Here is a 228546-nt window from a genome sequence, read left to right on the forward strand (position 1 = left end):
ATCCAGCACCGTGCGGGCATGCAGACCTCCAAGACGATCGTGGCGATCAACAAGGACGCCGAGGCCCCGATCTTCGACCTCGTCGACTACGGCGTGGTCGGCGACCTCTTCGACGTCGTCCCGGCCCTGACCGAAGAGGTCAACACCCGCAAGGGCTGAGCTCATCGACCGTACGAGGCCCTCACCCCGCGCCGCGGGGTGAGGGCCTCGCCGCGTCACAGGGTCAGGCTCGCCTGCACCGGCAGATGGTCGCTCGGGTACTGCCCGCCCGCCGAGAACGTGCTGATGGTCGCCGAGTGCACCCGCACCCCCGGTGTCGCCAGGATCCAGTCGATCCGGTCGCCGTCCGGCACCAGCGGCTTGTAGCCGTGGAAGGTGGCGTACGCCTTGCTGCGCTCGTCCGCCGCGTCCCACGTGTCGAGGAGACCGGCGCCCAGCATCGTGTCGTAGACCGGGTTCTTGTGGGCCGCGACGTTGAAGTCACCGGTGACCAGAAGCGGCAGGGACGGGTCGAGGGCGGCGATCCGTTCCGAGATCAGACTCGCGGCACGCGTGCGTGCGTACTGACTCGCGTTGTCGAGGTGGGTGTTGAGGACGTACAGCTCGCTGTCGGTGCGCAGGTCGTGGAAGCGGACCCAGGTGACCATGCGGATGGAACCGCCGCCCCAGGTGTTCGATCCGATGACCTCGGGTGTGTCGGAGAGCCAGTAGTGGTCGTACTCGACCGGCGCGAGCCTGCGGGTGTCGAAGAAGACGGTCATGAACTCGTCGCGGCTGCCGCCCGCCCGGCCGGTGCCGATCCAGTCGTAGTGCGGGCCCAGGTCATCGGCGATGTCCCGCACCTGCTGGTAGAGGCCTTCCTGGGTGCCGATGACATGAGGGCGCGCGCGGCGCAGCAACTCCCGGGTCACCGGACGGCGGTCGGCCCAGGTGTTGGGCGGCGTGGTGCTCGCGTAGCGGAGGTTGAACGACATGACCTCCAGGCGACGCCCCGCGCGCTCCACCGCGTGCACGGGCGAGGCGGCGAGCGCGGTGGTGAACAAGGGCACTGCCACCGCGGCGAGCGCGGTCTGCAGGCCGAGGCGGCGCGTAACGCGGGTGTCGTTCGGCACGCGGTCTCCTTCTGTGGGTGACGGCCAACGGGTGACGGTCAGGATGAGGTGCGGGCACGCGAGTGCGGAAGCAGGATCTGAGACATGGGTGAACGGACGAGGTCCGGCAGACGAGAGGGTGTTGACCAGCGGGAAGGTCGCCGGATAACTTCGGCATGCGGATTGTTGATTCCGTGAAGCGGAAGTTCACGCAATCCTGAGTGGTCCTGAATGGTCCTGAGTGTGTGGTCCTGAGCGTGTGGAGGGTGCAGGAATGGGTCAGCAAGAGAAGGTGGCGACGAGTCTCGCGGGCGCGGTCAGCGAGGGCATCAGCGCTTCCCTCGCCCCGGTGGACGCGGAGCTCGAGCGCCGCTATCCCGGAGACCCGGGCACCCGCCAGCCGGTCCACACCGTGTACGTCCCCGGCGAGCTCTTCGGCGCCGACACCATCCGGACGTGGGGCGACCAGGCGCTGAAGGCCCTCGACGAGCACGCTCCGGACGCCGCCACCTTCGCGTCCGTCCTCGGTCTGGCCGACGACCTGGCAGCGCCGGTCTACGACCGCGTACGCGCCAAGCTGGAGCGCGAGCCCATCGAGGATCTGCGTATCGACTTCGAGGACGGCTACAAGGGCGCGGACGAGGACCAGGACGCCGCCCGCGCGGCCCGCCTGATCTCCGAGGCCTACAAGAACGGCACCGCGGCCCCGTACATGGGCATCCGCATGAAGTGCTTCGAGGAGAACGTGCGCGACCGCGCCATCCGCACCCTCGACATCTTCCTTTCCGGCCTCATGGAGGCAGGCGGCCTGCCCGACGGGCTCGTCCTGACGCTGCCCAAGGTCACGTACCCCGAGCAGGTCACCGCGATGGTGCGCCTCCTGGAGGAGTTCGAGAAGGTGCGCGGCCTGGAGCCGGGCCGGATCGGCTTCGAGATCCAGATCGAGACCAGCCAGTCCATCCTCGCCTCCGACGGCACCGCCACCGTGGCCCGCATGATCGGCGCCGCCGAGGGCCGTGCCACCGGCCTGCACTACGGCACCTTCGACTACAGCGCCTGCCTCCACGTGAGCGCCGCCTACCAGACGAGCGACCACCCGGCCGCCGACCACGCCAAGGCGATCATGCAGGTCGCGGCGGCGGGCACCGGCGTACGCGTCTCGGACGGTTCCACCAACGTCCTGCCCATCGGCACCACCGAGAAGGTCCACGACGCCTGGCGGCTGCACTACGGCCTCACCCGCCGCGCCCTGGCCCGCGCCTACTACCAGGGCTGGGACATGCACCCCGGCCACATCCCCACGCGCTACGCCGCCGTGTTCGCCTTCTACCGCGAGGGCTTCGAGCAGGCCGCCGCGCGCCTGTCCGCGTACGCGGCCCACCGCGAGGGCGGCGACGTGGCGGACGAGCCGGCATCGGCCAAGGCGCTCGCCGGCTACCTTCTGCGCGGCCTGGACTGCGGCGCCCTGGACGTCGGCGAGGTCACCCGGCTCACCGGTCTGACGCTGGCCCGCCTCCAGAGCTTCTCGGGCCCGCGCCGCGGGGACCTCACCCCGCACGGCAAGTAACTCCCGGCACGCGCTGTCACCCCTGCCCCGTAGTCTGTGAGCCACGAAAAGTGGTGTCACAGGAACGGGGCAGCGGTGACTTCGGGGGATCAGGAACAGACGGGCGGTGTCGGACGGCTGCTTGCCGGGCGCTATCGCGTGACGGCTCAGCTGGGGCGCGGCGGCATGGGCGTCGTCTGGCGCGCCGTGGACGAGGTGCTCGGCCGCGAGGTCGCCGTCAAGGAACTGCGCACGTACACGGACGAGGCCGGGCCCGAACTGGCCGACCTGCGCGTGCGGATGCAGCGCGAGGCCCGCGCGGCCGCCCGTGTCCGGCACCCCGGAGTGGTCGCCGTGCACGACGTGGCGGAGGTCGAAGGACGGCCCCTGATCGTCATGGAACTGGTCGAAGGGCCCTCCCTGGACGACGTGCTGCGCGAGCGCGGCACCCTCGACCCCCGCGAGGCCGCGGCCATCGGCGCCAAGGTCATGGAGGCGCTCGCCGCCGCCCACCGCGCAGGAGTCCTGCACCGCGACGTGAAGCCCGGCAACATCCTCCTGGAGACCGGCGGCCGCGTCGTCCTGACCGACTTCGGCATCGCCACGATGGACGACCCGGGCGACGGCTCCGCCACCCACCTCACCCGCAGCGGCGAACTGGTCGGCTCCCTGGACTACTTGGCGCCCGAGCGCGCCCAGGGCCAGGACCCCGGCCCGGCATCCGACGTATGGGCCCTGGGAGCCACGCTGTACGCGGCGGTCGAGGGCGCATCCCCGTTCCGTCGTACGTCGACGTGGTCCACGCTCACCGCGATCGTCACCGACCCGCTGCCCGAGCCGCAGCGGGCGGGCCCCCTGATCCCCGTGCTTCAACAGCTCATGCACAAGGACCCGCAGGCACGGCCGGACGCACAGCAGGCGGCGCTGATACTCGCCGACGCGGCCGGCGGCGCGGTGACCGCCGCGCTGCGCGAGCCCGAGCCGCGGCCGAGGGAGACCACGGAGCGAAGCATCCCGAGCGGGCCACCCCCGGGCTTCGGGCCACCGCTCGCCGCGTCGGCCCCGCCGGCTCACCCCTCCGGGCCTGCGGCGCACCCCTCCGGACCCGCGGCTCACCCCTCCGGGCCTGCGGCGCACCCCTCCGGAGCGCCATGGCCTCCCTCCGGACCCGCGGCCACACCGCCCTCCGAGCGACGACCGCGCCGCGGCCGTGCGCTGCTCGCCGCGGTGGCCGTCGCCGTCGTCCTGGCGGCGACCGGCGTCACCGTGGCCCTCGTCAACAACGGCGGTGACAGCGGCAGCCAGGCCCAGCGACCGGCCTCCTCCGGGGACCGGGACGCGGCCGAGCCGGAAGCCGACACCAGCAGGGGCGCGCTGGACGGCACGGACGGCCCCAAGCCCTCGAAGCAGGGCGACGAGAAGACCCGGAAGCCGGACGCGAAGCCCTCCGCCGGCAAGGACGACCCCAAATCCACGAAGAGACCGACGACCCGCCCCGAGTCCTCCTCCAAGCCGACCGAGGACGGCGGCACGACGGGCGGCGGTTCCGACGGCTCCGGCGGCACATCGGGCGGCGGCGACCCGGCACCCGAAGCCGCCTGCCACGCAGCGGGCGGCGGCAAGTACGACTGCTCGGTCTGGCGCAGCGCCACCTCGTACACCGCGTCGGGCGCCGAGGCCGGCGTACTGAACGCGGGCACGAATTACTTCTACTGCCAGCAGAACCTGGGCCGACGCGAGACGCACGGCGAGTGGACGAACGTCTGGTGGGCCAAGACGGACGACGACAGCGGCAACAGGGACGTCTTCATCAGCGACGTCTACATCAAGGGCGGCGACAACGACAAGCCGCTGCCCGGCCTCCCGGTCTGCTGACCGCCCCCGCGCCGCCAACTGTCAGCCCGCTGGCGGCAGTTCGCCCGACCCGCGCTGGATCAGACGCGTCGGGAGCTCGATGCGCTCCGGGGCGTCGGACGCGCCGTCGAGCTGACGGAACAGGCGCTCGGCGGCGGTCCTGCCCAACTGCGCGGCGTCCTGGGCGACGACGGTCACGCCCGGCTGCAGCAGATCCGCGAGCTCGATGTCGTCGAAGCCGACGAGGGCCACGGGGCGAGGGAGGCCGGCGAGGACGCGGACGACCGTCACCGTCACACGGTTGTTGCCCGCGAAGATCGCCGTGACGGGTTCGGAGCCGCCCAGCATGGTCCTGGTGGCCTGCTCGACGCGGTCCGGGGCGGTGGGCCCGAGCGACATCCACTCCTCCTGGACGGGGATGCCCGCGTCCTCCATGGCCGCGCGGTAGCCGCGCAGGCGCTCTATGGCGGTGTGGATGCGCGGCTGGTCACCGATGAAGCCGATACGGCGGTGGCCGTGGGCGATGAGATGGGCGACGCCGTCGCGCGCGCCGCCGAAGCTGTCCGAGAGCACGACATCGGCGTCGATCTTCCCGGCGGGACGGTCGACGAAGACGGTGGCGACACCGGCGGCGATCTCCGGCTCCAGGTAGCGGTGGTCGTCACCGGCCGGGATGACGACCAGACCGTCGACCCGGCGCGCGCACAGGGCGAGCACCAACTCCTGCTCGCGGTCCGGGTCTTCGGCGCTCGAACCGTTGATGAGCAGCGCGCCGTGGGCGCGGGCCACTTCCTCGACGGCGCGGCTCAGCGGCCCGTAGAACGGGTCGGCGAGGTCTTCGAGGACCAGGCCGATGCTGGCCGTGCGGCCCTTGCGCAGCACCCGCGCGCTGTCGTTGCGGCGAAAGCCCAGGGCGTCGATGGCCTCCTGGACGCGGCGTTCGGTGTCCGGGGTGACACCCGGCTCGCCGTTCACGACGCGGGAGACCGTCTTGAGGCCGACTCCGGCGCGGGCGGCGACGTCTTTCATGGTCGGACGGTTGCCGTAGCGGGGTTCGGGTCGCTCGGGTCGGCTGGCGGTCTCGGCCACGGTGCGCTGTCCTGTCGTCGACGAAGGTGAGCTGAAAGTGGTGCGTAAGTGATGTGGCGTCGAGCATAGAACCTGGACAACGTTGTCAGATGCGAGAGAGACTGTCCATCACATTCTCCGGCCTGCACTTTCACCAGGAGAGCGGCCTGCCCTTGCCACCAGGAGATCTGACACTGATGCACACGGACCTCGTCGCCGCACTCGACATCGGCGGCACCAAGATCGCCGGCGCCCTGGTGGACGGCCGCGGCCGGATCCTGCTGCGCGCCCAGCGGCCCACGCCCGCGCGCGAGGACGGCGACACCGTGATGCGAGCGGTGGAGGAGGTCCTGGGCGAGCTCACGCGCTCCCCGCTGTGGGGCGGAGCCCGCGCGGTCGGCATCGGCAGTGCGGGCCCCGTGGACGCATCGGCGGGCACGGTCAGCCCTGTGAACGTCCCCGGGTGGCGCGGCTACCCGCTGGTCGAGCGGGTGCGCGCCGCCACCGGCGGCCTCCCGGTCGAGCTGGTCGGGGACGGCGTCGCGATGACCGCGGCCGAGCACTGGCAGGGCGCGGCCCGGGGCCACGACAACGCGCTGTGCATGGTGGTGTCCACGGGAGTCGGGGGCGGACTGATCCTCGGGGGCAAGCTGCACCCCGGCCCCACCGGCAACGCGGGGCACATCGGGCACATCAGCGTCGATCTGGACGGCGACCCCTGCCCGTGCGGCGCGCGCGGGTGCGTGGAGCGCATAGCCAGTGGGCCCAACATCGCGCGGCGTGCGCTGGAGGGCGGGTGGCGTCCGGGGGCCGACGGCGACACGTCCGCCGCCGCGGTGGCCGTCGCCGCGCGGGCCGGTGACCCGGTCGCCGTCGCCTCCTTCGAGCGGGCGGCGCAGGCGCTCGCCGCGGGGATCGCCGCCACGGCGACGCTCGTCGAGATCGACATCGCCGTGATCGGGGGCGGGGTGGCGAAGGCGGGAAGCGTGCTCTTCGACCCGCTGCGCCGGTCGCTGCGGGACTACGCCACGCTCTCCTTCGTACGTCATCTGACCGTGGGTCCGGCCTTGATGGGGACGGACGCGGGGTTGGTGGGTGCCGCCGCGGCCGCGCTCAGCCAGGAGGCCACCGCGCTGGACCTGCGCCCCGCCGTGGGGAGTTGACCGGCTCCGGGCCCGCCCCATGGGGCCCGGAGGACGGATCGAGTGCGGGCCGGGCTGCAGTTCATCGGCCCGGCCCGTACTCGGCGGATGGCGTGCCTCAGGAGCTGCGGTGCTCAGGAGTTCAGGTGCTCAGCAGCTGAGCACCGGCTCCGCCCAGTCCGCGTGGTCGGAGTCCCTGCCGTCCCCGCCGTCCGTGACGACCAGGCGTACGACCTGGGCGCCGGTCACGTCGGCCGAAAGGCTCTTCGCGGCATCGGCGTTGGTGAGGACACCCGTTGAAGCGGCCTTCTTGCCGTCGGCCCAGATCTCGAAGGTGACCGTTCCCTTCAGGCCCTTCTCGTCGTCGACGCCCACCTGCGCGGTGACCTTCCCGCAGGATCCGCCGGTGTAGTACTCGACGGCGCTGTCGGCGTGCACCCCCAGCCCCTTGGCGTAGACGACCCCGCCGATGGTGAGCGGATTGCCGTCGCCGGCCTCGCTCTCGCCGTTGCTGGTGTTCTTCTCGACGGGGCCCCAGCCGTTGACCGTCGACATCCACGGCAGGTCGCTGACCGCCGAGTCGCCCGCGGGTGGCGCCACAACGACATGGGCGGTGAGCGGCAGCGCGCTCTCGGCACGGGTGCCGGCGGGGGAGCGGTAGGTGGCCCTGAGCGTCAGGTCGTACGCTCCCGGGGCCGCGCCCTGCGGTGCGGTCACCGACCACGACGTACTCAGCGACTTGCCCGTACTCAGGGAGCTCGCGGTCGAGGGCGAGGTCGCCTTGATCCGCCAGCCGGAGGGGCCTGCGAAGGTGGCGGACACCTTCTGCGCGGGGGTGCGGCCGAGGTCGGTGACCTTGGAGGTCAGCTTCTGCGGCTTGCCCGCCTCCACCAACGGGGCGCCGTCCAGGCCGAGTTCGACGGCGGGCGGATTCTTCGCCCACTTGCCGTCCGCCGTGACGCGCAGCAGTACGGTGCCGTGCGCGGGGACGGTCGCCGAGATCTTGCCCGCGGTGTTGTAGCTCTTGTGCTGCCACAGGTCGCGCAGCGTGTACCCGTCCGCGTCCGGGAGGCCGACGGCCTTCGCCGACGTGGCGATCGACTGGGCGGTGCCCGTCTCGTTGAAGAGCGCGACCGTCCGGCTGCCGTCCTTCATCTCCTTGGCGACGACCCAGCGGCCGCCCTCCGACGACAACACCTCACCCTGTCTGCCCAGCGGGTCCTGGTCGACGGCGATGACTTCCTTGTTGCCGATGATCTCGAAGGTCTCGGGTGTGGCCTTGCGCAGGTCGGAGCCGATGAGCAGGGGTGAGGCCATGATCGACCACATCGAGAAGTGCGTGCGGTACTCGGTGTCCGTCATGCCGCCGTTGCCGACCTCGAGCATGTCCGGGTCGTTCCAGTGACCCGGGCCCGCGTACTTGGCGAGCGGCAGGTTCTGCTTCATGATCGACAGCATCGAGGACCAGTTGTCGCTGATGTCGCCGGTGGTGCGCCACAGATGGCCGACGTCGGCGGCCCACTCCCAGGGCTTGTTCTCGCCCCACTCGCAGATGCTGTAGACGATGGGGCGGCCGGTGGCCTTCAGCGCGTCGCGCATGGCGTTGTACCGCTTCTTGGCGTCGACGCCTTGGTTGTTGCAGTTGTCGTACTTGAGGTAGTCGACGCCCCAGTCGGCGAACTGCTGTGCGTCGCTGACCTCATGGCCGAGCGCCCCGGGGAAGCCGATGTCGCTGCAGGTCTTGGTGCCGGCACTGGTGTAGATGCCGAGCTTGAGCCCCTTGGCGTGGACGTAGTCGGCAACTCCCTTGATCCCATTGGGGAATCGCTTGGGGTCGGGCACCAGTTTGCCGTTCGCGTCCCGCTCGGGCAGCGCCCAGCAGTCGTCGAGATTGACGTACTGATATCCGGCGTCCTTGAGGCCCTTCTCGACGAAGATGTCCGCGATTCCCTTGACCATCGACTCGTCGAACTCGGCCCTGCAGTGGGTGGAGTTCCAGTTGTTGAAGCCCATGGGCGGGGTGACGGCGAGATCGTCGGGGAGCTTCGCCCCGGAGGCGGCGGCCCTCTCGGTCGCGCTCCGGCTGCGCGTGTCACTCGTGCCATTCGTGTCACTCGCGCTGCCCGCGTCGCGCGCCGCCGCCGGTGCCGCCAGCCCCGCGGCACACAGCAGTGCGGCGGCCAGTGACCCGACGACTCTTCGACGCGCTGTGAGGGGTGAGATGTGACGCATCGTTACATTCCTCCGTACTCGCAGAAGTTGGGGGACTGCATGTACGTGTCAGAGGTGCGCGCTTACGGTAGGCCGTGTTGGACTCTGTTGGAAGAGGAGCCGTAACGGTTCGAGCACCCGGACGCCGAAACCCTTGACTGCGGTGGCGCTTGGGAGTGGGATCCAACCCTTGCGTTCGGTTGTGTTCGTTTGCACCCCTTGGAGGGGGACATGGCACAGTCATCGTTCATGGGTCCTGCCACGCCTCGCAGCATGTCAGGACATCGGATGTCACGGCGGAATGTCCTGCGCGGTGCGGCCGCCGGCGCCGGAGCGGTCACCCTTCCGGCCCTGCTCACGGCCTGTGGTGATGGTCCGGGCGGCAACAAGAACGAAGTCACGATGGGCTCCAATTCATCGGACGCCGTGCCAAAGAAGGCGTTCGCCGCCGCCTTCGACGCCTATGAGAAGAAGTCCGGGAAGACCGTCAAGGTCAACACGACAGAGCACAACGAGTTCCAGCAGAACATCACGCGCTATCTGCAGGGCACGCCCGACGATGTCTTCATGTGGTTCGCGGGCTACCGCATGCAGTACTTCGCGGAGAAGGGCCTGCTGATCGACGTCAGCGACGTATGGAAGGGCTTCAAGGGCTTCTCCGACGCGTTGCGTGAGCAGTCCACACACGAGGGCAAGCAGTACTTCGTGCCGTATTACTACTACCCATGGGCCGTCTTCCACCGCAAGAGCCTCTTCGACAAGCAGGGATACGAACAGGCCAAGACCTGGGACCAGTTCATCGCCCTCGCCAAGAAGATGAGCAAGGACGGAATACCGGTCGCCTTCTGCGACAAGGACGGCTGGCCCGCCATGGGCACCTTCGACTACATCAACATGCGCCTCAACGGATACGAGTTCCACAAGAGCCTGATGGCAGGCGAGGAAGCCTGGACCGACACGAAGGTCAAGAAGGTCTTCGACCTGTGGCGCGAACTCATGCCGTACTACCAGAAGGGTGCGCTCGGCCGCACCTGGGAAGAGGCGGGCCAGGGACTGCAGCAGCGCAAGACGGGCATGGCCGTCTTCGGAATGCCGCACCCCGGCCAGCAGTTCCCGGCGAACGAACGCGACGACATCGACTTCTTCGCCTTCCCCGAGATCGATCCGGCGCACGGGCAGGACGCCGTGGAGGCGCCGATCGACGGATTCCTGGTGGCGAAGAAGTCGAAGAACGTCGACGGCGCCAAGGAACTCCTGAAGTGGCTCGGGACGCCGAGGGCCGAGGACATTTATCTGGCCGGTGACCCGAACAACGTCGCTGTCAACGAGGGCGCCGACACCAGCAAGTACAGCCCACTGCAGAAGAAATCGGCCGAACTCGTCGCCGGGGCCAAACAGATATCGCAGTTCCTCGACCGGGACACCCGGCCCGACTTCGCGCAGACCGTCATGATCAAGGCGCTGCAGGACTTCATCGACAATCCCAAGGATGTCGACGGCCTGGTCAACAGCATCGAGCGCCAGAAGAAGGACATCTTCTCGTCGGACGTCAGCTGAGCAGCGAGGGATCGCGCCCGTGCCGCAGAAAACCGCGCTGCGCGCCGGACGGCGAGGACCACGGCGTTTCACACGCCGTGACATCGCCGTGCTCGGCGTGCTTCTGGGAATTCCCGTCCTCCTTGACATCTTCATCATCTGGGGCCCGACCCTGGCCTCCATCGGCCTGTCCTTCACGTCATGGGACGGCATAGGCGACATCCAGTGGGTGGGCGGAAAGAACTACGAGAACCTGGTCGACAACTACCCGGCGTTCTGGCCCGCCGTACGCCACAACCTGCTGTGGATCGCGTTCCTCGGCCTGGTGGCGACGCCGTTCGGCCTGCTCCTGGCGGTGGTCATCGACCGGGGAGTCCGCTTCAGCCGTTTCTACCAGTCCGTGCTCTACATGCCGGTGGTGCTCTCGCTCGCCGTGGTCGGCTTCATGGCCCAGCTGATCCTCGGAACCGACCAGGGCGTGGTCAACACCATCCTCAACCATCAGAACGACCCGATCGACTGGCTCGGGAACTCCGACATCAACATCTGGATGATGATGCTGGCCGCGAGCTGGCGACACACGGGATACGTCATGATCCTGTACCTCGCCGGCCTGAAATCCGTCGACCCGGCCCTGAAAGAAGCAGCACAGATAGACGGCGCGAACGCCCGCCAGACATTCTTCCGAGTCGTCTTCCCGACACTCCGCCCCGTGAATGTGATCGTCGGCGTCATCACGGTCATCGAGGCCCTGCGTGCCTTCGACATCGTCTACGCGGTCAACAAGGGCCGCAACGGCCTCGAACTGCTCTCCGTACTCATCACCGACAACATCATCGGCGAGGCGAGCCGCATCGGATTCGGCTCGGCCATCGCGGTCGTACTCCTGACCGTCTCGCTCGGATTCATCGTGACGTTCCTGGTCCAAGAGCTGCGAGGTGCGCGCGACCGATGACCGCCGACATCCAGACCACGCTTCGCTCCACCGCCTCCCTGCCGCCCGCAGAGAAGCGAATCGGCCGCAGCCGCCGCCCCGGCCGTTTCGGGGTGCACATCTTCCTGATGGCGGTGACCCTCGGATTCCTGACACCACTGCTCCTGGCGGTCTACGCCTCCTTGCGCCCGTACGAGGAAACGGCGAAGCACGGCTATTTCTCCTTCCCGAAGAGCCTGTCGTTCGACTACTACCGCCAGGCCTACAGCGATTCCGGCATGGGCAAGTACTTCACCAACACCTTGCTCATCGCGGTCCCGGCCGTCCTCGTCACGCTCTTCCTCGCGTCGTTCGTGGCGTTCGCCGTCTCCCGCCTGCGCATCCGCGGGGGCATGATCCTGCTGATGTTCTTCACGGCGGGAAACCTGCTGCCGCCGCAGGTCCTCGTCACCCCCCTCTACGTCCTCTTCCTGAAAATCCCCCTCCCCTGGTGGATGTCCGACTCCCTCACTCTTTACGACTCGTACTGGGCGATCATCATCGTCAACATCGGCTTCCAGGTGGGCTTCTGTGTCTTCGTGCTCTCCAATTTCATGCGGACGCTGCCGCAGGAAATCCTGGAGGCGGCGATCGTGGACGGCGCGGGAGTCTGGACCCAGTTCTGGCGCATCACACTGCCGCTGTGCCGCCCCGCGCTGGCAGCGCTCGGCACACTGGAATTCACCTGGATCTACAACGACTTCCTCTGGGCCCTGATCTTCATCTCGAACCCCGACAAACTCCCGATCACGTCATCCCTGAACAACCTGCGGGGCCAGTTCTTCACGGACTACAACCTTCTGGCCGCGGGCTCGGTCCTGGTGGCGCTGCCGACGGTCCTGGTCTTCCTGCTGCTGCAGCGGCACTTCATCGCGGGGTTGACGTTGGGATCGAGCAAGGGGTGAAGGTCTCCAGGACAACGATGACGTGAGCGGCCCCGTCGGTGACGAGCTCGGGTCGACCAGAGGCGGTTACGGGGTGGTGAGGTGGCGCAGTTCCTGGATCAGTGGGGGTTGGGGGAGGGGGACGCTGCCGAGGTCGGGGTGCTGGCTTTGGGTGATGTGGTTACGGAGTTGATCGATGAGGGGCGGGTTGAGGAGGGGGGCGGTCGCGCGGTCGCCGCAGAGGTAGGTGGGTTCGAAGTGGTGGCGGATGAGTTGGCGCCCCCAGTGGTCGGCATCGTGGTACTCGCCGGTTTGCGCGTGCTCAAGGAAGAGGCAGTACTCGGCGATGGGGTGGCCGGCGCCGGCGGCGAAGCGCCACCAGAAGCGGGCGCCTTCGGTGTCGTCGGCCAGGTGGAGCAGGCAGGCGAAGACCAGGGCGCCGGTCTTGTCGGCGTATTGGGCGGTGATGAAGTCGCTCAGGTGCCGGTCCACGTCGGGGCCGAAGAGAATGAGCAGGCTGACCGCGTTCAGGTCCCACCAGGCATTGTCGGCGTCGGGAGCGCGTTCGGCACCGGGCTCCGTCCACACAGGCGTCCATGCGGGCACGGAAGGGGAGGCGGTGCTGCGCTGGCGGGTCGACTGGCGCTGGCGTAGCCGGGTTTCGGCGGCGGCGATGTCGTAGTCGTTGTAGCGGTCGCGGGTGCGGGCCTTGCCCAGAAGGTCGTCGATGGTACGGCGGTGGTCGGGCTGTGTGGTGCTCATGGGGTGCTCTTCCCGTGGCTGGTGTCCGGGCGGTGGAGATTCAACAGTTGAGCGAGGCGACGGCGCCCCTGACTGAGCTGGGAGCGGACGGTGGCCTCGTCGTTGCCCATCAGCGCGGCGGCTCCTGTGGAGGTGTAGCCCATGCCGTAGTAGAGGAGAATCGCGTCCCGTTGACGCTCGCTGAGACGGGCCACGGCCCCGTACAGGGCGATCGTGTCGGTCAGGGCATCGAAGGGATCCTCGGCGATGCCGATGTTCAGGGCGGCTTCGAAGGCGGCGGTGTCCATCGGCTCGGGCCGGCGTTGGCGCTTGCGGTGCATGTCGATGATGCGGCGCTTGAGGACCGTCCAGGCGTAGCCCTTGAGGTTCTCCATCTCCAGCATGTGCAGCCAGCGGTCCATGACCTGGTCGAAGGTCAGGTCGACGGCTTCTTCGGCGTCGGCGTCGGAGCTGAGCTGGAGGTAGGCATAGCGCATGTAGTCCTGGCGGTGTTGCTGGTGAAAGGCCCAGTAGGCGATCTGCGCGGAGGAGTCCCACTGGTCGATGGGCACCGTGCGCGGCACACCGACTGCTCCGCCGGTCTCGTCCGGCCCGCTGCCGGTGTTCATGGCGTGTCCCGCGGGAAGTCGCCGGAGCGCACCGGTGGGTTGGTGTGGGTGGAGCTGGTCAGGTTGGTGATGCCGACGCGAACGACGGCGGTCAGGATCCGGCGGCTGCCTCGGATGGCATCCGGGCCGAACACCCTAATGAAGAGCGCGATCTGTACGAGCCACGCTGCAGCACTCTGCTGCACGGGGTCCTCCCCTGTACCTGTTGCAGTTGGGTGTCGCGATTCCCCTCTCGCAGCACCGAAGACACCATGCGCCTCTGTATATAAGGCGGCGTATCGGCCCCGAACGTGCAGACGAAATGCGAAAAATATTCCGCTCAGCAAAGGTCAAGTCACGTCATGTTCGATCCAGTTATGACATCTGGGCTGCTGGATCAGTCACGCCTGGAGCCGCCGCTGGGCGGTGCCCGGCTGTAGCAGGTCAGGGCGGCGGTCATGGCCAGGTCTCGGCCTGCCGGTCGTTGCGGACCACGTACGGGATCTTGAGAGCGCGAGCGGCCCATGGCAGGCTCATGCCGCATGATCGACGAATTCGCGAAGGACAACCTGCACGGGAGACTGCGGCGGGACCGCGAGGCGTTGCTCTGGAAACTCGATGGCCTGTCCGAATATGACGCCCGTCGACCTCTGACAGCGACCGGGACCAACCTCCTCGGCCTGGTCAAACACGTGGCCACCGTCGAGGCCAGGTACTTCGGCGAGGTCTTTGACCGCCCTTCCCTGGAACCGCTGGGCCGGTGGCAGGACTACGACGGCGGCGATCAGTGGGCGAGCGAGGACGAGACCCGGGATCAGATCATCGGGTTCTGCCGGCGCACGTGGGAACACTCGGACGCGACGATCGACGAGCTTCCCCTCGACGCCGCCGGCCACGTGCCGTGGTGGCCGGAGCCTGGTCCCAACACGAACCTGTTCGCCGTCCTGGTCCATGTCCTCGGTGAGTCCAACCGGCATGCCGGGCACGCCGACATCCTGCGCGAGGGTCTCGACGGCCGGACCGGGGTGCGCCCCGAATACGAGATGGGGATCGACGAGGAAGCCCGTGCGGCCTTCCGCGCGAAGATCGAGCAGGCCGCCAGGTCGGCCGCCCCGATCAAGGCTTAGAGGGTTGCGGCCAGGTCGACGGCGGTGGTCTCAGAGCGAGACACGGCCACCGACCGTCAGCTCGACGTCGTCTTCCGTTCGGGCGATGTCCCGGATCAGCCAGGTGCGTTCGTCGATGACGGTGCCGGCACCGGTGGTGTAGGCCAGGACGGTGAGTACGGGGCCCGTCGGGTCCGCGATGTGCAACTCCGCCTCGGTGACCACATCATCGGAGAGCCGCAGTTCCAGTTCGACCGGCCACGGGTCTGCTGCAAAGGCGCGGGGATCGGGGAGCCCCAGGACGCGGCAGCGGGCACCCGGGAAGAGGTGCGTGTGTCCGCAAACGGCCAGGAAGGCGTTCGCTGCGGTCGGTCCCGAGGAGGGCTGAGGCATGACAGGGCTCCGGAATCCGTGGTGGTGAGGGGCCCTGGGCAGTCCGCTCAAGGTGACTGGGTTCGCCAGGGGACCGCGATCTCGAACTGACGTGTGTCACGCCATACCTTGACCCAGAGCTGCGGAGGGTGATCCGTGCTTGAGGTGTGTACCACCGAGAACCGGACGGCTTCGCCGGGGTCGAGCTCGCTGCGGGACGGCGTCAGAGAGATGGCCCCGGGGAGGTCTCGGGAGAGCAACTCGAATCGAATCGTCTTGTCACCCAGGTACCGAAGAAGATTCCCGGAGTGGTCCTGCTCAATGCTGAACTCCGCGGCCCTCTGGAGCGAGCTCCTCGCGATGGCGGCAGACCGCTCGGCAGCCTCGGTGCTCCTCTTCGCCACCTTGAGCATCTTTCGCCCCAGCAACAGCTGCGCACAGCCCAAGGCCACCGAAACGCCGATAGAAACCGGCTCCATGCTTGGCTTCCTCTGTCAGCGCGAACATTCCGATGCTGACAACGACAAAGAGGCGCCAAGGCGGCGGGGGGCTCGCAGGTTTCACTCTCGCGTGGTAGCCCGCTCGGGTTGCCTGACGCCACCCGTCTTCTGTGTGGCGGTCAGCAGGTTTGATGTGACTTCCGCTGATTTCGCGGCCTGTTCGGCGAACCTTGCGCTGTCGCGCGCGGCCGTCACAAGCTTTCGTCCGACAATGATCATCCATGCGGACACGGCCAGAGCGAACGAACTGGCGACTATTGGAGCTAAGTTCCATCCGGCCATTGGGTCCAACTCTCCTTGCCTGCACGCCCGATCAAACAGCAGTGCTGGGAGTGATCGGCCTCCTGATCGAGATTGGGCACGGCTGATCTCTATTGTTCCGGCACACCAAGAACGATGCCGGAGATCCTTGCGTTACGGGGGCAAGTCCACGGTTCCCCTCACTCGAACGAATGAAGGAACAGGCTTCAGGTCGCGCATGCCCAAATCAGCTGCTCGGAGGGCGCGTTCGTACGCCACACAGGTGTGCTCCGTGCACCGTGACGCCGCGGCATACGGTCCGGTGACGGCCCCTCATTAGGGTCGGCCGGGCCCGGTGACCGCGAGCGACCCGCTCGGACGCGGCACCGGAGGTGACCGGGGAGGGGGCGGACCTGTGGCCGAAGCCGAAGCCGAAGTCATCGTCCAACTCCGTGCACCGGCGCGCCCCGAGACGGCCGAGACCACGGACGCCCTTGACGTCCGGCGCCTTCTGGAGCGGCGCTTCGGCGTCACGGCGGAGCCGTTGCACCCCGGCGTCGGCGACCCCGCCCTCATCGGATGGCAACGGGTCGCCGTCCCCGCCGGCGTGGATGCCGAGGCGGTCGCCGCGGCTCTGCGCGGCCACCCGGCAGTCGAGGCCGCCTATGTGAAACCACCGGCGGACCTTCCGTAACGTGGTGAAGGAGTCAGCTGTGCCACAGCGATCAGGTGCGGGGAACAGCCGGGGGGACAACCGCCCGGCTCCAGGATTCGGACCACCCTTCGGACGCCCTGAGCTGGTGTGCGTCACGCGCGCCGACGCCGGGGTACGTATCACCCCGACCGGCGCGACCGCCGCGTCGGACATCTCGGTGAGCGCTCTCGACGCCGTGGCGGCCCAGGAGGACGTCACCATCAGGCCGCTCTTCGGCGCCGACCAGGAGAGGCTGCGGGCCCAGGCGGAGACTGCCGCGGTGGGCGCCGGGGCCGACGACGCCACGATGGAGATCCTCGACAGGATGGGGCTCTTCTTCCATGTCGACGCGCCGGCCGACCAGTTGGACGAGCTGGCCGAGCGGCTCCGCGCGTCGGACGCCGTGGAGGGCGCCTACGTCAAGCCCGCTGCCGCCCTCGCCGTCCCCGACGTCGTACCGAAGAAGAAGGAGAGCGAGGAGGCCGAGCTCTCACCGCTCAACCTCATGCAGCCGTCGGGCGCCGACGCGCCGCCCGTGACGCCGGACTTCACCGTCCGGCAGGGCTATCTCGACGCGGCTCCGGGTGGCGTCGACGCCCGCTACGCGTGGACGCAGCCGGGCGGGCGCGGCGCCGGCGTGCGGGTGATCGACTGCGAGTGGGGCTGGCGTTTCACCCATGAGGACCTGCGGCTGAACCAGGGCGGCATCGTCTCCGGCACCGGGAGCACGGACACCAACCACGGCACCGCCGTGCTCGGCGAGATCGGCGGCGACGTCAACGCGTTCGGTATCACCGGGATCGCGCCGGACGCGGTCACCAGTGCCTCCGCCTTCTCGATCCCCACGGCCACGGCGATCCGGAACGCCGCCGACCGCCTGGGCCCCGGCGACATCATCCTGCTGGAGATCCACCGCGCGGGTCCGCACGCGACCGGCGTCGGTCAGGTCGGGTACATAGCCGTCGAGTGGTGGCCGGACGACTATCTCGCCATCCGCTACGCCGTCAACAAGGGCATCACCGTCGTCGAGGCCGCGGGCAACGGTGCGGAGAACCTGGACCACTCCGACTACGACACGCCGAGGGCGGGCTTCCCCTCCTGGTGGCGCAACCCCTTCCGGCGCACCGCGCTGGACGCAGGCGCCGTGATCGTCGGTGCCGGGGCGCCGCCGCCCGGCACCCACGGCCGCCAACACGGCCCTGACCGGTCCCGCCTCGACTTCTCCAACTACGGCGCCTGCGTGGACGCGCAGGGCTGGGGACGCGAGGTGACCACCACCGGATACGGCGACCTCCAGGCGGGCACCAATCCGGACTTCTGGTACACGGACCAGTTCAGCGGCACGTCCAGCGCCTCGCCGATCGTCGTCGGTGCGCTGGCGAGCACCCAGGGCGTCCTGCGCGCCGGCGGCCGAATCCCGCTGTCGCCCTCGCGGGCCCGGCAGCTGCTGCGCGCCACCGGCTCACCGCAGCAGGACGCGCCCGGCCGCCCGGCGACCCAGCGCATCGGCAGGCGGCCCGACCTGCGCCAGCTCATCCCGGCGGCCCTCCAGACGAGCAGCTGGGTCGGCGTCCAGTTCCGCGGCACCCTCGCGGGGAACCGCACCGGCCGCTGGTTCACCTTCAACTGGCCCGCCCACTGGCACGTGGTGTGGACGGTCGTTCCGACCAGTCCGCGCACGGGCGCCCCGCAGATCGGCTGGAAGGTCCGGGTCGAGCGGGCCAACGACACGTACGCGACGTACTGGATCGACGTGACGAACCTCGTGGCCGACTCGGTCGACTTCGAGGCGCGGTTCGCGGTTCTCGGATGGTGATTCGCTGTTCTCGGATGGTGAGAGGAAAACGACGATGCGCGTAGGCACACAGTTCACCGGAACACTCAACCCAGGCCAGACCGGGCGCTGGTTCACCTTCAACTGGCCGCAGGGCTGGCACGTCATCTGGTACTTCATGCCGACGACCCCGCAGACGGGCAGCCCGCAGATCGAGTGGGAGACCGAGGTCGAACGGGCCACGGCCACGACGGTCACGTACTGGCTGACGGTGAAGAACATCGGCAGCACCCAGATGAACTTCGAAGGCCGGTACGCGGTGCTCAACTAGGCGAGGGGAAGCCATGAAGGTGCACGTCACGATCTCGGAGGACGCGGGCGCGGCCCCGGCGGCCGCGTCGGAGCGGCAGCTCTCCGTGGGGCGGGAGACCGCCGCCGCGGGCGCCGTGGACGCCGGGCCCGCCGCCGCGGCGGGGGCCGAGCAGACCCCGGCAGGGTCGGTGATGGACGGCGGCGAGTCCCCGGGCTGGCTCGCCGAACTCGTCCGGCTCGCCGACGCCGGAGAGGTGGCCCGCCCCGGTGAGGAACCGCAGGAGACCGGGGGATCCCCGGCGCGAGGAACCTCGGAGGGACTGGCCATGGACGCCGGGAGCGCGGGGCCGGCTCCGGGCTGAGCGGTCATCGCCGGTCCGCGTCGAGGGGTCGTGCGGGTGGTACCGGAGGATGACGAGCGGGGCCGTCGCGGATCACGCGACGGCCCTCGCGTCCGTAACACCGTGCGTACTGCTCACGTACTGCGCCGGTTTGCGGCCCTACCGCCCCCTACCGCCAAGGTTTACCGCACGGCCCATCACTGGGTTGACGAACCGAATTCACGGCGGCCCTACCTTTTCCGGTGAAGCAGTCCACAAAGAGACTGCTCCAGGGGGAAGGTCACTCATGGCCCGGAAAACGCGACACATCATCGCAAGCTCAGTCTCCGCGCTGGCCCTCGCCGGCGGCGCGGCGGTCGCCTCCAGTGGGCCGGTTCAGGCGGAAGAAGTGCCGCCGCCGCAGACCGGTGAACTCGTCGAGGTCGGATCGAACGGGGACTGCGTATTCCCCGCGCCTTGGGGCGGAAGGTTCCTCTGCAAGAGCAGCGTCTGGTACAAGCTGCCGAACGGGCACAACCAGGTCTTCGTGATCGGCACCAATCACCGGGTGTACAGCAAGTGGAGCTCGCCCAGTGGCGGCATGAGCGCCTGGACGGAACTCCCCAAGAAGAACGGCTTCTGTTACTACCCGGGGAGCCACTCCATCGACGTGGCCTGGGCGAACAAGTGGAACTTCGCCGTCACCTGCCTCGCCAAGAACAAGTCGCGTTGGTACAACGAGCGCAATGCGAACGGCACCTGGAGTGGCTGGCGCACCAGCAAGTATTAGACCAGGCAATTCCGTCCCGCCCCACCTGTGCCCCGTACCGGAATTCCGGTACGGGGCACAGTGCTGCCGAATTGCCTGCCGTCGCGGTTCAGCCCGCGCATGCTTCGAGCGCGCGGCCGTCCGCATGATGCACTCCGTGTCACGGGCCGTCATGTCCCGCACCGAACAGCGGGATTGAGATCGTCGGACGGTGCACACCGACCACCTCCAGCAGACGGAGCGCTCCGCATGAAAGCCCCGAAGTACGCGCGTGACATTCCCGGCCTGTGCTGGGACGAGAGGCCCGGTGATGTCCTTCACTGCACCCTTGGGCAGGACCACGCAGGCGACCACTTCCACGCGTACACCAGAACCAGGTGGCCCAACCGTGCACGCGCTGTCAGGAGTGTGACGGAGCGCAGGTGAGGGCGTGTCAGGAGAGTGGGGCGACCCGGGTGGCCGGGGCGACCTGGTCCTTGTCGGTGGCGACGGCGCCCGCGGAGACGAGCGTCGCAGCGGCGAGGCTGCCCCAGAGCGCGGCCGGGCCGTGGGGTGCGAGCGCGGTGATGGCCATGGGGGAGACGGCGAGGCCGAAGCCCGTGGAGATCTGGAAGCGGGCGAGGGTGCGTCCGAGGACTTGGGCAGGCGCGAGGGCGGCGACGAGCGCGGTGGCGCTTCCGGCGTAGATGATCTCGCCGATGGTGCAGACGACGGACACCGCGGCGACGGCGGGGGCGCCCCAGCCGTGTCCCAGTGAGGCGGCCGCGAGGAAGCCGAGGTAGGACGCGGTGAGCACCACGCCGGCGAGAGCCAGCACGGTCCGCCGGGAGAAGCGGGACATCAGGACGGTGACCGGCACCTGCAGGGTCACCACCAGCACCGTGTTCGCGACGAAGATGGCTGCCGACCACATCGGGGACGCGTGCAACTGCGTCACCAGGATGAGAGGGAGCGCGATTTCGGGGACGTTGAGGCAGAAGACGTAGATCACGTTGGCGGCCAGAAGCGTGCGCATCCGGGGTGCGGGCCCGGTCTCCCCGCCCATGGCCTCGGCCTGCGTGGCGGCCGGATGCGCGTGCAGCTGGACCGACCACGCCAAGACCGCCGCCGTGAGGTACGCGAGCCCGGTGACGGCGGCGAGAGCCTGCAACGCGGTGGTGCCGCCCGCCAGGCAGGCGGTGGCGATGAGCGCGCCGACGCCCATGCCGGCGTTGCGCAGGGCGCGGCCTGCCGCGAGGGCGGTGTCGCGTTCCCGGCCGTGGGCCACCGTGGCGACGAGAGCCGCGTGGGCGGCCGGCCACGCCTGGTTGCCGACGCCGAGGAGGAGCGCCGCCGTCGCGAACAGCCAGACGTGTCCCGCCGGGGTGGCGAGCAGCAGCGCCACGCCCGCCACCCGCACCAGCATCGACGCCGCCACGACCGTGCTGCGCGCGCCTCGGTCCAGCCATCGGCCCACCGCGGGCATGCACACAAGTCCCGTGACGACGCCGACCGTCATGGCGATGCCGGTGGCCGGCGCGGACAGCCTCAGCACCGTCACTCCGTAGAGCAGCAGAAAGGGCCGCAGCAGGCCGGTGCCGAGTGCGTCGACGGCCAGGGCTACGGCATAGCGCGGACCTCCGGAGGCACGGACGAGGGTGCGGGGGCGGATCTTGGTGGTGGCTGGTGTCGGCATCTTGGTGGTGGTCGGTGTCGGCATGGCGACAACGGTGCGTTCGGCCGCCGGTCCGGCCACGTCGGTTGACGGACTCCGTCAATCGACGCCGTCACAGGCCGTCCGGTCAGTGATGATGCGGGGATGACGCTGAGGATCGACATCAGGGGACTGCCGTCCGAGCGACTGCGGTTCGCCGCATCCCCGCTGGCCGAACTGACCGCGATGCTGCACGTGCTGGCCGAACCCGGGCACCATCCGCAGCTCGCCGGCTGGGCGGGGGATGTCTGGGCCGGGCTGCGGCCGGAGCTGGCCGAGCGGCTGCGGGAGGCGGAGTTCCTCTGGCGTTCCTCACAGGCCGACTTCCTGGTCCCCGCCCGCCCCCGGCCGACCCTCGCCGAGGAGCTGGACGACGTGGACCGGATCGACGACGAGACGTATGTGACCGCCGCGCTCGTCACCACGTGCGGCAGAACCCGGGCCCAGTTCGCCACCGTGTCGCCGCTGACCGACGCGACCGCGCGCGAGCGGGCCCTGGACCTGGCCCAGGCCCGCGGCCCGCTGCAAGAGGCCTTCGCGGAACGGCTGCTCGCGGACCCGGCCGCTGTACGGGCACGATTGCGGCACACCCTCGAACAGTGCGCCGAGGCCTTCTTCGACGACGCCTGGGCAGGCGTCGTCGTGCGGCTCGCCGCCGACCTGCGCCTGAAGAACGACCTGTTGAGGCGCCAGGGCATCGGGGCGGCACTCGCATCGGTCTCCGACGCGGTCACCCTCACACCGGACGGCGTCTGCGTCGTCGTGGACAAGCTGCAGGACAAGGCGACCGCCGCGCACGGCGTCGGGGTCACCTTCATCCCCAGTGTCTTCGGCCGCCCGCACCTGGTGGCGGTGCACTCGCCCGGGTGGCAGCCGGTGGTGCAGTACCCCGTGGCCGAGCCGAGCCCATCGGAGCCGGTGTCGCTCGAGACGGTCACGCTGCGCCTCGAGGCCCTGTCGCATCCCGTACGGCTGCGGCTCCTGCGCACCCTGGCCCGCGGCCCGCACACCACCCGCGAGCTGGCCCACGCCTGGGAGCTCTCGCCCCCGGAGGTCTCCCGCCACCTCGCCGTTCTGCGCCGCGCGGGGCTGCTCACGGACCGGCGGGACGGCCGTTACGTCCGCTACACCCTCAAGCTGCCCGATCTGACGGCACTGGGCGGCGACCTGCTGGAGGCCGTACTGCGTTGAGGCAGCGCTCGATTCACACGGGGTGTGAACAGAATGCATATATGCGCCGTGCGCGCCTACTCCCCACAACGGCGTATACAGGGCAGGCTGGTGATGCTGCCCGGACCCCGCAGCACCCCCGCTCCGCACCGGCGGAGAATGCGCCACCCTGCCGGGCGGGCTCAGTCCGTCTCCAGCGCCCTCTCCAGTGCCTTCTCCAGCGAAGGAACCGGTAGCAGGACGGTGGCGAGGCCCGTGAGGCGCAGGACGCGGAGCGTCAGGTGGTGGGTGCAGACCACCGAGAGGCGGGCGCCCCTTGCCGTCGTCCGGCGGTGCGCGCGGACCAGCAGGGCGACGCCGGAGCAGTCGAAGAACGTGGTCCGGGTCAGATCGATGACCACGGTTGTCGCGGTTCCACCGGTGATGGGGTCGAGGAGAGGTCCCATCTGCTGGTAAGCCAACAGGTCTATCTCACCGTGCAGTTCGATGACGACCGCGCCGTCGTGGCCGTACACGCGCGGCTGTTGGTCTGAGTCCTCGAAGGCGAATTCGTTCAGTGCATCGAGTTGCACGTGTCCCCCCAGGTTGGACGTCGCCGGGTCCTCGCGGCAGCGGTGTGCATCGAAGGAGCCGGATTCAGGAGGTCACCAGGGGCTGGGGCGCCAGGCGGATCACGCTAGCGGGGGAGGGCCTCCCCAGGGGTGAGGGAACGATTCATGCACGGTGACTGCCACCCGATGGGGTGAAGTGGGTGTGAATCGCTTGACATGTTGTGGCGCCTTTTGGCCTGGGCGATGGCCACCTCATCAGGGCCTGGTTTCCGTGGCAGGGTGTTGCGGGCAAGCCACAGGGGGCCAACAGAAGAGGGGGAACCGTGATCGTCTGGATCAACGGCGCGTTCGGTGCGGGCAAGACCGGCGCCGCACGGGAACTGATCGAGCTGATCCCGAACAGCACACTCTTCGACCCCGAGGTCATCGGCGGCGGACTGCCCGACCTGCTGCCGCCCAAGCGCCTCGCCGAGGTGAGCGACTTCCAGGATCTGCCGATCTGGCGGCGGCTCGTCGTGGACACGGCGGCGGCGCTGCTGGCCGAGGTCGGCGGCGTCCTCGTGGTGCCCATGACCCTGCTGCGGCAGGACTACCGTGACGAGATCTTCGGTGGCCTCGCCTCGCGCAGGATCGCCGTACGACACGTCGTCCTCGCCCCGGATGAAACGATCCTGCGCCAACGCATATCCGCCCGCCCCGTCCCGGACCTCCCGGACGGCGAGATACGCGTGCGGCAGTGGTCGTTCGACCACATCGAGCCCTACCGCGCCGCACTCGCGGGCTGGCTCGGCACCGACGCCCACCGCATCGACACCGGGGCCCTCACCCCCTACGAGACCGCCGAGCGCATCGCCGACGCCGTACGCACCGGGGCCGCGTCCGTCTGCGACATCGTGCAGACCCCGGAGCCCACCGCGGAGACGCTCGCCGCCGGGGTGCTGCTCTTCGACGAGCAGGACCGGGTGCTGCTCGTCGACCCGACGTACAAGGCCGGCTGGGAGTTCCCCGGCGGTGTCGTCGAACCGGGCGAGGCGCCTGCGCGCGCGGGCATGCGCGAGGTGGCGGAGGAGACCGGCATCCAACTGGCCGACGCCCCCCGGCTCCTGGTCGTCGACTGGGAGCCGCCCGCACCGCCCGGCTACGGAGGGATGCGGTTCCTCTTCGACGGCGGCAGCCTCGACAGCGGCGAGGCCCGGCAGATGCTCCTGCCCGGCCCCGAACTCCGTGACTGCCGCTTCGTCACCGAGGAAGAGGCCGCACGGCTCCTGCCCTCCGTGCGTTACGAACGGCTGCGCTGGGCCCTGCGAGCGCGGGAGCGCGGGGTCGCCCTGTACCTGGAGGCGGGAGTCCCGGTCGGTCCCCAGTGACCGTCGGCGCCTGAACTCGCCCGCGCCGCCCACGTGATCCTCATGGGACCGCGTGGCGGGCGGGGTTCTTGGCCGTGGGCAGAGGGGTTCACCCCGAGGGATTCACCCCGGCCGGGGTGAATCCCTCTGCCGGTCAGCTCGCCGCGTACTTCTGGAGGAACAGCGCCTCCGCGACTGACAGCCGCTCCAACTCCTGAGGGGAGACGCTCTCGTCGACCGCGTGGATCTGCGCCTCGGGCTCGCTCAGACCGATCAGCAGGATCTCTGCACGGGGGTAGAGCGCGGCGAGGGTGTTGCACAGCGGGATCGAGCCGCCCTGCCCGGCGTACTGCATCTCCTCGCCGGGGTAGGCCTCGCCCATCGCCTCCGCCATCGCCGCGTACGCGGGGCTCGTGGTGTCCGCACGGAACGCCTGGCCCTGCCCGATCTGCTCGGTGGTCAGTTGCGCGCCCCACGGCGTGTGCGCCTCCAGGTGCGCCTGCAGCAGCTTGGTGGCCTCGGCCGCGTCCACGCCCGGCGGCACCCGCAGGCTGATCAGCGCACGCGCGGCCGCCTGCACGGACGGCGTCGCGCCGACCACGGGCGGGCAGTCGATGCCGATCACGGTGACGGCGGGGCGGGCCCAGATGCGGTCGGCGACCGTGCCCTTGCCGATGAGACCGACGCCGTCGAGGACCTTGGCGTCCTTGCGGAACGTGCCCTCTTCGTACTGAAGCCCGTCCCACACCTCGTCGCCCGTGAGCCCGTCGACCGTCGTCGAGCCGTCCTCGGCGCGCAGCGAGTCGAGGACGCGCACCAGCGCGGCGAGCGCGTCCGGAGCCGCGCCGCCGAACTGTCCCGAGTGCAGATTGCCCTCAAGGGTGTCGATGCGGACGCGCAGGAGGGTCATGCCGCGGAGCGTCGTCGTGACCGTCGGCAGGCCGACACGGAAGTTGCCCGCGTCGCCGATGACGATCGTGTCGGCCGTGAGGAGGTCGGGGTGCTCCTCGGCGTACCGCTCGAGACCGCCCGTGCCCTGCTCCTCGGAGCCCTCGGCGATCACCTTGACGCTCACCGGGACACCGCCGTTCGCCCTCAGGGCGCGCAGCGCGAGCAGGTGCATCAGGATGCCGCCCTTGCAGTCGGCGCTGCCGCGTCCGTACCAGCGGCCGTCGCGCTCCGTCAGCTCGAACGGCGGGCTGGTCCACGCCGCCTCGTCGAGCGGCGGCTGTACGTCGTAGTGCGCGTAGAGCAGCACCGTGGGAGCGCCCTCGGGGCCGGGCAGCAGGCCGTACACCGACTGGGTGCCGTCCGGGGTGTCGAGCAGGGCCACGTCCTGGAACCCCTCGGTGCGCAGCGCGTCCGCCACCCAGTTCGCGGCGGCCTCGCTCTCGCTCCTGGGGAACTGGTCGAAGTCCGCCACCGACTTGAAGGCCACCAGTTCAGTGAGCTCCGCCTTCGCCTTCGGCATGAGTGAGGCGATGGTCTCGGCGATCGGATCCGGCGACATGGGCACGCTCCTCGTAGGTGCGACGTTGTATGTATGTGGGTGTTGTGATCCTCCCACAGGAGGGTGCCGGAGGTGCCCGCCGTAGGATGCCTTGGAAAGCGCGGCCAACAGCTGGATCGGGAGCGGTAGACCAACGTGAGCAGCGAGAACTCAGCGGACGACGCTCAGTACGTGTGGGACGTCGTCGTGGTGGGAGCAGGGCCCGCCGGGGCGTCGGCGGCCTATGCGGCAGCCGTCGCGGGACGCAGTGTCCTCGTCCTGGAGAAAGCCGAACTGCCCCGGTACAAGACGTGTGGCGGCGGCATCATCGGCCCCTCGCGTGACGCGCTCCCGCCCGGGTTCGAACTGCCCTTCAGGGACCGGGTGCACGCGGTGACGTTCTCCCTGGACGGCAAGTTCTCCCGCACCCGCCGCTCGAAGCAGATGCTCTTCGGGCTCATCAACCGCCCCGAGTTCGACCAGCAACTGGTCGAGCACGCGCAGAAGGCGGGCGCCGAGGTGCGCACCGGCGTCACCGTCGCGCGCGTGGAGCAGCACGGCTCCGCGGTGCCGGACCGGCGCACGGTCGCCGTGGTGCTGCAGGGCGGCGAGACGGTGCTCGCCCGCGCGGTCGTCGGGGCCGACGGCAGCGCGAGCCGCATAGGAGCACATGTCGGCGTGAAGCTCGACCAGGTGGATCTCGGTCTGGAGGCCGAGATCCCGGTGCCGCAGAGCGTCGCCGAGGACTGGGCGGGCCGGGTGCTCATCGACTGGGGCCCGATGCCGGGCAGTTACGGCTGGGTGTTCCCCAAGGGCGACACGCTCACCGTCGGGGTCATCTCCGCGCGCGGTGAAGGCTCCGCCACCAAGAGGTACTTGGAGGACTTCATCGCCCGCCTCGGCCTCGCGGGCTTCGAGCCGAGCATCTCCTCCGGCCACCTGACGCGCTGCCGCAGCGACGACTCGCCGCTCTCGCGCGGCCGGGTCGTGGTGTGCGGTGACGCGGCGGGGCTCCTTGAGCCGTGGACTCGCGAGGGCATCTCCTTCGCGCTGCGCTCGGGGCGCCTCGCGGGGGAGTGGGCGGTGCGGATCGGCGAGGCGCACGACGCGGTCGACGCCCGCCGCCAGGCCCTGAACTACGCCTTCGCCGTCAAGGCGGGACTCGGCGTCGAGATGAGCGTCGGGCGGCGCATGCTCACCCTCTTCGAGCGCCGTCCGGGCGCGCTGCACGCGGCGATCACCGGGTTCCGGCCCGCGTGGAACGCGTTCGCGAGGATCACCCGCGGCTCGACGACGCTGGGCGAGCTGGTGCGGAACCATCCCCTGGCGGGACGGGCACTGAGCGCGCTCGACCGGTAGGCCGAGGCCGGGCAGGACCGGCGGACGCGGCGCGCTCGCGGCCGCTCGGGCTCACTTGGTGACGGTGACGCGGAAGACGGGGTGGTCGGCGGCGGCCGCCTCGATCTCCGCGTCCGTGGACTTGGCGGTGACGCCCTTGAAGTACTGGTTGACCTCCCAGCCCCACTTCTCCAGATAGCCGCGCAGGAGCGGCAGCTTCTCGGCGTCCGCGACCTCCTCGACCGTGAACGCGCGGACCTTGCGCCCCACGCGCAGCTCGCCGCCGCCCGCCACGCGGATGTTGCGCACCCACTGCGAGTGCCCACGGGCCGAGACCAGGTACTGGGTGCCTTCGTACGTGAACGGGTTGACCGGGATGCGCTGCATCTGTCCGCTCTTGCGGCCCCGTACGGAGAGCTCGGCCGACCCCATCAGGCTGACGCCGCGCCGCGCCAGCCAGCCGATCATGCTGTTGAGCCGCACGTTCAGGGGGCTGCCCTTGAGGTAATAGGGGGCGGGGGAGCCGGAGGAGGACGCCGAGGACGAGGTGGGAGACATGGTGACCGCCAGAGTCGGGAGAAGTTCCGAGAGCACTGCTCTCGCTTAAGAGCAGTGTGCACGAGATCGGTGCCCCATTTCAAGAGCGGTGCTCTCGAAAATGTGCGGCGCTCTTGAATCAGTGCGCCGCTCCCGTTTTAGCGCACTGCTCCGAAACCGTGGCACACTGCCCGTATGAGTAGTGCCACCAGCGGGGCCAGGGCCCGCGCCCGAGTCGAAGTCACCGCCGCCATCAAGGACGAGGCGCGCAGACAGCTGGCGGCCGACGGCGCCGCCAAGCTCTCGCTGCGCGCCGTGGCCCGCGAGCTAGGTATGGTCTCGTCCGCCCTCTACCGCTACTTCCCCAGCCGCGATGAGCTCCTGACCGCCCTCATCATCGACGCCTACGACTCCCTTGGTGCCGCAGCCGAGGGCGCGCACGCCGAGGTCGCGTCGGCCGGACCCGTGCGGCGCTGGACGGTCGTGTGCGAGGCCGTGCGGTCCTGGGCGCTCGCGCATCCCCATGAGTACGCCCTCATCTACGGCTCGCCCGTCCCCGGCTACAGCGCGCCCGCCTCCACGATCGAAGCCGCGGCCCGCGTCGGGCTGCTGCTCATCGACATCGTGCGCGACGCCCATCAGGGGCGCGGAGTCGCCGTGCGGCCGCTGCCGGGCGGGCTGCGGCCCGAGGCCGAGCGCATGGCCGCGGATCTGGCGCCCGATCTGCCGCCCGCGGTGATCACGGCGATGGTCGCGGCGTGGGCCCAGCTGTTCGGGCTCGTGGGCTTCGAGGTGTTCGGGCAGTTCAACCGCGTCGTCGAGGACCGTTCCGCCTTCTTCTCCTACGCGGTCACTCAACTTGCCGACGGTGTGGGCCTGTTGGAGCAGAAGTAGCCTCCGGCCCCCCTTGAGTGGCGGCCCCCCTTGAGGGGCGGCGAGCGCGCTCAGGCCGCCGGTACGGGAGCTGACGTCCGCGTGGTGAGGAGCTCCGGGTCCTGGCGCAGCATCCGCTCGTGCAGGGAACGCAGTGCGGGGCCCGGGTCCGCGCCCATGGCGTCCGCGATCCGGTGCCGTGCCTCCTCGAAGGCGAGCAGGGCGTCCGAGGAACGGCCGGTGCGGTACAGGGCGTTCATCAGGAGCTCGACCGAGCGCTCGCGCAGAGGGTGGGCGGCGACGAGCCTGATCAGTTCGTGGACGTACTCGAAGGAGCGGCCCAGTTCGATCTCCCCGGCGATCCGGGCCTCCAGGACGGTGAGCCGCTTCTCGCGCCACCGGAGCCGTTCCGCCGCCAGATACGGGGCGTTGAGACCCTCCGCGAACTCGCCACGCCACAACGCCTCGGCGCGGTCGACGAGTTCGCCCGCGTGGCGCAGCTGCCCCGACTCACGCGCGGCCAGCGCCGCGTCGACCAACTGCCGCCGCTCGCGCAGATCGTCGGCCACGGCGCCGGAGAGCCGGTAGCCGCTGCCGGTCCACGTCAGGGCCGGGCCGCCCGTCGTGCCCGCGGACGCGAAGGCGCGCCGCACCCCGGAGACGTACTTCTGCACGAGATTGCGCACATGAACCGGGGGTTCGTCACCCCACACGGCGTCGACCAGACCCTCGTACGACAGAGGCCGCCCCTCCTGGAGGAGTAGGACCGCGAGCACGGCGCGCTGCTTCGGCGGCCCGAGCGGAACCTCCTCGGCGCCGCGTAACGCCCGCAGCGGGCCCAGCAGTTCGAAGCGCATCCCCGCGGACATCCCCACACCACCCATGCGCCGAGCGTAACCCGGCGCCCGCGCGCACCCGCCCGACCGCGTTCCAGTGGATCTTCCAGCGGTTCTTCCAGTGGCCCCTCCAGCGGTGGCCGCGACGGTGGCGGCACCGGATCCCGTACGGGGATCCCGGGAGAGAGGCAGACAGCGATGCTGACCCGGCTCGGCCGTTTCGTGGTGCGGCGCAGCCGCGCCGTACTGATCGGCGTGGTACTGGCCTTCCTCGGCCTCGGCGTCTACGGAGCCGGCGCCCAGGCCGACCTCGACCTCGCGCGCTGGGACGCGCCCGGCACCGAGTCCGTGCGCGCGGCCGACATCCTGCGCGAGGAGTACGGCACGGGGAACCCCAACCTCGCGCTCCTGGTCACGGCCCGCGACGGCGACGTCGACTCACCGCACACGACGGCCGCCGCGCGCCAACTGGCCGCCGAGGTGCGGGACATCCCCGGCGTCACCGATTTCAGCGCCTACTGGACCGGCAGGAGCCCGGCCCTGCGCGCCTCCGACGGCGAACGCGCCCTGATCCTCGCCCGCCTGGAGGGCAACGCCACTGACACCCGCGAGCGGCTCGCCACCCTTTCTCCTCAACTCGCCCGAACCGCAGCACAGTTGACGGTCTCCGTCGGCGGCCAGGAGGAGATCTCCCGGCAGGTCGGCGAGCAGGCCCGCACCGACTTCCTGCGCGCCGAGATGCTCGCCCTGCCCGCCGTCGTGCTCCTGCTGATCCTCGTCTACCGGCGGACGGTGGCGGCCCTGCTCACCGTCGGCGTCGGGCTCCTCTCGGTCGTCGGCACGCTCGCCGGACTCCGGGCGATCGCGCAGGTCACCGAGGTGTCGACGTTCGCGGCGAATCTCGCACTCGTCCTCGGCCTCGGACTCGGCATCGACTACAGCCTCTTCGTCATCAACCGCTACCGCGAGGAACGGCACGCGGGGTACGCCCAGCCGCACGCCGTGGTCCGCGCGACCGCCGCGGCCGGACGCACCGTGATCTTCAGCGGGGTCACCGTGGCCGTCTCGCTCTGCGCGCTGCTCGTGTTCCCGTTCTTCTTCCTGAGCTCCTTCGCGTACGCGGGAGTGCTCGTCGTCGTGACCGCGGTGGCCGGAGCGCTGCTTCTGCTGCCCGCCGCGCTCGCCCGCTGGGGCCACCGCGTGGAGCGTCCGCAGAACACGTCCGGCGGACTGTGGCAGCGGGTCGCGCTCGCCGCGATGCGCCGCCCGGTCGCCGCGGGCGCGGCCGTGGTCGGCATCCTGCTGCTCGCCGCCTCACCGCTGCTCGGCCTGCGCTTCGGGCTGCCGGACGAGCGGACCCTGCCCACCGGCACCTCGTCCCGCACCACCTCCGAGACCATCCACGAGGAGTTTCCCGCCGAACCTACCGACGCCGTCCAGGTCGTGCTCCGGGAGGCGGCGAGCGCCGGGGCCACGCAGCGGTACGCCGCCGAACTCTCCCGCATCCAGGGCGTGTTCCAGGTGGACGCCCCGACCGGCAGCTACCAGGACGGCCACCGCACCGGGCCTTCGACGATCGCCCCGGGACGCGACGGGTCCCGTATCGCCGTCGTCCCGACCCAGGCGGCGATGCGCGGCGACGTACCCGCCTTCGTCGGCGCCGTCCGCGACACCCCGGCCCCCGCGGCCGCCCTGGTCGGCGGCTACCCTGCCGAGACCACCGACTTCCGCGCCACCCTCCTGGACCGCCTTCCGTACGCCGTCGGCCTGATCCTCGTCGCCACCTTCGCCATCCTCTTCCTGATGACCGGCAGCCTGCTCCTGCCCGCCAAGGCGACCGTGCTCAACCTGCTCAGCCTGTCGGTGATGTTCGGGTGCCTGGTGTGGATCTTCCAGGAGGGCCACCTGTCGGGGCTCCTCGGCTTCACGCCCACCGGGTCGATCGAGCCGAGCATCCCGGTGCTGATGTTCTGCGTCGCCTACGGCCTGTCGATGGACTACGAGGTGTTCATGCTGGCGCGGATCAAGGAGGAGTACGAGCGGGTCGGCGACACGGAGCGGGCGGTGGCGACCGGGATCCGGCGGAGTGCCCCGCTGATCACCGCCGCGGCCGGGATCCTCGCGCTCTCGTTCCTCACGTACGCGACCGGGGGCGTCGTCTTCCTCAAGGAACTGGGCGTCGGCACCGCACTGACGATCCTCGTGGACGCCACCCTCATCCGCGTCGTCCTGCTGCCGGTCGCCATGCGGCTCGCGGGCCGCGCCAACTGGTGGGCGCCCGGTCCGCTGCGCCGGCTGCACCGGCGCTTCGGCCCGCACGAAGTCCCGGAGGGTGACAAGACCCCCGAGGTACTCCAGCGGGAGTACGCGTGATCGCCACGCTCGGCTGACGCCCGCCGCCCACCGCGCGGTCTAGCGTTGCCGTCATGGATGAGCAGCGCGAACACAGGCGCGGCGGTCCGCCCCTGCCCTGGGGCGGACCGCCGGCGTGGCGGCAGGGGCCGCCCTGGTGGAACCGACGCGACGACGCGGGGGACGTCAGCAGGCTGCCCTGGCTGACGACGCTGGCGATCACCGTGTTCGTGCAGGTCGGCTCGAAGTACGCATCGGAGGGCCAGCTCGACCGGGTGGACCTGGACATCTGGGCCCGGCTTCTCCTGCTCGCGGGCACGCTATCGCTCCTGCTGCGCCACCGTCATCCCGTCCCGGTCGCGTACTTCACGGCAGGGTCCGCGCTGGTCTACCTGGGCGCCGGGTATGCGTACGGCCCGGTCCTGATCACGGTCGCCGTCGGCTGCTTCGCCGCGGTCGTCTCCGGGCACCGGCGCGCGGCGTGGGGCGCCGTCGGGATGCTGTGGGCGGGGCATCTCCTTGTCGCGCACTGGCTCTACCGCTGGCTGCCGCCGGACGGCGACAACGCTCGGACCTGGGGCGAGGAGACCGTCGTCGCCGTCTGGGTCGTCGCCATCATCGCCGTGTCCGAGCTGGCCCGCGTACGCCGTGAGCAGTGGATGAAGGAGCGTGCCGAGCGCGCGCGGGCCGCCGAGCGGCGCGCCGACGAGGAGCGCCTGCGGATGGCGCGCGAGCTGCACGACGTCCTCGCGCACAGCATCTCCGTGATCAACGTCCAGGCGGGCGTCGGCCTCGCGCTGCTCGACTCCGATCCCGAGCAGGCCCGCACGGCCCTGACCACCATCAAGGCCGCCAGCAAGGAGGCGCTCGGGGAGGTCAGGCAGGTCCTGGACACGCTGCGGGCGCCCGGTGAGGCGCCCCGGGCCCCTGCCCCGGGGCTCGACCGCCTGCCCGAGCTCGTGCAGCAGGCCGCCAGTACGGGACTCACCGTCGAGGTCGACACACAGGGGACCGGCAAGAAGCTGGCGCCCGGCGTCGACCTCGCCGCCTTCCGTATCGTCCAGGAGGCCCTGACCAACGTCGTACGGCACTCCGGATCGCGGCACGCGCGCGTGCTCGTGCGGTACGAGCCTGCGGCGCTCACCCTGCGCGTGGACGACGACGGCCCCGCCACCGGCGCGGACGCGGGAGGCAGCGGCAACGGTCTTGCCGGGATGCGCGAGCGCGCCGCCGCCCTCAATGGCACGATCGAGGCGGGCTCGCGCCCGGACGGTGGGTTCCGGGTCACCGCCGTACTGCCCACTCGCCCGGCACCTCAGGAGGACCAGTGATCCGCGTACTGCTCGCCGACGACCAGTCGCTGGTCAGGGCCGGTTTCAAGGCGCTGCTCGGCGCCCAGCGGGACATCGAGGTCGCGGGCGAGGCGGCGGACGGCGAGGAGGCGGTGCGCATGGTGCGCGAACTGCGCCCCGATGTCGTCCTGATGGACATCCGCATGCCGCTGCTCGACGGTCTCGCCGCGACCCGGAGGATCACCGGCGAGCCGGATCTGAACGACGTGAAGGTCGTCATGCTCACCACCTTCGAGCTGGACGAGTACGTCTTCGAGGCGATCCGCTCCGGGGCGTCGGGCTTCCTGGTCAAGGACACCGAGCCCGAGGAACTGCTGCGCGCCGTCCGCGCGGTGGTCGACGGCGACGCGCTGCTCTCGCCCGGCGTGACGCGGCGCCTGATCGCCGAGTTCGCTGCCCGCTCCAAGGAGCCCACGGGCCCCGAGCCGCTCGGCGAACTCACCGAGCGGGAGCGGGAGGTGATGGCGCTGGTCGGCATCGGTCTGTCGAACGAGGAGATCGCACGGCGGCTGGTCGTCAGCCCGCTCACCGCGAAGACCCACGTGAGCCGGACCATGGTGAAGCTCGGCGCCCGGGACCGCGCCCAACTGGTCGTCCTGGCCTACGAGTCGGGCTTGGTGCGCCCCGGCTGGCTCGGCTGACGCGCCCGCCGGTGGCGCACGAGGACCGTCACCACGGACACGACGAAGACCGTGGCAGCGACGATCGCACCGACCCGGTTGAACGTGTGCTCCGAGGGCGAAGACACACCGAAGAAGTGCGTCGGTGCCGTCACGGCGAAGAAGGCGGCGCCCGCGAGGCTCGTCGCGACGAACAGCGCGAAGCCGATCTCCACGGTGGCCTCGTCCCGCTGGTCCTGCGTCCTTCGCCCCATGTCCCGAGTGTCAGGGGCGAGCCTCCGGTGGGCAAGCAACTGCCCACCGGAGGCTGCCTGTTGATGTCCGGTCCGGTCAGTCGCGGACGGCCACCCGCTCCTCGTCCGCCTCGTGCTGCACGGACTTCACGACCAGGATCGTCTCCTGCGGACGGCGCGTCCGCAGCCCGGTGAGGGTGATCAGGAGTCCGGCGACCGCGATCGCCGTGACCACGATCAGGCCGGGACGGTAGCTGTCGAGCACGGCCTGCGGCGAGGCGTCCGCGCCGTGCGAGGCCGCGGTGATCACGGCGGTGACGACGGCGAGGAAGATCGCGCCGCCCACCTGGATCGAGGTGTTCAAAAGGCCCGACACCATGCCCTGTTCGTCGTCGTGCACGCCGTTGGTGGCCTGGATGTTGAGCGAGGGGAAGACCAGGGCGCACGCGAAGCCGAGCAGGATCATGGACGGAAGGACCATGGAGGCGTACGACGGGGTGAGGCTGACGCGCAGGAACAGGGCGTACGAGGCGACGAGCAGGACGAAGCCCGCGACGATGACCCGCGGTGTGCCGAACCGGTCGATCACCGAACCGACCTTCGTGGACGACAGCGCGACCAGGGCGCCCGCGGGCAGGAAGGCCAGCGCGGTCTCCAGGGCGGACCAGCCGAGCAGCGTCTGGAAGTACTGCGTGGCCAGGAACTGGAAGGAGACGTAGCCGCCGAAGAACGTCATCGCGCCGATCTGCGCACGGAGTTGAGGTCCCGAGCGCAGGACGCCGAGGCGGATCAGCGGGCTCGCGGTGCGCAGTTCGATGCGCACGAAGACGGTGAGCAGCACGGCCGCGGCGAGGAACGACAGGAGGGTGCGGGCCGAGGCCCAGCCGGCCTCCGGTGCCTCGACGACGGTGAAGACGAGCAGCAGCATCGCCGCCGTGCCGGTGACGGCGCCCGGCACGTCGTATCCGCCGGCGTTCTTCTCGCGGGCGCTGCGCGGGATCAGCTTGAGTCCGGCGATCAGCGCGATGACGGCGATGGGCGCGGGCAGCAGCATCGTCAGGCGCCAGCTGGCCTCGGTGAGCAGCCCGGACAGGACGAGGCCCATGGAGAAGCCGGTGGCGGCGCAGGTGGTGTAGATGGTGAGCGCGCGGTTGCGGACCGGGCCCTCGGCGAACGTCGTGGTGATGATGGACAGGCCTGCGGGCGCGGTGAACGCGGCGCTGAGGCCCTTGATGAAGCGGCTGGCGATCAGCAGCGGACCGGAGTCGACGAACCCGCCGAGCAGCGAGGCGAGGGCGAAGACGGCGAGCGCGATCAGGAAGACGCGGCGCCTGCCGAGCAGGTCGGCGGCGCGGCCGCCGAGGAGCAGGAGGCCGCCGTAGCCGAGGATGTAGCCGCTGACGACCCACTGCAGGGTCGAGGTGGAGAGGTTCAGTTCGGAGCCGATGGAGGGCAGGGCGACGCCGACCATCGACACGTCGAGTGCGTCGAGGAACATCGCGGCGCAGAGCACGAGCAGCGTGCCCCACAGACGCGGGGACCAGCGCTCCGGGGACGCGGAGACAGCTGTGAGCGGAGAAGTCATGCGGAGCACAGTACATGCACATGCATTGAGTGCAAGTGCATTTAATTCCGATGCAACAAAGGGGGCATTCTCTGCTACCGTGCGATGTCATGGCGGCGAAGAAGGCCGAGCAAGGGCTCGTGGACCAATGGCGCGACATCCTCGCGGTGCACGCACGCACCCTGTGCGAACTCGACAACGCCCTGCGTGAGCACGGCCTCGGGGCCAGCGACTTCGAGGTCCTCGACGTGCTCTCCGAAGGCGCCGCGGCGGACGGTGACTGCGCCTACCGCGTGCAGGACATCGCGGGCCGGGTGCACCTGAGCCAGAGCGCGCTGTCCCGCCTCATCGGCCGACTGGAGAAGGACGGCCTCGTGGAGCGCGCCATGTGCAGCGAGGACCGGCGTGGGGTGCGGGTCGTGCTCACCGGCAAGGGGCGCGAACTGCACGCGGAGGTACGGCCGCTGCAGCGCGCGGTCCTCGGCCGGATGCTGGCGGAACGCGGCTCCAAGTAGCCCTGAGCACAAGTAGCCCTGAGCGCAAGTAGCCCGGGTGCAGGCACCCCGGGTGCACGTACCCCGGGTCTCACACGCCCGAGGTCTCGCTCCACAGGGTGCTCAGCGCGGTGTCGCCGGTGACGTGCGGGATCGGCGCGCGGTTCCACAGTGCGAGGTAGAGGTGTTCGGCGGGCCCCGAAAGCTCACACTCGGCCGGACCGTCGTCGCCCCGCTCCGTGACCGGCGGTTCCGGGGACAGGTGCACGGTCCACACGGCGTCCGCGCCCGCGTCCGTCGCCCGTACGCGCAGGACCCGGGGCTCCTGGGTGCGCACCCTGCTGCGGGCGCGCGCGTGAAACCCGCGGAGCAGCTCATCGATCCCGTCAGCGGCGAACTCCGTACCGATCGGCGACGGCGCACCCCCGCGCGCGGACTCGGCGTCCACGCGGTGGACGGCCGTCTCGTTCGCCTGCCGCCGGGCCCAGAACGCGAGGGGGTTCGGAGCGGGCAGGAACGCCCAGCACCGCACGTCCGGTGCGGCGGCGCGCAGCGTGGCGACCAGGTCGCCGTGCGCCTGCCGGTACCAGTCGAGCAGGGCCGCGCCGTCCAGGTCCGGCGGGTCACCGATGGGCCGCGGCGAGGTGTGCTCGTCGGCGACGAACGCCGCCGCCCAGCGATGCACCGCTCCCGTGTGCCGCAGCAGATCGCGCACGGTCCAGTCGGGGCAGGTGGTCACCTGGGCGCTCGTCCCGGCGGCTTCGGCCGCGCGGGCCAGCAACTTGCCTTCCGCGTCGAGGATTTCCAGGTGTTCGGCGATCTCCATACCGGCAGTCTTCATACGAGGGATTGTGCCGGATGGGGAGTCGCCCGAGGCGGCCGATCGTCGCGGCGCCACCACCGTTCTTGGTGCGCGGTCCGTGGCGCCGATGTGCCGGTCACGGAGGACGACAGGGCGCAGGGGGCCACGGTTTCCAGTCGTTGCGAGCGCCGCCACTGTGCGGCGTTTTTCCCGGTTTGTGAGGTGCTTGATGAGTAGGTTGCTGGATTCCTGCGATACGACTGTGTCGGCGAGCTACCGGCTGTTCGGTCTTGTCGACACGACCGTGGGGGCGGAAACGTTCGACGATGACGCGGACAGATCGAAGTGGCTGCTCCCCGGGCCGGTCCTGGTGTATCTGCAGGTGCCGTCGGAGGTGGGCATGACGGTGATACGTCTGGAGTCGTGGACCACTGCGCCGGCGCCGCCGCCGGGTCAGTGGGCGGGGGCACGGGGAGGTCGACGTGGACCTTCCGGAGGGTGAGCTCGGTCTGCAGACCGTCGACGGCGGGCTGACGGAGATCCCGCTGGTGTTGCCGTCGCCGGGCACGTACCGGATGCGGTGGCAGTGGGCGTTCAACCCCGACACGGGTCCTTTGACCTCTCCTCTGCCGGGTTGTTCCGACGCGCTGCCCACGCCTGCCGGTCACGAAGCCGCCCTGGGTGGGGAGGATCAGTTCTGCCCGCCCAGGCGCCCAGGCGACGGCCTGCTTCCTGGTTCTCCGTCAGCGGCGGGTGGTGTAGCCGATTGCCGCGGCGAGGGCTGCGAGTACGGCGACGCTTGTGAGGGCCGTGGGCAGGGTGAACCAGTCGGCCATGAATCCGATGGCGGGCGGGCCGAGGAGCATGCCGCCGTAGCCGAGGGTGGATGCGGTGGCGACGCCGTTGGGGCCCGCGTGGGCGCCGGCGCGTTCGACGGCGACGGGGAAGATGTTGGCGAGGCCGAGGCCGGTGATGGCGAAGCCGAGGAGGGCGAGCCATGTGGTGGGGGCGAGTGCGCCGAGAAGCATGCCTGCGGCGGCTATGGTGCCGCCGCCCACGAGTATCGGGGTCTGGCCGAGGCGTTCGAGGAGGGTCGTTCCGCTGAGGCGGCCGATCGTCATGGCGAGCGCGAAGCAGGAGTATCCGGCGGCTGCCATGCCCGGGTGGGCGTTCAGGTCCTGTTCGAGGTGGAGGGCGCCCCAGTCGGCGAGTGCTCCTTCGCCGTACGCCGTGCACAGGGCGATGAGGCCGAAGACGATGACCAGACCGCGGGTGCCGCCGTCGAGGCGCCGCGGGGCGCTGTCCTCGCGGCGGACGTCGCTCGGCGGGGCCGGGGGCCCGAGGCGCAGCAGGATGCGCCCTGTCACGGCGGTGACGATCAGGCCGATCACGGTGAGTGCGAGCAGGTGGCGCGTGGGGGAAAGGGAGCCTGCGATCAGCCCGCCGAGCCCCGCGCCGACCATGCCGCCCAGGCTGAACGCCGCGTGGAAGCTGGGCATGATCGGGCGCCGCAGGGCGGCCACCAGGTCGACGGCGGCGCTGTTCATCGCGACGTTGATCCCGCCGTAGGCGGCCCCGAAAACCAGGAGCACGAGCCCGAGCGCGAGCGCCGAATGCGTCAGCGGCGGCAGCGCGATGCTCAGCGCCAGCAGCACCCCGCAGACCACCGTCACCGGATGGCTGCCGAAGCGGCGGCAGAGCCGTCCGGTGAGCGTCATCGTGATGACGGCGCCCGCCGAGACGCCGAGCAGCGCGAGCCCGAGGTCACTGGCTGATGCGCCGGTCTGTTCCTTGATGGCGGGGATACGGACGACCCACCCGGCGAAGATGAAGCCGTCGAGCGCGAAGAAGACGGTGAGTGCGACACGGAGCCGGGCGAGGCCCGGGGGAGTGGCCCGCGACGCTGCGGACGTGGTTTTGTTTAGGAGCGGCACAAAGTCAGAGTAGGGGTGTGCCCCCATGGCGTACAAGACAGTTCCTGTGAGGCGGCGGTCACCGGTATGCGGAAGGTTCTCGTGAGGCGGCGATCGCTGATGAGCGGAAGGTTCGCGTGAGGTGGCGGTCACTGATGTGCGGAAGGTTCGCGTGAGGTGGCGGTCACCGATGTGCGGAAGGTTCTCGTGAGGCGGCAGGGGAAGGGCGGCGGAAGCGCGGTGCACGAGCAGATGACGAGTGAACGGCGAGGCGGCGTACGGATCATGGGAGACTCGCCCTCATGAACGGCAAGGCTGCCTCCCGTACCGAGGGGGATCTGTCCACGCGTACGCGCCTGGAGCGTGGGCGCGGCGCGCTCGGTCCCGCCCTTGAGCTCGTCCACACCGGACGCGCCCCGACCCGTGCCGTGCTCACCGCCGAACTCGGCGTCACCCGAGCCACCGCGGGCGCCGTCGCCGCCGAGCTCGAGGCGCTCGGCCTGATCAGGATCGACGCGCGGCCGAGCGCGCCCGCGGGCTCGCAGGGCCGCCCCTCGCACGGGCTTTCCATCGCGGAGGACGGCCCCGTGGCGCTCGCCGCGCAGGTGCACTCCGACGGGTTCCGGGCCGCCCTCGTCGGGCTCGGCGGCCGGATCGTCGCCACCGCGCCCGGCTGCGAGACGATCGACGCCGACCCGGCGCAGGTGCTCGGCTCGGTCATCGACGCTGGTGCGCAACTGCTGCGGGAGACGGGCAGGCGGTGCGTGGGCGCGGGCCTCGCCGTGCCGTCGGCCGTCGCCGAACCGGAGGGCACCGCGCTCAATCCGCTGCACCTGGCGTGGCCCGCGGGATCGCAGGTGCGCCAGATCTTCGCCGACTGCGTACGGGACGCGGGCATCACGGGACCCGCGTTCGCCGCCAACGACGTCAACCTCGCCGCGCTCGCCGAGCACCGGCACGGCGCCGGGCGCGGAGCCCGCGATCTGCTGTGCGTCGCGACCGGGCACCGGGGTGTGGGCGGTGCGCTCGTCCTCGACGGGCGCCTGCACACGGGCAGTTCGGGGCTCGCGCTCGAGGTCGGCCACCTCACCGTCAATCCGGAGGGCCGCCCGTGCCACTGCGGGAGCCGGGGCTGCCTGGACGTCGAGACGGACCCGCTGGCCTTCCTCACGGCGGCGGGCCGCGAGCCCGGCCCCGAAGGGCTGTTGCAGCAGGCTCGCGAGCTGCTCCGTGACGCGGGCGGCGACCCGGCGGTCCGATCGGCAGCCGAGGAGCTGATCGACCGCCTCGGCCTGGGGCTCGCGGGCCTGGTGAACATCCTCAACCCGGACCGCATCATCCTGGGCGGCCTGCATCGCGCGCTCCTGGAGGCCGACCCCGAGCGGCTGCGTGCCGTCGTCGCCGACCGGAGCCTGTGGGGGCGCAGTGGCGGCGTACCGATCCTGGCCTGCACGCTGGACCACAACAGCCTGGTGGGGGCCGCCGAGCTGGCCTGGCAGCCAGTGCTCGACGACCCCCTCGGGGCGCTGGGCTAGACGCTCGCGGACTCCTGCGCGGTCTGCTGCCTGGACTCCTGCGCGGGCTCTTTCGCGGACTGCTGTGCGGACTGCTGCGCGGACTGCTGCGCGGACTCCTTCGTGGCCGGGCTGTCCGGTGCCTCAACTGCCCTTGCGGCGGGCGTTGTTCGGTCGCCGCGCAGCTTGCGCATCCGCTTCAGGTCGGGAAGCAGCGTGACGAGGCCGAGTGCGGCGAGGGCGGCGCCGATCCAGAGCGGCGCCCGCAGGCCGAACGTATCGATGGCGGGTCCGCCGACGGACGTGGCGATGATGATCCCGAGGGTGATGAACGAGGAGTGGACGGTGTTGACCAGCGGTCGCGCGTTGCCCGCGCGCTGTACGCGGGTCACCAGGGCCGGGTTCATGGTGACCCCGACCAGGCCGATGCCCATCATCAACACCACGGCGGCCACACTCAGTTGGGCGAGGAGGGCGAATCCGGCGAGGAACGCCAGATTGAGCAGCAGGCCGGTGAGCAGGACGGGGACGGTGTGCTTGTCGGCGAACCGGCCGACGATGGTGTTGCCGATGACGGTGGCCGCTCCGTACGCGATGAGCAGCAGGGGAACCGTACCCGTGGAGAATCCGGTGACCTCGGTGAGGATCGGGTTGAGGTAGCTGAAGGCGGAGAACGTGGCGCCGATGATGAAGGTGCTGGTGGTGAGGGTCAGCCAGAGGCGAGGATTACGGAAGGCGCCGAGCTCCTGGCGGAGGTTGCCGCCGTCGTCGTCGGCGCGCTCGATGCGGGGCACCCCGACGAGGGTGGCGAGCGCGGCGAGAACGGTCAGGACGGTGATGGCCCAGAACGCCGCGCGCCAGCCCAGGTGTTCACCGATGACGGTGGAGAGCGGCAGGCCGAGGAGCGTGCCGAGCATCAGACCGTTGAGAGCCACCGCGATGGCCCTGCCTCGCACTTCGGGACGGGTGAGCTGTGCGCACAGCGAGATGGAGACGCCGAAGAAGGCCTGCGATGCGATGCCGGTGATGACGCGGGCCACCAGCATGGTGCGGTAGTCCGGGGCGAGGGCGGCGAGGACGTTGCCCGCAAGGAAGATGCCGAACAGGACTATCAGTGCTGACTTCTGACGCATCTTCAGCAGCGCGATGGTGAGGAAGGGCCCGCCGAAGGCCATCGCAGCGGCGAAGGCGGTGATCAGGTATCCGATCTCCGGAATCGTGGCATCGAGTCCGTCGGCCATCTGCGGCATCAGGCCGGCGACCACGAACTCGCTGGTCACCATGGCGAAGATGCCGAGGGCCAGGAGATAGACGGCGCGGGGCATGGGGGCTCCTGTCAGGGGTGGGGGTGGAGAGAGGTGGAGAGGGGGTGACGGGTTATGTACTGAGCAGTTCAAAATGAAGGCGTGCGGGATTGCTGCCGGGGTGAGGAGAGGGTCGGGCAGTCGGTGGGGCGTGGCGTCGGTGGGTCAGGAAACCGGTGGGTGGGAAAGCCGACAGGTCAGTGGTTCGGCGGGCCAGCGGTTCGCAGGGGCAGGGGTTCAGCGGGTGAGCGCGTCCAAGGCGGTCTCGGCGATGGCGGTGAGGGCGGCCCGATCGGCGCCGCCCTGAGCGGCGATCCGCATGCCGCCGATGATGGCGTTCAGGAAGCGGGCCAGATCGACCGCGTCCCGCGTGGACGTGATGTCGCCGCCGCTCTGTCCCGCACGGATGACGGCGCTGATCGCGGCCAGCCGCATCGCGAGGTCATGCGCGAGCATCTCAGCGGCCTCGGGATCGCGCCCGGCGAGCTCCACGGTCGTGTTGACGGTCAGGCAGCCGATGCTGTGCCCGTCCTTGCGGCACTCGAACTCGGAGCCGACGATGCGGGCGAACAGGGCGCGGAGGCGGTCCATCGGGAGCCGCTCCGTGTCCTCCAGGATTGCGACCTGGATGGATGTCATGGAGTCGATGTAGCGGGCGAGGGCTCGCTGGAACAGCTCGTGCTTGCTGCTGAAGGTGTTGTAGATGCTGCTGCGGCCCAGGCCGGTGGCGTCGCACAGATCCTGGGTCGAGGTGGCCTCGTAACCATTCGCCCAGAAGGCGTGCATCGCCGCGTCCAGGGCCCGCTCCTCGTCGAAGGTTCTCGGCCGGGCCATGTCGGTACGGTACCTGTTTTGGAACGGCCAGTGCAATACGCGACTGAAGGGATATCTGAGGGGTCCCTGAGGGGCCCTTGAAGACTCCTGGGGTTTTCGGTGTTACCTCTTAAACGCCTCTACTGGTAACGTCGATCTCCCGGGCAACAAGACGACAGGGCGGACTGCGAGTTCCGACCAGCAGGAGGTACCAGTGACCTGGCACTTGGCGGAGAGGTTCGAGACGTCGGACGGGTGCGTGAGGTGGGCATCGTTCGGTGAGGGCGACCCGATGGTCCTCCTGCACGGCTCGCCGTTCTCGTCGTACATCTGGCGCGAGATCGCCCCCGCCCTGGCCCGCACGCGCAAGGTGTACGTCTGGGACCTGCTCGGCTTCGGTCAGTCGGAGCAGCGGGAGGGGCAGGATGTCGGGCTCGCGGCACAGGGAAGGATCTTCGCCGCTCTCCTCGCGCACTGGGGCGTGTCCCGCCCCAGTGTCGTCGCGCACGACGTGGGCGGTGCGGTGGCGCTGCGGGCGCTGCTTCTGGAAGGTGCGGAGTACGGGGACCTCACGCTGGTGGACGCGGTCGGCGGGGGCGCGTGGGGGACGGGCTACTTCAAGCTCATCCGCGAGAACGCGCACGTCTTCGAGCAACTCCCCGACTATGCACACGAGTCACTGGTGGCCAGCCACCTCCGCCACGCCACGCACACCGGCTACAAACCAGGCGTACTGGACGCGTACATCGCCCCGTGGCGCGGCACGCAGGGCCAGGCGGCGTTCTACCGTCAGTACCGCCAGTTCGCGCAGTCCCACACGGACGTGCTCGAGCCCCTCCTCGGCAACGTGACCGTGCCGACCCGCATCATCTGGGGCAGCGAAGACCGCCTGCTGCCACCGGAGTTCGCCGAGTTCCTGCACACGCGCATCCCGCACGCCGAACTGTCCTGGGTGGACGGCGCGGGCCACACGATCCAGGACGACGCGCCTGCGCGGCTGCTTTCGCACTTGGCGGCGGACTTCCGGGCCGAGGTCGTCTGAGCGGTCGGCCTGCTGGGCGCGGACGCGGGGTGGCGCGTCGCGGGGTGGCGAGGGGCGGCGGCGGGTGGCGAGGAGAGGCGGCCGCTCCCTACGCCCACTCCACCGCGAACGCCCGCCCCGGATTCACCGTCAGCATCCGCTCCACCACGTCCTTCCCCACGGCGAGTTCGAGTCGCGGTCGCACCCTGCGCAGCAGGTAAGGCAGCCCGGGGCCGCCGTTCGTCGCGCGTGCCCCGGATGTCGTCGTGTCGCCGCCCAGGAGCAGCTGGTCCGCGAAGCCTGCCTCGGTCAGAGTCTGTACGGCTTCCGGCATGCGCCAGTCCGTGGCGTGGTGGGCGCGGGACGGGCCGTCGAAGGCGAGGTACGCGCCGGCTTCGGCGGCCTGGCGGTGGATCGCGAGGTCGGGGGAGCGGTTCAGGTGGCCGAGGATCACCTTCCTCGGGGGCACGTCCAACTTCCCGCACAGCAGGTCAAGTACGTCCAGCGTGCCCGTGCCCAGTTCCAGGTGGACGGCGATGGGGGCGCCGGTCGCGTGGTGGGCCTCGGACGCCGCCTCCATCGTCCAGCGGGCGTGCGCGTCCAGGCCGTGGAAGCCGCCCGCGACCTTGATCAGGCCCGCCCGTACGCCGGTGTCGGCGATGCCCTCGGTCAACTCCCGCACGAAGAGGTCTGCGAGCCCTTCGGTCCTCAGCCGGACCAGCAACTCTGTTGTGTAGTGGGCTGCTTGGTGCAGGCCCGTGGCCGCGACGACGTGTACGCCTGCCGTCCGGGACAGCATGGGCAGGTCGCCCGCGTGACGCCCCATCCTGTACGGCGTCCACTGAATCAGGCTCTCGCCGCCCGCCTCACGGAAGGCCGCCAGTTCCTGCTCCGCCGCTGTGGTCGAGTCGAGTTCCTGGCCAGGGAGTTGAGGGCTCGTCAGAAAGAGGTGGTCGTGGGCGTCGCAGATTCCGAGGTCCTCGGGTGCGACGTCTCCCAGCACCGTACGCACCGCGCGACCTGTGTCGACCGTACGAACTGCGTCGACCGCACGATCCGTGTCGATCGCACGATCCGTGTCGACCGTGCGATCCATTTCGAGCGTGCGATCTGTGTGGCCCGCGCTCACCACTGCTGCCCACCCGGGAGGAGGTCCCGCTCAGGAGCGGACAGGTGCAGGACCTGGAACACGTCGCCCTCTCCCTTGGGGGAGTCGTGGTCCCAGACGGAGAAGAGCAGTGCTTCCCATGTGCGTGGGTCGATTGCCGTCGCGGCGTACACGGCCCCCTCCCGCTGCGCCAAACGCCCTGCCTCCTCGGCGAGTTCGACGGCCAGGCCGCCCAGGTGGGTGCGGGCCGGGATGCGCATCCGGCGTCGTACGGCGGACTTCGCGGGCGCGCCCGACGCCGACCCTTCGGCGAAGGCGAGGCCCGTCCAGTGCTGCACGTCCGGTCGCCCGAAGTCGTCGACGATGCCCTGGAATCCGGGGCCCCAGAGGAAGGAGTTCATGCCCTCGGGGGTGTTCCAGAGGTAGAACGGCGCGTACTGGTTCACGGGGGAGTCGTCGACGCCGCGCTCGCGGATCAGGTACGCCTTGGCGCCGAGGCCTGGGTAGCCGTCCAGCAAGTGGCCCTTGGTCGCCACCCGGTTGCGGATGATGCCCATGTCGTAGTCGGCCGGAAGCGTGATCTCGTACTGCATCGCGTGCATGGTGGTTCGCTCCTTGGGCTCATGCCGCCGGGTGTTGGTCCGCAGCCACCGCGTACTCGTCCGCGCCCACGTGCGCGTGCCAGTGCGTGGTCGTGCCGTCTCCCATCGCCTCGACGACCGCCAGATGTGTCATGAAGGTGCGGGGCGTGGCGCCGTGCCAGTGCCATTCGTCCGGCTCGATCCAGACGGTGTCTCCCGCGCGGATCGTCTCCGCGTCGCCGCCCTCGCGCTGCACCAGGCCCTCACCCTCCAGGACGTGCAGGACTTGGCCGTGCGGGTGGCGGTGCCAGGCGGTGTGCGCTCCGGGGGCGAAGCGGACGTTGAACATCCGTAGCCGGGAGGGGGCCGGGGGCGCGGCGATCTCGTCCAGCCACACCGTGCCGGTGAAGTTCTCGGCGGTGCCCGCCTTGCTTTCGGGACGGTTGCGAGTGATGCGCACGCTGTTCAATTCCTTTGCGGGGGAGGGATAGTGGCCGTCACGGGGAGGGGCGGTGGCACCTACGGAGTAGGGCTGGTGGCGGCGAACAGGAGGGCCAGCAGGCCTCGTACGCCGATGTCGAAGGCCGCGGGCGAACCCGAGGCGCGAGCCAGCACATAGCCGCCCTGGACCGTGGCGACGACCGCCGCCGCGATCGCCTGCGCGTCGAGCGTGGCCGCGAACTCACCCCGCTCCTGCCCCTCTTGGACGATTCCGGCGATCCGGTCGCGCAGCCAGTCGAGCGTCTCGGTGAGTGGCGCCCGCAGCTCGTCGCTCGCGACGACATCCGGGTCCATCGTCAGCCGCCCGACGGGGCAGCCGCGCAGTACGTCGCGCTCGCGCAGGAGGTACGCCTCGATGCGTTCGTACGCCGATCCGGTGCCGCCAAGGACTCCGTCGGCCGTGGCGCGCATCTCCTCCGCCGTGCGCCGGATCGCGGCGAGCGCGAGGTCGGGCTTCCCGGCGAAGTGGTGATACATGCTGCCTTGCCCGGCGCCCGCGTGCTGCTGGATCGCCTTGGGGCTCGTACCGACGTAGCCGCGCTCCCACAGCAGTTCGCGGGTGGACTCGATCAGGCGCTCCGGAGTGCTCATGAACGTACTGTACATACTAGTAGGTACAGAGGTCTAGGCGGCGGCCGCCGCTGGCCGCGCGCGTGGCCGCGTGGCCTGTCATCGCCCCCCGCCGGTGCCGCCACTCCAGCCCTGTTCGTACCAGTAGGTACAAGGTTGGCGCGGCCAATCTGACCCGTACGTACTAGTAGTTACAAAGCTGGCGCCGCAGCCAGCGCAGCCCATCCAGACCTGTACATACCAGTATGTACAGACCCCATCCAGCCGCCCCCAGCCCCGCCGGGAGCAGCCCCGCAACCCCCACGTACTCCCGCAGTGGTACACGCACTGCCGCTGGCGGTACGACGACTCGGACCCCCTCGGAGCGCGAGTCTCAAGACATCGCACAACACACCGCAGACATCGCTCCCGAGGAGATGGACACCATGAACACCCTGGCTCACTTCGATGGCGGGCCCGGCCCGTGGATCCTGTTCTTCCCGCTCATCTGGGCGGCCGTAGTGATCGGCGGCATCACCCTCCTGCGCCGCACCGTATGGCGCGGGCGCCGGGCTCCGTGGCAGCGGGACGGCGCCGAACGCAACGTACGCATCGACGAGAAGTCGCCCATCGCCGTGCTCGGCCGTCGCTTCGCCTCCGGCGAGATCGACGAGGACGAGTACTGGCGGCGTCTGTCCGTCCTGAACGAGGAGTTCGGGCGTACGTCCAAGGGCGGTGCGGCATGACCACCGCGACCGGACACCGCGGCACCACCACCCTCGACGCCGCCCGCGTCACCGAGGCCGTCAAGGTCTACGGCAGTGGCGACACCGCCGTGCGGGCCCTGGACGGGGTGAGCGTCGGGTTTCCCGCCGGGCGCTTCACCGCGATCATGGGCCCGTCGGGCTCGGGCAAGTCCACCCTGATGCACTGTGCCGCAGGCCTCGACACCCTCACCTCGGGGGCCGCCCACATCGGCGACACCGAGCTGGGCGCGCTCGACGACCGACGCCTCACGCTGCTGCGCCGCGACCGCATCGGCTTCGTGTTCCAGGCCTTCAACCTGGTGCCGACGCTGACCGTGGCCGAGAACATCACGCTCCCGATGGACCTCGCAGGCAGGCGTGGTGACGGTGCGGCGGCGGAGTGGACCGACGCCCTCATCGACGTGGTGGGGCTGCGCGACCGGCTCCACCACCGGCCCGCCGAGCTCTCCGGCGGTCAGCAGCAACGCGTCGCCGTGGCAAGGGCGTTCGCCGGTCAGCCCGATGTCGTCTTCGCCGACGAACCGACCGGCAACCTCGACTCGCGCTCCGGCGAGGAGGTCCTGCGCCTGCTCGGCCGCGCGGTGCGGCAGATGGGCCGCACGGTCGTCATGGTCACCCATGACCCGGTGGCCGCCGCCCACGCCGACGAGGTCGTCTTCCTGGCCGACGGCCGTCTCGTGGACAAGATGGCGGACCCGACCGCCGACAAGGTCCTTGACCGGCTCAAGGCCTTCGACACGAAGGCCTCGGCCGCATCCGGCACCACCGCATCCGCTGCCACCGCATCCGGCGGCACCACACCAGCAGGTACCACCACACCAGCAGGTACCACCACACCAGGCACCAAGGGGGCGCCATCATGAGTTCCTTGAGCGCCTCCGCGCGCATCAGTCTCTCCTCGCTGCGCGGCCACAAGCGGCGCTTCGCGGGTACGTTCCTCGCGGTCATGCTCGGTGTCGCCTTCCTGGCGGGCACGCTCGTCATGGGCGACACCCTGCGCGGCAGCTTCGACACGATGTTCGGCAACGCGACGAGCGGCACCGACGCCGTCGTCCGCAGCGCGGACACCATCACCACCCCCGACGACAGCCAGGGCACCCGGCAGCCCGTCAAGACCTCGCTCGTCGAGAAGATCGAGCGGACCGATGGCGTCGCCGCCGCGGCGCCCGCCATCCAGGGCGCGGGCCAGCTCCTCGGCAAGGACAAGGAGCCCATCGGCGGCGAAGGCCCGCCCACCCTCGCGGGCAACTGGATCGGCGACAAGGAGCTGAACGCCTACCAGCTGGCCGAAGGCCGCGCCCCCGCCAAGTCCGGCGAGGTCGTCGTCAACCGAGGCGCCGCCGAATCCGGCGACCTGAAGATCGGCGACACCACCACGTTGCGCACCCCCGACCCCGTCAAGGTGACGATCGTGGGCCTCGCGACCTTCGGCGGCGAGGACGGCATGGCGCAGACCACCTTCACCGGTATGACGCAGGCCGACGCCGAGAAGTACCTGACGCCGAAGCGCGGCGAGGCCGCGACCATCCAGGTGCGGGCCGGACCCGGCGTGAGCGAGCAGGAACTCGTCGATGCGCTGAGTCCCGTACTGCCCAAGGGAGTTGAGGCCATCACCGGCGAGGCGTCGGCGGCGGAGAACACCGACAACATCTCCGGTCAGTTCCTGACGCTCTTCACCAGCTTCCTGCTTGTCTTCTCCGGCGTCGCCCTGCTCGTCGCCACCTTCAGCATCCACAACACCTTCGCGATCGTCGTCGCCCAGCGCACCCGCGAGAACGCCCTCCTCCGCGCACTCGGCGCCTCGCGCCGGCAGGTCACCGCCTCCACCCTGGTCGAGGCGAGCGTGGTCGCCGTGGTGGCGTCCGCCGCGGGCCTCGCGGGCGGCATCGGGATCGCGGCCGGGCTTCAGGCGCTCTTCCCGGCCATCGGATTCCCCTTCCCCGAGGGCGACTTGGTGATCAGCGGCCTGTCGATGCTGCTGCCCCTGGCCGTCGGCATCGTGGTCTGCCTCGGCTCCGCCCTGCTGCCCGCCGTCCGCGCCGGGCGCACCGCACCCCTGGCCGCGCTGCGCGAGACCGCGGTCGACCACTCCGGGGCATCGCGCGGGCGCGCCGTCTCGGGCTCGGTCCTCGCGCTCGCCGCCGTCGGTCTCTCGCTGACCGGCGTCCTGGTCAGTCCGTCCGTGTGGCTCGCAGGGGCCGGGGCGGTCCTCGCGCTCGCCGCGTTCGTCGTGCTCGGGCCGGTCGCCTCCTCGCGGGCGGTACGGATTCTCGGCGGGCCCCTCGACCGGCTGCGCGGCGTCACGGGCGGGCTCGCCCGGCGCAACGCCCTGCGCAGCCCCAAGCGGACCGCCGCCACCGCGAGCGCCCTGATGATCGGTGTCGCCGTCGTCTCGCTCTTCACGGTCTTCGGCGCCTCGCTGAAGGCGACCATGGACCAGACGGTGAACCGCTCCTTCGCCGGCGACCTCGCCATCAGCACTCCGGGCTTCGGCGCTGGCGGCAGCGGACTCAGCCCCAAGCTGGCCCCGGCGCTCGCCGAGCAGCCCGAGGTCGAGACCGCGGTCGGTCTCGGCAAGGGCGCCGCGGAGGTCGACGGGGAAGGGCGCGCCCTGACCGTCACCGACCCGGGCCCCTTCGCCAAGTCCTTCGACCTCGGCAAGGTCGAAGGGTCGCTCGACGACCTCGGCACCAACGGCATCGCGATCACGCGCTCGGAGGCCGAGAAGCAGGACCTGAAGGTCGGCTCCAAGGCCGAGCTTGCCTTCACCGACGGCAAGAAGGCGACCTTCACCGTCCGCGCGCTGTACGGCGAGTCGGAGCTCGCGGGGGACTACGTCATCACGCGTGAGGCCTGGGCGCCGCACCGCATGCAGGACGCCGACAGCCTCGTGTCCGTCACGTTCAAGGACGGCGTGAGCGCGGCCGACGGCAAGGCGGCGGTCTCCAGGACGGCGCAGGAGTACGGCAATCCGGATGTGCAGACCCGCGGTGAGTACGCGCAGTCGGCTGCGGGCGGCATCGACATGATGCTCACGCTGGTCTACGCGCTGCTCGCGCTCGCCGTCCTGATCGCCCTGCTCGGCATCGCCAACACGCTGACCCTCGCGATCCACGAACGGACCCGTGAGCTGGGCCTGTTGCGTGCGGTCGGGCAGACGAGGGCGCAGCTGCGGGCCATGGTCCGCTGGGAGTCGGTGCTGGTCGCCGCCTTCGGCACGGCGGGCGGCCTGGTGCTCGGCGGCTTCCTCGGCTGGGTGCTCGTCAAGGCCTCGGACGGCGCGACGAGCAGTGCTTTCGCGTTCGCGGTGCCGCCGGTCCAGCTTGCGGTGGTCGTCCTGGTGGGCCTGGCGGCGGGAGCCCTCGCGGGTCTGCGTCCGGCACGGCGGGCCGCACGCCTGGACGTGCTGCGTGCCATCGCCACCGAGTGACGTAGGACGCCCGGCCTGCGGAGCCTTGGACCACCCGGCCCGCGGAGCCTCGCACCGCCCGCCGCGCGGAGCCTGTCACCGCCCGGTCAGCCGACAACGGCCGACCGGGCGGGAGCGTGTCCGGGCGCGTGCCCGTCGGCGAGGGAGTGCGGCCCGGCGCCCAGGTCCGCGAAGGGACCGGCCGTGGCCGCGCCGTACGCGGGATACCTGGACGGCAGTGCCGCGGCAGACGTAGGGGCCGGAAGGGTGAACCAGACGACTTTGCCCGTGTCACCGTGGGGGCGCACCCCCCAGCTCTCGCTGACCGCGGCGACCATGGCGAGCCCGCGGCCGCAGGTCGCGAACGGCTCGGCGTCGCGGACCTGGGGAAGGCGGGGGTCGTGGTCGTGCACGGAGACGGTGAGGCGGTCGAGCAGCAGCTCGATCTCCACGGTGCACACCTTGTCCGGCTGTGCGTGCCGGTGCACGTTGGTCAGGAGCTCGGTCACACCGAGCGCGGCCTGGTCTATCAACGGATCGAGATGCCAGTAGCGCAACTGCGCCGATACGATTCTGCGGACCTGGCCGATCCGCGACGGCAGAGCCTGAAGCTCTACCGTGCAATACCTGCTTGGCTGGCTGATCACGGCTGCGACTCCCCGAATTGCGTCCGGAAGAAGGCGACGATCGGATTCAGCAGCGGCCGCGGGGTCTGCCGGCTGCTGTTCGTGGCCGGCGGGCTGGTTCGCAGCGTCATCGCCGGTGAACCCAGAGTGATGTGACACCAGAGTGACTCAGGGGGTGCGGGCGTGCAACTCGCACCGCCCCAGCCGGCGTGCGGGGGCCTCTCAGGCCCGTGCCCTGCTGCCTCCGGCCCTGCGTACCGCGTCGATGAACTTGCGCACCGTCGGCGGGCCCGCCTTGCCGGGCGCCGGATCATGATCGGCGAGGGTGAGGCGATAGCGCGTGCCGTTCAGTTCGGCAAGGGCCCGGTCGTCGGCGGCGAACCATGGCTTGCCGGCCCGCACGGTCTGGACCGGCGCGCTGTCGATCTCCCTGCCGTAACTGGTCAGCAGCTCGAACCTGCCGTCAGTGATACGGATTTGACCCGCCCGGGTGAGGGAGCGCAGCCGCCGTCCGATCCGCACGCCTGTGGCCGTGAAATCCGGCTCCGCCATGACGTTCCGCCCCCTTGAGCGATTCGGTGTGCCGTTCCGCGCGGGACCGCCGTCCCGTGCGGTGCAGTCTGCACGCACCTGGCGTCGAGCACCAGTGCGTATGAAGACGTGGTCATAAGTGGACGCCGTCCCCTCACCAGTGTGCCGTGCCGCTGTGTCAGCCGGCTGCGCCAGGTGTGCCTTTGAGGGTCTCAAAGGTGTGTTTATGCAGGTGAGAAGCGTGCGGAAGGTGCATATGATCGAGGCGTCCGGTCCGCTCGTAGCGCGGCCGGGTTGACGCCAAGGAGCCGCGCCGTGAGCACCACACAGCAGGATCAAGCCGATGAGCCGATGACCACGCTCGACGTGGACCGCAGCGACGCGGAGTACCGCGCCTGGCTCAAAGAAGCCGTACGCAAGGTCCAGGCCGACGCCAACCGCTCGGCCGACACGCACCTCCTGCGCTTCCCGCTCCCGGAGAAATGGGGCATCGACCTCTATCTCAAGGACGAGTCGACCCACCCGACCGGCAGCCTCAAGCACCGTCTCGCCCGCTCGCTCTTCCTCTACGGCCTGTGCAACGGCTGGATCCGGCCGGGGCGGCCGGTCATCGAGGCCTCCAGCGGCTCGACAGCCGTCTCCGAGGCGTACTTCGCGAAGCTGATCGGGGTGCCCTTCATCGCGGTGATGCCCCGCACGACCAGCGCCGAGAAGTGCCGACTGATCGAATTCCACGGTGGTCAGTGTCACTTCGTGGACGACTCGCGCACGATGTACGCCGAGTCGGCCGCTCTCGCCGTGGAGACCGGCGGGCACTACATGGACCAGTTCACCTACGCGGAACGGGCCACGGACTGGCGCGGCAACAACAACATCGCCGAATCGATCTACCAGCAGATGAAGTTGGAGCGCTATCCGGAACCCGCGTGGATCGTCGCCACGGCGGGCACGGGCGGCACGTCGGCGACCATCGCCCGCTATGTCCACTACATGCAGCACGACACCAAGCTCTGCGTCGCCGACCCCGAGAACTCCTGCTTCTTCGACGGCTGGACCAACCACGACCCGGACGCCACCAGCGACTGCGGCTCCCGCATCGAAGGCATCGGCAGGCCCCGGATGGAGCCGAGCTTCGTGCCCGGCGCGATCGACCGCATGATGAAGGTGCCGGACGCGGCGAGCGTCGCCGCCGTGCGGGCCCTGGAGGAGGCGATCGGCCGCAAGGCGGGCGGCTCGACAGGGACCGGCCTCTGGAGCTCCTTGAAGATCGTCGCCGAAATGGTGGCCGCGGGCCGCACGGGCAGCGTCGTCACGCTCATCTGCGACCCGGGCGACCGCTATCTGGACAAGTACTACTCGGACGCGTGGCTGGCCGAGCAGGGCATGGACATCGCGCCGTACGCGGCCGCCATCAAGTCGCTCCTGGCGAACGGCACGTGGACCTGACGGTTCGCAACGGCCTGACAGGGCTCAGGCGTTGGCCGCGGCGAGGCGTCGGTCCAGGGCCGTGACGGCGTCGCGGAAGGCCCGGCCCATGCCCGCCCTGCCGAGCTTCATGACGAGGCGGAAGGGCGCGGCGCCGTCCGCGGCGAACGTCCACTGCACGCGGGTGCCGGTCCCTGCCGGGGTCAGCCGCCACTCCTCGAGGAGGGCGCGCAGGCCCGGGGCGTTCGACTCGTCGGCGCGGTAGGCGTACCGCTCCGCCACGTCGGTCGCGACGATCGTCTCCCAGAAGCGCGTGCCGCCCTTGAGCCGGACCGCGCGGCCCTTGCTGCCGTCCGCGCCGTCGGTGGGTTGGCACAGCGTGACCGCCGTGAACCACTCGGGCCAGCCGGTGATGTCGTCGGCGAGGGCGCGGTACACCGTCTCCGGGGGCGCGCTCACCTCACGGGCGAAGACCAGGCGCAACGGAGCGGTCTCGACGAACTCCAGCCCCACGGGCCTCAGTCGGCGTGCCATCGAACTCAGCCCCCAAGCGGCATCGGGTGGTTGACCGGCCACCGTCACCATAGCTGGCGGACCGTCAGATGTCTGCGGTGCTTCCGGCGTTCTCCGTCTGCGCGACGCCCTCTGCGTGCTCTCCGTGCTCGTCGACGCCCGGCTGCTCGGGCTCGCCCGTGACCACCAGGCGCCGCAGATGCTCGGAGATCTCCACCCGCGCCGCCGCGGGAAGACCGGAGTCCGTCACGAGTGTGTCGACCTGCTCCAGGGTGGCGAACGAACTGAGGCCCACCGTGCCCCACTTGGTGTGGTCGGCGACCACGATGACCCGCCGCGCCGACTGCACCAGACGCCGGTTGGTCTCCGCCTCCGCGAGATTGGGAGTGGACAGGCCGGCCTCCGCCGATATGCCGTGCACACCCAGGAAGAGCACGTCGAAGTGCAGCGCGCCGATCGCCTGGTCGGCGACCGGGCCGACCAGCGAGTCCGAGGGGGTGCGCACGCCGCCCGTGAGGACCACGGTGGCCGCGCCCTGACGCTGGCCCGAGGTGCGCTGAGCGGAGTGGAACACGTCCGCGACCCGCACCGAGTTCGTCACCACCGTCAGGTCCGGCACGTCCAGGAGGTGGTGGGCCAGTGCGTACGTGGTCGTGCCGCCGGAGAGGGCGATCGCCGTGCCCGGCGCCACCAGGGAGGCCGCGGTGCGCGCGATGTCCTCCTTGGCGTTCAGCTCCAGGCCCGACTTGGCCTCGAACCCCGGCTCGTGCGTGCTCGCCTCGACCACCGGCACGGCGCCGCCGTGCACCTTCTCCAGGACGCCCTGGCGGGCCAGCGCGTCGAGATCCCGGCGGACCGTCATGTCCGACACACCCAGCTTGCGGGTCAGTTCATTGACGCGGACCCCGCCCCTGCGGCGTACCTCATCGAGGATCAAGGCGCGGCGCTGCTCCGCGAGGAGGTTCTGATTCTCGCTCACGTCCGTCCCGGCCCTTCTGCCTCGTCACACCCGTCGCGCACGTCAATTGCGCTGCCTCATCCTCGCATGCGCCACCGACAGGCGGTCCACCGCCCGAGAGCGCGCGGTCACCCGGAACGGGGAGATTACGTGACGGGAGGTGTGGACGGGGCCGCCAGCGGAGATCCTTGTGGCCTGACCATGCGCACGTTCGGGGGAACACGCGCACATTCGGGGGAAGCGAACAGTGGCAGCAGACCAAAGAGAAGAGACGGCTCTCGAACTCCTCGTCCACGGAGTCGGGGGCACCACGCCCGAAGAGATGCTGGGCGACCCGAGGACCGTCCGCGTCTCCGGTGACGAGACGGCAGCCGTCTTCCGCCGCACCGAGGACGCCGACGCCGAGAAGCGCCCGGACGACTACCGCGGCAAGCCGGTCCCCGAGGCGTACGTCTGGTGCAACCTGACCTCCGGGAACGGCTCGCGGGCCCTGTGGCTCCTGCTGCTGCCCTTCATGGTGGTCAACCTCGCGCACTGGATGCGCCCCACGTCGCGCCGCATGAAGAAGACGGTGCGTACGTACGGCCTCCTGGTGAGGCTGACCGGACTCAGCCTCACCGTCCTGCTCGTCGCCGCCGCCTGCGAGGTCGCCATCGACCTGACGGCCTGGCAGTGCGCGGGCACCCCCGAGTGCGCGGCCGAACGCTCCTGGCTCGGCTTCCTCGCGCCCGACGCCTCCGGGTACGGCGGCTGGTGGAGCCAGCCGGGACGCCGCCTCGCGCTCGCCGCGCTGCTGCCCGCCGCACTGACCGGCCTGCTCTGGTACCTCTCCCAGCGCACCTGGAGCGCGTACGAATCCCAGACGCCGCTGCCCCACCAGGCCGACCCGGAGGAGGAGACCGGCCGCACCGCGCTGGGCAGGCCCGGCTTCTGGTACGGGCGCAGGCTGGTGGCCCGGCTGCGCGCCGCGCACACGGCGGCCGGGTTCCTCACGGTGGCCGCCGCGGTCGGCACATCGGCCGCGCGCCACGACCGGCGGCCCGGCGGACCCGCGCTGCTCGACGCCCTCGGCTGGATCCTCGATGTGACGCTCGTCGTCGCAGGGGCCGTCGTCGTCCATGTGGTCTGGCGCAGGGGCCGCAGCGAGAACAAGCTCGACCGGCACCTCGACGAGAAGCTGATCCGCAGGCTGCCCCTGGGCGCGCTCACCCTGCTCGTCCTGACCCTCCTGTACGCCGGGTGGTCACGCCCCGGCTGGACCTCCGAAGGCAGGCTGCCGGGCAACGCGACCTTCGGCGGCATCGCCCTGGTCCAGGGGCTCCTGGTCATCGCCCTCGCGGTGGTCGCCCGCGCGCTTTACCGAACGGCCCCCGACCCCCGCACCGCCCTGCGGGGCTTCGCGGGACCCGCCGTCGCCATGCTGTCCTGCGCACTGGGCGGCGTGATGTCAGGCGGCGGCGCCCAGCGCGTGGCCGACTGGCTCGACGGCGCGGGAGCGCCCGGATCCGGCGGCACCATCGACGGCCCGCCCGTGCTGCTGACCTGGCAGGCGTCCGTGATCCCGCCCCTCCTCGTGGTCGTCGCGGTGCTCTGCGGCTGGCTCGGCGTCCGCACCGTGCGGCGGGCCCGCCGCGACCGGGCGACCATCCCCGGCGAGTATCCGGGCGAGCCGAAGGACGCGGCCCGCAGCCGCCGCATCGCGGGCACGCGCGCGCGTGCCGCCCTCACCGACCGGGCCCCGCTCCTGGTGGGCATCACCTCGGCGGTGACGCTGCTGCTCGGAGCGGGCGCCCTGGTGGGCGCCTGGGTGAGCGAAGAGGTGCCGAGCGAGGCCGCGCAGGGGCTGCCCCTCTTCTTCGAAGGAGCGGCCGAGACCTCCCAGGCGCTCGGCTCCTGGCTGATCGGCTTCGGCTTCATACTGTTCGTGACCTGGGGCCGCCGCGCCTACCGCGACCCCTCCGCACGCCGCACCATCGGCATCCTGTGGGACGTCGGCACGTTCTGGCCCCGCGCCGCCCACCCCTTCGCGCCGCCCTGCTACGCCGAGCGGGCCGTCCCCGACCTCACCTGGCGCATGCACACCTGGACCCGCGCGACGCGTGCCACGGGCGGCAGGCTCGTCATCTCCGGCCACTCGCAGGGCAGCGTCCTGGCCGCCGCTGCCGCCTGGCAGCTGTGGCCGTCCGTCCGCAAGAGAGTCGCCCTCCTCACGTACGGCTCACCCCTTGAGCGCCTCTACGGACGCTGGTTCCCCGCCCACTTCGGCCCGGCCGCCCTCAGCTCGCTGCACCGCGAGGTCGACTGCTGGCGCAACCTGCACCGCACCACCGACCCGATCGGCGGCCCCGTCCGGGTCATCCCCGACGGGGACGGACCGCAGGTAGACCGCGAAGCCCTCAAGGACCCCCTGGTCTACGGACGCACGGAGGAACACCCGCTGCCCGCACCGATCCTGGGCCACGGGGACTACCAGGCCGACCCGGCCTTCGCCGAGGAGCGCGCCCGGCTGCTCGCCCGGCTCAAGCCCGCCGTGCCCGCCCCGCGACCGCGGACTCCCGAGGCCGCCGGACAAGCCCCGGCAGTCACGGCAGTTCCGGCAGATCCTCCGGATACAGCAGGGTGAGGTCGTCCGTGCTCGGTTCGTCGAACTGGGCGACCCGCCCCGCGTGCCGCTCCACCATCGCCTCGAACGTCTGGCGCGCGGTGCGGCCGTTGCCGAACGCGGGACCCTTCGGAAGCGCCGTGAAGTACTTCAGGAGTGCCTCGCCCGTCCCCGTGTCGAGGCGGTACTCGTGCTCGTCGGCCTGCTGCTCGACGATCCGCAGCAGCTCCTCCGGGGCGTAGTCGCCGAAGGTGATGGTCCGTGAGAAGCGGGACGCCACACCGGGGTTGACCGAGAGGAAGCGCTGCATCTCCGCCGTGTAGCCGGCGACGATCACCACCACCGCCTCGCGGTGGTCCTCCATCAGCTTCACCAGCGTGTCGATGGCCTCCCGGCCGAAGTCGCGCCCGGAGTCCTCGGGCGAGAGCGCGTACGCCTCGTCGATGAACAGCACACCGCCGCGCGCCCGGTCGAACGCCTCCTGGGTGCGGATCGCCGTCGACCCGATGTGCTCGCCCACCAGATCGACCCGCGACACCTCGACCAGATGCCCGCTCTGCAGGACACCGAGCGACGCGAGGATCTCGCCGTAGAGCCGCGCCACGGTCGTCTTGCCGGTGCCGGGGGAGCCGGTGAACACCAGATGGCGACGCGCCGATGCCGCCTTGAGCCCCGCAAGCTGCCTGCGCCGCCCGACCTCGATCATGTCGGTCAGGGCGCGCACCTCGCGCTTGACGCTCTCCAGGCCGACCAGTTTGTCGAGTTCACCGAGCACGTCCTTCGACGAGCGGGACGGCTGCTCGGGGGCCGCGCTCTTCTCGGCCGCCGGGTCAGTGGTGCGCTGCCCGGGGATCGCGCCGAGCAGACCCACGGACTGCGTGGCCGTCTGCGCGGCGGACTCCGTCGCCGCGGACGCCGTGGATGCCGTGGACGCCGCGGTCCGTGCCCCTCCGCTCTCGTCGCTGGTGCAGTCCTCGACGAGCGGCCCGTCCTCGGCGAACTCGAAGCCGCCGCGCGCGCACCGCTCCGTACGGCACTTCTTCAGCGTCGTACGGCATCCGTCGATGACGTGGAAGCCGTATCCGCCGCTGTCCGTCACGCGGCAGCCGTGCAGGCTGCCGCGGCCGCCCGCCGAGACGTAGAAACCGGCCTCCGCGGGTGAAGTGACCGTGCAGCGCTCGATGGTGGGGTCGGCGCCCTTGGTGACGATGACGCCCGTCTGGACGCCGTCGACCGTGCAGTTGGCCAGGGTGCCGCCGCTGCCGTGATCGCGGAACCACGCGCCCGTGGCGGCCTCGCGGATGCGGCAGTCGTCCAGCTGCGCCGTCGCGCCGTCGCTCACGGACACCGCCGTGTTGCGCACCTGGGAGAGATCGCTGTCGACGACGTCGGCGCGCGAGCCGCGGTCCAGGACGAACAGCGCGTCCGGCACGTCGTGCACCCGGCAGGACTCCAGGACGACCGTCGCGCCGTCGCTGACCCACACCGCGGGGTAGTCGCCCGTGCTGTCGTGGATCTCGCACTGGTTGGCGTCCACGCGCGTGCCCGGGTCCCACACCGAAAGGCCGTTGCGCCCGAACTGCCGCACGGTGGACCGCGTCAGGGTCAGGACCGAGCGGGAACGCAGGTCGATCGCGTTCTCCGGGATGTCGTGGATCCGGCAGTCGGCGAGCGTGAGCACGGCGTCCGTGTCGAGCGTGACGCCGTCCGAGGTCGTGCGGTGCACGTCGCAGTCCGTCAGATGCGCCACCGCACGCCCGGTGATCTGCACGCCCGAGCCCTTGACCTCGTACACCTCGCAGCCGATGGCCTCGAGCCCCGAGTGCTCACCGGTCACCGAGAGCCCCGCGCCGGACGCGTGATGCACCCGGCAGCGCTCAAGACGGGGGTGCGCACCGCCGCGCACGGCGATGCCCGACTGTCCGGCCGAGACGATCTCGCACTCCTCGAAGACACCGCCGCCGCCGTCGAGCACGGCGATGCCGATGCCGCCGGGGTTGTCGACCGTGCAGCGCCGCACGGTCGGGCGCGCTCCGCCGCGCACCTCGATGCCGCTCGCGGAACGCGTCACCACGCGTACGTCGACGAGTTCGGGAGCCCCGTCCTCGACGAGCAGCGCGGGCGCCGCCGAGTCCTGCCCCTCGACGTGCAGGTCCTGCACCACGGCGGACGAACGGACGGTGAGCGGCACCCCGTCCGACGGCGCGATGCGCACGGAGCCGGGGGAGCCCTCGGGGCCGCGCAGCGTCACCGCCCGCTGGACGACGAGGTTCTCGCGGTATGTGCCGGGGGCGATGGTGAGGACGTCCCCGTCGCTCGCGGCCTCCAAGGCGGCAGCGAGCGATGCGTACTCACCCGTGCGGCGCCGCCACCGCGAGGTGCCGGTGTGCGTCACCTGGACCGTGCCCTGTGCCATGGAGTTGCTCTGCCCCCACCTTGTCGTACGCGGGACCTCACGACCTTGCGCAAGGAGCCGAAGAGTTCGGCCGGTCCACCGTAGCGCGCGCGGCGAGGGCGAGTTGACCCGATCGCCAGGCTCTCACCTGGTCATCGCCGGTCTCTCACCGCTCCCGGAAGCCGGTGGCGGTGTCTCAGGAGCCGGTGCCGGTGCGTCCCCAGTCGGGTCCTGCCTTGTCCCAGGCCTGGTCCCAGCGGTCGTAGCGCCGCAGGACGATGCGCCAGACGACGAGCCGCCTCGTCCCCTCGACGAGTCCGGCGACCGCCACCGCGGCGCCGAATCCGGCAAGCGCCGCATGCGTGGACGCGGTCGCGTCGTCCAGCGGGCGGCCGACCACTTGGCCGTGCTCGTCCGTCCAGAGCCGGAAGCGGTCGCCCGGGTCGGGGGAGCGGAGGTCGGCGAGCACCGTGCCGGAGTGCGCCGTGCCGTCCGGAGCCGTCCATTCGGCGAGCACGCGGCTGTGCCTGTCGCGCGCGGACGAGGTCTCGGGATCGGGGTCGACCGGGGGTCTGGAGACCTTCCTGACCACCGTGCCCGCGACTTCGTGACGCATCTCGCGCTGTTCCCGCACCGACTGCAGCAGGGCGTCCTGCGTGAGTGAGCCGATCGCGAGACCGGCCAGCGGCGCGGCGACGACGATGAGCAGCACGGCCGCGCAGGCCACCCAGGCCTCGACGAGGTCGGTCTTCCGGCGCAGCGGATTGTGCCGCCAGCGCCAGAGTCCGACGAGTGCTCGCACAGTCCTGCACCCCCTTCCGCGTCCGTCATAACCGCGAACGGCACGGTCCACGCGTCGGCGGCAGGAAGAGAGAGGGAAATCACCCTTCTCATCCATGTCTCATTCTTGCCCAACGTCCGTGCCCGGCCTTCGAGTTCCCGCGTCGGGGACCTTCAGTCGAGGACCGTGAACGGATCGCCGATCCGGACGGTTCCTGTCGTCTCCGGCACCAGATTCTGGCCGAAGACCAGCTGGTCACCGAAGCGGCGGTGCTTGGCGAGCGTCCGCAGCGGCTCCTTGCCGCGCTCCGCGCTGCGCTGGTCGGTGGTGGTCACGACACAGCGGCCGCACTTCTTGGCCACGCGGAAGGTGACGTCACCGATGGCGACGCGCGACCAGTCGTCCTCGGCCCAGGGCGCGGTCCCGTCCACGACCACATTCGGCCGGAATCGGTTCATGGGGAGCGGGCCCTCGTCGGAGTGGTCGCCCTGCGCGATGAGCGAGTTCAGGGCGTCGAGGGAGGAGAGCGTGGTCAGGAGCAGCGGATACCCGTCGGCGAAGGAGACGGTCTCGCCGTCCTTGGCGTACGCGGGATCGATGGGGCGGCGGGTCGCGGGGTCGTCGAGGTGGACGAGCCGGACGTCCGTCTCCATATAGGCGCTGAACCAGGCGTGCGCCGCCGCGTCGGCGGGCACCGCCTCGACCTTGTCCTTCCAGATCTCCACCATGACGGTCTCGCCGGAGGGCGGCACGGCGACCGTCAGCGGCTCCTGGCCGGGCGCGGACATGCGTATGCCGCCGCCGGGCAGGAGCTCGGCGGCGGCATACGCCAGCCTCGGATGCGGCCGTTGCGTGATGATTCGTCCATTGCTGTCCACCAGCACCCACCGTCGGTCACCCGCGAGTCCCCAGGGCTCGACGACGGCCTCACGCGGAGCGTGTCCCCCGACCGCCTTGAGCGGGTAGTAGTGGATCGAGTGCAGTGCTGGATTGGGCATACGGTCATCCTGCCAGCAGTCACTGACAGGGGCGCATGCGGGCGAATCAGTAGCCGCGGTAGGGGCGGTTGTACGGATCCTCGTACGTCGCCGGGGCGGGGCGGGGCGCCGCGGGGCGCATGGCCTCGTAGCCCGTACCGGCCGGGGGACGCTGTTGCTGCTGCTGGGGGCCCGGGTATCCGCGCGGCGCCGAAGGCTGCTGCGGGATGTACGGCGCGGGCGCCTGTTGCAGCGGCGCGGGCTGCTGCGCGTAGCCGTACGCCGGGTTGTGGTGGGACGGGGCCGCCGGCAGGGCGGGCAGGGCTGCTACCGGGAGCGCGGGCAGGTGACTGCCGGTGTCGTACGCGGAGGGGACCCGGATCGGGGCGATCTGAGGAGTACCCCGCTCGGCGACAAGGGAGTCGTAGATCGGAGTGTCCGGGAAGGACGGCGCGGAGTAGTAACCGCCGCCATAGGTGGAGCGGGGGGAGGTCATGACACATAAGTTAAGCCCTTGATGTGCTGGTTGGGGAGACCGATAAGAGGGTTGTTTTACGTGTCGGTAGTGACTCTGCATCCCCAATGCGAGCGAACTTAGGAAAAATCGGTCGCACACGGGCGTAGGGATCCTGTAAAAGCCAAGCTCCGTACGGGTTACCGGCGGTTGACGCACGGTTGACGGGAAGGCCGTGCGACAGGGTGTCGGCGGTGGACGTGGGCCACTCGGGGGTCCGGGTAATAGGTTGGTCATGAACGGGACGGCGGCCTGGCCGGACGTGGCGACTTACGATGTGACTTGCGATGGGGGCGGACATGACAATGCCTAAGGGATCGAATGTTCCTGTGCCGGCACCTGCCGTGCGCGTCGAACTGGGGTGGGCCTCAGGAGCCGGGGTACCGGACGCCGACGCGTCGGCCCTGTTGCTCGCCACTTCCGGAAAGGTCCGCTCGGACGACGACTTCGTCTTCTACAACCAGGCGGTCCACACCTCCGGTGCCGTGCGCCACGAGGGCAAGAAGAGCGACGGCGGCCGCGTGACCGACGCACTCGTGGTGGACCTCGCGCGCGTGGAGCCCGCCGTCGAGACCGTGGTGCTCGCCGCGTCGACGGACGGTGGCACCTTCGGGCAGGTCCCCGGTCTCTTCATCCGGGTCGTCGACGCGGCGAACGGCGCCGAGATCGCGCGCTACGACAGCGAGGACGCGACCGTGGAGACGGCGTTCGTCCTCGGTGAGCTCTACCGCCGACAGGGCGCGTGGAAGTTCCGCGCCGTCGGGCAGGGCTACGGCAGCGGGCTCCAGGGGCTCGCCACGGACTACGGGATCTCGGTGGACGAGCCGGCGCCGGCGCCTCCCGCTCCGGCCGCGGTGCAGGCCCCCGCGCCCCCGGTGACTCCGACGGCCCCGGCCGCCCCCGTTCAGGCCCCGCCGCCCGCCGCCGCTCCGGCCCCCGCGGCCCAGCCCGTGCGCCTCACCAAGGTCACGCTCACCAAGGACGCGCCGTCCGTCTCGCTGACCAAGCAGGGCGGCACATCCGGTGCGATGCGCGTGAACCTCAACTGGGAGGTGCGCAAGCAGTTCAAGGGCTGGGCCAGCAAGCTCGGCCGTGCCGTGGCGATGCACGCGGACCTCGACCTGGACCTGTGTGCCCTGTACGAACTGTCCGACGGCCGCAAGGGCGTCGTCCAGGCGCTCGGCAACGCCTTCGGCTCGCTGGACCAGCCCCCGTACCTGCTGCTCGACGGCGACGACCGCACCGGAGCGGTGGCCAGCGGCGAGAACCTCACGGTCAACCTCGACCACATCAAGGACTTCAAGCGCATCGTCATCTTCGTGACGATCTACGAGGGTGCGCGCAGCTTCGCCGACCTGAACGCCACGGTCACCCTGCAGCCGCAGCACGGCGCCTCCATCGACTTCTCGCTCGACGAGTGCACGGTGCCTTCCACGGTGTGTGCGCTCGCCCTGCTCACGAACAACAACGGCGACCTCTTCGTCCAGCGCGAGGCCCGCTATCTGGTGCCCGAGCGCGGCGTGAGCCCGCAGCGCACCATCGACTACGCGTACGGCTGGGGCATGAACTGGACGCCCGGCAGGAAGTGATCAGCGCTGATCGGGAGCCGGATCGGGGCGGGCGTACGTCCGCCCTTTCCACGCGGCCCCGCGCCCCCTGTAGTGCTGCACCGCCGAATCCACCGTCATGAGGAGGTAGAGGAAAGCGGTGAACGGCAGGAGGGGAGCGAGCCAGAGAGTCTGCCGGTAGTAGCGCAGCATCGGGATGTACGTCGCCGTCATCACGAGCCATGCGAGTCCACCGAGCACGGTGGCCGCCGCTCGGCCGCTCGCCAGGCCTGCGAACAGCGCGAACGGCGGCGCGAGGTAGATCAGGGCGAGCCCCAGGACCGTACCGAGCAGGACCAGGGGATGGTGCCGCAGTTGGGCGTAGGCGCTGCGCGAGACCATCCGCCACAGATCGCCCAGCCCGGGATAGGGACGCACGCTGTCGACGCGCTCCGCGAGCCCCAGCCAGATGCGGCCGCCCGAGCGCTTCACCGCCCTGGCGAGCGTCACGTCGTCGATCACCGCGTGCCGGATGGAGTCGGGGATCCCCGCACGCTCGGCGGCCGCCGAGCTCAGCAGGACGCATCCGCCCGCGGCCGCGGCCGTGCGCGAGCCCTCCTTGGCGATCCAGCGGAACGGATAGAGCTGCGCGAAGAAGTACACGAACGCCGGGACGACGAGCCGCTCCCACATGCTCGCGACGCGCAGCCGGGCCATCTGCGAGACAAGGTCGAATCCGGCCGTCTCCGCCGCGGCGACCAACTCCCGCAGACTGTCCGGCTCATGGGCGATGTCCGCGTCGGTGAGGAGCAGATACCGCGGCTCACGGGCGCGTGCCAGGCCGATTCCGTGCCGTACGGCCCAGAGCTTGCCGGTCCAGCCCTGCGGCGGCTCACCCGGTGAACCGACGGTCAGCGGCAGGCCGCCGTACCGGTCGGCCAGCGAGCGGGCCAGCGCGCCGGTGCCGTCCGAACTCCCGTCGTCGACAAGGAAGATCTCGGCCTGCCCGGGATAGTCCTGGGCCAGCAGCGAGGGCAGGCTCAGAGGCAGTACGGCGGCCTCGTCACGGGCGGGGACGACGACGCAGACCGAGGGCCAGGTGTCCGGTTCGCGGCGCGGCGGCAGACGCAGGTCCGTGCGCCAGAAGAAGCCCTGCCCCAACAGGAGCCACAGCCAGGCGGCAAGCGATGCGGCGGCGGTCCACACAACGGCGCTCATCCGCCGAAGTCTGCCCCACGGCATCGGGCACCGGAGGCCGATCGACTATGGTGACCGGGTGAAGATCGCGCTCATCGACTCCGGTATCGGCCTGCTCCCCGCCGCGGCGGCGGTCCGTCGTCTGCGGCCGGACGCCGATCTCATCCTCTCCTCGGACCCCGACGGACTGCCCTGGGGGCCGCGCTCCGCCGAGGACGTCATCCAGCGCTCGCTCGACATCGCCGAGGCAGCCGCAGCGCACCACCCCCAAGCGCTGATCGTGGCCTGCAACACCTCTTCCGTGGTCGCCCTGCCCGCCCTGCGCGCCCGGTTCGAGCCCGACCTGCCGATCATCGGGACCGTACCGGCGATCAAGCCGGCCGCGGCCGGCGGCGGCCCTGTCGCCATCTGGGCCACTCCCGCCACCACCGGAAGCCCCTACCAGCGCGGCCTCATCGAGGAGTTCGCCGGCGGTGCCTCCGTCACCGAGGTGCCCTGCCCCGGCCTCGCGGACGCCGTGCAGTACGCCGACGAGGCGGCCATCGACCGCGCGGTCGCCGCCGCGGCCGCCCTGACTCCGCGTGACGTAAGGGCCGTCGTCCTGGGCTGCACCCACTACGAGCTGGTCGGGGAGCGCATCCGCGCGGCCCTCCAGCAGCCCGACCTGCCGCCCCTCGTCCTGCACGGCTCCGCCGGAGCGGTCGCGGCCCAGGGGCTGCGCAGGGCCGGAGGGCTGCCCGGTCCTGGCACGGGTACGGAAGGCGGCCTGACGGTGATCCTCAGCGGGCGGCCCTCCGAGCTGCCCGTCGCCGCCCACACGTACGCCGAAGGCAGGCTCCTCGCGGCGGCCACCCCAGTGCGCTGAGTCCCGTACGGACGCACGCCGACCCCGCGGGCGAGGGTCCGCCGAACCCCGCGTACAGAACGGCGTCGCCCGTCCACCCGGAGCAGTAACGCTCCGCGATGCGGTGCCTTCCCTCCGGAACGTGAGTAGTCTCGGACGCATGAGGGACCACACCCACGGTGAGCGGGGCAGCACAGCCGACGCCCCGCCGGAAGTCTGGACCGGTAGCGCGACCAACCGCGTGCAGTGGCTGCTGGCGTCGGCCGGTGCCCTCTGCCTGGCGCTGGGCATCGAGCTGGCCGTCGACAGCATGTGGACGTCCGGGATCGCGGCCCTGGCCATGTCCGTCGTGGGGTGCATCGCCGCCGGGCTTCTGATCCTGTTCGGCACCCTCGCCTTCGTCCATGTCGCCGTGAAGGTCGACAAGGACTCCCTGGAAGTGCGCTGCGGCCACATGGGACTGCCGCGCCGCCGCATCCTTCTCTCCCACGTGGTGGGCGCCGAGTTCGCGCAGGCCGTCAGCCCCCGGCAGTGGGGCGGCTGGGGCTACCGCTCGCGGCCCGAGATCGGCACCGCCGTCGTGGTCCGACGCGGTGAGGGCCTGGTCCTGAGCCTGGGCGACGGCCGTACGTTCACGGTCACCGTCGACGACGCCGAAGCGGCCGTACGGATCATCCGGGAGCGGCTGGGAGTGGCGGGGAGCCCGGCGGCCTGACCTGCGCCGGTTCGTCCCCCAGCGGTCTCGCCGTGGCGATGCCCGCGAGGTATCCCGCGCCCGTCGTCACCGCCGTGACGCTCAGCGCGTTGCCGACCGATGCCACGGCGGCCAGCGCCGTCAGGGCGGCGCCCGCCGACAGGACGACCTGGGTGGAGCGCGGCGAGCGGTACAGGGCGTACAGAAGCCAGCAGAACACCGCCGCGAGCAGGACCACGCCCGTCAGGCCCTGCTCGGCCGCCTGCTGCAGCGGCGCCGAATGCGGCCTGCCGTCCGTGAGGAGGTTCTCCGCCACCGTGGGGCTCGAGTCGGCGAACCGGCCGGGCCCCACCCCGAGCGCCGGTTCCTGGCCCGCGAGCGCGAGCGCGTCGTGCCACAGCTGGACCCGTTGCCCGTCGAGCTGGCCCACCAGGGACGCGCTCAGACCCTCCGGGAGTACGTCATCGGCGATCGCCCAGGTCAGACCGGTCACCACCGCCGTCGCCAGGGCGAGCCCCGCGAGGCCGAGCGCCCGGCGCCGCATCAGGGCGGTCGCCAGCGAACAGAGCAGGATCCCGGTGCACGCGACGAAACCGGCCATCGAGCCGAGCGCCACGGCGGCCACCACGATCCCCACGGCGAGCAGCCGCATCGCGAGCCGCGTCGCGGGCCTGCGGGCCGCCCACGCCGCGGAGCACGCCGCCCCCGACGCCAGGATCAGGAGCGCGGCCGTGGCGCCGGTGTGGCCGAGCGGCGCCGTACCTGCGGGCCCCGGCGCAAGGTGCGGGGCCGCCGCCGCGAGGCCGATCCCGGCCAGCGCACCGGCACAGGGCGCGGCGACCGGCAGGAGCGCGCCGCAGATCCGCCCGCCCGCGTACCCCGCGGCCACGGCTAGCACCGCCAGGAGCACGCCCTCCGGCTGACCGCCGTGCACCCCGGCGGTGATCAAGGTCCAGGCCGCGCACACGCCGAGCAGGGCGCAGCCCGTCGCGTCGGACGCGCTGCGCCGTTCGTACGCCCCCGGTGGCCCGGCCGTCGCGGCCATCCCCGTTGTCCCCACCCCGTCGCCCCCCGCTGTGTGCGGGCCCCGAACGCCGTGGCGTGATCCGCCGCAGGTCAGGGACTCGGGCACACCGTAGTCGCTGGGAAGGTGAGATGTGGACGTCTTGCGCAGGAACGATCCGGCTATCGCAGGGACAAAGCCTCCCGCGGGCACGCCCGCGCGGCTTCCGCCGGAGGACGGGACCCCGGCCGCGGTGGCCGGGCACGACCATCCTGTCCGTGTCCAAGTGACGCGCCGTACACTCCCCGAGTGACCGCCACCACCACCTCCGCAGACGAGTCGAAGCAGCTCGGACCGCAGTCCGCGCCCCTTTCGCGCACGGCACGCGTCCTGCGCGCGCTCGTCCCGGCCGCCGCGTCGGCACTCTCCGGAGTGCTGCTGTACGTCAGCTTTCCGCCACGCACCCTGTGGTGGCTCGCGCTGCCGGCCTTCGCGGTGTTCGCCTGGTGTCTGCACGGCCGCAGCTGGAAGGCGGGCCTCGGTCTCGGCTATCTCTTCGGCCTCGGATTCCTGCTGCCGCTCCTGGTGTGGACCGGCGTGGAGGTCGGTCCGGGCCCCTGGCTCGCGCTCGCCGCAATCGAGGCGATGTTCGTCGCCCTCGTCGGAGCGGGCATCGCCGCCGTCTCGCGGCTGCCCGCCTACCCGCTCTGGGCAGCGGCCCTCTGGATCGCCGGTGAGGCGGCACGCGCGCGCGTGCCGTTCAGCGGATTCCCGTGGGGGAAGATCGCCTTCGGGCAGGCGGACGGCGTCTTCCTGCCGCTGGCCGCGCTCGGCGGCACCCCGGTGCTCGGGTTCGCGGTGGTCCTGTGCGGCTTCGGCCTGTACGAGATCGTCCGCCAGGCCCTGGCCGCACGCGGCACCGGATCCGTACGCCGTGGTGCGGCGGCAGCGGCTCTGCTCAGCGTGCTCGTCCCGGTCGCCGGGGCCTTCGCCGCGCGTCCGCTCGTCAGCGACGGCGCGGAGGACGGCACGGCGACCGTCGCCGCCATCCAGGGCAACGTCCCGCAGGCGGGCCTGGACTTCAACGCCCAGCGCCGCGCCGTGCTCGACCACCATGTACGCGAGACCGAGCGGCTCGCGGACCGGGTGAAGGCGGGCAAGGCCGAGCAGCCGGACTTCGTCCTGTGGCCGGAGAACTCCTCCGACATCGACCCGTTCACCAACCCCGACGCCCGCGAGGCGATCGAGCGCGCGGTGAAGGCGGTCGGCGCCCCCATCTCGGTGGGCGGCGTCGTCGAGTCCAAGGACGGCAAACTCTTCAACGAGCAGATCCTGTGGGACCCGAAGAAGGGCCCCACGGACACCTACGACAAGCGGCAGATCCAGCCCTTCGGCGAGTACATCCCGCTGCGCGACGTCGTCGGCTTCTTCAGCAGCGACGTCGGCATGGTGCGCCAGGACTTCAGCCGCGGCACCAAGCCCGGCGTCTTCACCATGGCGGGCACGAAGGTGGGCCTCGCCACCTGCTACGAGGCCGCCTTCGACTGGGCCGTGCGCGACACCGTCACCCACGGCGCGCAACTGATCTCGGTGCCCAGCAACAACGCGACGTTCGACCGCAGCGAGATGACCTACCAGCAGCTGGCCATGTCGCGGATCCGCGCCGTCGAGCACAGCCGCACCGTCACCGTCCCGGTGACCAGCGGGGTGAGCGCGATCATCATGCCGGACGGCCGGGTCTCCCAGAAGACGAAGTGGTTCACCGCCGACTCACTGGTCGAGGAGGTGCCGCTGCGCTCCTCGCAGACCCCGGCCACCCGGTTCGGCGTACTGCCCGAGGGCATCCTCGTGCTGATCGCGGCCGGCGGTCTCGGCTGGGCGGTGACGGGCGCGGTCCGGGCCAGGCGCGCCCGTTAGGGTCGATGACATGGCTACTCCTGACTTCATCCGTACGATCCGGGCCGACGCGGGCCACCAGCTGTTGTGGCTCCCCGGGGTCACCGCCATCGTCTTCGACGACGAGGGCAGAGTGCTGCTCGGGCGGCGCAGCGACAACGGCAAGTGGTCCGTCATCGGCGGCATCCCGGACCCGGGGGAGCAGCCCGCCGCATGTGCCGTGCGCGAGGTGTTCGAGGAGACCGCGGTGCACTGCGTGCCCGAGCGCGTCGTGCTCGTCGAGGCGTTGGAGCCGGTGACGTACCCGAACGGCGACACCTGCCAGTTCATGGACGTCACCCTTCGCTGCCGCGCCGTCGGCGGCGAGGCCCGCGTCAACGACGACGAGTCCCTCGAAGTGGGCTGGTTCGCGCTGGACCAGCTGCCCGACCTGCACGAGTTCGGACTCTTCCGGATCAAGCAGGCCATGGCGGAGGAACAGCCCACCTGGTTCGACCGGCAGTGATTTCCTGAGCGGTGCCCGCTGTCCCGCTCAGCTCGCCTTGATCATGTCGGCGCACTTCTCGCCGATCATCATCGTGGTGATGCACGGGTTGACCGCGGGCAGGAACGGCATGACCGACGCGTCGGCGACGCGCAGCCCGGTGACGCCCTTGACGCGCAGTTCGGGGTCGAGCGGCGAGTCCGCGTCGTCCGTCGCGCCCATCCGCACGGTGCCTGCCGGGTGGTAGACGGTGTTGTGGGTCTGACGGATGTAGGCGAAGAGCTCGTCGTCCGTCGTGGCGTCCGGGCCCGGAGCGAGTTCGGCGCCCGCCCAGTCGGCCATCGGGGCCTGCGCGGCGATCTCGCGGGCGAGGCGCAGCCCGTACGTCATCACGCGGATGTCGTGCTCGTCGGTGAAGTAGCGCGGGTCGACCTTCGGCTTGTCCCGGAAGTCGCGGGTGCGCAGCCGCACCGTGCCCATGGAGCGGGCCCGGGTGACGTTCGGGGTCAGGCAGAAGGCGTTGTCGGTGGTCGGATAGCCGCGCCGGTAGGTGTTCATGTCGAAGGGCACCGAGCCGTAGTGGAACATCAGGTCCGGGCGGTCGAGGCCCGGTTCGGTGTCCGCGAAGATGCCGATCTCCCACCACTGGGTGGAGGAGGTGACCATCGGCTGCTTCGCCTCCCACATGATCACGCCCTCGGGGTGGTCCTGGAGGTGGGCGCCGACGCCGGGGGAGTCCGCGAGCACCTCCACGCCGCACTCCCGCAGGTGCGCGGCCGGTCCGATCCCCGACAGCATCAGGAGCTTGGGCGAGTCGATGGCCCCGCAGGACACGATCACCTCGCGGCGTGCCGTGACGCTGCCGCTGTGAATGGTGTCGGGTTCCAGGTACTCGACACCCGTGCAGCGCCGGTTCTCGTCGAAGACGAGCTGCTTGGCCTGCAGGCCGGTGCGCACCTCGAGGTTGGGCCGCTTGCCGAGGATCGGGTGCAGATACGACACCGACGCGGACGAACGGGTGCCGTCCGTACGGGAGTTGATCTGGAACCAGTGGGCGCCGCGCGTCACCGTCTTGCCGGTGTTGAACGGGGTGGTGGGGATGCCCGCCGCCGCGCACGCCTCCAGCAGGGCCGCTCCGCAGGGGTCGTTCGGCGGCACACTCATGATGTTCACAGGGCCCGAGCGGCCGTGGTGGTCACCGGGTGCGTCGTTGGTCTCCAGGCGCTGGTAGAGCGGGAAGCAGTCCGCGGCGCTCCAGCCGGTGCAGCCCATGGAGCCCCATTCGTCGAGGTCCTCGGCGGGCGCCCAGAAGGCGATGCAGGAGTTGTGCGACGAGCAGCCGCCGAGCACCTTGGCGCGGGCGTGCCGCATGAAGCTGTTGCCGTTCTCCTGCGGCTCCACCGGATAGTCCCAGTCGTAACCGGACTCCAACAGGGCCATCCACTTGGTCAGCTGGAGGATGTTGTCGTCGCCGACGTCCGAAGGTCCTGCCTCAAGGACGCAGACGCTGACGTCCGGGTCCTCGGTCAGCCGCGCGGCGACGACGGCGCCTGCCGTGCCGCCGCCGACCACCACGTAGTCGAACTCGGCCTGGGGACTCTCTGCGGGCATGGTGACTCCAGATCACAGGGGGTTCAGGGGGTGGCAGGCGGCGACGGGGGAGTGGTGGGGTCGACGGCCTCTTCGAAACGGTGCTCGGCGAGTACGCCCGCCTTGTGCCGCTGCACGAACCAGTAGTAGGCGAAGCCGCCGCAGGCCACGATGCCGATGAAGACGAATGCGCCCCAGCGCAGGTACCAGTGCTGCGGCCCGGTCGCGTTGTAGACCTCGGCGCGGGGCCAGGCCAGGTTGATGGACATGGCCGCGCCCCAGAGCACGGCGAGGATGTTGACCGGGAGGCCGAACTTGCCGAGCGAGAACTTGCCCTCGGCGGGCTGCCACTGGCCGCGCAGCCGCCTGACCAGCATGGGCAGGGTGACCAGCAGATAGGCCAGGTAGATCATGATGATCGCGATGCTCGTGATCACCGAGAAGATCTGCGGCTGATTGATGTTGACGACCAGGATGCCGACGCCGACGAGCCCGATGATGATCGCGGGCAGGACAGGGGTCTTGAAGCGGGGGCTGACCTTCGCGAGCAGCGAGGACGCGGGCAGGCAGTTGTCGCGGGCCATGGCGAACGCGAGGCGGATGCCCGCGGCCTGCACGGCGAGTTCGCAGACGGTGATGGCGACCACCACGCACCACAGCACGATCTCGCCGATCGTGGAGCCCAGCGTGCTCAGGACCACGTACTGCAGCCCGTCCACGGAAAGTTCCTTCGCGTGCAGATCCGGCACGGCCAGGAGCGCGAACAGCAGGATGAGCCCGCCGATGAGGAACGAGAAGACCAGCGCCCGCAGGATGGCCCGCGGCGCGTTGCGGCTCGGGTCGAGGGACTCCTCGCCGAGCGAGGACGCGGTGTCGAAGCCGTACATCACGTACGCCGACGCCAGCGAGGCTGTCAGGAAGGCCCCAAAGTATCCGAGGTTCTGGCCCTGGCCCAAGCCGCCGGTCTCCGTGATGGCGCTCGGGCCGCGTGTGATGTGGGCGGCGAGCAGCACGATCAGGACGACGGCCGCGATCAGCTCGATCAGTACGCCGGCGGAGTTGATCCGGGCCATCAACTTGACGCCGAACGCGTTGACCAGCGTGGTGAACAGGATCAGCACCGAGCCGAGCAGCACCGCGTTCTTCGCCGCGTCGGTCGTCCCGCTGCCGTCCCCGATGAACTGGAACACGTCGGAGATCTGCGGCAGCGTGATCTGGTACGCGAGGGCGACCGCAGCCAGGGACACCATGGTCGCCGTCAGCATCATCCAGCCGCCGAGCCAGCCGACGTGCGGGCCGCCGAGCTGCTTGGCCCAGTTGTAGACGGACCCCGCGACGGGGAAGCGGGCGGCAAGCTCGCAGAAGCACAGGGCCACCATCAGCTGCCCGACGAAGACCATCGGCCAGGACCACCAGTAGGCGGGACCGCCGAAGCTGACGCCGAAGTAGAAGAGCTGGAAGGTGCCGGTCAGGATCGAGATGTAGCTGATCCCGGCGGCAAAGGTGTGGAAGTTGCCGAGGGTGCGCTTGAGCTCGGGGCGGTAGCCGAGCTTGCCGAGCGCGTCGTCGTCGTCCTGGTGCTGTTGCCGGGCGGCGTCGGCGGCCTCGGAGCCCTTGCCGTGGTCCTTGCTCATTCGAACCACCTCTGTGGTGTCGCTGCGAGATTGCGCCAGATGTGCTTGGCCTCTTGGTACTCGGCGAGGCCGGCCGGCCCCAGTTCGCGGCCGAAGCCGGACTGCTTCATGCCGCCCCACTCCGCCTGCGGCACATAGGGGTGGAAGTCGTTGATCCAGACGGTTCCGGCGCGCATCCCGGCCGCCACGCGCTGGCCCTTGCCGGTGTCCTGGGTCCATACGGCGCCCGCGAGGCCGTACACGGTGTCGTTGGCGAGCGCGATCGCCTCGGCCTCGTCCCGGAACCGCTCGACGGTGAGTACCGGGCCGAACGACTCGTCGGTGACCACGGACATGCCGGGGGTGCACTCGTCGAGCACGGTCGGCGGGTAGTAGTAGCCGTCCTTCAGCGCCGGGTCGTCGGGGCGCGCGCCGCCGCAGCGCAGTACCGCGCCCTCGGCGATGCCGGCCGCCACGTACGCCTCGACCTTGTCGCGGTGCGCGGCGGAGATCAGCGGGCCCGTGCGGGCGTTGACGTCGAAGGGGCCGCCGAGCCGGATCTGCTGCGCGCGCTCGACCACCGCGTCGACGAACCTGTCGTGCAGCGAGTCCTCCACGAGGAGCCGCGCCCCGGCCGAACAGACCTGGCCCGAGTGCAGGAAGATCGCCATCAGGGCGTAGTCGAGCGCCGCGTCGAAGTCGGCGTCGGCGAAGACGATGTTCGGGTTCTTGCCGCCCAGTTCCAGGGCGACCTTCTTCACGGTGGGCGCCGCGGCGGCCATGATGCGCCGTCCGGTGACGAGGCCGCCGGTGAACGACACCATGTCGACCCGGGGGTCCTCGCTGAGCGGCGCGCCCGCGGTGGGGCCCGCGCCGAGGATCAGGTTGGCAGCCCCGCCCGGCAGCCCGGCCTCGGTGAGCAGCCGCATCAGGATGATCGAGGTGTGCGGGGTCAGCTCGCTGGGCTTGAGGACGAAGGTGTTGCCCGCGCCGAGCGCCGGGGCGACCTTCCAGGCCGTCTGCAGCAGCGGATAGTTCCACGGAGTGATCAGCGCGCACACCCCGACCGGCTCGTGCACCACCCGGCTGTCCACATCCGGGCTTCCGGCGTCGACGACCCGGTCGGTGCCGCCCGCCGCCGTCAGGTTGCCGAAGTAGCGGAAGCAGTTCGCGATGTCGTCCATGTCGTACTCGCTCTCCACGAGCCGCTTCCCGGTGTCCAGGGATTCGGCGCGGGCGAGCGCGTCCTTGTCGCGTTCGAGGAGGTCGGCCACGCGCAACAGCAGACGGCCGCGTTCGGCCGCCGGAGTGGCGGGCCACGGTCCGCGGTCGAAGGCCTCACGGGCGGCGGCGATCGCCGCCGCGGCGTCCTTCGGCCCGGCCTCGTCGATGGTCGCGACCAGGGTGTTGTCCGCTGGGCAGCGGATTTCCCGTACCTGCCCGTCCACGGCAGTGGTCCATGTTCCGCCGATGAACAGCTCCGGCATGACGGCTCCTCGGGGATGGGATGCGCGGGTGCTCCACGAAAGGACGGTAAGGAGAATGAGCCGCGCCCGCACTACTTGAGCCGCTATTCGGCGCAGCAGCCCCGGTCCGCCCCAGCGGGAACAGGCGTCCGCGAAGATCGTCCGCCCGCCACTCGGTTAGCCTGAAGGCACGATGAACCGACTGAGCACGTCATGGGGCGCGTACGACCTCACACGATTTCCCGAGGACTCCCGCGATCCGCTGCGCGCCTGGTCCGCCGCCGACGCCTACCTGCTGCGGCATCTGGCGGGCGAGACGGAGGACGAGGCGAAGCCCGTCGACCTCTCCGGCGCCGTGGCCGTCGTCGGTGACCGCTGGGGCGCGCTGACCACCTCGCTGGCCGAGCACGGGCCGACCCTGATCACCGATTCCTTCCTCGCGCGGGAGGCGACGCGGGCCAATGTGGCACGCGCCGGGTTCGCGCCGGACGCGGTGCGGCTCGCGAGCACCGACGACGCTGTGCCGAGCAGGATCGACGTACTTCTGGTCCGTGTGCCGAAGAGCCTCTCGCTCCTGGAGGACCAGCTGCACCGGCTCGCGCCCGCCCTGCACGCGGGCACGGTCGTCGTCGGCACCGGCATGGTCAACGAGATCCACACCTCGACGCTCGACCTCTTCGAGCGGATCATCGGCCCTACGCGGACGTCGCTGGCCCGGCAGAAGGCGCGGCTCATCTTCAGCACGCCGGATCCGGAGCGCGACCCCGGCGACAGCCCCTGGCCGCGCAGCCATGTCCTCGACGCCGACTCCGGCGCGGGTGCGGGGCTTACCGTCGTCGACCACGCGGGCGTGTTCTGCGCCGACCGCCTCGACATCGGCACCCGCTTCTTCCTGCACCACCTGCCGACCGGCAGGGGCGCCGCGCACATCGTGGACCTGGGCTGCGGCAACGGCGTGCTCGGCACGGCCGCCGCCGTCGCCGACCCCGAGGCCACGGTCACCTTCATCGACGAGTCGTATCCCGCCGTCGCATCGGCGAAGGCCACCTTCCGCGCGAACGCCGCCGCGTCCACGCGCGCGGAGTTCGTCGCGGGCGACGCGCTGTCCACCGTCCCCGACGGGACGGTGGACCTCGTCCTGAACAACCCGCCCTTCCACAGCCACCAGGCGACCTCCGGCGCGACCGCCTGGCGGATGTTCAACGGAGCACGCGCCGCGCTGCGTCCCGGCGGTGAGCTGTGGGTCGTCGGCAACCGCCACCTCGGGTACCACGTGAAGCTGCGGAAGCTCTTCGGCAACTCCCAAGTCATGGCGAGCGACCCGAAGTTCGTGGTTCTGCGGGCGGTCAAGCGCGACCGCTGACACCGGTCCTGAGACTGCGTCAGGCGTCGAAGGCGGTGGCCCGCGTCACCTTCTCCCACGTGGCGATCTCCGCACGGACCGAGTCGAGGTGGCCGACGACCGCGTCCACGGCGTCCTCGCCAAGGGGCAGCCGCAGCGGAGTGTCGTCGGCGTCGAGCGCGGTGATGATCGCGGCGGCGGCCTTCGCCGGGTCGCCGGGCTGCTCGCCGTCGCCACCCGCGACCATCGTGCGGGTGGCGCCCGCCGTCCGGGCGTAGTCCGGGATCTCCACGGGGCTCGCGCTGGTGTTGCCGAACAGGCTGGTGCGGAAGGCGCCGGGCTCCACGACCAGGACCTTGATGCCGAGCGGTCCCACCTCCGCGGCCAGCGCCTCCGACATTCCCTCAAGGGCGAACTTCGTTCCGCTGTACGCCGAGAACCCCGCGAACGACATCTGCCCGCCCATGCTGCTCATCTGCACGATCGCGCCCGAGCGCCGTGCCCGCATGTGCGGAAGCACGGCGCGGGTCAGCGCGGCGGGGCCGAAGACGTGCACGTCGAACAGGGCACGCAGCTCGGCGTCCGAGTCCTCCTCCAGGGCGCCGACGTGGCTTCGGCCCGCGTTGTTCACCAGGACGTCGATGCGCCCGTGCCGGTCGGTGACGTCGCGTACGGCGGCCTCGATGCCGGCCGTGTCGGTCACGTCCAGGGTGAGCGCCTCGACCTGGTCGGGGTGGGCGGTGACCAGGTCGTCCAGGGACGACGCGTTGCGGGCGGTGGCCACGACCACGCCGCCCGCCGCGACGGCCGCCTCGGTGATCGCCCGGCCGAAGCCGCTGTTCGCGCCCGTCACGAGCCATACCTTCGTCATCACGAACTCCCTTGAAGTGGCGGCCGGTTCATCCGTTTCCCGGCTACGTGGATCATCCTGCGGCAGCTGCGGGTGGCAGGTCCAAGACCTGACGTGATAGCTGATGGTTATGGACCTACACGGCAGGGACGTACACAGCAGGGATCTGCGTTACTTCGTCGCGGTGGCGCAGGAGTTGCACTTCACGCGGGCCGCCGAGCGGCTCTTCGTCTCGCAGCCCGCGCTGAGCAAGCAGATACGGGCGCTGGAACGGCAGCTGGGGGCCGAGCTGTTCGTGCGGGACCACCGCGGCGTGCGGCTCACTTCCGTGGGTGCGGCGCTCCTGCCGCATGCCCAACAGGTGCTTGAGGGCTGGCGGTCGGCGGTCGGCGCGGTGGAGCGCGCGAAGGACGAGGAGCGGGCCACGCTCACCGTGGGCATGAGCACGCGACCGGCCCGCGGCGGCCTTCTGCCCGCCGTGCGGTCCCGCTTCGGCGAGGCCCGTCCGTCGGCCACGATCCGGCTGCGGCAGGTGAGTTGGGAGGACGCGAGCGCGGGCCTCGCGGACGGTACGGCGGATGTGGCCTTCGTCTGGCTGCCGCTTCCCGACCTGGAGCGCTACGAGTGGGTGGTGGTCGCCGACGAGCCACGCCATGTCGCCCTGCCCGAGACCCACCGCCTCGCGGGCCTGGACGAGGTCGACTTCGCCGACATCGCCGACGAGCCCTTCCTCGCCCTGCCCGAGAGCGCGGGCGCGCTGCGGGACTACTGGCTCGCCCTGGACGCCCGCGAGGGCCGCGCGCCCCGCATCGGCGCGGAGATCGCCAGCACCGACGAGACGTACGAGGCGCTGGTGGACGGCCGCGGTGTCTGCCTGGTGGCCGCGGGCAACGCGCCCCTGATCACGCTCGGCGGCGTCGTCACGCGCCCGGTCCGCGGCATCGCGCCCAGCCGGTTCGCCCTGGCCTGGCGCGCGGGTGACGACGCCCGACCGCTGGTGAGCGCGTACATCAAGGCGTGCGCGGAGGCGCTCGGACGGGTGGAGCAAGAGCGCTAGGAAGGGTGGACCGACGACGCGCGGACGGGCGGAACGGGAGCCCGCGGGCGTATCTCGTCGCAACCGTTGACCTTGCCCCAACACCCCCTTACCGTTTCGGCGTTCGGAGTATCAGATGGCGTTCGAAATCACGAACGTCTGCGTGAGGGGACGCTCGCACCATGGAGCGCACAGTGCTCAAGAAGACGTCCTGATGGACCTCGACGGGACCTGGGGCCTGACCGGCTGGCAATGGGTGTTCCTGGCCACCGGCATCCCGGCCGTGCTCGTCGCGCCCGTCGTCCTTGCCCGGCTGCCCGCGGGACCGGAGGAGGCGCGCTGGCTCGCCGCCGACGAACGCCGGTGGCTCATCGACGCCCTGGCCGCCGACCGGGCCGAAGCGGGCGAACAGCCGCAGCACGCGCTCGCGGTCCTGCGCGACCGCCGCGTCCTGACCGCCGCCGTGTTCTTCCTGGCCTTCCCGCTGTCCACCTACGGCCTGTCGTTCTGGCTGCCCACGATCATCGACGGCTTCGGCGATCTGACGAGCACCGAGATCGGATTCGTCTCCGCCGTTCCGTACGTCTGCGTCGCCGCGGGACTCGTCGTCGTGCCCCGCTTGGTGGCCCGCCGCGACACCCCCTATCTGTGGACGGCGGCGATGCTCGGCCTGACCGTCGCCGGGTTCACCGTCACCGCGCTCTTCGGCTCACCCGTCGTGCAGATGCTCGGCCTGTGTGCCGCGGCCGTCGGCGGATACGCGGCGCAGCCCGCCTTCTGGGCGCTGATCCCGCGCTTCCTGACGGGCGCCGCCGCGGCAGCGGGCATCGCAGCGGTCAACGCGCTCGGCAACCTCGGCGGCGGCTTCGGCCCGCTCGGCATCGCGGCAGTCGTCGACTCCACCGGCAGCGCCCTGACCGGCCTCCTGTTCCTGCTCGCGGTCGCCGTGCTCGGGCTGCTCGCCGTCCCCCTGCTGCGGCGCGCGCTGAGCACGCCGCCCGCACCGGGCGCGGCGTCCGTCCCGGGCACGGCGTCCGCGCCCTCTGCCGCACCCCGTCCCGAGGCGTCGTCCGCCGCCGAGAAGTCCGTCCCGTAATCCGATCCCACCCCGCCCACCAGGGAGCCGCATGAGCCACAGCGAAGTACCCGAAGTACCCAAGGTGACCGAAGTGCCCAGCCGCAGGACCCTGTTGAGAGGAACGCTCGCCGCGGGCGCCGCCGTCGCCGCCGCGCCGGTCCTCGCCCAGGCACCCGCCCACGCCGCGTCCCGGGCGGCCGCCGCCTACCGCAACCCGCTCGTCGAGCAGCGCGCCGACCCGCACATCCGCCGCCACACCGACGGCCACTACTACTTCACGGCGACCTCGCCCGAGTACGACCGCATCATCCTGCGCCGCTCCCGCACCCTGCGGGGCCTGACGCGGGCGGACGAGTCCGTCATCTGGCGGCGGCACACGAGCGGCGACATGGCCTCGCACATCTGGGCGCCGGAACTCCACCACATCAACGGCAAGTGGTACATCTACTTCGCCGCGGCCCCCGCCGACGACGTGTGGAAGATCCGTATCTGGGTCCTGGAGAACACCAACGCCAATCCTCTCAAGGGGAGTTGGACCGAGAAGGGGCAGCTCACCACCGCCTGGGACACCTTCTCGCTCGACGCCACCACCTTCACCCACCGCGGCAGCCGCTACCTGGCCTGGGCGCAGTACGAGCCCGGCATGGACAACAACACCGGCGTCTTCCTGTCGCGCATGGCGAACCCCTGGTCCCTGACAGGGCCTCAGATACGCCTGACCACACCCGAATACGACTGGGAGTGCGTCGGCTTCAAGGTGAACGAAGGGCCCTCCGTCATCCAGCGCAACGGCCGCGTCTTCCTCTCGTACTCGGCGTCCGCGACCGACTTCAACTACTGCATCGGGCTGCTCACCGCCGACACCCGCAGCGACCTCATGGACCCCGCCTCCTGGTCCAAGTCGCCGACCCCCGTCTTCACCAGCAACGACACGACCAAGCAGTACGGTCCGGGCCACAACTGCTTCACCGTCGCCGAGGACGGCCGCACCGACGTCCTCGTCTACCACGCCCGCCAGTACAAGGACATCGTCGGCGACCCCCTGCACGACCCCAACCGCCACACCCGCATCCAGAGGCTCGGCTGGAAGGCGGACGGCACACCGGACTTCGGCATCCCCGTCGCCGATGCCGCCGGGGCGTGAGGGGCGTGCCGGTCACCGCGGGCGAGCGCCTCGGTCATCGAGCGGGGTGGAGGAGGGGGCGCAGGAACGAGTGCACGAAGGCGTTGCGGAACTTCCCCTGCGGGTCCAGGTGTGCGGCCAGAGCGGCGAAATCGGCTGCGTGCGGATAGCGGGCGCCCAGTGAGGCCGGTTCGGTGCCGAACACCTTGCCCCAGTGCGGCCGGGGCGCGAACGGCGCCAGGTGCTCCTCGACGAGCGTGACCACCGGGAGCACGGCCGCCGCGTCCGGCACCCAGGTGAAGTGGAACGCCACGGTGTCCCGGCCGTGTGCGGGGCTGAGCCACTGAGTGTCGGCGGCGACCGTGCGCACCTCGCAGACCTGGAGGACCGGCGCCACCTCGTCCCTGAGGCCATCCAGGGCGTGCAGCGCGGCGATGGCGTGCTCGCGCGGCAGCAGATACTCCGACTGGAGCTCGGCCCCGCTGCTCGGCGTGAACTCAGCCCGGAAATGCGGGAGTCGCTCGTGCCACGGCCCCGGCACACCGAGCTGTTCGGTGCAGTTGACGGCGGGCATGCCCGGTACGGGATGCCGCGGCTCGCTCACGGGAGCAGCCCAGGGGAAGTCGACGGCGCCATCGCCGCGCCGCTTGAGCCACACCTGGTTGAAGCGCGGCCCGCGCCAGTCCGTGAACAGACTCACGCTGTACGCCGCCGCCGACACCGCCTCGAAGTCGAGCCCCGCGAGCGGGAGTTCGCCGAACACGTGCTGGCTCACCGAGAAGTCCGGCTCCAGGTCGAGGGTGAGGGCGAGGACCACGCCGAGCGCACCGAGCGAGACCACCGCCCCGTCGAAACCGTCGTCGCCCCGGCTCAGTACGCGCGTCTCCCCGTCGGCGGTCACCAGCTCCACCGCGCGTACGGCCTGTGCGAGCGACGGGTTGCCGTTGCCCGAGCCGTGCGTACCGGTGGCGACCGAACCGGCCACCGAAATGTGCGGCAGGGAGGCCATGTTCGGCAGGGCGAGCCCGTGCGAGGCGACGTGCCGGGCGAGTTCGGCGTACCGCACGCCGCCTGACACGCGCACGGTGCGCGCCGTGGTGTCCACGTCGACGGACGGCTCAAGGGCGGCGAGCGAGAGCAGGACGGTGTCCGCCCCGTCTCCGTCCACATCGGCGATCCGGTTGAACGAGTGGCCGCTGCCGAGCACCCGCACCTGGCGGCTGCCCGCGACGAGGGTCCGCAGGGCGGTCTGCGACGCGGGCCGGTGCAGCTCACGGGCCGAGAAGGTGATGTTCCCTGCCCAGTTGGTCACGGCACCGTCCCGGCCGGTGGCCAAGGCGTCAGTCATGTTCGGGTCCCTCCCTCACGGCCGCGGGGGAGAAGCCCGCCCCGCGGCCTCGTCCTTGTACGTCAGGCCGACCTTGTACGTCGGGCCGACCTTGCAGGTCAGGCAGAGCCGCGGATCACGAGCTCCGTCGGCAGGATCACCGCGGCCGGGTCCTCGCCGCCCATCTGGGCCAGCAGCACCCGCACCATCTCGGCGCTGATGCGGTCCCAGGGCTGGCGGACCGTCGTCAGCTCCGGGCGTGCGGTCAGGGCGGCGGGCGAGTCGTCGAAGCCGCCGACCGCGATGTCCTGCGGGACGCGGCGGTCCGCGCGGTCCAGAGCGGTGAGGACGCCCTGCGCCATGAGGTCGGACGCGACGAACACGGCGTCCAGATCGGGCGCCTGGGCAAGGAGCCGGGTCGCGGCGGCCTCACCGCCCGCCCGGCTGTAGTCGCCGGACGCGATGAGCCGCTCGTCGACCGTGATGCCCTGCTCGGTGAGGATCTCCCGGTAGCCCGCGAGCCGGTCCACACCGCCGGGGGTGTCAAGGGGCCCGGTCACCGTGCCGATGCGGCGCCGCCCGAGGGAGAGGAGGTGGCGCACCATGTCGCGCGCGCCGTCCCGGTCGTCCGCGGCGACATAGCTCACCTTGGAGGCCTGCCCGATCGGCTTCCCGCACGCCACGAGCGGGACCCCGGCCTCCCGCAGCTCGTCCGCGACGGGGTCGCCGGAGTGGCTGGAGACCAGGAGCACCCCGTCGACGTGGCCCGCGGTGATGTAGCGCATGATGCGGCGCCGCTCGTCCGGGGTTCCGGCCAGCATCAGGAGCAGCGGGATGTCGTGCGCGGCGAGCGCCTGCGTGCAGCCCCGCAGCAGGACGTTGAAGTTCGGGTCCTCGAAGAAGCGCTCCTGCGGTTCGGTGAGCAGGAAGCCCACCGAGTCGGAGCGCCCGGTGATCAGTGAGCGGGCGTGCCGGTTGACGACGTAACCGGTCTTGCGGATGGCCGCGTTCACGGCCTCCTGCGCGGTGGGGCTGACGTAGTGCCCGCCGTTGAGGACGCGGGACACCGTGCCGCGCGAGACGCCGGCCTCGCGGGCCACGTCGTGGATCGTCGGCGGCCTGCGCCTGCCCCCCGTTGCGTTCATGGTCACGACTTTACGGCTCCGGACAGCAGGTCGAGGCTCCAGAAGCGCTGGATGACCAGGAAGAGGGCGATGAGCGGTACGACGGCCAGAAGGGCCCCGGTGATCACCAGGGTGTACAGCGCGGGGGTGTTGGAGCCCTGTTCCAGGAGCGTGAACAGACCCAGCGTGATGGGGAACTTCTCGTCGTCGCTGAGCATGATGTAGGGGAGCAGGAAGTTGTTCCACACCGCCACGAACTGGAAGAGGAACACCGTCACCAGGCCTGGCACCATCATCGGCAGCGCGATCCGCGTGAAGATCCGCCACTCGCTCGCGCCGTCCATGCGCCCGGCCTCCACGACATCGCCGGGCACGGCCGAAGCGGCGTAGATCCGGGCGAGGTACACGCCGTAGGGGGAGAGGATCAGCGGCAACAGGACCGAGGCGTAGGAATCGGTGAGGTCGGCCTTCGCGAGCAGGAGGTACTGCGGCACGGCCAGGATCACCGGCGGCATCAGGACGCCCGCCATGAGGATGTTGAAGACGGTTTCGCGGCCGCGGAAGCGGTAGATCGCGAGCGCGTAGCCGCTGACCGCGGAGACGGCCGTGGACAGGAGCGCGCCCAGGCCCGCGTAGAGCGCGGAGTTGCCCGTCCACCGCCAGTAGATGCCGTCGCGGTAGGCCGACAGGTCCGTGAGGTTGTCGGCGAAGCCGCTCCCGGGCCAGAACGTGAACGTGGAGAACAGCTCGCGGCCCGACTTGGTGGAGGCGATCACCACCCAGAGCACGGGCAGCAGACAGTACAGGGCGCCGAGCGCGAGGACGGCGGTCGGAAGCACGGCGATCCGGCGGGGCGCGGGCGGGCCCTGTGCGGTGCCGGGGGTGGTGCCCGTGGCGGGCCGCGTCCTGCGGACGGCGAGCGAGCTCGGCGAACTCATCGGGTCGCCTCCTTCTTCGTACGGGAGTTCGCGGCGCGCAGGAACCCGAAGGACAGGACGAGCGTGGCGACGGCGATGATCACGGCGGTGGCGGCGGCGGAGTTGATGTCACCCTTGCCGAAGGCGTCCTGGTACACCTTCATCAGCGGACTCCAGGTGGTGGAAACGGAGTTGGTGAGCGGTTTGAGGGTGGTGGGCTCGCTGAACACCTGGAGCGTCGCGATGATCGAGAAGAAGAAGGTGAGCACGAGCGAGGGCGCCACCATCGGGATCTTGATCCGCAGCGCGATCTGCAGCTGCGAGCAGCCGTCCAGCTTCGCGGCCTCGTGGACCTCGGCCGGGATGGCCCGCAGCGAGGTGTAGATGACGATCATGTTGAAGCCGGTGCCGCCCCAGACCGCGATGTTCGAGAGCGCGAGATAGAGGGGGCCGCCGTCGAGCAGATCCGGCTGGGGCAGGCCCAGCTTGTCGAGGACGTAGAAGAAGGGGCTGACGTCCTGGAGGTAGAGGAACCCCCACAGGAGCGCGGCGATGACCCCGGGCACGGCGTACGGCAGGAAGATCGCCAGGCGCGTGAAGGGGGTGAGGCGCACCCGTTCGGTGTCCAGGAGCAGCGCGAAGAGCAGGGCCAGGCCGAGCATCACCGGGATGACGACGGCGCCGTACCCGAGCACGCGCAGCGCGCCGTGCAGGAGCTCGGAGTCGGTGAGCGCGTCGGTGTAGTTGCCGATCCCGGCCCACACCTCGCGCCGGGCGTCCTTGCCGAGGCCGAGGCCCTTCACCTCGACCTTGTGGAGACTGAGCCAGAGCGCGTAGCCGATGGGCAGCGCGAAGAAGAGCGCGAAGAGCAGGGTGGCGGGGAGCAGGAAGGCGTACGGGGCGCTCCTGACCCCGTACTTGTCCCCGAACGACGTCCTGCGGCGGGGGCGTGCGGAGGTCACGGCGCGACTCCGAAGCCCTGCTTCTTCAGGTCGGCGACGGTCGTGTCCTGCATGGTGTTCAGGGCGCCGCCGAAGTCGGACTTGTTCTTGGCGGCCGAGCCGAAGGCGTCCTTGAACGAGGTGTACGCGACGTTCACGTTCGGGCCCCAGGCGCCGGGAGCCGCCGTCTTCGCGATCTTCGCGGCCTGCGGGTAGAAGTCCCGCTGGCCGGCGAAGAAGGCAGGCGGCTCGGTGAACGCGCCGCTGGTCTGGGCGGCGGTGGCGGCGGGATAGATGCCGCCTTCCTTCGCGAGCGCGTCGAGTGCCTTCGGGTCGGTGTTCAGCCAGGCCGCGAACTTGGCGGCGGCGGTCTTGTTGCCGCTGTCGGTGGTGACGGCGGTCGACGAGCCGCCCCAACTCCCCGTGGTGTTCTCGCCCTTGGTCCACTGCGGCAGCGGCGCCATGGCCCACTTGCCCTTGGTGTCGGGTGCGGCGGTGGTGAGGGTGCCGGGCGCCCACACGGCGCTCACCCAGGCGATCTGCTTGCCGGTGTTCAGGGCCTTGTTCCAGGCGGGCGTGTACATCGGCTGGTTGTCGACGGCGCCCTCCTTGACGAGACCGCCCCAGAAGTCGGCGACCTTGCGCGTGGCGCCGTCGTCGATGCCGACCTTCCACTTCTCGCCCTTGGTGGTCCACCACTTGGCGCCTGCCTGCTGGGCGAGGCCCGCGAAGAGACCGGAGTCGTTCGCGGAGAACGTGGTGAGGTCCTTGTCCGGCGCCTTCTTCTTCAGGGCTCGGGCCGTCTCGGCGAACTCGTCCCACGTGGCGGGGACCTTGAGGTCGTACTTCTTGAAGAGGTCGGCGCGGTAGTAGAACATCATCGGCCCCGAGTCCTGCGGCACCGCGTACACCGCGTCCGAGCCCAGTGTCGTCTGCTGCCAGACGCCCTCGGGGAACTCGCTCTTCACCGCGCCCACTTCACCGGATATGTCGGCGAGCGCGTCGTTGCTGACCAGGGTCGGCAGCGCCTGGTACTCGGCCTGGACCAGGTCGGGGGCCTTCTTGGCCTTGTGAGCGGTGAGGATCTTGGTGACCAGAGTGTCGCCGGAGGCCTGCTTCTTGACCGTGACGTCGATCTGTTCCTTCTTGCCGGGGCCCTTGTTCCACAGGTCGACGACCTTGTCCATGCCGGGCGTCCAGGCCCAGTACGTCAGGGAGGCGGGGCCCGCATCACCCTTGCTCCCGTCGTCCGAGGAGCCGCACGAGGTGAGGGCGGCGGCGCTGAGGGCGAGGGCGAGCGAAGTGGCGTAGAAGCGGCGGTGCTTCGTGAACGGCATGGATGGTCTCCCCTTACCGGGTGGCTGTGCCCGCTGTGTCGAGCGGCCTGCCACGCATCTGTGAGCGTTCACAGTAGAGAAACATCCAGGACACTTGTCAATGGTTGTTGCTGTGCGGTTATGTTGAACTCGGAACCGTGAAAGTGTGTGTGCACGTTCCCAATTGATGGACCCAACTGATCGATGACTCGGGAGAGATCCATGCCGGAGACCACCCCCACGGGCCTGACCGGGCTCGCCTTCGGTGGGGACTACAACCCCGAGCAGTGGCCGGAATCCGTCTGGCGCGAGGACATGGCGCTGATGCGCGAGGCCGGCGTCACGATGGTGAGCGTCGGGATCTTCTCCTGGGCCCTGCTCGAACCGTCCCCCGGCGCCCACGACTTCGGCTGGCTCGACCGGGTCATGGACCTCCTGCACGAGCACGGCATCCGCGCCGACCTCGGGACCCCGACGGTCGCGCCGCCCGCCTGGTTCTACCGCGCGCACCCCGACGCCCTGCCCGTCACCGCCGAAGGTGTCCGCTACGAGTTCGGCTCACGCGGCGCCATCTGCCACAGCAACACCGCCTACCGCGAGGCGTCCGCCGCCATCACCGAGCAACTCGCCCGCCGGTACGCCGGGCACCCGGCGCTCGCGATGTGGCACGTCCACAACGAGTACGGGGTGCCGGTCTCCGCCTGCTACTGCGACTCCTGCGCCACGCACTTCCGGGTCTGGCTCCGGACGGCGTACGGGAGCGTGGCTGCGGTCAACGAGGCGTGGGGCACGGCCTTCTGGGGGCAGCGCTACGGCTCCTTCGAGGAGATCGAGCCGCCGCGCGTCACGCCCACGGTCGGCAACCCGGCCCAGGCCCTCGACTACCGCAGGTTCGCCGACGCCACCCTGCGCGAGAACTTCGTGCGCGAACGCGACATCCTGCACCGCCTCGCTCCCGGCACCCCCGTCACCACCAACTTCATGACCGCGCTGAGCCAGTGCGACTCCCTGGACTACTGGGCCTGGGGCCGCGAGGTCGACCTCGTCACCAACGACCACTACCTGATCACCGACGGCCGCCGCACCCACGTCAACCTCGCCATGGCCGCCGACCTCACCCGCTCCGTCGCGGGCGGCGCCCCCTGGCTGCTCCTGGAACACTCCACGTCCGGCGTCAACTGGCAGCCCCGCAACCCCGCGAAGGCGCCGGGGCAGATGGCTCGCAACTCCCTGGCCCACGTCGCGCGCGGCTCCGAGGGTGCCCTCTTCTTCCAGTGGCGACAGTCGAGGCGCGGCGCGGAGAAGTTCCACTCGGCGATGCTGCCGCACGCGGGAACGGACTCCCGGGTCTGGCGCGAGGTCGTCGAACTGGGCGCGGCAGTAGGTGATTTGGCGTCCCTGAAGAGCACGCGGACCGTCGCCGACGTGGCGATGCTGTGGGACTGGCACTCCTGGTGGGCGCAGTCCCTGCAGTGGAGGCCCAGCGAGGACCACGACGCACGCGAGCGCGCCGACACGTTCTACGAGGCCCTGTACGACCGCCACCTCACCGTCGACTTCGCCCATCCCGAGGCCGACCTGTCGACGTATCCCCTGGTGGTCGTGCCCGCCCTGTATCTGGCCACGGAGGCCGCCGCGCTCAACCTCAAGGAGTACGCGGCGCGGGGCGGCACCCTCCTCGTCTCCTACTTCTCCGGCATCGTCGACGAGCACGACGCCGTGCACCCCGGCCCCTGCCCCGGCGCCCTGCGCGACGTGCTCGGCCTGACCGTCGAGGAGTTCTCACCGCTGCTCGACGGCCGGTCGGTGCGCATCACGGGACCCGACGGCACCGAACTCACCGGCGACGTGTGGACGGAGTTCGTCGTGCCGCGCGGCGCGGAGACCGTGTGGACGTACGCGGACGGCCTGGCCGCGGGGCACCCCGCCGTCACCCGGCACCGAATCGGCGAAGGCACCGCCTGGTACGTCTCCACGCGCCTGGGCGCCCGCGACCTCGACGCCCTGATCGCCGGCGCCTGCGCCGACGCGGGTGTCACCGAGCGGCCCGAACTCCCGCGTGACGTCGAGGTGGTGACCCGGCGGGGCGACACCGGCACCTACGTCTTCGCGATCAACCACACCGCGTCCGAAGCCAAGGTGCCGCTAGACGCCCACGGCACCGAACTCCTCACCGGCGAGCGCGCCGCGGGCCGCCTCGCGGTGCCCGCGGGCGCCGTACGGGTCGTCCGCCTCGACGGCTGACCCGCCCCCTCAAGACGCCGGGCGGGTCCGTGGGGGACCCCACCCGGCCCCGGTGGCGTCGCGCGGAGACCTCCGAGCGCGGAGATCATCCCGCGCGGCGCCACCACCCCCATCCCCCCACCCCAAGTACCGCGAAGTCGAAGGGACATCGACGATGCACGGAAACGGAACACCACCCAGTTCGACCGGTGAACGCGGATCGCGCGCCACCCGCAGAGCCGTCCTTGCGGCCGCCCTCGGAGGCGCCGCCGTCATGGCCCTGCCCGCCCGGTCCGCGAGCGCCGCGTCCACCCTCACCAACGGGGGATTCGAGAGCGGCACCACCGGCTGGAGCACCTACGGCACCACCGGCGCCTCCTTCACCGAGGCGGGCGGACGCACCGGCAGCCTGCGCCTGGCGCACTGGTCGGCATCGGCGTACAAGGTCGAGACGTACCAGTACCTCACCGGCCTCGCCGACGGGACGTACACGCTCACCGCCTGGGTCCGTTCCAGCGGCGGCCAGAACTCCGCCTACCTGGCCCTCAAGAGCGGCTCCGCCGAACAGCGCACCGACCTGCCGCCCACCCCGAACGGCACCTGGATCCGCCTCGTCACCTCCGTCGCCGTGACCGGCAACGCGTGCACCGTCCGCCTGTACTCCGACGCGAACGCGGGCAACTGGGCCAACTTCGACGACATCACACTCACACCCGGCTCAACCAGCCTGCCCATCAAGGGCGCTGACATCTCCTCACTCAAGAAGAGCGAGGACTTCGGCGGCGTCTACCGCACCGGATCGGGCGCCACGGCCGACGCGCTCGCCGTGCTCAAGTCCGCCGGGATGAACTACGCCCGCCTGCGCGTATGGGTCGACCCGGCCGACGGTTACTGCGACAAGGCCCGGGTCCTCGCCGTCGCCAAGCGCGTCAAGGCGCGGGGCATGAAGCTCCTCGTCGACTTCCACTACTCCGACACCTGGACCGACCCCGGCGCCCAGACCATCCCTTCGGCCTGGGCGGGTCACTCCTACGCCCAGCTGAAGACCGACGTCCACGACCACACCTACGACGTCCTCAGCGCCCTCAAGGCGCAGGGCACGACGGCCGACATGGTGCAGATCGGCAACGAGCTGAACGGAGGAATGCTGTGGCCGACGGGAGCGACCTCCAACTGGGCCCAGTTGGCCGGACTTCTGACGGCGGGAGCCACCGCCGCGAAGGCCGTCTCGTCGAGCACGCTCGTCGCCCTCCACCTCGCCAACGGCGGCGACAACGCCCTGTACCGCACGTGGTTCGACAACGCGGTCTCGCGCAACGTGCCCTTCGACGTCATCGGCCTGTCCTTCTACGGCTACTGGCACGGCGCCCTCTCCGACCTCCAGGCCAACATGGACGACCTCGTGGCGCGCTACGCCAAGCCGCTCTATGTCGCCGAGACCGCCTACCCCTTCCGCCTGGACAGCGACGACGACTGGGAGAACGTGATCGACAAGGCCGGGGAACTCGTCGGCGGCTATCCCGCGACCGAGGCTGGCCAGGCGGCTTGGTTCCGTGACATCCAGAGCGTCGTCGAGGCGGTCCCGTCCGGCCGTGGCCTCGGCGTCTTCTGGTGGGACGCCACCTGGACCGCCGTCGAAGGCAACGGCTGGGACCCGACGGACCCCTCGACGGGCAACGCCTGGGAGAACCAGGCGCTCTTCGACTACGACGGCGTCCCGACGGAGGCGATGAGCGCCTTCGCGCACAGGTGACGCGGGCCCGCCCGGCTCGGACCCGCATGGCTCAGGCCCGCATGGCTTGGGCCCGCCCGGCTCAGGCCCGCATCACCAGGCGGTCCACCGCGGGGTTCCCCGAGCCGTAGGGGACCGGCAGGAGTCCGGCGTCCCCGGTCGCGTACAGCACCTTTTCGAGACCGATCACCAGGTGCTCCACGTCGACCGGCGGACGCACGACCAGGCGCAGGAAGCGGCTGGAGCTGCCGATCTTGTTGCCGCACTCGCGGACCAGGATGCCGTGCTCCGCGAGCAGCCGGTCCCGCAGGACCGCTCCGTCGACCCCGTCCGGCAGCCGTACGTACACGAAGTTGCCCTGCGAGGGATAGCTGGTGAGTCCGGGAAGCCGGCCGAGGTGCCAGATCATCTCCTGGCGGTCGCGGCGCACCTGACGCAGGCTCAGGTCGTAGGCGTGGCGGTGCTGTTTCAGCATGAACACCACGGTCTCCGCGAAGGAGTTGAGGTTCCACTTCGGCAGCGCGGCCCGCACGCGTCCTGCAAGGCCCGGATTGGCGACGAGATAGCCGAAGCGCACGCCGTGCAGCCCGAAGTTCTTGCCGAGGCTGCGCAGCACGATGACATTGGGGCGGAGCACCGCCTCGTCGGCGACGCTCGACTCCGGTCCCGCGTCGGCGAACTCGAGGAACGACTCGTCGACGACGACCAGGTCGAGATCCTGCAGCGCGTCGAGCAGCGCGAGCACGGAGCGGCGCGGAAGCAGACCTCCGTCCGGGTTGTTGGGGTTGCAGATGACCGCGGTGCGGGAGCCGCGGGCGCGCACGAAGTCGACGTAGGCCGCCGGATCGAGCACGAAGCCGTCGGCTTCCGGAAGCAGGTACATGTCCACCCGCTTGCCGGTCTCCATCGACTGGTCGGTCCACCGCCCGAAGGTCGGCACGGGCACGGCGAGCGCGTCGCGCACCAGCAAGTGGTCGATCCAGGTGATGAGTTCGGTCGAGCCGTTGCCCATCACGACGGTCTGCGGATTGAGCCCGAGCACGGCACTGAGCTCGGCCGCGATGGTGTCGGCGCCGCTCGGGTAGTAGGTGAGGATGTCCCGCAGCCGCCCGCCGAGCTCCTCGTACATCTCGGTCGTCGGGAAGTACGGATTGCACGGGATACAGAAGTCGACGAGCGGCCGTCCGCCGTCCGCCGCCGCCCTGTTCAGCGCGGAGTACGAGGGGCTGTGCGCGGTCGACGCGCGGAAGAGGGCGGTGACGTTGCCCGCGTCTGCCATGGGAGAACTCCGGATGGTGAAGGTGGTGTCTCCCGTACATACGTACGCGGGCGTGAGCATGCTCAACCAGTGGGGTGTGAGGGGTGATTGATGGGGAGAGACGCCGTCGCAGTCGTCGCAGTGGTCGTGTCCGTCGTGGCCGTCGCGTCCGCCATCTCCGTCGTCTCCTTCACCGGGAAGGTCAGCTTCATCGAGAGATACGCGAAGACCGGACCGAGGGCGTCTCATCGCCCTGGCGGCCGCTGTGCGAGGCGCCGAGGTGCGACTCTAAGTGGCCTATGTGATCCGGGGGTTGGGCAGGGGGGGCGAGCCACTGGATCTCGCGCCCCTGCTTGCCGTCGGGCACCACTCGGGGGCGGACCTGGCCCGGGGGCTCACGCATCAACTCGCCGGAATCCAGACCCTCATGGCACCGTCCTGCCGGTTCGCCCACGCGTAGTACGGAACCGCCGTTAGGCGGGCCTCTGCCCGCCCCGAGCGGCGGTGGCCGGTGGTGGTGACGACCGTGACGCCGCCCAGGAGGTCCGGACGGTGCTCGGCGACGGTGCGAGCGGTCGGTGTCAGCGTCACCTCGTCGAGCCCCAGGTCCGGCTCCTGGTCGACGCTCTCCAGGCAGTACACGAGAGGCCCGCGCTCCACGGCCACGCAGCCGCGGACCGCGTCCACCCGTGGATCCGGCTCCGTGAGCCGTACGTCCAGGGCGAGGTCCAGGACGACGCGCTCGCCGGGGCGCCAGCGGCGGCGTATCCGCAGCCAGCCCCCATCCGCCTCGGTGCGGTCCTGCCGGTCCGGTGCGGCCACCGTGAACTCGGCGCACCAGGAGGGGATACGCAGCGAGAGCGTCCATTCGCGGTCCGCGGGCGCGGCGTCGACGGTGACCGTGACGCGGCCCTTCCAGGGGTAGTCCGTCTCCACCGTGACCGCCCCGCCCCCGCCCTCATCCCCGCCCCCGGCCGCGTCCGTCGCGTACGAACCCGTGGCGTACTGATGCAGCTGCAGACCCTTCGCGTCGCCGCTCGCCACGTAGTGGGGGAGCGAGGCCAGCAGGCGCATCACGTTCGGCGGGCAGCAGGCGCAGCGGAACCAGGGCGTGCGGCGGGCCGCCTGGTCACCGGTCCGGGATTCGTGGCCGTCACGCACCTGGAGCGGGTTGACGTACAGCCAGCGGTCGCCGTGGAGGGCGACACCGGACAGGAAGCCGTTGTAGAGGGTGCGCTCGACGAGGTCGGAGTAGCGGGTCTCGCCGGTGAGCAGCGCCATCCGCCACGACCACTGCACGGAGGCGATGGCCGCGCACGTCTCCGCGTACGCCCGGTCGGGCGGCAGCTCGAAGGGGTCGCCGAACGCCTCGCCCTCGTGGCGCGAGCCGACTCCGCCGGCGAGGTAGGTCTTCGTGGCAGCCATGGCGTGCCACAGCCGTTCCAGGGCCTCGCGCAGCGTCGCGTCACCGGTCTCCATGGCCAGGTCGGTGACCCCTGCCAGGAGGTAGAGCTGGCGCACGGCGTGCCCGGTGACGGTCGGCGCCTCACGTACGGGGAGGTGGTCCTGCCAGTACGAGGGACCCGGATCGTGGCCGCTGCCGCTGCCGCTGCCCCTGCCTGCCGCGAGCAGTCCGTGGCCGCGCCGGTCGGTGAAGCGGCGGGCGAGGTCGAGGAAGCGCCGCGCGCCGGTCTCGCGGTACAGCTCCACCAGCGCGGTCTCGATCTCCGGGTGCCCGCAGATCCCGTCGATCTTCTGGTCGGCCCCGAAGACGGAGTCGATGTGCGTCGCGAACCTGAGGGCCACGTCCAGGAGTTCGCGGCGGCCCGTGGCCCGGTGGTGTGCGACGCCCGCCTGGATCAGATGCCCCGCGCAGTACAGCTCGTGGCCCCAGTCGAGCTCGCTCCAGCGCCGTTCGGGGTGGGCGACCTGGTAGTACGTCTGGAGGTAGCCGTCGGCGTCCTGGGCGGCGGCGACGAGGGACACGAGCCGTTCCACGTCCGCGGCGAGTCGGCCTTGGGCGGGATCGTCGGGCGGCTGCCCGTCGGCCAGCTGCCAGGAAGCGGCCTCGAGCCACTTGTGGACATCGGAGTCCTGGAACGGAAAGTCCCCGACGAAGGACCCCGAACCCTGCGCCGCCGCACGGAGGTTGGCGAGATTGCCCGCCCGGTCGAGGCGCTCGGGCCCCTGCGGGATGCTCACCGAGGCATTGGTGTGTCGCCGTGCGGCCCAGAAGCCGCCCGTGATCCGCGCGGCGACCGCCGGGCGCAGGGCGGTGTGCGCGGTCGCCCGGAGGCGTATCGGTCCCAGGGGTGAGGGCGGGGGCGTGAGATCGGGCATGGGCGCCATTCCTCTGTGCCGTGGTCGTTCGATACCTGGAACAATGTTCGGCAATCAACTACTGCCGCAGACGCTACCGTGGGCCGCCCGGCGCGGGGGAGAGGTCGACCGCATCCGTGCTCTCCGCACCACGGCGGCCGTCCATCAGCCCGTGGTCTTGGATGTGGCCGAGGCCGAGGCCAGGTCCGGACGGAAGCGGTCGGACCGAGGTGAGCCCCGCCTGATGCGATCCGGACATGGCTGAGCCCCCGCCTGATGAGGCGGGGGCTCGTGCCAGGTACTGGCCGGATCTAGAGGACGCCGGAGGCGGAGATGGCGATCTCGGCCTTGGTGGCGCCCGACTGCGAGCCGAAGCTCTCGATCTTCTTGACGAGGGCCATGCTCTCCTCGTCCGCGACCTCACCGAACACGACGTGCTTGCCGTCGAGCCAGCTCGTGACGATCGTGGTGATGAAGAACTGCGAGCCGTTCGAGTCGGGGCCGGCGTTGGCCATCGACAGGAGACCCGGCTTGGTGTGCTTGAGCTTGAAGTTCTCGTCGGGGAACTTGGTGCCGTAGATGCTCTTGCCGCCCGTGCCGTTGCCGGCGGTGAAGTCGCCGCCCTGGAGCATGAAGTCCGGGATGACGCGGTGGAACTTCGAACCCGCGTAACCGAAGCCCTTCTCGCCGGTGGCGAGCGCGCGGAAGTTCTCCGCGGTCTTCGGCACGACGTCGTCGAAAAGGTTGAACGTGATGCGGCCCTCGGGCTGGCCGTCGATGGTGATGTCGAAATAAGCCTTGGTGGTCATGGGCCTCATCCTGTCACTGCCCTTCGCCCAGCCGCCAACCGAACCCCCCGATGAGATCCCTGTCACCCTGTTGACCAGCGATGATGCGGTCGGCAATCAGTCCATGGTCGCGCCGATGGCGGTGCTGCCCGTCGTCAGGAACGTCGTCGCGGGCAGCGCCCCGCTCGCCCCTCGGGCGCCGTACACCGTGGTGGCGTCGGTGGAGCGGAAGGCCGGGGTCGCCACGCCGCTGTCCCGCGACGGCGGCGGCGATGGTGATCGTGCGGGTCCTGCGGTGGCGTCCGGTGCTGCTGCTCACAGCGGTCGTTCCCTTCCTCGGGGCTCTGGGGGTGCCCTCAGGGGGCACCCCCTTGTCCCCGCCGCGCGCCGGAAAGGTTGCCGCGCGAAAGGATCTTCTTCAGCGGGCCTCCTGGTTCGTCGGCCTCCTGGCGCGGTCAGTGCGTCCTGATCCTCATGAACGTGATCGAGTTCGCCGGGAAGGTGTACGAGAAGGTGTCGGAGACGCCCTTGAACGTCGAGGTCACCGGCTTGACCGGCGTCGCGTCCTTCGTGTTCTCGACGGCCGGGTCGGCGGCGAGCGTGGTCACCTTCGCGTTCCGCGCCACCTTCGTGCCGGAGCCCAGGCCCACCTTGGTGCGCGCATCCGTGCCCTGAGCGTTGACGACCTTGACGATGAGGTCACCGGTGGCCTTGTCGCGGGTGACGACCTGGCGGAACGGCTCGGCGGGCTTGTCGTCCGTGAAGGAGCCCCACTTCTTGCCGTCGAGGAAGAGCGTCACCTGGCGGCCGCGCACCTTCACGCGCAGGTCGTAGCTGCGGCCCGTCTCGATGGTCGTGGTGTCCTGGACCATGGTCTGCTTCGCGCCGTCGACGGTCTTCTCGACGGCCGACCGGGTGTTGTTCCAGCCGCCCAGGTTCCACCAGTAGTGGTTGCCGGTGTCCTTGACCCCGAAGGCGACCATGAAGCCTTCCTTGCCGGCCTTCTTGGTGGCCTTCACGTTCAGGTCGTAGTTCTGCCAGCCCTTGTCGCCCGCCGTGACCAAGGTGTTCTCCGCGGCCTCGTCGGACTGGACGTAGGCGCCGTCCCGGACGGCCCAGGTGCCCTTGTCCACCGCCTTGCTCCACTGGCCGTCACCGGCCGAGAAGTCGTCGGTCAGGAGCGTCCTGCCGTCCTCTGCTGTGACCGACACGTCGTCGTACGCGGCGCTGGTGGCCCAGGTGGACAGGCCGACGGCGCCGGTGATGGGACCGGACGTGGCGGGCGTGCCGGAGGCCGTGGAGGGCACGACCTCGTCGCCGACGTTGCGCATGAAGAGCTTCTGCGTCTCGTAGTTGGCCGAGCCCCATGACTGGTCGTTGTCGTACCAGATCATGTTCGGCTTCCACTGCACGTAGTCCTCGTTGGCGAGCAGCGGGGCGTACGAGGCGAGCTTGACGACATCGGCATTGCGTTCAAGGCCGGTCATGAAGGCCGCCTCCGACAGGGCGTTGGAGAACTTATTGCCCTGCGAGGCGTACTCGCCGAGGAAGACCTTGGGGCCCTTGCGGTCGTAGGAGTCGTAGCGGTCGTTGTTCTCCAGGAACCACTGCGGGCTGTTGTAGTAGTGCTCGTCGACCATGGCGACGTCCGCGTCGCGGCTCAGCTGCCAGGCCTTGTCGAAGGTCGAACCGCTGTCATCGGGACCGGAGTTGGAGATGACGGTGATGTCCGGGTACTTCGCCTCGATGGCCGCGCGGAACTCCTTGAAGCGGGCGAAGAACTCATCGGGGAGGTTCTCCTCGTTGCCGACTTCCAGGTGGGTGAGGCGGAAGGGCTTCGGGTGGCCCATCGCCGCGCGCTTCTTGCCCCACTCGCTCGTCGCCGGGCCGTTGGCGAACTCGATGAGGTCAAGGGTGTCCTGGATGTGCCGCTTCAGCAGGGCGGGGTCGTCGGTGGCCTTGTTCTGGCCGCAGCCGGTGACCAGGGCGGGCACCACCGGCAGCGGCATGGCGCCGGTGTCCTCGGCGAACTGGAAGTACTCGTAGTATCCCAGGCCGTAACTCTGGTTGTAGCCCCAGAAGTTGGCGTTCGTGGCGCGCTGCTCGACCGGCCCGATGGTGTCCTTCCACTGGTAGGAGCGCTTGCGCTGCCAGCCGGACTGCTCGTCGTACGCGTCGTGGGAGCCGGTGTTGACCAGGCAGCCGCCGGGGAAGCGGAGGAAGCCGGGGTTCAGGTCGGCGATCTTCTCGGCGAGGTCCTTGCGCAGGCCGTTCGCGCGGCCCTTGTAGGTGTCGCGGGGGAAGAGGGAGATCTCGTCGAGGGCGGCGGGGGCGCCGGAGGCCACCGTGAGCCTGCCGGTGGTGGAGGTGCGGCCCGCCGTGAACGAGGCCTTGTACTTCGCCCAGCCGCCGCGCGCGGTGACGCGGCGGGCCGGTGCGAGGTCGCCGGAGGAGTCGCGCAGGGTGAGCGTCAGCGGCGCGCTCCCCGCCCCGCCGGTGCGGGCCCAGACCGAGAAGTCGTACCGCTTGCCTGCGGTGACCGCGATGCCGGTGTTGTATCCGGAGTTGGTGACGGACGAACCGCTCGCCAGGGAGAGGTAGTTGCGGTTGCGGGCGTTGAGACGGCCGTCGTCGTTCAGGACCTGGGCTGAGCCGGACGTGTCCCACGAGGTCAGCGGCTTGTAGGAGGCGTTGTCGGCGGTGGTGTACTCGAAGGAGCGGTTCTGGACGAGCTCGGCGTAGAGGCCGCCGTCCGCCGCGCGGTTGATGTCCTCGTAGAAGACGCCGTACATCGAGTCGTCGATCTGCGCGCCGGTGCGGGTCGGGTCGACGGAGAGGGTGTAGTCGGTGGGTTCGGCCGCGGCGGTGGGTCCCGCGGCGAGCGTTCCGGCGAGCAGGGCTCCGAGGGTGAGCCCGAGTCTCCAGCGTCTGCGTGCCATGCGTACCCCAGTCTGTGTGCGGTATGTCGAACGCTGATCAGTAGGTCGAACGGCAACTTAGGTAGCGGGGAGCGGTGCGTCAACGCATTGCGCAGGAAGTGGCCGAGGTGTCTGCCGGGGTTCGTGATGTCGAACAACTTCCGTGAAATTCCTGGGACTTCGGCTCCGGCTCTGTCCGAACCGTTGACGTGTCCGGCGTTCGACCTTACGGTCCCGTTCGAAGTTGCGAGCAGCATTCGAAATATCGAACAGAAGTGAGCCGCAATGTCACCACCCCTCCCGAGCCGACGAGGTGTGCTCGGCGGCATCGGAGCGCTCGCCGTCGCGGGCAGCTTCGGACTCGCCGCCGCCAACCGCAGCGCCTCCGCGCTGGCGTCGGACGCGGACGTACGGGTCCGCTACTGGAATCTGTTCTCCGGCGGCGACGGCGCCAACATGATCGCGATGCTCGACGCCTTCCGCGCCGCGAACCCCCGGGTCGACGTCAAGGACTCGACCCTCCAGTGGGGCAATCCGTACTACACCAAGCTCGCCATGGCGGCCTCCGGGAACCGCGCCCCCGACCTCGCCGTCATGCACCTGGGCCGGATCCCCGGCTTCGCTCCCGGACAGCTGCTCGACCCCTGGGATGTGCGGCTGCTCGCCGAGTACGGGGTGCGCGAGGCGGATTTCAACCCCGTCCTGTGGAAGCGCGCCGTGGTCGACGGCAAGCTCTACGGCCTTCCCCTCGACATCCACGCCCAGCTCTGCTTCTACCGCAGGGACGTGTGCGAGAAGGCCGGACTGCTCGGCGCGGACGGCGACCTGGCGCAGGTGACGTCCCCGGAGGACTGGTTCAAGGCGCTCAAGGCCGCCAAGAAGGCCGTCGAGGGAGCCGTCCACACCATCGGCATCAAGGCCGACGAACCCAACTTCTCCTGGTGGTTCTTCCTCTCCTTCTACACCCAGCTCGGCGGCACCTGCCTCAGCGCCGACGGCCGGGAGGTCACCCTAGACACCGACAAGGCCACCCAGGTCCTGGAGTTCCTGCGGCAGCACCTGACCGACGGCTACTCCACCGCGATCGGCATCGCCGACGGCGAGTCCTTCGTCAACGGCTCCGCGTTCACCTGGGAGGGCAACTGGTCGGTGCCCGTCTTCAGCGGCGCGAAGCTCGACTACGGCGCGACCCCGCTGCCGCCCGTCTTCGGCGAACCCGCAACGCACACCGAGTCGCACTGCTTCGTCCTGCCGCACCAGTCGCAGCGCGGCGGCGCCACGAACGAGGGAGCGCACCAACTGGCCGCGTACGTCGTCAAGAACGCCACGGCCTGGGCGCGCGGCGGCCACATCCCCGCCTACCTGCCGACGCTTGACGACAAGAAGTACGTGTCACTGGAGCCGCAGTCCGAGTACGTATCGGCGATGGACCACATGGCGGTCGAGCCGCCCGCCTGGTTCGCGGGATCCACCGGACTCCTCGCCCAGCGCATCGGCCCCGTCATCGCATCCTCCAACGTCGGCTCCGCCGAGCCCGATGCCACGGCCCGCCGGATGAAGGACGTACTGGAAAAGCTGGTCGCCATGAAGAACCCGATGGAAGGCCGGTCCGCGACCGAGGGAGGGTCCGCCGCGTGAGCGCCGTCGACACCGCGGTCGCACCGGCCGCCGTACGGGGCCTGCCGGCGGCCGGCACCGATTCGCTCCGGGACCGGCTGACCCGCCGCCTGCAGCACGGCGGCTGGTTCGTCGCCCCGTTCCTGACCCTGTTCGCCCTCTTCGTGCTGTTCCCGATCGGCCGCGGCCTGTGGCTGAGCTTCACCGACGCCAACATCTCCGGCACGGGCGAACGCTTCGTGGGCCTCGACAACTACCGCGAGGCCCTCGACAGCCCGCTCCTGTGGGACTCCCTCGGCCACAGCGCGTACTTCACGCTGCTCGTGGTGCCCTGCATCGTCGTCCTCGCGTTCCTGCTCGCGATGCTCGCCCACCACATCGAGCGCGCCAAGTGGCTGTGGCGGCTGTGCTTCTTCGCCCCCTTCCTGCTGCCGTCCACGGTCGCGGGCAACCTGTGGCAGTGGCTGTTCAACCCGGGCACCGGAATGATCAACCATGTCTTCGGCCTCGACACGCCCTGGCTGACCCAGAAGTCCACCGCCCTGCTCGCCGTCGTGATCACCACCCTGTGGTGGACCGTCGGCTTCAGCTTCCTGCTCTTCCTCGCGGCCCTGCAGAACATCCCGCGGCATCTGTACGAGGCCGCCGAGCTCGACGGCGCGGGCGCCTGGCAGCGGATGGTGCACATCACCCTGCCGATGCTGCGCAACATCACCGGCCTCGTGATCACGCTGCAGATCCTCGCCTCGCTCCAGGTCTTCGACCAGGCCGTGGTGATGCAGGACTTCGGCCCGGGGCCCGAGGAGAGCACCCGGACCTTCGTGCAGTACACGCTCGAAGAGGGCTTCACCGCCTACCGCGTGGGCTACGCCTCCGCGATCTCCATCATCTTCTTCGTGCTCATCGCGGCCGTCGCCCTCGGCCGGATGTGGCTCCTTCGCAAGCGTGAGGAGGGCGTGCGATGACCACCGCTGCAGTGCCGAGGAAGAGCAAGTGGACCCCGAGCCAGATCGTGCTCACCGCGCTCGGCGTCGCCGTCTCCGCGCTGTGGATGACGCCGCTGCTGTGGGCCCTGTTCACGTCCCTGAAGTCGGAGACCGAGGCCGTCGAGGTGCCCACCCACTGGGTGCCCCAGGAGTGGACGGGCCAGGCGTGGAAGGCGCTCTTCGAGAGCGGCAACATCACCAACTGGTTCGTGAACTCGGTCATCGTCTCGGTCTGCGTCACCTTCATCGTCGTACTCGTCAGCGCGCTCGCCGGCTACGGCTTCGCGCGCACCGAGTTCCGCGGCAAGAACGCACTCCTCGGCCTCGTGATGGCGGGCCTGATGGTGTCGCCCGCCGTGCTCGGCGTGCCGCTCTTCACGACCGTCCAGTCCATGGGGATGGTCGACACCTACTGGGGCATGATCCTGCCGCAGTGCGCCCCGGCCGCGATGGTCTACATCCTCTACAAGTTCTTCCAGTCGATCCCGCACGAGCTGGAGGAGGCCGCGTACATCGACGGCGCCGGACGCTGGCGGGTCTTCTTCACCATCGTCCTGCCGCTGTCCCGCCCCTCGCTCTCGGCCGTCGGGATCTTCACGTTCATCGCGTCGTGGAACAACTTCCTGTGGCCCTACATGGTGACCAACAACCCCGACCTGATGACCATGCCGAACGGCATCGCGACCGTCATGAACTCCTACGGGATCCAGTGGGCGCAGCTGATGGCGGGCGGCCTCATGGCGGGCCTGCCCCTGGTCGTCGTCTTCGTGTTCTTCCAGCGCCAGATCGTCAGCGGCGTGGCCCACACGGGCCTGGCAGGTCAGTAAGTCTCCCCGCACAGCAGCTCTGTCGAAAGGCTCCGCATGGCCCCCCGCACCGCCCGTTTCACCCTCGACCCCGCCTTCGCCGTCGGCGCGGTCGACCCCCGGCTCTTCGGCTCCTTCGTCGAGCACCTCGGCCGCTGCGTCTACACCGGCATCCACGAACCGGGTCACCCCACGGCCGACGAGGCGGGGCTGCGCACCGACGTGCTCGACCTCATCCGCGAACTCGGCGTGACGGCCGTGCGCTACCCCGGCGGGAACTTCGTCTCGGGGTACAAGTGGGAGGACTCCGTCGGGCCCGTCGACGAGCGGCCGCGCCGCCTCGACCTGGCCTGGCACTCCACGGAGACCAACCGGTTCGGGCTCTCCGAGTACATCGCCTTCCTGCGCAAGATCGGCCCGCAGGCCGAGCCGATGATGGCCGTGAACCTCGGTACGCGCGGCGTCGAAGAGGCCCTTGAACTCCAGGAGTACGCCAACCACCCCTCCGGCACCGCCCTGTCCGAGCTGCGCGCCGCGCACGGCGACAAGAACCCCTTCGGCATCCGCATGTGGTGCCTGGGCAACGAGATGGACGGGCCGTGGCAGACCGGCCACAAGACCGCCGAGGAGTACGGGCGCCTTGCCGCCGAGACCGCACGCGCCATGCGCCAGATCGACCCGGACGTCGAGCTGGTCGCCTGCGGCAGCTCCGGCCAGTCCATGGCGACCTTCGCCGAGTGGGAGGCCACGGTCCTGCAGGAGACCTATGACCTCGTCGACCACATCTCCCTGCACGCCTACTACGAGGAGACCGACGGCGACCGGGACTCGTTCCTGGCCTCCGCCGTCGACATGGAGTCCTTCATCGAGAACGTCGTCGCCACCTGCGACCACGTGGGCGCCCGCCTCAAGTCCACGAAGAAGATCAACCTGTCCTTCGACGAGTGGAACGTCTGGTACCAGTCACGGCCGCACCCCGAGACAGAGGAGAGCCTGCGCGACTGGCCCGAGGCGCCGCGCCTCCTGGAGGACAACTACACCGTCACCGACGCGGTCGTCGTCGGCTCGCTCCTGATCGCCCTGTTGCGGCACGCCGACCGGGTGGCCGTCGCGTGCCTGGCCCAGCTGGTCAACGTCATCGCGCCGATCCTGACCGAGCCGGGCGGCCCCGCCTGGCGGCAGACCACCTTCTTCCCCTTCGCACAGGCCTCGCGGCACGGCCGAGGCCAGGTCCTCGACGTACGCGTGGAATCGCCCGCGCACGAGACGCGGAAGTTCGGCGAGGTGCCCCTGCTGCATGCGACGGCCGTCCGTGCCGCCGACGGATCCGTCACCGTCTTCGCCGTCAACCGCGGCCGGAGCGAACCCCTGCCGCTCGAAGTAGCGCTCCACGGGCTTGAGTTGACGACCGTCGTCGAGCACAGCGCCCTCGCCGACGCGGACCCGGACGCCCGCAACACCCTCGCGGAGCCCGAGCGCGTCACCCCGCACGGCGTCACCGGGACAGCACTCCAGGACGGCACGTTGAGCGCCGTCCTGGAGCCGCTGTCATGGAACGTGATCCGGCTGGGCTGAGCCCCTGTTCACACGGACTCAGAGCTTGCCCGCGCCCGCCCCTTCCGTCACCGTGCCGACGACGGACGAGGCGGGCTCGGCCGTGTAGGCGTACGGCGGCTTGGTGAAGTCGCCCTCCTGGGAGATCTCGGTGGCGGCGCCCCCGAGGTCGTTGCCGCGCGCGACCGCGTAGCCGTCCTCGTCGCTGCTGCGGCTGGTCGTGATGGCGACCTTCGTGTCACGGAAGACGTTGTTCTCGACCAGCATTCGCGCGCCCATCCGGGAGTGCGCCCCGGTGTCGGCGCCCTGGACGTAGTTGTCGTAGAAGTGCCCGGTGCCGAAGCGCAGGCTCGGGATGCGCGAGTACACGTTGCTGAAGTGGTTGTGGTGGTAGGTCACCTTCAGGTGTCCTGTGTCCTCGTCGCCGTTGTGGTCGCTGTGCCCGACGAGGGATCCCTTGAAGTGGTCCTTGAAGGTGTTCCAGGAGACGGTGACGTCGTCGGATGCGTGCGTGATGTCGAGCAGGCCGTCGTAGTGGTCCTTGTCGTGCTCGCGGTCCGCGGAGAAGGAGTTGTGGTCGATCCACACCTTCGTGGACTCCTGGACCGTGATGCCGTCGGCCGGTGCGAGCGGCTTGCTGATGTTGAGGTTCTGCACGACGACGTTGGTGGCCTCCTTGATGCGAAGCCCGCCGCCGGTGAACCCGGAGGCCGAACCGACGCCAAGGACCGTGGTGTTGGAGCCGATGTCGACCTGACCGGACAGCGAGATCAGACCGTCGACCTTCACCACCTTGGCGCTGTCACCGTCGACCGCGGCCTCGAAGGCTGCGAGCGACTTCACCGTGGTGGCGGTGGCGCTGCCACCACCCGTGGCGCCCGCACCGAAGCCGACCGGCACGCCCACCGCCGCCGGTGCCGCCTTCGGTGTCGCGACGGTGCCCTCGCCGGACCCGGAGGCCTCGGCGGCGTTCCCGCTCCAGGCGACCGCCCCGACGATCGCGGCGCCGGCCACCGCGGCCACGCCGATCCGTGCGGCCCTCGCGCTCGTCCTGCGCGCTCCGTGCATGAGTTGTCCTCCGGTCATCCGGTGGGTGGGTCGATCCCGCCCCCTTGTCTGTCTCCACCGGTGCGGCGGACGTTGCCGCCCGCCCGCCTCTGTTTCAGGGCCGCGAGCAGGGTCAGTAGGCGACGGGCCACCCGGAGCTCCAGTTCAGGAGGTTGACGCCGAGCTTCGGGGTGCCGTTGTCCTGGCCGTCGTAGTAGTGGTAGACGAGCAGGTCGCCGTCGGAGTCCTTCATGACCGACTGGCCGCCGGGGCCGATGTAGCGGCCGTGGCTCTCCTGGACCGCCGTGCCTCCGTTGTTCATCATGCCGACGCCGTTCTTGTCGACGTACGGCCCGGTGACACTGGAGGAACGGCCCACCTTGATCTTGTACGTGGAGCTGGTGCCCGCACAGCACGTGTCGTACGAGGCGAAGAGGTAGTAGTAGCCGTTCCGCTTGACGATGTAGGGCGCCTCGACGGCCTTGGTGCCGGTGGGCCGCGAGGCGAGCGAGCGCCTGGCGGTGTCGCCCGCGTACTGCTTGCCCGTCGAGGGGTCGACCCTGATCATCTTGATCCCGGTCCACCAGGAGCCGAACGACAGCCACCACTTGCCGTCGTCGTCGACGAAGAGGTTCGGGTCGATGGCGTTGTAGTCGCTGGACGTGGTCGAGGTGTACACCGCGCCGTGGTCGGTCCAGGAGCCGGGCTCACCGGTCGTGGAGGCCGCGAGGCCGATGGCGGACTTGTTCGAGCCGAACGACGAGACGGAGTAGTACATGAGGTACTTGCCACCGTGGTACGAGATGTCGGGCGCCCAGACGTCCCCGGTGGAGTTGTAGGTGTTCCACCAGCTCGGCCGGGTGGGGAAGGCGGAGCCGCTGCGGCCGAAGGCGATCCGGTCGGTGGAGGTGCGCAGTTGCAGGCCGTCGCCGGTCGAGTAGAGCAGGTACTTGCCCGCCGAGGTGCGGGCGAGGGTCGGGTCGTGCACGACGATGTCGCCGGAGACCTGGCCGGGGCTGGGGTAGGCGGTCGCGCTGCTCGGGATGAGGGCGAGCAGGGCGGCGGCGGGCAGCGCGACGAGGGCTCTGCGCCGGAAGGCGGTGGAGGTGCGGCTCGGCGTACGGCTGGACGTGCGGCTGGACGTGCGGCTCACTCCGGCTCCAAGCGGTGAGGCGCAACTCCACCTGGTCGCAAGGGAGTTACGCGGGGGCGGTACGACAAGTGGTTGTCGCCGCCCGCCCCCGCGAGGTTGCCGCCCGAGCGCCTGTTACAGCGCCGGATACGCGTTCTTCAGGAGCTCCTGGAACTGGGCCGAGAACCACTTGCCGGAGATCGGCGCGTCCGGGAGCGCGCCGGAGGGGTTGAAGCCGTTGCGGGGATTGCCCTCGTACGTCGGGTCACACATGCGGTCGAAGCCCTTGCCCTCGTCGTTCGGGATCTCCTTGCTCGACCCGTCGGACTCACCCGGCGGCTTGATCCAGACGTAGGCGTCGATGCCCGTCTCCGGGGCCGTCGTCGGCCGTTCACCGAGGCCCGCGCCCGACTGGTTGCACCAGGTTGCCTATGTGGATGCGCCGGTCGTTGCGCCCGCCCTCCACGTAGGTGTTGACGTCCGTGGTGGGGCCGGGGCCCGCAGGCCGGTCCGCGCCGCCCCAGCCGTTGCGGGAGGTGTCGATCAGCATGCCGATGTCGGATCTGAAGCCGGTGGAGACGAGCTGGCTCCGGAACGACTGGGCGAAGGAGAGCTCGTCGACGGAGCGGTTCCAGTCGACCCACGTGGACTCGCGGACCGACCGGCCGTTGACGGTGTCGCCGATCTTGAAGTTGTTCTCCTTCAGGGCGCTGTAGTTGGCCGTGTTGGTGATGAAGCCGTGCACGTTGTCGACGCTGCCGCCGTCGGCGGTCGCCGCCTGGTGCATGACCTGGGCGGACGCGGCGAAGTTGTCGTCCCAGCCGATCCAGCCGTGGTGGCCCGCGTCCACGTAGTTGTAGACGTTCGGGACGGCGCCGAGCTTGCGCAGGGCGTAGCCGACGCCCTTCACGTAGTTGCCGTTGGCCTTCATCACGTCACACTGGGGCGTCGCGGTGGGGCGCCCGCCGGTGTTGGTGACCAGGTTGGGCAGCGAGTCGATCTCGACGGTCGTGACGATGCGCAGGTTCGCGTACTTGGCGTCGGCGAGGATCGCGGCGATCGGGTCGATGTAGTCGGTCTGGTACTTGCCGATCTCGGTGGGGCCGAGCTCGCCGTTCGATGCGAGCGCGGCACAGTCCCGGCCCGGCAGGTTGTAGATGACCAACTGGATGACGCCCGCGCCCTGTTGGAGCGCCTCGTCGAGATGGTCGCGCAGGCCCATCGAGTCCCCTGCGCCCTCGATCGCGGCGATCCGGTCGAGCCAGACGCCGGTGGGCTGGTCCGCGACGGCGTCGCCGCCCGGCTCGGCGGCGGCCTTCGCCGACCACTCCGGGTTCACGTAAGGCTTGGCGCCCGCGTACGGGTTGTCGACGCGTGCCGCCGCTGCCGCGGACGCGGACGTGCTGCCCGCGCTGTCGCCCACGGCGAGCGCGGTGCCGCCGGTCGTGGCGAGGACGGTGGCGAGTGCGGCGAGGAAGAGGGTGCGGGACCTGCGGTGCCTGGTGTGCGTGCGGCTCATGGTGGGGGTGTTTCCCTTCGGACGGTTCGGATGGGTCGGATGACTCCGACAGCTCCGACGGTTCGGATGTGTCGGACGGAGGGGTCAGCTGTCGAGCGCGGCCAGACGGTCGCGGAGCCCGGCGCCGAACGCGGTGGGCGTGCCGTCGTAGGAGCTGATCAGGGCAGGCCCCGACGAGCAGTCCCAGGTGTTCCAGGTCCAGCCGAGATACGAGGCCTGGTGCGCGTCGAGCCACTTCATGACGGAGTCGATGAAGCCGTGGGAGCAGGTGTTCTCGCCGATCTCGCCCGCCACGAGCGGGACTTCGGCGGCGACCGGCGCGAGCTGGGCGTCCCAGCAGCTGCTCGTGGAGCAGGTGTTGAAGTTGTAGACGTGCCAGGCCGCGGCGAGATTGCCCGCCGGGTCCGTGGGCGCGTGCTCCAGCCAGCCGCTGAGATCGTTCGAGTACGCGATACCGGCCGCGAGCACGAGATTCCTCGCGCCCGTTTCGCGAACCGCGTCGAGCAGGTCCTGCATGCCGGCGACCTCGTAGCCGATGCCGGGGCAGGTGCCGCCCTCCCGCCAGCAGTCCCAGGCCTGCTCGGTGGTGGGTGTCGCGCGGTCCGGATAGGGCTCGTTGAACAGGTCGAGGACGACCGCCGGATCGTCCTTGAAGGTGTTGGCGACCGATGTCCAGAACGCCGGGGTGTACCGCGCGTTCGGCATCGGCTTCTGGCAGCTGGCGTGCACGTCCGCGCAGCCCGCCGAGTTGCCGGTGTACTGGCCGTGGGACCAGTGCAGTTCGACGATCGGGGTCATGCCGTGGTCCTGGACGCGCCGGACGAGATCCTCGATGGCGGATGTGTAGTTGGCGCCCGCGTAGCGCGGGTCGATGTTGTCGGTTCCCAGCCAGCACTCCTCGTTGAGCGGGATGCGTACGGTGTTGGCCTTCCAGTCCGCGATGGCCTTGACGGACGCGTCGTCGACGGGACCGTCGAAGATGCCGTAGCCCTGGACACATGCGAACTCGCCGCCGGATCGGTTGACTCCGAGCAGCCGGTGCGCGGCGCCTTCGGCGTCGACGAGCCGGTTGCCCTCGGCGTGCAGCACAGGGGGTGATGCCGCCGCGGCGGGTGCGGCGCCCGCCGCCGGCAGGGCGGAGGGCATCGCGAGTCCGGTGGCGATGAGGACGGCGCCCGCGAGCACGCCAAGGGTGCGGAGCAGACGCTGGGGACGGAGCAGACGCGGGGGATGGAGCGGATGCGGGGGGCGGGGCATGAGCGACTCCTCGGATTGAACCGGAATCGCTCCCACTGGTGCCGTGGAAGCTAGCAGGAAGTCGCCGCCGAGAACAGAAAGGTTGGCGGGTTTCTCAGATTTCCCGGATCGCCGCTGTCGAATTCATTCGACAACTCCCTTTCGTGCGCGGGCTCTTGACATCGAGCCCTTCCGGCTGAACTTTGGGAGCGCTCCCACTGGTTCCTCCCGCTCCCCAAGCGGAGCACGCCCCCCATCGATCCTTCAGGAGACATCCCCGCATGTCCGCATTCCCCCGTTCCCCCCGTCCCGGCCCCTCCAGACCGGAAATCAGCCGCCGCAACCTGCTCGCCCTGGGCGCCGGAGCCGCACTGGCCCCCGTCATCGTGGCGCTCAACCCCGCAGGTCACAGCGCCTATGCCGCGACCGCGGCCACCGAGTACGAGCAACGCTTCCTCGACCTCTACGCGAAGATCACCGATTCCGCGAACGGCTATTTCTCGCCGGACGGTATTCCCTACCACTCCGTCGAAACCCTCATTGTCGAAGCCCCCGACCACGGGCACGAGACGACATCCGAGGCATACAGCTATCTGCTCTGGCTGCAAGCCATGTACGGCAAGGTCAGCGGCGACTGGACACGATTCAACGCGGCCTGGGAAACCATGGAGAAATTCATGATCCCGGCCCACGCCGACCAGCCGACGAACAGTTTCTACAATGCGGCGAAACCAGCCACCTACGCCCCCGAACACGACCAGCCCTCCCAGTACCCCGCCCGGCTCGACCCCGCGATCCAGGCCGGCGCCGACCCGATCGCCGCCGAGCTGAAGAGCGCGTACGGCACCGACGACATCTACGGCATGCACTGGCTGCAGGACGTCGACGACGTCTACGGCTACGGCGGCGACTCCGCGGGTCCCGTCTACATCAACACCTTCCAGCGCGGCCCCCAGGAGTCGGTCTGGGAGACCGTCCCGCACCCCACCCGCGACGAGTTCGAGCACGGCGGCAGGAACGGCTACCTCGACCTCTTCACCGGAGACGCCTCCTACGCCAAGCAGTGGAAGTACACCAACGCCCCCGACGCCGACGCCCGCGCCGTGCAGGCCGCCTACTGGGCCCACGTCTGGGCCTCGGCCCAGGGCAAGGAGTCCGAGGTCGCGGCCACGGTCGCCAAGGCGGCCAAGATGGGCGACTATCTCCGCTACGCCCTCTTCGACAAGTACTTCAAGACCATCGGCGACTGCACCGACCCGTCCGGCTGCGCGCCGGGCAGCGGCAAGAACAGCTCGCACTATCTGCTGTCCTGGTACTACGCCTGGGGCGGCGCCACCGACACCTCGGCGGGCTGGGCCTGGCGCATCGGATCGAGCCACAGCCACGGCGGATACCAGAACCCCCTGGCCGCCTTCGCCCTCAGCGCCTACGCCCCGCTCGCCCCCAAGTCGGCGTCGGGCAAGGCCGACTGGGCCAAGAGCCTGACCCGGCAGATCGAGTTCTACCGCTGGCTGCAGTCCGCGGAGGGCGCCATCGCGGGCGGCGCCACCAACAGCTGGCAGGGCCGCTACGCACAGCCCCCGGCCGGCACCCCCACCTTCTACGGCATGGCCTACGACGAGAAGCCCGTCTACCACGACCCGCCGTCCAACCAGTGGTTCGGCTTCCAGGCCTGGTCGATGGAGCGGGTCGCCGAGTATCTCCACGAGACCGACGACCCCGCCGCGAAGACGGTCATGGACAAGTGGGTGGCGTGGGCGCTGTCCGAGACGAAGATCGCCGCCGACGGCACGTACACCTTCCCCTCGACCCTGAAGTGGTCCGGGCGGCCCGACACCTGGACCCCGGCAAACCCCGGCGCCAACACGGGACTTCACGTCTCCGTCGTCGACCGCACCGACGACGTGGGCGTGGCCGCCGCCTACGCCAAGACCCTCACGTACTACGCCGCCGCCACCGGCCACACCGCGGCCGCCACCACGGCCAAGGCGCTCCTGGACGGCATGTGGCGCCACCACCAGGACCCGCTGGGCATCGCCGTGCCCGAGACCCGCGCCGACTACAACCGCTTCGACGGCGCGGTGTACGTCCCGAACGGCTGGACCGGCACCATGCCGAACGGCGACACCATCGACTCCGGGTCCGACTTCGCCTCCATCCGCTCCTTCTACCGCGACGACCCCGACTGGCCGAAGGTCGAGGCCTATCTCGCCGGGGGAGCGGCGCCGCAGTTCACCTACCACCGCTTCTGGGCGCAGGCCGACATCGCGCTGGCCATGGGCGCGTACGCGGAGCTCATCGAACCGGGGCCGGGGTCGCGATGACCGGTCGCAGGACGCGCGCCGGGAAGCTGCTCGGCGCCCTCTGCCTGATCCCGGGGATGCTGCTCGTGGCCGCCCCGTCCTCGGGGGCCGACGATGCCGAGGAGGCCGATGAGAAGGCATCGGCCGCGTACACCTGGAAGAACGTCCGCGTCGACGGCGGCGGCTTCGTCCCCGGCATCGTCTTCAACCGGGCCGAGAAGAACCTCGCGTACGCCCGTACCGACATCGGCGGCGCCTACCGCTGGCAGGAGTCGTCCCGTACCTGGACCCCGCTGCTCGACTCGGTGGGCTGGGACGACTGGGGCCACACCGGCGTGGTGAGCATCGCGTCCGACACCGTCGAACCGGACAAGGTGTACGCCGCCGTGGGCACGTACACGAACGACTGGGACCCCGGCAAGGGCGCCGTCATGCGCTCCGCCGACCGGGGCGAGACCTGGAAGAAGGCCGACCTGCCGTTCAAGCTCGGCGGGAACATGCCGGGCCGCGGCATGGGCGAGCGCCTGGCCGTCGACCCGCACGACAACCGCGTGCTGTACCTCGGGGCACCCAGCGGCCACGGCCTGTGGCGCTCCACCGACTCCGGCGCCACCTGGTCGGAGGTGACCGCGTTCCCCAACCCCGGCAACTACCGGCAGGATCCGGGGGACTCCACCGGCTACGCCTCCGACAACCAGGGCATCGCCTGGGTCACCTTCGACGAGTCGAAGGGCACGTCAGGATCGCCCACCAGAACCGTCTACGTGGGCGTCGCCGACAAGGACAACGCCGTCTACCGCTCGACCGACGCGGGCGCCACCTGGACCCGGATCGCGGACCAGCCCACCGGACACCTCGCCCACAAGGGAGTGCTCGACGCGGAGAACGGCTACCTCTACCTCGCCTACAGCGACAAGGGCGGCCCCTACGACGGCGGCAAGGGCCAGGTGTGGCGGTACGCGACGCGCACCGGCGAGTGGAAGAACATCAGCCCCGCCACCGACGCCGACACCTACTACGGCTACAGCGGACTGAGCGTCGACCGGCAGCATCCGGGCACCGTCATGGTCACCGGCTACAGCTCGTGGTTCCCCGACACCCAGATCTTCCGCTCCACCGACAGCGGCGGAATCTGGACCGGCGCCTGGAACTACACCGCCTATCCCGAGCGCGCCAACCGCTACACCATGGATGTCTCGTCCGTGCCGTGGCTCTCGTGGGGCGCCAACCCCGCGCCGCCCGAACAGAGCCCCAAACTGGGCTGGATGACCGAGGCCCTGGAGATCGACCCCTTCGACTCCGACCGCATGATGTATGGCACCGGGGCCACCGTCTACGGCACCAGAAACCTCCAACAGTGGGACAGCGGAGGCAGGTTCACCATCACCCCGATGGTGAAGGGCCTGGAGGAGACCGCCGTCAACGACCTCGCGGCGCCGGCATCCGGGGCACCGCTGCTCAGCGCGCTCGGCGACATCGGCGGCTTCCGGCACACGGATGTCGCCAAGGTGCCGCCCCTGATGTACACCGAGCCGAACTTCACCACCACGACCAGCCTCGACCACGCCGAGTCCGACCCGGACACGGTCGTGCGCGTCGGCCAGCTCGACAGCGGTCCGCGCATCGCCTTCTCCGGCGACAACGGCGCCAACTGGGCTGCGGGCAGGGAGCCTTCGGGCGTGTCCGGCGGCGGCACGGTCGCCGCGTCCGCCGACGGCGGCCGCTTCGTGTGGAGCCCGGACGGCACGGGCGTGCACACCAGCGGTGACCGGGGTGCGTCATGGACGGCGTCCACCGGTATCCCGCAGGGTGCGGTCGTCGAGTCCGACCGGGCGGACCCGAAGACGTTCTACGGCTTCAAGTCCGGGACGTTCTACGTCAGTACGGACGGCGGGGCGAGCTTCACGGCGAACGCGTCCACCGGTCTGCCGGCCGAAGGAGCGGTGCGCTTCAAGGCCGTACCGGGGAAGGCGGGGGACATCTGGCTCGCGGGCGGGGAGTCCGGCGGGACGTACGGCCTGTGGCACTCGACGGACTCCGGCGCGACCTTCACCCGTGTCCAGGGCGTCGAGGAGGCCGACACGATCGGCTTCGGCAAGGCCGCGCCGGGCTCCGGGCACCAGACGCTCTACACCAGCGCGAAGATCGACGGGGTGCGCGGCATCTTCCGTTCCACCGACGCCGGTGAGAGCTGGGCGCGCATCAACGACGACGCCCACCAGTGGGGCTGGACCGGCGCCGCCATCACCGGTGATCCACGGATCTACGGGCGGGTGTACGTGTCCACGAACGGCCGTGGCATTGTTTACGGGGACGACAACTCCCCGGGCTGACCAGGGCAGTCGAAGCGCTTCGACACACCTATGGACAGCGCATGGGTGTCCCTCTAGGGTCGAGGTGGCCCCAAGTCGAAGCGCTTCGCCACCGCCTCATGACCTGTCGATCTGTCCGGGAGAGCCGCATGGTCACCCTTGCCGAGGTAGCCCACCACGCCGGAGTCTCGGCCAGCACGGTGAGCTACGTACTCAGCGGCAAGCGGTCCATCTCCGCCTCCACCAAGGACCGCGTCGAACAGTCCATCCGGGAGCTCGGATACCACCCGAACGCCGGCGCCCGTGCCCTGGCCAGCAGCAGGTCCAACATCATCGCGCTGATGGTGCCGCTGCGCACCGACATGTACGTGCCGGTGATGATGGAGATAGCCATCGCCGTCGCCACCACCGCACGCACCCATGGGTACGACGTACTGCTCCTGACCGGCGAGGAGGGCCCCGAGGCGGTCCGCCGCATCGAGGGCAGCGCGCTCGCCGACGCGATGATCCTGATGGACGTGGAGCTGAACGACGAGCGGCTTCCGCTGATCCGCGAGACGGACCGGCCCGCCGTCCTCATCGGCCTGCCCGCCGACGCTTCGGGGCTGACCTGCGTCGACCTCGACTTCGTGGCGACCGGCGCCCAGTGCGTGGACCACCTCTCCGATCTCGGCCACCGCGAGATCGCCGTGATCGGCGAGGCGCCCGCGGTGTACGAACGGCACACCGGGTTCGCCGAGCGCACCCTGGACGGGCTGCGCGCGCGGGCCCGTGTGCTCGGCGTGCGGGTGCTGCACCGGCCCTGCGAGGGGACGTACGACGCACTCGCCGCGACCCTGGCCAGGATCTTCGACGAACGCCCCGGCACCACGGGGTTCGTGGTGCAGAACGAGTCGGCCGTGGAACCCCTCCTGAGCCTGCTGCGCAGGCAGGGCCGCGCCATTCCGGAAGACGTCTCCGTCATCGCCATCTGCCCCGACCAGGTCGCCACCCAGGCCTCGGTGCGCCTGACCTCCGTCGCCATCCCCGCACAGGAGATGGGACGGCAGGCCGTGGAGCGGGTCGTCGCGAAGCTGCGGGGGCAGGGTGTCGATGAAGTGGCGCTGCTCGTGCCGGAGTTGACGGTGCGGGCGAGCTCGGGGCCCGGTCCCGCGAAGTAAGCGCCGCTCGTCGGAGCGGCTCAGGGAGTGGAGACCACCGGACGCGGCGCCTTCGCCATGCCGGAGCCGATGAAGAAGCTCGGGTGCGGGGGCTGGTTGTAGGCCGTGTTCTGCCAGGCGAGCGCCGTGCGGTACTGGATGTCGTGGAGCAGCGTGGTGATCTTCGTGGTCGTCTCGTGCGGGGTGGAGTAGATCCGCAGCGCCTTGTTGTCGGAGGTGCGCCACACGACCTCCTCGCGCCAGTCGCCGAGGATGTCGCCGGAGAGCGCGGGGGTCGCCTTCGTGCCGTTGTTGGAGGCGACGGACGCCCCGGTCAGGAGCCGGGTCTCGCCGCCCGTGCCGTACTTGTCGATGCGGGTGCCGTCGAGGAGTTCGCGGGTGGTGTCGCCGTCCCACCAGTTCACGAAGTTGACGCTGGACGGCTCGCGGCCGACCGACGCCCCGGACGGCGAGCGCAGGGTGCTGTCGGCCGCCGACCACGACTCGGCGCCCGCCGAACCGGCGTAGATGTCGGCGGACACGCCCCGGCCGTTGTCGGAGCCGGACGCCGTGGTCCACAGCCGCTGACCCGTGCGGGCGTCGGCCATCCAGGAGCCCGGCTTGGAGCTGTCCTCGGACACCTTGAAGTACTCCAGGCCCGCGCGCGACGGATCGAGGTCGCCGACGTGCCCGGCGTCCCCGTGCCCGAGCTTCGTCGTCCACAGACCGCTGCCGTTGTCGTCCACGGTCATCGCGCCGTAGACGATCTCGTCCTTGCCGTCGGCGTCGACATCCGCGACCGACAGACTGTGGTTGCCCTGGCCGTCGTACCCCTTGCCGGTGTTCGTCGAGGAGTTGGTGTCGAAGGTCCAGCGCCGGGTGAAGGCGCCGCCCCGCCAGTCCCAGGCGGCGATGACGGACCGCGTGTAGTAGCCGCGCGCCATGATCAGGGACGGCCTGCTGCCGTCGAGGTAGGCGGTCCCGGCGAGGAACCGGTCCACGCGGTTGCCGTAACTGTCGCCCCAGCTCGAGACGGTGCCGCGCGCCGGGACGTAGTCGACCGTGTCGAGCGCGGCCCCGGAGCGGCCGTCGAACATGGTCAGGTACTCCGGTCCGGCCAGGACATAGCCGCCGGAGTTGCGGTGGTCGGCGGACGAACTGCCGATCACCTTGCCCGCGCCGTCCTTCGTGCCGTCCGCCGTCTTCGTGGCGACCTCGGCCCTGCCGTCGCCGTCGTAGTCGTACACCTGGAACTGCGTGTAGTGCGCGCCCGAGCGGATGTTGCGGCCCAGGTCGATGCGCCACAGGCGGGTGCCGTCCAGCTTGACGCCGTCGAGGATCGTGTTGCCGGTGTAGCCGGACTGGGAGTTGTCCTTGGCGTTGGTGGGCTGCCACTTCAGCACGAAGTCCAGGGCACCGTCCCCGTCGAGGTCGCCCACCGAGGCGTCGTTCGCCTCGTAGGTGTACGCCACGCCGTCCGGGGTCGTGCCCCCGGCGGGCGGCGTGATCGGCACGTCCTTGTAGCCGGCGCGGAACTGCACCGCGTGCACGGAGTCGCCCTGCTCGGTGCCGTCGACCACCGCGCGCACGGTGTAGTCGGCGCTGTTCGGGGCGCCCGGGTGGAAATAGTTCGTCGAACCGGTGACCGGCGAGGAGTTGACCTTCGTACCGCCCCGGTAGACGTTGAAGGCCACGTCGTCGTCATCGGTGCCGAGCCAGCGCCAGGTGACCAGGTTCCCGGCGTCGGTGTGCACGCTGACCACGCCCCGGTCCAGCGCCTCGGCCTGCCGGGTGGTGGCCGCGGACGAGGTGGACGACAGGGCGATGAGCCCACCGGCGGCGAGGGCGCCCGCGACGACGGCGGTGATCAGGACCCGGCCACGGGCCCGCCGCCCTCTTCGGCCTCTGCGGCGGCGGATTTCGGTGTACGGATGCTCGGCCATGGGGTGCTCCTGCGGGGAGAGGGACAGTGCCTCGACCCAGTCGCCGCGGGAGGCACGAAAGGTTGCCGCTCGTACGAACCGAACCCGACGCGTGACCCTTCTTCGTCTCGCCGTCCTCGGTCACCGAGCAGCCGGGGCGGAGAAGTGACTTTCCGTCAGATGGGGCGTGGCGGCGGACCGCGGCCTCGGCGTGCAGACCACAGGTCGGGCCGAGGAGAGTCGTCCCGGATGGCCCCATACCGCCTGGCTCAGACCTGATTGGGATTCCGGACGTTGTTCGATCTCTCGCACAGACGTTGCTATGCTCGCGCACCGCACTCGGCGGCACGGGGGCCACCAGCGCGTGTGCGGAGCCGCGCACGCACAGAAATGAGGTCACCCGTGGGGACAGCCGTCGATGACGCAGCCGCCGCGGAGTTCCATGACTTCTTCGAGCGGCACTACGCCGAACTCGCCCGCCTCGCACACATGCTGACCGGCGAGAAGGATGCCGCGGACGATCTCGCGGCGGACGCCCTGGTCGCGCTCTGGCACCGCTGGGACCGGGTGCGCGCCGCCGATCACCCGGCCGCGTACGCCCGAGGCGTTGTCGCCAACATGGCGCGCAGCCGCATCCGCAGCGCCGTCCGCGAGCGCCGCCGCGTGGCCCTGTTCTGGGGGCAGCGCGCGGAGGGCGTCGACGACCCCGACGTACCGGCGGTCGTCGACGTCCAGGAGGCGTTGCGTACGCTGCCGTTCCGTAAGAGAGCCTGTGTGGTCCTGCGGCACGCCTTCGACCTGTCGGAGAAGGACACCGCGCTCACCCTCGGGATATCGGTCGGTACGGTGAAGAGCCAGACGTCCAAGGGGATGGCGGAGCTGCAACGGCTCCTGGGGGACCTGGCCGCGTCGCAACTCGTGGGAGGGAGGCAGTGATGGACGACGTACGCAAGCGGCTGCGCGATGCCGCGGCCGAGCACCGCCCCGACCGGGAACGGATGCTCGCCCGGGTCGAGCGCGGCATGGAGCGTGACGCCGTCGACCTCGGCGCCTCGCACCGCGGCAGGCTGCCGCGGCCCGCCCCCTGGCTGCGGATCGCGGGCGCGACGGCCGCCGTGGCCGGAGTCTTCGCGCTCGGCGGTTACGCCGTCGCCTCCGTCGTCCAGGGCGAGGAACCGCCGCCGAGCACCGTGGGCACACCGCCCGCCCCCGACTCCGCCTCCGCGCCTGGCCCCTCGGCGTCCGCACCGGACGACGCGCACGCCAAGTCGAGCCCGCCGGCCGAGCCCACGCACCCGTCGGGCAAGGACACGAAGAGCGCGCCGGACGAGGGCAAGGGCAAGGACGAGGAGCGGGACGCGAACCGGCCGCCGGAGAAGTCCGATCCGCCGCCCTCCCCGCGGCGCGTGGCCCCGGACGCCAGGAGCGTCGAGGACGGCTATCTCTGGAGCGACGGCTCCATCGACCCGCAGAGCAACGACTTCTGGGCACAGAGCACCCTCACCTTCAAGGCCGGGAAACCACTCACCGCGCTCACCGTCGAACTGCGTGTCGCGCAGACCGGCGGCGTCGCCGACGCGGGCAACTGGCGCTCCCTGCCCGCCGACGACTTCACCGTCTCCGTACGGGAACAGGGCGGTGAGCTGGTCTACCGCTGGACGTTGAAGGCGGGCCGGACCGTCCCCGCGGGGGAGCACGTCTTCGCCGGCCAGTACAACCACGCCGAGGGCGGCAGGGACGCGGGCGAGGACACGTACGGGGCCGAGGCGACCGCGTCGGGCCGGAAGGCGGCGGTGCGCGGCGACTTCGCCCGCACCTCCTGAGACCACCGAAGCATCCAGGGGAGAAATTCCCGAAGGGCGGCAACCTTCCGCACCCGGGCGGAGACCAGCAGACGCAAGGTCATCCCCCCAGCGAAAGAGCGGTCCCCATGACCACGCAACGAGCCGAACTCCGCAAGAGCCGCAAGCGCCGTCTCACCCGCCGCCGCGCCGTGGGCGCGGCGGGCGGCGCGCTCCTGCTGACCGGCGCCACCCTGGGCGCCAACGTGCTGCTCTCCCCGGCCGGAGCGGCGACCGCCGCGGCCGGCTGGCCCACCCCCACCGGCGACAAGGCCGTCTCCAAGACCATCGAGGTGTCCGGCACCTACGACGGCGGACTCCAGCGCTTCTACGGCAGTGGAGACCTCGGCGGCGACGGCCAGGAAGAGGGCCAGGACCCGATCTTCAAGCTGAAGGACGGCGCGGTCCTGAAGAACGTCGTGATCGGCAAGCCCGCCGCCGACGGTGTGCACTGCTCGGGCAGCTGCACCATCCAGAACGTGTGGTGGGAGGACGTCGGCGAGGACGCGGCCAGCTTCAAGGGCACGTCGACCAGCTCGACGTACACCCTGACCGGCGGCGGCGCGAAGAAGGCCGACGACAAGGTCCTCCAGTTCAACGGCGCGGGCAAGCTGAACATCACCGGCTTCCAGGTCTCGGACTTCGGCAAGCTGGTGCGCTCCTGCGGCAACTGCTCCAAGCAGTACAAGCGCACGATCACCATCAACGACGTGGACGTGACCGCACCGGGCAAGTCCCTGGTCGGCATCAACACCAACTACGGCGACACGGCGACCCTGAGCAAGATCCGCATCCACGGCGACGGCGACAAGAAGATCAAGCCCTGTATCCGCTACACGGGCAACGACTCGGGCGACGAGCCCGACGAGACGGGCAGCGGCCCCGACGGGACGTACTGCAAGTACAGCGCGTCGGACATCAGCTACCAGTAGCCGCACGACCCGAGCCACCAGTGACCCGCCGGTCGCTGGTGGCTCTCTGCTGCTCCGCCGTCACGCCGTCGGCGTGACCTCCGCGAGCAGCCCGTCGACGAAGACGCGGAGGCCCTGGGGGTAGATGTCCCGTGCGGCCAGCGCGGCCCATCGGACACCGATGGCGGCCAGGTGGGGCACCTGGGTCGGGTCGAGGTCGTCGCGGTAGGCGAAGGGCCGGCCTGCGGCGTGCCGACGGGCGGAGTGGGCGCGGACGAGCACCTCGCCGACGGTGTAGTACCAGAGGCTGCGGAAGACGTCGACGCTCTGCTCGGGTGTGCATCCGTGGTCGCGGGCTCCGGCCACGATGGCTTCGACCATCCACATCGCCGATTCGTCGAGGAGGCCGACGAAACCGTCGGCCGACAGGACCTCCGCGGCCCATGGCCACGCCGTGAGCGCGCTGTGCAGCGCGGTGGCGGCCACGACGATGCGCTCCCGTGGGTCACCGGGCAGTGGGGGGCGCTCGATCTGGGCGACGTGGTGATTGAGCAGCAGGAGCAGCAGATCGTCCTTGCTCCGGATGTGGTGGTACAGGGTCGTCGCCCCGATGCCGAGCTCGGCGGCGAGACGGCGGATGGTCAGCTTCTCCCAGCCGTCCGTGTCGATCAGCTCGCGGGCCGCCACCAGGATCTGCGCGCGGGATGTCAGGGGCGGTCGGCCTGTACGGCCGTGCGGAGCGGGGGATCGGACCATCGCCCCATCATGCCGCCCCGCCCTCGTCCGCCTCGATACGGGTGCGGATTCAGCCTTCGTGTTCACAGCGGCCTGTCTCGATGCTACTTTCGGAACATGTTCCGAAAGTTAACGAGCAGCACCAGCAACGGAGTTCGCGATGACGAATAGGTCGGTAGTCGGGCCTGGGCGACCCATGCGCGCTCGCCCGACCCTCGGCGAGCTGCTGCGCCCTCATGTCCGAAGCTTCGCGGCCGTGGTGATCCTTCAGGTCGTCGGCGCCGTCGCGGGTCTGGCGCCGCTGCTGGCGGTCGTCGAACTGGGGCGCACCCTGCTGGCGCCGGGACCGGTGGACCGCGCTCATGTGTGGACCGTCGTCATCGCGGGTGCGGCCGGTCTGTTCGTCCGGCTGCTGTTCACGGCCGCGTCGTCAGGGATCGGGCACATCGTCGACGGCCGGGTGCAACTGACGTTCCGTCGGCAACTGGCCGCCCGCCTCGGGCAGGTACCGATCGGCTGGTTCTCCCGGCGCCGCACCGGCGAACTGGCCAAGGTGGTGGGGGAGGACGTGGGCGCCGTGCATCCGTTCATCGCCCACACCCCCGGCGAACTCGTCTCCGCGTTCGTGGTGCCGCTGGTCTCCCTGGTCTATCTGTTCACCGTCGACTGGCGGCTCACCCTGATCACGCTGATCCCCGTGGTCCTCGCGGTGGCACTGGTCCCCTTGATGATGACGCCGGCCAGGCTGCGCGAGCAGGAGGAGTTCGACGCGGCCATGGGGCGGATCTCCAGCTCCGTCGTCGAGTTCGTGCAGGGCATCGCGGTGGTCAAGACGTTCGGCGGATCCGGGCGCGCCCACCGCACGTTCCTCACGGCCGCCGATGACTTCGTCGGCACGTTCCACCGCTGGGTGCACGGAATCTCCCGGATCGCCGCCGGGATGCAGCTCGTGCTCTCGCCGCCGTTCGTCCTGCTCGTCGTCCTGATCGGCGGTGCTTCCCTGATCACCGACGGCAGCCTTGCCCCGGCCGATCTGCTGCCCTTCCTGCTGCTCGGCCTCGGCCTGACCGCTCCGGTGGCCGCCCTCGGCCACGGCTTCGACGAGCTGCAGGCCGCCCGGCGCGCGGTCGGCCGGATCCGGGACGTGCTCGACGTGGAGCCGCTGCCGGAGCCCGCGCACCCCGCCGTCCCCCAGGGACACCGGGTGGAACTGCGGGACGTGCGCTTCGGGTACGAGGCCGATCGCGAGGTGCTGCGCGGGGTCGACCTGGTGCTCGAACCGGGGACGGTCACCGCGATCGTCGGGCCGTCGGGAAGCGGAAAGTCCACGCTGGTGCAGCTGTTGCCGCGGTTCTTCGACCCGACCCACGGCTCGGTCGCCCTCGGCGGCGTCGACCTCCGCGAGCTCGGCAGCCGCGAGCTCTACCGCCTCGTCTCCTTCGTCTTCCAGGACGTACGCCTCCTGCGGGCGTCGATCGCGGACAACATCGCCCTGGCCGTACCGCACGCGGACCGCGATGACGTGGTGCGCGCCGCCCGTCTTGCCCACATCCATGACCGGATTCTCGAACTGCCCCGCGGCTACGACTCGGTGATCGGCGAGGACGCCGGACTCTCCGGCGGCGAGGCCCAGCGGATCTCGCTCGCCCGCGCCCTCCTCGCCGACACACCCGTCCTCGTGCTCGACGAGGCGACCGCCTTCGCCGACCCGCAGACCGAACAGGCGGTGCGCCGGGCCCTGGCGGCGCTGGGGGGCGAGCGGACCGTCCTCGTCATCGCCCACCGCCTGGAGACGATCACGGACGCCGACACCGTCGTGATGCTGGACGACGGCGTGATCGTCGAACGCGGCAGGCCCGCCGAACTACTGGCCCAGGACGGCAGGTTCGCCGCGTTCCGGCAATCCCACCGATCGGCGCTCGCCGCGGCGAGCGAAGCCCACAGCGGCGCACCGCAAGGAGACGGACCCCGATGATTCGCCTGCTCCTGCGCGTCCTTGGACGCGCATACGCCCGGCCGTTGCGCCGCACCGTGACCCTGATGACGGCGACCGCGATGGCCGAGGGCCTGTCCTACGCGCTCCTGGTGCCCGTGCTGCGGGCCCTGTTCGGCAGCACGCCCGACGACGCCTGGCCCTGGCTGACCGCGTTCGGGGCCGCGATCGCGCTCTACGCCGCGCTGCGCTACATCAGCGACCTGTCCGGCTTCCTCGTCGGGACCTCGATGTTGCGCGGCATGTACCACCGCCTCGGCGACCATCTGGCCCGGCTGCCCATCGGCTGGTACGAGGCGGGCCGCGTCGGTGAGATGTCCGTCCTGGCGAGTCGCGGCATCCTGCAGGCGATGAGCGTGATCGCGCATCTGCTCGGACCGTTCATCTCCGCCGGTGTGACGCCCCTGACGATCGTCGTCGTGATGCTGGCCTTCAACTGGCAGATGGGCCTCGCCGCTTCGGTCGCGATACCGGTCGTGGCGGCCATCCAGATCTGGACGGCACGCTCGATGGCCGCGGGCGACGCGGAGCGCGCCGCACGCGACGACGAGGCCACCGGGCGGGTCATCGAGTATCTCCAGGTCCAGCCGGTCCTGCGGGCAGGCGGCCGCACGGCTGAACGCTTCGGCCTGCTCGACGACTCACTCAAGGAGGTCGAGCGCGCCTCCCGCCGCTCCACGCTCTCGGCGCTGCCCGGCGCGGTGGGTCTGACGCTCACGGTGCAGGCGATGTTCACCGGGCTCCTCGTCCTTGGCACCTACCTCGCGCTCGACGGCGACATCGGCGTGGCCGAGGTCCTGACGATCCTGGTGCTCGCCGCCCGCTGCGCCGACCCGCTCCTCTCGCTGTCGGACATCGGGGGCAAGCTCCGCGGCGCGCGTTCCGTGCTCGTGAGGCTCGACACGGTCCTGCGCACCGAGCCGTTGCCGGAACCCGCCGAACCGGTCCAACCAGCCGGTCACGGCCTAGAGTTCGCGTCCGTCACCTTCCGGCGCGGGGAGCGCACGGTGTTCGACGACGCGTCCTTCTCCGTGCCCCAGGGCGGGCGGCTCGCCGTCGTCGGACCCTCGGGTGCGGGCAAGAGCACCCTGTTGCAGCTGCTCGCGCGGTTCCACGACGTGGACGCGGGCGCGGTACGCGTGGGAGGCGTGGACGTGCGCGCCGTCAGCACCGAGGACCTGATGGCGCGGATCGCCATCGTCTTCCAGGACGTCTACCTCTTCGACGGCACGATCGAGGAGAACATCCGCGTCGGCCGTCCCGGCGCCGACGGGACCGAGGTGCGGGCGGCGGCCACTGCGGCACGCCTCGACGAGGTGATCGAGCGACTGCCAGGCGGGTGGGCGACCCACGTGGGCGAGGGCGGCGCGCTCCTCTCGGGCGGTGAACGTCAGCGCGTCTCGATCGCACGAGCGCTCCTGAAGAACGCGCCCATCGTGCTCCTGGACGAGGTGACCTCCGCCCTTGACCCGGTGAACGAGGCCGCCGTCCACGAGGGCATCGAGCGTCTGATGGCGGGCCGGACGGTCGTGATGGTCGCGCACCGCATGCGGACCGTCGAACGCGCCGACCGCGTCATCCTCCTCGACGGCGGCCGGATCGTGGAGGAGGGCAGCCACGACGAACTGCTGCGCCACGGCGGCCGCTACGCCGATTTCTGGAACATCTCCCTGACACCGGCGGCGAGTGATTGAGTCGACCTCATGAATCGGTGCCTCATGCATCGGTTCCTTGGGATCGAGGCTCAGGGGGACCGGCTTGCTCCGTTCGCATCTGATGGCCGCCACGCTGCTCAGGGTGTCCGCCGAGGGGGCCGCGACCGCGCTGGTGCTCACCGTGCAGGCGCGTACCGGGGACGCGGCGAGCGCCGGTTTCGTGCAGACCGCGATGACGCTTCCGTACGTGCTGAGCGGGCCGGTCATCGGCCATGCCCTGGACCGGACGGACCGGCCGCGCCGTCTGGTGATCGCGCTGGCGTGCGGCTATGCCGTCGCGATCGCCCTGCTCATGATGTCGGCGGGCCGCTCGCCGCTGGTGCTCGTGCTGATGGTGGCCGCCGTGGTCGGCTGCGTCGAGCCGATCGTGGCGGCGCTCACCAGCCTGCTGCCGAGGCTCGTGCCCGCCGAACGGCTCTCGCGCGCGTACGGCCTTGAGGCGTCGAGCTACAACGTCGCGGCCATCGCCGGGCCGGGACTTGCCGCGATGGTCGCCGCGATCGCGGGCGGTGGGCAGGCCGGGATCGTGACCGTGGCCGCCGCCGTGCTTGGCCTGCTCTTCCTCCCGCTGCTGCGGATCCCGCCGCCGGAGGCCCGGCCCCCTGTCGCGCGGGAGCGGACGCGGACCGGTGTCGCGCAGGTCGTCACGGGCGGGCTCTCGGTCCTCGGGAAGAACCGGGTGCTGCGGGCCCTGACCGTGTCGACGATGTTCGCCTGGTTCGGGTACGGCGGGTTCGCGGTGGCGGCGGTGCTGCTCGGCCAGGACATCGGGGCGGGTCCCGCGGCGGGCGGGCAACTCCTTGCCTTCTTCGCCGTGGGATCCCTCGTGGGGACGCTGGCCGCGTCGCGGTGGCTGACGCCCGCCAGGTCCGAATGGGCCGTCCTGGCAGGCCTGTTGGGATTCGGCACGGCGGTCGCGGCCTTGGCGGTGGTGCCGTCACTGCCCTGGGCCTGGGCCGTCTGCGTGGGGGCGGGCCTGGCCGAGGGGCCGCTCTTCGCCGCCACGCTGATGCTCCGTCAGCGCGAGTCGCCGCCGGACCGGCTCGGGCAGGTCAACACCACCGGCGGCAGCCTGAAGATCGGAGCGTCCGCCGGTGGTGCGGCGCTGACCGGGGTGTTCGCCGGTCAACTCGGCGCGGATGGGCTGATGCTGAGCATCGCCGTGTTCCAGTTCGTGGGGGCGGCGCTGTGGCTGTGGCTGCTCAGCGGTCCTTCCGTACCGGTGTCCAGTCCGTCAGGTAGGCGGCGCGGGTCGCGGACCCGGCCTGGGCGCGGGTGAGCTGGGGCCGGTTCGCCGGGACCGGCACGGCCGCACCGGGCCCCGTGTTGCGGTACTCCGCGAACCGTTGCTCCTGCCAGGGATGGGCGTCCCGCATGTTCGCGTACGGGCTCACCGCGTCGATGCCCTGCCCCAGAAGGGTGTCGCGCACCGTCAGCATCGGGCGGGCCGTCGTGTCCGATGTGGGGACCCAGGGGCGGGCCAGCTTGTAGTACGCGTCCGGGGCGCCGCTCGTCACCCGGCTGCGGGTGACCAGGTAGCCGCGCGGGTTGGCGACGGCGGTGGACGGCGCGAAGACGAAGCCGTACGGCGCCGTTGCCAGGTCGCTGCGGGTGAGCGCGTGGAAGCGGCAGTGCTCGAAGACGGCGGTCGCCCGGCCGAAGACGACGTCGACGTCACCCTCCACGTGGCAGTCGCGGAAGTACTGGCGGGCGAAGGAACCCAGGTCCGCGGTGTCGGCGTAGAGGGTGTCCTGATGCCCCAGGAAACGGCAGCGGAAGAACGCCGAGCGATCACCCGTCACCTTGAGGGCGACGGCCTGGGTTCCGGTGTAGTCGGGGTGGTCGGCGCGCAGCCAGTCGTTGGCGAAAGTGATCGCGTGGGCGGTGAGACCGGCGGCCCGCACGGTCGTGGTGGCCGAGCCGCTGGTGCCGTAGGTGCCGGACCCGTCGGGTTTCGGGGTGCCCGCCGCGTTGTCGTACACGATCACTGTGTCGCGCGGGTCGCCGCTCGCGCCGACGAGCGTGAGCCCGGCCGACGTCTCGGGCACGGTCACCGTCTCGCGGTACGTGCCCGGGGCGAGGACCAGCCTCCAGCCGGTGCCGGTGGCGGCGTTCACGGCGGCCTGGACGGTGGTGTGGTCGCCGTGGCCCGCCGGGTCGACGTACAGCGTCCGGCGGGTGGGACGGGGTGCGGCGGCACGGGCGGGGGAGGTGTGGCCGAAGGCCAGGGCGGCGCCGGCGCCCGCGCTCGCGGTGAGCAACGTGCGCCGGCTGAAGCCCGCTCCGAGGGGGACGTGGGAGTGGTGCGAGGACATGGCTGATCCTTCGCTGTGCGGCTCAGTGAGGTGGTGGCGGGGAGGGAAGCGAGGAGGAGCTGGGGAGGGAGGTGAGGAGCTGCCGGGGAGCAAGAGGGCTCAGTGGCGCTTGCCCGCGCCCGCCTGGCGCGCGAGCAGGCCGGGCAGCTTGCGCGGGTCGTCCACCCGCGTCCGGAGGCTCGGCGTCCAGCCCGCACCCGACGCGAGGGTCTCCTCGGGCAGCTCCGCGTTGTGGACGGCGATGAGGTCGACGCGCTTGCCGTTGACGTAGTTGGCGTCGGCGGTGACCGGCGCCTCCTTCCACTTCTTGAGGATCTTCGCGGCGCTCACCCCGTCCGGAAGCGTGAACGCGTTCTTCTGGGCGACCAGTCGGGACTCCTGGCCGATGCCGAACGAGTACTGATAGCCGCTCGCGGGGACGATGTAGTGGTTGTTGTAGGCGTCGACCTGCCCGAAGCGGACGCGCGGTGCCCGCTCGACGATGTCCCGGAAGACGTTGTGGTGCAGAGTGACCCGCAGCTTGCCGCGGTCCGTGTCGCCCGCGCTGTCGCTGTTGCCGATCATCAGGGTCTTGTCGTGGTCGGCGAAGACGTTCCAGGAGGCGGTGACGAGGTCGGCGCCGCGCACGACGTCCAGCTCACCGTCGTGCTGCTGATAGATCTCGCCGTAGTAGGACGGCAGCGAACTGTCGGGGTGCTCTCCGTCGGTGAACGTGTTGTGGTCGACCCACACATGCGTCGAGCCGTGGACGACCATGCTGTCGTACTCGGAGTTCCAGGCCCCGGTGGCGCCGTCCGTGGGATCCCACTGCGGGAAGCAGTCCAAGGGACTCTCCAGCGTGAGATCGCGGACGACCACGTTGTCCACGCCCTGGATCTGCAGACTGCCGCCGGTGATCCCGGCGTTCTTCCCGACGCCCACGATGGTCGTGTCGGCCGGGACGTACGCCTGATGGCCGCGCCCTGCCGGGCCGCCGATGCCGCCCGCAGGTCCTCCTGCGCGCCGCTCACCGGCGTGTCACGTCCCCACACGGCGGGGTCGTAGTCGGCGAGGTACCGGTCGAAGTCGTAGGCGTCGGCCTCGAAGGCGGCGCAGCCCGCGGCCGTGGCGTTCAGCGTCCCCTTGACCTTGACGATCCGGGGAGCCCCGGGGTCGGCAGCGAGCGCGGCCCGCAGCTGTTCCCAGGTGGTGACCGTGTACGTGTGCGCGGCATCGGCACCGGCGCCTCCGGTGGTCCCGCCGTCGGCGGACGCCCAGCCGTCGCGGGGCGGCAGCACGTCGCGGGCGCCGGCGGCCGATGCCGGGGCGCTCGTGACGGCCACGACCAGTGCGGTGCACCCCGCGAGCAGGGTGAGAGATCTGCGGACAGCCGTTCTCGTCGTCCTCATTGTGACGGTCCTTCCGGCCAGGTGATCCAGGAGTCGGGTATCGGGGCGTCGAGCCTGCGCACGTCCCGAGGCGCGAGCACCCCTTGGCGCAGCAGCCCGGCCGCCACCAGACGCGCCACGGCGATCGCGCCCGGCGGGTTGAAGTGCGTGTTGTCCTGCTCGGTGGCGGTCCAGTTGAAGTACGCCTTGGTCGCCTCGACGCCGAGCTTCTGCCACAGGGCGAGCGACAGGTCCTGGACGTCGAGCAGCGGCACGTCCTCGGCTTCGGCCAGGGCCCGCATCGCCGCCGGATACTCGCCGTGGGTGGGCAGCGCGGTGCCGTCGGCGTCGAACTTCCTGCGCTCGACGGCGGTGGCGAGCACCGGCCGTGCGCCACGGGACCTCGCCCCGTCGACGTACTGCTTCAGGTAGTCCTGGTACGTGGACCAGGGCTCGGTGTAGCGCGTCGGGTCGGCGCTCTTCTCGTCGTTGTGCGCGAACTGGACGAGGAGGCGGTCGCCGGGCCCGATCGTCTTCAGGATGGCGGCGAGGCGGCCCTCGTCGACGAAGCTCTTCGAACTCCGGCCGTTCATCGCGTGGTTGGCGACCCTGATGCGGTCGTGGAGGAAGAAGGGAAGGGCCATGCCCCAGCCGGTCTCGGGGGCCGCGTCGGTGTACTTCTGCGAGGCCGTGGAGTCCCCGGCGATGTAGAGCGTGCTCGTGGCAGCCGCTCCTCGCGAGTGGCTGAACGCCGCCGGGGCCGCGGCCGCCGCGAGCGGAAGGCTCGCGAGGGCCGCGACCGCACGGCGTCGGCCGACGCCGTGCGCGGGGCGCGCTGTCACTTGTTCTGGTCGTTCCACTCGGCCTGAGCCTTGTTGAGCTGCTCGGCGAGGGTGTCGAGGAAGTCCTTCGCGGACATCTTGCCGAGCAGGACCTTCTGGTAGTTCGGCTCGTTGTCGGCCTTGCTGATGGTGTTCCAGTCGGGCAGGTAGTACGGCAACTGCACAATCTTCAGGGAGCCGTCGTTGAGCGCGGCGGCGGCCAGCTTCGTCGGCTCGGCCTCGTTCACCCAGGCATCCTTGGAGGCCGCGGTGTTGGCGGGGATGGCGCCGGCCGACTTGTTCCACTTGCTGTTGGACTCGTGCGAGGCCGCGAACTCGATGAACTTCCAGGCCGCGGCCTTCTTCTTGCTGGACTTGAACAGGCCGAGCCCGTCGACGGGGTTGGAGACCTGGACGCGGATGCCCGCGTCGGTCGTCGGGTTGGGCAGGCCGCGGAACTTGCCCTCGCCGAGCGCCTTCACATGGTCCGTGTAGGAGCCGAGGTTGTGGCTGAGCATGCCGATCCGGCCCGTGTCCCACTGGGCGTTCATCTTCTTGAAGTCGTTGTTGACGTCGGCCGCAGGGGTGTTGTTCTTGTAGAGCGCGACGTACTTCTTCAACGCCTCCACGTTCTTGGGGTCGTTGACGGTGGTCTTGTCGCCATCCCAGAACGATCCGATGCCGGACTGGCCGTAGGCCGCGTCGAGCGCCTGCGCGATGGAACCCTCGCCGCCGCGGATCGTGTACCCGAACTTGTTGTCGTCCTTGGCGGTGAGCTTCTTGGCCGCGGTGTAGAACTTGCCCCAGGTGGTGGGGGCTTCGAGGCCCGCGGCCTTGAACAGGTCGGTGCGGTAGTACAGCACGCCGTTGCTCGCGGACGTCGGCACCGTGAAGAGCCGGTTGCCGCCGCCCGCGGCCCGGACGCTGTCGACCATGCCCGGGTTCAGCTTGCCCTCCAGGGAGCTCTCGCTCAGCCGGTCGTCCAGCGGCTCCAGGGCGTCCTGCGCGGAGATCCCGGCGAGCATCGCGGCGCCGACACCGCCGACGTCCGGCAGGCCGCCGCCCTGGATGGCGGTGTCGTACTTGGACTGGACGCTCTCGGCGGGGATCGGCACGTACTTGACGTGGATGTCCGGGTTCTTCGCCTCGAAGTCCTTGATGATCTCCTTCCAGACGTCGGTGCGGACACCGCCGTTGTTGTCCCAGAAGGTGATCTCGCCCTTCCCCGAACCCTCCTTGCCCTTGTCCCCGCCGGCCCCGCTGCCGTCATCGCCGCAGGCGGTTGCGGTCAGCGCGAACGCGGCGGTGAAGGCGACGGCGGTCACCGCGCGACGGCTTCTTGTTCTGCTTCTGTTTCCACGGATGGTGATGATCATGGTCGGCTCTCTTCTTCGGATGTACGGGTGTAGGGGTGTGCGTGTACGGGTGGTGCGAGGTGCTGTGGGGTCAGGGGGCGATCGCCTTCTGCGGCCCGGAGAACTTCTTCACCAGGCGGGGCACCGCGGCAGCCGGATCGAGGTCGTAGGCATAGAAGTCACGCGGGTCGAAGGCCGCGCCGTGCGCGTCGTGGCGCCCCGTCGTGTTCCTCGCGATGGAGCCGCGCTGCACCAACTCGGCCGTCTCGTCGGCCTGGTAGGGGTGCTGGACGTCCTCGTAGAAGCTGTTCTCGATGACCATCTTGGTTTTGCCGCGCGCCCAGTTGCCGTAGGTCCACACCGGGTCGCCGTCGGCGACCTGCGCGGACACGTAGTTGTTGTAGAGGTGCGCGTAGGCGCAGTTGTCCGCGGACGGATTGCGCTGCTTGGTGCCGCTGAACCAGTTGTGGTCGATGGTCACCTGCGTCTTGACCTGGTCGGTCCAGCCGATGCCGAAGGCCTTGTTGTGGTTCTCGAAGCGGTTGTACGAGACGGTGACGTACTCGCTGTCCTTGCGCAGGTCGATGAGGCCGTCGCCCATGCGCGTCAGCCGGTTGTGGTCGATCCAGACGTGGTCGACGGAGTCCATCTGGATCGCGTCGAAGTCCTGCGTCTTGCCGTCCCAGTCGCCCTCGACGTACGCGTCGCGGATGGTGAGATTGCGGATGATGACGTTGCTCGTGCCGGGGTTCAGGTGCAGCTCGCCGTGGAAGATCTCGCCGGATCCGCCGACGCCGACGATCGTCTTGTCCGATGCCACCACGATGTCCGAGCCGAACGGCTCGACGGCCACCGTGCCCTTGACGCGGATGACGTAGGGCTCGGCGGCGCCCGCGTACTTGGCGAGCGAGGCCTGGTCGGTGACGGTGACGACCTTGCCGCCCGCGCCCCCGGTGGTGCCTCCGGCCAGCGAGGCGAAGCCGTGCGCGGTGCCCGAGAGGCGGTCGTGGGACGGGGCCGCCGAGGCCGGCGCCGGGTCGTGCACGGTCGTCAGGCCGAGTACGACGGCCAGCGCGGCCGCCGCCGCGAGGGCGCGGGCCCTCAGGCGTCCTGTGCTGTGCAGGTGCTGCTCCATTGCGGCTCCCAACAGGCGTACGGGAAGGGTCAGTCGGTGGTGGTGACGCGGAAGTGCGTGAACAGAGCCGTCCCGGCCCCGTTCCGTCCCGCCGGGGCCGTGGCGAACAGGCCGAGCAGCGCGCCCACCCACCGCCACGGCGTCGCGGCGAAGACCTGGCCCGAGGGGCGGAATCCGTCACCGGTGTCGGCCAGGAAGCGGCAGCGGGCGCCGTCCGCGATGTCGATCCGCAGCCGAGCGGTGCCGTCCGGGGCCGGGCGCGGATGCTCGGCGTCGCGCTCCCGCTCGGCGACGGACTCGGCGAACCGGTGGACGAGCCGGACCGTCCCCGCGCCGTCACGTTCCAGGCCGATCCAGCTGAAGGCGTCGCCGAGCACGGCGAGCCCGGCCCTGGCGTCGGCCGCCGTGCCGTCGAGCCGCAGACCGACCTCGACGGTGCACGGCGCGAGCGGAAGCCGCTGGGTCAGGACGTGCGGCAGGCGGCGTAGGTCGTGGGCTTCCGCGGACCGCACACAGGCGAGGCGAAGGCCGTCCGCCGCGTGTGAAGTCGCCCAGCCCTCGACGGGGTTGGCGGACCACTGCCACTGGCGGCCGTGCCGTCCGCCGGGGAAGTCGTCGTCGGTGGTGGGCGCGGAGAGGGGCTGCGGAGGCAGCTCGGGCTTCTTGTGCACGTCGACGGGGGCGCCGCCGTCCCCGATCACCGGCCAGCCGTCCGTCCCCCAGCGCAGCGGCTGGAGGTGGACGACACGGCCGTAGGCGCCGCGCTGCTGGAAGTGCAGGAACCAGTCGTCTCCGGAGGGGGTGCGCACCCAGCCGCCCTGGTGGGGGCCGTTGACGCTGGTGTCGCCCTGCTCCAGGACGACCCGCTCCTCGTAGGGGCCGTGGAAGGTCCGTGAACGGAAGGCGCCCTGCCAGCCGCTCTCCACCCCGCCGGCGGGAGCGAGGATCCAGAACCACCCGTCGTGACGGTAGAGCTTGGGCCCCTCCAGCGTGAACCACCCGGGGATCCGGTCGGCGTCGACCAACACCTGTCCCTCGTCGAGGAGTTCACGCCCGTCGAGGCTCATGCGGTGGCCGGTGAGCCGGTTCTTGACGCCGGAGCGCGACTTGGCCCAGGCGTGCACGAGATACGCCTCGCCGCGCTCCTCGTCCCACAGCGGGCAGGCGTCGATGAGGCCCTTGCCCTCCTTGACGAGGTGCGGGGCGCTCCAAGGGCCGCGGATGTCAAGGGAGTTGACCTGGAACACGCCGTGGTCGGGGTCGCCCCAGAAGATCCAGAAGCGCCCCTCGTGATGCCGGATCGACGGCGCCCACACCCCGCAGTCGTGCCGCGGCGAGGCGAACGACTCCGCGGGTTCAAGGCGCTCCAGGGCGTGCCCGATCAGGGTCCAGTTCACCAGGTCGCGGGAGTGCAGCAGCGGAAGGCCCGGGGCGCGCCCGAAGCTGGACGCGGTGAGGTAGAAGTCGTCGCCGACCCGGACGACGTCGGGGTCGGACCAGTCGGCGGCGAGGACGGGATTGCGATAGGTCCCGTCACCGAGGTCGCCCAGCTCGTACGGGCCCGCCGCCCGGCGCGCGTTCACGCGGTCACCGCCTTGCGGACGAGCCCGGCGGCCTCGGCCCGGCTCGGGCGGCCGTCGGCGACGACGGTGATGACGCGGCGTACGACGGTCTCGCCGGGCCCGATCGGCAGGCGCCGCGCGTGCGCGAGCGAGGAGCCCACACCCGGATACTCCGCGGTCCGCACGAACCACGGATCGAGCCGCGTCTCGGGCGTCGCCCCGGCGAAGACGAGGGTCCAGCCCTGACCCGCGAGGGCCAGCCAGTCGGCAGCGGCGCCATGCACGGCGGCCTCGCCGTCGGCGTCCGCGGTGAACACCTCGGGGGCCTGCCGTTCCTTGGGCGCGCGCCAGAAGAAGCCTCCGTAGGCGGCGCCGGGGCGGCCGTTGGTGGCGGGGCTGCCGAGGGAGATCTCCGCGGCGGCCGGGTTGGTGAGGGAGAACGTGAAGTCGAGGGCCCAGGCCGACGTGGTGAGGGGGGTGACGGCGACGGTGCGCCGCTCGCGCAGCAGCTCGCACTCCCCGTCGAGCCAGCCGATCTCCTCGACGAACCCGTCGGGGTCGCGCAGCTTGAACTCCAGGTGGCGCTGTTCGCCGTGGTTGTCGAGCTCGGTCGGCCCCTGGTCGCGTACGTAGGTGCGCCCGCCCCAGAAGTTGCGGCCCGCCGCGTCGGGCACGGCGACGCCCACGCCGAGGTGGTGCGGGTGGTCGGCGGGGCCGTACTCGGTGACGGGGAGGCCGCCGAAGGTGCGGACGGGGTGGAGGTAGGGGCGGGGCGCGAGCCGTGGGGCGGCCGAGGGGTGGATGACGTAGCGGCCGACGGGGCGGCCCGAGCAGCGCAGCATGAGCGCGGCGTCGGTCGCGGTTCTGTTCATGGCGTTCTCACCTCGGTGGGGTCTCGGCGATGGGACGGGACGTGGGCACGGGGCCGGGCAGCGCCCAGAACGTGCCGAGCTCCGCGTAGCCGCACAGCGTGTCGGCGCTCGCCGCGACGAGCCCGTCGACGCCGTGCACGATGCGGCGCCGCACGCCCTCGTGCTCGCCGGGCACGGACCGCCAGGCCTCGACGGGCAGGGGCAGCGGATCGGGCGCACGGCGTATCGACTCGACGACCTTCATGAAGGCGCCCGTCGACGCCGGTGGCACCAGCAGCTCGGCGCGGCCCGCGAGATGGTCGACGAGGTTCTCAAGGAGGTCCGTCCGCCCGTGAAGGACCTCCTCGGGGCCGTGCCCGGCGCGCTGCACGAGCACCCGATCCTGCTTGTACCAGAACGTGATGCGGCCCTGAGTGCCGTGCACGATGACGTACGGCTCGTCGGGACGCTCGGCGCAGAGGGTCGCGGCGACGCCGATGCGGCCGCCGCGCGCGGTGGTGATCCCCACGAACGAGGTGTCGTCGGACTCGATGGCGTTGGCGCGGAACAGCTCCGTGTCCACTCGCGTCACGTCCTCGGCCCGTGGGGAGCCGTCGACCGCGAGGGCGGTGGCGACGGCGTGGGCGAGGGGGTTGGTCAGGACCCCGTCCACGACGTCCACGCCGTCCAGGCGCCGCCGCCCCGCCCAGGGCGCGCGCCGGTAGTACGCCTCGTCACGCGCCCAGGCCCCTGCCCCACCGACGCCCAACGGTTCACCGATCGCCCCGGCGGCCACCAGGGCGCGGACGGCGGGCACGGCGTGCGAGCCGAGCGACTGGAATCCGATCTGGCAGGCCACCCCCGCGGCGTCCACCGCGTCGGAGATCCGCCGGAAGTCGGCGTACGAAGGGGCGGGTGGCTTCTCCAGGAGCAGGTGAACGCCCCGTGCGGCGGCGGCGACGGCCAGGTCCGCGTGGGTGGGGATGGGCGTGCACACGACGGCGAGGGCGGCTCCTGTGGTGTCGAGCAGAGTGGCGAAGTCCGCGGACTGCGCGGGCTCACCGAGGCCGTCGAGCTCGGCGCCGGACAGCGGATCGAGCTCACAGATCCCCACGAGCCGTACGCGGCCCGCCTGCTGGAGGCGCCGGATGTTCTCCAGGTGCCATCTGCCGTGTCCGCGCGCACCGGCGAGGACCAGCGGCAGCGGGGTGCGGGGCGCCGAAGGGCCGGTCATCCCTTCACCGCCCCGGCGCTGAACCCGGTGACCAGCCACTTCTGGATGAAGGCGAAGACGATCACGACGGGCAGGGCGGCGATGACGCCTCCCGCCGCGAGCGCGCCGAGGTCGACGCTGTCGGCGCCCATCAGGGTGGCGAGGCCGACCGGGATCGTCTGCTTGTCCTGGTTGGAGAGGAACATCAGGGCGAACAGGAAGTGGTTCCAGCTGTGCACGAAGGCGAAGGAGCCGACCGCGATCAGGCCGGGCCGCAGCAGGGGCAGGACGACGGCGCAGAAGGCGCGGAAGCGTCCGCAGCCGTCCACCCAGGCGGCCTCCTCCAGGGAGTACGGCACGTTCTTGATGAACCCGCTGATCAGGATCATCGAGAGCGGCAGCTGGAAGACGGCCTCGGCGATGATGACACTGCCGAGTGAGTTGATCATCTGGAGGTTGGCGAAAATCTGGAAGAGCGGCACCAGCATCAGCGCGCCGGGGATGAACTGCGAGCACAGCAGCGCCAGCATGAAGCCGCGCTTGATCTTGAAGTCGAAGCGTGCGAGGGCATAGCCGCCGGCGAGCGCGACGAGCGTCGTCATCAGCATCGACAGGACGCCGACGATGAGGCTGTTCTGGAAGAAGAGCGCGAAGCTGCGCTCGGTCCACACCTTGTCGAAGTGCTCGAACGTGATGGGCCAGGGGAGCAGCGAGGTCGAGCCCGCCGGGCGGATCGCGAAGAGCAGCATCCAGTAGAACGGGATGAGCGTGAAGAGGAGGTAGAGGCCGAGCGGGAGGTAGATCTGCCAGCGGGGGGCCTCGTCCCACGCGCGCCGCCCGGGGGTGCGCGGGCCGCCGTCGTGCGGCCTGGTGGGTGCGGTGGTGGCCGCCATGGGGGCTTCCCTGTCGAGGTGCTGAGTGGTGGTCACTTGTCCTGACCTCCGAACTTGCTCAGCCGCAGATAGACCATCGAGCAGAACAGGAGGATCACGAACGCGATGGACGTCAGCGCGGAGGCGTAGCCGAAGTCGTGCGAGTCGACGGCGATGGACGCGATGCGCAGCGGCAGGGTCGTCGTCTCGCCCGCGGGTCCGCCGCCGGTGAGGGTGTAGAGCAGGTCGACGTTGTTGAACTCCCAGACCGCGCGAAGCAGCGTGGAGAGGATGATCGCGTCCTTCAGGTGCGGCAGCGTGATGTGGAAGAACTGCCGGAAGCGGCTCGCGCCGTCCACCTCCGCGGCCTCGTACAGATCCTTCGAGACGGACTGCAGGTCGGCGAGGATGAGGATCGCGAAGAAGGGGACACCGCGCCAGAGTTCGGCGACGACGACGGCTGGGAAGACGGTGCTGGTGTCCGAGAGCCAGGACGTGCCGTACGAGCCGATGCCCATGTCCGCGAGGTAACGGGTGATGCCCGTCTGCGAGTTGAAGATCAGCAGCCAGATCGTCGAGGTGAGCACGCCGGAGACGGCCCACGGCGAGAAGACCAGGGCGCGCGCCATCGCGCGGCCGATGAAGGTCTGGTTGACGATCAGCGCGAGCCCCAGGCCGAGGAGCAGCTGCAGGACGACCTCGACGGCCACCCACTGCAGGCTGAAGCCGAGCGTCTGCCAGAACTGCGGGTCCTCGGTGAACGCGGTGACGAAGTTGTCGAGGCCCGCGAAACCGTCACGCCAGGGCTTCGTGGGGTTGTAGTGGCGCAGGCTGTAGTAGAAGACGCTGATGACCGGGTAGGCGATGAAGCCCAGCATCAGGAGTCCGGCCGGCGCGATCAGCAGATACGGGAGGCGGCGCGGGGTCGCTCCCGTTCGGCGCCGGTGCGCACCCGGCGTGCGGCGCCGGGGCGGTGGCTGCGGTGGCGCTTTCGCCACAGCTGAGGCCATGTCTGCTTCTCCGTTCTCATGGGCGGCACACAGTCGGCGAGATGAAGCGCTTCGCAGACGTCGTTCGAGATCTCGTACAAAAAGAGTGGTGCGGAGGGCTCAGCCCGCGTACGGGTCGGGGACCTCGCCCTCGCGGGCCAGGAACGCGAAGTCGCAGCCGGTGTCGGCCTGGGTGATCTGCTCGCTGTAGAGCGCGCCGTAGCCGCGTCCGTAGCGCGCGGGCGGCGGCGTCCACGCATCGCGCCGTCGCGCCAACTCCTCGTCGGACACGTCGAGATGGAGCGAGCGTGCCTCGACGTCCAGGGTGATCAGGTCCCCCGTACGGACGAGGGCGAGCGGCCCGCCCACGTGCGACTCGGGGGCGATGTGCAGCACACATGTGCCGTACGACGTGCCGCTCATCCGCGCGTCGGAGATCCGCACCATGTCGCGCACCCCCTGCTTGAGCAGGTGATCGGGGATCGGGAGCATGCCGTACTCGGGCATGCCGGGCCCGCCCTGAGGGCCCGATCCGCGCAGCACCAGGACGTGGTCGGCGGTGATGCCGAGCGCGGGGTCGTTGATGGTGCGCTGCATCTGCTGGTAGTCGTCGAAGACGACCGCGGGGCCGGTGTGCCGAAGGAGGTGCGGTTCGGCGGCGATGTGCTTGATGACGGCGCCGTCCGGGCAGAGGTTGCCGCGGAGCACCGCCACTCCGCCCTCGTCGGCGAGAGGCTTGTCGCGGGGACGGATGACATCGGGATGGTGCACGGAGGCGCCGGCGAGCTGCTCGCGCAGGGTGTCGTGGGCCACGGTGGGCCGGTCCAGATGGAGCACGTCGGTCAACTGGGCCAAAAACGCCGGGAGTCCGCCCGCGAAGTGGAAGTCCTCCATGAGGTACTGCCCGCCGGGACGCAGATTGGCGAGCACCGGCACGGTCCGCGCGATCCGGTCGAAGTCGTCGAGCGTGAGCCGTACGCCGCTGCGGCCCGCCATCGCGATCAGATGGATCACGGCGTTGGTGGAGCCGCCGAGCGCGAGGACGGTGGCGACCGCGTCCGCGTAGGCGTCCTGGGTGAGCAGCCGGGACAACGTCAGGTTCCGGTGGACGAGCTCGACGATCCGCATGCCGGACGCGGCCGCCATCCGGTCGTGCCCGGAGTCCACCGCGGGGATGGAGGAGGCGCCGGGCATCGTCACACCGAGGGCCTCGGCCGCCGCGGTCAGCGTGGAGGCGGTCCCCATGGTCATGCAGTGGCCGGGGGAGCGGGCCAGCCCGTTCTCCAGCTCGGCCAGTTCGCAGTCGCCGATCAGTCCGGCGCGCTTGTCGTCCCAGTACTTCCACATGTCGGTGCCGGAACCGAGCACCTCATTGCGCCAGTGCCCCGGGAGCATGGGCCCGGCCGGCACGAAGACGGTCGGCAGGTCGACGCTCGCGGCGCCCATGAGCAGGGCGGGCGTCGTCTTGTCGCAGCCGCCCATCAGCACGGCGCCGTCCACCGGATAGGACCGCAGCAGCTCCTCGGTCTCCATGGCCAGGAGATTCCGGTAGAGCATCGGGGTCGGCTTCTGGAAGGTCTCCGAGAGCGTGGAGACGGGGAATTCGAGGGGAAAGCCGCCCGCCTGCCACACCCCGCGCTTGACCGCCTGGGCGCGGTCGCGCAGATGGACGTGGCAGGGGTTGATGTCGGACCAGGTGTTGAGGACCGCGATGACGGGCTTGCCCAGATGCTCCTCGGGCAGATACCCGAGCTGCCGGGTGCGTGCGCGGTGGCTGAAGGACCGAAGGCCGTCCGTGCCCCACCACTGGTGGCTGCGCAGTTCGTCGGGCCTCATAGCGACCACGCCTTCACCAGGGCCGCTATCTCCTCGCGCCGCTCGACGGGCAGGACCCGGCTCGGCGGACGCACCTCGCGGCGGCACAGACCGAGCGCGGCGAGGGCCTCCTTGACGACGGTGACGTTGTCGGCGGACTGGTCGGCCGCGCGCAGCTCCTCGAAGCGCCGGATCAGCTCCCAGACGTCCATGGCCGCCGGGTAGTCACCCGCCCGCAGGGCTTCGAGCATGCGCAGCGACACCTCGGGCGCGACATTGACCAGGCCCGAGGTGAAGCCGGTCGCGCCGACGGCCCAGTAGGCGGGCGCGTACAGCTCGGCGAGCCCCGCCACCCACACGAAGCGGTCGAGTCCCGCGTCCCGCGCGAACGCGGCGAAGGCGGCGGCGTCCGGCGTCGCATACTTCGCGCCGATCACGTTCGGGCACAACTCCCCGAGATCCGCGAGGCGTTGCCCCGTCAGACGCGGATTGCGGATGTACGGGACGACGCCGAGCTCGGGCACGGCGTCGGCGACGGCGCGGTGGTAGTCGACCCAGCCGTCCTGGGACACGTACGGATGCACCGGCTGATGCACCATCACCATGTGCGCACCGGCGTCCCGCGCGTGCCGGGCGGCGGCGACCGCCGTCGGCAGGTCATGGCCGACGCCGACGAGCACGGTGGCCTCGCCGCCCGCCTCCTCCATGGTCAGCTCGGTGACCAGGCGCCGCTCCTCGGGGTCCAGGGCGTAGAACTCGCCGGTGTTGCCGTTCGGGGTGAGCGTGTGCACGCCGCCGTCGACGAGTCGTCGCACCAGGGCGCGGTAGGTGTCCCGGTCCACGGAGCCGTCGTCGGCGAACGGCGTCACCGGGATGGCCACGACGTCGGAGAGCGCGGAACGCAGCGCACCCTGGCGGGAGTTGAGGCTCGGGCCGGTCATGAAAGCTCCCCCTCCGGGAACGCGCGCCGCACGAACGAGGCGATGTGGTCGTGGAGTCCGCCGGCCGCCGCGTCGGCCTCACCGGCGAGCGCGAGCCGCAGGATCTCCCGGTGCTCGGCCGCCTCCCGCTCCCAGGAGGGCTGGGTGGCCCAGGCGACGGCGGAGACCAGGGCCGCCTGGTCGCGCACCTCGTCGAGCATGCGGGACAGCAGTGGATTGCCGCACGGGAGATAGAGCGCGCGGTGGAACTCCCGGTTGGCCAGCGAGCGTTCGGCGGCGTCCGCCGCGGTGTCCGCCCGCTCCAGGGCGTCGCGGGCATCCTCCAGGAGGGCGCCGGAGCGGACGGTGCGGCGCAGCGCCTCCGGTTCGAGCAGCAGGCGGACGTCGTAGACCTCCTGCGCCATGGCCGCGTCCACCGTGCGCACGGTGGCGCCCTTGTACTGGCTCATGACGACGAGCCCGGTCCCTGCCAGTGTCTTCAACGCCTCCCGTACGGGCGTCTTGGAGACCGCGAACTGGGCGGCGAGCTCGGTCTCGACGAGGGGCTGGCCGGGCGCCAGCTGCCCGGTGAGGATGAGGTGCTTGACCGCCTCGAGCACGTACTGCGTGCGCGAGGGGATGGGGTGGGGCGCAAAGTTCATCGATGCTCTCAGTCGTCGTGCAGCCGTGGTGCCGTCATCGCGTATCGCGTCTCATATATGACGTACGAAGTACGACGCGATGAAGCTAGGGCGCCCGAAGGCCCGCGTCAATGTTTCGCGCAGGAAAACCCGTTCGGTGCGACGGAGTTGGACCGCCGGGACTCGAAGCGCTTCGACAAGTTCCTGCCCGAACCGTTGACGTACTCATCCCGGCTCCCTACCTTGTCCCGGCAAGCGCTTTCCTAAAACGATTCAATCGCGTACGTGACGTACTTGACGTACTGACGGAGGACGAACTGTGCCGACGAATGGGGAAGTTGACAGGCGCGGCCTGTTGAAGCTGGCCGGCGGCTCGTTGGCGGCCCTGGGACTGACCGCCGCGGGCTGCGGCGGCGGGAGCGGGTCGGGGGACGGGACCGTCACCATCCGGTACGCGTGGTGGGGCTCCGACGACCGCGCCAAGCGGATCAACCGGACCATCGAGCTCTTCGAGAAGAAGTACCCGAAGATCAAGGTGAAGACGGACTTCCAGCCCTACCTCGACTTCTGGAAGAAGTTCAACACGCAGGCCTCCGGGGGCAATCCGCCGGACGTCTTCCAGAACGCGATCGGCTTCCTGCGCAAGTACGACCAGCGGGGCGTGCTGCTCGACCTGCACGCACAGGCCAAGGCGGGGAACCTGCGCCTGGAGGGCTTCCGCGCGGGCCTGGAGAAGTTCGGCGAGGTCGACGGCAAGCTGCTCGGCGTTCCGGTCGGCAGCAACTCCATGGCCCTGGTGATCGACAAGCCGGTCTTCGAGAAGGCCGGGGTCACCCCCAAGATGGGCTGGACCTGGGACGACTACCACTCCGCGATGGAGAAGATCCACCAGCAGGGCAGGTCGGGCGACAGCGGCCTCTACGGCGTCATGTACCTCTATGACCCCTACCTTCGCCAGCGGGGCAAGGCCTTCTTCACCAAGGACGGCCTCGGCTTCGACGAGGCGGACCTCAAAGAGTGGTGGACCAAGGGGTACGCCGGCGTGAAGTCGGGGATCTACGCCGACCCGAAGAAGGTCGCCCAGATCAAGCCCAAGTCGGCCGTGGCCGCCGAGATCGCGGCATCCGAGTTCACCTGGGACAACTTCACCGTCCGCTACACCGCCGAGGGCAAGAGCCAGTACGGCCTCGCGCCGCTCCCGACCACCGACGGCAAGAAGACGGGGCAGTACCTCGGCTCGCTGATGCTCAGCGGCTCCAAGCGCACCCAGCACCCCAAGGAGGTCGCGCAGTTCATCGACTTCATGGTGCACGACCCCGAGGTCGCCAAGATCATGGGATACGACCGAGGTGTGCCCACCACGACCGCGCAGTACGAGGCGTACAAGCCGGCCGAGGAGAAGGACAAGGTGATCGCCGCGGTCAACAAGGAGATCGCCGCGTACGAGGAGCAGCTGGTCGACTCCGGTGTCCTTGAACCCATCACGCCGCACCCCGCGGGCGCCGACGTCTGCGAGGCGGCGTTCCTCCGGATCGCCGAGGAACTGGCCCTGGGGGAGCGGTCGGTGGACGAAGCGGTGAAGCAGTTCTTCACCGAGTGCAAGACCGCGCTCGGTTCCTGATGGGCGGCACGATGGCGTCCCTGCGGACCCCCGTGGCCCCGGCCACCCCCGAGAAGCCGAAGCCGTCGCGCGGTACCCGCCTCCCCGAGGCCGCGCGGCGGCGACGGCGGGGCGAGAACATCGCCGGGTTCCTCTTCATGTCGCCCTGGCTCGCGGGCTTCCTGGTCCTGACCGCAGGGCCCATGGTCGCCTCGCTCTACTTCGCGTTCACCGACTACAACCTGTTCGACGCCCCCCGGTGGATCGGCCTCGACAACTTCACCGAGATGTTCGGCGACCCGCGCTGGCGCAAGTCGGTGGAGGTCACGCTCTGGTACGTCGTGGTCGGCACCCCGCTCAAGCTGGCCGCGGCGCTCGGCGTGGCGCTCCTTCTCCACCAGAAGCGGCGCGGACAGGCCTTCTACCGGGCCGCGTTCTACGCGCCGTCCCTGATCGGCGCCAGCGTCTCGATCGCCGTCGTCTGGAAGGCGATCTTCTCCGACGACGCCATCGTCGACCGTACGCAGCGGGCGATCTTCGGCATGGACGTGGGCGGCTGGACCGGCGACCCGCAGTGGATCATCTACAGCCTGATCGCGCTCACCGTCTGGCAGTTCGGCGCTCCGATGGTCATCTTCCTGGCCGGTCTGAAGCAGGTGCCGCGCGAGCTGTACGAGGCGGCGGAGGTCGACGGGGCGGGCGCCTGGCGGCGGTTCTGGAACATCACGCTGCCGATGATCTCCCCGGTCCTCTTCTTCAACGTCCTCCTGGAGACCATCCACTCCTTCCAGATCTTCGCGTCCGCGTACATCGTCGGCGGTGGCGCGGGCGGCAACGCCTGCGGTCCGGCGGACGGTTCGCTCGTCTACACCTGCTACCTCTACGTCCAGGGCTTCGAGAACAGCCGGATGGGCCTCGCATCGGCCATGGCCTGGATGCTGCTGCTCGCGGTGGCCCTGGTGACGGCGGTCCTGTTCTGGTCCCAGAAGCGCTGGGTGCACTACGAGGAGGGCTCCCGATGACCGCACCGAGCACCGCACCGAGCGCACGGTCCGGCCGCCGCCGTCGAGGCGCCGGCTCCCTTGCCTGGCACGCCGGCTCCCTGGCGGTTCTGGCCGTGGTCCTCTATCCGGTGATCTGGGCGATCGGCGGCTCGTTCAAGGCGAACGACGAGATCGTCGGAAGCCTCGATCTGTTCCCCACCGATCCCATCGTCGCCAACTACGCCGGACTCGCCGACGGCATCGCCGACATCTCCATCTCCACCTTCTTCTCCAACTCCCTCTTCCTGGCCCTCGGTTCGGTCGTGGGAGTGCTCTTCTCCTGCTCCCTGGCGGGCTACGCCTTCGCACGGATCAAGTTCGCCGGGCGCAACGTGCTCTTCGCGCTGATGATCGGCACCCTGCTGCTGCCGTATCACGTGCTCCTGATCCCGCAGTATGTGCTGTTCCAGAAGATGGGCCTGATCAACACCTATACGCCGCTGCTGCTCGGCAAGTATCTGGCGGTGGACGCCTTCTTCGTCTTCCTGATGGTGCAGTTCATGCGGAACCTGCCCAAGGAGCTGGACGAGGCGGCGCGGCTCGACGGCTGCGGGCATCTGCGCATCTACTGGTCGATCGTCCTTCCGCTGTGCAGGCCGGCGCTGATCACCAGCGCGATCTTCACCTTCATCAACTCCTGGAACGACTTCATGGGTCCGCTGATCTATCTCAACGACCCATCGAAGTACACCGTCTCGCTCGGCCTGAAGATGTTCGTCGACCAGGAGGGCCTGGCCAACTACGGCGGCATGATCGCCATGTCCCTCGTCGCGCTGCTGCCGGTCCTCGCGTTCTTCCTGGCCTTCCAGCGGTACCTGATCGACGGTATGGCCACATCGGGTCTGAAGGGCTGAGCGCCGATGAAGGCCAGGACGATGGACCGCTTCGGCACCTTCGCCGAATGTCTGCTGACCGGCGTGTGGATCGCGCTCGCCGCCCTGCCCCTGGTCACGCTGCCCGCCGCCTTCGCCGCGGGGGCCCGTCACCTGAACCGGCATCTGGCCCACGAGACCTCGGGGTGGCGGGAGTTCACCGCCGATCTGCGCGCGGCGGTGCGGCGCGGCTGGCTGGTGGGCCTCGCGGGCTGGGCGGCGCTCGCCCTGCTCCTGGCGGACATCGCGTTCGTACGGGCGGGTCTGCCCGGCGGCGCGTTCGTCGGCGCGGTCGGGGTCGTGGCCCTGTTCGTCCTGGTCGTCACCGGCCTGCGGGCGGCCGCGAACTGGGGCCCCGGTGCGTCGTGGCGCGCGCTCCTGACCCAAGCGGTGCGCCGCACGCTGCGCGACCCCGCCGGATCGCTGGTGATCCTGTGCGGCTTCTCCGTGGTCGTGGCGTCCGCGTGGTTCGCCCTGCCGCTCGCGGCTCCCGCGCTGGGAATGGTCGCGGCGGCGGCGCTGGCCGTCGAACGGCGCGGCGCGGAGGCCTGACACCCCGCGCTCCAGGACCGGCCCGCATCGAGCCAGCCGCGTATCAGTGACTGTCATGCACACGTAAAGCGACACGTAAAAAGACACGTAAAGAGAGAGGATCACCATGTCTCCGATCCCCCGCAGGTCCCTGCTCAAGGCCGCCGCCGTGGCCGGTGCCGCCGCGCAGTTCAGCTGGGCGCTGGGCCGCGGCGACGCCGAAGCGGCTCCCCGCACGGCGGCCGCCGACGGCCCCGTCGCCGTCGGCTGGCTGGAGAAGGGCGGGCTCGGTGCCGCGCCCGGCTCCACCTTCGGCGTCCCATGGCCCAGGGGCGCCCACCCCGCCGGGCAGAGGTTCGCCCTCGCCGCCGCCGACGGCAAGGACATCCCCGTACAGACCTGGACCACCGCCCACTGGCCGGACGGCTCGGTGAAGTGGACGGCGCACGCGGTGGGCCCGGCGGCGGCAGGCGCCGAGAAGCTCACCCTGAAGGCCGGGGCGCCCGCCGCACCGGACAAGAAGGTCGAAGTCACCGAGACCCGCCGTGCCATCACCGTCGACACCGGCGTCATCAAGACCGTCATCGCCAAGGACGGCGAGCGGCTCGTCGAGTCCGTCACCCGCGACGGCACGAAGATCGCCACCGACGGACGGCTCGTGCTGCTCCGCCAGGGCGACCTCGACGACGGCGACCGGGGCAACGCCACGTGGGATCGGTTCGACGGCGAGATCAGCGGCGCGAGGACGGAGCAGGACGGGCCGGTGCGCGCCGTCGTCCGCATCGACGGCAAGCACCGCAAGGGCAGCCGCAGTTGGCTGCCCTTCAGCGTACGTCTCTACTTCTACGCGGGCGCCGACTCCTTCCGCATGGTGCACACCATCACGTACGACGGCGACGCGGAGAAGGACTTCATCCGTGGCCTGGGTGTCCGCTTCAGCGTGCCGATGCGCGACGCGGCGTACGACCGGCACATCCGCATCGCGGGCGAGGGCAAGGGATTCCTCACCGAGGCGGTCAAGGGCATCACCGGCCTGCGCCGTGACCCGGGCGCCGCCATCCGCACCGCCCAGGTCAAGGGCGAGAGGCTGCCGGACCCCGCGACCTGGGACCAGCGGGTCACCACCCGCCTGCAGTACATCCCCACCTGGGGCGACTACACCCTCGCCCAGCTCTCCGCCGACGGCTTCACCCTGCGCAAGCGCACCAAGCCGGGGCACACCTGGATCACGGCGGGAGGCGGCGGCCGTGCGTCCGGATTCGGGTACGTCGGCGGGGCCGGCGGCGGATTCTCCTTCGGCCTGCGGGACTTCTGGGAGAAGCACCCCGCCCAGCTGGACATCAGGGGAGCCGCCGGTGACACGGCCGAGGTCACCCTCTGGCTCTGGTCACCCGAGGCCCAGCCGATGGACCTGCGCACGTACCACGACGGCATGGGGCAGGACACCTACCCCGAGCAGCTCGAAGGCCTCAACATCACCTACGAGGACCACGAACCGGGCTTCGGCACCCCGTACGGCATCGCCCGCACCAGCGAGCTGATGTTCTGGGCGAATGCCGCGACCCCCTCCGCGGCGACCCTCGTGGACCAGGCCGCCGCCGTCCGCACCCCGCCCCAGCTGGCCGCCGCACCGGAGCATGTGACGAGGACGGGCGTCTTCGGCGGCCTCTTCTCACCCGTCGACCGCTCCACGCCCGCGAAGGCCACGATCGAGGACCATCTCGACTTCCTCTTCACCTACTACAAGGACCAGGCCGAACAGCGCCGCTGGTACGGCTTCTGGGACTACGGCGACATCATGCACACCTACGACGAGGACCGGCACCAGTGGCGGTACGACGTCGGGGGCTACGCCTGGGACAACTCCGAGCTCTCGCCCGACCTGTGGCTCTGGTACGCCTACCTGCGCTCGGGCCGCGCCGACATCTTCCGCTTCGCCGAGGCCATGACCCGCCACACCGGCGAGGTCGACTCCTACCACCTCGGAGCGTGGGCGGGCCTCGGTACCCGGCACGGCGTGCAGCACTTCGCGGACAGCGCCAAGCAGCAGCGGATCTCCACGGCCGTCTACCGCCGCCCCTACTACTTCCTCACCGCCGACGAGCGGGTCGGCGACCTGATGCACGCCCTGGTCGACTCCGACGAGACGTTCCTCGTCCTCGACCCCCTGCGCAAGATCCGCACCGAGCCGTACGAGCCCGACCGCAACGCCCTGTCCATCGGCTTCGGCACCGACTGGAGCGGTCTGGCGGCGGCCTGGCTCACGGAATGGGAGCGCGGCGGCCCCAAGGCGGCGCAGGCGGAGGCCCGCCTGCGCTCCACCATGGAGACCATCGCGGCCCAGCCGAACGGCTTCGTCCAGGGCAGCGGCCTCTACGACCTCGACACCGGAAAGTTCGCGGTGGCCGCCGAGCCCGCGGTGAACGTCTCCCACCTCTCCGCGATGTTCGGCCTGGTCGAGATGTGCGCCGAGCTGATCGACCTCGTGGACCAGCCGAAGTTCAAGGAGGCGTGGCTGGACTACTGCCGCTACTTCAACGCCACCAAGGCCGAACAGAAGGAGCGCTACGGCAAGGACTTCGGCAGCCTGCTGCTCTTCCAGGGGCACTCCCGCCAGGACGCGTACGCCGCCGCCCAGTCGAAGGACGGCAAGCTCGCGACGCGCGCCTGGCAGAAGTTCCACGACAGCGACGGCTACACGAAGGCGATGAGCTGGGGCAAGACCGGCCTGGAGGGCCCTGCCGTCCTGGAGCCCGGTGACGAGAACCTGCGGATCAACACGAACGAGACCGCGCTCTTCGGCCTCGCCGCCATCCAGAACCTCGCCCTGGTCGGCGACCAGCTCCCCGGCTAACCTCCTGACACCGTCAGGGAGTTGGTCGTGAAGTCGAGCCCTCCGGCCGATCCGCTGATCTCGTAGCCGAACTGCACGTCACCGATGGTCTCGTTGCCCATCCAGCCCTTGGTGTTCTTGATCCACTTGAGGATCGGGAGGACGTCGACGGTCCCGGACGAGGAGTCGGAGGTGCGCAGGAAGGAGAAGACCTCGTTGGCGCCGTTCGTGCCCTTGTAGACCGCCCAGGTGTGGCCGCCCAGGCTGACGGTGCCCTGGGCGGTGCCGAGCGGGCCGACGTTCCCGTTGTAGTTGACCCAGAGCATGATCTCGTAGTCGTAGTCGGTGTCCCAGATGTCGTACGAGGAGTTGTAGTCGCCTGCCGAGGGGACCTTGACGTCGTACGAGCTCTTCAGCGAGGACAGCGAGTCGACGGGCTTGCCGATGACCTTCTTGGAGTTCGGGTAGGACTTGATGCCGCTGGTGTTCGGGTGGTCGGCGTGCACGCTCCACTTGGTGCCGGAGTCCGCCGACACGCACTGGCTGCCCGCGCCCGAGCCCCAGATGTTGTTGTAGAGGGTGTAGCCGTCCAGGGTCGTGTTGCCCCACTGGTCGCAGGAGCTCCAGACGGCGGCCTGCGCGGGGGCGGACCCGAGCCCGAGCGCCGCGCCCGCCACCAGGGCGGGGGCGAGCAGCAGGCGGGTCAGGGTGCGGCGGGGGTGTCGTGTCATGTGGGGTCTCCAGGGTGGGGGGAGGGGTGCCGCGGGTCCGGGCCGGGCCCGCGGTCGTCGTCGGCGTGGCGCAGGACGGCCACACCGTGGCGGCCGAGGGTGATCGCGCCCTCGACCTCCTTGCCGGTCAGCAGATCGAGGTGCCTGCCCGGCACGGGCACGGTCACCTGCTCGCGGCCGTGGTGCAGGAGGAACAGAAGATCGCCGCGGCGTACGGCCTCCACCGCGCGGGGGAGGCCTGCGAGCGGAGGCCGTACGCCTGCTTCGGCGGCCACACGTGCGAGCAGCTCGCGCAGGGCCTCGGGCTCGGGAAGGGTGGACAGATACCAGGCGCGGTCGTGGCGCAGCAGCGCGGGAAGGCCGTCGAGCTCGCCGCCCCGGTAGGTGGCCACCGTCTTCGCACAGTCGTCGGCCTCCAGCTCCTCCGACCAGAGCGTGCCGGTGAACTCCCCGCAGTCCACGCTCTCCCCGGCCTCCAGCGGCCACCACTCGTGCACGGTGCGGATGCCGAACAGCTCCCGCAGGCGGGCATCCATGCCGCCGGGCCGCACCCGGTCGTCGGTGTCGGCCACGCCGGTGAGGAAGCCGCAGACGAGGGTGCCCCCGTCGCGTACGTACGACAGGAGGTTGCCGATCGCGGCGTCGGTGAGGAGGTACAGGTGCGGGACGACGACCAGGCGGTAGGGGCTCAGGTCGTGCTCGGGGTGGGCGAAGCCGACGGGGGTGTTCGCCTCCCACAGCGCGCGGTGCCAGGCGCGAAGGACTTCGGCGTGGTCGACCAGGGCGGAGGGGCGGCCCTCCTGCTGGCTCGCCCACCAGGAGTTCCAGTCGTGCAGGACGGCCACATCGGCGGTGACGCGCGTGCCCGCCACCGCGGGTCCGACCGCCGCGAGTTCGGCGCCGAGCTCCTTGACCTCCTGGAAGGTGCGGCCGTGCTCGCCCGCGTGGCTGAGCATCCCGGAGTGGAACTTCTCCGCGCCCTGCCGGGACTGGCGCCACTGGAAGTAGCAGACGGCGTCCGCGCCGCGCGCCACCGCCTGCCAGGACCAGAGGCGGTTCAGACCGGGCGGCTTGGGGTGGTTCACGCCGCGCCAGTTGACCGGGCCCGCCGCCTGCTCCATCAGCATCCACGGGCCGCCGCCGGCCTGAGAGCGCGTCATGTCCTGGATCAGCGCGCCCTGTTGGGCGCCGAGCGGGTCCCTCGGGTCGGGGTAGACGTCGACGGAGACGACGTCCTCGTGCGCGGCCCACTCCCACGCGTCCTGCCCCGACCACAACGGCATGAAGTTGGTGGTGACCGGCAGGTGCGGGGTGTGCGCGGTGACGATGTCCCGCTCGGCGCGGAAGCACTCCAGCCAGGAGTCGGACGTGAAGCGCTTGAAGTCGAGGACCTGGGTGGGGTTCTTCAGGTAGTGGGCGCGGCGGGGCGGCAGGATCTCCGCCCAGCTGTCGTAGCTCTGGCCCCAGAAGGCGCTGCCCCAGGCCGAGTTGAGCGCGTCGAGGGAGGCGTACTTCGCCCGGAGCCAGCGGCGGAACGCGATGGCCGCCTCGTCGCCCCAGTCGTAGGTGCAGTATTCGTTGTTGATGTGCCACATCGTGAGCGCGGGGTGGTGCGCGTACCGGGCCGCCAGGTCCTCGGTGATGGCGGCGGCGTACCTGCGGTAGTCGGCGCTGGAGTGCGCGAAGTGCTGACGCGAGCCCCACCACTCCACCTGCCCGTTCTCGTCCCGTGGCAGCGTCTCGGGGTGAAGGCGGCCCAGCCACGGCGGGGGAGCGGAGGTCGGCGTGGCCAGGACGACGCCGATGCCGTGCGCGTGCAGCAGGTCCATCAGCCGGTCAAGCCAGCCGAACTCGCGCTCGCCGGGCCGGGGTTCGAGCCTCGCCCAGGAGAACACACCGAGGGTGACGGAGTTGACCGAGGCCTCGCGCATCAGGCGTACGTCGTCGGGCCAGACCTCCTCGGGCCACTGCTCGGGGTTGTAGTCGCCGCCGAACAGGATCCGGCCGCGGGTGGTGTCGTCGAGGGAAGGCATCGGTGGGATCAGCCTTTCACTGCGCCGGTGAGCATGCCCTGCTTGAAATGCCGTTGCACGAACGGCGAGAGGACGGCGACCGGCAGGAGAGCCAGGACCATCACGGCCATCTGGATGGCGAGCGGCGACAGGTGCCCGGTGTTGATCGCCTGGGCCAGACCCGTCGGCTTCTGCTGCTTGATCACCAGCTGCTGCATGACGTTCTGCAGCGGCATCATGTCCGGATCGCTGAGGTAGATCGACGCGTTGAACCACGCGCTCCAGTAGCCCACCGCGTAGAAGAGGGTGATGACCGCGATCACCGCGCGGGACAGGGGCATGACGATCCGCCACAGGATGAGCAGGTCCCCGGCCCCGTCGATGCGGGCGCTCTCGATCAGCTCGTGCGCCGTGCCCATGAAGAACGCCCGCAGGACGAGGATGTTGAAGACGTTCAGGGCGCTCGGCAGGATCAGTGACAGATAGGTGTCCGTGAGGCCGAGGCCCTGCACCACCAGGTAGGTGGGGATCAGGCCGGCGCCGAAGAACATCGTGGCGACGATCAGCAGGAGGATCGGGCGGTGCAGGACCGACCCCGGGCGCGAGAGGCCGTAGGCGCACAGGACGGACACCACCATGCTGAAGAGCGTGCCGACGACCGTGACGCCCACGCTGACGAGCGTGGCCCGCGACACCTGGCCGCCGCCGAGCAGCTCCTGGTAGTGGACGAAGGTGACGCCACGGGGGATCACCACCAGACCGCCCGTCGCGGTGATCGTCTTCACCGAGGAGAGACTGGTGACGACCACCACCCACACCGGGAAGAGGACCGCGAGGCAGACCAGGGTCAGCGTCACGCCCTTGGTGGCGAGGCCGGCCCGGGTCGGTGGCTCCTCCCACACGGGACGCAGGCCGGTGCGGCTGCCGGGCTTGATGCCGAAGTTCAGCAGTCCCTGACTCATCGCTTGTACACCCCCTGCTCGCCCATGAGGTGGGCGGCCTTGTTGGCCCCGAGCACCATCAGGAGGCCGAAGACGCCCTTGACGATGCCGATGGCGGCGCCGTAGCCGAAGTTGCCGTTGTCCAGGCCGGTGTTCCATACGTAGGTGTCGAGCACCTCGGAGGCCGTGGGGCCCACGGCGGTGCGCTGGAGCAGGATCTGCTCGAAGCCGACGGTGAGCGCGTTGCCGACCTGGAGCACGAGCAGCAGCGCCACCACCGGGCGCAGCGCGGGCAGCTGGATGTGCCACATGCGCCGCCAGCGGTTCGCGCCGTCCATCGCCGATGCCTCGTACAGGTCCGGGCTGACCGCCGCGAGTGCGGCGAGGAAGACGATGACGCCCCAGCCCGCGTCCTTCCAGACCATCTCGAAGGTGACGAGGAACTTGAACAGGCCCGGGTCGGTCATCAGGTCGAAGCCCTCGTGCCCGTGGTCCCGAAGCACCTGCGCGACGAGCCCCGCCCCGCCGAACATCTGCTGGAAGACCGTGATGACCAGGACCCAGGAGAAGAAGTGCGGCAGATAGAGGATCGCCTGGGCGACCGCCCGCACCCGGGGCCGCACGAAGCTGTTGATGAACAGCGCCAGCGCGATCGGCAGCGGGAAGAACAGCGTCAGCTGGATCGCGAAGATCGCGAGGGTGTTCCTGACCGCCTGCCAGAACAGCCGGTCCTCGACCATGTGCCGGAAGTGCTCGACGCCGATCCAGGGGCTCTGCGTCATCGCCTGGAACGCGTTGTCGGCGATGTAGGGGTCGTAGTCCTGGAAGGCGACTACGTTCCCGATCAGCGGTACGTAGTTGAAGACGAGCAGGAGCGCCAGCGCGGGCAGCACCATGAGGAGCAGCGCGCGGTCGCGGCGCAGCCGGTGCCGCAACGGGACGCGGGCGGGCGCCTTTTTCGCGGGGGGCGCGGCTTCGGCGGGCCCGGTGGGCGCCCGCTCGGTGGTGTCGCGCGCGTGAGTCGTGCTCTGGGCCATGTCAGGACGCCGAGTCGCCGGTCTCGTCGAGCAACTTCTTGTACCAGTCGCGCAGCTTGTCGCCGCCGCCCGACTTCCAGTCCGCAGCCGCCTGCTGCATGTCGCCGACCTTCTTGCGGCCGCGCACGACGTCCTTCTCCAGGTCCTCGAACTCGGCGTTCAGCTCGGTGTACCGGGTCGGCTCGATGATCATCATGCCGTGGAAGAGCGGCTTCTTCGTGTGCGCGCCCTGGCGCTGCTGCCACTCGACCATGCCCTCGGTGACGTCCGGCAGATCGGGGTAGGCGACGAAGGGCGCGGGGGACGCCAGATACTCGTACGTCGAGAAGACCTCGTTGTTGCCCTTGCCGTTCTTGGTGAGGACGCCGTCCTTGAACGTGTGGTGGACGCCCTCGACGCCGTACATGCGAAGGCGCTGCTCCTTCGAACCGTAGGGAGCGGCCGTGTAGTTGGCGAGGGCGAGGATGTCGCGGACGGTCTTCTCGTCGGCCTTCTCGCTGATGAACGTCCAGATGTCGGCCGGCGGACGCGCGTACAGCGTGGGCGCGCCGCCGTCGGCGGCGAAGTAGTCGAACGCCTCCATGCGGAACTTCTTGTCGTCCACGCGCTGCACGGCCGCCTTGCCGTACCAGTCGGACAGGTCCTGGCAGTACATCCAGACCTTGCCCGCCGCGCACAGGTCACCGATGCTGCCGGTCTCTGCCTTCGCGTCGGGGTGGACGAAGCCCGCCGAGTAGAGCTTGCGCGACCACTCCAGCGCTTCCAGGTACTCGTCGGTCTCGTAGCGGTTGACGAGCTTTCCGTCGACGAGCTTCCAGTAGTACGGCTTCTCCGGGAGCACGCCGAAGATGTTCCAGGCCGCCCAGCTCATGTCGCCGCACGCCCACACCTTGCTCTTGGGGGCATTGAGCTGCTTGCACAGGTCGTAGAACTCCTGGGCGCTGGTGGGTGCTTCGAGCCCCTCCTTCTCGAAGAGGTCGGTGCGGTAGAACGGCGCGATGTTCGGCGTGGTCGCGGAGGGCATCGGCAGGCCGCGCAGCTTGCCGCCGAAGACGGAGCGCTGCCAGGCGCCGGTGGGGATCGCGGCGAGGTTCGGATACTCCTTGATCTTGTCGCCGCTCAGATACGGGCCGAGGTCCGCGAACTTGTTGGCGATGGCGCTCGGTATCTTGCCGGTCAGCTCCCAGCCGGGCACGACCACGGCGTCCGGGACGGCACTGGATGCGAGGACCGCGCCCAGCTTCTGGCCGTACGTGTCGCCCTGCTGGTTCTGCCACTTGACGCGGACCCCGGCCGCCTTGTCCATCGCCGCCCAGTAGGGATTGCCCTGCTTGGGGACGTTCCCCCAGATCGGCGCCATGACGGTGAACTCGCCGCCCTTGCCGAGTCTCTGAGGCACCGACACCTTCAGGTCGGCCGCCGGGAGCGCCTTGGTGAAGCCCGCCGCCGAGCCGTTCTTGGCGGGGATGTCCGGGCTGGCCAGGGACGACGCGGCATATGTGGGGAGCAGGCCCTTGAGCTTCTTCCCCGTCGTGGTGCCCTCGTTCTTCGACCCGCTGCCCCCGCAGGCCGTGAGCAGTGGGGCTCCGCCGGCCACGACGAGCGCGGCGAGGCCGGAGTGGGCGAGGAAGGTTCTCCGGCTCGATCGGGGACTTCCCGAACGGGAGCTGGTGGAGAGGGAGTTCGGCGTCATTGCGTCAACCCTTCGTGGCGCGCGCCCGGACACACGGCGGTCACCGCCGGTCGGCTTTCGAAGCGCTTCGATGTTGCTGCGAGGTTAAGTGAAGGCTTGGGCCGTAACAAGACTCGGTCCTGAATTCCTCCAAGGCGCAAGGGAGTTCCAAGAAAGCGCCAACCAGGGCGAGATCGCGGGTACCTCGCGTTCCTCTCCTTGACATGAGCCCTGAGTGGCACGGAGCATCGAAGCGCTTCGAAGAAGGAGAGCAAGAACGTGAACGAGTCAGCTCCTCCGTGCCCACCGCTCGCCAAGGGGATCCGCACGTGACCGCAAGCCCGCCGCCGCTCCGCGCCCCGGAAAAGCTGCCCTTCCATGACCCCGAACTGCCCCTGGACCAGCGCGTGGACGACCTCCTGTCCCGGCTGACCGTCGGCGAACGCATCGCGCTCCTGCACCAGTTCACGCCTGCCGTCGAACGGCTCGGCATCGCCGCGTTCCGCACCGGACAGGAAGCCCTGCACGGCGTCGCCTGGATGGGCCCCGCCACCGTCTTCCCGCAGGCGGTCGGCCTCGGCGCCACCTGGAACGACGACCTCGTCCGCACCATCGGCGAGGCCGTCGCCACCGAGGCGCGCGCGATGCGGACGCGGGACGACCGCGTCGGCCTCAACCTCTGGGCCCCGACGGTGAACCTGCTCCGCCACCCGCTGTGGGGCAGGAACGAGGAGGGCTACTCGGAGGACCCCCGGCTCACCTCCGCCATCGCCGTCGCGTACACCCGTGGCCTGCGCGGCGACCACCCGGACCACTGGCGCACGGCCCCCGTGCTCAAGCACTGGCTTGCCCACAACAACGAGACGGACAGGGACACGTCGTCCGCCTCCGTGCGCCCCCGCGTCCTGCACGAGTACGACCTGCGGGCCTTCCGCGCGGCCGTCGAGGCGGGCGCCGTGGCCGGGGTCATGCCCGCGTACAACCTGGTCAACGGCCGCCCCAACCACGTCTCGCCGTACCTGCGCGAGCACCTGCGCGCCTGGACCGCGCTGGAGCTGCTCGTCTGTTCCGACGCGGGAGCGCCCAGCAACCTCGTCGACTCCGAGAAGTACTTCGACACCCACGAGGAGGCCACGGCCGCGGCTCTCGTCGCGGGCGTGGACAGCTTCACCGACCACGGCACCGACGCGAGCATCATCACCGGGCGCATCCAACGCGCCCTCGAACAGGGCCTGTTGACCGAGGCTGACATCGACACGGCGGTACGCCGTCACTTGTCCGTCCGCTTCCGGCTCGGCGAGTTCGACCCCGCCCAGGGCCCGTACGCGGACCGGGCATCGCACGCCTTCGACACCCCCGGACACCGCGCGCTCGCCCAGGAAGCCGCCGAGCAGGCCGTCGTCCTGCTGAAGAACGACGGCCTGCTCCCGCTGCCCGCAGGCACCCGCATCGCGGTCGTCGGCCTTCTCGCAGACGAGTGCAAGACCGACTGGTACAGCGGCACCCTGATCCGCCGCAGCACACCCCTGGACGGACTGCGCGAACGGTTCGGCGCGGACCTCGTCACCTTCACCGAGGGCGCGGACCGGGTACGCCTGAAGTGCGCGGCCGGATGGCTGCGGGTGCCGGACTCCGGAGAGGGTGTTCAAGCCCAGGACCCCGAGGTGGCCCTGGATCCGGCACTGCTCACCGGCCGCACCGACCTGGCCCCCCTGACCTGCGGCCCCGAGCCGACCGAGTTCGCCCTCGTCGACTGGGGATGCGGCACGTGGACGCTGCGCGCCCCCGACGGCCGCTACCTCTCGGTCGCCGACGACGGCTTCGTGCGCGCGTCCGCTGACCAGCCCGGCGGCTGGGTCGTACAGGAGACGTTCGCGCTGGTCGGCCACGGGGACGGGTACCTCATCGAGCACACAGGGACGGGTGGGTACGTCTCTGTCGCCGCCGGCGGCGTGAAGGTTGCCGAGGAGCCGCAGGTCTTCACCCTCGAATTCCTGGAGCGCGGTGCCGACGCCGTGGCCCGTGCCGCGGCGGAGGCCGACGCCGTGATCGTCGTCGCCGGGAACGACCCCCACATCAACGGCCGCGAGACCCAGGACCGCACGACGCTCGCGCTGCCGCCCCACCAGGACCGGCTCTGGCGAGCGGCCCGAGCCGCCAATCCCCGCACCGCGCTCGCCCTCGTCTCCGCCTATCCGTACGCGGTCGCCGACGCCCACGCCCAGCTCCCCGCGCTGCTGTGGACCGCGCACGGCGGACAGGCCGCGGGCACCGCGCTCGCCCGGGTCGTCGCGGGCGACGTCTCCCCGGCAGGACGCCTCCCGCAGACCTGGTACGCCGCCGACAGCGACCTGCCCGACCTGCTCGACTACGACGTCATCGGCTCCCGGCAGACCTACCTCTACTTCGACGGCACCCCGCTCTACCCCTTCGGGCACGGCCTCGGCTACTCCTCCTTCGCGTACGGGGATCTGGTGGCGGCGCGCGAAGGGGAACTGCTCCGGGTCGCGTTCACCCTCACCAACACCGGGCCCGTCGCCGCGGACGAGGTGGCCCAGCTCTACACACGGGCACCCCGGGACCCCGCGGCGGCCCTCGCCCTGCCGCACCGGCAGCTCGCCGCGCACCGCCGCGTCCACCTCGCGGCCGGGGACACCTGCCGCCTTCAGTTCCAACTTCCGCTGTCGGACCTCGCGTTCTGGGACGTGCGCCACGACCGCTGGGCCGTGGCGCCCGGTGCGTACGAGATGCTCGCCGGGGCTTCCAGCGGCGACATCCGGATCGCCGCGACCGTCGACATCGACGCCGCCCCGATCGCCCCCAGGCGGGTACGGCAGGCAGGTCTTGCGGCGACGGGATACGACGAACAGGACGGCACCGAGATCGTCGACCGCACCAGGACGGCCGGCGACTCCGTGCGCGCGGTGGACGGCGGCACGGGTGAACTGCTCTTCCGGGACTGCGACTTCGGAGACGGCGTGTGTGCCGTCTCGGTCGAGGCTTCGGGGGAGGGAGCCGTCGACCTCATCTCGGGCAGCACCGCCACCACCGTCACCGTCCCGGCGACCGGCGGCGCGTACGACTACACCTTGCGCACGTCCGGCTTCACCGCCGCCGGAGTACGCGATCTGCGGGTGCGGCTGCGCGGCCCCCTGCGGCTCGCACGGCTCGCCTTCACCGCCACCGCACAGCCGAAGGAGACCGCATGAAGTTCACCGACGGCTTCTGGCTGATGCGTGAGGGGGTGCGCGCCTCGTACGCGACCGATGTGCGCGACGTGCGGGAAGGCGAGGGGCGGTTCACGGCGTACGCCGCCGTCCACCGGGTGCGTGAACGCGGCGACACCCTCAACACACCGCTCATCACCGTCGAATGCTTCTCGCCCGCCGACGGCGTGATCGGCGTCCGGGCGACCCACCACGCCGGAAAGGCCGCACACGGACCGGACTTCCGCCTGTTCGAGACCGAGGGCGCGGGAATCCTCAAGCGTGAGGGCACCGTCACCGAGCTCGCCAGCGGCCCGCTCACCGTGCGCCTGGACACCGACAAGCCCTGGGGCCTCGAATTCCTCGACGCCGACGACAAGCCGCTGACAGCGGTGGGACGCAGAGGCACCGGCTTCGCCACCGCGCCCGACGGAAGCCACCACATGATCGGCCAACTCGCCCTGGGAGTGGGCGAGTACATCTACGGCCTCGGCGAGCGCTTCACCCCGTACGTCAAGAACGGCCAGAACGTCGAGATCTGGCAGGCCGACGGCGGCACCAGCAGCGAACAGGCCTACAAAAACATCCCCTTCCACCTCTCCTCGCGCGGCTACGGCGTCTTCGTCAACCACCCCGGCAAGGTGTCCTACGAGATCGGCTCCGAATCCGTCGGCCAGGTCCAGTTCAGCGTCGAGGACCAGTCGATCGAGTACTACGTCATCGCGGGACCCACGCCCAAGGACGTCCTGCGCCGCTACACCGCGCTGACCGGCCGCCCCGCCCTGCCCCCCGCCTGGTCGTTCGGCCTGTGGCTGACGACTTCCTTCTGCACGCCCTACGACGAGGAGACCGTCACCGCCTTCGTCGACGGCATGGCCGAGCGCGACATCCCGCTGAGTGTGTTCCACTTCGACTGCTTCTGGATGCGCGAGTACCAGTGGACCGACTTCCGCTGGGACCCCGAGGTCTTCCCCGACCCGGAGGGCATGCTGCGCAGGCTCCGCGAGCGCGGTCTGAAGGTCAGTGTGTGGATCAACCCGTACATCGCGCAGAAGTCCGGACTCTTCGCCGAGGCCGCCGCCGAGGGATATCTCGTCCGGCGGCCGAACGGCGACATCTGGCAGTGGGACCTCTGGCAGCCGGGCATGGCGCTCGTGGACTTCACGAACCCGACGGCACGCGAGTGGTACGCGGGCCATCTGCGCACGCTGCTCGACATGGGCGTCGACAGCTTCAAGACCGACTTCGGCGAACGCGTCCCCACCGACGTCCTCTGGCACGACGGCTCGGACCCCGAGCGCATGCACAACTACTACGCGCAGCTCTACAACAGCACGGTCTTCGAACTCCTGGAGAAGGAACGCGGCCCCGGCCAAGCGGTCGTCTTCGCCCGGTCCGCGACGGCGGGCGGCCAGCAGTTCCCGGTGCACTGGGGCGGCGACTGCTTCGCCTCGCTCGGCGCCATGGCCGAGTCGCTGCGCGGCGGCCTCTCCCTCTCGCTCTCCGGCTTCGGCTTCTGGAGCCACGACATCGGCGGCTTCGAGGGCACCCCGGAACCGGCGGTCTTCAAACGGTGGCTCGTCTTCGGCCTGCTCTCCTCGCACAGCCGCCTGCACGGCAACGTCTCCTACCGGGTGCCGTGGGCGTTCGGCGACGAAGCGGTCGACGTGGCACGCAAGTTCACGCGGCTCAAGCACCGCCTCATGCCGTACCTGTACGGCGCGGCCGTCGAGGCCCACCGCACCGGCGTCCCCGTCATGCGCCCCATGCTCCTGGAGTTCCCCGGCGACCCAGCCTGCCGCACCCTGGACCGGCAGTACATGCTCGGCCCCGACCTCCTGGTCGCCCCCGTCTTCACCGCCGAGGGGGACGTCGAGTTCTACGTGCCCGAAGGCACCTGGACCCACCTCCTGACCGGCGAGAGCGTCACGGGCCCCGCATGGCGGCACGAGACCCACGGCTTCGACAGCCTTCCCCTGTACGTCCGGCCCGGCGCACTGCTCCCGCTGGGCGCCGACGACCGGCGCCCCGACGGCGACTGGCTCCAGGACCTCACCCTCCTGGTCACCCCGGACACACAGGACGGCACCGAGATCACCGTGCCCGACCTGGAGGGCAGGCCTGCGGCCGTCTTCCGCGCGGTGCGGGACGAGGCCGGGGTCCGCGTCATGGCCGAGGGCACTGCACGCCCCTTCACGGTGCGGACGGTGGCGGACTGCTGACGCCCCCGACGCCCCCGACGCACCGACGGCGACGCGGCACGGCCACCTCGGCCGTGCCGCGTCGCCGTGCCTTCAGGAGCTCAGGTGCCCAGCAGCCGGTCGTACTCCGCCTGGGTCACCGGCAGGACCGTGCCGTGCCGGGCGCCCGTCGGCAGGGCGGCGTTCTTCGTCTCGGTCCATGTGCCCGACGCGAGGTCCGTCGTCTCGAAGAGGACATAGCCGCGCCCGCCGAACTCGTCGATGAGCATGTACCACTTGTCCCCGGAGTTGGCCTTGAAGACCGCGGGCCCCTCGCCCCGGTCGATCACGCCCTTCCCGATGCAGTCGGCCACGAAGTCGTACGACGTGTCGGTCAGGCTCCTCGACTTCTCCGCGGTGATGAATTTCGAGCAGGGGGTGCCCGACGCCGGGTCCCGCTCGTCCTTGGTGAAGCGGTAGTAGTCGCCGCCGTCCTCGACCACCGTGGAGTCGATCACCGAGTATCCCGGGTCGTTCCAGACCTTGGCCTTGCTGAAGGTGCGGAAGTCCTTCGTCGTCGCGTACAGCATCTTGTTGTACGTCGAACCGGTGTGGTCCGGATCGTCGGCGCCGTAGATCTTGGACGCCCAGAAGACGACGTACGCCTTGAGCTTGTCGTCGTAATAGGCCTCCGGGGCCCAGGTGTTGCCCGCCGTGTCCGGGGCGACCTTCACCAGGCGCTGGTCGGTCCAGTGGATCAGGTCCGTCGACTCCCACACCATGACCGACTTGCTGCCGGTGCGCTGCACCTGGTCCCAGCTGCCTCCGCCGCCGCCGTACATCCGCAGGTCGGTCGCGATCTGATAGAACTTGTCGCCCTTCGGCGAGCGGATGATGAACGGGTCGCGCAGCCCCTTCGTGCCGAGCTGCGAGGTGAGGACGGGCTTGCCGCCGTTCAACTCCCGGTAGCGCGTGGGGTCGTTGCCACGGCTGAGCGCCATGCGGATCTGCTCGCCGTCCGCGGAGCCCTCGCCGGTGAAGTAACTGAACAGGTAGCCCGCGTACTTCTGCTTCGCGGCCTTCCGCTCGGCATGGGCCGGCTCCGCCTGCGCGGGGGCGGCGAGCAGACCGACCAGCAGGGCGAGCAAGGGGATCAGGAACATGGACCTTGGGCGCAAGATGATTCCTCTCTCGGGCGGAGCGCGACTCAGCGCGCCGAGAAGCTGTGCACCGTGCTGGACCGGTAGGTCTCGCCGGGCCGAAGCACCGTCGAGGGGAACTTCGGCTGGTTGGGGGAGTCCGGGAAGTGCTGGGTCTCCAGGCACAGGCCGTCGCCCTGCCGGTAGGTGCGCCCCGAAGGCCCGGTGAGGGTGCCGTCGAGGAAGTTCCCGGAGTAGAACTGCACGCCAGGCTCGGTCGTGGCGATCTTCATGGAGCGCCCCGACTCCGGATCACGCAGCGTCGCGAAGGGCTCGGGGTGCTTCGTGATGCCCTTGTCCAGGACCCAGTTGTGGTCGAAGCCCTTGGCGGTCACCAGCTGCTCGTGCGAGACACGGATGTCCTTGCCGACCGTCTTCGCGCGGCGGAAGTCGAAGGGCGTGCCCGCCACCTTCGCCAGCTCGCCGGTCGGGATGAGACCGGCGTCGGTCGGAGTGAACCGGGCGGCGTCCAGGGTCAGTTCGTGGTCCAGGATGTCACCGCTGCCCTCGCCCGCGAGGTTGTAGTACGTGTGGTTCGTCAGGTTCAGCACGGTGGCCCTGTCCGTGGTCGCCGCGTAGTCGACGCGCCAGTCGCCGCGCGCGGTGAGCGTGTACGTCACCTTCACGCGCAGGGTCCCGGGGTAGCCCATCTCGCCGTCGACGCTCACATACCGCAGGACGAGGCCCACTCCGGTGGAGTCGGCGAACGGTTCCACGTCCCACACCCGCGTGTCGAAGCCCTTGGCCCCGCCGTGCAGGCTGTTCTCGCCGTCGTTCACGGAGAGCTGGTGGGTCGTGCCGTCCAGCGTGAAGCGGCCCTTGGCGATGCGGTTGCCGTAGCGGCCGATCAGCGCGCCGAAGAACGTGGTTCCCGCTACGTACGCCTCGATGGTGTCGTAGCCGAGGGAGACGTTGGTGTACCGGCCGTGCCGGTCGGGGAGTTCGAGGGACTGCACGATGCCGCCGTAGGAGAGCACCTTCATGCGGGTGCCTCCGTTCGCCAGCGACCAGCGGTACACCTTGGTGCCGTCGGAGAGCTTCCCGAAGAGCTCCTTGGTGGGCTTCCTGCCGGACCCCGGTGACGCGTACGAGGTGCCGGAGACGGCGGCGGTGAGGCCGGCGGCGGCAGCGGTGGCCAGGACGGTGCGTCTGCTCGTTTCCATGTGCTGCTCCAAGAGGACAGTGGTGGACAGGGATGGCCGGGGCCGTCAGGGGCGCGGGGAACCGCGCGGTCGGCCCCACCGGCCCGCGGGTCGATCACCGTGCTTCCCGCGGCCGCCTAACGGCCGACCTTGCGCTTGTTCCAGACGTCGAAGCCGACGGCGGCCAGCAGCACCAGGCCCTTGATGACCTGCTGGTAGTCGGTGCCGATGTTGACGAGGGACATGCCGTTGTTGAGGACACCGAGCACCAGGCCGCCGATCACGGCGCCCATCACCGTGCCGACGCCGCCGCTCATCGACGCGCCGCCGATGAACGAGGCGGCGATGGCTTCGAGCTCGAAGTTCAGGCCCGCCTGCGGAGTGCCCGCGTTCAGGCGCGCCGCGTACACACAGCCCGCCAGCGCGGCGAGCACACCCATGTTGACGAAGATCAGGAAGGTGACGCGCTTGTCCTTGACGCCGGACAGCTTCGCCGCGGCCTTGTTGCCGCCGAGCGCGTACACGTGGCGTCCGACCACCGCGTTGCGCATCACATAGCCGAGGGCGATGAGCAGGCCGCACATGATGAGCAGCACGACGGGCACGCCGTGGAAGCTCGCGAGGGTCAGCGTGAAGGCGACGACGGCAGCGGTGATCGCGACCAGCTTGGCCACCCACAGGCCCGTCGGCGTCACGTCGAGGTCGTACGCCAACTGCTGCTTGCGGCTGCGCCATTCGCGGAAGAGCAGGAAGACGACCGTCACGAGGCCGAGCACAAGCGTCGGGTTGTGGTACTGCGTGTACGGGCCCATCTCGGGGATGAACCCCTTGGCGATGTTCTGGAAGCCCTCGGGGAACGGCGACAGCGACTGGCCCTCCAGGACGATCTGCGTGAGACCGCGGAAGAGCAGCATGCCGGCAAGCGTCACGATGAACGACGGGATGCCGACGTACGCGATGAAGAAGCCCTGCCACGCACCGGCGACCGCGCCGATGAGGAGCGACAGGACGAGCGCCAGCACCCAGGGCATGTCGTGCTTGACCATCATCACCGCCGACATGGCGCCCACGAAGGCGACAAGGGAGCCGACGGAGAGGTCGATGTGCCCGGCGATGATGACGATCATCATGCCGATGGCCAGGATGAGGATGTAACCGTTCTGCTGGATCAGGTTGGAGACGTTGTTCGGCAGGAGCAGCGTGCCGTCGGTCCAGATCTGGAACAGGATGACGATGAAGGCCAGGGCGACGAGCATGCCGTACTGGCGCATGTTGGAGCGCACGCTCTGCAGCAGCAGTGCCCCGGCCGACTCCTTGGCGGGCGGCGTGGGCGAGGTGTCACGTGGCGGCGTGGTCGTGGTGGTCATGGCGGATGCCTCAGCTTCTGTTCTTGGTCATGTGGCGCATCAGGAGTTCCTGGGTGGCGTCCGCGCGGTCGACCTCACCGGTCAGCCTGCCCTCGGCCATCGTGTAGATCCGGTCGCACATCCCGAGCAGCTCGGGCAGTTCGGAGGAGATGAAGAGCACCGCCTTGCCCGAGGCCGCCAGCTTGTCGATGACGGTGTAGATCTCGTACTTGGCGCCGATGTCGATGCCACGCGTCGGCTCGTCGAGGATGAGGACCTCGGGGTCGGCGTGGATCCACTTGCTCAGGACGACCTTCTGCTGATTGCCGCCGGAGAGCCGCCCCACCTGCTCGAAGACGGTGGGCGCCTTGATGTTCATCGACTTGCGGTAGCGCTCGGCGACGGAGCGCTCCTGGTGCTCGTCGACGAAGCCGTCCTTGCGCCGCATGCCCTGCAGCGAGGGCAGGGAGATGTTGCGGTTGATGTTGTCGATGAGGTTGAGGCCGTACTGCTTGCGGTCCTCGGTCACGTACGCGATCCCGGCGTCGACCGCGGCGGGCACGTTCTTCGTCACGACGTCGCGCCCGCCGACGGCCACCGTGCCGGCCACGTACTGACCGTAGGAACGCCCGAAGACGGACATCGCGAGCTCCGTACGGCCCGCGCCCATCAGGCCCGCGATGCCGACGATCTCACCGCGCCGCACGGTCAGGGACACGTCGTCGACGACCTTGCGCTGGTGGTCGATCGGATGCCGCACCGTCCAGCCCGCCACGGACAGTGCCAAAGATCCCGCGTCGTCGCCTTCGTAGGGCGTGCGGTCGGGGAAGCGGTGGTCGAGGTCGCGGCCGACCATGCCGCGGATGATGCGGTCCTCGGACAACTGAGGCTCGGCGTCCGGGGTCTCACGGACCGTCAGGGTCTCGATGGTCTGCCCGTCGCGCAGGATCGTCACCGAGTCGGTGATGGCACGGATCTCGTTCAGCTTGTGCGAGATTATGATGCAGGCGATGCCCTGATCGCGCAGCTCCAGGATGAGGTCGAGCAGCTTGGCGCTGTCCTCGTCGTTCAGCGCGGCCGTCGGCTCGTCCAGGATGAGCAGCTTCACCTCCTTCGACAGGGCCTTGGCGATCTCCACCAGCTGCTGCTTGCCCACGCCGATGTCGGCCACCGGGGTCTGCGGCTTCTCGCTCAGACCGACCCGCTTGAGCAGCGCGCTCGCCCTGCGCAGCGTGTCGTTCCAGTCGATGAAGCCCCGGGTGCTCTGTTCGTTGCCCAGGAAGATGTTCTCGGCGATGGACAGATACGGGACGAGCGCCAGTTCCTGATGGATGATCACGATGCCGTGCTTCTCGCTGGCGCGGATGTCCTTGAAGGCCATCCGACGGCCCTCGAAGTGGATCTCGCCGTCGTAACTGCCGTGCTCGTGAACGCCGCTGAGGACTTTCATCAGCGTCGACTTGCCCGCGCCGTTCTCGCCGCAGATCGCGTGGATCTCCCCGGCGCCCACGGTCAGATTCACATCGGAGAGCGCCTTGACGCCGGGGAACGTCTTGGTGATCCCGCGCATCTCCAGTACGGGCCCGCTCACTGGAGCTGCCCAGCCTTGAAGTAGCCCTCGTCCACGAGGAGTTGGGTGTTGGACTTGTCGATGCTGACCGGGTCGAGGAGGAACGACGGCACGGTCTTCTTGCCGTTGTTGTAGTCCTTGGTGTTGTTGACCTTCGGCTTCTTGTCGTTGAGGACCGCGTCGCCCATGGACACCGTCTGCGCGGCCAGCTTGCGGGTGTCCTTGAACACCGTCTGCGTCTGCTCACCGCGGATGATGGACTTCACCGACGCGAGCTCGGCGTCCTGACCGGTGATCACCGGCAGGGGGTCGCTCTTGGAGCCGTATCCCGCGCTCTTCAGCGCGGAGATGATCCCGATCGAGATCCCGTCGTACGGCGAGAGGACCGCGTCGACCTTCGCGGAGCCGTAGTTCTTGCTGATCAGGTCGTCCATCCGCTTCTGCGCGGTGCCGCCGTCCCAGCGCAGCGTGGTGGCCTGGTTCATCTTCGTCTGCTTGCTGCGCACGACGAGCTGACCGCTCTTGAAGTACGGCTGGAGCACCTTCATGGCGCCGTTCCAGAAGTACTTGGTGTTGTTGTCGTCCGGCGAGCCCGCGAACAGCTCGATGTTCTTCGCGTCGCCGCCCTTCTCCGGCTTGCCCAGCTTCAGCTTCTCGACGATGTACCGGGCTTCGAGGCGGCCGACGCGCTCGTTGTCGAACGACGCGTAGTAGTCGACGTTCTCCGTGCCGAGGATGAGGCGGTCGTACGAGATCACGGGGATGCCCGCGTCGGCCGCGCGCTGCAGGACCTCGGTGAGCGCGGAGCCGTCGATGGCGGCGACCACCAGGAGGCTGCGCCCCTTGGTGATCATGTTCTCCAGCTGGGCGATCTGGTTCTCGACCTTGTCGTCGCCGTACTGCAGATCGGTCTTGTACCCGGCCTTCTGGAACTGCTCGGCCATGTTGTTGCCGTCGGCTATCCACCGCTCGGAGGCCTTGGTGGGCATCGCGAGGCCGATGGTGCTGCCCTTGCCCTCGTCCGGCTCGTAGCGGCTGCCGCCGATGGCCTCCTGGCCGCAGGCGGTCAGGGAGCCGAGCAGGACGGCGGTGGCCACGGCGGCGGTCAGACGTACTTTTCTCGGTGTGCGGGTGGTCATGGGTCAGTCCCCTTCCGGGACGGGGAAGCGCTGGAGCTCACCGGGCAGGCGTGAGCCGAGCGGAGACATCCCGCCGTCCGCTCCGTGCCGGGCGAGCAGGTCGAGGGCGAGACGGCCGCGGCGGACCCGCTCACGGGCGGTGGCCAGGGTGTGGTCGCGCAGGTGGGCACCGTAGGGGTAGATGCCGGGGGACTTGCTCAGGCCGAACTTGAGGTAGAGCGGGGCGCCGCGCCGGATCAGCTCGGCCGCCTCGTACATCCGGACATAGCCGCCGAGGTCGTCGGGCGCCTCCACATACAGGTCCATCGGGGCGCGGCTCGCCCGGCGGATCTCCGTGAGGTGGTCCAGGGTGAGGTCGGAGGGGATGTTGAGGGAGTCGGCGCCGAGCCGCTCGTAGACCGCGTACGAGGCCGGGTTGACCGGGCCGATCAGCGCCGACACCTTGAACGTGGTGTCGGCGGGCAGTACACCGGCCACCCGCAGCCGGTGCAGCGTCCACAGCACGCCCTCGTCGGCGACGAGCAGGCAGCGCACCCCCAGCTCCGTGGCGCGCACGGCGTCCTCGACGCATCCGGCGAGCGCGTCGTGGCCGCGTGAGCGAAGGCCGCCGCCGCCGGAGTCGGTGCGGGTCGCCGCGCCGATGTCCCAGGTGCCGCGCGGCCCGGTGAACAGGCAGAGCTCGATGTCCCGTTCGGCGCAGGCCTCCACCATCTCGGTGATCTCGTCGTCGGAGAGCATCCAGATGCCGCTGCCCTGGCTGATCCGGTGGATCGGCACATCGAGCCGCGAGCTCTCCTTGAGGACGACGGCCAGCGCTTCGGGGCCCTCCACGGAGGGGATCTCGGTGCGCCAGGTGCCACCGTCGGGGAACGCGTGCGGGGACGCGTCGGCCGGGTCGATGGCGGGTACGGGGTGCCCGATGCGGGCGAGGGCGTCGACGCCGGGACGGCGGGGTGCTGACGGGCTGGTCACGGGACTCCCATACGCAGTGGATTCTGCTGTGTTCGATATTTCGTACGTTGGTCGGTTCAAGGGGCGCGCGGTGGTACGGCCACGAATCCCCGGTGGGTCAGGGGCGCAGGAGCACCTTCCCGGTCTTCGGGTCGCCGCCGCCGACCAGCGCGACGGCCTCGCCGAACCGCTCAAGCGGGAACTCGTGCGTGATGAGCGGGGCCGGGTCGAGCAGACCGAGCCCGAACGCCCGCACCGCGTCCGACCAGGCGGAGGACGGCGCACCGAAGACACTGCGCACCTCCAGCTGGCTCAGCGAGAGATGCACCGGATCGATGCCGACGGCGCCCGGCGTGAACATGCCGGTCAGCACCACCCGGCCGCCCCTGCGCGCGAGCAGGCACGAAGAGGCGGCCGTGGTCGGCGCCCCCGCGGTCTCCACGACCAGGTCGAAGCGGCCGTGGTAGGCCTCCGCATCGGCGGGCGTCAGGCTCTCGCTCGCCCCGAAGTCCAGCGCCTGACGGCCGCGCTCGGCCCGCGGGTCGATCACCACGAGTTCGCCGGGCGACGAGGCGGTGAGGAGCTGCACCGCGAGCAGCCCGAGGGTGCCCGCGCCGACCACCGCGATCCGCTCGCCGGGCCTCGGCCGCCCCGTCCGCACCGCGCCGGCGATCACCGCGGCGGGTTCGAGCAGGGCGGCGGCCGCCAGGTCCGCGTCCGGGTGCAGAAGGTGCAACAGGCGGGCGGGGACGGCCACATGGTCGGCGAAGGCGCCGGGTTCGGTGAACCCGGTCTCCGCGTACCCCCCGCCGCACAGGCTCGTCTCCCCGCACCGGCACCGCTCGCAGGTGCCGCAGGCGCGGAACCCCTCGGCGACCGTCTTCTGTCCGACGAGCGCCGGGTCGACGCCCTCACCGACGGCCTCGACGGTGCCGGACCACTCGTGCCCGGGGATCACGGGATAGCGCACATAGGCGGCGTCCCGGTGACCGTCGTAGACCTCGCGGTCGCTCATGCAGATCCCGGCGGCGGCCACCCGGACCAGGACCTCACCGGGTCCCGGCTCGGGCGGCGCCCCGACCGTGAGCCGGTGCGAGCCCGGCCGGTCGACGACGACGGCGCGGGAGTCGCTGCTCACTTCCCCGCCGCCTTGGGGGAGCGCTTCTCCCAGCCCTCGGCCCACAGGTCGAACCGCGCCTGCTGCTGCGGGAACTCGGCCGCCGCGTCCGTGTCGAGCTCGACGCCGAGTCCCGGCTCGTGCGACACCTCGAAGTAGCCGTCGACCACCTGGGGAGCGCCCTTGACCACCTTCTTGATCTCCGCGTCCGCGAAGTCGTTGAAGTGCTCGAGGATCTTGAAATTGGGCGTGCAGGCGGCGAGTTGGAGTGAGGCCGCGGTGAGCACGGATCCGCCGACATTGTGCGGCGCGATGAGCGTGTAGTGCGTCTCGGCGGTCGCGGCCAGCTTGCGGGTCTCCAGAATGCCGCCGATGTGGCCGAGGTCCGGCTGGATGATGTCGGCGGCCTGGGACTCGAAGAGCTCGCGGAACTCGATCCGGTCGTGGATGCGCTCACCCGTGGCGATCGGCATGTCCACCTTGGCGGCGACCTTCTCCAGCGCCTTGAGGTTCTCCGGCGGCACCGGCTCCTCGAGCCAGGCAGGACGGAACGGCGCCATGTCCTTCGCCAGGCGCACCGCCGTGGACGGGCTGAACCGCCCGTGCATCTCCAGCATCAGCTCGGCGTCCGGGCCGATCGCGTCCCGCACCGCCTCGATCAGCGAGACCGCGTAGGACGTGCCCGCCTGGTCGAGCTCGAAGTGCCCGGTCCCGAACGGGTCGATCTTCAGGGCGCGGTAGCCCCGCTCGACCACGGCCCGAGCGGCCTTGTGGTACGCCTCCGGAGTGCGCTCGGTGGTGTACCAGCCATTGGCGTACGCCTTGACCTTGTCGGTCACCTTCCCGCCGAGCAGCTGCCAGACCGGCACGCCCAGGGCCTTGCCCTTGATGTCCCAGCAGGCCATCTCCACGCAGGCGATGCCCGACATGACGATCTCGCCGGCCCGGCCGTAGTCGCCGTACTTCATCTTCCGCACGAGGTCCTCGACCGCGAACGGGTCGGACCCCACGATGTGGTTGGCCGCCGCCTCCTGGAGGTAGCCGAGCAGCGCGTCGGTGCGGCCGAGCATGCGGGTCTCGCCGACGCCGGTGAGGCCTTCGTCGGTATGGACCTGGACGTAGGTGAGATTGCGCCACGGCGTCCCCACCACGTGCGTGCTGATTCCCGTAATACGCAAGGCAGTTGCCCCTTGGTTGTTCGGTATTTCGTCACACGTTCGAAATGTTGGCGTGACCGTATTCACGCAGGCGGCAGGGTGTCAATGGGTCGCGCGAAACGGTCTTGGACCCACAGGTGCCCCTCAGGCCGTTGCGCGCCGAACCTCGCTGTGTCTAGCCTGTGTTCGTCATATCGATCGTTGACCGAAGTTTCGGACGAGACTTCGGACGCACGGGGTGGGAGGCCGACCATGGGACGACTGGTTCCAGCGGTGACCAGGGCGCTGGACATACTGGAGCTGTTCCTGGAGGGCGACGGGACACTGTCCGCCCCCGAGGTCACCCGCAGACTCCAGCTGCCGCGCACCACCGTGCACGAACTGCTCACCACCCTTGCCGCCCGTTCGTACCTTGTCCAGATCCCGGACCAGTCGGGCCGCTACCGCCTCGGTGTCCGCGCCTACCAGCTCGGCAGCCGGTACGCGGAGCAGCTCGACCTGGCCGCCGAGGGCCAGCAGGTGGCCCGCGAGGTCGCCGAGACCTGCGACGAGACCGTCCATGTGGCCGTCCTTGAGGACACGGACGTCATCTACATCGCCAAGGTGGACTCCACGCACGCCGTCCGCATGGTGTCGGCCGCGGGCCGCAAACTGCCCGCGCACTGCACGTCGGTGGGCAAGATGCTGCTCGCGTCGCTGCCCCCGGCCGAGCTGGAGACACGCCTCGCGGGACGGGAGCTGGTGGCGATGACCCAGAACAGCATCACGGAGCCGGACGCACTGCTGGCCGCGCTCGCCGAGGTCCGCGAGCGCGGGGTCGCGGCCGAACACCGCGAGTCCAACCCGGACGTGAGCTGCGTGGCGGCCCCGGTCCGCGACAGCGCGGGCCACGTCGTGGCGGCGCTCTCCATCTCCGTGCCGATGATCCGCTGGAGCGAGCAGCGCGAGGACGAACTGGCCGAGCTTGCCGCCAAGGGCGCGGGCGACCTCTCGGAGCGCCTGGGCCACCGGGGCGGACGCTAGACCTTCGACCGCAGGCTGGTTCTCCGACCGCTCGGCTAGTTCTTCGACTCCAGGTCCAGGAGCCGCTGCTTGGCCTCCAGGCCGCCCGCGTACCCGGTCAGTGAGCCGTCGGCGCCGAGGACCCGGTGGCAGGGGCGGACGACGAGCAGCGGGTTGCGCCCGATCGCCGTGCCCAGGGCGCGGACCGCGGCGCGCGAGAGGCCGAGCCGTTCGGCGAGCTTCCCGTACGAGGTGGTCGTGCCGTACGGGAGCGTGTCGAGGGCGTGCCAGACCCGCTCCTGGAAGTCGGTGCCGACGCCGCTCACGTACTCGATGTCGAAGTGCGTGAGCGTCCCCTCGAAGTACGAGCGCAACTGCCCGGCGATCACGGCGAAGGCCTCGTCGTCGCGCACCCACCCGTCCTGGACGACCGCACCGCCCTTCTGCCCCGGCAGGGACAGCGAGGCCAGCGCGGTGCCGCCGTGCGCGGTGGCCGACTCCTCGCCGACCAGCAGCAGCTCACCCAGCGGGCTGTCGACGGTCGTGTAGACGGCCTTCGCCATGACCTTGGTCATCAGTTGCTCCCTAGTGCCCCGTGCTCCCTGGTGGCCCGGTGACGTCCACAAGTCTGCGGTCTTCGCGGGCGCGCGGCTGGCGGGATTCGGACGTGGCGCTCACCCGGGCGGTGCGGCGGGCGTCAGGGTCAGCCGGGCGCCGCGCGTGCGATCCGATGAGGGGCCCGTCTCCAGGAGGAGCTCGCCCGGCTCCACGACGTACTCCAGGGCGCGGTCCAGCGAGGCCAGGGTATCCGCATCGACGACGAAGGCGACCTCGGCCCGCTCGCCGGGGTCCAGGTCGATGCGGGCGAAGCCGCGCAGCTCACGGACGCGCGGCCAGGAGCTTGAGCCCGCGACCCGGCGCACGTACAGCTGCACGGTCTCCCGCACCGCCCGCGCACCCGTGTTCGTCACGGCGACCGTGCAGGTGAGGGCCGGATCGCTGACCGGTGCCTTGGTGCGCGAGAGCCGGGGCTCCCCGTACTCGACGGTCGTGTACGAGAGGCCGTGACCGAAGGCGTACAGCGCGGTGGCGGGCTGGTCCACGTAGCCCCGGTAGCCGTGATCCTTGGCGTTGTAGAACACCGGGAGCTGGGCCGCCGAGCGCGGCACGGAGACGGGAAGACGACCCACGGGCTCGGCGCGCCCGAAGAGCACGTCGGCGACCGCCCGCCCTCCCCACGGCCCCGGATACCACGCCGAGAGCACGGCACGGGCCCGCCCGGAAAGCTCCGGCACGGCATGCGGCCTCCCCTGGACGAGGACCACGACGACGGGCGTACCGGTGGCGGCCACGGCGTCAAGGAGCGCCAACTGCCCCTCCGGCAGCCGCAGTTCCGCGAGGTCGACCCCCTCGCCGCAGGTCATGCCCACCGGGGTGCCGGAAGCCACGACAGCGGCCCCATTGCTGTCGAAGCGGGTGTCGGGCTCCCGCGCGCTCGACCCGCCGAGCACGAGGACGGCGGTATCGGCGGAGGCGGCGAGCGCCACCGCCTCCGCGGCCCCGCCGCGGTCGCCGCCGACAAGATCGCACCCGCGTGCGTACGCCACCTCGGTGCCCGGCGGAGCCACCGCCCTGATGCCGTCGAGGACGGTGAGCCCGGTGCCGGGGCGCTGCGGCGCGGTGTAGTCGCCGAGCTGCTGGGGGAGCGCGTCGGCGTTGGGGCCGATGACGGCGATGCGGGACGGCCCGGCCAGGGGGAGCGTCGACCCGTCATGACTCAGCAGGACGATGGACTCGCGGGCCAGGCGTTCGCTCAACCCGGCCTGCTGGACGGGCTGCTGGGCGCTCTCGTCGACGTAGGGCCGCTCGAAGAGGCCCAGGCGGAACTTCAGCGCCAGGACGCGGGCGACCGCCGCGTCCAGGGCGTCCTCGGAGACAAGGCCACGCTCCACCGCCTCCGCGAGCCGCGGGAAGCAGCCGTCCCACAGGCTCAGGTCCGTCCCCGCGCCCAGGGCGAGCGCGCCCGCCGCCACCGGGTCACCGGCAAGGCGTACGAGCCGGTCGAGGGCGCACCCGTCGGCCATGACCAGACCGGTGAACCCCCAGCGCTCGCGCAGCAGTCCGGTGAGCAGGTCACGGCTGGCCGCGCACGGCAGGCCGTCGTACTCGTTGTACGCGGCCATGACGCCCGCCGCCCCGGCGCGGACCCCGGCCCGCGCCGCCACCAGATGGATCTCGTGGAGCTCGCGCGGGCCGAGCTCCGTGGCCGCGCTGTTGCGGCCGCCGACCGTCGCGCCCTGCCCGGCGAAGTGCTTGAGCACGACCGCCGCACGGTCGGGGGCGAACACGGCATCGTCGCCCTGCATGCCCCGCACCAGCGCCCGCGTGAAGCGCGCCGCCAGATACGGGTCCTCGCCGAAGCACTCCTCCGCGCGCCCCCAGCGCGGGTCACGGACCAGGTCGAGCGCCGAGACGAGGGCGACATGGCCGCCCCGGGCGCGCAGTTCGGCCGCCGCGCCCGCCGCGGCGGCCTCGTACAGGTCCGTGTCCCAGGTCGCGCCCACCGCGAGATTCACCGGAAGCACCGTGCCGTCCAGGGCCTGGTGGCCGTGCGGGACCTCCTCGACCATCAGGACCGGAATGCCGAGCCGGGTGCTCGACATGACGTGCCGCTGCACCGAATCGGCGACCCCGGCCGCGTCCCCTGCCGTGATGCCGTCCGCGAACGTCACCCCCGACCACGGGTCGGCACGCTGCAGTCCGTACAGCGCGCCCATCCCGTCGAACGCGGCGACCTCGGCGCGAAAGGCGTCCGTCAGGCGGTGGCCTCCCTGCGGACCGGGCGTCCGCTCGTACGCGTTCCAGCCGTACATCCGCTGGTTGACCTGGCCCACCTTCTCGGTGAGCGTCATCCGGGAGAGCAGGTCGCGCACCCGGTCGGCGACCGGGGCACCCGCGTCCCGGTACAGGGGCGCGCTCACCGCTGTTCGAGGACGCGCACGCCGAACGGGGCGAGCCGCGCCTCCTCCACCGCCTCACCCGTCACCAGGTCGTGCAGCGAACCGTCCACCGCCGGACGCACCGTCAGCTCCTCGTCCGACTGGCTGACCAGCCACACGAACCGCCGCCCGTCCTCGTGGACGAGGACGTCCGCCGAGACGTAAGGGCTGTCCACCGTCACCGTCCGCTCCGCACCGGCCAGTTGAGCCAGTGCGGTGTACAGCCGGTGCGTCTGCTCCGGGTTGACGCGGGCCGTGCGAGCCGCCATGTGCTCCAGCGGGTAGGTGGCAAGGACCGTACGGCCGCGCCCCGTCTCGTGGACCAGGAGCGCGGGGCGGCCGTGCGCGTCCTTCGCCACGACCCGCGCCCCCGTCGGGACGACCGGCAGATAGGCGCGGCTGTCCTCGTTGCCGGCGACCGGGAAGCGGAGCGTCTCGCCCGCCGGGATGCCGCCGAACTCCTCGGTGAAGGTCATCTCCAGGACGTCGTCCTCGATGGGTTCGGCCACCCCGTAGGTGAGCTGGAGCTCGACGCCGAAGAGCCCGTCCAGATCGTCGAACCACGGGCCGCGCGTCCCCGGGTGCTCACCGGAGCAGAACGACAGGTACACGGTGGCGCCCTCGCGGGCCCGCCGCTCGAGATCGCGCCGTGTCCGGGTGGTCAACTGCCGGGTGGACGGCAGGAGATAGAGCGCCGCGTCGCCGGGCATCCCGTCGGCCTCCCGTGTGAGGGCCACCGGGAGATCGGCCCCGCGCGCGGCGACGTAACCCTGATGGAGGGACGTGAAGATCAGGGGCCGGTCGGCGGGGCGGCTGTAGGGGTAGCCGCGCTCCAGGAACGCGGGCACGACGAGCGCCGCCCCGGCGTCCGAGCGGCGGCAGCGGGCGAAGTCGACCTGCTCCAACACCTCGGAGAACGCGGCGAGTTCGACGAGCGGTGCCTTCGGGGTTCCCTTGCTGTCCGTGATGCCGAAGTGCATCTCGAAGGGGTGGTGGTCGTAAGGAGACTGGTCCCACAGGTCGTCGTAGTCGGTGTTGTTCCAGGCCATCCAGCCGGTCGCGCCGCCGAGGAGGGAGTTGTGGAGCGTCTGGCGGTAGTAGATCCCCGCGTTCTCGGCGGACACCGTGTCCGTCGAGAGCCCGAACTCCTCCAGGATCACCGGCTGTCCGGTGACCGCCGCCAGCTCGCACTCGAACGCGGCGCGGTAGTGCTGACGTACGCGGTCGGTGTCGGAGCGGTACACGTGCGGGCCCACGAAATCGACGTACTCGGCCGTGTCCCGCAGCGAGAAGCCGTTGTCGCGGCCCGTCACCTCGATGCCCCACGCGCCGTCACCGAGCGACACCGGCTGGGTGCCGCCCGCCGCGCGCACCGCGTCGCACATGAACTGCGCCCAGGCGGTGACGACATCGCTGGAGGGCGGGTCCACCTGGTAGATGCGGCCGTAGCCCGGCATCTCGTTGGTGATGAGCCAGCCGGTGACCGACGCGTGGTCCTTGAAGCGGCGCGTCATCTGCGACACGAACCATGCCTGGCGGCCGACCAGCCACACGTCCTCGTAGAGGTCGCGTCCCCCGCGCCACGCCGGGTCCCAGTTCTCGCCGGACATGTGCCCGACGATGAAGGTCGGCACCGTCCCCATCCCCAACTCGGTGTGCGCGTCCAGGAAGTCACGGAAGCGCTCGCACAACTCCTCGTCGATGCGGTGCGGTTCGGGGTGGAAGTCCGGCCAGTAGAAGAAGGAGCGGGTCATCGTCAGCCCGTGCTCACGCAGCACGGTCAGTTCTTCACGAACCGTCTTCGGGTCGTAGTTCCGCCACATCAGCGGACCGCCGGTGCGGGACCAGAAGTTGGCGCCTATCCAGGGCAGGACGGCGGAGTCATGGGTGAGCTGGGCGCTGTGGCGTCGCATGGTGGTACTCAGGTCTTTCCGTACGGGGGTGGGGAGGTGATCGGAGGCGGAGGTCAGCCGGTGGGGCCCGTCGACTCGCGGACGACGAGCCGTGGCCGGTCGTCGAGCGCCAGGGGCGGCACGTCCTCGCCGCACTGCGCAAGGAGCGCACGCGCGGCGGCGGCGCCGACCCGCTGCACCTGCTGGTCGACGGTCGTCAGACGCGGATGCAGCCAGCGGCCGACCGGGAGATTGTCGTAACCGACGACGGACAGGTCGTCCGGGACGCGGAGCCCGGCGCGCTGGGCCGCGCCGATGCCGCACACCGCCATGGAGTCGTTGGCGTACATGACGGCGGTGGGACGCTCCGCCATGCCGAGCAGCTGCTCGGTCGCGGCGACGGCCGCCGCCTCGGAGAAGTCGGTGCTCAGGACGGCCGCGGGCTGGGCTCCCTTGAGCAGCAAGGTCTCTTCGAAGACCGCACGGCGCAGCCCCGTGTGCAGCAGCTCGCCGGGCCCCGACACATAGGCGATGCGCCGGTGGCCGAGCTCCATGAGGTGGTCGACGGCTTCGTGTATGCCTGCGCCCTGGTTGCCCAGGCCCACGGTGGGCACGAGCGCGTCCGGCCGGGGCGCGCCGAGCAGCACGGCGGGCAGGCCGAGGCCCCGCAGGAGCGGCGGGCGCGGATCGTCGGCGCGGGCGTCGGTCAGGACGGCTCCGTCGACGCGGCCCTCGGCGGCGAGACGCTCGTACAGCGCGCTCTCCTCGGCGACGTCCGTGACCAGGTGGAGCAGCAAGCCGTAGCCGCGCGGCGCCAGTTCGCCCTCGAGGCCGGTGATCAGCTCGCTGAAGTGCGGGTCGGCGCCGAGCACGTCCGTGGGGCGGCGCACCACGAGGGCGAGCGTGCGCGTCCGCGCACTGCGCAGCGCCGTCGCCGTGGCGCTCGGCGACCAGCCGAGCGCGGCGGCGGCGTCCAGGATGCGGCGCCGGGTGGCCTCGGAGATGCGGCCCTTGGCGTTGAAGGCCTGCGAGACGGCGGCCGTGGAGACCCCGGCCGCCGCGGCGACCGCCTTGATCGTCGGACGCGCGCCGCTGTCCCTGCCGTTGTCGCTGCCGTTGTCCTTACGGGATGTCTCCGACCCGCTCACATCTTCACCGCCCCACTGACGAGGGCCTGCTGCATCCGCTTCTGCAGCACGGTGTAGACGGCCCATACCGGTACGAGAGTCAGAACCGTACCGGCGGTCAGCACCCCGTAATCCGTCCCCGTCAGGGACTTCAGGGTGGGCAGGGCGACCTGCACGGTGCGCTGGGACGGGTCGGGGCCGATGATCACGAGGGAGTAGAGGTACTCGTTCCAGAACGTCAGGAAGTTCAGGAGCAGCACCGTCGCGATGCCGGGCAGACACATCGGCGTATAGACGTGGCGCAGGACCGCGAACGTCGATGCGCCGTCCATCCGGGCCGCCTCCTCCATCTCCTTGGGGATGGTCCGCATGAACTGCACCAGGATGACGACGGACAGCGGCATCGCGGTCGCGGGCAGGAAGAGCACCATGAACAGACGGGTGTGGAACAGACCGGTCGCCGCGGCCAGCAGGAACGTCGGGAAGAGCGCGGCGAACGTCGGGATGAGGAAGCCCAGCGAGAAGACCTTCTCGACGAACGCCCCGAGCGGGCCCGTCGCGCGGGCGATGGCGAACGCCGCCGGAATCGCGAGCGCCAGTGTCAGCACCAGCGAGAAGACCGTGACCAGCGCCGAGTTGAGGACCGCGAGCCCCAGATCGGCGCTCTCGAAGGCCGTGCTGAAGTTGCCGAACGACAGCGAGGTGGGAAGGGAGAAGGGGCTGGCGAAGATCTGGTCGTTCGTCTTGAAGGCGGAGGCGAGCAGGTAATAGAGGGGGACGACGAGCAGCGCCGCGTACGCCCACGCCAGGATGTGGGCGGGCAGCCAGGACTTTCCGTGTTTCAAGGTGACCGGCTCCGATCGGGGGTCGTGCGGCGTCAGTAGTTCTGGCGGAACGCGCGGCGGATGGTGAGCAGACCGACGAGGCCGACCAGGAAGAGGATCACGCCCACCGTCTGGCTGTAGCCGAGGTCGGCCGCGATGAACGCCTTCTGGTAGACGAGGAAGGAGAGCGTCGTCGACGAACTGCCGGGCCCGCCCTGCGTGAGCAGCAGGACGTGCTGGGCGGAACCGAAGAACGTCCAGAGGAACTGCAGCATCGTCACCACGCCCACGTACTCGCGGATGACCGGGAAGTGCACGCGCCACATCGTCCGCCAGTGCCCGGCGCCGTCCAGCTGCGCCGCCTCGCCGAGCTCCTCGGGCACGCTGCCGAGCCGGGCGGCGAACAGGACGGCGGTGAAGCCGATGCCGCCCCAGACGTCGAGCACGATCAGACACGCGAGGGCCGTCGAGGGAGAGGCGAGCCAGGCATCGGTCACCGAGCCGAGGCCCACCGACTTCAGCGCGCCGTTGACCAGGCCGTCGGGGGAGAGCGCCGCGTAGAACACCATCGCCTTGGCCGGGGTGGAGATCAGACCGGGGATGAAGAGGAGGTAGCGCAGGACCTTGTGGCCCGGCGGCTTCTGCGCCACGTAGTAGCCCAGCATGTACGCGCACACGATCATGATCGGCAGCGCGACGGCGAGCTGGACCGCCGTATTGCGCACGGCGTCCCAGAAGACCGGGTCGTCGAAGACCGTACGGACGTTGTCGAGCCCGGCGAACGAGACGGGCTGCAGCATGCCCGGCCAGTGCAGGGCGGCGATCACGAAGATCGCGATCATCGGCCCGACCATGAAGACCAGGTACCAGACCAGGGCCGGGACGGCGAGGATCGTGCCGCCCTCGCGGCGGCGCTTGCGGGCGGGGGGCTCGGACGGTGCGGGGCGGACCTTCGTCCCGCCCGGTGTCGACGTCAGTGTCGTCATCTCGGGTGACTCCCAGAAGGCTCGGGCGGCTCGGGCGGGCGGCTCATGCGGTGCGGTACGCGGCTTCGAGCACGGAGCGCACCTTGGCGGGGCTCGTGCCGCGCGTGAACGCCGTGCTGGTCGCGGTGATCAGCGGCTGCGTCGCGGCCGGCGGGACGTACAGATCGGGCAGCAGGGCCTGGCTGACGTCGCTGCCGAGCTTCTGCGCCTCGGCGACGAGCGGGAAGTCCGTGCTGAGGACGTCGGAGCGCAGGGCCATGTCGCGCCCGGACTCCTTGATGAAGCGCGAGACGGTGTCCTCGCGGTACATGAAGCGCAGGAACTTCTCGACGGCGTCCAGCTTCTTCGTGCCGTTCGGGCTGATCCAGAAGCCGATGAGGGTGTACGTCCGCAGGATCGTCGGCTTGGCGTGCGCGGCGTCCGGCGCGAGCGGCCAGCCGCCGACCTCGGTGTGCCGGGCGACCTTCTCCGGGACCTTGGCGAGCGCGGACGACATGGCGGACTCGATGGCGGCGGCCTCGGTGTTGAACTGCGTCGTCATCGTGTCGGATGTCAGGCCCTGCGCCTTGTCGGCGAAGACGCCCGCGTCACGCAGGGCGGCGAAGTACTCGATGCCGTCGCGTGCGCCCCGGCTGCCGCTGAAGTCGCCGCTCGTGAACACCTTCCGCGCTTCGTCGGGGGAGAGGAACGTCTGGATGATCTGGGCCAGGAGCTTCTGGCCCGTCCAGTCGTTGCCGCCGACGGTCACCGGTGCGATGCCCTTGGCGCGGAGCTTGCGGGCGGCGGATATCAGCTGGTCGCCGGTGGTGGGGATCGCGTCGACACCGGCCTTGTCGAGCAGCGCGGTGTTGTAGGCGACGGGCCAGTTGGTGGCGAAGTACGGGAAGGCCCGAAGGCGCCCCTTGCCGTCGGTCCAGGCGTCGAGGGCGACGGGCAGGACGCGCTTTCGCAGCCCCCAGTCGTCCATGTACCCCTTGACGTCGACGGTCGCCCCGACATCGGTCCAGGCCAGCGTCTTGTCGTAGAGGTTCACCATGACGACGTCCGGCTCCTTGCGGGCAAGCCGGGAGGTCTCGTAGACCTGCGCGAGGTCGTCGCCGTTGACGAGGTTCTTCACCTTCAGGCCGGGGTTCTCGTCCCGGAAGGCGTCGAGGGCGGACAGGTACGTGGGCGAGCCCGGCGCGGTGGTGCCGAGCTGGCTGTGCACCACGAGCGTGTCGGGATCGGAATCCGCCGATGCCAGCGTGGAACAGCCGGCGAGGGCGGGCAGGGTGGTGGCGGCGGCCAGGCCTGAACCTGCGGCGAGGAAGCCGCGCCGACTCATCGTTGAGCGCACAGCGGGATGTCTCCAACCAGGGCGGTTAATCGATATACCTGCGGGGGTGCGAGGAGCGTAGGAGTGCTTCGTTGAATGGTCAATCCCCTGTTGCGCACGGTGAATCTTCCGGCAATGCGGTCAAAACAGTCACCCGGTACGTGCTGTGCCGGAGTGGCGCCCGCCACGTCTTTATGCAACTAGTTGCACAAGGGGTCGGCGTCCTCTAGAACTGTCGTGACGACACACCGCGTACGGAGGGCCCGCATGAGCCGCTACCCGAACCTGCTGAACCCGCTCGACCTGGGCTTCACCACCCTGCCCAACCGGGTTCTGATGGGATCCATGCACGTGGGCCTGGAAGAGGCGCCGAACGGCTTCGAGCGGATGGCGGAGTTCTACGCGACCCGCGCGCGCGGCGGTGTCGGCCTCATCGTCACCGGTGGCATCGCCCCGAACGAGCTCGGCCGTCCCTGGGACGGCGGCGCCAAGCTGACCACCGAGGCGGAGGCCCAGGAGCACGCGGGCGTCACGGCGGCCGTGCATGCCGCGGGCGGCAAGATCGCCATGCAGATCCTGCACTTCGGGCGGTACGCCTACCACGAGGGCCTCGTCGCGCCGAGCGCGATCAAGGCGCCGATCAGCCCCTTCGTGCCGCGCGCCCTTGAGGACGACGAGGTCGAGCAGACCATCGAGGACTTCGTGCGCGCCGCCGAGCTCGCCAAGCTCGCGGGCTACGACGGCGTCGAAGTCATGGGCTCCGAGGGCTACTTGATCAACGAGTTCATCGCGGCCCCCACCAACCGGCGCGAGGACCGCTGGGGCGGCGCCTACGAGAACCGCATCCGCTTCCCCGTCGAGATCGTCCGGCGCATACGCGAGCGCGTCGGCGCGGACTTCATCATCATCTACCGCCTCTCCATGCTCGACCTCGTCCCCGGCGGCTCGACCCTCGAAGAGGTCGTGCACCTCGCCAAGGAGATCGAGGCCGCGGGCGCCACGATCATCAACACCGGCATCGGCTGGCACGAGGCGCGCATCCCCACCATCGCGACGTCGGTGCCGCGCGGCGCCTACACCTTCGTCACGAAGAAGGTCATGGGCGAGGTCTCCGTGCCGCTCGTCACCACCAACCGCATCAACACCCCGGAGATCGCCGAGCAGTTGCTCGCCGACGGCGCCGCCGACATGGTGTCCCTGGCCCGCCCGCTCCTGGCCGACCCGGACTTCGTCGCCAAGGCGAAGGCCGAGGATTCCGACGCCATCAACACCTGCATCGGCTGCAACCAGGCCTGCCTGGACCACACCTTCAACCTGCAGATCACCTCCTGCCTGGTGAACCCGCGCGCCTGCCACGAGACCGAGCTCGTCCTCGCGCCGACCCGCACCAAGAAGCGCGTCGCCGTCGTGGGCGCGGGCCCGGCCGGCCTTGCCTTCGCGGTCTCCGCGGCCGAGCGCGGCCACGCCGTCACGCTCATCGACGCGGCGTCCGAGATCGGCGGTCAGCTCAACGTCGCCCGCAAGGTCCCCGGCAAGGAAGAGTTCGACGAGACCCTGCGCTACTACCGCACGCAGCTCGAACGGCACGGCGTGGACGTCGAGTTGAACACCCGCGCCACGGCCGAAGGGCTGGCGAAGGCCGCGTACGACGAGGTGGTCGTCGCCACCGGAGTCACGCCCCGCACGCCCGAGATCCCCGGCATCGACCACCCCAGCGTGGTCGGCTACCTCGACGTGCTGCGCGACAGCGCGCCCGTGGGGGAGCGGGTCGCCATCATCGGCGCGGGCGGCATCGGCTTCGACGTCGCGGAGTACCTCACCGACGGCGGCGACAAGGCGAGCCTGGACCCGGCGACGTACTTCCGTCAGTGGGGCGTCGACATGGACTACAAGGACCGCGGCGGCCTGACCGAGCCCGACCGTCCCGCCCCGCCCCGCCAGGTGCACCTCCTGCAGCGCAAGACGTCCAAGGTCGGCCAGGGCCTCGGCAAGACCACCGGCTGGATCCACCGCACCGAGCTGCGCCACCGCGGCGTCACGATGGTCGCGGGTGCGAGCTACGACCTGATCGACGACGCGGGCCTGCACATCACGGTCGACGGACAGGCGACGGTCATCCCTGTCGACACGGTCGTCCTGTGCTCCGGCCAGGACCCGCGCCGCGACCTGTACGAGGAGCTGCTCGCCGCCGGGCACAGCGCGCACCTCATCGGGGGCGCGGACGTCGCGGCCGAGCTGGACGCCAAGCGCGCCATCAAGCAGGGCACGGAGCTGGCCGCGGCGCTGTGACACGGGGCGTCCGCCCCGGGCGCCGTACCTAGGATGGCCGCCATGTCACTCCCGCACGCGATCCTCACCGCCCTACTGGAGAAGCCTTCGTCAGGGCTCGAGCTCACCCGCAGGTTCGACAAGTCGATCGGCTACTTCTGGTCGGCCACGCACCAGCAGATCTACCGCGAGCTGGGAAAACTGGAGCGGGACGGGGCCATCCGCGCGCTTGAGCAGCAGCAGGCGACCCGCGGGCAGAAGAAGGAGTACGAGGTCCTGCCCGCGGGCCGCGCGGAGCTGGCCCGCTGGACGGCCGCGAGCCAGGACCCCAAGCCGCTGCGGGACACGCTGCTGCTGCGCCTGCGGGCGGCGGCGGTCGTCGGAACGGAGGGCATCGAGGCGGACCTGCGACGCCATCTCACCCTGCACCGGCGGCAGTTGGCCGAGTATCAGGAGATCGAGGAGCGGGACTTCCCGCCGGGCAGGGACGCGGTGGAGGACCGGCTGAGGCATGTGGTGCTGCGGGCCGGGATCGATCTGGAGACGTTCTGGACGCAGTGGCTCGAGCGGACGCTGGAGGAGCTCGGGGTGCCGGAGGCCTGAGGCCTTCACGCCGGACGCCTTCACGCCGGACGCCTGAGGTGTGACGCCGGGCGCCCATGTGCGTGACGCCCGCGTGCATGACGGCTGCGTGCATGACGGCTGCCGCCGGCCCGACCTGAGTCGGGACCGGCGGCAGCCGCTTTTCCGGTGGCCCTGGATCAGAGCCGGTGCTGCGCGCCGCGGCGGCGCAGGTACCAGGTGCCACCACCGACGCCGGCCAGGACCACGAGGGCCCCGCCCGCGGCGAGGGTGAGCGTGCCGTAGTCCTCGCTGCCGCCGCCGAGACCGCCCCGGACGCCGCGCGGGGGCGCCGTCGTGGACCGGGTGGTCGGCGAGGCCGAGGCCCCGACGGTGACCGTCTGGGAACCCGCCGCCGAACCGTCCTCGCAGACCACCGCCACCGTATGGACGCCGGTGCTGACGTTCTGCCAGGAGGCGGAGCCGCCCGTCAGTTCCACTTGCCTTCCCTGGGCGAAACTGGACTGGCCGTTGCTCATCAGCGAGGCGTCGCCTCCGTTGACGCAGGCCGCGGTGGTGACCGTGACCGTCGATCCCGTGGCGGTCACCGTGATCCCACCGGGCGCTGCGAACGCCGACGGAGCGGTCAGTGCCAGCGGAAGTGCAGCAGCGGCGGCGATGGTCAGGCCGGCGCGGACGAATATCTGAGTGGTACGCATGAGTCTGCCCTCCGGTGGCACGGGAGGCGGTACATCCCATGCGCCGCCGGGGGTAGGGGAGCGCCCGTGCTACCTGACGACGAGCCAACGTGCCCTTCGCCGATGCCGCATGCGGACAGCCACCGGGCAGGTGACGGAATCCTTCGTACGGCCGACAGCTGACCCGGCGTCACGGGCGTCCTCGGCCTTTCGGGGCTCAGCCGGTGGTGACCGTCCGTTCGGCGGAGTAGCCGCCCCATGTCCCGTCGGGGAGCTTGGCCCGCAGCTTGACGCGGTGCGTGTCCCCCGGCTTCTTGCCCACGTAGAAGGTGTGCGTGGCCTTCTTCCGGGGCGCCGCACCGCCGAACACCAGCGAGGTGGCCGCCTTGCCGTCGAGGTGGATCTGGTACTCCGCCACCGCGCCGCCGGTGTGCGGCGGCGTCCAGGCCAGGTCGATGTAGTACGCCCCGTCGGCGTGCCGGGTCTTCGCGCGGAAGTCCGTCGGCGCCGTGCCCCGCCCGTCGTCCCGGCCCGCCGCGGTGGTCAGGCGGACGGCGCGGCTCGCGGGCGACGCGTTGTCGGCCGCGTCGAGCGCCTTGACGGTGAAGCGGTAGGCCGTGCCCGGCCGCAACCCCGTGACGAGGGTCTCGCGCTCGCTCCCGGCCACGCTGTGGATCTTCGACGTGCCCTGATAGATCTCGTACGAGGCGACGCCCTTGTCGTCCTTGGACGCACCCCAGGACAGCGTCACCGCCCGGCTCCCCTCGACCGCGCCCCGCGGCGAGCCGGGCCGGGACGGCGGTTCGCGGTCCGCGGCGGCCGCGGCGGGTGTGGTCACCGTGAGCTTCCTGCTGGCGGGGCTGACGTTCCCCTCGGCGTCACGGGCGCGGACGGTGAAGGTGTAGGCCGTGGACGGCTTCAGACCGACGACGTCCACCATGTGCTTGCCGCTCGGCACGCGCTCGACCCTGGTGGCGCCCCGGTACACGTCGTAGCCGGTGACTTCCGTGTCGTCCGTGGCCTGGTTCCACATGACGTGGGCGGTGGTGGCGCTGCCCGCCTGGACGGTGACGCCTCGGGGGGCGGCCGGGGGCTGCACGTCCTTCGCGTCCTGGTCGCCGCCCCAGGCGCAGGAGGTCAGGGTGCAGGCGGTGGCAAGGAGGAGGGCGGAGAAGGGGGTGGACAGGTGGGGGGTCCGTCGCACGGTCGTGCCTTCCACTCGGGCAGCATTGGTCCGGACCTATTTGACAGGGGTGTCGAGTGCACATCAAGGGGTGGGCCGCACTTCGAGGGGGTGTGCGCGTGCGCCGTCCGGGCCCTGAGCGGTGACCGAGGTGTACGACCCGGGACAGATTGGGATGTCTGGTCACGAGCTCGGGCCGAGTGCCTCCGCTCATCCGACCAACCGTCAGTTCCTCCCAGGAAAGGCCCTTTCTCGTGCGAACCAGAACGACGGCGCTCGCCGTGGCGGCCGGAGCCGCCCTGCTCGCCCCCGCCTCCTTGCCCGCCGCGGCGTATCCGCAGGAGAGCGCGCCGCCCCGCAAGTCGACGGAGAGCAAAGGGGGTTCGACCGCCCGGGAAGGGAGCGTGAGCGCTTCGGCGCTTCTCGCCGAGGTCGGATCCTGCAGACAGATCTCGCGCGGCAAGTACCGTACGGACGACGGCACCCGCGCGAACATCCCCGTCTGCGGCAAGCGGGGCGCGGTGTTCTGGAAGGCCGACATGGACATCGACTGCGACGGCCGGCCGAGCAAGGCCTGCAACCGGCGCACGGACCCGCTGTTCTTCCACGCCACCGCGTTCCAGGAATCCAACGGCCGCCAGTTGAGCGCGGAGCGCCTCCCGTACATCGTCGTGCCGGGCGCGAGCCGCCGCTGGAACCACGCGGCGCACGGCATCACGGGTGGCTCGGTGGCCGCCGTGATCCATGAGGGCAAGGTCCTGTACGCCGTCGTCGGCGACACCGGCCCCACCGGCCTCATCGGCGAGGCGTCCTACGCGGCGGCGAAGTCGCTCGGCATCCGCGCCGACCCCAGGTCCGGCGGCACCGACGCGGGCGTCACCTACCTCGTCTTCAAGGGACGCAAGGCGTCGCCCATCCAGAGCCACCGGGCCGCGGTCACCCGAGGTGACACGCTGGCCCGGCAGTTCCTCCGGCAGAACTGACCGGATCGCCCGGCGGGTTTCCTCACGCCTTCCGGTAGGAGTACGCCTCCGCGGCCGCGGCCTCCACCGCGTCGACGTCGGCGCCCGCCGAAGCGGCCACCACCGCCGCGACCGCGCCCTCGACGAACGGGGCGTCCACCAGGCGGGCGCCATCGGGGAGCTCGTCGCCCTCGGCGATCAGCGCCTTCACGGTGAGGACCGCGCTGCCCAGGTCGGTGAGGATCGCGATGCCCGCGCCGCGGTCCACCTTCGCGGCGGCCTGGGCGATGAGCTCCGAGCTCGTGCCGAGGCCGCCGTCCTCGGTGCCGCCCGCGGCGGCCACGGGCGCGGTCGACCCGCCACCCGCGAGCCCTGTGGCCAGCGCGGCGACGGATTCGGCGACGGCGCCGCTGTGCGAGACGAGGACGATGCCGACCAGCTTGTCGTCACTCACGGCCGGCCTCCGCGGTCCGCGCGAGGGCGTCGAACAAAAGCGCCGACGAGGTCGCCCCGGGATCCTGGTGCCCGATGCTGCGCTCGCCCAGATAGCTGGCCCGCCCCTTGCGTGCCTGCAGGGGCGTCGTGGCGAGGGCGCCTTCGTCGGCGGCGTCGCGCGCCGCTCCGAACGACTCCGAGAGCGCGTCGACCGCGGGGACGAGGGCGTCCAGCATGGTCTTGTCGCCGGGCACGGCGCCGCCGAGCGCGCTGACCGCGTCGACGCCGGTGCGCAGCGCGTCGGCGAACTCCTGCTCACTGACCTCGGCGGCATCGCCGAGGGCCTTGCCGGTACGCCGGAGCAAGGTCCCGTAGAGCGGCCCCGACGCACCCCCCACGGTCGAGATCAACTGCCGCCCCGACAGGGTGAGTACGGCCCCCGGCGTGGCGGGTGCCTCCTTCTCCAGGGTGGCCACCACGGCGGCGAACCCGCGCTGCAGATTGCTGCCGTGGTCGGCGTCACCGATCGGCGAGTCCAGCTCGGTGAGCCGCTCCGCCTCCCGGTCGACGAGTGCGGCGGCCGAGGTCAGCCACTGACGGAAGAATGCGGCATCGAGCACGGAAACTCCTTGCGCGGTAGATCAGTTGGGCGGAAGAGAGCACGTCGTACGGGGTGACGGCCAGGGATCAGACACCCCAGCGAAGCCCGGCGGTACGGACCGGGGCGTTCCAGAGCCGCAGCAGCTCCTCGTCGACCTGACACAGGGTCACGGAGGCCCCGGCCATGTCCAGCGAGGTCACGTAGTCGCCGACCAGCGTGTGCGCCACGACGACGCCGCGCTCGGCGAGAACACGCTGGACCTCGGCATTGAAGCCGTACAGCTCAAGAAGGGGAGTGGCCCCCATGCCGTTGACGAGCACGAGCACGGGGTTACGCGGGCGGAGATCCTCGAGTACGGCGTCCACGGCGAAGTCCGCGATCTCACTGGACGTCATCATCGCGCGCCGCTCACGTCCGGGCTCACCATGGATCCCGACGCCCAACTCCAGCTCGCCGGTGGGCAGATCAAAGGTCGGGCTGCCCTTGGCGGGCGTGGAACAGGCGCTGAGCGCGACCCCGAAACTCCGCGAGTTCTCGTTCACCTGCCGTGCGATCGCCTCGACCCGCTCCAACGGCATGCCCTCCTCGGCCGCCGCCCCGGCGATCTTCTCGACGTACAGCGTCGCACCGGTGCCGCGCCGCCCGGCCGTGTACAGGCTGTCGGTGACGGCCACGTCGTCATTGACGAGCACCTTGGCGACCTGGATGCCCTCGTCCTCGGCGAGCTCGGCGGCCATGTCGAAGTTGAGGACGTCCCCCGTGTAGTTCTTCACGACGAACAGCACCCCCGCCCCGCTGTCCACGGCGGCAGCGGCCCGCACCATCTGATCGGGCACGGGCGAGGTGAACACCTCACCGGGACAGGCGGCGGACAACATCCCCGGCCCGACGAACCCGCCGTGCAGCGGCTCATGCCCGGAACCCCCGCCGGAGACGAGGGCGACCTTCCCGGCGACGGGGGCGTCCCTGCGCACGATCACGCGGTTCTCCACGTCGATCGTCAGGTCGGGATGCGCGGCCGCCATGCCCCGCAGCGCGTCCGCGACGACTGTCTCCGCCACGTTGATCAGCATCTTCATGGGTACCTCCGGGTGAGGGGCAGTGAAGCCTCTGTGCTGGAAGATGTGCGAGCCTGAGGTCATTATCGAGCGAACGGCGCCAGGTGGCGCGGGCTGTGTTCGAACTGTTCGGCTCTGAAGAGTCGCCCGCTGTCCGCGGATGGCTGGATGCGCTCTCGCCGAGTGCGATCAGGTCGAGGCGCCAGGTGATCGCGATCCACCCCGGTGCCGTGGCATCCGTGGGCCGGAAGCCCATCGCCCAGAGAGCCCCGGCAGACGGCAGCACCGCGACCCCGGTCACGGTGCTGCCGTCCTGCTCCGGGCAAGGTGCGTTTGAAGCCGGACCCTAGTTGGTGGCCATCAGGCCGGTACGGAGCTTGGCCACGACGCGGGCGATGAGCCGCGAGACGTGCATCTGTGAGACTCCGAGTGCTTCGCCGATCTGCGCCTGAGTCTGCTCCTCGACGAACCGCAGGTGGATCAGTGTGCGCTCACGTTCGTCGAGTTCGGCGATGAGCGGGGTCAGCGAGTTGAAGTTGTCGATGAGCTCGTAGGAGCTCTCCTCGAAGCCGATGAAATCGGCCAGGGCGGCGTCGGATTCCTCGTTGCCGTTCATCACTGTGGCATCCAGGGAGGACGCGTTGTAGCCGTTGGACGCCATCTGCGCCTGCTGTACCTCGGCCGGCTCAAGCTGCATCAGCTCGGCCAGCTCGGCCGTGGAGGGACTGCGGCCCAGGCGGGTGCGCAACTCATCGGTGGCTTTGGCGAGTTCGATGCGGGCTTCCTGCAGCCGGCGCGGCACATGGACCGCCCAGCTGGTGTCGCGGAAGAACCGCTTGATCTCACCGGTGACATAGGGGACGGCGAAGGTCGCGAACTCGACCTCGCGGGTCAGCTCGAAGCGGTCGATCGCCTTGATCAGGCCGATCGTGCCGACCTGGACGATGTCCTCCATCTCCTCCTGGCCGCGGTGGCGGAACCGGGACGCGGCGTACTGCACGAGGGAGAGGTTCATCTCGATCAGGCAGTTGCGCACGTACTGATACTCGTGCGTCCCTTCCTCCAGCTGGGTCAGCCGGTGGAAGAACCGCTTGCCGATCTCCCGCGCATCTTTCGGCGCGACGGAAGACGGGTCCGCGTAGGCACGCTCCACGAGGGCCTCCTGGCCCTGAGCGGCCGTTGCCTTGTCCTGCGTCATCACCGTCATCATGCGCCCTGCCTTCAGCTGTCCCGAGGCTGACTGCCTCTCACTTGCTCTCGCGCGGATACCCGGCATCGAGCCGAACATGCAGGCGGCACCCCGATGATCCTCTCGGGTGCCCGGTGACGAGGAACCGGGGCGCTACGGCAGGGCCAGTGCCGCGGTGACGGTCTTGCCGTCGGGGTGGATGTCGACGCTGACGTGCGAGGCGAGGCGCTGGGTGATCATCCAGCCGAAGCCCCCGGGCCGGCCGGGCTCCTGGCGTACGAGATGCGGCGTGCTCGTACTGCGGTCGCTGACCCGCACCACCAGCAGACCGTCCTCGATGTGCGTGTCGAACCGGGAGACACCGCCGGCGTGCAGGATCGCGTTCGATGCCAACTCGCTGGCCACCAGCAGAGCATCTTCGCGGAATCTGCGGGCCTGGTGCGATGACAGAGCCAGGCAGGCCGGCTCGATCACGTTCCTCACCGCATCGCGCACATCGTGGCAGGCCACGTCCAGCGTGCTGGGCGTCGCGTGAGTCCCCATAAGACCTCAGCTCCAAGCTGCGAACCGGCCATATCGTCCATATGGCAAGTGATCGGTCGTTGAGTACCGCCTGCCCGAGGCGACGCACAACACTCCTGCCGACTCCATCACGGCTCTTGGGCGAGGCGCACGGCGAGCGCCAGCGTGTCGTCGGGGTGGAGCACGACGGTGTGCATGTCCTCGGCAATGGCACTGGGAATGGTCTTGATGGGGCGTTGGGCGTGCCGGAGCGCGGAGATGCCCAGACGGTGCTCGCCTTCCATCGGGTCCTTGCGGCTCTCGGTGAGGCCGTCGGTGTAGAGGAGCAGCAGGTCGCCCGGGGTGAGCTGGATGCTCAGTGTCTCTTCGCTGCCGGGGAGCGGGAAGCCGACGCCGCGGCCTCGGAGTTCGAGATAGCGCGTATGGCCGTTCGGGCTGACCAGGAGGGCGGGCGGGTGGCTTCCGTTGGCCAGATGCAGTTCGCCGGTGGTCGGGTCGAGCCGGGCGAGCAGGGTCGTGGCCATGAGGTGCGGGTCGACGACGGCGAGGATGTCGGCGGTCTGGCGGACGATGTCCTGGAGCGGGTGTCCTTCCAGGGCGAGGGTGCGTACGGCGTGGGTGACGCTGAGGGCGGTGCGTGTGCTGCCGATGCCGTGACCGAGGGCGTCGACGATGGTGATGTGGACGGTGCCGTCTGGGAGGGCGAACCAGTCGTAGAGGTCACCGCCGGAGGGGGCGTCGGTCTCGGCGGGCGCGTAGTGGACGGCGAGTTCCAGGCCGGGCACGGTCAGTGGGGGAGGACGCAGTGCGTCCTCCAGTTTGCGGAGCATCTGGCCGTGAGCGCGCCGCAGTTGTTCGTCGCGTTCCTCGAGCTGGACATAGAGGGCGAGGACTCCGCTGTTGGTCTCGTCCAGTTCGGCCTTGAGCTGGCGGTGCTCCGCCGATACCGAGTCCAGGCGGTGGATGACGGAAGCCAGCTCGTCCTCGGCCTGCTCGTCCGCCCCGTCGGTCCCGGGGGCGGCCTGGGAGGCGGCGAGAGGCTGGACAGGCAGGTGCCATACGGTCGTGCCGTCGGGGCCCGATGCCGCAGGCAGCGGCAGCCGGGAGGGGTGGGGGGTCTCGGCTCCGGGCCGGGCGCTGAGGGTGACCGCGAGGGTGCCGTCGCGGTGGTCCGCCGTGCCGGTGAGCCGCACGGCGCGGTGCGCCTGGAGTTCGGCGCGCGCCGCGAGGGTGACGGAGAGCACGAGACGGGCGCGGTCCTCCACCCTGAGTCCATGGGCATCGGCGAGGCTGCGTGCGGCCTGCCGCAGTGCGCGCAGGCTTGTCAGTGGCTGTGGTCGCATACCGGTCATCGCATACCGGTCAGGCTGAGTGCGGTGGCGTCGTCACGGGTACGGCGGTGACGGTGGGCGAGAGCGGCCGGCAGGAGCTCGGCGGGCAGGCGCAGAAGGAACGAGGACGGGTCGTGTGACCAGCGGCCCTCGATGCCGTCGGAGTGCATGACGCTGATTTGTCCCGGATGGAGGGGCACCGTGCGGGTCTGGGGGGTGGGCATGTTCCAGCCCACGATGCCGGGCTGTCCGTCGAGCCGGCGGTGTGTCTGGTGGACGGAGAGGACACACAGCCGGATGTTGCCGATGCCGCAGTACTGAGCCTGGCCGGGCTGCAGTCGCACGAGGCCGACGGCGGCTCCTCGGGTATGCCGCAGCGCGTGGTGGAGGGAGCGCATGATGTCGGGCAGCGGCTTGTCGCAAGTGGCGTGGAAGGCCTTCAAGGCGGTGCGGGTGGCCTGCGCGGCGAGTTCTCCGTGCCCCAGCCCGTCGACGACGAGGGCGGTGCGGCCTGCGTCGGTGTCCACGACGGCACAGCCGTCGCCGCACTCCTGTTCCCCGTCCGCCGGCAGGCAGACCATGCCGGTGTGCGGAGCGACAGGAGTGCGCTCCGGGTCGTGGGAAGGGGCGTAGGAGGGCGTGGTGCCCGGGACGCGGATGCGCGCGGAGAGGACGGTGCCTTCCGGCACCTGGGTGCGGGCGGTGAAGGAGGAGGCGACTCGGCGCGCCGCGCCGAGCCCGCCGCCGAGGGTGTTGGTGGTGGAGTAGCCGTCCGTGAGGCAGCGCTTCAGATCGGTCATGCCCGGCCCGCGGTCTGCCGTCAGGATCTCCATCCCGTCACCCATCGGGAGCGGCTGCAGGTAGACGATGCCGTCGACGGCGTGCTTGTCGAGGTTGCTGGCCAGTTCGCTGGCCACTGCCGCCGCCTGGTCGGGCAGTGAGCCGGGCAGGCCGCACTCGACCGCCGTGGCGCGGGCGCGCGTGGCTGCGAGGTGGACGGCGCTGGAATGGTCGATCCGGACCTGTCCGGTGACCAGTCGCATCGGTTCCCGGCTCACTGATCCACCCACCGGACCGCGGTGATGGTGGTGCCCTGCCCCGGCAGTGACCGTGCGTCGAATTCGTGCATGAGCCGTCGTGCACCGCCCAGACCGTGCCCCAGGCCGCCGCCGGTGGTGAAGCCGTCGGCCATCGCGTCCTCCAGATCGTCGATGCCCGGTCCCTCGTCCCGCACGACGAGCCGCAGTCCCGCTCCGCGCGCTTGCTGCAGGCGGTCGATGGTCAACGTGCCGCCGCCGCCGTGCAGGTAGGCGTTGCGCGCCAGTTCACTGGCGGCGGTGACCACACGGGTCTGGTCGACCAGGCTGAAGCCCAGCTCCTGGGTGGCCGCCCGCACGGCGTGGCGGGCGGTCAGCAGGTCGCCTTCCGTGCGCACCTCATAGGTCTCGGTGGATTGAGGACGGGAAGTTGTGGATTGAGGACGGGAGGGTTGGGCGGCACGTCGAGCGGCGGGCGCCGACCGCCGACCGTCGATCACGCTGCCGGTCGCGTTCCGCCCCTCGTGGCCCGAGCCGTCGACACCCCGCTCTCCGGACAGCCTCACTCCTGCGTCTCCGCTGTCCGGGGCGGTCGCACGGTCTGGTACCAGCCGAGGGCCGCCATGCCCTGCTCGGCGTTCAGCGCGGTCTCTACCCCAGTCATGTCGATACCCAGCTCCACGAGAGTGATCGTCACCGCAGGACTCATCCCTGCGACGATCACCCGTGTACCCAGGAGTTGCGCCATGGTGCTCAGTTCCATCAAAGCGCGCGCCACGAACGAGTCGATGAGCTGTACGCGGGAGATGTCGATCAGCACATGGCGTGCGCCGTCCTCGACGATGCGGCTGGTCAGCTCCTCGGCCAGGGCCATGGCGGAGGTGTCGTCGACCTCGCTGAGCAGCCCGGTGACCAGGGTGTCTCCCAGTCTCAGGATGGGCGTCACCCCTGCCGTCGGCGCGCTCACAGCTGTCCCGGGGAAGCCGAGGCCCCCAGCCGCGCCCGGGTGTCGGACTTCTCGGTCAGTGCGATGGCGGTGGAGAGGGCGTCGGCCAGTGTGGCGCGGGTCTGGATGCCGGACAGATCGATCCCCAGCTGCACGATCGTCTGGGCGATCCTGGGCTTGATGCCGCTGATGACACACTCGGCGCCCATCAGGCGCACGGCCTTCACCGTCTGCATGAGGTGCTGGGCGACCGCCGTGTCGACCGTCGGCACCCCGGTGATGTCGATGATGGCGACCAGTGCCTCGTCCTTCTGGATCGAGTGGAGCAGGTTCTCCATCACCACCTGACTGCGGGCCGTGTCCAGATTCCCGATCAGCGGTACGGCCAGAACCTGATGCCACAGGCGCACGACCGGCGTCGAGACCTCGAGGAGCTGACGGCTCTGCCGCCGGATGATCTCCTCACGCCCCTCGACATATGTCTCGAACGACAACGCGCCGGCAGCATCCAGCAGCCGGTTGATCATCAGTGCGGCGGTGAACATGTGGCCGGAGGTGAGGTCCTCGTCCTGCACCGCCTCCAGCAGGGCTTCCTTCATCGCCAGGACCGCCAACGACGTCGCCGTCGGCTCCGCGCCCTCGCGGGCCCGGCGAAGTGACATGTCCGTGACGGCGTCGCTCAACGCGGAGTGCCTGCTGACGATCGCCTCGGCGGGCAGACTGCTGGCCAGACCGGTGCCCAGTGCGGTGACCAGCGCGTCCGCCTCTTCACGCAGCTCCGCCTCGGCCGGTCCTCCAGTGCTCAGGCCCACGCGCTCTTCCTGCAGCTGCACCCAGCGATCGGCGATCTCACCGGCCCGGCGCTGCAGCACCTCGGTCAGGCGCTCCCGCACTACGGACTCCCTGTCACTCATTGCCCGGCCCTCTCAATCGGCGCCCACGACTCTCTACGCCCCCGGCAAGGGCCCGGCCGATCGTAGCCGCACGGCAACGTTCTCCACGAGTCGCCCCGGAGCCGGAGAGGCCTGGCAAACGAGCAGGCCGGTCCCACGGGCCAGCAGAACGATCAGGCCACACGGGAGGCGATGTTTGCGCCGTGGATCAGTGGCCACACGGATGGAGAGCAACAAGACGTCGAAGCCAAGGGAGCGTGAGCGGACATGACTGCCAACGAGAAGGCCAAGGCCAAGACCGAGCAGGCCACCGGCGCTGCCAAGGAGACCGTGGGCCGCGCTGTCGGCAACGAGAGTCTGACCGCCGAGGGGCGCGTCGAGCGGAAGAAGGGCGATGCCCGCCAGGCCAAGGAAAAGATCAAGGATGTCGGCAAGCACTAGCCGACCGAACTGCTGTCACAGCGGTGGGGCAGACCCTCAGGGGTCTGCCCCACCGCTGTGACATGAGCAACCCCGTCATCTGCCGAGGATTCCTGAAATTTTCGGAGAGCGTCGTCAGAGGAAGCGCCGGATGGGCACGACAGTCGCTTCCCTGGCGCGCTGAAGGAGTGAGCGGCGCTTCCAGCGTCCGGGAGTCATGAGCACACTGTGCGCGAGGTCTTCGGTGAAATGGCTGTCGAGCGTGGCGGTGAACGTCCGGTCCAGGACGGCCAGCATGACCTCTTCGTCGTGGTCGAGGGAGCGGCGGTTGAAGTTCGTCGATCCGACCAGGGCCATGATGCTGTCGACGGTGATGACCTTGGTGTGGAGCATCGTCGGCTGGTACTGGAAGACCTTGACGCCGCAGGCGATGAGGTCTTCGTAGTAGCGCTGGCCGGCCAGCTGGCAGACCCTCTTGTCGGTGTGCGGGCCCGGCAGCAGGATCTCGACCTCGACGCCGCGGCGGGCGGCGGCGCACAGCAGCTCGATGAAGTAGGCGTCGGGGGCGAAGTAGGCGGTGGCGAGCCGGATCCGTTCCTCCGCGGATTCGATGACCACGCGAAGCAGTGTCTGCATGTCCTGCCAGCCGAAGCTGGCCGAGCCCCGCACCACCTGTACGACGGCGTCGCCCTGCGGGTCATGGTTGATGAGCCGGTCGCGGTCATCGAAGAGATGGTCGTGGCACTCGGCCCAGTTCTGGGCGAACGCGGCGGCCAGTCCGTCCACGGCGGGCCCGCGCACCTGTACGTGGGTGTCGCGCCACTCGTCGGGGTTGCGGGCATCGCCGCACCACTCCTCGGCGATGCCGACCCCGCCGGTGAACGCGGTCGCCTCGTCGACGACGAGGACCTTGCGGTGGCAGCGGTGGTTCTGCTTCAGCGGTGAGAGGTGGCGCGGTTTGCGGAACCAGGCCACGTGCACGCCGGCTCGCTCCATCGCCTCCAGCTGGTCCTTCTCGATGAGCCGGCTGCCGAAGCCGTCAAGCATGAGGCGCACCCGCACCCCCTGGCGTGCCCGTTCGGCCAGTGCGTCGGCGAATTGCTGGGCGATCTCGCCCTTCCAGTACACGAACGTCATCATGTCCACGGTGTGCTGCGCGGAGCGGATGCCGTCCAGCATCGCCGCGAATATCCTGTCGCCGTTGCGCAACGCGACAAGCGCGTTGCCTTCGGTCGCCGCGACCCCTATGAGTCTCTCCAGCCGACGTCTGGCGCGTCGGGCCCGCTCAGCGAGGACATCATCGATGTCCTCCTCTCCGTTGCCGGAGGGAGACGACGTGACGACGCCCGTCGTTCCGGTGGTGCCTGCGGAAGCGCTCTGCGTGGATGTCATGGACGCACCTTCCTCGACAATGAGCGGGAAGACAAAAGCGAAGTGCCTGTTCCAGGGATTGCACGCCTCTCCGGGGGCAGAAGGCGGGCATGACAACCGGATCAGTAACGGCACGCGGGCGCAGACAGGCCCGGCGCGCGGCGAACAGCACGGCCCTTGAGGGCGCGGCCCGTGCGGGCTTCGTGGCCCGCGGGGTCATCTACCTGCTCATTGGTGTGCTTTCTCTCAGGATCGCCTTCTCGGACGGAGGCGGTGAGCAGGCAGACCGGGGTGGCGCCATCGCCGAGATCGCCGAGAAGCCCTTCGGCACGGTTCTGCTGTGGCTGCTGGGCATAGCCCTGGTGGGGATGGCCTTGTGGCGTCTGACCGAAGCGGCCTTCGGGCAAGCGGGGCCCGACGGCAAGAAGGCGAGCAAGAGGGCGATGGCCGCAGGCCGCTGCGTCTTCTACGGATTCGTCGCCTACTCCGTGCTGTCGTACGCGGTCGGAGAGAAGGGCAGCGGCAGCGGGAGCTCGGACAAGGAATCCCAGGACATCACGGCGAAGGCCCTGGACTGGCCCGGCGGGCAGTGGATCGTCGGGATCGCGGGTGCGGTGGTGGCCGGCGCAGGCGTGTGGATCGCTGTCAGGGCGGTCATGCTCAAGTTCAAGAAGCACTTGAAGATGTCCGAGATGTCGCCGAAAACCCGCAAGGTGGTCAACTTTCTGGGCGTGTTCGGCGGAGCGTGCCGAGGCTCGGTCTTCGCTGTCGCGGGAGGCTTCGCCATCGCGGCAGCCCTTGAGCACAAGCCGGGTCAGGCCAAGGGGATGGACGACACGCTGCGCTCCTTCACCGACACCCCCGCCGGCCCCTGGCTGCTTGTGCTCATAGCGCTCGGCCTCGCGGCCTTCGGTGGCTTCTCCTGGGCCAACGCCCGCTGGCGCAAGGTCTGAAGGTCTCATCCCACGAATGAGCTGGGTTCGCGCGGGCTGAGACCTGCGATCGACGCCAAGGACCCGACGCCCGGGCCGAGTTGATCGCGCGCTAGCCTTCGTACGCATGACCGATACACAGACTCGCGACCGGTTCGCGGGTGAGCTCGAGAGACCGCCGGCCCGCCGCTTACTGTGGCTCGCCGCCGGCGGCACCGCGGCCTTACTCCTTGCCGACCTCGCCACGCGCGCCTACAACCACTACGAACCCATACCGGCCGTCCGCAGGCTGGTGAACGTCGACGTCGAGGCCAACCTGGCCACCTGGTGGAACAGCACGCTGCTCCTTGCCGTGGCGGGCATGGCGCTGACCGCTGCGCTGCTCGGCGGGCGCTCCACGCGCCCCGGGCGGCGGTCCTGGCTGGGTCTTGCCGCCGCGACCGCACTGCTCAGCGTCGACGAGACGGTGTCGTTGCACGAGCGCCTCGGTGAGGTCGGCCGGTCGTGGAAGGAGTGGGCCGGGGGTTCGCTGCCCACGCACGCCTGGGTGCTGCCCGGCGCGGTGCTCGCGGCGGCGGGCACCGCCATCGCCGTGCTGTGGGCGCGCAACCTCCCGCGCGACCTGCGGCGAGGGCTCCTTGCCGCACTGGGGGTGTACCTGGGCGGGGCGCTGCTGACTGAGGCGTTCAACGGCTGGGCGCACGCGAACGGCCACAGCACCGTGCTGATGCTGGGAACGGTCGTGGAGGAGGGTTTGGAGATGAGCGGCTGCCTGGTCGCCCTCGCCGTCCTCGGCCGGTACGTGGTTCTGGAGTCCGACCCGAAGTCCGGGCGCGCCTCGGTCCGTCTGCGGGACGGCTAGGCCGCGGCCGGTCTCTTGGCTGGAGCGGCTCGGCGTCGGGACGGGGTCCGTTCAGTGCCCCGGGCCGCCGTGGTCCCGGTGGCGGTGGTGCAGGGCGGAGTGGACGGCCAGGGCCAGGAGCGCCAGGACCGCGAAGAGGATCGCGAGGCCCGCAAGTGCCCAGGGGCTGGGAGGTCCGCCGCTTGCCCACACCCCGAAGAGCACGGCCAGGGCCAGGAAGAGCGGCGTGTAGACGTAGGTGAGCAGGTGGCGCAGGCGATGGGCACGGTGTGTGTGCACCGGGGACGCGCCGGCCGGACCATGGGCGAGCGGTCCGGGGTTCGGGGGACCGGACGCCGTGTGCGGGTGCCCGCGGCGGCCGGGGCGTGCGCCTTTCATGGCTACCTCCAGCAGCTGAGGGCACGGGCTGCCGTGGGTTCTCGTCAAGGTCAAGGATAGTCCCGCCCGGGCCGGCGCTCCGGGATCACGCCGGACCGCCGTTCCCGGATCATGCCGGGTGACCGGGGGTGATGTCGGTGACGTCGCTCAGGCGGAGCAGCTCCTCGTAGGGCGGCGGGTCCGCGCCCGCCTCCACCGGAGTGAGATGGAAGCCCACGTGATCGCCCCAGTCGGCGTGCCGCTCGACCTTGCCGACCCACCAGGCGCAGGAGTCCGTCAGCACGGGAGTCCCGCCCGTGCGTGGCTCCCACCGGACACCGGCGAACTTGTCGACCCGGTCGCCGCACTCGCCCCCGAACAGCCGGGCCGTCCGGTGCTGATCGCGCCTGAGGAGATGCACGCCGAGGAACACGGAGCTTCGGGCCGCTCGGTACGTGTGGTTCGCCCGGGACAGCCACACCACGAAGCGCGGCGGATCCATCGCACACTGCGAGGCGAACCCCACCAGGCAGCCCGCAGGACCGTCGTCGGCAGCCGCCGTCACCACGTACATCGGGTAGTCGAGGCGGTCGGTGAACCCGTCCACGGACACCAAGGTGATCACCTCTCCTAGGCCGGGGGATCCGGGAGTTCGCGCGGTTCCAGGGGGCGCGTGGCGGGGCCGTGCAGGACCGAGCCGTCCGTCGCGAAGCGGGAGCCGTGGCAGGGGCATTCCCATACCCGCTCCGCGTCGTTGAACTGCACCAGGCACCCCAGGTGGGTGCAGCGCGCGGAGAGCGCGGTGGCGTTCCCGTTCTCGTCGCGGTAGACCGCGCACCGCTTGCCCTGCAGGCGTACGACGGCCCCGCTGTCCGGCGGGATGTCGGTCAGCGCGTCGACGTGGCTGGTGTGCAGCCGGTCGCCGATGAAGTGCTTCGCCGCTGCCGCCTGGTAGGAGGCCAGTTGGCCCGCGTCGCGCACCGGTGGCAGCCGCCGGGGATCGTAGAGATCGGTCCAGGCCGGTCGCGGACCGCCCGCGACATGGGCGGTGAGCAGCCGGCCCGCCATCACGCCGTTGCTCATGCCCCAGCCGCCGAAGCCGGTGGCGACGAAGACGTGCTGGGTGCCGGGGTGGGCGTGGCCGACGTACGGCAGGTGGTCGACGGAGTCGTTGTCCTGCGCCGCCCACCGGTAGGTCTCGCCCTGCTCGGCGAAGTGCGGCAGGTGCTCGCGTGCCCAGGCGTCGAGCCGGTCGAACCGCGCGCGCACGTCGCCCGCGCCCGGTTCGAACGACTCCCCGGTGACGATGAGCAGCCGTCGCCCGTCGTCGTAGGGCGCGCTGCGCAGGGAACGGGTCCCGCCCTCCGGCGTGATGTACATGCCTGTGGGCGCGGCCTTTGACGGCACGGGCGCCGCGATCACCAGCTCCCGACGGGGCTTGATCCGGGTGAAGAGCAGGGTGCGGTCGAAGACGGGGTAGTGCGTGGCGATGACCACGTCGCGTGCCTCGACCGTTACGCCGGATTCCGTGGTGACCCGGCACCGGGCGCCGTCGTGGAGGGCGGTGACCCGGGAGCGCTCGAAGACGCGTCCCCCCGCGCGGGTGATGTTCTCGGCCAGGGCGAGCAGGAACTTCCTTGGATGGAACTGCAGTTGGCCGCCGACCCGTACCGCGCCGGTGACGGCGAAGGGCAGTTCCGTCTCGGTCACGAAGGACGCGTCGAGCCCGGCCCGCCGTGCCGCCGCCACCTCCTGCCGCAGCTCGTCGACGCGTGCGGGGTCCTGTACGTAGGTGAAGGCGGCGGCGCGTTCCAGGTCCGCGTCGATGCCGAGCTCGGTGCAGAGGGTGGCTGTCCGCTCGACCGCTTCCTGCTGCGAGAGCGCGTACAGCCGGGCGTCGTCGGCGCCGTGCCGCGCCTCGATGCCGGCGTAGATGAGGCCGTGCGCCGCGGTCACTTTGGCCGTGGTGCAGCCGCTCACGCCCGAGGCGATCCGGTCGGCCTCGAGGACGACGACGTCGAGACCGGCACGGACCAGGTCCCAGGCGGTGCACAGCCCGGCGATGCCGCCGCCGACGACCGTGACGTCCGCCGTCAGATCCGCGTCGGGGGCCGGATATGCGGTGGCGGGCGTGGTCGCCATCCAGTACGACTCGTCGACCGTCCGGCGTTGCGTGGCCATGGCGCCTCCTGGGGGACCGGTGGTACGCGGTCATGGCGCTGACGGGTACCCCGGGCGGTAGGTCTCAGTGGTCGCGTATCCGCGTTTCGGATACCGCCGAGGGGCGCACCCATGCACAGGGTGCGCCCCTCGGGTCATACGCGGTCCAGGCGTCAGACCAGGTCGTCGTCCGCGTCCTGACGCTGCTGCGCGCGGGCGTCGCCCGGGTTGCGCTCCTGCTGACGGCCCTGACCCGGCTGTGCGGGGTCCTGGTCGCGCCGGCCCCGCTGTGCGGGCTCCTGGCGGCCGGGGGCCTGACGGGACGGATCGGCGGACCGCTTTTGCTTGCCCATGAGTTCACTCCTCGTGAGGGCGGATTGGTTTTCTCATCGTGGCACGGCGGTAACTCAGTGCATGTCAGGCGATTGCGCTGCGTGATGGAGCCTGGTGAGGAGTGCCGCCGAGGGCGGGTCTACCGCTCGGTCACCTTCCAGCGCTGGTTGGCCCCGGAGTTCGGTGTCCACGTCGTGACGGCGGCTCCGTCGTGCGTGGCCTGGCCGCCGACCTCGAGGAGCCGGCCCGTGGCCGCATTGACGAGGGTCCATGTGCCGTCACCCGTCGTAGACATGATCCACTGGACGGCCTTGTCGCGGGGGCCGGTGTCGGGCTCGACCACCGGGGCCCCGGCACGGACGGCCAGCCGTTTCCCCTCCGCCGAGTCGGCGAACACGTACCGCCGCTGATTTCCGGTGTCACCGCTGATCTGCCGCAGCCGCCACCGCTGGCCGGCCGAGTCCGCGGCGGTCTTGATGACGAGGCCGGTGCCGTTGTCGGCGACGGTGAGGCCCTTGCCGCTCTGGACGCCGGTCAGCTCGTACGTGTGGCCCTTCTGCAGCGGGGAGGCGTCCTTCGCGACGCCGGAGACCCCCTCGACGAGGAACGAGGTCACCGACTGGGCGGGCACCGTGAAGGTGGCCTTCCTGCCGCTGACGCCGATGGCGTCGTGCCGTTCGAGCTTGCCCTCGGCGCTGGTCACGACGGGGGTGACGGTGGCTGTGCCGCGCACGTGGCCGAACTTGGACAGGTCGACCGTGACCGTGCGCTCGGCGGCCGAGCTGTTGACGTGGACGACCGTCGCCGCGTCGCCCTTCCGGGACACGGCGGCGGCGCTCGACGTGTCGTCGACCTTGACCAGCCGGTCGCCGGGCTTGATGAAGTGCGTGAAGTTGCGTGCCGTGTCGAACTTCGTGTTCGTACGGATGGGGCAGGTCTCCAGTGTGTCCTTGGAGGTGCAGCTGAACGGCAGTTGGATGCTGCCCCAGTTGCCGCCCTTGGCGGACTCGCCGCCCGGCTTCATGTTGTCGTAGTCCTCCACCGGCTGCCAGAACACCCAGGCCTTCGGCTCCAGTTCACGCAGGTCGTCGACCATCCGCTGGGCCAGGCCGAGGCCCGGCCGCATGTCGTCGAAGTCCTGGCCGTCGCCCCAGTCGCCCTCGACCTCGCTCATCCACAGCGGCTTGTCCGCCGCCTTGGCCAAGTCGCGCACGCTGGTGCGTCCTTCGGTGCCGTAGGTGTGGACGTTCATCTGGCTGACGGCGTCCCTGACCTCCTGCGGGTAGGAGTTCCAGTTCCGCGTGAAGGTGGTGGGGTTGGTCTCGTCCATCGCGGAGATCTTCGCTCCGGTCCCGGACTTCCTGAGAGCCGGGTCGAGGGCGCGGATCACCTTCTGCTGGAGCTCGGGGCCGATGTGGGCGCCCTCCTGGCGGCCGCCGACCGGCTCGCCGTCCGCTCCCAGGCGGGTGCCCCAGTAGTCCGTGTTCGGTTCGTTGAACGGGTCGAGGGTGTCGACCTTGATGCCGTGGGACTTCTCGAGACGCTCGGTCGCTCCCGCCAGGTAGGAGGCGAAGTCGTCGACGGACCCGGTCTTGAGCTGGTCGTCGCTCGCGTTGAAGCCGCCCGAGACATAGCCGCTCTCGGTCATGAACCACGGCGGCGAGTTGCTGAACGTCTCCCAGTGGTCGACGTCGTCCTTGATCCGGTCGACCCACCAGCGCTGGGTGGCGTCGGCCTTCGGGTTCCAGTCGGCCTTGTCCGCGGCGCTCCACCAGTCGGTGTCCTCGCGGGTGGTGCCCGCGGGGGCCTTCCACCAGCCCTCGACCGCGCCGCCGGGGCGCAGATAGTCCTTGACGTCGGGGGCGTTGCCGCCACCGATGTTGTAGCGGGCGATGTTCAGGGCCAGGCCGTTGTCGCCGAAGAGGAGCCTGGCCAGCTTCTCGCGTATCTCCTTGGGGTAGTCGCCGGTGGCGTTGGCGAACCAGACCAGGCTCGTGCCCCAGCCCTCGAACTTCTCGTGCTGGTAGGAGGGGTCGGGCCGGACGGTGACGGCGTCGGAGGCCGCGGCGGCCGACTGCGGCGGGGCCGTGACCAGGGCAGCCCCGGTGGCCAGGGCGGTGATGCCGACGATGCCGACCAGTCGCCTCGTGCGGGTCCTCGTGCGGGTCCCTGTGCGGGTCGTCGTGCGCGTTCTCGTGCGGGTACGAGGTGCCAACGTGTGCTCCCAACTCGGGTGCGCTGCGGAGCCGTGTCGCCCCGCACGCGGGCAGGACGGCACGGCTCTGGGACGGGTGGCGCTGTACAGGAGGGGGTGGTGGTGTCAGGAGGGGGTGGTGGTGTCAGGAATGGAGGCGGCGCAGGACCGCGACGTCTCCGGGCGGCAGGGCGAGAGTGCCGTCGGCGGCATCCCGGGGTCCGCCGATCAGGACGTCTCCGGTCAGTCCGGGCAGAGGCACGGTGTCGTCCGTCCGGTTGACCAGGAACAGGTAGCGGCTTTCGGCATCGCGGCGTACGGCCAGCTCGACGCGTCCCCGTGCGGGAGCGGGCAGTTCGCTCTCGACACCCGCGCCGGCGAGGAGCTGTGGCAGCAGGGCGGTGAGTCCGTCCGTGCCGAGCCGCGTGGACACGTACGCCGCCGAACCCCGCCCTGCCGCCCGGCGGGTGACGGCGGGCCGCTCGGCGTACGAGCCGGTGCGGTACCGGGCGAGGATCTCCACCTCCGGACCCGTGACCGTGATCCGGTCGGTCCACACCGAGCCCGTGGTGGCGTTGTCGAGCTCGACCGCGTCGCCGTCGAGCAGCGGCCCGAACTCCTCGACGCGGATGCCGAGCAGATCACGCAGCGCTCCTGGATAGCCGCCGAGCCAGATGTGGTCGTTCTCGTCGACGATGCCGGAGAAGTAGGTCGTGACCAGATGGCCGCCGCCCTCGACATAGCGTGTGAGGTCCTTGGCCAGCGCCTCGGGGACCACGTGCAGCACGGGCGCGATCAGGACGTCGTACGGTGCGAGTTCGGTCCGCGTGGTCACGACGTCGGCCCGGATGCCGAGGGCCAGGAGTGCGGAGTACCAGTCCAGGGCCTCCTGGTGGTAGTCGAGCCGGGATGTGGGATGCGAGTCCTGCTCGCTGGCCCACCACGAGTCCCAGTCGAAGAGGACGGCCACACGCGCCGGTTCGCGCCCGGAGCCCGCGACGGGCGCCAGCGCCTCGAGCGTCTGCCCCAGACCGGTCACCGCACGGAAGAGATCACTGTCGGCCCCGGCGTGCGGCACCATCGCCGAGTGGTACTTCTCGGCGCCTGCCGCCGACTGGCGCCACTGGAAGAAGCACACGGCGTCCGCGCCGTGCGCGACGTGCAGCAGGGAGTCGCGGGCCAGGTCACCCTCGCGCTTGGCCAGGTTGACGGGCTGCCAGTTCACGGCGCTGGTGGAGTGTTCCATGAGGAACCACGGGCGGTGGCCCGCGATGGAGCTGGTGAGGCTGGCGGAGAAGGACAGTTCGTCCCTGGCCTGCGGACCCGGCACGACGTAGTGGTCGTTCGAGACGAAGTCGATCTCGCCCGCCCAGTCGGCGTAGTCCATGCCCTTGGTGCCGCCCATCACCATGAAGTTCGTGGTGACGGGCACCTCCGGTGTGATCTCGCGCAGGACGTCGCGCTCCGCCCGCAGACAGTCCTTCAGCGCGTCCGACGAGAACCGCTTGAAGTCGAGCTGCTGGGTGGGGTTGGGGTGCGACGCCGCGAGCCGCGGCGGCAGGATCTGCTCCCAGTCGCTGTAGCGCTGCGCCCAGAAGGCCGTTCCCCAGGCGTGGTTGAGGCCGTCGAGGGTGGTGTACCGGGCGCGCAGCCAGTCACGGAAGGCGCGGGCCGCGTCGTCGGAGTAGTCGTAGATGTTGTGGCAGCCCAGCTCGTTCGAGACGTGCCAGGCCACCAGGGCCGGGTGGCCGGCGTAGCGCCGGGCCATCTCGCGCACCAGGCGCAGCGCGTGCTCGCGGAAGACGGGCGAGGTGGGCCGCCAGTGCTGTCGCGCACCCGGCCACACCGTCTCACCGGCGGCGGTCACCGGAAGGATCTCCGGGTGCGCCGCGGTGAGCCAGGGCGGCGGGGACGCGGTGGCGGTGGCCAGGTCGACCCCGATGCCGCCCGCGTGCAGCAGGTCCATGACCTCGTCGAGCCACGCGAAGTCCCAGGTGTCCTTGGAGGGCTGGATGCGGGCCCAGGAGAAGATCCCCACGGAGACGATGTTGACGCCGGCCTCGCGCATCAGCCGGACGTCCTCCTCCCAGACCTCGCGCGGCCACTGCTCGGGGTTGTAGTCGGCGCCGTACGCGAGACGGGGAGCGGCGCCACCGTCCGGTCCGCGCAGGAGCCGGGACGGGAGGGTGGGGGGCATGGTGGTCCTTCCGGTGTGTTGCTCGATGTCGCCGGGTGTACGGGGGCGCTCGTGCCGCGTCACTTCTGGACGCTGAAGCCCTGCTCGGTGCCGTACTTGACGGAGGCTTCCTGCCAGGACTTCAGGCCCTCGGACAGGGGAGTGCCCGAGACGTAGGCCTTGCCCGCGGTGTCGTTGAAGACCGAGTTGGCGTACACCTGGTAGGGCAGGTACTTCCAGTCGTCGGCGACGTTCGCCGCGGACTCGGCGAAGACCTTGTTGGCCTTCTGGCCGCCGAAGTAGGGGAACTCGGTGTCCTGGAACGCCTTGGACCTGAGGTCCTTGGTGGTCGCGGGGAAGGCGCCCTCCGAGATGCGGGTCTGCACGCCCTTGCCGGAGTTGGCGTACTCGACGAAGGCGTAGGCGAGTTCCTTGTTCTTGCCGAGCTCCGGCAGGGCCAGCGAGCTGCCGCCGTTCTCGGCGCTCGCATCGGCGCCCGCGGTCCACTGCGGCAGCGGCGCCGCGCGCCAGTCGCCGGCGGCCTCCTTCACACCCGAGGCGAAGTTGGCGGGCATCCAGGCACCGGTGGGCAGGGTGGCGATGGTGCCGTCGCCGAACGCCTTGTACCACTCGTCGGTCCAGGGGTTGATCTGTGCGACCAGCTTCTCGTCGATGAGCTTCTGCCAGGTCTTGGTGTAGGTGCGGGCGCCCTTGTCGGAGAAGTCGATGCCCACCTTGGTGCCGTCGACCTTGTAGGGGCGCGAACCCGCCTGCCACAGCAGGCTGGTGGTCAGGCCCGCCTCACCCGTGTCGCTGGTGATGTACGCCTTCGGGTCGGCCTTGTGCAGCTTGCGGGCGGCCTGGAGGTACTCGTCCCAGGTCGTCGGCACCTTGATCTTGTGCTTGTCGAAGACCTTCTTGTTGTAGAAGAGGGCCATGGGGCCGGAGTCCATCGGCAGGGCGTAGACGCCGTCACCGGACTTCACCGCGTTCCACGGGCCCGGCGAGTAGGAGTCCTTGAGCCTGTCCGCGCCGAAGGGCGTCAGGTCGGTGATGGACTCGGTCAGGGCGTACTGACTCAGCGCGTAGTACTCGACCTGCGCGACGTCGGGGACGCCCTTCTTCGCCGAGATGGCGTTCTGCAGGGCCGTGTACTGGTCCTTGTTGGTGCCCGCGTTCACCAACTCGACGTCGACGGCGGGGTGTTCCTTCTCGAAGTCGGCGACCACCTTCTTGAGGGTGGGCTCCCACGCCCACACCTTGACCTTGCCGCCCTTCTTCAGGGCGGCCTTGATGTCCGCGGCCGAGACCTGCTTCTGGCCGGAGCCGTCGTCGTCGGAGCCGCCGCAGGCGGTCGCGCCCAGGGTGAGGGCGCAGACGAGACCTATGCCGCGCAGCAGGCGGCGGGTGTTCTGGGGCATGGCGATGCTTCCACTTCTCCGTGGTCCGAAAGGGGGGTGGTGCAACGGGGGTCAACTGGCGTGCGGGTGCTACTCCTTGACGCTTCCGGCGGCGAGTCCGGACTGCCAGTACCTCTGGAGCAGCAGGAACGCGGCGATCAGCGGCAGGACGGTGATCAGCGAACCGGTGATCACCAGGTGGAAGACGGGATCGCCGCCGGCTGTCGCGGCCTGGGCGTTCCAGCTCTTGAGGCCCAGGGTCAGCGGGTACCAGTCCGGGTCCTTGAGCATGATCAGCGGCAGGAAGTAGTTGTTCCAGGTCGCGACCATCGTGAACAGCAGGACGGTCACGGTGCCGGGCGCGAGCAGCGGCAGGGCGACCTGGAAGAAGGTGCGCAGCTCGCTCGCCCCGTCGATGCGGGCGGCCTCCATCAGCTCGGTGGGGATGGCCTCGGTGGCGAAGACCCACATCAGATAGAGCCCGAAGGGCGAGATGAGCGAGGGGATCAGGACTGCCCAGGGGGTGTCGGTCAGGCCCATCTTGCTGAACATCAGGAAGGTGGGCACCGCCAGGGCCGTACCGGGCACGGCGACGGCGCCGATGACGACGGCGAAGACCGCGCGCTTGCCGGGGAAGTCGAACTTCGCGAGGGCGTAGCCGCCGAGGACCGCGAGGAAAGTGGCGCCCCCGGCCCCGACGACCACGTACAGAAGGGTGTTCAGGAACCAGCGGGTGAAGACGCCGTCGTTGTACGTGAAGGTCGCGCTGATGTTGTCCCACAGGGCGAAGTCCCCGCCGAACCACAGGCCGAACGAACCGGCGAGCCCCTCCTGGGTCTTGGTGGCGCTGATGACCAGCCACAGCAGCGGTATCAGGCTGTAGAGCAGGACGAGGCCGGTGAGCACGGTGAGCAGGACGCTGCGCCGGGGCCGGCCCGCGGTGTGCGGCCGGGACGTGCGGACGCGGGGTGTGCGCAGGCGGGGAGGGGCGCCCGGCGCGCGGGCGGGCGCCGGGACGGTGGGGGAGGCGGTGGTGACGGGGCTGCTCGGTCCGGTCATCGGGTCACGCTCCCTTGCGCATGCCGCGCAGCTGGACGACGTAGGCGATGACCATGGTGATCAGGCCCATGACGATGGCGACCGTCGCGGAGTAGTTCTGCTGCTGACCGGAGAAGGACAGCGAGTACGTGAGGAGGTTCGGGGTGTAGTCGGTGGTGATGGCGTTGGGCGCGAGGTTCTGCAGGATGCTCGGCTCGTTGAAGAGCTGGAAGCTGCCGATGATCGAGAAGATCGTCGCGATGACCAGCGCGCCGCGGATCGCGGGGAGTTTGATGGCCGTGATGACGCGGATCTGACCGGCGCCGTCGATCTCCGCGGCCTCGTACAGGGAGTGCGGGACGACGCGGAGCGCGGAGTAGAAGATCAGCATGTTGTAGCCCACGAACTCCCAGGTGACGATGTTGCCGATCGACGCGAGGACCAGCGAGGGCGAGAGCGGGTCGGGCAGCGAGACGCCCAGGGCGTCGTTGATGTCGCCCACGAGCCCGAAGCGGGTGCCGTACATGAAGCCCCACATCAGCGAGGCGACCACGGCGGGCACGGCGTACGGCAGGAAGACCGAGATCCGGAAGAAGTCCTTGCCGTACAGGCGGCCGCTGTCCAGGGCGAGGGCCACGAGCAGGGCGATGCCCAGCATGATCGGGACCTGGACCGCGAGGAACAGCGAGACCCGCCCCAGGGACGCCCAGAACTGGTCGTCGCTCAGGGCCTGTTGGTAGTTGTCGAGGCCCACGAACGTGGTGCCGCCGATGAGTTGGTCACGGAAGAGACTGAGATAGACCGAGTAGGCGAGGGGGGCCAGGAAGACCAGGGCGAAGACCGCCACGAAGGGGCCGATGAAGCCCCAGCCCGTCCAGGAACGGCGATTCCGTGGTGACGGTGGTCGGGCGGGACGCCGCTCCGCGGCCTCCTGCAGGTGAAGCGTCGTCATGTCGTTCCTCGCTCGTCCATCTCGGAGCCGGGTCACGTGCCGCGATGTTTGCGTAAACATCGCGGCGTGACAAGGGGATGAGCCGAGCGCCGCAGGATGTTATGTTTACGTAAACATTCAGTGGCGGAATGTCTACACTGCCCCGATGGCGGCGGTCAAGGGTCGTCCGAGAAGACTGAGAACAACGGCGAGGGAGACAGTGGAAGCAACCGAAAGCACCTCGGCGAGCGGGATCCCGGCCGAACGGCCCGAACGGGCTGAACGGGCTGAACGGTCCGCGCGCCGCGGGCAGAGCGCGTCCATGGCCGACGTGGCCCGTCTCGCGGGCGTCTCCTCACAGACCGTCTCCCGCGTCTCCAACGGGTTTCCGGGCGTCACCGAGGAGACCCGGCAGCAGGTGCTCGCCGCCATGAAGGAGCTCGGCTACCGGCCCAACAGCGCGGCCCGCGCCCTCAAGCGCGGCGAGTTCCGCACGATCGGCCTGATCACCTTCACCCTCTCCACCACGGGCAACGTACGCACCATCGACGCGATCGCCACCTCCGCCGCGCAGGAGGGGTACGCCGTCACCCTGCTCCCCGTCGCCGTCCCCACCCAGGACGAGGTGCGGGGCGCCTTCTCCCGCCTCGGGGAACTCGCCGTCGACGCCGTCATCGTCATCATGGAAGTGCACCTGCTCGACGCGGCGGCCCTCTCCCTGCCGCCCCATGTCCAGGTCGTCGTGGCCGACTCGGACGCGGGAGACCGCTACACCGTGGTCGACACCGATCAGGCGGGCGGCACCCGCGACGCCGTCAACCACCTGCTCGACCTCGGCCACCGGACCGTATGGCACCTCGCGGGACCCGAGGACTCCTATGCCGCCCAACGCCGCGCCGACGCCTGGCGGGCGACGCTCGACGAGGCCGGACGCGTCCCGCCGCCGCTCGTGCGCGGCGACTGGTCGGCGGAGTCCGGCTACCGGGCCGGTCTCGGCATCGCCGAACAGGCGGACTGCACGGCCGTGTTCGCCGCCAACGACCAGATGGCCCTCGGTCTGCTGCGCGCCCTGCACGAGCGTGGCCGCAAGGTGCCCGACGACGTCAGCGTCATCGGCTTCGACGACATCCCCGAGTCCGGCTCCTTCCAGCCACCTCTGACGACCGTCCACCAGGACTTCGCCGAAGTGGGACGCCGCTGCGTCGAAGGGGTCCTGCGCCAGATGCAGCAGAGCACACCGGAGCGCGGCACGACGCTGGTGCCCACCCGGCTCGTCCTGCGGCAGAGCACCGCTCGGCCACCTTCGCGCTGACCGCGCGCGAGAGGCGGTCCCCGGGAGAAGGTGGACCCGAGGACGTCACCCGAGGCCGGAGGTGCCGATGGACAGCGGCGGAGGTGCGCGAGGGCTGCGCTGCCTGGTGACCGGGGCGACCGGTTACATCGGAGGGCGGCTCGTGCCCGAGCTGCTCGACGCGGGGCACCGGGTGCGGTGCCTCGCCCGCTCACCGGAGAAGCTGCGCGACTACCCCTGGGCCGGGCGGGCCGAGGTGGTGCGGGGCGACGCGTCCGACGCCGAGTCGGTCGGTGACGCCATGCGGGACATCGACGTCGCGTACTACCTCATTCACGCGCTCGGCACCGGCTCCGGCTTCGAGAAGACGGACCGCACGACGGCCCGGATCTTCGCCGAACAGGCCCGCGCCGCGGGCGTGCGGCGCATCGTGTACCTGGGAGGGCTCACCCCCGAGGGCATCCCGGAGGAGAACCTGTCGCCGCATCTGCGCTCACGCGCCGAAGTGGGCCGGATCCTCCTGGAGTCCGGTGTGCCGACCACCATGCTCCGGGCCGCCGTGATCATCGGCTCCGGCTCCGCGTCGTTCGAGATGCTGCGCTACCTCACCGAGCGCCTGCCGGTCATGGTCACGCCGAGCTGGGTGCGCACCCGGATCCAGCCCATCGCCGTGCGCGACGTCCTGCGCTACCTCGTGGGCAGCGCCACCATGCCCGACGACGTCAACCGCGCCTTCGACATCGGCGGCCCCGACGTCGTCACCTACCGCGACATGATGAGGCGGTACGCGACCGTGGCGAAGCTGCCCCACCGCCTCATCGTGCCGGTCCCCATCCTGACCCCGCGCCTCTCCAGCCACTGGGTCGGCCTGATCACGCCCGTACCGGCGTCGATCGCCCGTCCCCTCGCGGAATCGCTGCGCCACGAGGTCGTCTGCCACGAGCACGACATCGCCCGGTACGTCCCCGACGAGCCCGGCATCCCGATCAGCTTCGACACGGCGCTCGCCCTGGCCCTCAAGCGCGTGAAGGACGCCCAGGTCACCACCCGGTGGTCGTCCGCATCGGTACCCGGCGCCCCCAGCGACCCGCTGCCCACCGACCCCGACTGGTCGGGCGGCAGCCTCTACACCGACCGGCGGGAACAGACCGTCGACGCCTCGCCGCAGGCCCTGTGGCGCGTCGTGGAAGGCGTGGGAGGCGACAACGGCTGGTACTCCTTCCCGCTGGCCTGGGCGGTGCGCGGCTGGCTGGACCGGCTCGTCGGCGGGGTGGGGCTGCGGCGTGGCCGCCGTGATGCCCAGCGGCTGCGGGTGGGGGACTCTCTGGACTTCTGGCGGGTCGAGGAGATCGAACCGGGACGGCTGCTGCGGCTGCGGGCCGAGATGCGGCTGCCCGGCCTCGCCTGGCTGGAGATGTACGCGGAACAGGACGAGAAGGGCCGCACCCGCTACCGGCAGCGGGCTCTCTTCCATCCCCACGGACTTCTGGGGCATGCGTACTGGTGGAGCGTGTCGCCGTTCCACGCCCTCGTCTTCGGCGGCATGGCACGCAACATCACACGTACGGCCGAACAGCGCACCGCGGGGACCACGAAGAAATCGTGACCCTGCGGCAATCCGGCGGCGCACCGGCTCCGAATCACCTCTGAAGGCGACCAGCGTCCAGGAGGATCACCGGGTGAACGAAGTAGTGCACATCAGCGGAGCTCCCTCCGCGGGCCCCGATCTGCCCGAACTGCTGAGCGAGGTGGCCCGCGGCGACCAGCAGGCGTTCGCCTCGCTGTACGACGCGGTCAGCTCGCCCGTCCTGGGGCTCGTGCGCACGGTGCTGCGCGACCCGGCCCAGTCCGAGGAGGTCGCCCAGGAGGTGCTGGTGGAGGTGTGGCGTACGGCCGCGCGCTACCGGCCGGAACGGGGGAGTGTCATGAACTGGGTGCTGACGATGGCGCACCGCAGAGCGGTGGACCGCGTGCGGTCCGTACAGGCGTCGGCGGAGCGCGACCACAAGGCGGCACTGCTCGAACGCACACCCGCCTTCGACGAGGTGAGCGAGCAGGTGGAGAACCGCCTGGAGCGCGAGCAGGTGCGCCGCTGCCTGCGCAATCTGACCGAGCTGCAGCGGCAGTCGGTGACCCTCGCCTACTACCGGGGGCTGACCTACCGGGAGGTCGGGGAGCTCCTTTCGGTGCCGCTGGGGACGGTCAAGACGCGGCTGCGCGACGGCCTGATCCGGCTGCGCGACTGCCTGGGGGTGAGCGCATGAGCGCCGCCGATCTGCACACGCTGACAGGTGCGTACGTCCTGCACGCACTCTCGGACGAGGAGCGCACGGAGTTCGAGCTGCACCTGCAGGAGTGCCAGGCCTGTGCCCAGGAAGTGAGCGAACTCGCCGCCACGGCAGGGCGGTTGGCCCGTGCCGTGTCGGTCGCCCCTCCGGCGCAGATGAAGGCCGACGTGCTGCGGCAGATCGCCACCGTCCGCCAACTGCCGCCGCACACGCTCACATCGGCGAAGACCCCCGGTGGCACGGGCCGCGGGCGGCAGCTGTCCCGCTTCGCCCTCGCCGCGTGTCTGGCCCTGGCCGCCGGGTTCGGCGGGATCGCCGTATGGCAGAACCAGCGGGCCGACGAGGCGGGCGAGCGTGCCGAACAGGCGCAGCAACAGACCGAGCAGCTGGCCAAGGTGCTCGCCGCACCGGACGCCAAGGCGTCCACCGGCCGGCTCACCGACGGGGCCACCGGCACGGTCGTGGTGGCCAAGAGCCTCAACCAAGCCGCTTTCGTGGCGGCCAAGATGCCCGAGCCGCCCTCGGGCAAGGTCTATCAACTGTGGTTCAACGACGACGGAACGATGCGCTCGGCCGGCCTGATGAATCCGGGCCGCAGCACCGAGGCGGTGCTGCTCGACGGCCCGGTGGACCAGGCATCCGGCATCGGCATCACCGTGGAACCCGCGGGCGGCTCCGAGGAGCCGACGTCCGACCCGGTGGCCCTGATGAACTTCCCCACGGCATGAGGAGCCGCAGCGCATGAACATGAGGAGCCACAGTGCATGAGCATGAAGAGCCGCAGCGCATGAGCATGAGGAGCCGCAGAAAGTGACTGTCTCGATCGTCCTGTTCACCTCCGATCTGCGGCTGCACGACAACCCGGCGCTGCGGGCCGCGCAGCGCGAGGCGGACCGGATCGTCCCCCTTTTCGTGTACGACGAGGGGCTGCGGGCCACGGGATTCGCCGTCCCGAACCGGCTGGCCTTTCTCGCCGACTGCCTGGAGGACCTGGACGCGGGTCTGCGCAAGCGCGGCGGCCGCCTCGTGGTCCGCAGCGGTGACGTCGTCGACCAGGTCCACCGGGTGGCGAAGGAGACCGGCGCGACGCGGGTGCACGTCGCGGCAGGGGTGAGCCGGTACGCGACGCGGCGCGAGGAGCGGCTGCGGGCCGCGCTGGGCGACACCGACTGCCGCCTGGTCGTGCACGACGCGGTGGTCACGGCCGTCGCACCGGGGGAGCTGCTCCCGGCGGGCAACGACCACTACGCCGTGTTCACCCCGTACTTCCGGCGCTGGACGACGGAGGGCGTACGGGATGTCCTGGCCGCTCCGCGCACGGTGCGGGTCGCCGACGTGACATCGGAGCGGGTGCTGGCGCGCAGCGGGATCAGCGGCGTCTCGCCGGGACTCGACGCCGGGGGCGAGGACGCCGGACGCCGGCGGCTGCGCGCCTGGCTGTCCGGCGGCATCGCGGGGTACGAGGACGGCCACGACGACATCGCGGGCGATGTCACATCCCGCCTCTCGCCCCACCTCCACTTCGGCACCCTGTCGGCCGCCGAAGTCATCCGCGAGGCATCCCGTGAGGGCTCGTCGGGGGCGCAGGCGTTCATCCGGCAGCTGGCCTGGCGGGACTTCCACCACCAGGTCCTCGCGGCCCGCCCCGACGCGGCGGCGCAGGACTACCGCTCGCGCGGTGACCGGTGGCGCACGAACAAGAAGGAGACCACCGCCTGGCTCGAAGGGCGCACCGGCTACCCCTTCGTCGACGCGGCGATGCGCCAGCTGCGCCACGAGGGCTGGATGCACAACCGGGGGCGGATGGTGGTGGCGAGCTTCCTCACCAAGACCCTCTACGTCGACTGGCGTGTGGGCGCCCGGCACTTCCTGAGCCTCCTGGTGGACGGCGACGTGGCCAACAACCAGATGAACTGGCAGTGGGCGGCGGGCACCGGGACGGACACCCGGCCCAACCGGGTCCTCAACCCCGTGATCCAGGGCAAGCGCTTCGACCCGGGCGGCGGCTATGTACGCCGCTGGCTGCCCGAACTCGCCGACGTCCCGGACCGGTACGTCCACGAGCCGTGGAAGCTGGAGGGACTGGACCGCGCGGGCGTCGACTACCCCGACCCGATCGTGGAACTGGCCGAGGGCCGCGCCCGCTTCGAGCAGGCCCGCGGCGCCTGACCGGCCGAGGGACCGGAGGGCCGGGTGGGCCCGATCGGACGAATGCGGACCTGATCGGACGAGTGTGGATCCGGCACCAATCCCCGGCCCGCTCCGTGACGAATTCCCTATGTGAGCGAAGAACGGAAGCCGTGGGGACGGTGCGCACGGTCAGTGCGCACGGACGTGCCCTGATGCCGCCTCTCTCGGCCACCTCACGCATGCAACGACGCAAGGAGAAGACCATGTCCACGTACTCCACCCGAATCCGCCGGACCGCGGTCGCCGTCGCCGCCGCGGCGATGCTGCCGATCGCTCTGACGGCGTGCTCGGACGGCGGCGACAAGGACACCAAGGCCGCGGATTCCACGCCCAGCGCGAAGGCGTCCACGGCCGACGGCTCCATGACCGCGGACGAGCCGTTCGGACCGGCCTGTTCGTCGGTCCCGAAGGACGGCGCGGGTTCCTTCGACGGGATGGCGAAGGACCCGGTCGCCACCGCCGCGTCGAACAACCCGGAGCTGTCCACCCTGGTCACCGCGGTCAAGAAGGCCGGTCTGGTCGACACCCTGAACAACGCGAAGAACATCACGGTGTTCGCGCCGACCAACGACGCCTTCGCGAAGATCCCGAAGGCCGACCTGGACAAGGTCCTCAACGACAAGGCCCAGCTCACCAAGATCCTCACGTACCACGTGGTGGGTCAGAAACTGGAGCCGCAGCAGATGGAGAACGGCTCCTTCGAGACCCTGGAGAAGAGCAAGCTCACCACCGCGGGCTCCGGCACGGAGTACAAGGTCAACGACGTGTCGAAGGTCGTCTGCGGCAACGTCCCGACGGCCAACGCCACGGTCTACATCGTCGACACCGTCCTGATGCCGAAGAGCTGACCACGCCCCGAAAGCCACCCCATCCGGAGAGGCACCACCCCCGGAGAGTCATCACCACCGGAAGCCTCCGCCGCCCCAGGACCGGGCGGCGGAGGCTTCCCGCGGTCGGCGCGCGCGGCAGCACGATACCCCTGGGGGTATTTCGGCCCGCCGGGGTGAGAGCCTTGGATCAACGAAAGGACAGCCCCACATGACTTTCCCCGCCGATCTGGCCCCCGCCCAGGCCGCAGCACGCCTGGACCGGTACACCGTCATCGACGTCCGCACCCCGGGCGAGTACGCCTCCGGCCACATCCCCGGATCCCACAACATTCCCGTGGACCACCTGCACACGGCGCTGCCCGAGCTCAAGGCCGCCGCCGCCCGCGGCGAGCTCCTGATGGTCTGCGCCTCCGGGAACCGCTCCGCCACCGCGTGCGCCGAGCTGGCCGCCGCCGACATCCCCGCCGCCACCCTCGCAGGCGGCACCGCCGCATGGGCCGAGCAGGGCCACCCGCTGCAGCCCTCCGAAGGCGCGCCGAAGGCCTGGGCGATGGAACGCCAGGTCCGCCTCGCCGCCGGGTCCCTCGTCCTCCTCGGCATCGCCGCCGGCACCCGCTGCCGGGCCGCGCGCCTGCTGGCCGCCGGTGTCGGCGCGGGCCTCGTCTTCTCCGCCGTGACCAACACCTGCGGCATGGCGGTCGCCCTGGCCAGGCTTCCCCACAACCGCCCGCGCGCCACCGACCTCCGCACCACGCTGGAAGCCCTGCAGCGCTAACCGCTGACCGCGGGGCGGCCCGCGCTCAGTGGATGCGGCGCGCCCGGTGCGGCCGGGCCGTGAGGCGTACGTCCGCCTCCAGGGTGCGCGGCGCCGCGGCCGCCCGCGCCTCGGCGACGGTGCCGCGGGCGAGCTCGCTCAGCACCGCTTCCGGACAGGCGTCGGGGCCGAGGACCAGAGTGATGCGGGCCCGCAGCCGCCGGGGGCGTCCGAGCAGGCGTACGTGGGCGCGGGCGACGCCGTCCACGGCTCGGGCACGTTCGGTCATCACGGCGGCCAGAGCCGTGGCGGACAGGGTGACACCGGGCTGCCCGAGGGGGAGTTCGCGCAGCCGGCCGGTGCGGAGCTGGGCGAAGGACCACCAGAGGAACAAGGCGGCGCCGACGGCAAGCGCGGCGATCACGACGGGCGGCCACCAGTCGTGATCACGCCAGCGGCCGAGCAACTCCTGGTCCAGCCACACCCGGTCGGCGCCGATACGGGGCACGGCCGACGGCAGCCGATCGCGGACGGGGGCGGTCACGGAGGCCAGCGCGGCTCCGCAGGCCAGGAGAACTGCCGCCGAGCAGAACAGAGTCGAGCGGTTCACGCCGCCACGCAGCCGGCTCATCAGGGGGTGCTCCTCTTTGCCGCGGTGGGCACGCTCGCGGACTCGGACTCGGACTCGGAGGCGGACGCGGACGCGGGCCCGTGCTCGGACTCGGGCCCGTGCTCGGGCGCCGGGGCGCGCCAGCCCGGTTCCGTCCTCAGCCGCACGCGCAGCCGCAGCGGCCTGGCGAGGCCGAGCCCGGCGGCCGCGGCCTCGGCGGCCTCGGTCACCGCCCGCCGCGCGCCGTCCCGTTCACCGAACTCAAGACCGGCGCGCACCCGTGCCCTGCGGCGGCCGACCCGGACCAGGACCCGGCCGACGCCGGGCACGTCGGCCACGGCGTCCCGCAGGAAACCGGCGACCGCCCGGCGTTCCAGGACCGCGTGCACGCCCGGCAGCGGCGGCCGCATCGGCAGACCGCTGCGACGGCCCGGCGTGACGGCGAGGACCAGCAGCCACACGCCGAGCACGAGGACGACGGCCGCCGCGAGGACGCCGGAGGCCGTGGTGCCGTGCGGGCCATGCGTGGAAAGCCACTCCATCACCTCCACCCGCCACCGGGCGGGAGCGTGGCCGGCCGCGTGCACCGACACCACGTCGTACAGCAGCACACCGCAGAGAGCGGCCGCGACGAGGGTGAACACCGCGATCGGCAGGCGCCGTTGGGACCACGGGCGCCGCGCGCGAACCCCGGCAGCCTCCGCGGCCCCCGCGCCCGCCTCCGGAGGCGCGAGCTGCCCGGCGGACCGCTCGCGGGGGGACAGACCCCGGACGCGGATCCGCGCGGACGGCACGGTGAGCCCGGTGAGCCGGGCGGTGCGCTCGGCGACGTGCGACCGCACGCTCTCGCCCGCCTCGTCGAGCACGGCGGGATAAGGCAGGGTCACGGTGACGCCGACCCGGGCCCTGCGGCCCCGCACGGACGCCGACCCCCGGGCGGCCTGGACCGCGCCGGGTGCCAGGGCCTCCGTCGCCGCGCGTTCCGCGATGCGCCGCACCGCGCGGTCCGCGACGGTCGTCGAACCGCGCTCCGCGGCGGGCGTGGTCATCGGCGCTCCCGGTCGCGCCCGCCGAGGAAGGCACGCAGGTCCGTGCCCTCGTCCACGAGACGACCCAGGACGAAGCCGACCGCGCCGAGCGCGGCGACCAGGAGGAACGCGCCGAAGCCGCCGAACCATCCGGCGAATCCCAGGGCCATGCCCGCCATCAGACCGACCAGAGCTGTGCTCACCACTCACCTCACACCACAGAAGGGGACGTCTCGCACCACCGGAAGGTGGCCCGCGTGGGGCGGTGGGCTACTCGACGCGTGTCTCGCCGCCGGAGTCCGCGGTGTCGTCCTCGGGCAGGTGGACGTCGTTGACGGCGACGTTCACCTCGACCACTTCGAGGCCGGTGATGCGCTCCACCGCCGAGATGACGTTCTCGCGCACGTCATGGGCGACGTCCGTGATGGGCACGCCGTAGTCGACGACGATGTCGAGGTCGATCGCGGTCTGCCGCTCGCCGACCTCGACCTTCACCCCGCGGCCGACGTTCGGGCGCCCGCCGGGAACACGGTCGCGCACGGCGCCGATGGTGCGGGACAGGCCGCCGCCCATGTCGAACACGCCGGGGATCTCGCGTGCCGCCATTCCGGCGATCTTCACGACCACGACATCGGCGATGGAGGTCTTGCCCCGCGTCGCCGCCGGTTCGGCCGCGCCGGTTTTGCCCGTGACGGTGGTGGCTCCGAGGCTCTTCTGCGCCCCGCCGGTGAGGTCATTCCCGGTGCTGCCGGAGACGGCTGCGTTCGAAGTGAGGTCCTGCGTCGTCATGGTGGCATCTCCTGGTCGTCGTCAGGGATTTCTCGGTGGCTCGTGCTGTCGCTGTCGCTGTCGGTGCCGGCCCGTGCGAGGTGCACGTCTGAGGCTCTTCTCCTGCTCCGACCCGGATGCCGCGGGTCTGTTACGCGCCTCGCGGGATTTTTCTCGCCCGGCATGTAGCGTTCCTGGGCCGCGTAACGCGGAGGGCCCTTCGTGTGTCGTACGAGCACGACCGAAGTGAGAGGAGCCGCGTGTGCCGGGCGACCGGGGTGGAACACCCGAGGAAGCGGATGCGTCGTCGAGACGCGAGGACGGCCTCCTCGCGGTGCGGGCGGCGGAGGGCGACGAGGAGGCCTTCGAGGCACTCGTGCACCGCCACGCACCCATGGCGCTGCGCCTGGCCACGCGCCTGCTCGGGAGCCGTCCTGAGGCGGAGGACGCCGTACAGGACTCCTTCGTCAGCGCCTGGCGGGGGCTCCCGGAGTTCCGCAGGGACGCGCAGTTCGGTACGTGGATCTACCGCATCGTCACCAACCGCTGCCTGAACCTGCTGCGTTCGCGGCGGCCGGTCGTGGCCCTGGACAGCCTGCCCGAGCCGCCCGCTCCGGAGCACGAGGTCTCGCCCGCACGGGTGGCCGAGGGGCACGCGGCCGTGGCGGACCTGGCGCGGGCGATGGAGGGGCTCTCGCCGGAGCAGCGGGTGTGCTGGGTGCTGCGTGAGCTGGACGGCGCGCCCTACGAGTCCATCGCCGAGACGGTCGGGATCAGTCCGGAGGCGGTCCGTGGCCGGGTCTTCAGGGCGCGGCGCTATCTGACGGAGGCGATGGCCGCATGGCGATGAACGGGGAATCCGTACCGGACGAGGAGCGGGAGGCGGGCTTCGGAGTGCTGCCTGAGCCTGAGGACGAACTGCTGCCCTGCGGGCGCGAGTTGTCACACGTATGGGAACAGTGGGAGGCGGGCGTGCCCGACCCCCACGCCGACAGCTGCCCGCACTGCGCGCAGGCTCTGGACGCCTTGCGGCACCTTGAGGGAATCGTTACGGAGGCGCGCGACACGACGCCGCGGGAGCCGGACGCCTCCGTGCTCACCGGCCGTGTCATGGACGTGGTGCGGCTTGAACTGCGGCCGGGCCGTACGCTGCCGCTCGGCGACGAGGACGAGGACGCCTGGATCGTGGAGGCCGCCGCCGCCCGGACGGTGCGGGCGGCGGCCGAGTCGCTGCCGGGCGTGCGCGCGGGCAGCTGCCGCATCGGCCCGCTGGACGACGGGGCGTTCCCGGCGCCGACGGGGCGCCTGGCGCGGGGCCCGGTCAGGGTCCGCGTCGAGGTCCAGGTCCCGCTCCTGTGGAACCTGCCGGAGATCGCGGACCGGGTGCGCGACCAGGTGCGGGAAGCCGTGGACGGCGAACTGGGCATGCGGATCGCGCTCGTCGACGTGACGATCACCGATGTCATCGACGACGACACCGAGGAAGGGCGGCGGCAGTGAACGACCGAGACGTTTCCCGCGTGCTGGCCGATGCCGTCGCAGAGGCGGTCATCGGCACCCCGGGGGTGGCCTTCCTGCGGCCGGGCCTCGCGGATCTCCTGCGCTCATCGGCCGTGCTGAGGCGGGGGCTCCCCAATGCTCCGGCGGGCTCCGCCGGAGTGCAGGTGCGGCGGCGGAAGGACACCCAGGACTGGAGCGTGGAGGTGTACGTCGTCCTGCACCGCGGACGGCGGGCCCTGGACGTGACACGAGAGGTGCGCGCGGCCGCCGCGCAGGCCGTCCAGCGGGTGACCGGGGAGCCGGCCGCGCCCGGGATCGCCGTCACGGTCACGGGACGCGTCTGAGGCACACGGCCACCGTCCGGCACCGACCATCCGGCACCGGCCATCCGACACCCGTCCCTCCCTCACGCCTCGCTGAACAAGCGCCCCTCCACGGCCAGGGCGAGCACGGCGCGCGGGTCGGCCTCCGCGCCGCGGCGGAACGCGTGTTCGAAGGTCTGGTTCCCGACGGCCGCGCGGGCACGGCCCCAGGACGCCTCGCGGACGTCGTGCAGCTCGGGCGTACCGCGCTGGCCGTGCCCCACGGAACGCCAGTAGGTCTGGCCGGTTCCCGACAGCAGGGCCGATGTCTCCCCCTGGCCGAGGGCGGCCGCTGCCGCGGCGAGCACGTCCATGCCCAGGGCGATGCCGAAGCTGTCGCCCAGGCGGCGCTTGCCGTCCAGCATCGCGCGGGCGTGCTCGGCGGCCCGGCCAGGAGCGTCCTGGGCCAGCGCGATCAGTGCGAGCTGGTAGTCGGTGTAGGCGCGGGTCCAGCATTCATCCCTCGCGGCGCAGTCCTCCCGGAGCGAGGCGGCGCGCGCCGCGGCTTCGTCGAGGCGGCCGAGCCCGGTGAGGGCGAAGACCCGTACGAGGTGACAGCGGAGCACCGAAGGCGACGCGAAGGCAGGGCCCGAGGTCCGGCCGAGCGCGTGGCCCGCCACGTCGAGGGCGGCGCGGGGTTCGCCGGACAGCAGGTGGGTGATGCCGAGGAGGTAGGCCGCGGCGAGTTGGCCCTCCACGTCCTCGTCGCGCGCCGCGGTTCGCGCGCATTCCCGGCTCAGCTCGGCCGCCTGGTCGTGCCGGCCCTGCAGCAGGACGACGACGCCGAGCGCCCAGCGGGCCCTCGCGCGCGCGGGGCTGTCCGTGTCGCACAGCAGGAGTGCCTGGCCCAAGTAGCTGCGGGCCTCGCGCAGATGACCGCAGCAGCTCCAGAAGAACGCGACCAGACCGACGAGTTCGAGGGCGCGCTCGGGTTCGGATCCGGCGAGATGGTCCAGGGCGGCGCACAGGTCGGTGTGCGACGTGGCGACGCGCCGGTACCACGTGACCTGTTCCGTGCCCATCCAGCCCTCGTCGGCCAGGCGGGCAAGGCGGAGGAAGTGGTCCGCGTGCCGGGCGGCCGCCGCGCCTTCCTCCTGGAGCTCGGCCAGCCACATCGCCCCGTACTCGCGGACGGTGTCGAGCAGGCGGTAGCGGCCGCTCGTGTCGTGGCCGACCACGGATTTGGCGATCAGTCCCGCGAGCGCGTCAGGCAGGGTGTCGGCGGTGAGCGGGCCTCCCGAGCAGACGCCCCGCACCGCGTCGTCGTCGAAGGAGCCGCGGAAGACCGAGAGCCTCGCCCACAGCAGGCGTTCCAGGGGCTCGCACAGTTCGTGACTCCAGCCGATGGCCGTACGCAGGGTCCGGTGCCGCCTCGGCCAGATGGGGGCAGCCGACTGCAACTCGCCCTGGTGCGAGCGCAGCCGGGCGGCGAGTTCGCGCGGAGAGTGGTGCGCCAGCTGGGCCGATGCCAGTTCGAGCGCGAGCGGAAGCCCGTCGAGGAGCTTGCAGATCTCCGCTGCGTGCTTCCGCTCCTCCGGTCGGTCCGCGCGTGCCCCGGGCGTGACGGCCGTGGCGCGCTCGAAGAGGAGGGTGAGCGCGTCGCTGTGGCACGGCAGTGGCTGGAGGCCGAGGAGCGTCTCGCCGTGCACGTCGAGCGGCTGTCTGCTGGTGATCAGGACGGTGAGCCGCGGACACGCGGTCAGCAGATCGGTGACCAGATTCCGGCAGGCGCCGACGAGATGTTCGCAGGAGTCGAGGACGAGCAGCCGCGGCCTGTCGGACAACCATTCGCAGAGGGCATCCAGAGGCATGCCGGGTGTGTGGTCGGCCAGGCCCACGGCGTCGGCCACGGCCGGGATCAGCAGGCGCTCGTCCGACAGCGCGCCGAGGTCGGCCCAGCACACGTCGCCGAGCAGCGCGGTGTCCTCGGCGGCCAGGGAGCGCAGGGTGTGCACGGCCAGGCGCGTCTTGCCCACGCCGCCCGTGCCGGTGAGCGTGGTCAGCCGATGCGTCACGAGAGTCGAGGCCAGAGTCTGTCCTTCGACCGTCCGCCCCACGAAGCGGTCCGTCTCCTCTGGAACGTTGCCCAACATCAGGACAGTCTCCACCAGTTGCGAAGGCGCGGACGACCATGAGCACGAAAGGGGAGGGGGTGGGGGGCTGACATTTATGCTACTGGTGAGTAAGGTCGCGGGTCGAGGATCGGAGTGGTCATGACCCGCACGTTCACAGTGTCCCGAAGCATCCTGGTCGAGGCGTCACCGCAGTCGGTGTACGAGCAGGTGAGCCGGCCCGATCTGATGGGGCGGTGGAGTCCCGAGAACCTCGGGGCGACCGTGCCCGCAGGCGAGTCGCCCGCCGGTGTCGGCCTGGAATTCGACGGGCACAACAAGCGCGGCCCGTTCCGCTGGACCACGCGCTGCACGGTGACCGAGGCCGATCCGGGCCGTCGTTTCGCCTTCCGCGTGCACGCGATCGGGCTCAAGCGCCCCCGGCTGCGGGCCCCGATCGCCACCTGGGAGTACCGGTTCGAGGACAAGAACGGTGCCACGAAGGTGACCGAGACCTGGACGGACGACCGGCGCTCCTGGCCGACCTTCGTGGCCAACGCCTTCGACCGGCTCGCCACGGGCGGAAAGACGTTCGCGGTCTTTCAGGTCGGCAACATCGACAGGACGCTGCGGAATCTCAAGCGGGAGCTGGAGACGGCAGGCTGAGCCTGCGGCGTGCCCTCCGCACGGACGGCACGCCGCAACGGGCTACGCCCTCACCTTCGCGGAGGCCTCGTCGCGGTCGCCGCTCGGCGGCCCGGTGATCGGAGCGATCGGTGTGTCCGCCGCGCGTACCCAGCGCGGCCCCTGGGGCCCGTACACCGCGCGCGGCTCCGGGAAGGCCGCGAGCAGGGCGAGATAGACGGCCGCCGCGACGGCCGCTCCCAGCGGGAGGCTGATGTCGGCGCCGTTCGCGAGGTCGCCGAGCGGCCCGACGAACTGCCCGGGGATGTTGGTGAACAGCACGCCGGTCACCGCACCGGTCCACCAGGCCGCCATGCCACGCCAGTTCCAGCCGCGCGCGAACCAGTAGCGGCCGCCGTGCTGCCGTCGCGTGAAGACCTGCAGCGCCTCGGGGTCGTACCAGCCGCGCCGGGTGACGTAGCCGAGCATCATGACGATCATCCACGGCACCGTGCAGGTGATGATCATCGTGGCGAACGTGGAGATCGCCTGGACCAGGTTGAAGCCGAACCGGCCCACGAAGATGAACGTGATCGACAGGACGCCGATCAGGACGGTGGCCTGAACACGGCCGAGCCGCGGGAAGACCGACGAGAAGTCCAGGCCGGTTCCGTACAGCGCGGTGGTCCCGGTCGACATGCCGCCGATCAGCGCGATCAGGCAGACCGGCAGGAAGTACCAGCCGGGCGCGATCGCGAGCAGCCCGCCGACGAAGTTCGGGGCGGCCGGGTCCATGTACTCGGGGGCCTGCTCGGCGATGATCGCCGCGGTCGCGAGGCCGAAGCCGAACGGCAGCACGGTGGCGACCTGCGAGAGGAAGGCCGCTCCCATCACCTTGCGCCGGGGTGTCTCGGCCGGGATGTAGCGGGCCCAGTCACCCAGGAAGGCGCCGAAGGAGACCGGGTTGGACAGCACGATCAGCGCGGCGCCGATGAAGGACGGCCAGAACAGGTCCTGGGTGGCCCGGTCGGCGTCGGGCGTGAAGATCCCGGTGTACGAGGGATCGAAGTCCCCGGCGAAGGCGACGAGGCCGAGGACGAACAGCAGGGTCGCCGCCACCACCGCGATCTTGTTGACGAGCAGCATGAAGCGGAAACCGTAGACACACACGGCGAGCACCAGCGCGGCGAAGAGGGCGTACGCGCAGCCGTAGGCCACATCGCTCTCCGGCACGCCGAGGAGCCGGTGCGCCCCGCCGATGAGTGCGTCGCCCGAGCTCCACACCGAAAGGGAGAAGAACGCCACGGCGGTGAGCAGGGAGAGGAAGGAGCCGACGATCCTGCCGTGCACGCCCAGATGTGCCGACGACGAGACGGCGTTGTTCGTGCCGTTGCGCGGCCCGAACACCGCCATCGGGGCGAGCAGCAGCGCCCCGATGAGCAGTCCGATGAGCATCGCCGCGAGCCCCTGCCAGAAGGAGAGGCCGAAGAGGATCGGGAACGCGCCGAGCACACAGGTGGCGAACGTGTTGGCGCCACCGAACGCGAGCCGGAACAGATCGAGCGGCCCGGCCGTGCGGTCCGCGTCCGGGATGCGTTCGACTCCGTGCGTCTCGACCTCGGTCACGGACGGCGATGACTCCATGGGCACAGGCAGCTCCCTGGGGGACGGCACCACGACGTACGCGGTGCGGTGGCGGAATTGCAGGGACCGTAGACGCCATGCGCCCCACCGCACCAGTGCCCGATTCGCACTGCGCGCGCCGACGTGATGGATGAATCGCACACCGCCCGCACCCGTGCCCGCTCAAGTACCTCTACAGGGCGTCGAGTTCGCGGACCACGCTCATGTCGTCGAAGGGGATGAGCTGTTCACCGACGATCTGGTGCGGTTCGCTTCCCTTGCCCGCGACGAGCACGATGTCGCCCCGCCGCGCGGCGGACAGCGCGCGTGCGATCGCGGCGCGGCGGTCGGCCACCCGGTGGAAGGGAGTCCCGGTGGACGCCAGACCGGGGACGATCTGGTCCAGGATGAGCTCGGGGTCTTCGTTGCGGGGGTTGTCCGACGTGAGGACGCACAGATCGGAGTGGCGGCCCGCGATCTCGCCCATCAGGGCGCGCTTGGTGGTGTCACGGTCGCCGCCGCAGCCGAAGACGGTGATCACCGAATCGGTCGCGAAGCCGCGGATCGTGGCGAGCACCTTCTCCAGCGAGTCGGGGGAGTGCGCGTAGTCGACGAGCACGCAGACACCCTGTGCGGTGGTGAAGCGCTCAAGGCGGCCCGGAGTGGGAGGCATCCGGTCCAAGGCCTCCACGAGGGCGGGCAGTTCATGTCCGAGCAGATGGCACGCGGCGAGGGTGGCCAGCGCGTTGGACACGGAGAAGCGGCCCGGTATCGGGATCGCCGCGGGGTACTTGCGGCCGTCGTGGTGGAGTGTGAAGCGGGTGCCCACCGCGTCCACGACCAGGTCGCTCGCCCGGTAGTCGGCCGTCGGCGCATCGAGACCGTACGTGGTCACAGCGCCCGGCATCAGGGCCATGATCTCGGCGCTGACGGGATCGTCGGCGTTGACCACCGCGCGTTCGCACAGGCCGGTGAAGAGGCGCAGCTTGGCGTTCTTGTAGTGCTCCATGGTGCCGTGGTCGTCCAGGTGGTCCTGGGTGAGATTGGTGAAGACACCGACGGAGACGGGCACATGGTCCAGGCGCCGCTCGAGCAGCCCCATGGACGTGGCCTCCAGCACCACGCTGCTCGCACCGCGGTCGCGCATGTGGCCCAGGAGGTAGTGCAGATCCGGTGACTCGGGGGTGCTGAGCACCGACCGCGGCATCGGGATCCGCTCCGTGCCGATCCGGCTCCCCGAGGTACCGATCACCCCCACCTTCGCGCCCTCGGCCAGCCTGAGCGCCGATTCGACCATGTACGAGACGGAGGTCTTGCCGTTCGTACCCGTGATCGCCACGACGTCCATCGCGCGGCCGGGCTCGCCGTAGTACCGGGAGGCGACGAGCGAGGCGCTGGCGCGTGCGTCGGTCACCCGCACCACGCACACCTGCCCGGCGACCGCCACGTCGGGCAGTGCGTCACCCTCGGAGAGGACCGCCACCGCCCCTCGTTCCAGTGCCCGGCTGATGCCCCCGGGCCCGCCCTCCTCATGGCCGGGTACGGCGACGTACAGCGATCCGGACGTCACTTGCCCGGGATCGAAGGTCATTCCGGCGGTGACCGGGACGCCCGGGTCACCGTGCAGAACATGGTGGTCGTGCCCGTCGAGCAGTGCGCTGAGCTTCACAACAGTCCCCTCGAAGGCGGATCGCGGCGCGCGCACGCCCGGCCTGAGAGGCAGGGGCGACGGTGAGCCGGAGTCCGCGGTGATGCGCGTGTAAGGCGAGCGGGGCCCCACAGGGGGATATCTGCGTGCGGGCCGAAGGGCCAAGACGGCCGAGGAACGCTACCTGTGCGCCGCACGACCGGTCGCCAAGGACCGGATCCGGGTCGTGGAGGGCTGATCACAGATGGCCGGGCGGAGCAGGGACCTGCCCGACACCGCTTCAGTGTACGTCCGCGAAGGCTCGCGGCAGACGTGCCGGAAACTCGCTGGCCACGGTGCACGGGCCATTCCTACGATCATGACCGGTTCGTCCCCCGCTCCCGCACGTCGCCGCATCAGAAAGGGCCGCAGTGACCCAGACCGAGGACACCGTTCACCTGGTGCGCGAAACGCTCGGCACGGATGTCGTCGGCATCTATCTGTACGGTTCCGCCTTGCTCGGCGGATTGCGGCCGCACAGCGACATCGACCTGTTCGCCGTCGTGGAGCAGCCTCTGACGGCCGGGCGGCGCGGCGAACTCGTCGAGGGCCTGCTGGAACTCTCCGTCTGGCCGCCCCGGGGAGGCGGGGAGCGCCCCGTCGAGCTGACGCTCGTCGTCCGGCGCGAGGTCACGCCCTGGAGGTACCCGCCGCGCTGTGAATTCCAGTACGGGGAGTGGCTGCGGGAGGAGTACGAGCGCGGGCAGCTGCCGTCGCCGGTGCCCAGCCCGGATCTGGCGCCCTTGATCACGATGGTGCTGCTCGCGGACTCACCGCTGGCCGGGCCGCCACCGGGCGAGGTGCTGGCTCCCGTACCCGCCGAGGACCTCGCTCGTGCGATCGTCGCCGGGGTGCCGGATCTGCTGGCGGACCTCGCGTCGGACACGCGCAACGTCGTCCTGACGCTGGCCCGGATCTGGATGACTCTGGCGACCGGGACGCTGACGTCCAAGGACGTCGCGGCCGACTGGGCGCTCGCCCGGCTCCCGGCGGCCCACCGGCCCGTGCTCGCCCACGCCCGGACCGTGTACGTCACGGGGGCGGGGGAGCGCTGGCGCGAACTGGGGCCGCTGGTGGGCGCGTACGCCGCCCATGTCGCCGGGGTGATCGAGGTGCTGGCCGGGGCGGGCTCGGCCTGAATCGAGGTGCTGGCCCGGGGCGGGGCTCGGCCTGAGGGGTCCGGCAGCACCTCTCAACTGCCGTTATCCGGCGACCTCTTGACGTGAATGCGTCACTCGGTATGGTCTAGTCCAACGGCGGGAGTTATTCCGGATAGCCGCAGCTCCGGTGTGTCCGGCGCGCTCCCGACCGCACACCCCCCCACACCCCCGCACCCCACATCCCCCCACCATGCGGCGGTCGGTCGTGCCTGAGCCGGCCCGCCCAAGGAGTGATCCCCATGCGTCTTCGTGTACTTGCCGCGCTGACCGCGACCGCGTCCGCCGCCGCACTCACCCTCCTGACCCTCGCGCCCAGCGCCTCGGCCGAGAAGGCGGAGCCGGGGAAGAAGGCTGCCGCGGCTGAATTCCCCGTGAGCGAGGCCCAGTTCAACCAGATGTTCCCGAACCGGAACTCCTTCTACACCTACAGCGGCCTGACGGCGGCGCTCAGTGCCTATCCCGACTTCACCGGGACCGGCAGCGACACCGTACGCAAGCAGGAGGCCGCCGCCTTCCTGGCGAATGTCAGCCACGAGACGGGCGGCCTGGTCCACGTCGTCGAGCAGAACACCGCGAACTACCCGCACTACTGCGACAGTTCTCAGCCCTACGGCTGCCCGGCGGGCAACGACAAGTACTACGGACGCGGCCCGATCCAGCTCAGCTGGAACTTCAACTACAAGGCGGCGGGCGACGCCCTGAACATCGACCTCCTGAACAACCCCGACCTCGTGCAGAACGATGCGGCCGTGGCGTGGAAGACCGGCCTCTGGTACTGGAACACGCAGAACGGCCCGGGGACGATGACGCCGCACAACGCCATGGTCAACAGCGCGGGATTCGGCGAGACGATCCGCAGCATCAACGGAAGCCTGGAGTGCGACGGGAAGAACCCGGAGCAGGTGCAGAGCCGGATCAACAACTACACCCGGTTCACCGGGATCCTCAACGTCACCCCGGGCGACAAGCTCAGCTGCTGAGCCCCCCGGCGGCCGGGTGCCGCTGCTCCCCCTCGCCCCGCGGGCTTCGATTCCGCGGGGCGAGGGGTGATTTTCAGGGGGTGATTTTCGGCCAACATTAGTGCAGCGCTCAACCGTCGGCCGGGAGGGGCTGGTTGGCTCCGTAAGTGATCAATAGCCTGGTGGACGTTGCCTGTCTCTGACCTAGGAGCTTCATGTCCACCGCGCAGCAGGTCCCCGACATCCTCTCGCCCGAGTTCGCCAAGAACCCGTACCCGGCCTATCAGGCGATGCGGAAGAACGCGCCGCTCTTCTGGCACGAGGCGACGCAGAGCTGGATCATCTCGCGGTACGAGGACGTCGAGCGCGTGTTCAAGGACAAGGGCTCTCAGTTCACCACCGACAACTACGACTGGCAGATCGAGCCCGTTCACGGCAAGACGATCCTCCAGCTCAGCGGCCGGGAGCACTCCGTGCGGCGCGCGCTCGTCGCTCCGGCGTTCCGCGGCAGCGACCTCCAGGAGAAGTTCCTGCCGGTCATCGAGCGCAACTCCCGCGAACTCATCGACACCTTCCGGCACACCGGCACCGTCGACCTGGTCGCGGACTACGCCACCCGTTTCCCCGTCAACGTGATCGCCGACATGCTCGGTCTGGACAAGTCCGACCACGCGCGCTTCCACGGCTGGTACACCACCGTCATCGCCTTCCTCGGCAATCTCGCGGGCGACGCCGAGGTCGCGGCGGCCGGCGAGCGCACCCGCGTGGAGTTCGCCGATTACATGATCCCGATCATCCAGGAGCGCCGGGGCAACCTGGGGGACGACCTGCTCTCCGCGCTGTGCGCCGCCGAGGTCGACGGCGTGCGCATGAGCGACGAGGACATCAAGGCCTTCTGCAGCCTGCTGCTCGCGGCGGGCGGCGAGACCACGGACAAGGCGATCGCCAGCATCTTCGCCAACCTCCTGATGCACCCCGAACAGCTCGAAGCCGTCCGGCAGGACCGCACCCTGATCGCCCGTGCCTTCGCCGAGACCCTGCGCCACACACCGCCGGTCCACATGATCATGCGGCAGTCGGCGACCGATGTGGAGGTCACCGGTGGCACCATCCCCGCCGGAGCCACCGTCACCTGCCTGATCGGCTCGGCCAACCGTGACGAGCAGCGCTACCGCGAGCCGGACCGCTTCGACATCTTCCGGGACGACCTGACCACGACGACCGCGTTCTCCGCCGCCGCCGACCACCTGTCCTTCGCCCTCGGCCGCCACTTCTGCGTGGGCGCCCTGCTGGCCAAGGCCGAGGTGGAGATCGGCGTCGGCCAGCTCCTCGACGCGATGCCCGACGTACGCCTCGCCGAGGGCTTCGACCCCGTCGAGCAAGGGGTGTTCACCCGCGGGCCGCAGTCGCTGCCGGTGCGGTTCACCCCCGTCACCGCCTGACCTCCGACCCCACCGGGGCGCCGCCCCAAGGCGGCGCCCCGGCCACGCTTCAGTGCGCCGCGGGCGTGAACCGCACCGGCAGCGACGTCAGGCCGCGCATCCAGATGGACGGGCGCCAGGTCAACTCGTGCGGCTCCACCGCGAGGACGAGGTCGGGCAGCCGCTCCAGGAGCGTCTCGACCGCGGTCCTCGCGATCACGTCGGCGAGCAGCGGAGCGGGGTAGGGGCAGCGGTGCTCGCCGTGGCTGAAGGAGAGATGCGCCGAGTTCTCCGGGCCGACGTGCGACTCGGGCCAGATCTGCGGGTCGGTGTTCGCCGCGGCGAGGCCGAGCACCAGACAGTCGCCCGCCCGGATCTGCCGCCCGCCGAGCTGGGTGTCGCGCACCGCCCAGCGGCCGATGAAGTTCTGGGTCGGGGTGTCGAGCCACAACACCTCGTTGAGCGCCTCGCCCACGCTCAGCCGTCCACCGGACACGTTCAGGGCGAACCGGTCGTCGGTCAGCATCAACCGCAGTGTGTTGCAGATCCAGTTGGCCGTCGGCTGCTGCGCGGCCGCGATGATGGAGATCAGGTCCTGGACGATCTCCTCGTCGGTGAGGCCCGCCGCATGCTGCAGCATCCGCGACGTGACGTCCGCGCCGGGCTTCTCCCGCTTCTCCTTGACCAGGAGCTGGATCCGCTCCGCGACGCGGGTGTACGCCGCCACGGGGTCGTCGCCCTCATGTGCGTCGAGCGAGATCCGCAGGTCGTCCACGAGCTGCTGCGTGTCCGTGCCCTCGTGCGGCATGCCGCACATCTGCACCGCGGCGATCATGGGCAGCGCGTGCGCGTACGCGTCCATTAGCTCGGCCTGGCCGCTGCCGGCGAACGAGGCGATGAGCCGGTCGGCGATCCGGGCGCTGTCCCGGGCGAGTTCGAACTGGTCGACCCCCTCAAGGGCCTCCGTGATCACCCCGGCCCGCCGCCGGTGCTCCTCGCCCTCGGTGAACAGGACCGACGGCTGGTAGCCGACGAAGGGGAGCAGCGGCCAGTCGGCGGGAATGTGGTCCCACTGGTTCCAGCGGCGCGAGTCGCGGGCGAACAGCTCGTCGTGGCCGGTCACATAGCTGACCTCGGAGTAGCCGAGCACCAGCCACGCGGGCACGTCACCGTCGAGGAGGACCGGCGCGACCGCACCGTGCTCCCTGCGCATGCTGCGGTAGAGCTGCGAAGGCGTCTGCTGGTACTCCAGACCGCCCAGACGCACCGCGCCCGCGTGGGCCGGGCACCCGGGTGGCGGGCTCTGCTCGTAAGGGGATCCGGTCGGCTCGGTCACGGTGTCATCTCCTGGGCCATGGCCAGTGCGTAGAGGTGGTCCACGAGGGTGATCAGGACGTCCTTGCCCGACGACCTCACCCGTGCGTCGCAGTCGATCAGCGGCACATGGTCGGGCAGCGCGAGGGCCTGGCGGATCTCATCGAGCGAATGGGCGGAGCTGTCGTCGTCGAAGCGGTTGACGGCCACCACGAACGGCGTCTTGTGATGCTCGAGACGGTCGATGGCGTACCAGGAGTCGTCCATCCGCCGGGTGTCGACCAGGACGACCGCGCCGAGCGTGCCCGAGAAGAGCCGGTCCCACAGGAACCAGAAGCGCTCCTGCCCGGGAGCGCCGAACAGATAGAGGACCACACGCTCGTTGAGACTGATGCGGCCGAAGTCGAAGGCCACCGTCGTGGTGGTCTTGGCGGCCACGTCGGCCGTCTCGTCGACACCGATGCCGGCCTGCGTCATCACCTCTTCGGTGTTCAGCGGACGGATCTCGCTGACCGACCGGACCAGCGTGGTCTTGCCGACCCCGAAGCCGCCCACGACGACGATCTTCAGGCCGGTCTCGGCAGTGTCGGACAGCGGCGTACGGGAGGGCAGCTCAGATGTTGCGGAGCCCATGGAGCACCTCCTTGAGAAGGGCGGAATCGGGGATCGACGCGGCCGAGCCGGCCGCGCGGGGATGACGGGCGGTGATCCGGCTCATCGCAAGGAGGTCACCCAGCAGGATCCGTACCACCGTGATCGGCAGCTTCATCTCCGCGGCGACCTCCACCACGGCCGTCGGATGCCGGCACAGTTCGAGGATCCGTACGTGCTCCGACTGCATCCCGGCAGTGGGCTCGCACTCGCTCACCACCAGAGTGACCAGGTCGAGTGAATCGTCGTCGGCGCGGCTGCGGCCACCGGTGACCGTGTACAGCCGGTCGGGGTCACCGATGTCCACGGGCCTGCGCGGCGGCGTCACGAGGAGCCGCTGCCTTCGTCCTGCGCGCGCGGCTCGGCGCGCAGATGTTCACCGATCTGCTCGACCAGCTCGGTCATCTGATGGCCCACCACACCCGGATCGGCGTTCTCCTCCGCCACGACCGCCAAGTGCGCCCCCAGGCCGGCTTCGACGATGAAGAGCAACCCGCCGTGGAATTCCGTCATCGAGTGCCGGACGCCGCCGGTGCCGTCGCCGAACTCCATGGATGCACCCTGGGCCAGCGCCTGGATGCCGGAGCAGATCGCCGCCAGCTGGTCAGCCTGGTCGAGCGTCAGATGCTCGCTCCAGCACAGCTTCAGGCCGTCCCGGGAGAGCACCAGGGCGTGCCGCGTACCGGGGGTGCGCTTCAGGAGGCTCTGCAGGAGCCAGGTCAGGCTGTTGTCAGTGGTCTGCATGGTAGGCGGGGCGAGATGCGCCGGGTCTGCCGGTCACCTGCCCGTCCCTCCAATCTCACGATCTTGAGCGGGGAAGGGGGCGCCAGAGCCCGGGCGCCGTGCGGGTGGCTTCGATCTACTCGGCGGGCGGCGGCCCGGACCCGGTGGGGGAATCGGGTGCCGCGGGGGAGCCGGGCACGTCGCCCGCAGCCCGCCGCGCACGGTGGAAGGCACCGAAACGGGAACCGGCGTCACGCGGCGGAAGACCCGCGTCGCCGGACATCGCCCCGGCCCCCGCCGCCGCGGCGGCGTCGGACGCCGCCCTGCGCTGCTCCCGCTCACGCTCCGCCTCGGCCATGGTGCGGCCGGGGGCGCGCACGGGCAGGCCGTTCGTCGTGGCGGCCGCGGGGCGGGCGGGCTGCGCGGGCTGGGGCGTGGGGTTCACGTCGGCCGGGGGCGGGACGGGGGCCGCGGGCGTCTCCGGGGCGGCGGGGCGCTCCGGGGCTGCCGCGACCTCCTGGGCCGCCTGGGCCGCCGGGGCGGTCGCCGGCTGGATGCTGCGGGGGGCGAGCTGCTGCGGAGCGGGGTCGCGCTGCTGGGCCAGGAGCTGCGGCGGCAGGAGCACCACGACGCCCGTGCCACCGCGCGAGGAAGGACGGAAGTTGATGCTCATGCCGTACTTGGCGGCGAGTCGTCCGACCACGGCGAGACCGAGGCGCGTGCCCTGCAGCGAGGCCAGGTCCGTCACATGCCCGGAGACCGACTCCTCGGCGCGGCGCATGGCCGCGTCGGCCATCTTCAGACCGCTGTCCTCGATCGTCACGACGATCCCGGCGCTGCGCTCCTCGACATAGACGTGCACCTCGTCGATGGGCGGGGAGAAGTTGGCCGCGTTGTCCATGAGTTCGGCGAGCACGTGCATGACGCCCTCGGCGGCGAACCCGGCGATCGCCACGGTCGTCGAGCAGTGCAGCCGTACGCGCTGGTAGGCGGAGATCCGGCCCACCGCGCCCCGCAGGATGCTCTCCATGACGATCGGTTTGTTCCACGCGCGGCTGGAGCGGCCACCCATCAACAGGGCGAGACGGTCGGTCATCAGACCCAGCTGGGAGGTGCTGTGGTCAAGGCGCAGCAGGTCGCCGAAGACCTCGACGCCGTGTCGTTCCTGCATGTCCCGCAGGTCGGCGAGCATGCCCACGGACTTGGCCTGGACGCGGCTCAGCGCCTTGGCGGATGCCGCCTGCGCGGCGGCGGCGCGCCGCTCGCTGTAGGCGAGTTCCCGTACGAACGATTCGGCGGGCACCCGCAGCAAGGGATTGCGCGGCCATTCGAGTCCGGCAAGGACCGTGTCCGCGGACGCGCCCTCGCGCAGCCGCTCGATCGCGGA

192 protein-coding genes and 8 pseudogenes (1 of these 200 only partly in view) are annotated in these 228546 nt (G+C 70.5%); 80 read left to right on the plus strand and 120 right to left on the minus strand.

Going from position 1 to position 228546, the window contains the following annotated elements; all coding sequences use genetic code 11:
• Positions 1 to 159, plus strand: a pseudogene (locus AC07AG_RS28110) (electron transfer flavoprotein subunit alpha/FixB family protein); the annotation flags it as partial.
• A 56-nt stretch (positions 160 to 215) separates the two neighbouring features.
• Here AC07AG_RS28110 and AC07AG_RS28115 read toward each other — a convergent pair.
• Positions 216 to 1112, minus strand: a complete 897-nt coding sequence (locus AC07AG_RS28115; protein ID WP_478758799.1) for an endonuclease/exonuclease/phosphatase family protein — start codon at positions 1110 to 1112, stop codon at positions 216 to 218.
• 253 nt (positions 1113 to 1365) lie between these two features.
• Between AC07AG_RS28115 and AC07AG_RS28120 the strand changes: the two genes are divergently transcribed.
• Positions 1366 to 2658, plus strand: coding sequence for a DUF6986 family protein (locus AC07AG_RS28120; RefSeq protein ID WP_478758801.1), 1293 nt, complete (start codon positions 1366 to 1368; stop codon positions 2656 to 2658).
• Positions 2659 to 2733: 75 nt separating this feature from the next.
• Positions 2734 to 4512, plus strand: a complete 1779-nt coding sequence (locus AC07AG_RS28125; RefSeq protein ID WP_478758803.1) for a protein kinase domain-containing protein — start codon at positions 2734 to 2736, stop codon at positions 4510 to 4512.
• A 21-nt stretch (positions 4513 to 4533) separates the two neighbouring features.
• Here the strand turns inward: AC07AG_RS28125 and AC07AG_RS28130 are convergent, their stop codons facing one another.
• Positions 4534 to 5520, minus strand: a complete 987-nt coding sequence (locus tag AC07AG_RS28130; RefSeq protein WP_478758805.1) for a LacI family DNA-binding transcriptional regulator — start codon at positions 5518 to 5520, stop codon at positions 4534 to 4536.
• A 236-nt stretch (positions 5521 to 5756) separates the two neighbouring features.
• On the opposite strand from AC07AG_RS28130, the gene AC07AG_RS28135 reads away from it, so the two are divergent.
• On the plus strand, positions 5757 to 6722 hold the full coding sequence (locus AC07AG_RS28135) for an ROK family protein (RefSeq protein WP_478758806.1): 966 nt from the start codon (positions 5757 to 5759) through the stop codon (positions 6720 to 6722).
• Positions 6723 to 6851: 129 nt separating this feature from the next.
• Here the strand turns inward: AC07AG_RS28135 and AC07AG_RS28140 are convergent, their stop codons facing one another.
• Complete coding sequence (locus AC07AG_RS28140; RefSeq protein ID WP_478758808.1) at positions 6852 to 8933, minus strand: NPCBM/NEW2 domain-containing protein; 2082 nt, start codon at positions 8931 to 8933, stop codon at positions 6852 to 6854.
• Positions 8934 to 9200: 267 nt separating this feature from the next.
• On the opposite strand from AC07AG_RS28140, the gene AC07AG_RS28145 reads away from it, so the two are divergent.
• From AC07AG_RS28145 to AC07AG_RS28155, 3 genes are read left to right on the plus strand one after another with little or no spacing between them, the layout of a single operon-like run.
• A complete protein-coding gene (locus AC07AG_RS28145; RefSeq protein ID WP_478758809.1) occupies positions 9201 to 10469 on the plus strand; it encodes an ABC transporter substrate-binding protein in 1269 nt (422 codons plus the stop codon).
• A 19-nt stretch (positions 10470 to 10488) separates the two neighbouring features.
• On the plus strand, positions 10489 to 11403 hold the full coding sequence (locus tag AC07AG_RS28150; RefSeq protein ID WP_478758810.1) for a carbohydrate ABC transporter permease: 915 nt from the start codon (positions 10489 to 10491) through the stop codon (positions 11401 to 11403).
• On the plus strand, positions 11400 to 12326 hold the full coding sequence (locus AC07AG_RS28155) for a carbohydrate ABC transporter permease (RefSeq protein ID WP_478758811.1): 927 nt from the start codon (positions 11400 to 11402) through the stop codon (positions 12324 to 12326). The genes AC07AG_RS28150 and AC07AG_RS28155 overlap by 4 nt, the downstream gene beginning before the upstream one ends.
• Positions 12327 to 12392: 66 nt before the next feature.
• Here the strand turns inward: AC07AG_RS28155 and AC07AG_RS28160 are convergent, their stop codons facing one another.
• From AC07AG_RS28160 to AC07AG_RS28170, 3 genes are read right to left on the minus strand one after another with little or no spacing between them, the layout of a single operon-like run.
• Complete coding sequence (locus tag AC07AG_RS28160; RefSeq protein WP_478758813.1) at positions 12393 to 13067, minus strand: hypothetical protein; 675 nt, start codon at positions 13065 to 13067, stop codon at positions 12393 to 12395.
• Positions 13064 to 13675 carry an RNA polymerase sigma factor gene (locus AC07AG_RS28165; RefSeq protein WP_478758815.1) on the minus strand — a complete coding sequence of 204 codons (612 nt, stop codon included), beginning with the start codon at positions 13673 to 13675 and terminating at the stop codon, positions 13064 to 13066. The genes AC07AG_RS28160 and AC07AG_RS28165 overlap by 4 nt, the downstream gene beginning before the upstream one ends.
• Positions 13672 to 13860, minus strand: coding sequence for a hypothetical protein (locus AC07AG_RS28170; protein ID WP_478758817.1), 189 nt, complete (start codon positions 13858 to 13860; stop codon positions 13672 to 13674). Before AC07AG_RS28170 ends, AC07AG_RS28165 begins: the two co-directional genes overlap by 4 nt.
• A gap of 336 nt (positions 13861 to 14196) precedes the next feature.
• On the opposite strand from AC07AG_RS28170, the gene AC07AG_RS28175 reads away from it, so the two are divergent.
• Positions 14197 to 14781, plus strand: coding sequence for a DinB family protein (locus AC07AG_RS28175; RefSeq protein WP_478758818.1), 585 nt, complete (start codon positions 14197 to 14199; stop codon positions 14779 to 14781).
• Positions 14782 to 14811: 30 nt separating this feature from the next.
• Here AC07AG_RS28175 and AC07AG_RS28180 read toward each other — a convergent pair whose 3' ends face one another.
• Complete coding sequence (locus AC07AG_RS28180) at positions 14812 to 15153, minus strand: hypothetical protein (RefSeq protein ID WP_478758820.1); 342 nt, start codon at positions 15151 to 15153, stop codon at positions 14812 to 14814.
• A 47-nt stretch (positions 15154 to 15200) separates the two neighbouring features.
• Complete coding sequence (locus AC07AG_RS28185; protein WP_478758822.1) at positions 15201 to 15611, minus strand: hypothetical protein; 411 nt, start codon at positions 15609 to 15611, stop codon at positions 15201 to 15203.
• A 676-nt stretch (positions 15612 to 16287) separates the two neighbouring features.
• Between AC07AG_RS28185 and AC07AG_RS28190 the strand changes: the two genes are divergently transcribed.
• From AC07AG_RS28190 to AC07AG_RS28210, 5 genes are all read left to right on the plus strand, one after another.
• Positions 16288 to 16566 carry a hypothetical protein gene (locus AC07AG_RS28190; protein ID WP_478758824.1) on the plus strand — a complete coding sequence of 93 codons (279 nt, stop codon included), beginning with the start codon at positions 16288 to 16290 and terminating at the stop codon, positions 16564 to 16566.
• A 106-nt stretch (positions 16567 to 16672) separates the two neighbouring features.
• On the plus strand, positions 16673 to 18382 hold the full coding sequence (locus tag AC07AG_RS28195; RefSeq protein WP_478758826.1) for a S8 family peptidase: 1710 nt from the start codon (positions 16673 to 16675) through the stop codon (positions 18380 to 18382).
• 34 nt (positions 18383 to 18416) lie between these two features.
• Positions 18417 to 18671 carry a hypothetical protein gene (locus AC07AG_RS28200; protein ID WP_249591515.1) on the plus strand — a complete coding sequence of 85 codons (255 nt, stop codon included), beginning with the start codon at positions 18417 to 18419 and terminating at the stop codon, positions 18669 to 18671.
• A gap of 13 nt (positions 18672 to 18684) precedes the next feature.
• Entirely contained in the window at positions 18685 to 19014 is a 330-nt protein-coding gene (locus tag AC07AG_RS28205; protein ID WP_478758828.1) for a hypothetical protein, read from the plus strand.
• A gap of 265 nt (positions 19015 to 19279) precedes the next feature.
• Positions 19280 to 19762 (plus strand): hypothetical protein, encoded by a 483-nt coding sequence (locus AC07AG_RS28210; RefSeq protein WP_478758830.1) that lies wholly within the window; start codon positions 19280 to 19282, stop codon positions 19760 to 19762.
• Between the two features lie 412 nt (positions 19763 to 20174).
• On the opposite strand, the gene AC07AG_RS28215 is transcribed toward AC07AG_RS28210, so the two are convergent.
• Positions 20175 to 21440 (minus strand): MFS transporter, encoded by a 1266-nt coding sequence (locus tag AC07AG_RS28215; RefSeq protein ID WP_478758832.1) that lies wholly within the window; start codon positions 21438 to 21440, stop codon positions 20175 to 20177.
• Between the two features lie 99 nt (positions 21441 to 21539).
• Between AC07AG_RS28215 and AC07AG_RS28220 the strand changes: the two genes are divergently transcribed.
• The gene (locus tag AC07AG_RS28220; protein ID WP_478758834.1) at positions 21540 to 22625 is read left to right on the plus strand and encodes a DUF5937 family protein; all 1086 of its coding nucleotides are present in this window, start codon (positions 21540 to 21542) and stop codon (positions 22623 to 22625) included.
• A 161-nt stretch (positions 22626 to 22786) separates the two neighbouring features.
• On the opposite strand, the gene AC07AG_RS28225 is transcribed toward AC07AG_RS28220, so the two are convergent.
• Positions 22787 to 23176: an STAS domain-containing protein gene (locus AC07AG_RS28225; RefSeq protein WP_478758836.1), complete on the minus strand. Its 390-nt coding sequence runs from the start codon at positions 23174 to 23176 to the stop codon at positions 22787 to 22789.
• 302 nt (positions 23177 to 23478) lie between these two features.
• Here AC07AG_RS28225 and AC07AG_RS28230 point away from each other — a divergent pair, with 302 nt between their 5' ends.
• A complete protein-coding gene (locus AC07AG_RS28230; protein WP_478758838.1) occupies positions 23479 to 24522 on the plus strand; it encodes an NUDIX hydrolase in 1044 nt (347 codons plus the stop codon).
• A 133-nt stretch (positions 24523 to 24655) separates the two neighbouring features.
• Here AC07AG_RS28230 and AC07AG_RS28235 read toward each other — a convergent pair whose 3' ends face one another.
• Positions 24656 to 26011 carry a M20/M25/M40 family metallo-hydrolase gene (locus AC07AG_RS28235; RefSeq protein ID WP_478758840.1) on the minus strand — a complete coding sequence of 452 codons (1356 nt, stop codon included), beginning with the start codon at positions 26009 to 26011 and terminating at the stop codon, positions 24656 to 24658.
• Positions 26012 to 26146: 135 nt separating this feature from the next.
• On the opposite strand from AC07AG_RS28235, the gene AC07AG_RS28240 reads away from it, so the two are divergent.
• Positions 26147 to 27349, plus strand: coding sequence for a geranylgeranyl reductase family protein (locus tag AC07AG_RS28240; RefSeq protein WP_478758842.1), 1203 nt, complete (start codon positions 26147 to 26149; stop codon positions 27347 to 27349).
• 51 nt (positions 27350 to 27400) lie between these two features.
• Here AC07AG_RS28240 and AC07AG_RS28245 read toward each other — a convergent pair whose 3' ends face one another.
• A complete protein-coding gene (locus AC07AG_RS28245; RefSeq protein WP_478758844.1) occupies positions 27401 to 27886 on the minus strand; it encodes a nitroreductase family deazaflavin-dependent oxidoreductase in 486 nt (161 codons plus the stop codon).
• Between the two features lie 174 nt (positions 27887 to 28060).
• Here AC07AG_RS28245 and AC07AG_RS28250 point away from each other — a divergent pair, with 174 nt between their 5' ends.
• Positions 28061 to 28759 (plus strand): TetR/AcrR family transcriptional regulator, encoded by a 699-nt coding sequence (locus AC07AG_RS28250; RefSeq protein ID WP_478758846.1) that lies wholly within the window; start codon positions 28061 to 28063, stop codon positions 28757 to 28759.
• A 50-nt stretch (positions 28760 to 28809) separates the two neighbouring features.
• Here the strand turns inward: AC07AG_RS28250 and AC07AG_RS28255 are convergent, their stop codons facing one another.
• Entirely contained in the window at positions 28810 to 29622 is an 813-nt protein-coding gene (locus AC07AG_RS28255) for an AfsR/SARP family transcriptional regulator (RefSeq protein WP_478758848.1), read from the minus strand.
• 150 nt (positions 29623 to 29772) lie between these two features.
• Here AC07AG_RS28255 and AC07AG_RS28260 point away from each other — a divergent pair, with 150 nt between their 5' ends.
• The 3 genes from AC07AG_RS28260 to AC07AG_RS28270 are packed head-to-tail and all read left to right on the plus strand — an operon-like array spanning position 29773 to position 33919.
• Complete coding sequence (locus tag AC07AG_RS28260; protein ID WP_478758850.1) at positions 29773 to 31947, plus strand: MMPL family transporter; 2175 nt, start codon at positions 29773 to 29775, stop codon at positions 31945 to 31947.
• A gap of 53 nt (positions 31948 to 32000) precedes the next feature.
• Entirely contained in the window at positions 32001 to 33257 is a 1257-nt protein-coding gene (locus AC07AG_RS28265) for a sensor histidine kinase (protein WP_478758852.1), read from the plus strand.
• Positions 33254 to 33919, plus strand: coding sequence for a response regulator transcription factor (locus tag AC07AG_RS28270; protein ID WP_478758853.1), 666 nt, complete (start codon positions 33254 to 33256; stop codon positions 33917 to 33919). The genes AC07AG_RS28265 and AC07AG_RS28270 overlap by 4 nt, the downstream gene beginning before the upstream one ends.
• On the opposite strand, the gene AC07AG_RS28275 is transcribed toward AC07AG_RS28270, so the two are convergent.
• Together AC07AG_RS28275 and AC07AG_RS28280 are read right to left on the minus strand one after the other, a co-directional pair.
• Positions 33880 to 34152: a DUF6332 family protein gene (locus AC07AG_RS28275; protein WP_478758855.1), complete on the minus strand. Its 273-nt coding sequence runs from the start codon at positions 34150 to 34152 to the stop codon at positions 33880 to 33882. The genes AC07AG_RS28270 and AC07AG_RS28275 overlap by 40 nt on opposite strands.
• Before the next feature lie 76 nt (positions 34153 to 34228).
• The gene (locus AC07AG_RS28280) at positions 34229 to 35716 is read right to left on the minus strand and encodes an MFS transporter (protein ID WP_478758856.1); all 1488 of its coding nucleotides are present in this window, start codon (positions 35714 to 35716) and stop codon (positions 34229 to 34231) included.
• 89 nt (positions 35717 to 35805) lie between these two features.
• Here AC07AG_RS28280 and AC07AG_RS28285 point away from each other — a divergent pair, with 89 nt between their 5' ends.
• Positions 35806 to 36210 carry a MarR family winged helix-turn-helix transcriptional regulator gene (locus AC07AG_RS28285; RefSeq protein WP_478758857.1) on the plus strand — a complete coding sequence of 135 codons (405 nt, stop codon included), beginning with the start codon at positions 35806 to 35808 and terminating at the stop codon, positions 36208 to 36210.
• A gap of 70 nt (positions 36211 to 36280) precedes the next feature.
• Here AC07AG_RS28285 and AC07AG_RS28290 read toward each other — a convergent pair whose 3' ends face one another.
• The gene (locus AC07AG_RS28290; protein WP_478759379.1) at positions 36281 to 37015 is read right to left on the minus strand and encodes a maleylpyruvate isomerase family mycothiol-dependent enzyme; all 735 of its coding nucleotides are present in this window, start codon (positions 37013 to 37015) and stop codon (positions 36281 to 36283) included.
• Between the two features lie 719 nt (positions 37016 to 37734).
• Positions 37735 to 38925 (minus strand): MFS transporter, encoded by a 1191-nt coding sequence (locus AC07AG_RS28295; protein ID WP_478758858.1) that lies wholly within the window; start codon positions 38923 to 38925, stop codon positions 37735 to 37737.
• Between the two features lie 281 nt (positions 38926 to 39206).
• On the opposite strand from AC07AG_RS28295, the gene AC07AG_RS28300 reads away from it, so the two are divergent.
• On the plus strand, positions 39207 to 40439 hold the full coding sequence (locus AC07AG_RS28300; protein ID WP_249591539.1) for an ROK family protein: 1233 nt from the start codon (positions 39207 to 39209) through the stop codon (positions 40437 to 40439).
• On the opposite strand, the gene AC07AG_RS28305 is transcribed toward AC07AG_RS28300, so the two are convergent.
• The gene (locus AC07AG_RS28305; RefSeq protein ID WP_478758860.1) at positions 40436 to 41743 is read right to left on the minus strand and encodes an MFS transporter; all 1308 of its coding nucleotides are present in this window, start codon (positions 41741 to 41743) and stop codon (positions 40436 to 40438) included. The two genes, AC07AG_RS28300 and AC07AG_RS28305, sit on opposite strands and share 4 nt — an antisense overlap.
• 216 nt (positions 41744 to 41959) lie before the next feature.
• Positions 41960 to 42556, minus strand: a complete 597-nt coding sequence (locus AC07AG_RS28310) for a TetR/AcrR family transcriptional regulator (RefSeq protein ID WP_478758862.1) — start codon at positions 42554 to 42556, stop codon at positions 41960 to 41962.
• 193 nt (positions 42557 to 42749) lie between these two features.
• On the opposite strand from AC07AG_RS28310, the gene AC07AG_RS28315 reads away from it, so the two are divergent.
• Positions 42750 to 43577 (plus strand): alpha/beta fold hydrolase, encoded by an 828-nt coding sequence (locus tag AC07AG_RS28315; RefSeq protein ID WP_478758864.1) that lies wholly within the window; start codon positions 42750 to 42752, stop codon positions 43575 to 43577.
• Positions 43578 to 43665: 88 nt separating this feature from the next.
• Here the strand turns inward: AC07AG_RS28315 and AC07AG_RS28320 are convergent, their stop codons facing one another.
• The 4 genes from AC07AG_RS28320 to AC07AG_RS28335 form a co-directional block, all read right to left on the minus strand.
• Positions 43666 to 44568, minus strand: a complete 903-nt coding sequence (locus AC07AG_RS28320; RefSeq protein WP_478758865.1) for a phosphotriesterase family protein — start codon at positions 44566 to 44568, stop codon at positions 43666 to 43668.
• Positions 44569 to 44681: 113 nt separating this feature from the next.
• Complete coding sequence (locus AC07AG_RS28325; RefSeq protein WP_478758867.1) at positions 44682 to 45266, minus strand: DUF4865 family protein; 585 nt, start codon at positions 45264 to 45266, stop codon at positions 44682 to 44684.
• A gap of 19 nt (positions 45267 to 45285) precedes the next feature.
• The gene (locus tag AC07AG_RS28330; RefSeq protein ID WP_478758869.1) at positions 45286 to 45705 is read right to left on the minus strand and encodes a (R)-mandelonitrile lyase; all 420 of its coding nucleotides are present in this window, start codon (positions 45703 to 45705) and stop codon (positions 45286 to 45288) included.
• Between the two features lie 59 nt (positions 45706 to 45764).
• Positions 45765 to 46337 carry a TetR/AcrR family transcriptional regulator gene (locus AC07AG_RS28335; protein WP_478758871.1) on the minus strand — a complete coding sequence of 191 codons (573 nt, stop codon included), beginning with the start codon at positions 46335 to 46337 and terminating at the stop codon, positions 45765 to 45767.
• A gap of 404 nt (positions 46338 to 46741) precedes the next feature.
• Between AC07AG_RS28335 and AC07AG_RS28340 the strand changes: the two genes are divergently transcribed.
• From AC07AG_RS28340 to AC07AG_RS28350, 3 genes are read left to right on the plus strand one after another with little or no spacing between them, the layout of a single operon-like run.
• Entirely contained in the window at positions 46742 to 47041 is a 300-nt protein-coding gene (locus AC07AG_RS28340; protein ID WP_478758873.1) for an SHOCT domain-containing protein, read from the plus strand.
• Positions 47038 to 47925, plus strand: a complete 888-nt coding sequence (locus AC07AG_RS28345) for an ABC transporter ATP-binding protein (protein WP_478758875.1) — start codon at positions 47038 to 47040, stop codon at positions 47923 to 47925. The genes AC07AG_RS28340 and AC07AG_RS28345 overlap by 4 nt, the downstream gene beginning before the upstream one ends.
• A 5-nt stretch (positions 47926 to 47930) precedes the next feature.
• A complete protein-coding gene (locus tag AC07AG_RS28350) occupies positions 47931 to 50492 on the plus strand; it encodes an ABC transporter permease (RefSeq protein ID WP_478759380.1) in 2562 nt (853 codons plus the stop codon).
• An 86-nt stretch (positions 50493 to 50578) separates the two neighbouring features.
• Here AC07AG_RS28350 and AC07AG_RS28355 read toward each other — a convergent pair whose 3' ends face one another.
• Together AC07AG_RS28355 and AC07AG_RS28360 are read right to left on the minus strand one after the other, a co-directional pair.
• Positions 50579 to 51118 carry an ATP-binding protein gene (locus tag AC07AG_RS28355; protein WP_478758877.1) on the minus strand — a complete coding sequence of 180 codons (540 nt, stop codon included), beginning with the start codon at positions 51116 to 51118 and terminating at the stop codon, positions 50579 to 50581.
• Positions 51119 to 51319: 201 nt separating this feature from the next.
• Entirely contained in the window at positions 51320 to 51649 is a 330-nt protein-coding gene (locus tag AC07AG_RS28360) for a hypothetical protein (protein ID WP_361048401.1), read from the minus strand.
• 330 nt (positions 51650 to 51979) lie between these two features.
• Here AC07AG_RS28360 and cds1 point away from each other — a divergent pair, with 330 nt between their 5' ends.
• The gene (gene cds1 / locus AC07AG_RS28365) at positions 51980 to 53074 is read left to right on the plus strand and encodes an L-cysteine desulfhydrase Cds1 (protein WP_478759381.1); all 1095 of its coding nucleotides are present in this window, start codon (positions 51980 to 51982) and stop codon (positions 53072 to 53074) included.
• A gap of 24 nt (positions 53075 to 53098) precedes the next feature.
• Here cds1 and AC07AG_RS28370 read toward each other — a convergent pair whose 3' ends face one another.
• Both AC07AG_RS28370 and AC07AG_RS28375 read right to left on the minus strand, forming a co-directional pair.
• Positions 53099 to 53587, minus strand: a complete 489-nt coding sequence (locus AC07AG_RS28370) for an SRPBCC family protein (RefSeq protein WP_478758879.1) — start codon at positions 53585 to 53587, stop codon at positions 53099 to 53101.
• A gap of 64 nt (positions 53588 to 53651) precedes the next feature.
• Entirely contained in the window at positions 53652 to 54545 is an 894-nt protein-coding gene (locus AC07AG_RS28375; protein WP_478758881.1) for a DeoR/GlpR family DNA-binding transcription regulator, read from the minus strand.
• A gap of 226 nt (positions 54546 to 54771) precedes the next feature.
• Here AC07AG_RS28375 and AC07AG_RS28380 point away from each other — a divergent pair, with 226 nt between their 5' ends.
• Complete coding sequence (locus AC07AG_RS28380; protein ID WP_478758883.1) at positions 54772 to 57147, plus strand: hypothetical protein; 2376 nt, start codon at positions 54772 to 54774, stop codon at positions 57145 to 57147.
• Here the strand turns inward: AC07AG_RS28380 and AC07AG_RS28385 are convergent.
• The 4 genes from AC07AG_RS28385 to AC07AG_RS28400 form a co-directional block, all read right to left on the minus strand.
• On the minus strand, positions 57107 to 59542 hold the full coding sequence (locus tag AC07AG_RS28385) for a right-handed parallel beta-helix repeat-containing protein (protein ID WP_478758885.1): 2436 nt from the start codon (positions 59540 to 59542) through the stop codon (positions 57107 to 57109). The genes AC07AG_RS28380 and AC07AG_RS28385 overlap by 41 nt on opposite strands.
• 175 nt (positions 59543 to 59717) lie before the next feature.
• Positions 59718 to 60323, minus strand: coding sequence for an Rv1733c family protein (locus AC07AG_RS28390; RefSeq protein ID WP_478758887.1), 606 nt, complete (start codon positions 60321 to 60323; stop codon positions 59718 to 59720).
• Positions 60324 to 60475: 152 nt separating this feature from the next.
• Complete coding sequence (locus AC07AG_RS28395; RefSeq protein ID WP_478758888.1) at positions 60476 to 61300, minus strand: MOSC domain-containing protein; 825 nt, start codon at positions 61298 to 61300, stop codon at positions 60476 to 60478.
• A gap of 46 nt (positions 61301 to 61346) precedes the next feature.
• Positions 61347 to 61775, minus strand: a complete 429-nt coding sequence (locus AC07AG_RS28400; protein ID WP_249591556.1) for a DUF6643 family protein — start codon at positions 61773 to 61775, stop codon at positions 61347 to 61349.
• Between the two features lie 305 nt (positions 61776 to 62080).
• On the opposite strand from AC07AG_RS28400, the gene AC07AG_RS28405 reads away from it, so the two are divergent.
• Positions 62081 to 63382, plus strand: coding sequence for a TerD family protein (locus AC07AG_RS28405; RefSeq protein ID WP_478758890.1), 1302 nt, complete (start codon positions 62081 to 62083; stop codon positions 63380 to 63382).
• Here AC07AG_RS28405 and AC07AG_RS28410 read toward each other — a convergent pair whose 3' ends face one another.
• Positions 63383 to 64558, minus strand: coding sequence for a glycosyltransferase (locus tag AC07AG_RS28410; RefSeq protein WP_478758892.1), 1176 nt, complete (start codon positions 64556 to 64558; stop codon positions 63383 to 63385).
• Between the two features lie 58 nt (positions 64559 to 64616).
• Here AC07AG_RS28410 and AC07AG_RS28415 point away from each other — a divergent pair, with 58 nt between their 5' ends.
• Both AC07AG_RS28415 and AC07AG_RS28420 read left to right on the plus strand, forming a co-directional pair.
• Positions 64617 to 65402 carry a glutamate racemase gene (locus AC07AG_RS28415; RefSeq protein ID WP_478758894.1) on the plus strand — a complete coding sequence of 262 codons (786 nt, stop codon included), beginning with the start codon at positions 64617 to 64619 and terminating at the stop codon, positions 65400 to 65402.
• Between the two features lie 139 nt (positions 65403 to 65541).
• Positions 65542 to 66096, plus strand: a complete 555-nt coding sequence (locus AC07AG_RS28420) for a hypothetical protein (RefSeq protein ID WP_478758896.1) — start codon at positions 65542 to 65544, stop codon at positions 66094 to 66096.
• On the opposite strand, the gene AC07AG_RS28425 is transcribed toward AC07AG_RS28420, so the two are convergent.
• Positions 66053 to 67120 (minus strand): O-antigen ligase family protein, encoded by a 1068-nt coding sequence (locus AC07AG_RS28425; RefSeq protein WP_478758898.1) that lies wholly within the window; start codon positions 67118 to 67120, stop codon positions 66053 to 66055. The genes AC07AG_RS28420 and AC07AG_RS28425 overlap by 44 nt on opposite strands.
• 267 nt (positions 67121 to 67387) lie before the next feature.
• Here AC07AG_RS28425 and lnt point away from each other — a divergent pair, with 267 nt between their 5' ends.
• Both lnt and AC07AG_RS28435 read left to right on the plus strand, forming a co-directional pair.
• Complete coding sequence (gene lnt / locus AC07AG_RS28430) at positions 67388 to 68995, plus strand: apolipoprotein N-acyltransferase (protein WP_478758900.1); 1608 nt, start codon at positions 67388 to 67390, stop codon at positions 68993 to 68995.
• Positions 68996 to 69005: 10 nt separating this feature from the next.
• Positions 69006 to 69479 (plus strand): NUDIX hydrolase, encoded by a 474-nt coding sequence (locus AC07AG_RS28435; RefSeq protein WP_478758902.1) that lies wholly within the window; start codon positions 69006 to 69008, stop codon positions 69477 to 69479.
• Positions 69480 to 69506: 27 nt separating this feature from the next.
• Here AC07AG_RS28435 and AC07AG_RS28440 read toward each other — a convergent pair whose 3' ends face one another.
• Genes AC07AG_RS28440 through AC07AG_RS28450 form a run of 3 tightly spaced genes read right to left on the minus strand, consistent with a single transcriptional unit; the run spans position 69507 to position 74148 of the window.
• Positions 69507 to 71069 (minus strand): GMC family oxidoreductase, encoded by a 1563-nt coding sequence (locus AC07AG_RS28440; RefSeq protein ID WP_478758904.1) that lies wholly within the window; start codon positions 71067 to 71069, stop codon positions 69507 to 69509.
• 23 nt (positions 71070 to 71092) lie between these two features.
• Positions 71093 to 72682, minus strand: a complete 1590-nt coding sequence (locus AC07AG_RS28445; protein ID WP_478758906.1) for an APC family permease — start codon at positions 72680 to 72682, stop codon at positions 71093 to 71095.
• Complete coding sequence (locus AC07AG_RS28450; protein WP_478758908.1) at positions 72679 to 74148, minus strand: aldehyde dehydrogenase family protein; 1470 nt, start codon at positions 74146 to 74148, stop codon at positions 72679 to 72681. The genes AC07AG_RS28445 and AC07AG_RS28450 overlap by 4 nt, the downstream gene beginning before the upstream one ends.
• A gap of 172 nt (positions 74149 to 74320) precedes the next feature.
• Here AC07AG_RS28450 and AC07AG_RS28455 point away from each other — a divergent pair, with 172 nt between their 5' ends.
• A complete protein-coding gene (locus AC07AG_RS28455) occupies positions 74321 to 75490 on the plus strand; it encodes a methyltransferase (protein ID WP_478758910.1) in 1170 nt (389 codons plus the stop codon).
• Positions 75491 to 75509: 19 nt separating this feature from the next.
• Here the strand turns inward: AC07AG_RS28455 and AC07AG_RS28460 are convergent, their stop codons facing one another.
• The gene (locus AC07AG_RS28460) at positions 75510 to 76340 is read right to left on the minus strand and encodes an oxidoreductase (RefSeq protein WP_478758912.1); all 831 of its coding nucleotides are present in this window, start codon (positions 76338 to 76340) and stop codon (positions 75510 to 75512) included.
• Between the two features lie 109 nt (positions 76341 to 76449).
• Here AC07AG_RS28460 and AC07AG_RS28465 point away from each other — a divergent pair, with 109 nt between their 5' ends.
• From AC07AG_RS28465 to AC07AG_RS28475, 3 genes are all read left to right on the plus strand, one after another.
• Positions 76450 to 77376: a LysR family transcriptional regulator gene (locus tag AC07AG_RS28465; protein ID WP_478758914.1), complete on the plus strand. Its 927-nt coding sequence runs from the start codon at positions 76450 to 76452 to the stop codon at positions 77374 to 77376.
• A gap of 193 nt (positions 77377 to 77569) precedes the next feature.
• Positions 77570 to 78451 (plus strand): MFS transporter, encoded by an 882-nt coding sequence (locus AC07AG_RS28470; protein ID WP_478758916.1) that lies wholly within the window; start codon positions 77570 to 77572, stop codon positions 78449 to 78451.
• A gap of 31 nt (positions 78452 to 78482) precedes the next feature.
• The gene (locus tag AC07AG_RS28475; RefSeq protein ID WP_478758918.1) at positions 78483 to 79577 is read left to right on the plus strand and encodes a glycoside hydrolase family 43 protein; all 1095 of its coding nucleotides are present in this window, start codon (positions 78483 to 78485) and stop codon (positions 79575 to 79577) included.
• Positions 79578 to 79611: 34 nt separating this feature from the next.
• On the opposite strand, the gene AC07AG_RS28480 is transcribed toward AC07AG_RS28475, so the two are convergent.
• The 5 genes from AC07AG_RS28480 to AC07AG_RS28500 form a co-directional block, all read right to left on the minus strand.
• Positions 79612 to 80904 carry an FAD-binding protein gene (locus AC07AG_RS28480; RefSeq protein ID WP_478758920.1) on the minus strand — a complete coding sequence of 431 codons (1293 nt, stop codon included), beginning with the start codon at positions 80902 to 80904 and terminating at the stop codon, positions 79612 to 79614.
• A gap of 98 nt (positions 80905 to 81002) precedes the next feature.
• Positions 81003 to 82034, minus strand: coding sequence for a LacI family DNA-binding transcriptional regulator (locus AC07AG_RS28485; protein WP_478758922.1), 1032 nt, complete (start codon positions 82032 to 82034; stop codon positions 81003 to 81005).
• Positions 82031 to 82945, minus strand: a complete 915-nt coding sequence (locus AC07AG_RS28490) for a carbohydrate ABC transporter permease (protein ID WP_478758924.1) — start codon at positions 82943 to 82945, stop codon at positions 82031 to 82033. Before AC07AG_RS28490 ends, AC07AG_RS28485 begins: the two co-directional genes overlap by 4 nt.
• Complete coding sequence (locus tag AC07AG_RS28495; protein ID WP_478758926.1) at positions 82942 to 83886, minus strand: carbohydrate ABC transporter permease; 945 nt, start codon at positions 83884 to 83886, stop codon at positions 82942 to 82944. The genes AC07AG_RS28490 and AC07AG_RS28495 overlap by 4 nt, the downstream gene beginning before the upstream one ends.
• Positions 83883 to 85202 (minus strand): ABC transporter substrate-binding protein, encoded by a 1320-nt coding sequence (locus tag AC07AG_RS28500; protein ID WP_478758928.1) that lies wholly within the window; start codon positions 85200 to 85202, stop codon positions 83883 to 83885. The genes AC07AG_RS28495 and AC07AG_RS28500 overlap by 4 nt, the downstream gene beginning before the upstream one ends.
• A gap of 201 nt (positions 85203 to 85403) precedes the next feature.
• Here AC07AG_RS28500 and AC07AG_RS28505 point away from each other — a divergent pair, with 201 nt between their 5' ends.
• A complete protein-coding gene (locus AC07AG_RS28505; RefSeq protein ID WP_478758930.1) occupies positions 85404 to 87425 on the plus strand; it encodes a beta-galactosidase in 2022 nt (673 codons plus the stop codon).
• A 154-nt stretch (positions 87426 to 87579) separates the two neighbouring features.
• Positions 87580 to 89157 carry a glycosyl hydrolase 53 family protein gene (locus AC07AG_RS28510; protein ID WP_478758932.1) on the plus strand — a complete coding sequence of 526 codons (1578 nt, stop codon included), beginning with the start codon at positions 87580 to 87582 and terminating at the stop codon, positions 89155 to 89157.
• A 61-nt stretch (positions 89158 to 89218) separates the two neighbouring features.
• Here AC07AG_RS28510 and AC07AG_RS28515 read toward each other — a convergent pair whose 3' ends face one another.
• The 5 genes and pseudogenes from AC07AG_RS28515 to AC07AG_RS28535 all read right to left on the minus strand — a co-directional run bounded on the left by AC07AG_RS28515 (position 89219) and on the right by AC07AG_RS28535 (position 96440).
• A complete protein-coding gene (locus AC07AG_RS28515) occupies positions 89219 to 90415 on the minus strand; it encodes a pyridoxal phosphate-dependent aminotransferase (protein ID WP_344646356.1) in 1197 nt (398 codons plus the stop codon).
• 381 nt (positions 90416 to 90796) lie between these two features.
• Positions 90797 to 92734, minus strand: coding sequence for a glycoside hydrolase family 127 protein (locus AC07AG_RS28520; protein ID WP_478758934.1), 1938 nt, complete (start codon positions 92732 to 92734; stop codon positions 90797 to 90799).
• Between the two features lie 290 nt (positions 92735 to 93024).
• Positions 93025 to 93522: a peptidylprolyl isomerase gene (locus tag AC07AG_RS28525; RefSeq protein ID WP_478758936.1), complete on the minus strand. Its 498-nt coding sequence runs from the start codon at positions 93520 to 93522 to the stop codon at positions 93025 to 93027.
• A gap of 96 nt (positions 93523 to 93618) precedes the next feature.
• Positions 93619 to 93756: pseudogene (locus AC07AG_RS28530) on the minus strand (right-handed parallel beta-helix repeat-containing protein); the annotation flags it as partial.
• A gap of 200 nt (positions 93757 to 93956) precedes the next feature.
• A complete protein-coding gene (locus AC07AG_RS28535) occupies positions 93957 to 96440 on the minus strand; it encodes an alpha-L-arabinofuranosidase C-terminal domain-containing protein (protein ID WP_478758938.1) in 2484 nt (827 codons plus the stop codon).
• 264 nt (positions 96441 to 96704) lie between these two features.
• Between AC07AG_RS28535 and AC07AG_RS28540 the strand changes: the two genes are divergently transcribed.
• From AC07AG_RS28540 to arfA, 4 genes are read left to right on the plus strand one after another with little or no spacing between them, the layout of a single operon-like run.
• Positions 96705 to 98057: an extracellular solute-binding protein gene (locus AC07AG_RS28540; protein ID WP_478758940.1), complete on the plus strand. Its 1353-nt coding sequence runs from the start codon at positions 96705 to 96707 to the stop codon at positions 98055 to 98057.
• Positions 98054 to 99001, plus strand: coding sequence for a carbohydrate ABC transporter permease (locus AC07AG_RS28545; RefSeq protein ID WP_478758942.1), 948 nt, complete (start codon positions 98054 to 98056; stop codon positions 98999 to 99001). Before AC07AG_RS28540 ends, AC07AG_RS28545 begins: the two co-directional genes overlap by 4 nt.
• Positions 98998 to 99849 carry a carbohydrate ABC transporter permease gene (locus AC07AG_RS28550; RefSeq protein WP_478758943.1) on the plus strand — a complete coding sequence of 284 codons (852 nt, stop codon included), beginning with the start codon at positions 98998 to 99000 and terminating at the stop codon, positions 99847 to 99849. The genes AC07AG_RS28545 and AC07AG_RS28550 overlap by 4 nt, the downstream gene beginning before the upstream one ends.
• A 36-nt stretch (positions 99850 to 99885) precedes the next feature.
• A complete protein-coding gene (gene arfA, locus AC07AG_RS28555) occupies positions 99886 to 101403 on the plus strand; it encodes an arabinosylfuranosidase ArfA (protein WP_478758945.1) in 1518 nt (505 codons plus the stop codon).
• A gap of 18 nt (positions 101404 to 101421) precedes the next feature.
• Here arfA and AC07AG_RS28560 read toward each other — a convergent pair whose 3' ends face one another.
• From AC07AG_RS28560 to AC07AG_RS28575, 4 genes and pseudogenes are all read right to left on the minus strand, one after another.
• On the minus strand, positions 101422 to 102450 hold the full coding sequence (locus AC07AG_RS28560; RefSeq protein ID WP_478758946.1) for a pectate lyase family protein: 1029 nt from the start codon (positions 102448 to 102450) through the stop codon (positions 101422 to 101424).
• A gap of 112 nt (positions 102451 to 102562) precedes the next feature.
• The gene (locus AC07AG_RS28565) at positions 102563 to 103582 is read right to left on the minus strand and encodes an arabinan endo-1,5-alpha-L-arabinosidase (RefSeq protein ID WP_478758948.1); all 1020 of its coding nucleotides are present in this window, start codon (positions 103580 to 103582) and stop codon (positions 102563 to 102565) included.
• A gap of 114 nt (positions 103583 to 103696) precedes the next feature.
• A pseudogene (locus tag AC07AG_RS28570) lies at positions 103697 to 105080 on the minus strand (glycoside hydrolase family 6 protein).
• Between the two features lie 84 nt (positions 105081 to 105164).
• On the minus strand, positions 105165 to 106337 hold the full coding sequence (locus AC07AG_RS28575) for a glycoside hydrolase family 5 protein (protein WP_478758949.1): 1173 nt from the start codon (positions 106335 to 106337) through the stop codon (positions 105165 to 105167).
• 407 nt (positions 106338 to 106744) lie between these two features.
• Between AC07AG_RS28575 and AC07AG_RS28580 the strand changes: the two are divergent.
• From AC07AG_RS28580 to AC07AG_RS28590, 3 genes and pseudogenes are all read left to right on the plus strand, one after another.
• A pseudogene (locus AC07AG_RS28580) lies at positions 106745 to 108640 on the plus strand (glycoside hydrolase family 48 protein); the annotation flags it as partial.
• The gene (locus AC07AG_RS28585) at positions 108637 to 110952 is read left to right on the plus strand and encodes a WD40/YVTN/BNR-like repeat-containing protein (protein ID WP_478758951.1); all 2316 of its coding nucleotides are present in this window, start codon (positions 108637 to 108639) and stop codon (positions 110950 to 110952) included. The pseudogene AC07AG_RS28580 and the gene AC07AG_RS28585, both read left to right, overlap by 4 nt.
• Positions 110953 to 111050: 98 nt before the next feature.
• Positions 111051 to 112091: a LacI family DNA-binding transcriptional regulator gene (locus AC07AG_RS28590; protein ID WP_478758952.1), complete on the plus strand. Its 1041-nt coding sequence runs from the start codon at positions 111051 to 111053 to the stop codon at positions 112089 to 112091.
• Positions 112092 to 112111: 20 nt separating this feature from the next.
• Here AC07AG_RS28590 and AC07AG_RS28595 read toward each other — a convergent pair whose 3' ends face one another.
• Entirely contained in the window at positions 112112 to 114013 is a 1902-nt protein-coding gene (locus tag AC07AG_RS28595) for a rhamnogalacturonan lyase (RefSeq protein WP_478758953.1), read from the minus strand.
• 381 nt (positions 114014 to 114394) lie between these two features.
• Between AC07AG_RS28595 and AC07AG_RS28600 the strand changes: the two genes are divergently transcribed.
• The 3 genes from AC07AG_RS28600 (at position 114395) to AC07AG_RS28610 (ending at position 116765) form a co-directional block, all read left to right on the plus strand.
• Positions 114395 to 114928 (plus strand): SigE family RNA polymerase sigma factor, encoded by a 534-nt coding sequence (locus tag AC07AG_RS28600; protein ID WP_249591609.1) that lies wholly within the window; start codon positions 114395 to 114397, stop codon positions 114926 to 114928.
• The gene (locus tag AC07AG_RS28605) at positions 114928 to 115815 is read left to right on the plus strand and encodes a hypothetical protein (protein ID WP_478758955.1); all 888 of its coding nucleotides are present in this window, start codon (positions 114928 to 114930) and stop codon (positions 115813 to 115815) included. The genes AC07AG_RS28600 and AC07AG_RS28605 overlap by 1 nt, the downstream gene beginning before the upstream one ends.
• A gap of 107 nt (positions 115816 to 115922) precedes the next feature.
• Complete coding sequence (locus AC07AG_RS28610; protein ID WP_478758957.1) at positions 115923 to 116765, plus strand: pectate lyase; 843 nt, start codon at positions 115923 to 115925, stop codon at positions 116763 to 116765.
• A 60-nt stretch (positions 116766 to 116825) separates the two neighbouring features.
• Here the strand turns inward: AC07AG_RS28610 and AC07AG_RS28615 are convergent, their stop codons facing one another.
• A complete protein-coding gene (locus AC07AG_RS28615) occupies positions 116826 to 117500 on the minus strand; it encodes a TetR/AcrR family transcriptional regulator (protein WP_478758959.1) in 675 nt (224 codons plus the stop codon).
• Positions 117501 to 117672: 172 nt separating this feature from the next.
• On the opposite strand from AC07AG_RS28615, the pseudogene AC07AG_RS28620 reads away from it, so the two are divergent.
• From AC07AG_RS28620 to AC07AG_RS28630, 3 genes and pseudogenes are all read left to right on the plus strand, one after another.
• A pseudogene (locus AC07AG_RS28620) lies at positions 117673 to 119454 on the plus strand (ABC transporter ATP-binding protein); the annotation flags it as partial.
• Positions 119451 to 121166, plus strand: coding sequence for an ABC transporter ATP-binding protein (locus AC07AG_RS28625; RefSeq protein ID WP_478758960.1), 1716 nt, complete (start codon positions 119451 to 119453; stop codon positions 121164 to 121166). The pseudogene AC07AG_RS28620 and the gene AC07AG_RS28625, both read left to right, overlap by 4 nt.
• A gap of 64 nt (positions 121167 to 121230) precedes the next feature.
• The gene (locus AC07AG_RS28630; protein ID WP_478758962.1) at positions 121231 to 122466 is read left to right on the plus strand and encodes an MFS transporter; all 1236 of its coding nucleotides are present in this window, start codon (positions 121231 to 121233) and stop codon (positions 122464 to 122466) included.
• Here AC07AG_RS28630 and AC07AG_RS28635 read toward each other — a convergent pair.
• From AC07AG_RS28635 to AC07AG_RS28695, 13 genes and pseudogenes are all read right to left on the minus strand, one after another.
• Positions 122390 to 123502, minus strand: coding sequence for a pectinesterase family protein (locus AC07AG_RS28635; RefSeq protein ID WP_478758963.1), 1113 nt, complete (start codon positions 123500 to 123502; stop codon positions 122390 to 122392). The two genes, AC07AG_RS28630 and AC07AG_RS28635, sit on opposite strands and share 77 nt — an antisense overlap.
• Before the next feature lie 99 nt (positions 123503 to 123601).
• Positions 123602 to 124890: pseudogene (locus tag AC07AG_RS28640) on the minus strand (pectate lyase family protein).
• Positions 124887 to 125711: a rhamnogalacturonan acetylesterase gene (locus AC07AG_RS28645; RefSeq protein ID WP_478758965.1), complete on the minus strand. Its 825-nt coding sequence runs from the start codon at positions 125709 to 125711 to the stop codon at positions 124887 to 124889. Before AC07AG_RS28645 ends, AC07AG_RS28640 begins: the two are co-directional and overlap by 4 nt.
• A complete protein-coding gene (locus AC07AG_RS28650) occupies positions 125708 to 127066 on the minus strand; it encodes an ABC transporter substrate-binding protein (protein WP_478758967.1) in 1359 nt (452 codons plus the stop codon). The genes AC07AG_RS28645 and AC07AG_RS28650 overlap by 4 nt, the downstream gene beginning before the upstream one ends.
• A 79-nt stretch (positions 127067 to 127145) precedes the next feature.
• A pseudogene (locus tag AC07AG_RS28655) lies at positions 127146 to 128180 on the minus strand (pectate lyase family protein); the annotation flags it as partial.
• A 29-nt stretch (positions 128181 to 128209) separates the two neighbouring features.
• Positions 128210 to 129763, minus strand: a complete 1554-nt coding sequence (locus tag AC07AG_RS28660; protein ID WP_478758968.1) for a glycoside hydrolase family 43 protein — start codon at positions 129761 to 129763, stop codon at positions 128210 to 128212.
• On the minus strand, positions 129760 to 130614 hold the full coding sequence (locus tag AC07AG_RS28665; protein ID WP_478758969.1) for a DUF6807 domain-containing protein: 855 nt from the start codon (positions 130612 to 130614) through the stop codon (positions 129760 to 129762). Before AC07AG_RS28665 ends, AC07AG_RS28660 begins: the two co-directional genes overlap by 4 nt.
• Before the next feature lie 7 nt (positions 130615 to 130621).
• Positions 130622 to 131827: a Gfo/Idh/MocA family protein gene (locus tag AC07AG_RS28670; RefSeq protein WP_478758971.1), complete on the minus strand. Its 1206-nt coding sequence runs from the start codon at positions 131825 to 131827 to the stop codon at positions 130622 to 130624.
• Complete coding sequence (locus AC07AG_RS28675) at positions 131824 to 132699, minus strand: carbohydrate ABC transporter permease (RefSeq protein ID WP_478759382.1); 876 nt, start codon at positions 132697 to 132699, stop codon at positions 131824 to 131826. The genes AC07AG_RS28670 and AC07AG_RS28675 overlap by 4 nt, the downstream gene beginning before the upstream one ends.
• 32 nt (positions 132700 to 132731) lie before the next feature.
• Positions 132732 to 133688: a carbohydrate ABC transporter permease gene (locus AC07AG_RS28680; protein WP_478758972.1), complete on the minus strand. Its 957-nt coding sequence runs from the start codon at positions 133686 to 133688 to the stop codon at positions 132732 to 132734.
• A 99-nt stretch (positions 133689 to 133787) separates the two neighbouring features.
• Positions 133788 to 135503: an L-arabinonate dehydratase gene (gene araD, locus AC07AG_RS28685; protein ID WP_478758973.1), complete on the minus strand. Its 1716-nt coding sequence runs from the start codon at positions 135501 to 135503 to the stop codon at positions 133788 to 133790.
• Positions 135500 to 136423, minus strand: coding sequence for a dihydrodipicolinate synthase family protein (locus AC07AG_RS28690; RefSeq protein WP_478758975.1), 924 nt, complete (start codon positions 136421 to 136423; stop codon positions 135500 to 135502). Before AC07AG_RS28690 ends, araD begins: the two co-directional genes overlap by 4 nt.
• Positions 136420 to 137064: a GntR family transcriptional regulator gene (locus tag AC07AG_RS28695; protein ID WP_478758976.1), complete on the minus strand. Its 645-nt coding sequence runs from the start codon at positions 137062 to 137064 to the stop codon at positions 136420 to 136422. The genes AC07AG_RS28690 and AC07AG_RS28695 overlap by 4 nt, the downstream gene beginning before the upstream one ends.
• A 298-nt stretch (positions 137065 to 137362) precedes the next feature.
• Here AC07AG_RS28695 and AC07AG_RS28700 point away from each other — a divergent pair, with 298 nt between their 5' ends.
• The 5 genes from AC07AG_RS28700 to AC07AG_RS28720 all read left to right on the plus strand — a co-directional run bounded on the left by AC07AG_RS28700 (position 137363) and on the right by AC07AG_RS28720 (position 143943).
• On the plus strand, positions 137363 to 138664 hold the full coding sequence (locus AC07AG_RS28700; protein WP_478758977.1) for an ABC transporter substrate-binding protein: 1302 nt from the start codon (positions 137363 to 137365) through the stop codon (positions 138662 to 138664).
• Positions 138664 to 139665 (plus strand): carbohydrate ABC transporter permease, encoded by a 1002-nt coding sequence (locus AC07AG_RS28705; RefSeq protein ID WP_478759383.1) that lies wholly within the window; start codon positions 138664 to 138666, stop codon positions 139663 to 139665. The genes AC07AG_RS28700 and AC07AG_RS28705 overlap by 1 nt, the downstream gene beginning before the upstream one ends.
• A complete protein-coding gene (locus AC07AG_RS28710; protein WP_478758979.1) occupies positions 139662 to 140540 on the plus strand; it encodes a carbohydrate ABC transporter permease in 879 nt (292 codons plus the stop codon). Before AC07AG_RS28705 ends, AC07AG_RS28710 begins: the two co-directional genes overlap by 4 nt.
• 6 nt (positions 140541 to 140546) lie before the next feature.
• The gene (locus tag AC07AG_RS28715) at positions 140547 to 141110 is read left to right on the plus strand and encodes a hypothetical protein (RefSeq protein ID WP_478758981.1); all 564 of its coding nucleotides are present in this window, start codon (positions 140547 to 140549) and stop codon (positions 141108 to 141110) included.
• A 106-nt stretch (positions 141111 to 141216) separates the two neighbouring features.
• Positions 141217 to 143943 carry an exo-rhamnogalacturonan lyase family protein gene (locus tag AC07AG_RS28720; protein WP_478758983.1) on the plus strand — a complete coding sequence of 909 codons (2727 nt, stop codon included), beginning with the start codon at positions 141217 to 141219 and terminating at the stop codon, positions 143941 to 143943.
• Here the strand turns inward: AC07AG_RS28720 and AC07AG_RS28725 are convergent.
• From AC07AG_RS28725 to AC07AG_RS28745, 5 genes are read right to left on the minus strand one after another with little or no spacing between them, the layout of a single operon-like run.
• Positions 143940 to 144653: a glycoside hydrolase family 12 protein gene (locus AC07AG_RS28725; RefSeq protein WP_478758984.1), complete on the minus strand. Its 714-nt coding sequence runs from the start codon at positions 144651 to 144653 to the stop codon at positions 143940 to 143942. The genes AC07AG_RS28720 and AC07AG_RS28725 overlap by 4 nt on opposite strands.
• Positions 144650 to 146686 carry a beta-galactosidase gene (locus AC07AG_RS28730; protein ID WP_478758986.1) on the minus strand — a complete coding sequence of 679 codons (2037 nt, stop codon included), beginning with the start codon at positions 146684 to 146686 and terminating at the stop codon, positions 144650 to 144652. The genes AC07AG_RS28725 and AC07AG_RS28730 overlap by 4 nt, the downstream gene beginning before the upstream one ends.
• A gap of 8 nt (positions 146687 to 146694) precedes the next feature.
• Positions 146695 to 147627 (minus strand): carbohydrate ABC transporter permease, encoded by a 933-nt coding sequence (locus tag AC07AG_RS28735; protein ID WP_478758988.1) that lies wholly within the window; start codon positions 147625 to 147627, stop codon positions 146695 to 146697.
• Positions 147624 to 148643 (minus strand): ABC transporter permease, encoded by a 1020-nt coding sequence (locus tag AC07AG_RS28740; RefSeq protein ID WP_478758989.1) that lies wholly within the window; start codon positions 148641 to 148643, stop codon positions 147624 to 147626. The genes AC07AG_RS28735 and AC07AG_RS28740 overlap by 4 nt, the downstream gene beginning before the upstream one ends.
• A gap of 1 nt (position 148644) precedes the next feature.
• Positions 148645 to 150336, minus strand: a complete 1692-nt coding sequence (locus AC07AG_RS28745; RefSeq protein ID WP_478758991.1) for an extracellular solute-binding protein — start codon at positions 150334 to 150336, stop codon at positions 148645 to 148647.
• Between the two features lie 308 nt (positions 150337 to 150644).
• Between AC07AG_RS28745 and AC07AG_RS28750 the strand changes: the two genes are divergently transcribed.
• Together AC07AG_RS28750 and yicI are read left to right on the plus strand one after the other, a co-directional pair.
• On the plus strand, positions 150645 to 153524 hold the full coding sequence (locus tag AC07AG_RS28750; RefSeq protein WP_478758993.1) for a glycoside hydrolase family 3 C-terminal domain-containing protein: 2880 nt from the start codon (positions 150645 to 150647) through the stop codon (positions 153522 to 153524).
• Positions 153521 to 155743, plus strand: coding sequence for an alpha-xylosidase (yicI, locus tag AC07AG_RS28755; protein WP_478758995.1), 2223 nt, complete (start codon positions 153521 to 153523; stop codon positions 155741 to 155743). Before AC07AG_RS28750 ends, yicI begins: the two co-directional genes overlap by 4 nt.
• Before the next feature lie 89 nt (positions 155744 to 155832).
• Here yicI and AC07AG_RS28760 read toward each other — a convergent pair.
• From AC07AG_RS28760 to AC07AG_RS28795, 8 genes and pseudogenes are all read right to left on the minus strand, one after another.
• Positions 155833 to 156864: pseudogene (locus tag AC07AG_RS28760) on the minus strand (glycoside hydrolase family 43 protein); the annotation flags it as partial.
• 44 nt (positions 156865 to 156908) lie between these two features.
• Complete coding sequence (locus tag AC07AG_RS28765; protein ID WP_478758997.1) at positions 156909 to 158063, minus strand: aldose epimerase family protein; 1155 nt, start codon at positions 158061 to 158063, stop codon at positions 156909 to 156911.
• A 116-nt stretch (positions 158064 to 158179) separates the two neighbouring features.
• Positions 158180 to 159409: a multiple monosaccharide ABC transporter permease gene (gene mmsB / locus AC07AG_RS28770; RefSeq protein WP_478758999.1), complete on the minus strand. Its 1230-nt coding sequence runs from the start codon at positions 159407 to 159409 to the stop codon at positions 158180 to 158182.
• Between the two features lie 10 nt (positions 159410 to 159419).
• Positions 159420 to 160958, minus strand: coding sequence for a multiple monosaccharide ABC transporter ATP-binding protein (gene mmsA / locus AC07AG_RS28775; RefSeq protein ID WP_478759384.1), 1539 nt, complete (start codon positions 160956 to 160958; stop codon positions 159420 to 159422).
• 17 nt (positions 160959 to 160975) lie between these two features.
• A complete protein-coding gene (gene chvE, locus AC07AG_RS28780) occupies positions 160976 to 162097 on the minus strand; it encodes a multiple monosaccharide ABC transporter substrate-binding protein (protein ID WP_478759000.1) in 1122 nt (373 codons plus the stop codon).
• Positions 162098 to 162100: 3 nt separating this feature from the next.
• Complete coding sequence (locus tag AC07AG_RS28785; RefSeq protein WP_478759002.1) at positions 162101 to 163069, minus strand: hypothetical protein; 969 nt, start codon at positions 163067 to 163069, stop codon at positions 162101 to 162103.
• Between the two features lie 97 nt (positions 163070 to 163166).
• Positions 163167 to 164186 (minus strand): zinc-dependent alcohol dehydrogenase, encoded by a 1020-nt coding sequence (locus AC07AG_RS28790; protein WP_478759003.1) that lies wholly within the window; start codon positions 164184 to 164186, stop codon positions 163167 to 163169.
• Positions 164183 to 165343 carry a mandelate racemase/muconate lactonizing enzyme family protein gene (locus AC07AG_RS28795; protein WP_478759004.1) on the minus strand — a complete coding sequence of 387 codons (1161 nt, stop codon included), beginning with the start codon at positions 165341 to 165343 and terminating at the stop codon, positions 164183 to 164185. The genes AC07AG_RS28790 and AC07AG_RS28795 overlap by 4 nt, the downstream gene beginning before the upstream one ends.
• 231 nt (positions 165344 to 165574) lie before the next feature.
• On the opposite strand from AC07AG_RS28795, the gene AC07AG_RS28800 reads away from it, so the two are divergent.
• A complete protein-coding gene (locus tag AC07AG_RS28800; protein ID WP_478759006.1) occupies positions 165575 to 166345 on the plus strand; it encodes an IclR family transcriptional regulator in 771 nt (256 codons plus the stop codon).
• A gap of 35 nt (positions 166346 to 166380) precedes the next feature.
• On the opposite strand, the gene AC07AG_RS28805 is transcribed toward AC07AG_RS28800, so the two are convergent.
• From AC07AG_RS28805 to AC07AG_RS28835, 7 genes are all read right to left on the minus strand, one after another.
• A complete protein-coding gene (locus AC07AG_RS28805; protein WP_478759007.1) occupies positions 166381 to 166899 on the minus strand; it encodes a methylated-DNA--[protein]-cysteine S-methyltransferase in 519 nt (172 codons plus the stop codon).
• 99 nt (positions 166900 to 166998) lie between these two features.
• Entirely contained in the window at positions 166999 to 169305 is a 2307-nt protein-coding gene (locus AC07AG_RS28810; RefSeq protein WP_478759009.1) for a glycoside hydrolase family 3 N-terminal domain-containing protein, read from the minus strand.
• Entirely contained in the window at positions 169302 to 171236 is a 1935-nt protein-coding gene (locus tag AC07AG_RS28815; RefSeq protein WP_478759011.1) for a glycoside hydrolase 5 family protein, read from the minus strand. The genes AC07AG_RS28810 and AC07AG_RS28815 overlap by 4 nt, the downstream gene beginning before the upstream one ends.
• A gap of 53 nt (positions 171237 to 171289) precedes the next feature.
• Positions 171290 to 172363: a LacI family DNA-binding transcriptional regulator gene (locus AC07AG_RS28820; protein ID WP_478759012.1), complete on the minus strand. Its 1074-nt coding sequence runs from the start codon at positions 172361 to 172363 to the stop codon at positions 171290 to 171292.
• Positions 172360 to 173187 carry a carbohydrate ABC transporter permease gene (locus AC07AG_RS28825; protein ID WP_478759014.1) on the minus strand — a complete coding sequence of 276 codons (828 nt, stop codon included), beginning with the start codon at positions 173185 to 173187 and terminating at the stop codon, positions 172360 to 172362. The genes AC07AG_RS28820 and AC07AG_RS28825 overlap by 4 nt, the downstream gene beginning before the upstream one ends.
• Positions 173188 to 173219: 32 nt before the next feature.
• The gene (locus tag AC07AG_RS28830) at positions 173220 to 174152 is read right to left on the minus strand and encodes a carbohydrate ABC transporter permease (protein WP_478759015.1); all 933 of its coding nucleotides are present in this window, start codon (positions 174150 to 174152) and stop codon (positions 173220 to 173222) included.
• 43 nt (positions 174153 to 174195) lie between these two features.
• Positions 174196 to 175488 carry an ABC transporter substrate-binding protein gene (locus tag AC07AG_RS28835; RefSeq protein WP_478759017.1) on the minus strand — a complete coding sequence of 431 codons (1293 nt, stop codon included), beginning with the start codon at positions 175486 to 175488 and terminating at the stop codon, positions 174196 to 174198.
• A gap of 246 nt (positions 175489 to 175734) precedes the next feature.
• Between AC07AG_RS28835 and AC07AG_RS28840 the strand changes: the two genes are divergently transcribed.
• Complete coding sequence (locus AC07AG_RS28840) at positions 175735 to 177756, plus strand: oxidoreductase (protein WP_478759018.1); 2022 nt, start codon at positions 175735 to 175737, stop codon at positions 177754 to 177756.
• Positions 177757 to 177798: 42 nt separating this feature from the next.
• Positions 177799 to 178338 (plus strand): PadR family transcriptional regulator, encoded by a 540-nt coding sequence (locus AC07AG_RS28845; protein ID WP_478759020.1) that lies wholly within the window; start codon positions 177799 to 177801, stop codon positions 178336 to 178338.
• A 158-nt stretch (positions 178339 to 178496) separates the two neighbouring features.
• Here the strand turns inward: AC07AG_RS28845 and AC07AG_RS28850 are convergent, their stop codons facing one another.
• Positions 178497 to 179015: a hypothetical protein gene (locus AC07AG_RS28850; protein WP_478759022.1), complete on the minus strand. Its 519-nt coding sequence runs from the start codon at positions 179013 to 179015 to the stop codon at positions 178497 to 178499.
• A 196-nt stretch (positions 179016 to 179211) separates the two neighbouring features.
• Complete coding sequence (locus tag AC07AG_RS28855; RefSeq protein ID WP_478759024.1) at positions 179212 to 180198, minus strand: fibronectin type III domain-containing protein; 987 nt, start codon at positions 180196 to 180198, stop codon at positions 179212 to 179214.
• Between the two features lie 233 nt (positions 180199 to 180431).
• Here AC07AG_RS28855 and AC07AG_RS28860 point away from each other — a divergent pair, with 233 nt between their 5' ends.
• Complete coding sequence (locus tag AC07AG_RS28860; RefSeq protein ID WP_478759026.1) at positions 180432 to 181160, plus strand: glycoside hydrolase family 75 protein; 729 nt, start codon at positions 180432 to 180434, stop codon at positions 181158 to 181160.
• 22 nt (positions 181161 to 181182) lie between these two features.
• Here AC07AG_RS28860 and AC07AG_RS28865 read toward each other — a convergent pair whose 3' ends face one another.
• From AC07AG_RS28865 to AC07AG_RS28910, 10 genes are all read right to left on the minus strand, one after another.
• The gene (locus tag AC07AG_RS28865) at positions 181183 to 181593 is read right to left on the minus strand and encodes a PTS-dependent dihydroxyacetone kinase phosphotransferase subunit DhaM (protein ID WP_361048601.1); all 411 of its coding nucleotides are present in this window, start codon (positions 181591 to 181593) and stop codon (positions 181183 to 181185) included.
• Positions 181586 to 182194 (minus strand): dihydroxyacetone kinase subunit DhaL, encoded by a 609-nt coding sequence (gene dhaL / locus AC07AG_RS28870; RefSeq protein ID WP_478759028.1) that lies wholly within the window; start codon positions 182192 to 182194, stop codon positions 181586 to 181588. The genes AC07AG_RS28865 and dhaL overlap by 8 nt, the downstream gene beginning before the upstream one ends.
• Positions 182195 to 182261: 67 nt before the next feature.
• Positions 182262 to 183254: a dihydroxyacetone kinase subunit DhaK gene (gene dhaK, locus AC07AG_RS28875; RefSeq protein ID WP_478759029.1), complete on the minus strand. Its 993-nt coding sequence runs from the start codon at positions 183252 to 183254 to the stop codon at positions 182262 to 182264.
• Between the two features lie 325 nt (positions 183255 to 183579).
• The gene (locus AC07AG_RS28880) at positions 183580 to 184431 is read right to left on the minus strand and encodes a SigB/SigF/SigG family RNA polymerase sigma factor (protein WP_478759031.1); all 852 of its coding nucleotides are present in this window, start codon (positions 184429 to 184431) and stop codon (positions 183580 to 183582) included.
• A 144-nt stretch (positions 184432 to 184575) separates the two neighbouring features.
• Positions 184576 to 184965: an ATP-binding protein gene (locus AC07AG_RS28885; RefSeq protein ID WP_478759033.1), complete on the minus strand. Its 390-nt coding sequence runs from the start codon at positions 184963 to 184965 to the stop codon at positions 184576 to 184578.
• 107 nt (positions 184966 to 185072) lie between these two features.
• Positions 185073 to 186287 (minus strand): PP2C family protein-serine/threonine phosphatase, encoded by a 1215-nt coding sequence (locus tag AC07AG_RS28890; RefSeq protein ID WP_478759035.1) that lies wholly within the window; start codon positions 186285 to 186287, stop codon positions 185073 to 185075.
• Positions 186288 to 186292: 5 nt separating this feature from the next.
• Positions 186293 to 187318 (minus strand): SpoIIE family protein phosphatase, encoded by a 1026-nt coding sequence (locus tag AC07AG_RS28895; protein ID WP_478759037.1) that lies wholly within the window; start codon positions 187316 to 187318, stop codon positions 186293 to 186295.
• Between the two features lie 11 nt (positions 187319 to 187329).
• Positions 187330 to 187710: an ATP-binding protein gene (locus tag AC07AG_RS28900; protein ID WP_478759039.1), complete on the minus strand. Its 381-nt coding sequence runs from the start codon at positions 187708 to 187710 to the stop codon at positions 187330 to 187332.
• Between the two features lie 164 nt (positions 187711 to 187874).
• On the minus strand, positions 187875 to 188279 hold the full coding sequence (locus AC07AG_RS28905) for an STAS domain-containing protein (RefSeq protein WP_478759041.1): 405 nt from the start codon (positions 188277 to 188279) through the stop codon (positions 187875 to 187877).
• On the minus strand, positions 188276 to 189172 hold the full coding sequence (locus AC07AG_RS28910; protein ID WP_478759043.1) for an STAS domain-containing protein: 897 nt from the start codon (positions 189170 to 189172) through the stop codon (positions 188276 to 188278). The genes AC07AG_RS28905 and AC07AG_RS28910 overlap by 4 nt, the downstream gene beginning before the upstream one ends.
• A gap of 246 nt (positions 189173 to 189418) precedes the next feature.
• On the opposite strand from AC07AG_RS28910, the gene AC07AG_RS28915 reads away from it, so the two are divergent.
• On the plus strand, positions 189419 to 189592 hold the full coding sequence (locus tag AC07AG_RS28915; RefSeq protein WP_478759045.1) for a CsbD family protein: 174 nt from the start codon (positions 189419 to 189421) through the stop codon (positions 189590 to 189592).
• A 114-nt stretch (positions 189593 to 189706) separates the two neighbouring features.
• Here the strand turns inward: AC07AG_RS28915 and AC07AG_RS28920 are convergent, their stop codons facing one another.
• A complete protein-coding gene (locus tag AC07AG_RS28920) occupies positions 189707 to 190963 on the minus strand; it encodes a phospholipase D-like domain-containing protein (RefSeq protein ID WP_478759047.1) in 1257 nt (418 codons plus the stop codon).
• Positions 190964 to 191052: 89 nt separating this feature from the next.
• Between AC07AG_RS28920 and AC07AG_RS28925 the strand changes: the two genes are divergently transcribed.
• Positions 191053 to 191895 carry a DUF1206 domain-containing protein gene (locus tag AC07AG_RS28925; RefSeq protein WP_478759048.1) on the plus strand — a complete coding sequence of 281 codons (843 nt, stop codon included), beginning with the start codon at positions 191053 to 191055 and terminating at the stop codon, positions 191893 to 191895.
• Between the two features lie 106 nt (positions 191896 to 192001).
• Positions 192002 to 192736: a hypothetical protein gene (locus tag AC07AG_RS28930; RefSeq protein ID WP_478759050.1), complete on the plus strand. Its 735-nt coding sequence runs from the start codon at positions 192002 to 192004 to the stop codon at positions 192734 to 192736.
• 51 nt (positions 192737 to 192787) lie between these two features.
• On the opposite strand, the gene AC07AG_RS28935 is transcribed toward AC07AG_RS28930, so the two are convergent.
• The 9 genes from AC07AG_RS28935 to AC07AG_RS28975 form a co-directional block, all read right to left on the minus strand.
• Positions 192788 to 193114: a DUF6343 family protein gene (locus AC07AG_RS28935; RefSeq protein ID WP_478759052.1), complete on the minus strand. Its 327-nt coding sequence runs from the start codon at positions 193112 to 193114 to the stop codon at positions 192788 to 192790.
• A gap of 109 nt (positions 193115 to 193223) precedes the next feature.
• On the minus strand, positions 193224 to 193709 hold the full coding sequence (locus AC07AG_RS28940; protein ID WP_478759385.1) for a flavin reductase family protein: 486 nt from the start codon (positions 193707 to 193709) through the stop codon (positions 193224 to 193226).
• A gap of 14 nt (positions 193710 to 193723) precedes the next feature.
• Positions 193724 to 195274: an FAD-dependent oxidoreductase gene (locus AC07AG_RS28945; RefSeq protein WP_478759054.1), complete on the minus strand. Its 1551-nt coding sequence runs from the start codon at positions 195272 to 195274 to the stop codon at positions 193724 to 193726.
• A gap of 152 nt (positions 195275 to 195426) precedes the next feature.
• Positions 195427 to 195606, minus strand: a complete 180-nt coding sequence (locus AC07AG_RS28950; RefSeq protein WP_478759056.1) for a hypothetical protein — start codon at positions 195604 to 195606, stop codon at positions 195427 to 195429.
• 119 nt (positions 195607 to 195725) lie between these two features.
• A complete protein-coding gene (locus AC07AG_RS28955) occupies positions 195726 to 197801 on the minus strand; it encodes an RICIN domain-containing protein (protein ID WP_478759058.1) in 2076 nt (691 codons plus the stop codon).
• A gap of 124 nt (positions 197802 to 197925) precedes the next feature.
• Positions 197926 to 199977 (minus strand): beta-galactosidase, encoded by a 2052-nt coding sequence (locus AC07AG_RS28960; RefSeq protein WP_478759060.1) that lies wholly within the window; start codon positions 199975 to 199977, stop codon positions 197926 to 197928.
• Positions 199978 to 200036: 59 nt separating this feature from the next.
• The gene (locus AC07AG_RS28965) at positions 200037 to 201377 is read right to left on the minus strand and encodes an ABC transporter substrate-binding protein (protein ID WP_478759061.1); all 1341 of its coding nucleotides are present in this window, start codon (positions 201375 to 201377) and stop codon (positions 200037 to 200039) included.
• A 69-nt stretch (positions 201378 to 201446) separates the two neighbouring features.
• Positions 201447 to 202415: a carbohydrate ABC transporter permease gene (locus AC07AG_RS28970; RefSeq protein WP_478759062.1), complete on the minus strand. Its 969-nt coding sequence runs from the start codon at positions 202413 to 202415 to the stop codon at positions 201447 to 201449.
• A gap of 4 nt (positions 202416 to 202419) precedes the next feature.
• On the minus strand, positions 202420 to 203346 hold the full coding sequence (locus tag AC07AG_RS28975; protein WP_478759063.1) for a carbohydrate ABC transporter permease: 927 nt from the start codon (positions 203344 to 203346) through the stop codon (positions 202420 to 202422).
• Positions 203347 to 203647: 301 nt separating this feature from the next.
• Here AC07AG_RS28975 and AC07AG_RS28980 point away from each other — a divergent pair, with 301 nt between their 5' ends.
• From AC07AG_RS28980 to AC07AG_RS29010, 7 genes are all read left to right on the plus strand, one after another.
• Positions 203648 to 204637 carry a LacI family DNA-binding transcriptional regulator gene (locus AC07AG_RS28980; RefSeq protein ID WP_478759064.1) on the plus strand — a complete coding sequence of 330 codons (990 nt, stop codon included), beginning with the start codon at positions 203648 to 203650 and terminating at the stop codon, positions 204635 to 204637.
• A gap of 67 nt (positions 204638 to 204704) precedes the next feature.
• Positions 204705 to 206222, plus strand: coding sequence for an SDR family oxidoreductase (locus AC07AG_RS28985; protein WP_478759065.1), 1518 nt, complete (start codon positions 204705 to 204707; stop codon positions 206220 to 206222).
• Between the two features lie 73 nt (positions 206223 to 206295).
• Positions 206296 to 206880, plus strand: coding sequence for a sigma-70 family RNA polymerase sigma factor (locus tag AC07AG_RS28990; RefSeq protein WP_478759066.1), 585 nt, complete (start codon positions 206296 to 206298; stop codon positions 206878 to 206880).
• Entirely contained in the window at positions 206877 to 207632 is a 756-nt protein-coding gene (locus tag AC07AG_RS28995) for an anti-sigma factor (protein WP_478759067.1), read from the plus strand. The genes AC07AG_RS28990 and AC07AG_RS28995 overlap by 4 nt, the downstream gene beginning before the upstream one ends.
• Positions 207633 to 207714: 82 nt before the next feature.
• Positions 207715 to 209073, plus strand: a complete 1359-nt coding sequence (locus AC07AG_RS29000; protein WP_478759068.1) for a cryptochrome/photolyase family protein — start codon at positions 207715 to 207717, stop codon at positions 209071 to 209073.
• Between the two features lie 224 nt (positions 209074 to 209297).
• The gene (locus AC07AG_RS29005) at positions 209298 to 209942 is read left to right on the plus strand and encodes a fasciclin domain-containing protein (RefSeq protein ID WP_478759069.1); all 645 of its coding nucleotides are present in this window, start codon (positions 209298 to 209300) and stop codon (positions 209940 to 209942) included.
• A 190-nt stretch (positions 209943 to 210132) separates the two neighbouring features.
• Positions 210133 to 210699 carry a rhodanese-like domain-containing protein gene (locus AC07AG_RS29010; RefSeq protein WP_478759070.1) on the plus strand — a complete coding sequence of 189 codons (567 nt, stop codon included), beginning with the start codon at positions 210133 to 210135 and terminating at the stop codon, positions 210697 to 210699.
• A gap of 25 nt (positions 210700 to 210724) precedes the next feature.
• On the opposite strand, the gene AC07AG_RS29015 is transcribed toward AC07AG_RS29010, so the two are convergent.
• The 4 genes from AC07AG_RS29015 to AC07AG_RS29030 form a co-directional block, all read right to left on the minus strand.
• Positions 210725 to 211309 (minus strand): alkaline shock response membrane anchor protein AmaP, encoded by a 585-nt coding sequence (locus tag AC07AG_RS29015; RefSeq protein WP_478759071.1) that lies wholly within the window; start codon positions 211307 to 211309, stop codon positions 210725 to 210727.
• Positions 211309 to 212337, minus strand: a complete 1029-nt coding sequence (locus AC07AG_RS29020) for a DUF6286 domain-containing protein (RefSeq protein WP_478759072.1) — start codon at positions 212335 to 212337, stop codon at positions 211309 to 211311. The genes AC07AG_RS29015 and AC07AG_RS29020 overlap by 1 nt, the downstream gene beginning before the upstream one ends.
• A complete protein-coding gene (locus AC07AG_RS29025) occupies positions 212334 to 212519 on the minus strand; it encodes a hypothetical protein (protein ID WP_249591687.1) in 186 nt (61 codons plus the stop codon). Before AC07AG_RS29025 ends, AC07AG_RS29020 begins: the two co-directional genes overlap by 4 nt.
• Positions 212520 to 212586: 67 nt before the next feature.
• Positions 212587 to 213105, minus strand: a complete 519-nt coding sequence (locus tag AC07AG_RS29030; protein WP_478759073.1) for an Asp23/Gls24 family envelope stress response protein — start codon at positions 213103 to 213105, stop codon at positions 212587 to 212589.
• Positions 213106 to 213346: 241 nt separating this feature from the next.
• Between AC07AG_RS29030 and AC07AG_RS29035 the strand changes: the two genes are divergently transcribed.
• Genes AC07AG_RS29035 through AC07AG_RS29045 form a run of 3 tightly spaced genes read left to right on the plus strand, consistent with a single transcriptional unit; the run spans position 213347 to position 214928 of the window.
• On the plus strand, positions 213347 to 213934 hold the full coding sequence (locus tag AC07AG_RS29035) for an RNA polymerase sigma factor (protein ID WP_478759074.1): 588 nt from the start codon (positions 213347 to 213349) through the stop codon (positions 213932 to 213934).
• The gene (locus AC07AG_RS29040) at positions 213925 to 214584 is read left to right on the plus strand and encodes an Asp23/Gls24 family envelope stress response protein (protein WP_478759075.1); all 660 of its coding nucleotides are present in this window, start codon (positions 213925 to 213927) and stop codon (positions 214582 to 214584) included. The genes AC07AG_RS29035 and AC07AG_RS29040 overlap by 10 nt, the downstream gene beginning before the upstream one ends.
• Entirely contained in the window at positions 214581 to 214928 is a 348-nt protein-coding gene (locus tag AC07AG_RS29045) for an Asp23/Gls24 family envelope stress response protein (RefSeq protein ID WP_478759076.1), read from the plus strand. Before AC07AG_RS29040 ends, AC07AG_RS29045 begins: the two co-directional genes overlap by 4 nt.
• Before the next feature lie 62 nt (positions 214929 to 214990).
• Here AC07AG_RS29045 and AC07AG_RS29050 read toward each other — a convergent pair whose 3' ends face one another.
• Positions 214991 to 217039 (minus strand): ATP-binding protein, encoded by a 2049-nt coding sequence (locus tag AC07AG_RS29050; RefSeq protein ID WP_478759077.1) that lies wholly within the window; start codon positions 217037 to 217039, stop codon positions 214991 to 214993.
• Between the two features lie 120 nt (positions 217040 to 217159).
• On the opposite strand from AC07AG_RS29050, the gene AC07AG_RS29055 reads away from it, so the two are divergent.
• Positions 217160 to 217663, plus strand: a complete 504-nt coding sequence (locus tag AC07AG_RS29055; RefSeq protein ID WP_478759078.1) for an SRPBCC family protein — start codon at positions 217160 to 217162, stop codon at positions 217661 to 217663.
• Between the two features lie 42 nt (positions 217664 to 217705).
• On the opposite strand, the gene AC07AG_RS29060 is transcribed toward AC07AG_RS29055, so the two are convergent.
• Both AC07AG_RS29060 and AC07AG_RS29065 read right to left on the minus strand, forming a co-directional pair.
• A complete protein-coding gene (locus tag AC07AG_RS29060; protein ID WP_478759079.1) occupies positions 217706 to 219265 on the minus strand; it encodes a purine-cytosine permease family protein in 1560 nt (519 codons plus the stop codon).
• A gap of 172 nt (positions 219266 to 219437) precedes the next feature.
• Positions 219438 to 220913 carry a UDP-N-acetylmuramoyl-L-alanyl-D-glutamate--2,6-diaminopimelate ligase gene (locus tag AC07AG_RS29065; protein ID WP_478759080.1) on the minus strand — a complete coding sequence of 492 codons (1476 nt, stop codon included), beginning with the start codon at positions 220911 to 220913 and terminating at the stop codon, positions 219438 to 219440.
• A 389-nt stretch (positions 220914 to 221302) separates the two neighbouring features.
• On the opposite strand from AC07AG_RS29065, the gene AC07AG_RS29070 reads away from it, so the two are divergent.
• From AC07AG_RS29070 to AC07AG_RS29080, 3 genes are all read left to right on the plus strand, one after another.
• On the plus strand, positions 221303 to 222070 hold the full coding sequence (locus AC07AG_RS29070) for an aminoglycoside adenylyltransferase family protein (RefSeq protein ID WP_478759081.1): 768 nt from the start codon (positions 221303 to 221305) through the stop codon (positions 222068 to 222070).
• A 260-nt stretch (positions 222071 to 222330) separates the two neighbouring features.
• Entirely contained in the window at positions 222331 to 223071 is a 741-nt protein-coding gene (locus AC07AG_RS29075) for a chitinase (protein ID WP_478759082.1), read from the plus strand.
• Between the two features lie 194 nt (positions 223072 to 223265).
• Positions 223266 to 224492, plus strand: a complete 1227-nt coding sequence (locus AC07AG_RS29080; RefSeq protein WP_478759083.1) for a cytochrome P450 — start codon at positions 223266 to 223268, stop codon at positions 224490 to 224492.
• 49 nt (positions 224493 to 224541) lie between these two features.
• Here AC07AG_RS29080 and AC07AG_RS29085 read toward each other — a convergent pair whose 3' ends face one another.
• The 5 genes from AC07AG_RS29085 to AC07AG_RS29105 all read right to left on the minus strand — a co-directional run.
• A complete protein-coding gene (locus AC07AG_RS29085) occupies positions 224542 to 225807 on the minus strand; it encodes a cytochrome P450 (protein WP_478759084.1) in 1266 nt (421 codons plus the stop codon).
• Positions 225804 to 226418 carry a GTP-binding protein gene (locus tag AC07AG_RS29090; protein ID WP_361048688.1) on the minus strand — a complete coding sequence of 205 codons (615 nt, stop codon included), beginning with the start codon at positions 226416 to 226418 and terminating at the stop codon, positions 225804 to 225806. Before AC07AG_RS29090 ends, AC07AG_RS29085 begins: the two co-directional genes overlap by 4 nt.
• Positions 226399 to 226764: a DUF742 domain-containing protein gene (locus tag AC07AG_RS29095; RefSeq protein WP_478759085.1), complete on the minus strand. Its 366-nt coding sequence runs from the start codon at positions 226762 to 226764 to the stop codon at positions 226399 to 226401. Before AC07AG_RS29095 ends, AC07AG_RS29090 begins: the two co-directional genes overlap by 20 nt.
• Positions 226761 to 227180, minus strand: a complete 420-nt coding sequence (locus AC07AG_RS29100; RefSeq protein ID WP_249591702.1) for a roadblock/LC7 domain-containing protein — start codon at positions 227178 to 227180, stop codon at positions 226761 to 226763. Before AC07AG_RS29100 ends, AC07AG_RS29095 begins: the two co-directional genes overlap by 4 nt.
• Before the next feature lie 115 nt (positions 227181 to 227295).
• Positions 227296 to 228546: the 3' portion of a sensor histidine kinase gene (locus AC07AG_RS29105; RefSeq protein ID WP_478759086.1), read on the minus strand. The gene runs 549 nt beyond the window's last position; only the last 1251 of its 1800 coding nucleotides appear in the window; the start codon falls outside the window, past its right edge; the stop codon is at positions 227296 to 227298.

The organism is Streptomyces sp. NPDC044044 (assembly GCF_056434405.1).

What these genes read in the sequence shown, in the direction of transcription:
- AC07AG_RS28120 (WP_478758801.1), top strand. Translation starts at nt 1,366, where the DNA reads ATGGGTCAGCAAGAGAAGGTGGCGACGAGTCTCGCGGGCGCGGTCAGC.
- AC07AG_RS28130 (WP_478758805.1), bottom strand. Translation starts at nt 5,520, where the DNA reads ATGAAAGACGTCGCCGCCCGCGCCGGAGTCGGCCTCAAGACGGTCTCC.
- AC07AG_RS28135 (WP_478758806.1), top strand. Translation starts at nt 5,757, where the DNA reads ATGCACACGGACCTCGTCGCCGCACTCGACATCGGCGGCACCAAGATC.
- AC07AG_RS28140 (WP_478758808.1), bottom strand. Translation starts at nt 8,933, where the DNA reads ATGCGTCACATCTCACCCCTCACAGCGCGTCGAAGAGTCGTCGGGTCA.
- AC07AG_RS28145 (WP_478758809.1), top strand. Translation starts at nt 9,201, where the DNA reads ATGTCACGGCGGAATGTCCTGCGCGGTGCGGCCGCCGGCGCCGGAGCG.
- AC07AG_RS28155 (WP_478758811.1), top strand. Translation starts at nt 11,400, where the DNA reads ATGACCGCCGACATCCAGACCACGCTTCGCTCCACCGCCTCCCTGCCG.
- AC07AG_RS28160 (WP_478758813.1), bottom strand. Translation starts at nt 13,067, where the DNA reads ATGAGCACCACACAGCCCGACCACCGCCGTACCATCGACGACCTTCTG.
- AC07AG_RS28165 (WP_478758815.1), bottom strand. Translation starts at nt 13,675, where the DNA reads ATGAACACCGGCAGCGGGCCGGACGAGACCGGCGGAGCAGTCGGTGTG.
- AC07AG_RS28175 (WP_478758818.1), top strand. Translation starts at nt 14,197, where the DNA reads ATGATCGACGAATTCGCGAAGGACAACCTGCACGGGAGACTGCGGCGG.
- AC07AG_RS28180 (WP_478758820.1), bottom strand. Translation starts at nt 15,153, where the DNA reads ATGCCTCAGCCCTCCTCGGGACCGACCGCAGCGAACGCCTTCCTGGCC.
- AC07AG_RS28185 (WP_478758822.1), bottom strand. Translation starts at nt 15,611, where the DNA reads ATGGAGCCGGTTTCTATCGGCGTTTCGGTGGCCTTGGGCTGTGCGCAG.
- AC07AG_RS28200 (WP_249591515.1), top strand. Translation starts at nt 18,417, where the DNA reads ATGCGCGTAGGCACACAGTTCACCGGAACACTCAACCCAGGCCAGACC.
- AC07AG_RS28205 (WP_478758828.1), top strand. Translation starts at nt 18,685, where the DNA reads ATGAAGGTGCACGTCACGATCTCGGAGGACGCGGGCGCGGCCCCGGCG.
- AC07AG_RS28210 (WP_478758830.1), top strand. Translation starts at nt 19,280, where the DNA reads ATGGCCCGGAAAACGCGACACATCATCGCAAGCTCAGTCTCCGCGCTG.
- AC07AG_RS28215 (WP_478758832.1), bottom strand. Translation starts at nt 21,440, where the DNA reads ATGCCGACACCGACCACCACCAAGATGCCGACACCAGCCACCACCAAG.
- AC07AG_RS28220 (WP_478758834.1), top strand. Translation starts at nt 21,540, where the DNA reads ATGACGCTGAGGATCGACATCAGGGGACTGCCGTCCGAGCGACTGCGG.
- AC07AG_RS28235 (WP_478758840.1), bottom strand. Translation starts at nt 26,011, where the DNA reads ATGTCGCCGGATCCGATCGCCGAGACCATCGCCTCACTCATGCCGAAG.
- AC07AG_RS28245 (WP_478758844.1), bottom strand. Translation starts at nt 27,886, where the DNA reads ATGTCTCCCACCTCGTCCTCGGCGTCCTCCTCCGGCTCCCCCGCCCCC.
- AC07AG_RS28250 (WP_478758846.1), top strand. Translation starts at nt 28,061, where the DNA reads ATGAGTAGTGCCACCAGCGGGGCCAGGGCCCGCGCCCGAGTCGAAGTC.
- AC07AG_RS28255 (WP_478758848.1), bottom strand. Translation starts at nt 29,622, where the DNA reads ATGGGTGGTGTGGGGATGTCCGCGGGGATGCGCTTCGAACTGCTGGGC.
- AC07AG_RS28260 (WP_478758850.1), top strand. Translation starts at nt 29,773, where the DNA reads ATGCTGACCCGGCTCGGCCGTTTCGTGGTGCGGCGCAGCCGCGCCGTA.
- AC07AG_RS28265 (WP_478758852.1), top strand. Translation starts at nt 32,001, where the DNA reads ATGGATGAGCAGCGCGAACACAGGCGCGGCGGTCCGCCCCTGCCCTGG.
- AC07AG_RS28275 (WP_478758855.1), bottom strand. Translation starts at nt 34,152, where the DNA reads ATGGGGCGAAGGACGCAGGACCAGCGGGACGAGGCCACCGTGGAGATC.
- AC07AG_RS28280 (WP_478758856.1), bottom strand. Translation starts at nt 35,716, where the DNA reads ATGACTTCTCCGCTCACAGCTGTCTCCGCGTCCCCGGAGCGCTGGTCC.
- AC07AG_RS28285 (WP_478758857.1), top strand. Translation starts at nt 35,806, where the DNA reads ATGGCGGCGAAGAAGGCCGAGCAAGGGCTCGTGGACCAATGGCGCGAC.
- AC07AG_RS28290 (WP_478759379.1), bottom strand. Translation starts at nt 37,015, where the DNA reads ATGGAGATCGCCGAACACCTGGAAATCCTCGACGCGGAAGGCAAGTTG.
- AC07AG_RS28300 (WP_249591539.1), top strand. Translation starts at nt 39,207, where the DNA reads ATGAACGGCAAGGCTGCCTCCCGTACCGAGGGGGATCTGTCCACGCGT.
- AC07AG_RS28305 (WP_478758860.1), bottom strand. Translation starts at nt 41,743, where the DNA reads ATGCCCCGCGCCGTCTATCTCCTGGCCCTCGGCATCTTCGCCATGGTG.
- AC07AG_RS28310 (WP_478758862.1), bottom strand. Translation starts at nt 42,556, where the DNA reads ATGGCCCGGCCGAGAACCTTCGACGAGGAGCGGGCCCTGGACGCGGCG.
- AC07AG_RS28325 (WP_478758867.1), bottom strand. Translation starts at nt 45,266, where the DNA reads ATGCACGCGATGCAGTACGAGATCACGCTTCCGGCCGACTACGACATG.
- AC07AG_RS28335 (WP_478758871.1), bottom strand. Translation starts at nt 46,337, where the DNA reads ATGAGCACTCCGGAGCGCCTGATCGAGTCCACCCGCGAACTGCTGTGG.
- AC07AG_RS28340 (WP_478758873.1), top strand. Translation starts at nt 46,742, where the DNA reads ATGAACACCCTGGCTCACTTCGATGGCGGGCCCGGCCCGTGGATCCTG.
- AC07AG_RS28345 (WP_478758875.1), top strand. Translation starts at nt 47,038, where the DNA reads ATGACCACCGCGACCGGACACCGCGGCACCACCACCCTCGACGCCGCC.
- AC07AG_RS28360 (WP_361048401.1), bottom strand. Translation starts at nt 51,649, where the DNA reads ATGGCGGAGCCGGATTTCACGGCCACAGGCGTGCGGATCGGACGGCGG.
- cds1 (WP_478759381.1), top strand. Translation starts at nt 51,980, where the DNA reads ATGACCACGCTCGACGTGGACCGCAGCGACGCGGAGTACCGCGCCTGG.
- AC07AG_RS28370 (WP_478758879.1), bottom strand. Translation starts at nt 53,587, where the DNA reads ATGGCACGCCGACTGAGGCCCGTGGGGCTGGAGTTCGTCGAGACCGCT.
- AC07AG_RS28385 (WP_478758885.1), bottom strand. Translation starts at nt 59,542, where the DNA reads ATGGCACAGGGCACGGTCCAGGTGACGCACACCGGCACCTCGCGGTGG.
- AC07AG_RS28395 (WP_478758888.1), bottom strand. Translation starts at nt 61,300, where the DNA reads ATGCCCAATCCAGCACTGCACTCGATCCACTACTACCCGCTCAAGGCG.
- AC07AG_RS28400 (WP_249591556.1), bottom strand. Translation starts at nt 61,775, where the DNA reads ATGACCTCCCCCCGCTCCACCTATGGCGGCGGTTACTACTCCGCGCCG.
- AC07AG_RS28405 (WP_478758890.1), top strand. Translation starts at nt 62,081, where the DNA reads ATGGGGGCGGACATGACAATGCCTAAGGGATCGAATGTTCCTGTGCCG.
- AC07AG_RS28410 (WP_478758892.1), bottom strand. Translation starts at nt 64,558, where the DNA reads ATGAGCGCCGTTGTGTGGACCGCCGCCGCATCGCTTGCCGCCTGGCTG.
- AC07AG_RS28420 (WP_478758896.1), top strand. Translation starts at nt 65,542, where the DNA reads ATGAGGGACCACACCCACGGTGAGCGGGGCAGCACAGCCGACGCCCCG.
- AC07AG_RS28425 (WP_478758898.1), bottom strand. Translation starts at nt 67,120, where the DNA reads ATGGCCGCGACGGCCGGGCCACCGGGGGCGTACGAACGGCGCAGCGCG.
- AC07AG_RS28435 (WP_478758902.1), top strand. Translation starts at nt 69,006, where the DNA reads ATGGCTACTCCTGACTTCATCCGTACGATCCGGGCCGACGCGGGCCAC.
- AC07AG_RS28440 (WP_478758904.1), bottom strand. Translation starts at nt 71,069, where the DNA reads ATGCCCGCAGAGAGTCCCCAGGCCGAGTTCGACTACGTGGTGGTCGGC.
- AC07AG_RS28445 (WP_478758906.1), bottom strand. Translation starts at nt 72,682, where the DNA reads ATGAGCAAGGACCACGGCAAGGGCTCCGAGGCCGCCGACGCCGCCCGG.
- AC07AG_RS28450 (WP_478758908.1), bottom strand. Translation starts at nt 74,148, where the DNA reads ATGCCGGAGCTGTTCATCGGCGGAACATGGACCACTGCCGTGGACGGG.
- AC07AG_RS28455 (WP_478758910.1), top strand. Translation starts at nt 74,321, where the DNA reads ATGAACCGACTGAGCACGTCATGGGGCGCGTACGACCTCACACGATTT.
- AC07AG_RS28460 (WP_478758912.1), bottom strand. Translation starts at nt 76,340, where the DNA reads ATGACGAAGGTATGGCTCGTGACGGGCGCGAACAGCGGCTTCGGCCGG.
- AC07AG_RS28465 (WP_478758914.1), top strand. Translation starts at nt 76,450, where the DNA reads ATGGACCTACACGGCAGGGACGTACACAGCAGGGATCTGCGTTACTTC.
- AC07AG_RS28470 (WP_478758916.1), top strand. Translation starts at nt 77,570, where the DNA reads ATGGACCTCGACGGGACCTGGGGCCTGACCGGCTGGCAATGGGTGTTC.
- AC07AG_RS28475 (WP_478758918.1), top strand. Translation starts at nt 78,483, where the DNA reads ATGAGCCACAGCGAAGTACCCGAAGTACCCAAGGTGACCGAAGTGCCC.
- AC07AG_RS28480 (WP_478758920.1), bottom strand. Translation starts at nt 80,904, where the DNA reads ATGACTGACGCCTTGGCCACCGGCCGGGACGGTGCCGTGACCAACTGG.
- AC07AG_RS28490 (WP_478758924.1), bottom strand. Translation starts at nt 82,945, where the DNA reads ATGAGTTCGCCGAGCTCGCTCGCCGTCCGCAGGACGCGGCCCGCCACG.
- AC07AG_RS28500 (WP_478758928.1), bottom strand. Translation starts at nt 85,202, where the DNA reads ATGCCGTTCACGAAGCACCGCCGCTTCTACGCCACTTCGCTCGCCCTC.
- AC07AG_RS28505 (WP_478758930.1), top strand. Translation starts at nt 85,404, where the DNA reads ATGCCGGAGACCACCCCCACGGGCCTGACCGGGCTCGCCTTCGGTGGG.
- AC07AG_RS28510 (WP_478758932.1), top strand. Translation starts at nt 87,580, where the DNA reads ATGCACGGAAACGGAACACCACCCAGTTCGACCGGTGAACGCGGATCG.
- AC07AG_RS28515 (WP_344646356.1), bottom strand. Translation starts at nt 90,415, where the DNA reads ATGGCAGACGCGGGCAACGTCACCGCCCTCTTCCGCGCGTCGACCGCG.
- AC07AG_RS28520 (WP_478758934.1), bottom strand. Translation starts at nt 92,734, where the DNA reads ATGCCCGATCTCACGCCCCCGCCCTCACCCCTGGGACCGATACGCCTC.
- AC07AG_RS28525 (WP_478758936.1), bottom strand. Translation starts at nt 93,522, where the DNA reads ATGACCACCAAGGCTTATTTCGACATCACCATCGACGGCCAGCCCGAG.
- AC07AG_RS28535 (WP_478758938.1), bottom strand. Translation starts at nt 96,440, where the DNA reads ATGGCACGCAGACGCTGGAGACTCGGGCTCACCCTCGGAGCCCTGCTC.
- AC07AG_RS28540 (WP_478758940.1), top strand. Translation starts at nt 96,705, where the DNA reads ATGTCACCACCCCTCCCGAGCCGACGAGGTGTGCTCGGCGGCATCGGA.
- AC07AG_RS28550 (WP_478758943.1), top strand. Translation starts at nt 98,998, where the DNA reads ATGACCACCGCTGCAGTGCCGAGGAAGAGCAAGTGGACCCCGAGCCAG.
- arfA (WP_478758945.1), top strand. Translation starts at nt 99,886, where the DNA reads ATGGCCCCCCGCACCGCCCGTTTCACCCTCGACCCCGCCTTCGCCGTC.
- AC07AG_RS28560 (WP_478758946.1), bottom strand. Translation starts at nt 102,450, where the DNA reads ATGCACGGAGCGCGCAGGACGAGCGCGAGGGCCGCACGGATCGGCGTG.
- AC07AG_RS28575 (WP_478758949.1), bottom strand. Translation starts at nt 106,337, where the DNA reads ATGCCCCGCCCCCCGCATCCGCTCCATCCCCCGCGTCTGCTCCGTCCC.
- AC07AG_RS28585 (WP_478758951.1), top strand. Translation starts at nt 108,637, where the DNA reads ATGACCGGTCGCAGGACGCGCGCCGGGAAGCTGCTCGGCGCCCTCTGC.
- AC07AG_RS28590 (WP_478758952.1), top strand. Translation starts at nt 111,051, where the DNA reads ATGACCTGTCGATCTGTCCGGGAGAGCCGCATGGTCACCCTTGCCGAG.
- AC07AG_RS28595 (WP_478758953.1), bottom strand. Translation starts at nt 114,013, where the DNA reads ATGGCCGAGCATCCGTACACCGAAATCCGCCGCCGCAGAGGCCGAAGA.
- AC07AG_RS28605 (WP_478758955.1), top strand. Translation starts at nt 114,928, where the DNA reads ATGGACGACGTACGCAAGCGGCTGCGCGATGCCGCGGCCGAGCACCGC.
- AC07AG_RS28610 (WP_478758957.1), top strand. Translation starts at nt 115,923, where the DNA reads ATGACCACGCAACGAGCCGAACTCCGCAAGAGCCGCAAGCGCCGTCTC.
- AC07AG_RS28615 (WP_478758959.1), bottom strand. Translation starts at nt 117,500, where the DNA reads ATGGTCCGATCCCCCGCTCCGCACGGCCGTACAGGCCGACCGCCCCTG.
- AC07AG_RS28625 (WP_478758960.1), top strand. Translation starts at nt 119,451, where the DNA reads ATGATTCGCCTGCTCCTGCGCGTCCTTGGACGCGCATACGCCCGGCCG.
- AC07AG_RS28635 (WP_478758963.1), bottom strand. Translation starts at nt 123,502, where the DNA reads ATGTCCTCGCACCACTCCCACGTCCCCCTCGGAGCGGGCTTCAGCCGG.
- AC07AG_RS28650 (WP_478758967.1), bottom strand. Translation starts at nt 127,066, where the DNA reads ATGATCATCACCATCCGTGGAAACAGAAGCAGAACAAGAAGCCGTCGC.
- AC07AG_RS28665 (WP_478758969.1), bottom strand. Translation starts at nt 130,614, where the DNA reads ATGAACAGAACCGCGACCGACGCCGCGCTCATGCTGCGCTGCTCGGGC.
- AC07AG_RS28670 (WP_478758971.1), bottom strand. Translation starts at nt 131,827, where the DNA reads ATGACCGGCCCTTCGGCGCCCCGCACCCCGCTGCCGCTGGTCCTCGCC.
- AC07AG_RS28675 (WP_478759382.1), bottom strand. Translation starts at nt 132,699, where the DNA reads ATGGCGGCCACCACCGCACCCACCAGGCCGCACGACGGCGGCCCGCGC.
- AC07AG_RS28680 (WP_478758972.1), bottom strand. Translation starts at nt 133,688, where the DNA reads ATGGCCTCAGCTGTGGCGAAAGCGCCACCGCAGCCACCGCCCCGGCGC.
- araD (WP_478758973.1), bottom strand. Translation starts at nt 135,503, where the DNA reads ATGAGGCCCGACGAACTGCGCAGCCACCAGTGGTGGGGCACGGACGGC.
- AC07AG_RS28690 (WP_478758975.1), bottom strand. Translation starts at nt 136,423, where the DNA reads ATGACCGGCCCGAGCCTCAACTCCCGCCAGGGTGCGCTGCGTTCCGCG.
- AC07AG_RS28695 (WP_478758976.1), bottom strand. Translation starts at nt 137,064, where the DNA reads ATGAACTTTGCGCCCCACCCCATCCCCTCGCGCACGCAGTACGTGCTC.
- AC07AG_RS28705 (WP_478759383.1), top strand. Translation starts at nt 138,664, where the DNA reads ATGGGCGGCACGATGGCGTCCCTGCGGACCCCCGTGGCCCCGGCCACC.
- AC07AG_RS28710 (WP_478758979.1), top strand. Translation starts at nt 139,662, where the DNA reads ATGACCGCACCGAGCACCGCACCGAGCGCACGGTCCGGCCGCCGCCGT.
- AC07AG_RS28715 (WP_478758981.1), top strand. Translation starts at nt 140,547, where the DNA reads ATGAAGGCCAGGACGATGGACCGCTTCGGCACCTTCGCCGAATGTCTG.
- AC07AG_RS28720 (WP_478758983.1), top strand. Translation starts at nt 141,217, where the DNA reads ATGTCTCCGATCCCCCGCAGGTCCCTGCTCAAGGCCGCCGCCGTGGCC.
- AC07AG_RS28725 (WP_478758984.1), bottom strand. Translation starts at nt 144,653, where the DNA reads ATGACACGACACCCCCGCCGCACCCTGACCCGCCTGCTGCTCGCCCCC.
- AC07AG_RS28730 (WP_478758986.1), bottom strand. Translation starts at nt 146,686, where the DNA reads ATGCCTTCCCTCGACGACACCACCCGCGGCCGGATCCTGTTCGGCGGC.
- AC07AG_RS28735 (WP_478758988.1), bottom strand. Translation starts at nt 147,627, where the DNA reads ATGAGTCAGGGACTGCTGAACTTCGGCATCAAGCCCGGCAGCCGCACC.
- AC07AG_RS28740 (WP_478758989.1), bottom strand. Translation starts at nt 148,643, where the DNA reads ATGGCCCAGAGCACGACTCACGCGCGCGACACCACCGAGCGGGCGCCC.
- AC07AG_RS28745 (WP_478758991.1), bottom strand. Translation starts at nt 150,336, where the DNA reads ATGACGCCGAACTCCCTCTCCACCAGCTCCCGTTCGGGAAGTCCCCGA.
- yicI (WP_478758995.1), top strand. Translation starts at nt 153,521, where the DNA reads ATGAAGTTCACCGACGGCTTCTGGCTGATGCGTGAGGGGGTGCGCGCC.
- AC07AG_RS28765 (WP_478758997.1), bottom strand. Translation starts at nt 158,063, where the DNA reads ATGGAAACGAGCAGACGCACCGTCCTGGCCACCGCTGCCGCCGCCGGC.
- mmsB (WP_478758999.1), bottom strand. Translation starts at nt 159,409, where the DNA reads ATGACCACCACGACCACGCCGCCACGTGACACCTCGCCCACGCCGCCC.
- mmsA (WP_478759384.1), bottom strand. Translation starts at nt 160,958, where the DNA reads ATGCGCGGGATCACCAAGACGTTCCCCGGCGTCAAGGCGCTCTCCGAT.
- chvE (WP_478759000.1), bottom strand. Translation starts at nt 162,097, where the DNA reads ATGACCACCCGCACACCGAGAAAAGTACGTCTGACCGCCGCCGTGGCC.
- AC07AG_RS28800 (WP_478759006.1), top strand. Translation starts at nt 165,575, where the DNA reads ATGGGACGACTGGTTCCAGCGGTGACCAGGGCGCTGGACATACTGGAG.
- AC07AG_RS28805 (WP_478759007.1), bottom strand. Translation starts at nt 166,899, where the DNA reads ATGACCAAGGTCATGGCGAAGGCCGTCTACACGACCGTCGACAGCCCG.
- AC07AG_RS28815 (WP_478759011.1), bottom strand. Translation starts at nt 171,236, where the DNA reads ATGCGACGCCACAGCGCCCAGCTCACCCATGACTCCGCCGTCCTGCCC.
- AC07AG_RS28830 (WP_478759015.1), bottom strand. Translation starts at nt 174,152, where the DNA reads ATGACGACACTGACGTCGACACCGGGCGGGACGAAGGTCCGCCCCGCA.
- AC07AG_RS28840 (WP_478759018.1), top strand. Translation starts at nt 175,735, where the DNA reads ATGAGCCGCTACCCGAACCTGCTGAACCCGCTCGACCTGGGCTTCACC.
- AC07AG_RS28845 (WP_478759020.1), top strand. Translation starts at nt 177,799, where the DNA reads ATGTCACTCCCGCACGCGATCCTCACCGCCCTACTGGAGAAGCCTTCG.
- AC07AG_RS28850 (WP_478759022.1), bottom strand. Translation starts at nt 179,015, where the DNA reads ATGCGTACCACTCAGATATTCGTCCGCGCCGGCCTGACCATCGCCGCC.
- dhaK (WP_478759029.1), bottom strand. Translation starts at nt 183,254, where the DNA reads ATGAAGATGCTGATCAACGTGGCGGAGACAGTCGTCGCGGACGCGCTG.
- AC07AG_RS28880 (WP_478759031.1), bottom strand. Translation starts at nt 184,431, where the DNA reads ATGACGCAGGACAAGGCAACGGCCGCTCAGGGCCAGGAGGCCCTCGTG.
- AC07AG_RS28885 (WP_478759033.1), bottom strand. Translation starts at nt 184,965, where the DNA reads ATGGGGACTCACGCGACGCCCAGCACGCTGGACGTGGCCTGCCACGAT.
- AC07AG_RS28890 (WP_478759035.1), bottom strand. Translation starts at nt 186,287, where the DNA reads ATGCGACCACAGCCACTGACAAGCCTGCGCGCACTGCGGCAGGCCGCA.
- AC07AG_RS28895 (WP_478759037.1), bottom strand. Translation starts at nt 187,318, where the DNA reads ATGCGACTGGTCACCGGACAGGTCCGGATCGACCATTCCAGCGCCGTC.
- AC07AG_RS28910 (WP_478759043.1), bottom strand. Translation starts at nt 189,172, where the DNA reads ATGAGTGACAGGGAGTCCGTAGTGCGGGAGCGCCTGACCGAGGTGCTG.
- AC07AG_RS28915 (WP_478759045.1), top strand. Translation starts at nt 189,419, where the DNA reads ATGACTGCCAACGAGAAGGCCAAGGCCAAGACCGAGCAGGCCACCGGC.
- AC07AG_RS28920 (WP_478759047.1), bottom strand. Translation starts at nt 190,963, where the DNA reads ATGACATCCACGCAGAGCGCTTCCGCAGGCACCACCGGAACGACGGGC.
- AC07AG_RS28925 (WP_478759048.1), top strand. Translation starts at nt 191,053, where the DNA reads ATGACAACCGGATCAGTAACGGCACGCGGGCGCAGACAGGCCCGGCGC.
- AC07AG_RS28930 (WP_478759050.1), top strand. Translation starts at nt 192,002, where the DNA reads ATGACCGATACACAGACTCGCGACCGGTTCGCGGGTGAGCTCGAGAGA.
- AC07AG_RS28935 (WP_478759052.1), bottom strand. Translation starts at nt 193,114, where the DNA reads ATGAAAGGCGCACGCCCCGGCCGCCGCGGGCACCCGCACACGGCGTCC.
- AC07AG_RS28945 (WP_478759054.1), bottom strand. Translation starts at nt 195,274, where the DNA reads ATGGCCACGCAACGCCGGACGGTCGACGAGTCGTACTGGATGGCGACC.
- AC07AG_RS28950 (WP_478759056.1), bottom strand. Translation starts at nt 195,606, where the DNA reads ATGGGCAAGCAAAAGCGGTCCGCCGATCCGTCCCGTCAGGCCCCCGGC.
- AC07AG_RS28960 (WP_478759060.1), bottom strand. Translation starts at nt 199,977, where the DNA reads ATGCCCCCCACCCTCCCGTCCCGGCTCCTGCGCGGACCGGACGGTGGC.
- AC07AG_RS28965 (WP_478759061.1), bottom strand. Translation starts at nt 201,377, where the DNA reads ATGCCCCAGAACACCCGCCGCCTGCTGCGCGGCATAGGTCTCGTCTGC.
- AC07AG_RS28970 (WP_478759062.1), bottom strand. Translation starts at nt 202,415, where the DNA reads ATGACCGGACCGAGCAGCCCCGTCACCACCGCCTCCCCCACCGTCCCG.
- AC07AG_RS28975 (WP_478759063.1), bottom strand. Translation starts at nt 203,346, where the DNA reads ATGACGACGCTTCACCTGCAGGAGGCCGCGGAGCGGCGTCCCGCCCGA.
- AC07AG_RS28980 (WP_478759064.1), top strand. Translation starts at nt 203,648, where the DNA reads ATGGCCGACGTGGCCCGTCTCGCGGGCGTCTCCTCACAGACCGTCTCC.
- AC07AG_RS28985 (WP_478759065.1), top strand. Translation starts at nt 204,705, where the DNA reads ATGGACAGCGGCGGAGGTGCGCGAGGGCTGCGCTGCCTGGTGACCGGG.
- AC07AG_RS28995 (WP_478759067.1), top strand. Translation starts at nt 206,877, where the DNA reads ATGAGCGCCGCCGATCTGCACACGCTGACAGGTGCGTACGTCCTGCAC.
- AC07AG_RS29005 (WP_478759069.1), top strand. Translation starts at nt 209,298, where the DNA reads ATGTCCACGTACTCCACCCGAATCCGCCGGACCGCGGTCGCCGTCGCC.
- AC07AG_RS29010 (WP_478759070.1), top strand. Translation starts at nt 210,133, where the DNA reads ATGACTTTCCCCGCCGATCTGGCCCCCGCCCAGGCCGCAGCACGCCTG.
- AC07AG_RS29015 (WP_478759071.1), bottom strand. Translation starts at nt 211,309, where the DNA reads ATGAGCCGGCTGCGTGGCGGCGTGAACCGCTCGACTCTGTTCTGCTCG.
- AC07AG_RS29020 (WP_478759072.1), bottom strand. Translation starts at nt 212,337, where the DNA reads ATGACCACGCCCGCCGCGGAGCGCGGTTCGACGACCGTCGCGGACCGC.
- AC07AG_RS29030 (WP_478759073.1), bottom strand. Translation starts at nt 213,105, where the DNA reads ATGACGACGCAGGACCTCACTTCGAACGCAGCCGTCTCCGGCAGCACC.
- AC07AG_RS29040 (WP_478759075.1), top strand. Translation starts at nt 213,925, where the DNA reads ATGGCGATGAACGGGGAATCCGTACCGGACGAGGAGCGGGAGGCGGGC.
- AC07AG_RS29050 (WP_478759077.1), bottom strand. Translation starts at nt 217,039, where the DNA reads ATGTTGGGCAACGTTCCAGAGGAGACGGACCGCTTCGTGGGGCGGACG.
- AC07AG_RS29055 (WP_478759078.1), top strand. Translation starts at nt 217,160, where the DNA reads ATGACCCGCACGTTCACAGTGTCCCGAAGCATCCTGGTCGAGGCGTCA.
- AC07AG_RS29060 (WP_478759079.1), bottom strand. Translation starts at nt 219,265, where the DNA reads ATGGAGTCATCGCCGTCCGTGACCGAGGTCGAGACGCACGGAGTCGAA.
- AC07AG_RS29075 (WP_478759082.1), top strand. Translation starts at nt 222,331, where the DNA reads ATGCGTCTTCGTGTACTTGCCGCGCTGACCGCGACCGCGTCCGCCGCC.
- AC07AG_RS29080 (WP_478759083.1), top strand. Translation starts at nt 223,266, where the DNA reads ATGTCCACCGCGCAGCAGGTCCCCGACATCCTCTCGCCCGAGTTCGCC.
- AC07AG_RS29090 (WP_361048688.1), bottom strand. Translation starts at nt 226,418, where the DNA reads ATGGGCTCCGCAACATCTGAGCTGCCCTCCCGTACGCCGCTGTCCGAC.
- AC07AG_RS29100 (WP_249591702.1), bottom strand. Translation starts at nt 227,180, where the DNA reads ATGCAGACCACTGACAACAGCCTGACCTGGCTCCTGCAGAGCCTCCTG.